Below are 225414 nucleotides of genomic sequence, written 5' to 3' on the forward strand. Positions count from 1 at the left end.
CTCAAATTCTGCCACCTTCCCCAGCAACCCCGGAACCCTCAAGGCCCCGCCGTCGCCGCTTCCGACGTCCCGTCAGCGCCTCAGCGCCGCCGGTGAGGGGCCTTCTACGGATACCCACCAAAACCCGCAAGGGGAAAATTCAGAAGATCAGGGATTTTTTGTTCACGGGCGTGAGAGGTGGAGGAACCGGATGCGCCTGAGCTGCGGGAGAAGGCGTGATGAGCGGGGTTTGGGGCGTTGGCGCCGGTTTGCGGGAAAGGCGTTGGTTCTGGGTGGCGACATGGGGTGAGCCGGTGCCGCTGGCATGCCTGCCGCTTGCCTGCCCTCCCGTCTGATCGACGACTCGCCGGCGCAGGTCCGAGCCACCGCGCTCCGACGAGTCGGGGTGCTGTCTCTGGGCGACTCGAGGGACGGGCTGCGGGATACACTCCGAGTCACCACTAGCCTGGTCCGAAGCCTGCGCCCTGCCCCGGCCAACGCCAACGCCAACGCCAACGCCAACGCCAACGCCAACGCCAACGCCAACGCCAACGCCAACGCCAACGCCAACGCCAAGAGGATGCTGCGCGCGGGTCTGGCGGCCAAGGACGCCATTCGCGAAATCTTAAGATGTTTGGGAAATTTTGGTCGGAGTGGCAGGATTCGAACCTACGACCCCTGCCTCCCGAAGACAGTGCTCTACCAGGCTGAGCTACACTCCGACCGTGCCGCGCCGGATATCCAAAGCGCGGGGCTTTGGCAAGAGGTCAATCGCGGCTTTTCGCGCGGATCCGCGCGAGGCGCAGAAGCGCGTCGATCCGGGGCCAGGTGCCGGTCTCGAAGCGCATGCGTGTGCGACTGACCGGGCGGTTGGCGGAGGCCTCGGGCCGGCCTTCGCGGATCACGATGTAGAGGCCCGAACCGATGATGATCGCCGCCCCGAGAATCGTCGCCTGGTCGAGGCTCTCGCCGAAAAGGAGCGTGCCGAAGATCACCGCCCAGAGGATCTGGGAATACTGCATGGGGGCGACGATCACCGCCTCGCCCTCGCGATAGGCGTAGATCATGAGCGCCGCGCCGGCGAAGCCCAGGACCGCAAGGCCCGCGTTCAGCGCCAGGTCCGCCACGGGCATGGGCACATAGACCAGAGGAAGGAGGGCGCCCATGACGGCAAAATTCGCCAGCGTCGGATAGAGGATCAGCACCGCGGTGCGTTCCTCTTGGCCGATCTTGCGCGAGATGATCGAGGCGAGCGCGCTGCCGAAGGCGGCGAAAAGCGCGGCCATATGGGCGAGCGTCAGCTCGGTCGTGCCGGGGCGCAGGACCACGATGACCCCGCTCAGGCCGACGATTACGGCGGCCCAGCGGCGCAGGCGCACGCGTTCTCCGAGGACCGGGATCGCGAGGATGGTGATGAAGAGAGGTGCGGCAAAGATGATCGCATAAACCTGCGCGAGCGGCAGATTGGAGAAAGCGTAGAAGGCCGAGCCACCGGTGACCACCGCGGCGCCGGTGCGCAGCGCCACCCACCAGGGGTGCACGGGGCGCAGGTGGCCCGGTTCGGAATCGCTGATCAGCATGAGACTGATGAGCGGGAAGCCGAAAAGCACGCTGAAAAAGAGGATCTGCACCGGGCTGTAGGCGCCGCCGAGCACCTTGACGACCAGGTCATGCGTGGCGAAGGCCGCGAAACCCGTCAGCGCGATCAGCGCGCCCCTGGCGTTCGGTCCCATGTCGCACTCCTCCGGGCGCGCCCACCGCGCCGCTGCTTCGCAAGGAACCCCGGATCGGCGGGATCTTCAAGGCGGGGGTGGGGAGAAAGCGGGATCCGGCTGGGTGGTGCGGCTGGTGATGGGCTTGGGGGTGCAGGGCGGGGACGGGCTGCCCTCGCGGCTCGGGCTCGCATTTGGAGGGCGCGTTATTGGCAAAATGCGCCGTGAGAGTCCTAGGCTACGCGAAAGGCACGCACGTGCGCGCGGCGGGGGTTAGGGAAGGTCTTCGCGCGGGCGCAGTCAACGCGCCGGGCGCCTATCGGGCACCGGGGTAGGCCGCGGCCGGCAGGTGCAGAGACCTGCCGGCCGGCCCGGGATCAGAGCGAGGCTTCGAGCTTTGCGACGATCGCGTCGCCCATCTCGGCGGTGGAGACGGGGGCGACGCCCTCTTCGCCCAGCAGATCGGCGGTGCGCAACCCGTCGGCCAGCACCTCTTCGACCGCGCGCTCGAGGCGGGCGGCCTCGTCGCCCTTGTCGAAGGAATAGCGCAGCGCCATGGCGAAGGAGAGGATGCAGGCGATCGGGTTCGCCTTGCCCTGCCCCGCGATGTCGGGCGCCGAGCCGTGCACCGGCTCGTAAAGCGCCTTGGGCCGGCCGTTCCCCATCGGCGCGCCAAGCGAAGCCGAGGGCAGCATGCCCAGAGAGCCGGTCAGCATGGCGGCGAGGTCCGACAGCAGGTCCCCGAAGAGGTTGTCGGTCACGATCACGTCGAACTGCTTGGGCCAGCGGGTCAGCTGCATGGCGCCGGCGTCGGCATACATGTGGCTGAGCTCCACGTCCGGGTAATCCTGACCGACGCGGTTCACCACCTCGCGCCAGAGGATGCCCGATTCCATCACGTTGGCCTTCTCCATCGAGCAGAGCTTGCCACCGCGCTTGCGGGCCAGTTCGAAGGCCGAACGCGCGACGCGGTCGATCTCGCTTTCGGTGTAGCGCTGGGTGTTGATGCCGACGCGCTCGTTGCCCTCTTCGAAGATGCCGCGCGGCTCGCCGAAGTAGACGCCCGAGGTCAGCTCGCGGACGATCATGATGTCGAGCCCGGCGACCACCTCCTGCTTGAGCGAGGAGAAATGCGAGAGCGCGTCGAAACACTGGGCGGGGCGCAGGTTGGCGAAGAGGTCCATCTCCTTGCGAAGGCGCAGGAGGCCGCGCTCGGGCTTCACCGAGAAGTCCAGCTCGTCATACTTCGGCCCGCCGACGGCGCCGAGCAGCACCGCGTCGACCTCTTGCGCGCGGGCCATGGTGTCGTCGTGCAGGGGCGTGCCGTGCTTGTCGTAGGCCGCGCCGCCGACCAGATCCTCGCTGACCTCGAAAGCCAGGTCCCGCTTTGCTCCGTACCAGTCGATGATCTTGCGGACCTCGGCCATGACTTCCGGGCCGATCCCGTCACCGGGCAGAATGAGAAGCGAGGGGGTGGTCATGGGCGGCGTCCTTTGCGGAAAAATGCGTTCACTTGCGGGTAAGCAAAGCCCGCCGCGGCGTCAAGAATCGGGGGGCTCGGGTCCGGGGCTTCTCAGGCTGACCCAGACGGCGCGATGTGGGCCCGCATCCGGCAGGATCGGGCCGAGACCGGCGCGCAAGAGCGACAACCGCGCGTCGGGCAGCACATAGCTGACGCGCAGCGGTCCGGGCCCGCCTTGCCAGAGGGCGGTGGGCTGGCCGGGCAGCGGATCGACAAGCCGCGGATGGGTCAGGAGCGCGCGGATCGCCTCGTGCCGCCCCTCGCCGCGCGCGGGGTCGAGGTTGGCATTTCCGATCAGGACAACCGGGCCTTCGGGCGGCGGTTCCTCCAGCTTGCCCTCCAGCAGGCGCAGCCAAAGCGCCAGCTCGTCGTGATTGCGCCTGCCGTTGCGGTCCTCGGGCCCGTCGAAGACCGGCGGCGTGGCGTGAAACCCCAGAAGCGTCAGCGCCCCGCCGCCCGGCAGCGCCAGCGGCACCACCCAATGCCCGGTGCTGGAGAGCCGCTGCACCCCGGCGCCGGGATCCTCCGGCGCCATGAGCGTGCCGGGCAGGTCCTCCCAGAGGAGCCCCGAGAGATCCCGCGCGGGCCCCGGCGGCAGGCGCGAAAGCAGCGCCATGCCGCCCTCGCCCGCGAACCAGCCGTAACCCTGGGCATCGCGCGGCTCGCCCAGCGCGCCGTTGCCGTCGAGGTCGCGCCCGCTCTGCAGGCCGGTGTTGGGCCGAAGCGCGAAGAGATGCGGATAGGGCCGCGCCAGGCTGTCGTTCAGCGCGGTGAGCGCCTGCAGCCCGTGGTCGTAATCCACATCCGTCAGCAGCAGCACATCGGCATCGAGCGCGGCGATGCCCTGGGTGATCGCGGCAAGATCGGGGTCTTCGCCGCGCAGGAGATCGCGCAGAAGCAGCCCCGGCCCCTTGCGGGTCAGGGGCGCGTGCCAGGTCGCGATACGGAGGGGATCACCGGCAGCAAGCGGCGCGGGCGCGAGGCCCAGCGCCAAAATCGCGGCAAGGATCAGGCGGACTGCAAGACGTCCGACTGCGCATAGGCGCGGCGGCGCTTTTCCTCGATCAGTTCGACCACGCGCCAGAGCGCCACGCCGCGCATGATCAGGGCGGTCGGAAGAAAGGCCCATGCGGTCATCACCCAGATCAGCGCCTGCGGATCACCGATCGGCAGGCCCATGCCCAGACCGTCGAGCGATTTCAGGACGGCCGGGATCAGGAATGGCAGCAAGAACCCTAAGGCCACGTTAACGTGGGCGTCACGTTTCAGCCGGTAGACCACGTCACCGCCGGTCGTCGGGTCAAAAAGCGGCAGGTTCACCCAGACGTTGAAGGCCTTCTTGCGGATCGGCCAGCCGAGGATCCGGATCAGCGGCACGAAGATACACAGCGTGAAGAGCCCGACCAGATAGGCCAAGCCGGCGAGCGCGCGCAGAAGCTCGACGAAGGGCTGCGGCGCGGTCTCGGGGGCGATCAGCACCGCCAGCCGCACCGGCGAGAAGGGGAAATCCATCGCATGGCCGACCTTGGCGCCGAGGTTCGCGGCGGCATAGCCGACCGCGGTCGGCGCATGGGTCTGGCGCACCACCAGCGTCAGAAGCACCAGCATGGCGAAGAGCGCGAAGAATCGCATGCGGTTGAAGGGCGGCGCGTCGCGGAACTCGATGAAGCTCGGAGCGGAGCCGAAATATTCCAGGAAGGTCAGCCCGCCGGCGACGAAGGCCGCGAACATGAAGATCTGCGAATCCTCGGCCGGCACCCCGGGCAGAAGCAGCCCGGGCATGGCCACGATCCAGGCCATAAGCAGGGCGCGCAGCCCCGCGCTGAAAACGCGTGCGATCAAGAACCTGCCCTCATGCGCCGAGCGGGAGCGATGCCTTGCCGCGCCCTTGTCCCGACCTTTGGCCGCCTTCTGGCGGCGCTGTGCCTCAGTTTTGCCCAAATCTTGCCGCCTTTCCGACAAGTGCTCAAGATCACTGACGGATTTTGCAGACAAATCTGACCTTAATGAGGTCCGGCTGGTGCCAAAATACATCTGCCGCGTGTGAGGCCTCATGCAAAACGGCCGCGGGCGGGTGCCGCGGCCGTTCTGGATTTGTCAGAGGCAGGCGCCGGGCTCAGACCCAGGGACGCTCCTGCGCGACGCGGGATTCATAGGCGTCGATCTCGCTGGCCTTCTCGAGGGTCAGCGCGATGTCGTCGAGCCCCTCGAGCAGGCAGTGCTTGCGGAAGGGATCGACCTCGAAGGGGATGACCTCCCCGTCCGAGGTGGTCACCGTCTGCGCCTCGAGGTCGACGGTCATCCGCGCGTTCTGGCCCTTCTCGGCGTCCTTCATCAAGAGGTCCACCTGCTCCTGCGGCAGGCGGATCGGCAGGATGCCGTTCTTGAAGCAGTTGTTGTAGAAGATCTCGGCGAAGCTCGGCGCGATGACGCAGCGGATGCCGAAATCCTTGATCGCCCAGGGCGCATGTTCCCGCGAGGAGCCGCAGCCGAAGTTCTCGCCCGCGACCAGCACCTCGGCCTCGCGGTATTGCGGCTTGTTCAGCACGAAGTCGGGCACCTCATTGCCGTCGTCGTCATAGCGCATCTCGTCGAAGAGGTTCACGCCGAGACCCGACCGCTTGATCGTCTTCAGGAACTGCTTGGGGATGATCATGTCGGTGTCGACATTCACCAGCGGCAGGGGCGCCGCGACCCCGGTGATCTTTTCGAACTTGTCCATGTCCTATTCTCCTTGTCCGGAGCGCGATGCGCCGGGGTCAGCTCAGCGCGCGGACGTCGGTCAGCCGGCCGGTGACCGCCGCCGCCGCCGCCATCGCGGGGCTCATCAGGTGGGTGCGGCCGCCGCGGCCCTGCCGGCCCTCGAAGTTGCGGTTCGAGGTCGAGGCGCAGCGCTCGCCCGGGGCCAGCTGGTCGGGGTTCATGCCGAGGCACATGGAGCAGCCCGCGAGCCGCCATTCGAAGCCCGCGTCGATCAGCTTCTGGGCGATGCCCTCTTCCTCGGCCTGGGCGCGCACGAGGCCCGAGCCCGGCACGATCATGGCGCGGATGCCCTCCTTGACGTGGCGGCCCTCCATGATCTTGGCGACCTCGCGCAGGTCCTCGATCCGGCCATTGGTGCAGGAGCCGATGAAGACCGTGTCGATCTCGATCTCGGAGAGCTTGGTGCCCGGCTTCAGGCCCATGTAGTCGAGCGAGCGCTTGGCCGCCTCGACCTTGCCGCCGGCAAAGCTGGACGGGTCCGGGACCTCGGCGTCGATCGGCAGGGCGTCCTCGGGCGAGGTGCCCCAGGTCACGACCGGCGCGATGTCCTCGCCGGCGATGGTGACGACCTTGTCCCAATGCGCGTCATCGTCGGAATAAAGCGTCTTCCACCAGGCCATGGCCGCTTCCCACTGCGCGCCCTTGGGCGCATGCGGACGGCCCTGCACGTAGTCGAAGGTGGTCTGGTCCGGGGCGATCAGGCCGGCGCGGGCGCCGCCTTCGATCGCCATGTTGCAGATCGTCATGCGGCCTTCCATGGAGAGCGCCTGGATCGCCTCGCCGCAGTATTCGATCACATAGCCGGTGCCGCCGGCGGTGCCGGTCTTGCCGATGATCGACAGCACGATGTCCTTGGCGGTCACACCGGGCGAGAGCTTGCCGGTGATCTCCACCTTCATGTTCTTCGACTTCGACTGGATCAGCGTCTGGGTGGCCAGCACATGCTCGACCTCGGAGGTGCCGATGCCATGGGCCAGCGCCCCGAAGGCGCCATGGGTGGCGGTGTGGCTGTCGCCGCAGACGATGGTCATGCCGGGCAGGGTCCAGCCCTGCTCGGGGCCGATGATATGCACGATGCCCTGGCGGATGTCGGAGACCGGGTAATAATGCACCCCGAACTCCTTGGCGTTCTTGTCGAGCGCCTCGACCTGGATGCGGCTTTCGGCGTTCTCGATGACCTTGTCGCGCCCCTCGGTGGTCGGCACGTTGTGGTCCGGCACGGCGATGGTCTTCTCGGGCGCGCGCACGCTCCGGCCCGACATGCGCAGGCCCTCGAAGGCCTGCGGGCTCGTCACCTCGTGCACGAGATGGCGGTCGATATAGAGATGCGTGGTGCCGTCCTCGGCTTCATGGACGACATGGGCGTCCCAGATCTTGTCGTAGAGGGTCTTTCCGGCCATTGGGGGTCTCCCCGCGATATATTGGCGATTGTAGTCGAAAATCGGATGTCGATCACGGCGGCGCAGCGGCGCGGCCAAGGCCGGCGGCGCCCGTCCCGGGCCCCGCGCGGCGCGCGCGCATCATAGGCGGGCGAGCACCGTGTGGGTGGTCGCGCCGAAGAACCGCTCCTTGAGGCGGGTCCGATCGCCGATATCGAAGATGCGTTCCATGGAGCATGGCAATAGCGCCTCGCCGCCCCTGCCGCAAGGCCACGCGGCGCTGCGCGATAGCGTCGCAGAGGCTTTGCGCCCCTTGGAGCCCCCGCGACCAATGTCTATGTCTGCGCAGTCCCGAACCCGGAGCCCCGCCCGTGCAAAGCTGGCTGAACATCGTGCATGTCTGCCTGATCGCCACCCTCGTGGCGGCGGCGCTCTTCGTCTGGACCAGCCATCTCGACGCCGGACCCGAGGCGCTGGAGCTGCGGCAGGACCTGGCCGCGGAGTGAGCCGCGCGCAGCGGGCGGGGTGTTGAGGCGGCCGAGCTTGCGCGGTCTTTGACGCCGGGCCCTGGTGCCGGCCTTTTGCATTCCTAAAAAACTGGCAATCCGCCCTGCCCTTTCGGTCGATCGGCTGATGCCGCCGCGCGCACGGCCTGCCGCCCGGCCAGGGTACATTTCGCCCTGCCACACCTAGCGCGACACAGCCTCCCTCCCGGCCCGCGCGGCTTGCGTAATGATCCGCCAGCGCATTGAATACGGGGCATGATTGAGACCGCGCCCCGCCGATGATCCCCGAGACGCTCCCCGCCGAGCTGCGGCAGATCCTCGAGAGCCTCCTTGCCCAGGGCGAGCTTTTCCTGGCCGGGCTGATGCGACCCTGGAACCTCTACCAGATCGTCATCGCTCTGGCGCTTTTCGCCGCGGCGCATCTAGCCTCGCGCATGGTCGCGCCGCGGGTGCACGGCTGGATGCGCGGGCTCGAGGGCGTGGCGAAATGGCGGATGCGGATCCTGGTGCTCTTGCAGCGGCGCATCCGCATGCTGTTCTTCGCGCTGCTGCTCTGGGCCACGGTCTGGCTCATGCGAGAGGTGACCTGGCCCTCGCGCTCCTACCTCCTTGGGATTTTCGCGGAGCTGGCCACGGCCTGGGTCTTCATCGCGGTGGCGACCCGGCTGATCGGCAACCCGGTGATGCGCAGCCTGGTGCGCTACGGCGCCTGGACCTGGGTCACCCTGTCGATCCTGAACCTGACCGAGGCCGCGCAGCAGGCGCTCGATTCCATCGGCGTGAGCTTCGGCGAGGGGCGGCTGACGCTCTGGCTGATCCTGCAGGCGCTGGTCCTGCTGATCGCGCTGGTGACCCTGGCGCGGTTCGCCGCCACGGTCTCGGCGGCGCGGATCCGCACCAACCAGGACATTTCGCCCTCGATGCAGGTCCTGGCGGTGAAATTCCTGCAGGTGCTGCTTTACGGTGCCGCCTTCTTCGTGGCGCTGAAGCTCGTCGGCGTGGATCTGACCGGGCTCGCTGTGCTTTCGGGCGCGATCGGCGTGGGCCTGGGCTTCGGGCTGCAGAAGGTGGTCTCGAACCTGGTGTCGGGGGTGATCATCCTCCTCGACAAGTCGATCAAGCCCGGCGACGTGATCTCGCTCGGCGAGACCTTCGGCTGGATCAATTCGCTGGGCGCGCGCTACGTCTCGATCACCACGCGGGACGGCAAGGAATACCTGATCCCCAACGAGGACCTGATCACCGGGCAGGTGGTCAACTGGTCGCATTCCAACGATTTCGTCCGGCTCGACATCTATTTCGGCACCGCCTACGGCGACGACCCGCACAAGGTGCGCCGGATCGCCGTGGAGGCCGCCGCCGCGACCAACCGGGTGCTCGCCGACCGCCCGCCGGTTTGCCATATCGTCGGCTTCGGAGACAGTTCGGTGGACTACATCCTGCGGTTCTGGATCCGCGACCCCACCGGCGGGCTGACCAACATCCGCGGCAATGTCTACCTGGCGCTCTGGGACGCCTTCCAGGAGCACGGGATCTCCATCCCCTTCCCCCAGCGCGAAGTGCGGGTGCTGGAGGGCTCCGAGCTGGCGACGCGGGCGGTGGATTAGGGGCTTTGCTGTTTCGGCCCCGGGGGAGAGCGCCCTGGGCAGGCGATGGGGGCGGCGGATGTGTCCCGCCCGGTTTGGGGCACAGACCCAGCCACCTATTCCAGCTTCGCTCACCACCCAGCCCCAACCTCAAAGGCAAAAGGCGCGCGCAGTAACAAAGCACGCAGGCGCAAACGCCCAACTTGGTCGCAAGCTCAAAGACCGCCCCTCTCCATCCTCTCCACCAGCACCACCCGAGGGCGCGCGCCGGACCGGGGGCCGGCGCTGCCGACCTCCGAGCTGCACATTTTATCCCAACAAGGTCAGGGCAACCTGCGATCTACGCGCACCACCCCAAGAAGCGCCGGCCCATAGGGCCGGTCCGGCGCGCGCCCGGCATCTTCGATGCTATTCGGGCGCAAGGAGGCGCAACAGTGTCCAAGGTTGGGGAGAACCACGCCGGGATTGCGCTTCACCTGGAAGATGAGGGCGGCCGGCTGGAACCGGGCGGCACACCTGCACCGACACCCAACCTCTGAAAACAGCCCCTCCACCCTCTCCACCAGCACCACCCGAGGGCGCGCGCCGGACCGGGGGCCGGCGCTTCCGACCTCCGAGCTGCGCACTTTATCCCAACAAGGTCAGGGCGAACTGTGATCTGCGCACCCCACTCCAAGGAGCGCCGGCCCAAGGGGCCGGTCCGGCGCGCGCCCGGCACCTTCGGTGCTATTCGGGCGCAAGGGGGCGCGGGTTGCTCGTGGGGGGCTGCTGCTCCGAGCGGGTTGGGGCGTGCGGATTCGGGCTCAGTGAGGTCGCGGGGATCCGTCGCGTCGCCGGTCGGGCTAGGTGTGTGGTTCAGGGACCTTGGGACCATAGAGCCGGGACACACGCAGCAAGGCTCCACCCGCCCAACCCGCTCCGCCGTCAGCCGCAATCAAACCCCATCCCCCCTGACGCGCCGTTCCCCCTGACATTCCCCGGGCAAGCGTCCATAGTCCGCGCCGACAAGGAAGGAGATCCCCATGCGCGACGACATCGTCATCCTCTCGGGCGCCCGAACCGCCATCGGCACCTTCGGCGGCAGCCTCGCCGGCACCCCGCCGATCGACCTCGGCACCACCGCCGCCAAGGCCGCGCTCGCGCGGGCCGGGCTCGAGGGCGGCGACATCGGCACCGTCGTCTTCGGCCATGTGATCAACACCGAGCCGCGCGACATGTATCTCAGCCGCGTCGCCGCCATGCAGGCCGGCGTGCCCGAGACCGTCCCCGCGATGAACGTCAACCGGCTCTGCGGCTCGGGCGCCCAGGCCATCGTCTCGGGCGTGCAGTCCCTGGCGCTCGGCGATGCGGAGGTGGCGCTGGTCGGCGGGGCCGAGGCCATGTCGCGCAGCCCCTATATCGTGCCCGACCAGCGCTGGGGCGCGAAGATGGGCGACATCCGCACCCTCGACATGATGCTGGGCGCGCTGAACTGCCCCTTCGGCACCGGCCACATGGGCGTCACCGCCGAGAACGTCTCGGGCGAGCATGACATCTCGCGCGAGGCCCAGGACGCCTTCGCGCTGGAAAGCCAGAACCGCGCCGCGCGCGCCATCGCCGAGGGCCGCTTCAAGGAGCAGATCGTCCCGGTCGAGGTGCGGGTGAAGCGCGACATGGTGCCCTTCGAGACCGACGAACACCCCAAGGAGACCTCGCTCGAGAAGCTGGGCGGCCTGAAGCCGGTGTTCCGCAAGGAGGGCACGGTGACCGCGGGCAATGCCTCGGGCATCAACGACGGCGCCGCGGCGCTGGTGCTGGCCACCGCGGGCGCCGCCGAGGCGCGCGGCGCCACGCCCCGCGCCCGGGTCCTGGGCTACGCCCATGCCGGCGTCCGCCCCGAGGTCATGGGCATCGGCCCGGTGCCCGCGGTCCGCAGCCTCTTCGAGAAGACCGGCCTCGGCCCCGAGGATTTCGACGTGGTCGAGTCGAACGAGGCCTTCGCCGCCCAGGCGCTGGCGGTGAACAAGGAGCTGGGCCTCGATCCGGCCAAGGTGAACCCCAACGGCGGCGCCATCGCGCTTGGCCATCCGGTCGGCGCCACCGGCGCGATCATCACGGTGAAGGCGCTCTACGAGCTCGAGCGCATCGGCGGCAAACGCGCGCTGATCACCATGTGCATCGGCGGCGGCCAGGGCATCGCGCTGGCGATCGAACGGCTCTGATCCCGCAGCCCGTCTGACGGAAAAAGCGCCGCGCCGGTCCCCACCGGCGCGGCGCTGTCGTCTCAAAGGACCGCCCCCGGGCCCACCCGCCTCAGGCCGCGCGTTCGGCCGCCTCGGCGTCGCGCAGGAAGACCGGCTTGCCGGGCTCCGAGAGGTCCGCGCGGTAAGCATAGCCGCCCAGGTCGAAGCCCAGGATCGCCTCGGGGTCGGTCAGCCGGTTCTGCACGATGAAGCGCGCCATGGCGCCGCGCGCCTTCTTGGCGAAGAAGCTGACGATCTTCGGCGTGCCGTTCTTCTCTTCCATGAACTGCGGGGTCACGATGCGCAATCCCAGCGCCTTTTCCGGCACCGCGCCGAAATACTCCTGGCTGGCGCAGTTGATCAGCGTGTCGCTGCCGAGCGCCTCGGCCTCGGATTTCAGCGTCTTGGCGATCTGGTCGCCCCAATAGGCATAGAGGTTGCTGCCCCGCCGGGTCTTCAGCCGCGAGCCCATCTCGAGCCGGTAGGGCTGGATCGCGTCGCGGGGCCGCAGCACGCCGTAAAGCCCCGAGAGGATGCGCAGGTGGTCCTGCGCCCAGTCCATCTCCTCGGCATCGAGCGATCCGGCCTCGAGCCCCTGGTAGGTGTCGCCCGCGAAGGCCAGGGCGGCGGGCCGCCGCTGGTCGGCGTCCGGCTCCTCCGAGAAGGCGCGGAACCTGTCGCGGTTCAGCCGCGCCAGGTCGTCGGAGAGATCCATCAGCGCCTTGAGGTCGCGCAGCGGCAGGTTGCGCATGGTCTTGGCGAGCCGCAGGGCATCGGCCTCGAACCGCGGTTCGGTCATCTGGACGGGCTGCGGGCTCCAGTCGAGCCGCTTGGCCGGGGAAATCACGGTGAGCACAGCGGGGCTCCTTGCATCTGGTCCTCGTCGGGACCGATCTAGCGCGCCGCGGGCGCGACGCAAAGTCTAGGAAGCCGCCCGCAGCACCTCGAGGAAGGCCGCGCCGAAACGGTCGCAGCGCTTCTGATCCAGAAGCCGCCCCAGCGAACCCTCGTCCGAGGGCCGTGCCTCGGCGATCCGCGCGAGCTGCGCCGCCGAACAGGAGAGCGGCTTCTCGGTGCCGTCGATCCCCCGCGCCAGCGCCGATTGCGCCTCGAGCAGCTGGTCATACAACCCGCCCGCCGGTTTTCCCGCCAGCTTTCGGCGCGCCGGGTGCAGCCCCTCGGCCTCGCCCGCGATCACCGCGAGAAAGGCGTCGCCGTAGCGGTCGAGCTTCTTCGCCCCGATGCCCGACAGCCCCGCCATCTCGTCGAGCGTCTGCGGCCGCCGCTCGGCCATCTCGATCAAGGTGCGGTCGTTGAAGATGATATAGGCCGGAACCGAGGCCGCCTCGGCCAGGGCGCGCCGCTTGGCCTTGAGCGCCGAGAGGAGCGGCGCGTCCTCCTCGTTGACCAGCGCCTTGGGCGCGGCCCGGGCGGCCTTCTTCACGCTTTTGTCGCGGCGCAGCCGCACCGGCTCTTCGCCCTTCAGGATCGGCAGCGCCCGGTCGGTCATCACCAGCGCGCCGTGGCGCTCGGGGTCGGGGCGCATCAGGTCGAAGCCCATCATCTGCCGAAAGACCGCCTGCCATTCGGCCTGCGACAGCTCCTGGCCCACCGCGAAGGTCGGCAGCTTGTCGTGGCCCCGGGCGCGCACCTTCTCGGTCGACTGGCCGCGCAGGATGTCGATCAGATGGCCCGCGCCGAAGTTCTCGCCGGTGCGCAGCGCCGCCGAGAGCGCCTTGCGCACCGCCTCGGTGCCGTCGAAGGTCTCGGGCGGGCTGTCGCAGAGGTCGCAGAAGCCACAGTTGCCCTCGGGGTTCTCGCCGAAATAGCCCAAAAGGTTGTGCCGCCGGCAGCCCTGCGCCTCGGCCAGGCCCAGAAGCGCGTTCAGCCGCCCGTGGTCGGCGCTGCGGCGCTCGGGCGGGGCGAGCCCCTCGTCGATCTGGCTGCGGCGCAACCGGATGTCGTCGGGGCCGTAAAGCGTCAGCGTCTCGGCGGGCCCGCCGTCGCGCCCGGCGCGGCCGATCTCCTGGTAATAGGCCTCGATGGATTTCGGCAGGTCCGCATGGGCGACCCAGCGGATGTCGGGCTTGTCGACGCCCATGCCGAAGGCCACGGTCGCCACCACGATCAGCCCGTCCTCCCCGGCGAAGCGCGCCTCGACCGCGCGGCGGTCGTCGGGGTCCATGCCGCCGTGATAGGCCAGCGCCGCGTGGCCCTCTTCGCGCAGCGCCCGGGCCAGGGTCTCGGTCTTGGCGCGGGTGCCGCAATAGACGATGCCCGACTGGCCCTTGCGGGCACCCGCGAAGCCCAGGATCTGCCGCCGGGGGCCGTCCTTCGGGGCGAAGGCCAGGTGGATGTTCGGCCGGTCGAAGCCGCGCAGGAAGACCTCGGGCGCGCCGCCCGCGAAGAGCCGCTCGACGATCTCGGCGCGGGTCTCCTCGTCGGCGGTGGCGGTGAAGGCCGCGACCGGCACGTCGAGCTCGCGGCGGAGCGCGCCGATGCGCAGGTAATCGGGGCGGAAGTCATGCCCCCACTGGCTGACGCAATGCGCCTCGTCCACGGCAATCAGGCTCACGCCCGCCTCAGCCAGCATCCGCGCGGTGCCGCCCGAGGCCAGCCGTTCCGGCGCGAGGTACAAGAGCTTCAGATCCCCGGCGTGCAGCGCGTCGAAGACCGCGTCGGTCTCTTCCTGGGTGTTGCCCGAGGTCAGCGCCCCGGCCGAGACCCCGGCCTCGCGCAGCGCCCGCACCTGGTCGCGCATCAGCGCGATCAAGGGCGAGATCACCAGCGTCAGCCCGGGCCGCATCAGCGCCGGCAGCTGGAAGCAGAGCGACTTGCCGCCGCCGGTCGGCATGATCGCCAGGACGTCCTGCCCGGCCGAGACCGCCTCGACGATCTCGCCCTGGCCCGGGCGGAAGCAATCGTAACCGAAAACGTCGCGCAACAGCGCCTCGGCGCCGGGAAGGTCGCGGGGCATGGCACCTGCCAATTTATCTAGATCTGCTCGAGTACAAGGAATCTCATACTAAGATTAGGTAAACAAGCCCCGCGCGCGCCCGTGGGCGCGCCCCGCGGCGCAAGCCGCCGCCCTGGTTCGAGAAAAGCTCCGAGGCCCGACACCAGCCCCGCTCGGGCCCGGCGCGCGCCGGTCTTGGCCTGCGCCGACCGCCCTGCATGCATGACCGGGCCGGAAATACTCCGGGAGTATGAGGGCAGCGCCCTCATGCCCGCGCGGCACCCGCGCGGGAGCGCTCAGTAGCCGTAGAACAGCCCGGCGTTATTGGCGAGCACGATGCGGATCGCGTAGATGCCGATCAGCGCCACCAGCGGCGCGAGGTCGAGCCCGCCCATCTGCGGCAGCACCCGGCGGATCTGCGCATAGGCCGGCTCCAGGAGCCGGTTCAGCCCGTCCCAGATCTGCGCGACGAAGGGCTGGCGCAGGTTCAACACCTGGAAGTTGATCAGCCAGCTCATGATGACATGCGCGATGATGAAGAACCACACGACGTCGAGGATCAGCATCAGGATCTGGAAAAGCGATTGCATGTCGGGTCATTCCTTCCGCGTCTGGCACCGCCCCGAGAGGTAAGGGCAGCGCCGCGCGAGGGCAAGTGCCGCCGCGTCCCCCTTGACGCTGGGGCGGAGGAACGCGACAGGGCTGCCCAAAGGAGCGCCCGATGTATCCATTCGTCCGCCTGTTCAAGGAAGCCCTGGTCTTCCGCAACGCCCCCGCCCTGGCGCTGGGCGCGCCGCATGTCTCGCATCACATCTGCTGGCCCTGGGACCTCGACATGTGGTGGGAGCTGAACAACGGCCGGACGCTGACGCTTTACGACCTCGGGCGGATCCCACTGGCGATGCGCGCCGGGCTGATCCCGGTGATGCGCGAACGCGGCTGGGGGCTGACCGTGGCGGGCTCCTCGGTGCGCTACCGCCGCCGGGTGCGGGCCTTCGACCGCGTCGAGATGCATTCGCGGCTGGTGAGCTGGGACGCGAAGTTCATCTACATGGAGCAATCCATGTGGCGCCGCGACGGCGAATGCACGAGCCACGCGCTGTTCCGCACCGCGGTGACCGACAAGAACGGCATCGTGCCGCCCGCCAAGGTCGCCGAGGTCCTGGGTCACGACCCCGAGCCGCCCGAGATGCCCGCCTGGATCCAGGCCTGGACCGAGGCCGAGGCCCAGCGCCCCTGGCCGCCGGAGAAGGGCTGAGCTGCGGGGGCTTGGCTGTAGTCGTGACCGGCTGGCATGGCCTCCGGTCGGCAGGCGCCATCTGGCTTATCTGCTTCTGAAGGCTTCGCTGGTTAGGCAGGTCGATCTCGAACGGACGGCCTTTCCGCGAGAAAGCCGACGATCAAAGGCGGCCTGCGTCGGCCCGAACATGGCCCCGCCAAGCTGTCCAGCTGGCACATCGGCGCCCTCCCAGCTCCAACCACGCAACAGGCGCCCCTCCAACCGCGCAACAAGCGCCACCAGAGGGCGCGCGCCGGACCGGGGGCCGGCGCTGCCGCCCTTCGAGCGGCGCACTTTATCCCAACAAGGTCAGGACTAGGGGTGAGCTAGACACGCCACCCCAAGGAGCGCCGGCCCATCGGGCCGGTCCGGCGCGCGCCCGGCATCTTCGATGCTATTTGGGCGCAAGGCGGGGCGCTGGGAGACGACGTGTGCGCTTGGCTTGGCTTGGCTTGGCTTGGCTTGGCTTGGCTTGGCTTGGCTTGGCTTGGCTTGGAGGGTGTTTGTTCCGGTTGGCTCGGGAAAGTGCGCGCCCTGACTTGCCCCCACCCTCATCGGCAGCAATGTCGCGCGTGACGGGAATTCCACGCCCCCGCCACAGCGCCCCCTTGCCAGCCCAGCGTGCCCCGCGTTTGATCGCCCGGGACCGCGACACGGGGGTGACATGACGACGGCGCGCAAACGGATCTGGGGCTGGATGTTCTTCGACTGGGCCCAACAGCCCTATGCGACCCTCGGCCTGACCTTCATCTTCGCCCCCTATTTCGCCGCCGTCGCCTCCGAGGCCTTCATGGCCGGGGGCGCTAGCGAACGCGCGGCGAGCGCCAGCGCCCAGAGCCTCTGGTCGAGCGCCCAGACCATCGCCGGGCTGGCCATCGCCTTCTCGGCACCGCTTCTCGGCGCCGCGGATGCCTCGGGGCGCAAGCGGCCCTGGTTCGTGGGCTTCATCGGGACGGCGGTCCTCTGCGCGGCGGGGCTCTGGTTCCTGCAACCCGACGGCACCGGGCTCTACCTGGCCCTGGCGCTTTTCTGGATCGGCTTCGTCGCCTCGGAATCCGCCTTCAACCTCAACAATGCCATCCTGCCGACGCTCGGCCAGAACGAGACCATGGGCCGGCTCTCGGGCGGGGCCATCGCCTTCGGCTACTGGGGCGGGGTGCTCTCGCTCTTTGTCATGCTGCTGTTCTTCGCGGAGAACGAAAGCGGCACCACGCTGATCGGCCTCGCGCCGCCCTTCGGGCTCGACGCCGAGGCGCGCGAGGGCACGCGCTTCGTCGGGCCCTTCATCGCACTCTGGTTCGCGCTCTTCGCGATCCCCTTCTTCGCCTGGACCGAGGACCGGATCGCCACCAAGCTCGCGCGGCCCAGCCTCGGCACGGTGCTGGCGCGGCTGAAGACGACGCTCAAGGGCGTGATCGCCCGGCCCTCCTACCGCAGCTTCCTTCTGGCCTCGATGTTCTACCGCGACGCCATGACCGCGCTTTACGCCTATGGCGGGGTCTACGCCAAGCTGGTGCTCGGCTGGGAGATCATCGAGATCGGAGTCTTCGGCATCATCGCGGCGCTGGCGGCGGCGATCCTGTCCTGGGTGGGCGGGCTCGCCGATCAGCGCTTCGGGCCGAAACCGGTGATCCGGGCGAACATCTGGTGCCTGATCGTGGTCGGCTCGGTGATCGTCGGCATGTCCCGCGAGGCGCTCTTCGGCATCCCCTTCGGCGAGAACTCGCGCACGCCCGACGTGATCTTCTACATCTGCGGCGCGATCATCGGCGGCGCGGGCGGCTCGCTCTACGCCGCCTCGCGGACCATGATGGTGCGCCATTGCAGCGCTGAACACGCCGCCGAGGCCTTCGGGCTCTTCGCCCTGGCGGGGCGCGCGACGGCCTTCCTGGCGCCGGCGCTGATCACCGTCTTCACCATCGCGACCGAGAGCAACCAGCTGGGCTTCATCCCGGTCATTCTGCTGTTTATGGGCGGGCTCATTCTGCTACGCTGGGTTCACCCCGACGGAGATCGAGCAGCATGATCCGACCCTTCCTGAGCCTGGCCCTCGCCGCCGCGCTTGTCGCGGGCTGCGGCGGGGACGACCCGGACCGTCCGCAAAGCACCCTGCCCGAGGCCAGCGCGCCCGCGGCGATTCCCGCGGTGCTGTCCTCGAAAAGCGCCAAGCAGCTCTTCGGCGCCGAGCAGAACGGCTCGGCCCAGGCCGCCGAGCCCTTCGGCTCCTATTCCAAGGGCTGCGCGGCGGGCAATGTCGCCCTGCCCGAGACCGGGCCGACCTGGCAGGCCATGCGGCTCTCACGGAACCGCAACTGGGGCCATCCCGAGGTGGTCGACTACGTCCAGCGCCTCTCGCGGAAGGCCGCGGCGCAGCCCGGCTGGAACGGGCTTTATATCGGCGACATCAGCCAGCCGCGCGGCGGGCCGATGCTGACCGGCCACGCCAGCCACCAGGTCGGGCTCGATGTCGACATCTGGCTGCGTCCCGCCGACCGGCTCGACCTTTCGGCGAGTGAGCGCGAGAATATCTCCTCGATCTCGATGCGCCGCGCCAAGGGCGCCTTCACCAACGACAACTGGACGCGCTCGCACCACGAGATCCTGAAGGCCGCCGCCTCGGACCCGCGGGTCGCGCGGATCTTCATCTTCCCCGGCGCCAAGGTGCAGATGTGCAACGACGAGACCGGCGACCGCGCCTGGCTGCGCAAGATCCGGCCCTGGTACGGGCACCACTACCATTTCCACGTGCGGCTCTCCTGCCCGCCGGGCGCGACGGGCTGCGTCGACCAGAACCCGCCGCCTCCGGGCGACGGCTGCGCCGACGCGCAGGCCTGGGTGAACAACATCCTGAACCCGCCGCCGCCGGACCCGAACGCGCCGAAACCCAAGCCCAAGCGTGAGATCACCATGGCGGACCTGCCGGCCCAATGCGTTTCTGTCCTTTCGGCGCGCTGAGCGCGCTCGCCCTTCTCGCCCTGCCCGCCTGCGCCGCCGAACCGCCCATCGAGGGCTATTTCGGCGCCTATACCTGGCAGTCCGAGGCCGAGGCCCACGGCGGCTTCTCGGGCCTCGAGGTCTCGGACGACGGGCAGAGCTTCGTCGCGATCTCCGACCGGGGCGCGATCACCGCGGGCCGCTTCGAGCGCCGCGAGGGCCGGATCACGGGCGTGCGCGCCGGGCAGCTCGAACCCCTGACCACGCCGGGCGGCGGCGCGGTCGAGAAACACGAATGGGACGCCGAAGGCCTGGCGATCAGCCCGCAGGGCGCCCGGGTCATCAGCTACGAGGGCGCGGCCCGGCTCTGGGCCTATGGCGCGCGCGGCGCGACCGCGCTGCCGGTGCCCCCGGCCTTTCAAAGCCTGCAGCTGAACTCCGGCCTCGAGGCCCTGGCGATCGACGGCGAGGGCACGCTCTACACCCTGCCCGAACGCTCGGGCCAGCTCACCCGGCCCTTCCCGGTCTGGCGGCTGAAGCAGGGCCGCTGGTCGCAGCCTTTCGAGATCCCGCGCGGCGAGGGCTTTCTGCCGGTCGGCGCGGATTTCGGCCCCGACGGCGCCTTCTACCTGCTCGAACGCGAGTTCAGCGGGCTGGCCTTCCGCAGCCGGGTGCGCCGCTTCACCTTCGAGGGGGACGCGATCACCTCGGAACGCGTGGTCTTCACCTCGACCTATGGCACCTTCGACAACCTCGAGGGCATCGCCGCCTGGCAGGATCCGGGCGGTGACACCGTGCTGACGATGATCTCGGACGACAACTTCAACATCCTCCAGCGCACCGAGTTCGTGGAGATCCGCGTCACGGAATAACTTGCGCCGCGCCCGGCTCTGCATTATTGCGCGCGGCTGTTCCGGGAGCGTCCGGAGCCAAGTCCCCGCAACCTTGCAAAAACGGGAAGCATTCCATGACCCGCGCACATATCCCCGGCATCCTTGCCATGGCGGCCGTCGTCGTCGCCTCGAACATCCTGGTGCAGTTCCTGCTCGGCCAATGGCTGACCTGGGGCGCCTTCACCTATCCGATCGCCTTCCTCGTCACCGACCTGATGAACCGGCTCTACGGGCCCGGCCCGGCCCGCAAGGTCGTGCTGGCGGGCTTCGCCGTGGGCGTGGTCTGTTCCTTCATCGGCACCCAGATCCAGGGCGAGTTCGGCCCGCTGGTGACCTTCCGCATCGCGCTGGGCTCGGGCCTGGCCTTCCTGACCGCGCAGCTTCTGGACGTGTCGATCTTCGACCGGCTCCGGGGCGGACGCTGGTGGCGCGCGCCGCTGGCCTCGACGCTGGTGGGCTCCTCGCTGGACACGGCGATCTTCTTCACCGTGGCCTTCTCGGGCGCGCTGGTCTTCCTCGAGCCCGGCAACGACGTCTCCTGGGCCGGCGAGGCGCTGCCGCTCCTGGGTGTCGGGCCTGTTGTGCCGCTCTGGGTGTCGCTCGCGGTGGCCGACTGGCTGGTCAAGCTGAGCCTGGCGCTGATCGCGCTGGTGCCCTTCCGTTTGATCGTTCTCCGCGCAGTATCGACGACGCACACCGCCTGACCACAAGATTTTGTTTTGCGACCGAGGAAAAGCATGGCAGGCTGACCTCATTGAGCAACTCAGAGAAAGGAGGTGATCCAGTGTCGAGAGAAGCATTCGAGAGAGGTGTCGGGACAATTCGGAGGACCCGCCCCTAGGGCAGCCCCTACAGGCGGATGATCGTCCGGATTGGTGGATTGCCTAACCGGCCCCACCTCCACATTCTCGGGGGTCGCCCACATCGGGCGGCCCTTTTACTTTGTGCCCCCGTGCTACATGGGGGATGGAGCCGCGGGCCCCGCCTTTGCGGCGGCGTGAGACGGCTCTGATAGCCCCGGAAAGGACCGATGCTGAGAATCGGACAGCGCACCACCATCGAGGACTGGGAGATCACCGAGCAGTTCATCCGCGCCTCGGGGCCGGGCGGGCAGAACGTGAACAAGGTCTCGAGCGCGGTGGAGCTGCGCTTCGAGGCCGAGCGCTCGCCCAACCTGCCGGGCCACGTGAAGGCGCGGCTCAGGCGCATCGCCGGGCGGCGCTGGACCAAGGACGGGGCGCTGATCCTGCAGGTCGACGAGACCCGCAGCCAGGCCCGCAACCGCGAGATCGCCCGCGACCGGCTGGCCGAGCTGATCGCCCGCGCCTACGAGAAGCCGAAGAAGCGCATCCCGACGCGGCCGACGCTGGCCTCGAAGAAACGGCGGCTGAAGGCGAAGAAGGAGCAGGGCGAGAAGAAGGCGTTACGCGGGAAGGTGGACCCGGATTGAGCGGGGGGCCTGCAGTTCGGGTGCGTTTCCGAGCGGCGGTTACTGAGGGCGAAGACGGTGCGGTGCGAGAGGAACGCCCTGCGCGGGAGCCTCGAACCGAGGTGCGGCGGACCATTGAGCGCGCGGCCAAGCTGGCTTCCGCAGCCTCTGGGGCTCGCGCTTTAACCCAGCCTTAACGCCAGTGCTCTAACCAGGGTGAACGCCGCACCGCCCGCCTCGCGCGTCGATCCCCGCGCAAACCGCTGACCACAACCTGAAACGACAGGCCCAAAGGCCCCTCAGAACCGCTCCAGCAGCCGTTCGAGATACTCCAGCTCTTCCTCTGGCCGCTCGCCCTCGCCCGAGCGGCGGCGGATCTCGTCGAGAAGCTCCCGCGCGCGGCGGTAGACGTCCTCGCCCTGCAAGAGCTGTTCGTCGGTGCCGACCTGGCCGGTGGTGCCGCTCGACCGGCCCAGCGGGTCGCGCTGCTGGCCGGGGTCGGTGCCGTCGGCCATGCCCTGCTGGCCCTGCTGGCCGGGCTGCTGGCCCTGTTCCTGCGCCAGCGCCTCGCCGAGGTTGCGCATGCCCTCGCGCAGCGCCTCCATGGCCTCGGACTGCTGGTCGATGGCCCCGGGCAAATCGTCCTGGCGCAGCGCCTCCTCGGCGCCTTCCATGGCGCCCTCGGCCCGGTCGAGCGCCTCTCCGGCACGGCGGCCCGCCTCGGTGCCCTGCCCCGGCAGGCTGCCGCGCTGGCGGTTCAGCTCCTGGCGCAGCGCGCGCTGGCGGTCGGCCAGGCTTTCCTCGAGGCTCTGCCCCTCGCCGCCCTGGCCCTGCTGACCCTGCTCTTGCCCCTGGCCCTGTCCCTGGCCGTTCTGCTGGCCGGGCTCCTGCCCGCGGCCCTGGCCGGGCTGCCCCGGCTGCTGGCCCTGTTGCCCCTGCTGGCCGTCCTGGCCCTGCTGACCTTCCTGCCCCTGGCGCTGCTGGCCGGGGTTGAACTGGTCCTGCAGGTCGCGGAACGCCTGGTCAGACAGGTCCTGCTGCTCGCGCAGGGTCTCGCCCAGCCCCTCCATGGCCTGCTGGCCCGGCGAGGGCTGGCCCTGCCCCTGGCCTTCGGTCACGCGCATGTTCTCCATCAGCCGCTGCAACTCCTCGAGCGCCTGCATCGCCTCGGCCATGCGCCCCTGTTCCATCAGCTCCTGGATGCGGTCCATCATCTCCTGCAGATCGTTCTGGGTCATCTGCATGCCGTCCTGCATGTCCTGCTGAGGCGGCGTCTCGCCGTTCTCCTCGGCCATGCGGCGCTGTTCCTGCGCGAGCTGGCGCATGTAGTCGTCGGTGGCGCGGCGCAGCTCCTGCATCAGCTCGGCGATCTCCTCCTGCGAGGCGCCGTTGCGCATCGCCTCGGAGAGCCGCTCCTGCGCCCGGCGCAGCCGCTCGCGCGCGTCGTCGAGGTCGCCTTCCTCAAGGACCAGCGCCAGCTCCCACATGGCCTCGGCGGTCTCGGAGACCTCTTCGTCGGTCAGCCCGTCTTCGAGCTTGGCCTCGAGCCGCCGCAGGATCGTGCGGAAGCGCAGGTAATGCGAGCTTTGCCGGAAGAGCCCGTCGGGCTGATGGCTCACCGCCCGCAGGATCAGCGCCACGTCCGATCCGTTCTCGCGGTTCCACAGGAGCGCCTGTCGTTCCTCGATCAGCGCCGCCGCCAGCGGGTCGAAGAAGCGCCGCCCGGGCAGGGTCAGCACCTCGGCGGGCGAGGCGCCGGTCTGGCCCGCGGCGTCCTGCACCTCGAAGGATATGCTGACCGGCAGGTTGGCCCAGGGATGCTGCGAGAAATTGTCGATCAGCGCGTCCTCGAAGTCCGAGCGGTCGCCGGCCACGGGCAGCGACAGCGGCACCTCGATGGCGGGGCGTTCCTCGGGCGGGCGGCTGCGGCCGAAGCGGCGGTCGACCTCCTCGAGCGCCAGGGTGATCCGCGCGGTGCCGCCGGTCACGGCGTAGTCGTCGCGGGCCGCATAGGGCAGCGAGGCCTCGCCGTCGTAGGTCACATCGAAACCGCCGGCGCGTTCGACCTCGGGGGCGTTGTCCTCGGTGACGGCGAAGTCCCAGGCGCGCCCGCCCGGCCCGTCGACCGCGACCCGGCCCGGCTGGGTCACCGCGAAGTCGCGGGCGCTGGCCTCGGCCGCGCCCTCCTGGCCCAGGGGGTTGCCCGAGACGCTTTCGCGGACGCTCAGCGCGCCGACCTCGCCATAGAGCCGCAGGGTGACATCGGCACCCTCGGGCACGGTCAGCTCGGGCGCGGTAATGTCGTTGAGGTAGACGGTCGGCAGCCGGGTGTAGGCGGGCGGCTCGACCCAGCCTTCCCAGCTCGGGCCCATGGCCAGCTCCGAGGCGCCGCCCGGCCCCATGCCCGCCACCGAGGAGACCCGCATGACCGAGCCGAAAAGCAGCGCCACCGACAGCGCCAGGAGCGCGGCGTAACGCAGCGCGTAGGGATCGGCCTCGGAGACCCGCAGGTCCGGGCTGACCGCCCGGGCCTTGGCCAGCCGCGCCCGCATCCGCGCCTGGTGCGCGGCCCAGACCGCCTGGCTCGCGCCGTCGCCCGAGCCGATGGCCTGCCGGTCGAGCGCGGTGGAGATCGGCCGCCCCGGCAGCGAGGCGTCGAGCCGCAGCATGGCGTCGATCCGGCGCGGCCAGCGGAAGGCGCGGATCCCCCGCCAGAGGGTCCAGAGCGCCAGCCCCGCCACCAGCACCGCCAGCCCGCGCGCCGCGCCCAGGGGCAGCATCTCGTGCAGCCCCAGCATCAGCGCGGCCAGCGCGGCGAACAGGACCGACCAGAGCGGCCAGAAGGCCCGGACCAGCCGTTCGGCCAGAAGCCCGGCCCGGGTCAGCCCAAGCGGACGCTTTACGGGCGAGAGTATCTGTGACGGATCATCGACCTTGTCGGTCATCACGGCTCCGGCGGCGGTGGGGGCCGGAGGCGGGATGCCTCACAGCCATTCAGGAATGCTATCTCGCGAAATCATTTCGTCAAAGCTCGGGCGGGCGCGGATGACGGCATGGTGATCGTCCTTCACCAGCACCTCGGGCACCAGCGGGCGCGAGTTGTATTCGCTCGCCATGACCGCGCCGTAAGCCCCGGCCGAGCGGAAGGCGACCAGGTCGCCGGCCCGCAGCTCGGGCATCTCGCGCGCCTTGGCGAAGGTGTCCCCCGATTCGCAGACCGGGCCGACCACGTCGTAGCTTTGCCGCTCGTGGCCCGGCGCGGGCTCAATAACCGGCACGATGTCGTGCCAGGCGTCATACATCGCCGGGCGGATCAGGTCGTTCATCGCCGCGTCGAGGATCAGGAAGCGGCGTCCCTCGCCTTCCTTCACGTAGATCACCCGCGACAGTAGGATGCCCGCGTTGCCCGCGATCAGCCGGCCGGGCTCAATCTCGACCTCGCAGCCCAGGTGGCCGACGGTCCGCTTGATCAGCGCGCCGTATTCGGTGGGCAGCGGCGGCGCGGCATTGGAGCGCTCGTAGGGAATCCCGAGCCCCCCGCCGAGGTCGAGCCGCCGGATGTCATGGCCGTCGGCGCGCAGCACCTCGGTCAGTTCCGCCACCTTGAGATAGGCCGCCTCGAAGGGTGCCAGATCGGTCAGCTGCGAGCCGATGTGCACGTCGATCGCCATGGGCTCGATGCCCGGCAGCGCCGCCGCCTCGGCATAGACCGCGCGGGCCCGCGAGATCGGGATGCCGAACTTGTTCTCGGATTTGCCGGTGGCGATCTTGGCGTGGGTCTTGGCGTCCACGTCGGGATTGACCCGCAGCGCGACCGGGGCGGTCTTGCCCATTTCCCGGGCGATGCGCCTGATCGCCAGAAGCTCGGGCTCGCTTTCGACGTTGAACTGGCGGATGCCGCCGGCCAGCGCCTGGGCGATCTCGGCCTCGGTCTTGCCGACGCCCGAGAAGACGATGCGCTCACCGGGCACGCCCGCGGCCTTGGCCCGCGCGTATTCCCCGCCCGAGACCACGTCCATGCCCGCGCCGAGGTCGGCCAGGGTCTTCAGGATCGCCTGGTTCGAGGCCGCCTTCATCGCGTAGCAGACCAGGTGCGGGATCCCCTCCAGCGCCTCGTCGAAGAGCCGGAAGTGCCGTTCCAGCGTGGCGGTGGAATAGACATAGGCCGGGGTGCCGACCTCGGCCGCGATCTCGGTCAGCGGCACGCCTTCGGCGCAAAGCACGCCGTCGCGATAGAGAAAGTGATCCATGGCAGCCTCCGGGGATTGCGACGGCGGATCTATCGCAGCAGGGCGCCACGCTCCACCCTTCATCTTGGCGAAAATACCTCGGGAGCGCGAGGGCAGCGCCCTCGCAGCGCCGCGCGCTCAGACCGGGCGCGACCGCAGGTAGAGATACAGCGGCAGCCCGCAGCTCACCCCGATGCAATAGGTCGCGGGGATCGCCCAGAGCGCCGACCAGTTGCGCCGCACCGCCACCTCGGCCAGCACCCAGAGCGTCAGCGTCACCGCGGCGATGGTCAGGTCCCAGGTCAGGCCGGTGGTCGAGGCGTTCACATACCAGGCGTCGATCAGCGCGCCGAGCGACCAGTCGTTCTGCGACAGATAGGTCACGAACCAATACATCGGATGCACCGCGCCCCAGAGCGCCAGCGCCAGCCAGAGCGGCCGGAGCCCCGTCAGTGTCGCCATCAGAAGCCTATCCCGTAGCTGAAGTTGCCGCGCGTGCGGGTGATCGAGCCGCCGACACCCACGCCGTTGCTGCCGACCGAGAGGGTCACGCTCTTGCGGGTCTCGACCTGGGCGGGCGGCGGGCCCAGCTCGCGCTCGAAGGGGTTCTCGGGCTCGGGCGCGCAACCCGCCAGGAGCGCCGCGGCGCAGGCCAGGCCCAGCGCGACCCTCACCGGACCGCCACCCCGGTCTCGACGCTGCCGCTGACGCTGATCCCGCGGCGCGGCTCGGGGTCCGGGTCGGGGCGTTCGGGGGCGCCATCGGCACCGCAGGCCGCCAGGGCCAGCAGCGATAGGGCCAGGATCACTCTCACGGCAGCAACTCCTTCCAGCGGGCGATCTGTTCGCGCACGCGCTGGGGGGCGGTGCCCCCGTAGCTCATGCGGCTCGCCACGGAATTATGCACGCCGAGGACGTCGAAAACAGCCTCGGTGATGCCATCGTGAACGGATTGCATCTCGGCAAGCGGCAGGTCCGGCAGGTCGCAGCCCTGCGCCTCGGCCTTGGCGACCAGCGATCCGGTGACGTGATGGGCCTCGCGGAAGGGCAGGTTCAGCTCGCGCACCAGCCAGTCGGCCAGGTCCGTCGCGGTGGAGAAGCCGCTTGCCGCGGCGGTCTCGAGCGCCGCGCGGTTGGCGGTCATGTCGCCGACCATGCCCTGCATCGCCGCCAGCGACAGCAGCCAGTTGTCGGCGGCGTCGAAGACCTGTTCCTTGTCCTCCTGCATGTCCTTGGAATAGGCCAAGGGCAGCCCCTTCATCACCGTCATCAGCGCGACATTGGCGCCGAAGATGCGCCCGATCTTGGCGCGGATCAGCTCGGCCGCGTCGGGGTTCTTCTTCTGCGGCATGATCGAGGAGCCGGTCGAGAAGCGGTCCGACAGGGTCACGAAGCGGAACTGCGCGGAGGACCAGATCACCAGCTCCTCGGCGAAGCGCGACAGATGCATGGCCGAGATCGAGGCGACCGAGAGGAATTCGAGCGCGAAGTCCCGGTCGCTCACCGCGTCGAGCGAGTTCGCCGTCGGTCGGTCGAAGCCCAGCGCCTCGGCGGTCATGTCGCGGTCGATCGGGAAGCCGGTGCCGGCCAGCGCCGCCGAGCCCAGCGGGCATTCGTTCATCCGCTTCCGGGCGTCGCGCACGCGCGACAGGTCGCGGCCGAACATCTCCACATAGGCCATCATGTGGTGGCCCCAGGTCACCGGCTGCGCGGTCTGCAGGTGGGTGAAGCCCGGCATGACCCAGTCGGCGCCGGCCTCGGCCTGCTCCAGCAGCGCCCGGATCAGCGCCTCCAGCCCCTCGGCGGCGGCGTCGAGCTGGTCGCGCACCCAGAGCTTGAAATCGGTCGCCACCTGGTCGTTGCGCGAGCGCGCGGTGTGCAGCCGCCCGGCCACCGGGCCCATGATCTCTTTCAGGCGGGCCTCCACGTTCATGTGGATGTCCTCGAGCGCGGGCGAGAAGGCGAAACCGCCGCCCTCGATCTCTGACAAGACGGTGAGCAGTCCTTCCCTCATCGCCTCGGCGTCATTAGGCTCCACGATGCCCGTCGCGGCCAGCATGGCGGCATGGGCCCTCGACCCGGCGATGTCCTGCGCCGCGAGCCGTTTGTCGAAGCCGATCGAGGCGTTGATCGCCTCCATGATCGCATCCGGCCCCGCGGCGAAGCGGCCACCCCACATCTGGTTCGAGGTCGTGTCGGACATGCAATTTCCTTCTGACGGAGAAGATCTGATGAAGAACGCTCTTGGCCTGCTCGTCTATACCGCGGCCCTCGCGCTTGCAATTCCGGCCAATGCCGAGCTCGCGGACCTGACCGAGGCGCGCGAGGGCGACATGAAGAAGCTCAACCTGCACAGCGAGGCCAAGCCCGCCGGGGAGGCCGATTTCGAGAGCTTCGAGGGCGCGGCGCTGAACCTCTCGGACTACGAGGGCAAATGGGTGCTGGTGAACTTCTGGGCGACCTGGTGCGCGCCCTGCCGCAAGGAGATGCCGGCACTCGCCGAGCTGCAGGACGAACTGGGCGGCGAGGACTTCGAGGTCGTGACCATCGCCACCGGGCGCAACCCCAAGCCCGCGATGGAGAGCTTCTTCTCCGAGATCGGCGTCGACAGCCTGCCGCTGCACCGCGACCCGGGCTCTGCGCTGGCGCGGCAGATGGGCGTGCTGGGCCTGCCGATCACCGTGATCCTCAATCCCGAAGGCCAAGAGGTCGCCCGGCTGACCGGCGATGCGGACTGGGCCGCCCCCGAGGCCAAGGCGCTTCTGACCGAGATCGTGTCACGCCGCTGAGCCGCTTATAGCGGCCTTTCGCGCGTATCGGGCGGCTTTCCGCCCGCGCCGGGACTGCGCCCGCGCGTGACGCTTGACGCAGGGTCATGCCGGGGACATCGTTTCTGCCATAACAAGAAACTTCCCCGCAGACCTATCGCGCAGCTTTCGGAGACGCCGCATGTCCAGACCCTTCCTTGCCGCCGCCCTGACCGGCGCCCTCCTGCTTGGCGCGATCGGCGCCCAGGCCGACAGCCACTGGGTGCAGATCACCTCGGAGGACCAGTTCACCGCCGCCATCGTCGGGCGCGACCTCGAGGACCGGCGCGGCAACACGCTGACCCTGCGCCGCAACGGCACCTATGTCGCCAGCCACGACGGCCGGAAGGCGCGCGGCGACTGGCGCTGGTCGGGCAACACGCTCTGCCGCGAGTCGCGCAACGACGAACGCGCCGGCTGCCACACCTGGGAGGTCGCCGGCGACTGGGTCCGCGTCACCCCGGACTCGGGCGACAGCAACCGCGCAATCCGCTACCGCTTCAAGTGACGTAACGCCCGTTTTGACAGCGCATGGGCTCCTCCCGCATCGTCTGAGCCGGGAGGAGACGCCATGCCGCTGGGCATTCTCATCGCGCTCGTCGTGGGCGGGATCGCGGGCATCGCGCTCCTGACGCATGTCTTCGGCTTTTCCGCCGCCCGGCGCTTCGCCGATGCCGATGAGGCCCGCGCCGCCTTCCTGCGCGAATACCCCGAGACCCGCGTCGACCGCGTGACGCTCTCGGCCGACGGAGCGGCGGCGCTTCTTGAGACCGGGGACGGCCCGGCGCTGGCCTGGGCCATGGGCGCCGATACCAGCGCGCGGCTCCTTTCCGAGGTGCGCGTCGAGGAGACCCCGCGCGGCCTGCGTTTCCGCCTGCCCGACATGACCGCCCCCTGCATCGACATCGCCCTGGCGCCCGAGGATAGGGCGGCCTGGCACAGCGCCTCCGGAGGAGCCCGATGACCCCCGATCTCAGCTATCCCGACGTGGTGCAGATGGCCGTGCCTATCTTCATCGCGCTGATCCTGGCCGAGCTGCTCTGGATCGCGCTGTCGCGCCGGGGCGGGCGCTACGAGACCCGCGACGCGGTGACCTCGCTGGTGATGGGCGCGGGCAATGTCGCCTCGGGCATCGCGCTGGGGTTCCTGGCCTGGGGGTTCTTCATGCTGCTCTGGCAGATCACCCCGCTGGACCTCGGTTCGGCCTGGTGGGTGGTGGCGCTGTGTTTCGTGCTGGACGATCTGCGCTACTACTGGGTGCACCGCTTCGGCCACCGCATCCGCTGGGTCTGGGCGAGCCACGTCAACCACCACTCGAGCCAGCACTACAACCTCACCACCGCGCTGAGGCAGACCTGGACCGGCACCTTCACCTTCATGATGGTGGTCCGCGCGCCGCTGATACTTCTGGGCTTTCACCCGGCCATGGTGCTCTTCTGCGGCGGGCTGAACCTGATCTACCAGTTCTGGATCCACACCGAAGCCATCGGCCGCCTGCCCCGCTGGGTCGAGGCGGTGATGAACACGCCCTCGCACCACCGCGTGCACCACGGGCGCAACCCGCGCTACCTCGACGCCAATTACGCCGGGGTCTTCATCGTCTGGGACCGGCTCTTCGGCACCTTCGTGGCCGAGCGCGACGACGAGCGCGTGGATTACGGGCTGGTGCGCAACCTCGGGACCTTCAATCCGCTCCGGGTGGCGTTTCACGAATGGGCGGCGATCTTCCGGGACGTGACGCGGCCGGGGCTCTCCTGGCGGGCGCGGCTGGCCTATGCCTTCGCGCCGCCGGGCTGGAGCCATGACGGCAGCCGCGACACCTCCGCCGCGATCAAGGAGAAGCACCTGGCGCGGCACCCCGAGGACCGGGGCACGCCGGGGTTTTCGTGAGGGGCGGTTGGGGTTGTGGGCGCGGGCTTTGGGGGTGCGCGCTGACGGGGTGCGGGCTGGGCCGATTTGAGAACTGCCCAGGGGCCTGAGCTTCGAAGCGAAACACACCGCACGAGGGCCATTAAGAGGCTCCCGAGGCACCACCCGTGCACCAACCCGCCATCACCCCACGCAACAGAGGGCGCGCGCCGGGCCGGGGGCCGGCGCTTCTGACCTCCGAGTGAGGCGCTTTATGGCTGCAAGGTCAGGACTAGGAGCATGCTATGCACGCCATCCCAAGGAGCGCCGGCCCAAGGGGCCGGTCCGGCGCGCGCCCGGCATCTTCGATGCTATTCGGGCGCAAGATGGGGTGGTTTGCAGAGGCTGAGGCGCGGTGAGCAAGGCGAGACGCCAAACGCCCCCTCACGGCCCACAATACGCCCCGCCACGGTGGCGCGCGGTGTCGAAGTGGAAGTGGTCCTGGTGATACCGGTCCGAATCCGGCCCCAGCGTCGTGCCGAAGATCCCGCAGGCGCCCTTGTACATCCGCCGCAGGATCGGGCCCTGGTAATCGGTGCGATAACCGCCCAAGACGCTCAGCTGCGAGCCGTCGCGCAGGTTGATCGCGGAGATGTCGATCGCCCGGCCCTTGCCGTGCTCGGAGATCTTCGCCCCGGGCTGGTTGTTGCGCGTCCGGCAGGAGTAATGCGCCGCCACCTTCAGCTCGGCGATGCCGCCGCCGACCCGCCCGACCGAGGGTTTCGCCACCCGGTCGACCCAGCGCTTCAGCGCCTTGGCGGTCGAGCAATGCACCAGCGCGCGCTGGCTCAGCGCCACGCCCGAGACCGAGCGCAGCTCGACCGCATCCTCGATCCCGCAGCCGCGGATGCGGCCGGGCACGTAACCCACGTAGTCGCCCTGAAGCGCCGGATCGCCGCAGAGCGCGCCGCCGCGGCGGTCGCGCTGGCGCGCCATGGCCTTCTCGACCAGCCCGCCACTGCGCATCAGCGGCCTCAGCGCACGCGGCACGGCCTGGCGGCTGGCGGCGGCAAAGGCGCGCTCGCGGGCGAGCCGCGCGGCCTCGGCGGTGGGGGCGAGGCTTTCGAAACGCCCGGCCAGTTCCTCGGCGATCAGCGCCTCGACCTGTGCCTCGGGCCGGGCCTCGGGGCGCATCGGCTGCGCCTCGGGGGCCAACACGACCCGCGCCTCGGGCCGGGCCGAGACCTCGGGCGCCGCGGACAGCACCGGCCCCGCGGCCAGCGCCAGCAAGAGAAGGCCCAGCGCGCCCCTCACCGCTCCACCTTCACGCGGCCGAAGTCCGGCGCGTCGGTGTCCTGACCGGCCTCGATGATGCCGCGCCGGATCGCCCGGGTGCGGGTGAAATACTCGTGCAGATGCGCCCCGTCGCCCTTGCGGATCGCCCGCTGCAGGGCAAAGAGCTCTTCGGTGAAGCGGCCCAGGATCTCGAGCGTGGCTTCCTTGTTGGTCAGGAAGACGTCGCGCCACATGGTCGGATCCGAGGCGGCGATCCGGGTGAAATCGCGGAAACCCGCGGCGGAATACTTGATGACCTCGCTGTCGGTCACCCGGCGCAGGTCGTCGGCCACGCCCACCATGGTGTAGGCGATGAGATGCGGCGTATGCGAGGTCACGGCCAGCACCAGGTCGTGATGCTCGGCGTCCATCTCCTCGACCTGGGCGCCGAGGCCCTCCCAGAAGGTCTTGAGCCGGGCCACGGCGGCGCGGTCAGAGCCCTCGACCGGCACGAGCAGGCACCAGCGGTTGTCGAAAAGCGTGGCGAAGCCCGATTCGGGGCCGGAATGCTCGGTCCCGGCGAGCGGGTGGCCGGGGATGAAATGCACGCCCTCCGGCATATGCGGGCCGACGGCGGAGATGACCTCTTTCTTGACCGAACCGACGTCGGTGACGGTCGCGCCGGGCTTCAGATGCGGGCCGATCTCCTCGGCAACGGCGCCCATGGCGCCCACCGGCACGGCGAGGACCACGAGGTCGGCATCGGCCACCGCCTCGGCGGCGCTCTCGGCGATGCTGTCGCAAAGGCCGATCCGGCGGGCGGTCTCGCGGGTGGCCTCGGAGCGGGCATAGCCGCTGACCTCGCCCACGAGGCCGCGGCGCGACATCGCCCAGTACATCGACGAGGCGATCAGCCCGAGCCCGATCAGCGCGACCTTTCCGTAGACCGGAGCCGTCATCGCTCCCCCGCTTTGAACAGCCCGATGCAATGCGCCACGCGGCGGCAGGAGGGCTCGTCCCCCACGGTGATCCGCAGCGCCGAGGGCAGCCCGTAGCCGCCCACGCGGCGCACGATCAGACCCTGTTTCTGCAGGAAGGCGTCGCAGGCCTCGGCCTCTTCCGGCGAGGACAACCGCGCCAGCACGAAATTCGCCGTCGAGGTGTCCGAGGGCACGCCGTGCTCCATCAGCGCCTCGGCCAGCCAGGTGCGCAGGCGGGTGTTCTCGTCGCGGGACTTCTTCACGTAGTCGGCGTCGCGGATCGCCGCCTCGGCGGCGGCCAGCGCGATGTTCGACAGGTTGAAGGGCCCGCGCACTCGGTTCAGCACCTCGATCACCGCCTTGGGCGCATAGGCCCAGCCGATGCGCATGCCGCCCAGCCCGTAGATCTTCGAGAAGGTGCGGGTCATCACCACGTTCTCGCGGCTCTCGACCAGATGCGCGCCGCCGTCGTAGCCCTCGACGTATTCGGCATAGGCCCCGTCCAGCACCAGGAGCGTCTGCGGCGGCAGGTTCTCGGCCAGCCGCTCGATCTCGGCGAGGCCGACCATGGTGCCGGTCGGGTTGTTGGGGTTGGCGAGGAACACCAGCTTGGTCTTCTTGGTGCAGGCCGCGAGGATCGCGTCGACATCGGTCACGCGCTCCTTCTCGGGCACCTCGACAGGCTTGGCGCCGGCCACCCGGGCGCTGATCTTGTACATGGCGAAACCATGTTCGGTGTGGATCACCTCGTCGTTGCGCGCGGCATAGGCCTGGCACAGGAAGTGGATGATCTCGTCCGAGCCGGTGCCGCAGATGATCCGCTCGGGGTCGAGCCCGTGGACCTCGCCGATGGCGGCGCGCAGGCTGGCGTGATCCGACGAGGGATAGCGGTGCATCTCGTGCAGCGCCCGGCGGATCGCCTCCTTGGCGCCCTCGGGCGGGCCGAAGGGATTCTCGTTGGAGCTGAGCTTGATGACGTTCGACACGCCGTCGACCGCCGCCTTGCCGCCCTCATACAGGGCGATGTCCATGATGCCGGGTTTGGGTGCGATTTTTGTCATTTGTCCGCGCTCTCCTCGTTCCCCGGCTATAGCGGCCCGCCGGAGCCGTGAAAAGCGCGAAGCGCCCGGCGGAGGCGGCGTGTCACACCGTCACGTCAAAGCGTTTCTGCGCGCCGACCTCGAAGACCCGCTTGTAGCGCGCGATCTCGTCCTCGGGGCCCATGGCCTTGTTGGGGTTGTCCGACAGCTTGACCGTCGGGCGGCCCTCGGCGGCCACCGCCTTGCAGACCAGGCTGAAGGGCGCGAGCCGGTCCCCCGGCACCAGGCCGCGGAAGTCGTTGGTCAGAAGCGTGCCCCAGCCGCAGGAGACCCGGACCCGCCCGGCGAACCGCGCGTAAAGCTCTTCGATCTTCTCGACGTCGAGCCCGTCGGAGAAGATCACCAGCTTCTCGCGCGGGTCCTCGCCCCGGGCCTTCCACCAGTCGATGGCGATCTCGGCGCCCGCCGCGGGGTCGCCGGAATCGATGCGGATGCCGGTCCAGCCTGCCAGCCAGTCCGGCGCGCGATCGAGGAAACCCTGGGTGCCATAGGTGTCAGGCAGGATGATCCGCAGGTTGCCCTCGTGTTCCTCGTGCCAGTCGGCCAGGACGTCGTAGGGTGCCTGGGCGAGGCCCGCGTCATCCTCGGCAAGCGCGGCGTAGACCATGGGCAGCTCATGGGCATTGGTGCCGATCGCCTCGAGGTCGCGGTTCTTGGCGATCAGGCAGTTGGAGGTGCCGGTGAACCGGTCGCCGAGCCCTTCGTACATGGCCTGCACGCACCAATCCTGCCAGAGGAAGCTGTGCCGCCGCCGGGTGCCGAAATCGGCGATCCGCAGCCCCTCGATGCCGCGCAGCCGTTCGATCTTCTCCCAGAGCTGGGTCATGGCGCGGGCGTAAAGCACCTGCAGCTCGAAGCGGCCGAGGTCGTTCAGCACCGCCCGGCCGCGCAGCTCCATGAGCACCGCAAGCGCCGGGATCTCCCAGAGCATGACCTCGGGCCAGGAGCCCTCGAAGGTCAGCTCGTATTGGTCGCCCACCCGTTCCAGGTGATAGGGCGGCAGGCGCAGGTTCTCGAACCAGTCCATGAAGTCCGGCCGGAACATCTGCCGCTTGCCGTAGAAGGTGTTGCCGCGCATCCAGGTCGACTCGCCCCGCCGCAGCGAGAGCGAGCGGATGTGATCGAGCTGCTCGCGCAGCTCGCCCTCGTCGATCAGCTTGGCCAGCGGCACATGCGAGGAGCGGTTGATCAGGCTGAAGGTCACCTGGGTGTCGCGCTTGTTGCGGAACACCGACTGGCACATCAGGAGCTTGTAGAAGTCCGTATCGATCAGCGAGCGGACGATCGGGTCGATCTTCCACTTGTGGTTCCAGACGCGTGTGGCGATGTCGACCAAGGCCGGTCCTTTCTGCAAGATCGTTCCGGGTTTAGCGGCGGGCGCGCGCCTGGCGCAAGCCTAGCCGGTGATCTGCACCCCCGCGGTGGCCATCTCGTCGAGCGCGGCGGCCAGCGAACCATCGAGGTCGATGGCCCGGCAGAGGTCGCGCTTCACGGTGACGCCGAAGCCCAGCTTGGCCGCGTCGAGGGCCGAGAACTTCACGCAGAAGTCGGTGGCCAGCCCGACCAGCGTCAGATCGGTGATCCCGCGTTCGCGCAGGTAACCCTCGAGCCCGGTGGGCGTGGCGTGGTCGTTCTCGAAGAAGGCGGAATAGCTGTCGATCGCGCGGCGGAAGCCCTTGCGCAGGACCAGGTCGGCGCGGTCAGTGTCGAGAGCCGGGTGAAACCGCGCGCCCTCGGAGCCGATGACGCAGTGATCGGGCCAGAGGACCTGCGGGCCGTAGTCCATCTCGGTCATCTCGAAGGGCGATTTGCCCGCGTGTTCCGAGGCGAAGGAGGAATGGCCCGCGGGGTGCCAGTCCTGGGTCAGGATCACGGTCTCATAGGCGGACATGAGCGCATTGATCGGGGCGACCACGGCGTCGCCCTCCTCCACGGCGAGCGCCCCGCCGGGGCAGAAGTCGTTCTGCACGTCGATGACCAGAAGCGCCTGCATGCTGTCTCTCCTCTCGCGGATCGCGGGGCAGACCCTAACCGCCCGCGGCGTGGAGGCAAGGGGCGGCGGCGCGCGCGGCGCGGTCACGCCCGCGCAGGGCGGGACTTGCGCGACGCAGGCCCGCTACCCTATCTCGCAGGGCATGTATCAGATCGCCGCGCTATACCACTTCACTCCCTTCGCCGACCCGGCCGCGCTGAAGCCGGGGCTCGTCGCCCGGGCCGAGGCCGGAGATGTGACCGGCACGCTGCTCATTGCGCGCGAGGGGATCAACGGCACCGTCGCGGGGCCCGAGGAAGGGGTGGCGGCGCTTCTCGAGCATATCCGCGCCCTGCCGGGCTGCGCCGATCTCGAGGTGAAGTTCTCCACCGCCGAGGCCCGCCCCTTCGCGCGGCTCAAGGTGCGGCTGAAGAAGGAGATCGTCACCCTCGGCCAGCCCGAGGTCGACCCCCGCGCCCGCACCGGCCATTACGTCGAGCCCGCCGAGTGGAACGCGCTGATCCAGGCCCCCGACGTGGCGGTGATCGACACGCGCAACGCCTACGAAGTGGCGATCGGCAGTTTCGAGGGCGCCATCGATCCGGGCACCGAGAGCTTCCGCGACTTCCCCGCCTGGTGGGAGACGAACAAGCACCGTTTCCACAACAAGCGCATCGCGATGTTCTGCACCGGCGGCATCCGCTGCGAGAAATCGACCAACTGGCTGATCGGCCAGGGGGTCGAAGAGGTCTATCACCTCAAGGGCGGCATCCTGAAATACCTCGAGGAAGTCCCCGAGGAAGAGAGCACCTGGCAGGGCGAATGTTTCGTCTTCGACGGCCGGGTCTCGGTGGGGCACGGGCTCGCGGAGGGCCCGCACGAGTTGTGCCACGCCTGCCGCCGCCCGATCCTGCCCGAGGACCGCGCCCGCCCGGAGTTCGAGGAGGGCGTCGCCTGCCACCACTGCGCCGCGGAGACGAGCGCCGAGGACAAGGCTAGGTTCCGCGAGAGGCAGCGGCAGATCGCGCTGGCGCGGGCGCGGGGTGAGCGGCACCTGGCGGGGTCCGGGGAGTAAGGCCGGGGCGTCTGTGGGTGCGTTGCGCGCGGGGGCTTGGTGCGCGGTTCTGGGTTTAGTGCGGCGGTTCCGGGCTTAGTGCGGCGTCCTTTGGGCTCGGCAGACGGCGCTGGGTGACTGCGCTGAGTGACTGCGCTGAGTGACTGCGCTGAGTGACTGCGCTGAGTGACTGCGCTGAGAGCGCAGATACGTCTCTAACGCTGGGAGACCCGTCCCTCTCCAGGTGAAAAGCCGCGTCTGCGCCGGACCGGGGTCTGGCACTGCCAACCGCCGAACGGCGCGCTTTATTTTTGCAATGTCAGGACGAGAAGCGAGCGTCGCGCTGACATCTGAGGAGCGCCAGACCGCCGGGCCGGTCCGGCGCAGGCGCGGCGGCCTGCGGCCTTGTTCCGCGCCTTTTCTGGTGCTGGGTGGTGAGTTGAGGGCGAAACCGGTGAGGGCAGAAATGCGGCGCTAAACCGAGACAAGCGGAAAAGCGGCTCTAAACCGGGGCAAACGGCACCGCGCACAAACCGCTCGGCGCTCGCCCCCAGCCCCCTACCGCGGCGAGCGCTTCGCCAGGATCCGCTGCAGCGTCCGGCGGTGCATGTTCAGCCGCCGCGCGGTCTCGGAGACGTTCCGGTCACACAACTCGTAGACCCGCTGGATATGCTCCCAGCGCACCCGGTCGGCGGACATCGGGTTCTCGGGCGGCGGCGGGAGCTCCTCGCCGTCGGAAAGCAGCGCGTTCACGATATCCGTCGCATCAGCCGGCTTCGACAGGTAGTCGGTCGCGCCGATCTTCACCGCGGCGACCGCCGTGGCGATGGCGCCGTATCCCGTCAGCACCACGATCCGCGCGTCGGGGCGCTTCTCCCGCAGCACCTCGACCACGTCGAGCCCGTTGCCGTCCTCGAGCCGCAGGTCGACCACCGCGTAGGCCGGCGGGCGCGCGGTGGCGATGGCGCTGCCGGCGGCGACAGATCCGGCGGTCTCGACCGAGAAGCCGCGCTTCTCCATGGCCTTGGCCAGCCGCTTCAGGAACGGCTCGTCGTCATCGACCAGTAGCAGCGAAATGTCGTCGCCCAGCTCGCGCATCTTGTGCATCCTTGCCTGCCTCCGGTCCTGCCGGAGTGCCTCTGATCTAGGCGCGGGCCGGGATGCGGTCAAACCGCTGCGTCATGCTGCCTCGGCGAAACAGGCCACGCGCTCGGCGATCTGCTCGGCCGGGGCCTCGCGGCGGAAGTAGTCGACGAAGCCCTCTTCGGGCATCAGGAGGTAGGTGAAGGTGGTGTGGTTCACGAGGTAATACTCGTCCTCGGGATCCTGCGGCACCTGGTAGATCACCCGGAAGGCCTCGGCCGCTTCGCGGATCTGCTCGGGGCTGCCGGTGAGGCCGATCATCTCGGGGTGGATCGCCTGGGCGAACTCGCCCACGACCTCGGGGGTGTCCCGCGCGGGGTCGACGGTGATGAAGGCGTTCTGGGCCTCGACGCCCTCCTCGGCCAGAAGGTCGATCGCCGCGGCGTTGCGCACCGTGTCGAAAGGGCAGACGTCGGGACAAAAGGTATAGCCGAAGTAGACCAGCGTCGGCTCGCTGACCAAGGCCTCCGAGGTCACCGTCTCGCCGGCGCCGTTCACCAGGGTGAATTCGCCGCCGATATTGCCGGCCACCGCGCCCTCGCGGCAGGAGGCGAAGGTCTCGGCGTCGCCGCGCAGCACCGACCAGAAGACCGTCACCCCGGTCACCGCCGCCAGCACCAGGGCGGCCGCTATCACGTAAATCCAGCGCATGGGTCGCACCCTCCGCGATTGCCTCGGAACGGCCCCGGCTTTATCACTTGCCACACCGCCCGCAAGAGACAGGTTGGCGCAGATGACCGACGCCGACATCGGCATTTACGGCGAAGGCCGCCGCGCCAACTGGATCCGCCTGCGCACCATGATCCTGTTGCGCTGGTTCGCCATCGCCGGCCAGCTCGCCGCCATCGTGGTGGCCGAACAGGTCTACCGCATGGACCTGGAGACCGGGCTGTGCATCCTGGCCATCGGCATCTCGATCATCGGCAACCTCGTGGCGATGTTCATCTTCCCCGAGAACAAGCGCCTGTCGGAGACCGAGAACCTGCTCATGGTGCTCTTCGACGTGCTGCAGCTGGCCTTCCTGCTGTTCCTGACCGGGGGGCTGCACAATCCCTTCTCGCTCTTGATCCTGGCGCCAGTGACCGTTTCGGCGGCGGTGCTGCCCCTGGCGCGCACGGTCTTCCTGAACATCACCGCCTTCGCGCTGGTCACCGGGCTGGTCTTCTACCACCTGCCGCTGACCACCGAGGCGGGCGAGCTGCTGCGCATCCCCGACCTCTTCGTCTTCGGGCAATGGGCGGCGATCACGATCGCGTTGATCTTCATCTCGATCTACGCCCGCCGCATCACCCAGGAGATGCATTCCATGGGCGACGCGCTGGCGGCGACGCAGATGGCGCTCGGCCGGGCGCAGAAGCTCAACGACCTGGGCGGGGTGGTGGCGGCGGCCGCACACGAGCTGGGCACGCCGCTGGCGACCATCAAGCTGACCTCCTCGGAGCTGATCGAAGAGCTCGACGACCGGCCCGAGCTGCAGTCCGACGCGCTGCTGATCCGCGAACAGGCGGACCGCTGCCGCGACATCCTGCGCTCCATGGGGCGGGTCGGGAAGGACGACCTGCAGCTCCGCCAGGCGCCGCTTCTCGAGGTCATCCGCGAGGCCGCCGAGCCGCATGAGGACCGCGGCAAGGTGATCCGCGTCGAGGCCCAGCGCGGCCCCGGCGGCAGCGAGGAGGAGCCCCTGGTCCTGCGCCGCCCCGAGATCATCCACGGGCTGCGCAACCTGATCCAGAACGCGGTGGATTTCGCCCGCAGCACGGTCTGGATCGAGACGCTCTGGTCCGATGACCTGGTCTCGATCCGCATCGTCGACGACGGCGGCGGCTTCCCGCCGCATCTCCTGGGCCGGATCGGCGATCCGTTCATGCGCTCGCGCCGGACCGAGACCGACCGCGGCCAGCGCCCGGCCTACGAAGGCATGGGGCTGGGGCTCTTCATCGCCAAGACGCTGCTCGAACGGACCGGGGCGGAGTTGAGCTTCGCCAATGGCTCGGACCCCTTCGCGGGCAGCGGCGGCCCCCGGCGCGGCGCCATCGTCGAGGTGGTCTGGCCGCTCTCCGCCGTCGCCGTGGACACCCGCGCCGCGCGGGCGCCGATGGGGCAGAACCGGCCTTTCGATGGGTGACTGTGGCTCTGCACCGGCGCGAATGCCGGTGACGGCGGCCCGGTGCGTGGTGTTCTCGGAGCAAGCCTGACCGCCCCGTCACGCGGTCCCTTTGACCGCCTCACCCTGCCCCGCCCCACAGGGTTAACCGGCCATTAACCCGTGGTTAACCGAATCTTGCCAGCCTGAGGATCGTTCTCTTGGAGGGGCGCATGGCCGGGGCGGCGATCTTCGCGATATTGGTGGGCACGGGGCTGGCGCTGGTGCTGATCGGCCTGCCCGGCCCCCTGCAGGGCGCCCTGCCCGGCCCGGCGCGCGGCGCCCGCCTGCCGCGCCCCGCCAGCGCCGAACGGCTGGCCGCCGAACGCGCGCCCGCGCCGATCTGGCTGACCTCGGCCACCGGCAACCTGCTCTGGGCCAATGCCAGCTACCGCCGCCTCGCCGCGCGCATCGGGGCGGAACGGGTCTTTCCCGACCCTGTCCCCGAGGACCGCCGTGCCGTGCGCCGCATCCGGCTCGAGCCCAAGGGCCCCGCCACGCCCGGCTGGTTCGACGTCCAGACCCGCGCCACCCGCGGCGGCGCGCTGCATTATGCCCAGGACGCGGGCCCCCTGGTCGCCGCCGAGACCGCCCGGGCGACCTTCGTGCAGACGCTTGGCAAGACCTTCGCCTCCTTGCCCACCGGCCTCGCGATCTTCGACCGCGACCGGCAGCTCGCGCTGTTCAACCCGGCGCTTCTGGACCTCACAAGGCTCTCGGCCCCCTTCCTCTCGGCCCGGCCGACGCTGGTGACCTTCTTCGACCAGCTGCGCGAAAGCCGGGTCATGCCCGAACCGAAAAGTTATTCCGACTGGCGCGCCCATCTCGCCGACCTGGTCGAGGCCGCCAAGGAGGACCGCTACACCGAGACCTGGAGCCTGCCCGACGAGACCACCTACCGGATCACCGGGCGCGCCCATCCCGACGGCGCCATCGCCTTCCTCTTCGAGGACATCAGCTCCGAGATCGCCCTGACCCGCCGCTTCCGCGAGGAGCTGACCCTGAACCACGCGGTGATCGAGGCGCTGGGCGACGCCATCGCGGTCTTCGACGCGGGCGGCATCTGCATCTTCTCGAACGCCAGCTACCGGCGGCTCTGGCTTTTCGACGCGGGCGCGCAGATCCGAGAGGCGACGCTGGCCGAGGCGCTGGCCGAATGGCGCGCGAAATCGGCCCCCGGGGAGGGCTGGTCCGAGGTCGCCTCCGCGCTCGAGGCGCGCGACCGGGGTGAGGCCTGGCAGGGCGTCGCCCCGGGCCCCTCGGGGCACCTCCTGGCGGTGGCCTGCGCGCCGCTCGCCGGGGGCGCGCTGCTGGTGCGCTTCTCGCGCGGACCGGGGCGCGGGGCGGGGTGAATAGGGACGGCTGGGGCGGGGTGAACCGGGTGCGCTGATCCGGGCAATATCAGGCTCTGTGCAGCTGTTTTCCCCGCATATCGCCTGAGCACCCCTGCCCACGCCGCACCCGCGCACCAGCCACCCAGCCTCCGCCTCGAACAACCCTTAGCCGCCGCGTCACCCGGCCGATCCGCGATCCCCTCTTGCGAGTGATCATGGGCGCGATACTCTCGCGCCCATGCCAGCCCAGCGCCTGCACATCCCCCTGCCCGACGCCGAGGCCACGGCCGCGCTGGCCGCGGCCCTCGCCCCCCGGCTGGACCCCGGAGACGTGCTGCTCCTGTCGGGCGGCATCGGCGCCGGCAAGACCCATTTCGCCCGCGCCCTGATCCAGGCCCGGCTCGCCGCGCCCGAGGACGTGCCCTCGCCCACCTTCACGCTGGTCCAGACCTACGAGACGCCCGAGACCGAGATCTGGCACGCCGATCTTTACCGCCTCGAGGGGCCCGACAGCGTGCTGGAACTGGGCCTGGCCGAAGCCTTCGACACGGCGATCTGCCTGATCGAATGGCCCGATCGCCTGCAGGAGGTCGCCCCCGAGACCGCGCTGTCGCTGGCCTTCTCGGACGGCGCATCCCACGACGAGCGGCGGTTGGAGCTGAGCTGGAGCGACGCCCGCTGGGCGGCCAAACTCGACGGTATTGCTCCGTGTTAGAGACGTTTCTCGCCACCGCCGGATGGGACACGGCCCGCCGCAACCCGCTCGCGGGCGATGCCTCCGCGCGGCGTTACACAAGACTGAAATCCCCCTCCGGCAACGCCATCCTGATGGAGGACCCCGAGGGCGACCCGGCCCAGTTCGCCGCGCTCGCGCGCTACCTGACGCAGCACGGGCTCAGCGCCCCGCGCATCCTGGCCGAGGCGCCGGGGCTTCTCCTGATCGAGGACCTGGGCGACGCGCTGTTTGCGGGCCTCGCGGACCGCGACGAGGCGACCGAAATCAGGCTCTATGAAACCGCGATCGAGGCACTTCTGGCGCTGCAGCGGCTGTCGCCGCCCTCCGGGCTCGCGCGCGCCGACGCGGGCTATTTCGCCCGCCAGACCGAGGATGCGCTGAGCTGGTATCTGACCGGCGCGGGCGCCGAGACGCACCCGCAGGACCGCACCGACCTCGCCGCCGCGCTGAGCGCCGCCATCGACCGTCACAGCCCGGACTGCGCGGTCACCATCCTGCGCGACTACCACGCCGAGAACCTGATCTGGCTGCCCGAGCGCGAAGGCCCGGCCCGCGCGGGCCTTCTCGACTTCCAGGACGCGCTGGTCGGCCACCGCGCCTATGACGTGGTCTCCCTGCTGGAAGACGCGCGGCGCGACGTCTCCGAACCCGCGCGCGAGGCCGCGATCAGGCTCTATCTCGGCGCAACCGGCCTGTCGGACGAAGGGTTCTCCGCCGCGCTTGCGGTCCAGGGCGCGGCGCGGAACCTGCGCATCTTGGGCATTTTCGCCCGGCTGGCCGCCGTGCGGGGCAAGCCGCATTACGTCGACATGATGCCGCGCGTCTGGGCCCACCTGATGCGCGACCTGCGCCACCCGGCGCTGGCTGACCTCGCGCCCCGCGTCACCGACCTTCTGCCCGCCCCGGAGCCCACCGTGAGAGAGCTTATGAAACGCAATGCCTGAGGCCGCGATGATCTTCGCCGCGGGGTTCGGCACGCGCATGGGCGCGCTGACGAAAACACGCCCGAAACCCCTAATCAGGGTCGAAAACCAGACGCTTCTCGACCGCACGCTGGCGCTGGCCGACCACCTGCCGCGCCGGGTGGTCAACGCGCATTACCACGCCGACCAGATCCAGCGGCACCTCAAGGGGCGCGACGTGCAGGTGGTGGTCGAATCCGAGGAGATTCTCGACACCGGCGGCGGGCTGCGCAACGCCTTGCCGCAGCTCGGCGCAGGGCCGGTCTACACGATGAACGCCGATGCCGTCTTCGCCGGGCCGAACCCGCTGGAGGTGCTCTCCGAGGCTTGGGATCCGGCGCGAATGGGCGCGCTGCTCCTCTGCCTGCCGGTCGCGCGCGCCGTCGGGCGGCAAGGCGGCGGCGACTTCACCCTGGGGCCCAATATGCGGCTCGAACGCGGGGGAAATCACGTCTACACCGGCGTGCAGATCCTCAAGACCGAAACGCTTTCCGAGATCCCCGAGCGGGTCTTTTCGCTGAACCTCCTGTGGAACCGCATGGCGGCGGAGGGCCGGCTTTTCGGCTGCGACTACCCCGGCCGCTGGGCCGACGTGGGCCACCCCGAGGGCATCGCCCTGGCCGAGGAGATGCTGGCCCAATGATCTTCGAGGATGCCCCGACCCCGCGTCTTTACGCCCTGCCGCCCGGCGCGGATTTCCCCGCCGAGCTGGTCCGGGGCCTGACCGCGCGCCACGAGAGCCTGCCGCCCGAGGCCATGGCCCGGGCCGAGCTCTTCCTCAACAGCGCCCGGATGCGGCGCCGCGTGACCGAGCAATTCGCCAATCACCGCGCGGGTTTCCTGCCGCGTCTGCGGCTTCTGACCGAAACCGGCGACCCCGCGCTGCGGGCGCTCCTGCCCGCCCCCGTGCCGCCGCTCCGCCGCCGGCTCGAGCTGACCGCGCTGGTCTCGCGGCTCCTGGACCAGGAACCCGACCTCGCCCCGCGGGCCGCGCTTTTTGACCTGGCCGAGAGCCTCGCGCAGCTCATGGAGGAGATGCAGATCGAGGATGTGCCGCCCGAGGCCATCGCCGCGCTCGACGTCTCGGACCTTTCCGGCCACTGGGAGCGCGCGCTGCAATTCCTGCGCATCGTGCAGCATTATTTCGAGGCCACGCATCCCGCGCCGGACGCCGCGCAGCTCCAGCGCCGCGCGGTGGAGGCCCGGCTGGAGACCTGGGCCGAGGCCCCGCCGAGCCACCCGGTGATCGTTGCGGGCTCCACCGGGTCGCGGGGCACGACCCACGAGATGATGTGTGCCGTCGCGCGTCTACCCCAAGGGGCTGTGATCCTGCCGGGCTTCGACTTTGACCTGCCGCGGCATGTCTGGGACCAGCTGATCGACGACATGCCGCGCAAAGACCAGAGCCAGCCGGGCGAGGATCACCCGCAGTTCCGCTTTGCCCGGCTGCTGCGCGACCTGGGCGCAAGCCCCGCCGACGTGCGTCCCTGGGGCGGCGACGCGCCCGCGCCCGCGCGCAACCGGCTGGTGTCCCTGGCGCTGCGGCCCGCGCCGGTCACCGACCAATGGCGCGCCGAGGGGCCGGAACTGCCGCCGCTGCGCGCCGCGACCGAGGGCATGACGCTCCTCGAGGCCGCCAACCCGCGCGAGGAAGCCGTGGCCATCGCCATGCGCCTGCGCCAGGCCGCCGAGGACGGCACGCGCGCCGCGCTGGTCACGCCCGACCGGGTGCTGACCCGGCAGGTCTCGGCGGCGCTCGATCGCTGGAACATCGTGCCGGACGATTCCGCCGGCCAGCCCGCGCAGCTCAGCCCGCCGGGGCGGCTCTTGCGGCAGGTGGCGGCGCTTCTGCACGAGGAGCTGACGGCGGAGAGCCTGCTGGCGCTTCTGAAGCATCCGCTCTGCCACGGCGGCGACGATCCGGGCCGGGACCGCAGCCCGCATACCGCCGCTTTGCCCAAGTTAGAGACACATATCCGCCGCAAGGGCATGCCCTATCCCGACGCCGAGGCGCTGGCGACCTGGGGCGAGAAGGCGGACCAAGCCCGCTGGGCGGCCTGGCTCGGGCGCTGTTTCTGCGCGCCGCGCGCCACCGGGGCCCGGCCGCTCGCCGACTGGGTGGCCGCGCATCGCGCCCTGGCCGAGGAGGTGGTCGCGGGCAGCGCCGGGGCCGGGCCTGCCGCGCTTTGGGACAAGGAGGCGGGACGCAGCCTGCGGGCGGTCATGGACAACCTCGCCGCCGAGGCGGGCGCGGGCGCCGATCTGACCGCCAGGGATTACGCCGAGCTTTTCGGCGCGATCCTCGCCCGCGAAGAGGTGCGCCGCAGCGAGACGGTGCACCGTGACATCCGCATCTGGGGCACCATCGAGGCGCGCGTCATGGGCGCGGACCTCATCATCCTGGCCGGGCTGAACGAGGGCAGCTGGCCCGAGGCGCCCAAGGCCGACCCCTGGTTGAACCGCCGGATGCGCGCGGAAGCGGGTCTGACATTGCCCGAACGGCGCATCGGTCTGGCGGCGCATGACTTCCAGCAGGCGATCGGCGCGCGCGAAGTCTGGCTGACCCGCGCGGTGAAATCCGACGACGCCGACACCGTGCCCTCGCGCTGGCTGAACCGCTTAACGAACCTCATGGAGGGCCTGCCCGAACGCGAGGGCGACAGCGCACTGGCCGAGATGCGCGCGCGCGGCGACGCCTGGCGCGCGCGGGTCGCGGCGCTGGAGGCGCCCGCGGTCAGCGCCCCGGCAACGCGGCCTTCGCCCAAGCCGCCCGCCGAGGCCCGGCCGCGCAAGCTGCGGCTGACGCAGGTGAAGACGCTGGTGCGCGATCCTTACGCGATCTACGCCAAGGAGGTGCTGCGCCTCGATCCGCTGAACCCGCTCATGCAGGCGCCCGACGCGCTCTTGCGCGGGGTGGTGATCCACGACGCGCTGGAGCGCTTCGGCAAGGCCATGCGCGACGCGGGGCTGGCGCCCACGCCCGAGGCCTTCCTGCGGGAAATCGAGACTGTTCTGGCGGAAAAGGTGCCATTCCCGCTGGCCCGGCAGCTTTGGCATGCGCGGCTGAGACGGGTCGCCCAGCCCTTCGTCGAGGCCGAGAAGGCCCGCCAGGCCCGCGCGCGGCTGGCCCATATCGAGACCGGCGGCGAGACGCGGATCGAGCCTCTGGACTTCACCCTGATCACCCGCGCCGACCGGATCGACATGGATGACCTCGGCTATGCGCATCTCTACGACTACAAGACCGGCGCGCCGCCTTCGGAGAAGCAGCAGAAAAGCTTCGACCCGCAGCTTCTTCTGACCGCCGCGCTGGTGATGCGCGGGGCCTTCGAGAACCTCACTCCGCGCGGCGTGGGCTCGGCGCATTACCTGCAGATCGGCTCCGAGACGAAAGAGGTGGCAGCCCCCCTCGAGGAGATGCAGCCCGCCACGGTTTGGGCCATGTTCGAGACGCTTGTGGCGGACTATCTCTCGCCCGACAAGGGCTTTACCGCGCGGCGGGCGATGTTCAGCGATCAGGCCATCTCGGACTACGACGACCTCTCGCGGCTGGGCGAATGGTCGGTCTCTGACCCTGCCGACCCGGAGGTGCTGACATGACCCGCGACGCGGCAAGCGAAGCCCAGGTCCTGGCGGCCCGGCCCGAGGTCTCGACCTGGCTGTCGGCCAATGCCGGCTCGGGCAAGACCCGGGTGCTGACCGACCGCGTCGCGCGGCTTCTGCTGGACGGCGTGGCGCCCGAGAACATCCTGTGTCTGACCTACACCAAGGCCGCGGCCAGCGAGATGCAGAACCGGCTGTTCCGGCGGCTCGGCGCCTGGGCCATGCTGAGCGACGCCGACCTGCGCGCGACCTTGACCGAACTGGGCGTCGAGGGCGCGCTGCCGGGGGTCTTCCTGCAGAAAGCCCGCACGCTTTTTGCCCGCGCGATCGAGACGCCGGGCGGGCTGCGGATCCAGACGATCCACTCCTTCTGTGCGGCTCTGTTGCGGCGCTTTCCGCTCGAAGCCAAGGTCAGCCCGGACTTCCGCGAGATGGAGGACCGCGCCGCGCAGCTCCTGCGGGCCGAGATCCTCGACAGCCTGTCGAACGGCCCCGAGGCGGATCACGTCACCGCGCTGGCGCTGCATTTCACCGACCAGGACGACAACCTCGACCGGCTGTTGCAGGAGGTGCTGACCCGCCGCGCGGCCTTCGATCCGCCGCGCGCCCCTGAGGAGTTGCGCGCCGCTTACGGCCTGCCCGAGGGCTACGGCCCCGAGGCTTTCCTGGCCGAGGTCTTCCTGGGCGGCGAGGCCGAGCTGATCGCGGAAATAGTCCCTATCCTGCGCCAAAGCGGCGGCAATGACGCCAAGGCGGCCGAGGCGCTGGCGGGGGCCACGGGCCGCGACGCGCAGAGCTTCGAGGCGCTGAAGGCGGGGCTTCTGACCCAGGCCGGCACCCCGCGCAAGAACTTCCCCAAGAAGGCCCTGCGCAGCGATCCGGGACTTGCCCCCCTGATCGACCGGCTCGACCAGCTGACCCTGCGGGTCGAGGCCGCGCGCGACCGGGCGCTGGCGCTCTCTGCCTGCGAGCGCGACCTGGCGCTGCACCGTTTCGCCCAGGTCTTCCTGCCGCGCTACGAGGCCGAGAAACAGGCGCGCGGCTGGCTCGATTTCGACGACCTGATCCAGAAGGCGCATGACCTTCTCTCCGACGAGCGGGTGGCCGACTGGGTGCTCTACCGGCTCGACGGCGGGATCGACCACATCCTGGTGGACGAGGCGCAGGACACCAACCCGCTGCAGTGGAAGGTCATCGCCAAGCTCGCCCGCGAGTTCACCGCCGGCGAGGGCGCCCGCGCCGAGGCCCGGCGCACGATCTTCGTGGTGGGCGACAAGAAGCAGTCGATCTACTCCTTCCAGGGCGCCGACCCCGATGCCTTCGACCGCATGCGCGAGGCCTTCGACGCGCAGCTCGCCCCCTCGGGCGCGCCGCTCGAGACACGGTCCCTGGCCTACAGCTTCCGCTCGGCGGGCACGATCCTGCGGGCGGTCGACGCGACCTTCGCGGGCGCCGAGGGCTCGGGCTTTGCCGCCGAGGGCCGGCACCTGGCCTTCCACGAGGCGATGCCGGGGCGGGTCGACCTCTGGCCCGTGGTGCCGAAGCCCGAGACCGAGGAAGACGGCCCCTGGTCGGACCCGGTCGACCGCAACGCGCCGACCGATGCGACGGTGGTTCTGGCCGAACGCATCGCCGCCGAGATCTCCGCCGCCGTCGCGCGGGGCCAGCCGATCGCGCTTGGGCCCTCCGCGCCCCGGGCCATGCAGGCGGGCGACGTGCTGATCCTGGTGCGCCGGCGCGGCGCGCTCTTTCACGAGATCATCCGTGCCTGCAAGGCCGCCGGCCTGCCGGTGGCCGGGGCCGACCGGCTCAAGGTCATGGCCGAACGCGCGGTCAAGGACATCGGCGCGCTCCTGTCCTTCCTGGCGACGCAGGAGGACAACCTCTCGCTCGCCGTGGCGCTGCGTTCGCCGCTCTTCGGGCTGAGCGAGCAGGACCTCTTCACTCTTGCCCATCGCCGCAAGGGGCCAAGCCTCTGGGAGGCGCTGCGCGCCCGGGCCGAGGACTATCCCCGCACGATGGAAATCCTGTCGGACCTGCGCGACCAGACCGACTTCCTCCGGCCCTACGACCTGATCGAACGGGTGCTGACGCGGCACGGCGGGCGGGCCCGGCTGATCGGGCGGCTCGGGGTCGAGGCCGAGGACGGGATCGACGCGCTGCTCTCGCAGGCGCTGACCTACGAGTCGGGCAGCGTGCCCTCGCTGACCGGCTTCCTCGGCTGGATGCAGACCGACGACCTGGAGATCAAGCGCAGCCCCGAGGCGGCGGGCGCGGCGATCCGGGTGATGACCGTGCATGGCGCCAAGGGGCTGGAAGCGCCGGTGGTGATCCTGCCGGAATGCCAGAAGCCGCAGGGCCAGGTGAAATCCGCCCTGCTGGCCACGCCCGACGCGCCGGAGACCGCGCTCTGGAAGACCCGTTCGGAGCAGATGCCCGCGGCCCAGGCCGAGCGGCTCGAGGCGATGAAGGCCCGCGAGAAGGCCGAGCGGGACCGGCTGTTATACGTCGCCATGACCCGCGCCGAGGCCTGGCTGATCGTCGCGGCGGCGGGCGACATCGGCAAGACGCCCGAGGACTCCTGGTATGGCCAGGTGGCGCAGGGGCTCGAGGCCTGCGGGGCCGAGACCTATGAGACCGAAGGCGGGTCGGGCCTGACCCTGGGCGCCCTGCCCGAAAGCGCGGAGGCCAGCGCGCCGCCCGCGCGGGCCGAGCGGGCCGAGTTGGAGCCGTTTTTCGCAGATGCCGCCGCGCCGCGCCCGGCCGATCCGGGGCCGCTTTCGCCCTCGGACCTGGGCGGGGCCAAGGCGCTGCCGGGCCTCGGCGAGGAAACCGAGACCGCCCAGGCGCGCGGCACCTTCGTGCATCACCTGCTCGAGTGCCTGCCGGAGCTGCCACCCGGGCGGCGCGCGGAGGTCGCGCAGCATCTCCTGGCGCGCGAGGGGCTTGAGGGGCCCGAAGGCGCGGCGCTGGTCGCCGAGGCGCTGGCGCTCCTGGACGCCCCGGCGCTGGCGCCGGTCTTCGCGCCCGAGACGCTCGCCGAGGTGCCGCTGGCCGCCGAGCTGCCGGGCCTCGGCCAGCTCTACGGGGTGATCGACCGGCTGGCGGTCACTCCCGAAAGCGTGACCGCCTATGATTTCAAGACCAACCGCCAGGTGCCCCAGACGCCCGAGGCGGTGCCCGAGGGGCTCTTGCGGCAGATGGGCGCCTATCGCGCGATGCTGGCAGAGATTTATCCCGGCCGGGCGCTGCACATGGTGCTGGTCTGGACCGCGACGGGCGCGCTCATGGAGCTGCCCGAGGCGCTGACCGGACCCGCCCTGGCCCGCGCGGGGCGACTTGATTCTGCCGGGGCCGGTCCATAGGTTCGTCCTCCAAGACATTCCGCAATTTCTCTGGAGACGAGACCATGGCCACCGTTGCCGTTACCGACGCCACTTTCGACCAGGAAGTGAAGAATTCCGACGTGCCCGTCATTGTGGATTTCTGGGCCGAATGGTGCGGCCCCTGCAAGCAGATCGGCCCGGCCCTGGAAGAGCTCGCCGATGAATACGGCGGCAAGCTGAAGGTCGCCAAGGTGGACGTCGACCAGAACCCCAACACCGCCGCCCAGATGGGCGTGCGCGGCATCCCCGCGCTCTTCATCTTCAAGGACGGCCAGGTCGTGTCGAACCGCGCCGGCGCCGCGCCGAAGGCGGCGCTCAAGGGCTGGATCGACGAGTCGATCTGATCCCGCGTCCGCGACGTGACAGCTTCAAGGCCCCGCCCCCGCGCGGGGCCTTTTCGTATCCGGGCGGGCTTTTGCCGTCCGGTTGCGCGCCCGCGCCGCAGGCCCCATATCGCGGCAGACCGACAAAGGAGTGAGACATGGCCGACGACACCTTCCCCGGCTGGCACGGCACCACGATCATCGGCGTCCGCAAGGGCGGCGAGGTGGTGGTCGCAGGCGACGGCCAGGTGAGCCTCGGGCAGACCGTGATCAAGGGCTCGGCCCGCAAGGTCCGCCGCCTCAGCCCCGGCGGCTACGACGTGGTCGCGGGGTTCGCGGGCTCGACCGCCGATGCCTTCACCCTGCTCGAGCGGCTGGAAGCCAAGCTCGAGGCGACGCCGGGCCAGCTGCAGCGCGCCAGCGTGGAACTGGCCAAGGACTGGCGGACGGACAAATACCTGCAGAAGCTCGAGGCCATGCTGATCGTGACCGACGGCAAGGACCTCTATGTCATCACCGGGGCGGGCGACGTGCTCGAACCCGAGCATGACATCGCCGCGATCGGCTCGGGCGGGAACTTCGCGCTCGCCGCCGCGCGGGGTCTCATGGAGACCGAGAAATCCGCCGAGGAGGTGGCCCGCCGCGCGATGGAGATCGCCAGCGACATCTGCGTCTATACCAACGGCAACCTGACCGTGGAGAAGATCGGCGGCTGAGGCGTGCCCCGGCGCCTTTGCGCCGGAACAGAGCCGCATATCGCCGTTCGAGAAAGGACCCCATGACCGACCTGACCCCCCGCGAAATCGTCTCGGAGCTCGACCGCTTCATCATCGGGCAGAAGGACGCCAAGCGCGCCGTCGCCGTGGCCCTGCGCAACCGCTGGCGCCGCAAGCAGCTGCCCGAGGATCTGCGCGAAGAGGTCTATCCGAAGAACATCCTGATGATCGGCCCCACCGGCGTCGGCAAGACCGAGATCTCGCGCCGGCTGGCCAAGCTCGCCCGCGCGCCCTTCGTGAAGGTCGAGGCGACCAAGTTCACCGAAGTGGGCTACGTCGGCCGCGACGTGGAGCAGATCGTGCGCGACCTCGTCGATGCCTCCATCGCCATGACCCGCGAGTTCATGCGCGAGGACGTGAAGGCCTCGGCCCACAAGGCCGCCGAGGACCGGGTGATCGCCGCCATCGCCGGTGAGGACGCCCGCGAGGGCACCCGCGAACGCTTCCGCGAGAAGCTGCGCAACGGCGAGCTGGACGACACGATGATCGAGCTGGACGTGGCCGACAATTCCTCGCCCTTCCCGATGATGGAGATCCCCGGCCAGCCCGGCATGGGCATGGGCGGCGCCGGCGGCGGGATGAACCTTGGCGACATCTTCGGCAAAGCCTTCGGCGGGCGCACCACCCGCAAGCGGCTCTCGGTGGCGGAAAGCTACGAGGTGCTGATCGGCGAAGAGGCCGACAAGCTGCTGGACGACGAGGCGGTCAAGCGCGAGGCGATCCGCGCGGTGGAGGAAAACGGCATCGTCTTCCTCGACGAGATCGACAAGGTCTGCGCCCGCACCGACGCCAAGGGCGGCGACGTCAGCCGCGAGGGCGTGCAGCGCGACCTGCTGCCGCTGATCGAGGGCACGACGGTCTCGACCAAGCACGGGCCGGTGAAGACCGATCATATCCTCTTCATCGCCTCGGGCGCCTTCCATATCGCCAAGCCCTCGGACCTCTTGCCGGAACTGCAGGGCCGCCTGCCGATCCGGGTGAACCTGCGGCCGCTGACCGAAGAGGACTTCGTCCGCATCCTGACCGAGACCGACAACGCGCTGACCCGGCAATACACCGGGCTCATGGCGACCGAGGAGGTGGAGGTCAGCTTCACCGAGGGCGGCATCGCCGCGCTGGCCCGGATCGCCGCCGAGGTGAACACCTCGGTCGAGAACATCGGCGCGCGGCGGCTCTACACGGTGATGGAACGGGTCTTCGAGGAGCTCTCCTTCACCGCGCCGGACCAGGCGGGCCAGACCGTGACGGTCGATGAGGGCTTCGTGGAAGAGCACCTGGGCGACCTCAGCCGCTCGACCGACCTCAGCCGCTACGTGCTCTGAGGCGGCGGGGGCCGCGGGCGCCGGGCTGGCGTCTTGGGCTGACCGGTGATCTTGTTTTGAAGCGCGCAGAGGCGGCGCCGTTGGATTCGACGGGGCCGCTTTTTTCGGCCGCATGAAGGCCCTTTGCCGGCTGGGCGCGCCAATATGGTGTGGCGCCTCTTGCGCGGGGGCGCGCCGGGGGGCCAGCCCCCCGGACCCCCCGAGGTATTTTTGCCAAGATGAAGATGGGGGCGGGTTCTCTTGCTGGGCCGGGGCGCGCAAGAAAACACCCCGCGGCGCGGGCCGCGGGGTGTGTGGGTGTCAGGCTGTCTTGCTGATGCGGATCAGGCGACCCACCAGCGTTCGGCCATGCGCGAGTTGTCCATCTGCCAGAGGTTGCCGATCTGGTCCGGCGTGCCGATGCGCGTGTTGTGGGCCTGCACCCAGTTGGCGAACATCGGGATGACCACGCCGCCGTCGTCGCGCAGGATGGTCTGCATCTCGCCGTACATCTGGCGGCGCTTGGCGCTGTCGAGCTCGGCCCGGGCCTCGACCAGCAGCGACTGGAAGCGCGCGTTGTCGTCGCTGTCCCACTGGCTGTCGTTCCAGGGCACGCCCTCCTCGTAGGCCGAGGAGAACATCCAGTCCTCGGTCGCGCGGCCCGACCAGTAGCAGGCGCACCAGGGCTTCTTGATCCAAACGTTCGACCAGTAGCCGTCCGCGGGCTCCTGCACGACGTTGATGTTGATGCCCGAGGGCGCCGCCGAGGCCTGGTAGAGCTGCGCCGCGTCCACCGCGCCCTCGAAGGCCGCCGAAGAGGCCGAGAGGTCGATGTTCAGCGAGTCGAGCCCGGCCTGCTTGAGGTAGAACTTCGACTGGTCGGGGTCGTAGGGGATCGGGTCCAGCTCGGCCATGTACTGGTTGGCGGGCCCGATCGGGCTGTCGTTGGCGACCTGGCCGTGCCCGAAGAGGATCTTGTCGACCATCTCCTGCCGGTTGACCCCGTATTTCAGCGCCCGGCGCACGTTCACGTCGTCGAAGGGCGCGATATTGGTCAGCATCGGGAAGGTGTAATGCTGGTTGCCCGTCACCTCCTGGATGAGGATCGAGGGGTTGGCCTTCAGGAGCTGCTCGGTCTTGAAGTCGATGCGGTTGATCGCGTCGACCTGGCCGGTCAAGAGCGCGTTCATCCGGGCGGTGTTGTCGTTGATCGCGATGAACTCGATCTCGTCGAACCAGCCGGCGTCGCCGTCCTTGTAGTGGCTGTCGACCCGGGTGCCGACGAAACGCACGCCCGGCTCGAAGCTCGAGACCTGGTAAAGGCCGGTGCCGATGCCCTGGGCGATGGCCTCCTCGATCTGGCCGGCGGGATAGATCAGCAGGTGATAATCCGACATCAGGTAGGGGAAGTCGGCGTTGCCCGCGGCCAGGGTGAACTGCACCTGGTGCTCGCCGGTCTTCTTCATCTCGACGATCGGCTCGACCAGCGGCTTGGCGCCGGACTTGGTGTCCTCGCCCTGGTGCAGCGCGATGGATTCCATCACGTCGTCGGCGTTGAAGGGCTTGCCGTTGTGGAAGGTCACGCCCTGGCGCAGGTTGAAGGTCCAGACCTTGGCGTCGGCCGAGGCCTCCCAGTCGGTCGCCAGTTCGCCCACCAGGCTGCCGTCGGCGGCGACCTCGGTCAGGCTGTCGAAGACCGCGCCCTGGGCGGCGGAGATCATGTAGACGTCCGAATGGGTGCGGCCGTCCCAGTTGTCCGAGGTATTGGCGCCGGACAGGCCGACGGTGATCTTGCCGCCGCGCTGGGCCTGCTGGGCGCGCAGTGGCAGGCCGGTGGCGGCCAGCACACCGGCGGCGGCGCCGGTGCGGAGCAGTCCGCGTCTCGAGATACGTGTCATTTGGTCTTCTCCCTGTCGTCTTCTCCGGCGCTCAGGCGCCGCGTTGCACACCCTTTTCCCGGGCGATCCCTAGTCCATGCTCCCGACGGCGGCATCGCCGAGGTTGTCGCGGCCGCGCTCGGCCAGGAGCTCGCTGAGCCAATCGGGGTCCATTTCCGGCACCGAGCTCAGCAGCAGATCGGTATAGGGATGGTGCGGCGGCGTGAACATATCGGCCTTGGGCCCCTGTTCGACCACCTCTCCATCCTTCATCACCACCACCTCGTCGGCGATGGCGCGCACCGTCGCGAGGTCGTGGGTAATGAACATATACGACAGTTTGAGGTCATCCTGCAGTCTTGCCAAGAGCTTGAGGATGCCCTCCGCGACAAGTTGATCGAGCGCCGAGGTGACCTCGTCGCAGATGATGAACTTCGGCTCGGCCGCCAGCGCCCGGGCGATGCCTATGCGCTGCTTCTGCCCGCCGGACAGCTCCGAGGGCAGCCGGTCGATGAATTCCCCCGGGGGCAGCTCGATCTGGGTCAGCAGTTCCTCGACCCGGGCGCGCTTGGCCTTGCCGCGCAGGCCCAGGTAGAACTCCACCGGGCGGCCGATGATCTCGCCGATGGTCTTGCGCGGGTTCAGCGCGGTATCGGCCATCTGGTAGATCATCTGAACCTGGCGCAGCTGCTCCTTGGAGCGGTTGCGGTAGTCGAGCGGCAGCGCCTGGCCGTCGAGCTCAACCTGCCCCGAACGCGGCGGCAGAAGGCCGGTGATGCAGCGCGCGGCGGTGGATTTGCCCGAGCCGCTTTCGCCCACCACGGCGACCGTCCGGCCCTCGTGGATGTCGAAGCTGACGTCGCGCAGCACCGTCGCCTTGCCGTAGCCCGCGGTCACGTTCTGCACCGAGAGGACCGGCACCGCGTCGGCGGCGGGCGCGGGTTTCGCCGGGCGCTTGAAGCTGCGCACCGCCCAGAGCGAGCGGGTGTAATCTTCCTGCGGCGCCTCGAGCATCTGCCGGGTCGGCGCCTCCTCGACCTCGTCGCCGCGCAGGAGCACCTTGATGCGGTCGGCCATCTGCGCGACCACCGCGAGATCATGGGTGATGTAGATCGCCGAGGTGCCGAACTGCTCGACGATGTCGCGGATCGCCGCCAGCACCTCGATCTGGGTGGTTACGTCGAGCGCCGTGGTCGGCTCGTCGAAGATGATCAGGTCGGGCCGGCAGGACATCGCCATGGCGGTCATCGCCCGCTGCAGCTGGCCGCCCGAGACCTGGTGGGGATAGCGGAAGCCGATCTCCTCGGGGTTGGGCAGACGCAGGCGGCGGTAAAGCTCGATCGCGTCCTCCTCGCTTTCGCCCTTGCGCATGACGCCGTGGCGCACCGGCGCCTCGCTGTGCTGGTCGATCAGCTTGTGCGCGGGGTTGAAGCTGGCGGCGGCGGATTGCGCGACATAGGCGATGCGTTTGCCCAGAAGCGCGCGCTTCTGCATCAGCGGCGCGTTGACCAGGTCGATGCCGTCGAACTCCACCGAGCCGCCGGCGATGCGCACCCCGTCGCGGGTGTAGCCCATGGCCGCGAGGCCCACGGTCGACTTGCCCGCGCCGCTTTCGCCGATCAGGCCCAGGACCTCGCCCTTGTCGAGCGTCAGGTCGACGCCGTTCACGATGGGGATCCACTGCTCGTCGGCGCGGCCCTCGATGCGCAGGTCGGTGATGGTGAGAAGACGCTCGCCCATGGCTCAGTCCTTCAGCCCCGAGGACCGGTGCAGCACCCAGTCCACCACGAAGTTGACCGCCACCGTCAGGAGCGCGATGGCCCCGGCCGCCATGAGCGGCAGCGCGGCGGCCAGGGGCGAGAAGGCGGCGAAGTTGATGAATTGCGCCAGGTCGCGGACCATGGTGCCCCAATCCGCCAGCGGCGGCTGGATGCCCACGCCCAGGAAGGACAGCGCCGCGATGGTCAGGAAGACGAAGCAGAAGCGCAGGCCGAACTCGGCCAGGAGCGGCGCGGTCGCATTGGGCAGGATCTCGCGGAAGATCAGGTAGCGCAGGCCCTCGCCGCGCAGCTTGGCGGCCTCGATGTAGTCCATCACGACGATGTTCTGCCCGACCGCGCGGGCCAGCCGGAAGACCCGGGTCGAATCGATCACCGCGATGATGACGATCATGTAGATCGTCAGCAGCCAGCGTTCCGACCCCGCCCAGGCGCTGGCGATGGTCATCAGCAGAAGCGCGAAGATCAGCGAGGGAATGGCCATGAGCACATCCACCGCCCGGCTCAGGAGGTTGTCGAACCAGCCGCCGATCACCGCCGCGAGAAAGCCCAGCGAGCCGCCCAGCACGAAGGCCAGGCAGGTCGTCGCGAAGGCGATGCCCACGGTGTTCTGCGCGCCGTAGATCAGCCGGGTCAGCAGGTCGCGCCCGATCTGGTCGGTCCCGAGCGGATGCGCCGGGTCGCCGCCGCTCGCCGGGTCGCCGCCGGGCAGCATGTTGGGCTGCGCGAAGACCTCGGCCTGGCCGTAGGGCGCGAGAAGCCCCGCGAAGATCGCCAGCACCGCGTAGACGAGGATCGTCAGGATGCCGAAGGCGGCGGTCAGCGGCATGGTGCGGAAGGCCTTGCGCGTGCCCTCGGAGCCGATGTGCCGCCCCGCCAGCCGGAAGACGAAGGCCAGCGCCGCGGCGATCACGAAGCCCTGCACCGCCCAGCGGAAGAAGACCGCATTGGGCTGCACCCAAAGCACCGCCCCGCCGATCACGGCCGCCACCGCGGCGACATAGCCGAAGGCCACCGCATAAGGCATGTCGCGGAAGTAGGGCGTGTTGCCGGTGAGCCTGCGGCCCAGCGCCCGCATCAGCCAGGCGCCGCCGAAGACCGCCAGCGCGATCGCGAGGGTCCAGGTCCAGAAGCTCATTTCGGGTGCCTCAGCCGCGGGTTGGAGAGGATCGAGAAGATGTCGGCCATGAGGTTCAGCAGGATATAGGCGGCGGCGAAGATCAGGCAGCAGGCCTGCACCACGGGGATGTCGCGGATCTTCACGCTGTCGACGAAGAGCTGGCCGATGCCGGGATAGACGAAGACCACCTCAACGACGACGACGCCGGTGATGAGATAGGCCAGGTTGATCGCGATCACGTTGATGATCGGCGCCAGGGCGTTGGGCAGCGCGTGGCGCACGATCACCCGCATCGGCTTGATGCCCTTGAGCCGGGCCATTTCGATGTAGGGCGAGGCCAGGAGGTTGATGATCGCCGCGCGGGTCATCCGCATCATATGCGCGGTGACCACCAGCGTCAGCGTCAGCGCCGGCAGGAGCGTGCGCTGGAGCCGCTCACCCATGCCCATGCCCTCGTAGATGTTCGAGAGCGACGGCAGGATCGGGTTCAGCACCGCGAGGAAGAGGATCAGCACATAGGCCAGGAAGAACTCCGGGCTCGAGATCGAGGTCAGCGCGAAGACATTGGCGCCCTTGTCGAAGGCCGAGTTGCGGAACAGCGCCGAGAGGATGCCGAGGCCCACCGCGAAGGGCACCGCGATCATCGCGGTGACACCGGCGAGGAAGAGCGTGTTCTCGAAGCGCGGCCCGATCTGCGCCATGACCGTCGCCCCGGCCTGGCTTTCGTTGCCGGTGAAGGTGGCGAAATTGGCCTGCGCGAAAGAGGTGCCGAGGTCGCCCCTCAGCATATCCGAGAGCCAGCTCCAGTAGCGCACCAGGAAGGGCTGATCGAGCCCGAGGTCGCGGCGGATCGCGGCCACCGCCTCGGGGGTGGCGCCCTGGCCCAGCACGGCCTGCGCGAAGTCCCCCGGCAACATGTTCACCGCGGTGAAGATGATGACGGAGATGACGAACAGCGTCAGAAGCCCTAACAGGAGCCTCTGGCCAATAATTTTTGCTACACTTGACACGGTTTCCGGCAATTTCCTGTCGCGGAAGTTGCGGACAAATTAACGCCTTAGGGCTTAATGTAAAGCCTTGTGCCCCGGAGCGGCCAAGGAATTGATTATCCGGTCAATTCATCCATGGCCCGGACCAGCTCCGCGCTGATGCCCGGCTCGGAGAGCGCGTGACCCGCGTTGCGGATCATCCGAAGGTCGGAACTGCGCCATTTGCGCGCCAGCTCCCAGGCCCGGGCGGGCGGGCAGATCATGTCGTAGCGGCCCTGCACGATCACCCCGGGGATGTGCTGGATCCGGTCGATGTTCTTGAGAATCCAGCCGTCTTCCTCGAGGAAGCCCTTGTGGGTGAAATAGTGGTTCTCGAGCCGCGCGAAGGCGCGGGCGTAGTCGCCGGGCGCCTCTCCGCCCGAACCCGAGGAATGGATCGAGGCCAGCGCGTTCTCCCAGGAGGACCAGGCGCGGGCGAATTGCGTCTCGATCCGCAGGTCGCCGCAGAAGAGCCGCCGGTGATAGGCGGCGATCATGTCGTGGCGTTCGTCCGGCGGGATCAGGTCGCGGAACCGCGCCCAGGTCTCGGGCCAGAACTGCCCCGCGCCGCCGCCGTAGAACCAGTCAAGCTCGACCTGGGTCATCAGGAAGACCCCGCGCAGCACCAGCTGGCGCACCGCCTCGGGATGCGAGATCGCGTAGATCAGCGACAGGGTCGCGCCCCAGGAGCCGCCGAAGACGATGAACCGGTCGATGCCCAGCTCTGCCCGGATCGTCTCGATGTCGGAGACGAGGTCCCAGGTGGTGTTCTCGGTGACGCTGGCATGGGGCCGCGAGCGGCCGCAGCCGCGCTGGTCGAAGAGGACGACGCGGTAGTGCTCGGGGCCGAAATAGCGCCGCATGGCGGGCGAACAGCCGCCCCCCGGGCCGCCGTGCAGCACGATGACCGGGATGCCGTCGGGCCGGCCGCATTGTTCGACGTAGATCGTGTGACCGCCCGAGACCGGAACCATTCGCTGGTCGAAGGGATCGCGGGGCGGGTAGAGATACTGAACGGCGCGCTTTTGACCCAGGTCTTTGTCCATGCCCTTCCTATATGAGAGAGAACACCGGAAAGACCATGAGATTCTGCCGATGACCCCAAGCCCAGAGACCGCCAGCGTCGATCCCGCGGAGGTCGCGAAATTCGAGGCCATGGCCGCCGAATGGTGGGACCCCAACGGCAAGTTTCGCCCCCTGCACGAGATGAACCCCTGCCGGCTCGATTACATCGCCGGGCAGATCGCCGCCGAGTTCGACCGCGACCGCCGCGACGCGCGGCCTTTCGCGGGGCTCAAGGTGTTGGACATCGGCTGCGGCGGCGGGCTTCTGGCCGAACCGCTGGCGCGGCTCGGGGCCGAGGTCACGGGCATCGACGCGGCGGGCGGCAATATCCCCGTCGCCCGCACCCATGCCGAGGCGCAGGGGCTGACCATCGACTACCGCCACACAAGCGCCGAGGCGCTGGCCGCCGAGGGCGCGCGCTTCGACGCGGTGCTGGCCTTCGAGGTGGTGGAACATGTCGCCGATCCCGCCGCCTTCCTGGCGGTCGCGGGCGGGCTGGCGCGGCCCGGCGGGCTGGTCATGGTCTCGACCCTGAACCGCACCGCCAAGGCCTTTGGCGCGGCGATCCTCGGGGCGGAATGGCTGCTGCGCTGGCTGCCGCGCGGCACGCATGACTGGGCGAAGTTCATCACCCCCGACGAGCTCGGGGTGATGCTGAGCGGCGCCGGGCTCGACGTGGTGGACCGCAAGGGCATGGTCTTCGACCCGATCCGCTGGGACTGGTCGCTCTCGCCCTCTGATCTCTCGGTGAACTACGCCATGACGGCGCTGGTGCCCGGGGACGGACCCTCGGCCTAACCCTCGGATTCGAGCCGGAGGCGCAGCTCGCGCAGGACCGGCATGGCGGCACGCACCTTCTCGCGGCCAAGCGCGCCCACAAGCTCGCTGACCAGCGGCATGATCGCCCGCAGCGCCGCGTCGCGCGCTTCGAGCCCGGCGGGGCTGATCGAGACGAGCTTGCGCCGCGCGTCGTCCCAGTCGGGGCGGACGTGCACGTAACCCTGCGCTTCGAGCCGCGACAGCGTGTTGGTCATCGCGCCCCGGGTCACGTGGAAAACCCGGCTGAGCTGCACCGGCGTCTTCTCGGCCCCGCGCGCGAGGTGGTTCAGCACCGAGAAATGCGACAGCTCCATCCGGTCGGGCAACGCCTTGGCGAGCCGCGCCCGCAAGAGCTGGTCGGCGGTCAGCAGCTCGGAAAAGAGCGTGATCGCAAGGCCGTCGTCTCCGCTCACGGGCCGCTCACCTGGCGGTCATGCGAGAGCGAAGGCACCTTTGCGCGGGCCTCCTGGGCGGCATCAGGGTCGATCTCGACCATATGCACGCCGGGCTCGGTGCCTGCGTCCAGCAGCACCTCGCCCCAGGGCGAGACGGCCAGCGTGTGCCCATGAGTCTTGCGCGGCTTGCCGCGCGTCGCGGCATGGATGCCCACCTGCGCGGGCGCCAGCACGTAAGAGCCCGTCTCGATCGCCCGGGCACGCAGAAGCGGCTCCCAGTGCAGCGGGCCGGTGGCGGTGGAAAAGGCCGAGGGCACGGTCAGGATCGTCGCGCCGGCCTGCGCCAGCCGGCGGTAGAGATAGGGAAAGCGCAGATCGTAGCAGATGCTGAGGCCCAGCGTGCCAAAGGGCGTCTCGGCGGTCACCGCGCGGTCGCCCGGGGCGAAACCCGCGCTCTCGCGGTAGGTCTCCTGCTCCGAAACCTGCACGTCGAACATATGCGCCTTGTCGTAGCGCGCCGCGATTTGGCCCTCGGGGTCGATCAGGATCGAACGGTTGGCAAAACGCGTCTCGGGCGGCTCGGAGTGCAGCGCCAGCGACCCGGCCAGCACCCAGACGCCATGTTTGGCGGCGGCCTCGCGCAGGGTGGCCAGCGTCACGTCCTCGGCCTCGGGGCGCAGCACCTCGGTCTGGTGGCTGCGGCTGGTGGAGACGCAATTGGTGACCTCGGGGGTCAGCACAAAGCCCGCCCCGGCAGAGGCGGCGCGGGCAACAAGCGCGCCGGCGACCCGCGCGTTGGCCGCGGGGTCGTCCGACGAGGTGATCTGCAGAAGCGCGGCCTTCACGCCACGAGCATCGGGTCGAGCTTGCCGGCACGGTCGAGGGCATAGAGCTCGTCGCAGCCGCCGACGTGTTCATCGCCGATGAAGATCTGCGGCACGGTGCGGCCGCCATGCGCGCGGTCGATCATCTCGGGCTTGCGGTCGGGATGCGCCATCACGTCGATCTCGACGAAGCTGGCGTTCTTCTGCGCGAGCAGCCGCTTGGCCGCATGGCAGAAGCCGCAGAGCGGCGAGGTGTAGATTTCAATTTTGGGCATCAGAGCCTCCGTAACGAACTTGTTACGAACTTAGGCGTCCTTGGCCACGCGTGCCAGCGCGAGAACGCAGACCCGCTGTGCGCCTGCGGCCAGAAGCGCCGTGGTCGCGGCGGCGAATGTGGCGCCGGACGTCAGAACGTCGTCCACCAGCACAACGTCGCGCCCCGAGACGACGTTCCCCTGCCCCGGCGTCACGGAAATCGACCCTGATACGGCGGAAAACCGGTCGTCGCGGCGCAATCCGTCGAGGCTGGGCGTCGCCCTGTGCCGCCGCAGCGCCCGGGGCGCCGCGGTCAGGCCGGTCTCGCGCGCCAGCGCCCCGGCCAGGAGCGCCGATTGGTTGTAGCGCCGCCGGATCAGCCGCAGCGGGTGCAGCGGGATCGGCACCAGAAGGCAGTCCGGCGACAGAATCGGCGCGCCCGCCCGGGCCATCCAGGCCCCGGCGGCGGGCGCGATGTCATGGCGGTCGGCGTGTTTGAGCTGCAAGACCAGGTCCCGCGCCCGCCCGCGATAAAGGAGCGCCGCCCGCCCCGCCGCCCAGGGCCGGGTGATCCGCAGGCAGTCGTCGCAGCGCGCCCCCGGCCCGCCCTCGCCCGGGAGCGGCAGCCCGCAGAGCCCGCAGCTCAGCCCGGTGACAAAGGGCGTCTCGCGCCAGCAGGGACCGCAGAGCGCGCCCTCGGGCGCGGTCAGCCCGCCGCAGGCCAGGCAGCGCGGCGGAAAGATCAGGTCGCGCGCGGTTTGCAAGCCGGGTAGCCGCACCTTATTTGCCCCCCATGGCCGAGACCGACACCCCGAAACTGACCGACCGCCCAGCACTTGCCGCGCATCGCGCCCGCGCGGCCGAGGCGCCCGCGCTGTTCCTGCAGGAGGCCGCCGCCGAGGATGTGCAGGATCGCCTCGCCGTGGTTAACAGACGGTTTACCGCGCCGGTGGTGGTGACCGCCTATCCCGATATCTGGGCACCGCTCTTTCGCGAAGCCCGGATCGTCGCCGACGACGAGGTGCTCGACCTCGAGGAAGGCGCGCATGACCTGGTGATCCATGCCCTCGCGCTGCATTGGGCCGACGACCCGGTGGGCCAGATCATCCAGTGCCGCCGCGCGCTGAAACCCGACGGGCTGTTTTTGGGCGTGGCCTTCGGGGGCCGCACCCTGACCGAGCTGCGCCAGGCGCTGGGCCAGGCCGAGGTCGAGGTGACCGGCGGGCTCAGCCCCCGGGTGGCGCCCATGGGCGACATCCGCGACCTTGGCGCGCTTCTGCAGCGGGCGGGGCTGGCCATGCCGGTCGCCGATGCGCTGCCGCTCAATGTGACCTATGCCTCGGCGCTGCACCTGATGCGCGACCTGCGCGCCATGGGCGAGACAAACGCCCTGGCCGACCGCCTGCGGCATTTTACCCGCCGCTCCGTGCTGATCCGCGCCGCCGAGGTCTATGCCGAGGCCCATGGCGACGCCGAGGGCCGGGTGCGCGCGACCTATGAGCTTGTGACCCTGACCGGCTGGGCGCCCGACGAGAGCCAGCCGAAGCCGCTGCGGCCGGGTTCGGCCACGGCCAGCCTCGCCGAGGCCCTGGGCACCCGGGAGACCAAGCTGAAAGATTGACCCCGGGGACCGGGACGTTAGTTACGGAGCGAGTTTAGACCCATTCCAAAGCAGGGGCCCTCATCCATGCTGGATAGCACGAAATCCGCGGTTCGACCCCCGAATGCGCCCGCCGATCACCCCAAGGTCGCCGCCGGCAAGGTCGGCGTCCTCCTCGCCAACCTCGGCACGCCGGACAATTACGACTACTGGTCGATGCGCCGGTATCTGAACGAGTTCCTCTCGGACCGGCGGGTGATCGACTATTCGCCCTGGCTCTGGCAGCCGCTCCTGCAGCTGGTGATCCTGACCAAGCGGCCCTTTTCCAGCGGCGAGGCCTACAAGTCGATCTGGAACGAGGACAAGGGCGAGAGCCCCTTGATGACCATCACCAAGGACCAGACCGCCAAGATCGCCCGGGCCATGGAAGAGGCCCATGGCGACGAGGTCATGGTCGATTTCTGCATGCGCTACGGCAACCCCTCGACCCGCTCCAAGGTCCGCGAGATGGTCGCCGCGGGCTGCCGCAAGATCCTGTTCTTCCCGCTGTATCCGCATTACGCGGGCGCCACCTCGGCCACCGCCAACGACCAGTTCTTCCGCGCCCTGATGGAGGAGAAGTGGCAGCCGACGGTGCGCACGGTCGATCCCTATTACGAGCATCCGCTCTATATCGACGCGCTGGCGCGCTCGATCGAACGCGCCTACGGGCAGATGGAGACCCGACCCGACATCCTGGTCTGTTCCTACCACGGGGTGCCCAAGCGCTACCTGCTCGAGGGCGATCCCTACCACTGCCAATGCGCGAAGACGACGCGGCTCCTGAAGGAGCGGCTGGGCTGGGACGACACCGAGATCACCACCACCTTCCAGTCGCGCTTCGGGCCCGAGGAATGGCTGAAGCCCTATACCGTGGAAGAGGTCGCGCGGCTGGCCTCGGAAGAGGGCAAGAAGAACATCGCCGTCTGCGCCCCCGCCTTCTCGGCCGATTGCATCGAGACGCTCGAAGAGATCAACGAGGAGATCAAGGAAAGCTTCGAGGAAGCCGGCGGCGAGCAGTTCACCTATATCCCCTGCCTCAACGACGACGATGCCCATATCGCCGCGCTGACCGCGGTGATCGAGGAGAACCTCGGCGGCTGGATCGGCCAGCCCGCCGTCGCAACCCCGTGAACCGCGCCATCTGACGCTGGCGCGGCGCGCCGTTTTCCCCCACCTTTTCCCTGCAAGCCTGCAAGGAACCCCGGGGGGAGGCGGCATGTTCGAGAGCCTGAGACAGCGCATCGGCAAGGCGCTTGCCGACATCCTGAGCGCCCCGCGCGTCGGGGCGGAGCCGCTTTCGGCGCCCTCGGACTTCGCGCGGCTCAAGGCGACGCTGCGCCCGGGCGACGTGCTCCTGGTCGACGGGCAGGCGCGGGTCTCCATAGCGATCAAGTATCTCACCCAGTCTAGCTGGTCGCATGCGGCGCTTTACTGCGGGCCGATCCCGGGCCGCGCCGAGCCTGACGGCACCCCGCATGAGCTGGTCGAGGCGGTGGTGGAATCGGGCTGCATCTCGGTGCCCCTGTCGAAATACGCCGATCACCACACCCGCATCTGCCGGCCCGTGGGCCTCGGCCCCGAGGGCCGCGCGGCGGTGGTCGACTACATGGTCGACCGGATCGGCCTGGCCTATGACCTGCGCAACATCTTCGATCTGCTGCGGTATTTCCTGCCGACCCCGCCGGTGCCGGTGCGCTGGCGGCGGCGGATGCTGTCGCTGGGCTCGGGCGATCCGACGCGGGCGATCTGCTCGGCACTGATCGCCCAGGCCTTCCAGTCCGTGCGCTACCCGATCCTGCCCCGGGTCGAGGCGCGGCCCGGGCGCGGGCGCATCGCCGAGGAGATCCTGCACATCCGGCACCATTCGCTCTTTGTGCCGCGGGATTTCGACATCTCGCCCTATTTCCGCATCGTGAAACCGCATCTGGAAGAGGCCTTCGACCCCCAGGCGCTGACCTGGAGCGACGAGGAGGCGCCCGAGCCGCCGACCCTGCCGGTCACCCCTGCCCCACCGGTCCCGGGCGGAGAAAGCGAGCCGGAGGCCGTGGCGGCGCGGGTCGCGGCGGAGGATGAGGAAGAGCGCGCGCCGGGCGTGGCGGCCGGCAAGCCCGCCGCTTCGTGACACGCGAAATGCGCCACATGCGGGCGCGATGCTCAGGGGCTCAGAGCGCCCGGCGCAAAGAAAAAAGGCGGTGCCGAAGCACCGCCTTTTCCCAGGTTCTGACGAACCGAATTAGTCGGCGGAAACCGCAGCTGCGACGAGCGCGAGCAGGATCAGCGGAACGATGATCGCTGCCGAGGACGACTGCTGTTCGGTTTCTTCGACGACAACGACGGGCTCCATGACCACGTCGTCTTTTGCGTAGGAGCCTGCCATTGCCGAGGTGCCTGCGGCGGCGATTGCGGCGGCCAGTGCGAGTTTCTTCATCATTATCCTCCAGATAATCGCTTGCTCGGAGGATACCCGAACAAGCACCCAAGACTTAACCTCGTGAGTCGTTCTAAGCAGCTTCCCTTTGCATTTGCAAACGCAACTTAAGCCGCTCAAACCGCCTATCGCGGGCTTGTCGTCAAATAAGCAACACTTGGGTGCCGACCTGCGCCATCTCGTACAGCTCTTCGATATGCTCGTTGTAAAGGCCGATGCAACCGTTCGACGAACGCCGGCCGATCTTGCGCGTATCGTGGGTGCCGTGGATGCGGTAATAGGTCCAGCTCAGGTGCAGCGCACGGGTGCCAAGCGGGTTGTCGGGGCCCGGCGGCACGTAGTCCGGCCACTCGGGATTGCGCTTCTTCATCGAGGGCGTGGGCCGCCAGTCGGGCTCGGGATCCTTCAGCGTGACGCTGGTCCGGCCGCGGCGGGTCAGGTCCTCGGTCAGCGGCACCGAGGTCGGATACAGCTTGTAGACCGCCTGGTCCTCGGACCAGTAGTGCAGCGCGCGGCTCTGGATATCGACCAGGATCGCACCCTTGTTCAGGTTCGAGAAATAGGGCCGCCAGTCGAGCATGCGGAAGCTCGAGGTGTTGCGGCGCACGATCTCGGAGAGGTCACGCTCGACCTCGGTGGTGCCGGCGCCGGTGACGCTTTGGGCGAGCGCCGGACCTGCAAAAGAGGCCGCGGCCGTCCCCGCGAGGAAGGCGCGCCGGCTGGTGGCGCGAGAGGAAAACTTGCTCATGGGACATCTCCGTGATGAACGGCAATTTCCTGCCAATTAGTGCGCGATTGTCGCATTCGCAATTCAAACCCGCGTGTCTCGGCGCAGTCACGCCGATGTGGGTTTGATAAGCCACGCGCGAGAAGATAAGGCCGTTCGGGTCGAATGGACAGAACAGGATCGCCGCCATGCTCCGCGCTTCGCTTATCTCCGCCGCCCTGGCCCTTGTCCTGGCAGGATGCGCCAGCTCTCCGACGCCGCCGGCCGAACCGCGACTCGGACCCGATGGTCAACCCCTGCCGACGGTCTACCGGATCGGCCTGGGCGAGGCGAACCGGATCGAGATCCGGATGCTCGACTCGGTCAATGCGCTGCGCGCCGAACAGGGGCTGGTGCCGCTGGAATACAACGCCCAGCTGAACGCCGCCGCGGCGACCCATTCGCGCGACATGGCGGTGCAGAACCGGCCCTGGCACTTCGGCTCGGACGGCTCCTCGCCGATCGACCGAGTGCGCCGGGTGGGCTACGGCGGCTCGCTGCAGGGCGAGGTGATCTCGGAGACCTACGAGACCGAGCTGCAGACGCTTGCGGCCTGGATGGACGACAGCGCGACGCGCGGGGTGATCATGTCGCCCGAGGCCCGCGAGATGGGCTTTGCCTGGCACCAGGAGAACAACGGCAAGATCTGGTGGACGCTGATCACCGGTGCGCCGGGTTCGGCCAGCGGCGCACAGGTCGCCGCGGCGGCAGAGGCGGGCGGCGCGTCCTGAGGGGCTGAGGTCGTAGCGCGATCCGCCCCAGTGCGGAGCCGCGCAGCGACGGGCCTCTTGGCCACTACGACACCACACAAGCTGACAGCAATATGACCGACTGCCCGGAACTCCGGGGTCGGTTGCGCTGCGCGCCAGCGCGGAATAGCCGGCCGAAGGCCGCCGCGCATCGCCGGGCCGTCCCGTCGGCACGGCGATTTGGCCGGTCTGGGCGCGCCGCTCAAATTTCGGACTGACCTGGCAGCCATAAAGCGCCACCGCTCGACCCTGGGATCGCCGCGCCACGGCCCGCCGACGCGCGGCTTCTCTTACCATGTCCGATGGATCGCCAATTGCGGCGTTCGGATGATTACCGGCCCGCAATCCCGCCAATCCCGCTGGAATAGAGACGCATAATCCGCCGAGTGGCGCGAGGGTCGGGGCCGAATAGGCGCGCCCATATGCGCCGCCAAATCCGCCCCTCGCAATCCCGCCTTACGGCTGGATCAGGATCGGCGTGCCGTCCCGCACCATCGCATAGACGTCCTCCATCTCGCGGTCCTTCACCGCGATGCAGCCCCAGGTCCAGTCCGACCGCGAGCTGAAGCGCGCGCCTTTCGGCGGGCCGCCGTGGATGAAGATGTCCCCGCCGGGCGATTTGCCCAGGGCGATGGCCTCGGCGATATCCGCCTCGTTGGGATAGGAGATCCCGATCGAAAGGTGGAACCGCGAGTTCGGGTTGCGGCGGTCGATGAAATAGAGACCCTCGGGCGTCTTGCCGTCGCCCTCGATCTGCTTGTCGCCCTCGGGCGCGAACCCGAGCCCGATGCGGTAGCTCTTCAGCACCTCGCGGTGGTGCAGAAGATACATCTTGCGGTCGCTCTTATCGACCACGACCTGGGTGACCTCGGGGCCATTGTAGGTCTTGAACTTACTGCTGCATGCCGAGAGCCCGAGGGCCATGAGACACAGCGCGGCGATCTTGATGAGTTTCACTGTCCTGCTCGCTATTTTTCCGGGCAGAATAGCGATTTTCAGGGCTTCCGGGTAGCCTGAACTCACTCGCGCTCACGCGGCGGTGAGCCCTGGGCATCAAGCCGCCGTTCGATCGCCTCGAGCCGGGCCAGCACCTGGTCGCGGTAGCTGTCGGTCGCGGCATTGGCCTCTTCCGCATGGGCGTCCTGCATGGAGTTCACGATCAGGCCGACCACAAGGTTCACCACCGCGAAGGTGGTGATCAGGATGAAGGGCACGAAGAAGGCCCAGGCGGCGGGATAGACCTCCATGACCGGGCGGACGATGCCCATGGACCAGCTTTCCAGCGTCATGATCTGGAACAGCGAATAGGCCGACCGGCCGAGCGTGCCGAACCACTCGGGGAAGGAAGCCCCGAAGAGCTTCGTCGCCATGACCGCGCCGATGTAGAAGATCAGCGCCATGAGCAGGAAGACCGAGCCCATGCCGGGCAGCGCGGTCAGGAAGCCCTCGACCACACGGCGGAGCCGCGGCAGCGTCGAGACCACGCGCAGCACCCGCAGAATGCGCAGGGCCCGCAGGACCGAGAAGGACTGCGAGCCCGGCACCAGCGCGATGCCGACGATCACGAAATCGAAGATGTTCCAGCCGTTGCGCGGGAAGCGCCGGCCCTGGGCGTAGATCTTGGCGGCGAGCTCGATCACGAAGACCGCGAGACAGGCGCGGTCGAGCGCGACGATCAGCCCCCCGGCCGCGGCCATGGCCCGCTCGGAAGTCTCGAGCCCCAGGAGGATCGCGTTGAAGACGATGATCAGCGTGATCGTGTTGCGCGTCAGTGGACGCTCGAGAAAGGCGGCAAGGCGGGCGCGGAAGGGCATGGTGGGGTCTCAGTCCAGTCTGAACGCGGCGGCAAGCTCGATATGGGTCGACCAGCGGAACTGGTCCACCACCTGCACCCAGTCGATCCGGTAGCCCGCGCGCACCAGCGTCGCGGCGTCCCGGGCGAAGGTCACGGGGTTGCAGGAGACATGGGCGATGACCGGCAGGCGGGCCTCGGCGAGGGCGGCGACCTGCGCCTCGGCCCCGGCGCGGGGCGGGTCGATCACCGCGGCGCCGTAGCGCGCCAGTTCGGCCGGCAGAAGCGGGTTGCGGAAGAGGTCGCGCACCTCGGTGGTGACCGCGCGCAGCCCCTGCCCGTGCCGCCAGCCCCGGTCGAGCGCGGCGGTCATCGCCGGGTCGCCCTCGACCGCATGAACCTCCATGCGCTCGGCCAGGGGCAGCGCGAAGGTGCCGCAACCGGCGAAAAGGTCGACCGCGCGCTTGCAGCCTTCGGTGATCTCGGAGACGGCGGCGCGCAGCGCGGCCTCGCCCTGGGGCGTGGCCTGCAGGAAGGCACCGGGCGGCGGGGTCACCCGCGCCGCGCCGAAGGTCAGGATCGGCGGGCGGCGCTCCAGCGTCTCGTCACCGGCCCAGCCGATCCGCGCGAGGTCGTGGCGGCGGGCGATCTCGGCCAGCTCGATGCGCAGCCCCCCGTCGAGAGGCTTGCCCCCGGTGACCATCACGTCGAGCCCGCTTTCGCTGCGGGTGACATTGACCGAGAGCTCGCCCTTGCGCGAACCGCCCAGCACGGTGAGCTCCTCCACCAGCGGCAGGGCGGCGGACAGATCCGGGTGCAGCACCTGGCACTCGGGCACCGGCACGATCACCTCGGAGCGTTTCACGTGGAACCCGGCCTGCGCCCCCTTCTTGGTGCGCTTGCCCGAGAAGACCGCGCGGCGGCGGCTCTGCGCCGGAGAGGTCACGATGGGCCGGAAGGGCGCCTCGAGCCCCTGCCCCGCCAGCGCCGTCTCGACCACCCGCTGCTTCCATCCGGCGACGAAATCATCGGCGGCGTGCTGAAGCTGGCAGCCGCCGCAGCGCTTGGCATGGGTGCAGGGTGGCGTCACACGGTCGCCCGAGGGCGTCAGGATGCGCGGCGCGGCGATCACCCCGTCGGCGACCTCGCCGGTCACCTCTTCGCCGGGCAGCGCGCCCGGCACGAAGACCGGCCCCGGCGCGATGCCGTCGCCCAGGTGGCCCAGCCGTTCGATCACATAGCTCGTCGTCATGGCGCCCTCATGACTCGAAAGTCGCGCGGCGTCGAGGCCGGGCTATTCCGCCGCCTCGCGGGTCTCAAAACCGCCCGACTGCCGCTCCCAGTAGCGGGCGTAAAGCCCGCCCTCGGCCAGGAGCGTCTCATGGGTGCCCTCCTCGACGACGCGGCCACGGTCGAGCACCACGATCCGGTCCATGTCGGCGATGGTCGAGAGCCGATGCGCGATGGCCAGCACGGTCTTGCCCTCCATGGCGCGGTGCAGCGCGTCCTGGATCGCGGCCTCAACCTCGCTGTCGAGCGCCGAGGTCGCCTCGTCCAGGATCAGGATCGGCGCGTCCTTCAGGAGCGCCCGCGCCAGCGCGATGCGCTGCCGCTGCCCGCCCGAAAGCTTCACCCCGCGCTCGCCCAGATGCGCCTCGTAGCCCTGCCGGCCCTTGTGGTCCTGCATGGCCAAGATGAAGTCATGCGCTTCGGCCTTTTGCGCCGCGGCGACCACCTCGTCGAAGCTGGCGCCGGGCCGACCGTAACGGATGTTGTCCAGGGCCGAGCGATTGAACATCGCGGTCTCCTGGGTGACCATGCCGATGGCCCGGCGCAGGCTTTCCTGCGTCACCTCGGAGATGTCCTGCCCGTCGATCAGGATGCGGCCCTGTTCGGTGTCGTAGAGCCGCATGAGCAGGGCCACCAGCGTCGATTTCCCCGCCCCCGAGGCGCCGACGATGCCGAGCTTCTCGCCCGGCTGCACCTCGAGCGAGACCCGGTCGAGCCCGCCGCGCTCGTAGCCGTAGTGGAAGCTCAGATCGCGGAGCGTCACCCGGCCCTCGTTCACCGAAAGCGCGCCGGCGTCGGGCCGGTCGGTCAGCGCGTGGCGCGGCGCGAGGGTGCGCATCCCGTCCTCGACCTCGCCGAGGTTGGAATAAAGCGACATCAACGTGAAGCTGACCCAGCCGGTCATCTGCGCCAGCCGCAGCGCCACCGCGCCGGTCGCGGTGATGTCGCCGGCGCTGACCAGCCCGCGGCTCCAATACAGAAGCGCCCCGCCGACCAGCAGCACCGGCAGCAGCCCCGCCAGGGCCATCAGCCAGAAGCGGAAGGTCACCGAGACCTGGCCGAACTCCAGCGCCCGGTGGCGATAGGTGTTCATCGCCGAAAGCGCCGCGCGGTCCTCGTGCTCGGCATGGGCAAAAAGCTTTACCGTCTTGATGTTGGTCACCGTGTCCACGACCTGCCCGGTCACCATGGCCCGGGCCGAGGCCCGCGCCTTCGACCGCTTGCGGATGCGCGGCATGAAGGCCCGGATGAAAAGCCCGTAGACCACCATCCACAAGAGAAGCCCCAGCGCGATGCGCGCGTCGACCGTGCCCAGGAGCAGGATCGCGCCGACCACCGAGGCCAGCGCGAAGAGCACCGTGTGGATCATCTCGATCACCACGTCGGTCAGCGCCCGCGAGGTCTGCATTTCCTTCTGGCTGATCCGCCCGGCGAAATCGTTGTCGAAGAAGGTCACCGACTGGCCGATGGTGTGCCGGTGCAACCGCGACAGCACGAGGTTCAGCACGTTGGGCTGGACCACGATCGACTGGAAGAAGGTCGAGACCCCCATGATCGCGGGCCGCGCCAGGACGAAGAACAAAAGCGCCCCGATCAGGACCGGCGCCTGGTCGGTGAAGACCTGGCCCGCCTCGGCGGCGAGCGCCGCATCGACCACCCGGCCCAGGATGAGCGCGGCCATGACCTCGACCACGCCCGAGAGGATCGAGAAACAGCCCGCCACGGCCAGGACCGGCCAGGCCCCTTCGAGGTTCCAGCGGAAGAACGGCAGGATCTGCTGCGGCGGCGGGCCCGAGGCCGGGCGGAACGGGTCGATCCAGCGGCTCGGGCGGCGCCAGCGCGGGGTCTCCTCTGGCTCGGATGTCGCACTCACTCGGCGGCCTCGCTTTCGTCGTCGAAGGTCAGGAACCCGCCGGACTGACGGGACCAGAACCCTGCATATAGTCCCTCGCGGGCCAAAAGCTCGGCGTGGCTGCCCTCTTCGACGATGCGGCCGTCGTCCATGACGAGGATCCGGTCGAGATGGGCGATGGTCGACAGCCGGTGCGCGATGGCGATCACCGTCTTGCCCTGCATCATGCCGTAGAGCGTGTCCTGGATCGCCGCCTCCACCTCGCTGTCGAGCGCCGAGGTCGCCTCGTCCAGCACCAGGATCGGCGCGTCCTTCAGGATCACCCGCGCCAGGGCGATCCGCTGCCGCTGCCCGCCCGAGAGCTTCACGCCGCGCTCGCCGACATGGGCGTCGTAGCCGCGCCGGCCCTCGGCATCGGCGAGATCGCGGATGAAGTCATGCGCCTGCGCCTGTTCGGCGGCGGCGATCATCTCGGCCTCGCTGGCCTCGGGCCGACCATAGAGGATGTTCTCGCGCACCGAGCGATGCAGCAGCGCCGAATCCTGTTGCACCATGCCGATCCGCGACCGGAGCGATTCCTGCGTCACCCCCGAGATGTCCTGACCGTCGACCAGGATGCGCCCGCCCTCGGCGTCGTAGAACCGCATGAGCAGCTTCACCAGCGTGGATTTCCCCGCCCCCGAGCGGCCCACGAGGCCCACCTTCTCGCCCGGCGCGATGGTCAGGTCGATGCGGTCGAGCCCGCCCTGCCCGCGCCCGTAGTGATGGGTCAGCCCCTCCAGCGCGATGGCCCCGGAGGTCAGCTTCAAAGGTGCCGCATCGGGGCTGTCGGTCAGGGTCACCGGCTGGGCGATGGTCTCCATGCCCTCCTGCACGATGCCGAGCTGCTGGAAGAAATTGGTCAGCGCCCACATGATCCAGCCGGTCATGGCGTTGATCCGCAGGGTCAGCGCGGTCGCCGCCGCGACGGTGCCGACCGTGGCGATGCCAAGCCCCCAGAACCACAGCGTCAGCCCGGTGACCGAGACGATCAGCACGCCGTTCAAGACGACCAGCGCGACATCCATGATGGTGTAGAGCCGCATTTCCTTCTGGAAGGTGTCGCGGGTGTGTTCGATCGCCTCGCGGCCGTATTCCAGCTCCTTGTCGTGATGCGCGAACATCTTGATCGAATGGATGTTGGTGTAGCTGTCGACGATGCGCCCGGTGAGCTGCGAGCGCGCGTTCGAGGCGTTGCGCGAGGCCACCTTGATGCGCCGCACGGTCCAGTTCATCAACAGCGCGTAGAGCCCGAGCCAGATCGCCAGCGGCAGCATGAGCCAGGGGTCGGCCGCGCCCAGAAGCGCCAGCGAGCCCACCACATAGGCCAGCGCATAGGTCAGCGCGTCGAAGATCTGGAAGACCGCCTCGTTGGCCGCCGAGGGCGTCTGGATCACCCGGTTGGCGATGCGGCCGGCGAAGTCGTTCTCGAACCAGCCGACCGACTGGCGCATGACGTGGCGATGCGCGCGCCAGCGCACCACGGTGCCGAGCTGCGGCATCATCGCATTGTTCAGGATCAGCACGTCCAGGGCCTGCAGAAGCGGGCGGATCAGCAGGATGAAAAGTCCCAGCAGGATGAGCCCGGTGCCATGCTCCTGCCAGACCTGCGCGGGGTCCTGGCCGAGGATGTCGACCACCCAGCCCATGGCCCAGATCAGCACCAGTTCCACGCCCGCGACCAACACCGACAGCACCGCCGCCACCGCGAAAATCGGGCGGAAGGGCCGAGTGTAGTCCCAGAGGAAGGGCCAGAGCCGCTTGGGCGGCACGTCCTTTTCCTCGTAGGGCGCATAGGGGTCGATCAGGTTTTCGAAAAAGCGGAACATGGCCGGGCTGCCTGGAAAGGGACTCGCGATGAAATCTTGCTGACCGGAGGGGGCGGGCCGGTGACGCGGGCGCGCCACCCCTGAGGGGCGGGGCGCGGTATCGCGCGAGGCTTGGGCCAGCCGCCGGCGGGCTGAGGGTCAGATAGCCCGCGCGGGGGCGCTTGTCACTTCTTTCGCAGGTTTGCGAGAAGCGCCGCGCGGTCGAGCGTGAAGCCCGAGGCGATCCAGCGCGCCTCGAGCTCGGCAAGGGCCGCACCGATCTCCGCCCCCTGCCGCTCGGGCATCAGGTCGCGGGCGCTGACCGGGAAGCTTTGCCGGGCGCCTTGCGTAGCCTCGGAAAGCGCGCCGGGATCAAGCGGCATACCCAGCGCGGCCGCCCGCAAGAGCAGCGCATCCCGCGCCAGCGCCTCCCCGAAGCGGTAGCCCAGCGCCGCCGGGCCCGCGCCGTTCTCCACCGCCTCCCAGAGCCGGGCCAGGTGTTTCTGCTCGACCTTGGAAAGCCGCAGGTCGACATCCGCCCGGGCGCCCAGCGCCGCCAGCCGTCTCAGCGGCTCGGGCCCAGAGCCCGCCTGCCCTTCGAGGTGGATGAGTGGCGCGAGGCTTTCCGTCACAGCACCCGGCAGCACCCGCGCCAGCGCGCCGCTCTGCGCCATGGCGCCCAGCGCCGGGGCCGGGTCCGGGGCAGCGAGCAGTTTCTTCATCTCCGCACCGACCCGTTCCTTGGAGAGCCGGGTGAGCCCCGCGCCCTCGGCGGCGATGGCGGCCAGCGCCTCGGGGTCGAAGCCCGCCGCGGGGTCACCATACCAGGCGGCAAAGCGGAAATAGCGCAGGATACGCAGGTAATCCTCGCGGATGCGCGCCTCGGCATCGCCGATGAAGCGCACCCGCCGGGCGGCGAGGTCTTCGAGCTGGCCCGCCCCCAGCGGCGCGATGACCTGCCCGTCGGGCCGGGCGTAAAGCGCGTTGATGGTGAAATCCCGCCGCCTGGCGTCTTCCTCGAGCGTCTTGGAAAACCGCACCCGGGCGTGGCGGCCGTCGGTCTCGACGTCCGCGCGGAAGGTGGTGACCTCGAAGCCCTCGCCCTCGGAGACCACGGTGATCGTGCCGTGATCGGCCCCCGTGGGCACCGCCTTCAGCCCCGCCGCCTCCACCGCGGCGACGGTCTCCTCGGGACGCGCCTCGGTGGCGATGTCGAGGTCCTCGACCGGCGCGCCGAGAAGCGCGTTCCGCACGCAGCCGCCCACCGCATAGGCCGCGAAGCCCTGATCGGCGAGCGCGGCAAAAACCGCCTGCGCGCGCGGCGCGCTCAGCCAGTCGCCGCCCACCCGATCGGCCGTGATCTCGGTCATGGGCTCAGCCTTTCGGCCAGCCCGCGCAGGATCCGCGCCGTCGCGCCCCAGATGTAATAGGGGCCGTAGGGCACGGTATAATAATGCCGCCGCTCGCCGCGCCAGCGCCGCGACTGCACCGAGAAGCGCGCGGCCTCGGTGACACGGGCGAAGGGCAGGCTGAAGATCTCGGCCACCTCGCCGGGTTCGGCGCGCGGCGTGAAGGGCCCGGTCACCAGCCCGACGAAAGGCGCCATGGCAAACCCCGTGACCGTCTCGTGCACCGGCAGTGCGCCCAGAAGGCGGACCGAGGCGCGCGGCAGGCCGATCTCTTCCTCGGCCTCGCGCAGGGCGGCATCCTCGGGGCCGGCGTCGGTCGGATCGACCTTGCCGCCCGGAAAGGCGATCTGCCCCGGGTGGTGCTTCAGCTTCGAGGAGCGCTTGGTCAGGATCAGCCGCAGCCCCTCGGGGCTGTCGATCAGCGGCACCAGAACGCCCGCCGGGCGCAGCTTGCGCGTCGGCGGCAGCGCCGCCTTGGCGCCGGCGTTCAGGTCGAAATCCGACGAGGGCGCCGCCGCCGCGTCGAGCGCGCGGCGGAGGCGGGTCAGGTCGTCACTTCCCGGCATCCTCGGCCTCGAAGCCGACGGAATTGGGGTCGAGGTCGTAATGCGCGCCGCAGAACTGGCAGTCTGCGGTGACGCGGCCCTCGTCGGTGGTCATCTTCTCGATATCCTTGGCCGAATAGATCGAGAGCGACTGGCGCACGCGGTCCTCAGAGCAGGTGCAGCCGAAGCGCACCGGCAGGCTGTCGAAGACCCGCGGCGTCTCTTCGTGGAAGAGCCGGACCAGCAGGTCGGTCGGCGGCAGGTTCGGGCCGATCAGCTCCATCTCCTCGACGGTGTCGAGCAGGTAGTTGGCGCGGCGCCAATCCTCGCCCTCGTCCTCGGAGAGCATGTCGACGGCCTGCAAGAGCCCGTCCTCGCCCGAGCCGCCGCCCTCGATATGCGGGCTGGCCTTGGGCATATGCTGCAGCATCACGCCGCCGGCGCGCCAATGCTCGGCGCCGCCGCGCTCTGTCGAGCGCCCGAAGGACAGCTGGAACCGGGTCGGCAGCTGTTCGGACTGGGCGAAATAGCTTTCCGCCGCATCCGAGAGCGAGCTGGTCACCAGGGGCGTGATGCCCTGGTAGGGCTGCATGCCCTTGCCCTGGTCCATGAGGATGGCGAAATAGCCCTCGCCGATATGCGACATCGGGTCGGCGTCGCTGATGCGCTCGGGGTCGAAGCTGGCATAGGCGCGGATGCGGGCCGGTTCGCCCTCCTTCTCGGGGGCGTAGAAATCCGTCGCGATCATTCGCACCGGGCCCTTGGACTGGACCTGCAGCGAGAGCTTCCAGCGCAGCTTGATGGTCTGGCCGATAAGCGCGGTCAGCAGCGCCATCTCGGCCACCAGCGCCTCGACGGCGGGCGGGTAATCGTGTTGCTTCAGGATCCCGTCCAGGACGCCGTCCAGACGCGCGACGCGGCCGCGGATGTCCGAGCGGTCGAGCTGGAACGGTAGGACTGTGTCGTCCCAGGCGATCTTGGGTCCGAGGGTCATAGGATATCCTTGCTGGCGGGGTCTTGGCATGAGGGCTCTATATAAGAGCCCGCGTTGCGCGTCCAAGGGGGGTGCGGCGAGCGATGGGTGGTCGGGGCGTGAGGCGCTACTGGCGGAGCCATTCGTCGAAATCGGCGCGTTACCCAACGCTAGCACCGACACCAACACCAACACCAACACCAACACCAACACCAACACCAACACCAACACCAACACCAACACCAAGGAAATCCACGATTCAACCTAGCCCGCCAACTCCGACTAGGCCCAACTTCCCGATTCTTGGCACTGGGAGGCGAAACTGCTGAAAGAACCACGAAACCCGCGATCTACTCCCCCCATCGCCATTGACCCTTATCCTTCACCGCGACAGCCTCCCTACAACTCTGGCAGCCAACTCTGACTTCGCCGCAACGCCTGCCTCCAAGACGCCCCGCCATTCAACCACTCTCTCCTTCAGTTTCCCGGACAAACCCCTTTGCAGCCCAGTCAATCCAGCTCAAACAGGCACGCCTACTCAGCACCTCGCATCACCTCTCCCGATAAATCTCCTCTACAGTCACCTTCCTAGAGTTGCCCTGAATGACCTTCCGCGTCGGCCCGCCACCCGAAGCCAATCGCCGCTACACGCTCCGCCGTGGCGCCTACGCGGTCCTGATACGCGACCGAGAGGTCTTGCTCACCCACCAGGAAACCCCGCACCCCGAGTTCCAGCTCCCCGGCGGCGGAATCGACCCAGGCGAAAGCCCCCTCGCCGCCCTGCATCGCGAGGCTTTCGAAGAAACGGGCTGGCGCATCGCCACGCCCCGCCGCCTCGGAGCCTTCCGGCGCTTCACCTATATGCCCGACTACGACCTTTGGGCCGAGAAGCTCTGCATCGTCTATGCCGCGCGCCCCGTCCTTGCGCTCGGCCCGCCAACCGAGCCCGGCCACCTCGCCGTCTGGATGCCCCCGGCCCTGGCACTCGAAGCGCTCGGCAATGACGGCGACCGCAAGTTCTTGGCGCGCTGCCTGCGGTAACCTCCGAGGTTGGCAGCCTACCGGAGCCATCAGGTCGACCCTAGCAACCCTGGCACCGGCCGATCCTCTATGTCGCCCTCCTTTCGTTTAACCATCCCACTTTCCTGCACTTCTGGTCCAATCCCCGCAGCGGACTGCGCCACACCTCCAAGCCTTCACCCTCCGAATTCGAGCAGAGCCGCCGAAACATCGTCCTCCAACCGCCCGCCCGCATTCGCCGCCAATTGCAGGGCCTCGAAAAGGGCATCGAGAAAGGCCGGCCCTTCCATTACCGCTGGAACATCCGCCACAAGGTCTCGCAGTCCTGCCTCACCCAGGTCGCGCCCGGACGACAGAATCGTCTCGATGAACCCATCGGAATAGAGCAGCAGCCGGTCGCCAGGGTGCAGCGGCACCGTCAGCCGGTCGTGCTGCACCGTCTCGACCAGCCCGATCGGCAGCCCTCCCTCGCCGAGAAACTGCATCTCACCCGAGGCGCGCAGCAAAAGCGGTCGAGGATGCCCTGCCAGCACAAGTTCCAACACACCGCGCCTCAGGTCGACGCGCGCGTAACTCATGGTGAGATATTCCTCGATGCCCGGATCGGCCGAGAGCCGGTCGTTCAATCGCCGGGCCACGGTCTCGGGCGGGTCCAGCGCGTAGCCGCAATCGGCACGCCGCGCGAAGGCGATGTTCTGTTCGGGATAGCGATCGTTCAAATACCCAGCCACACGCGCCGCGACCATGGAGGCGGCTATGCCGTGGCCCGAGACGTCGATTCCGTAAAACCCGATCTGCCCCGGCGCGGCTTCGAAACTGCCGACCAGATCTCCACCCACGTGACCGCTTGCCGCAAGCAGCAGGCTGACCCTCGCGCCGCCGAAATCGCGCATGCGTTCCGGAACCAGTGAGTCCTGGATCCGCCTGGCATGGCCCAGATCGCGCTCAATGCTGGCGTAAGCGGTCTGCAGTTTTTCCAAGGTCTCCGAGATTTGCCGATTCTTCGCCGCCAGATCGCGTTGTTTCGTTACCAGCCGATCGGCGGCGGTGAGGCGGGCCCGCAGTTCTTCCGGGCTGACCGGCTTGGTCAAGAAGTCGTCGGCCCCGGCCTCAAGGCCATGCGCGATGGCCGCGTCGTCGCCCCTGGCACTGAGCAAGATGAAATAGGCAAAATGTGCATCAAATTGGTCTCGGAAAGCGCGGCAGAAGGCCACGCCATCCATGCCCGGCATCATCCAATCCGACAGGATGAGATCCGGCGGAGCGGCCCGGCAGATCTCAAGCGCTTCTAGGCCGCTTTCGGCCAGCTCCACCTCGTAGCCCCATTGCGACAGCGTATGCGCGAGGGTCAACCGCTGCGGCGGGCTGTCGTCGGCCACGAGAATCCGTTTCAGCGCCGTGGGCGCAATCGGCCTTGCGGGCAGAACGGAGGCGACCGGGGCAGTCATGAGCAATTAGGGCAAAACATGAACATGCATTCTGGATAGGCGGCAACGCTTAACGATCCGTGAAGGCGAAACGCATTCTTTGATCGTCACAAGTTCACTATTTGTTCACGACTGCCGTGGTAGAGAATGGCTATGTTCATATTCGTCCAAGCCGACACATGCCCGCCGGACCCCGCTTTCCATCCGGGGCCGCAGCCGACCCTCCGCATAACCCCGCGCGAGACGGCTGCTCGCTGTCGACGGCGGCGCAATTCCGCAGGCCGACCAGGTTCAAATCTTCCGATGCAACGACGCGATATCGGTGGGGCCATCCTCCATCACGCGTCCGCGCAAACGACGCATGGCGGCGATCCAGCCTTCAGGGTCATTGGCGCGCATCCGAAAGAACTTCCCCGCCTCCGCATGCGGCAGAATCAAAAACCGCTCTTCCGTGATCCCCGCGACCACGACCTCCGCAACTTCGTCAGCCGTGATGACCCGATCATGCGCGGGCGCATCCCCGTCGCCATAGCCAATAAGCGGCGTCGCAACGTAGAGCGGGCAGACCACACCCACATAGACGCCGTCATTCCCGTGTTCGATCGCCAGCGACTGCGCGAGGCTGACGGCGGCGTGTTTGCTGGCGGAATAAGCGGCATCGCCGATCTGCGTCAGCAGCCCCGCGGCGGAGGCGACATTGACCAGCGCCCCCTCCCCGCGTGCCAGCATGTCCGGCAGCAGGGTCCGCACGGCCCGCAGGTGGGCCATGACATGCAGATCGAAGCTCTGCTGCCAATGCGCCTCTTCCGCCGAGACCGCGCCGTCAGGCTCTCCGCGTGCCATTCCGGCGTTGGAGACGAGGATGTCCACCCGGCCCCGCCAGGCGCGGGCGCGTTCCAGAATGTCGCGGAAGGCCTTCGGGTCGGTCACATCGCAGTCGAGGGCCAAACCGTCGATGGCCTCGGCGACCTCGCCCACGCGCTCGGCATCACGATCGAGCACGATCACCTCGGCGCCCTCAGCGTGCAGCGCTTCCGCTATCGCCCGACCGATTCCCTGACCCGCACCGGTCACCAGCGCGATCCGCCCCCGAAGCTCCATCAGATCAGGAACTGCGCGAGGATCTCGTCCTCGGTAATGTCCTGGTAGGTGAAACCGCGCTGGTCCAGATCGGCGAAGAGTCGATCGAAGTTGTCCGCCTGCGTGGTCTCGATCCCGATCAGGACCGACCCGAAGTTCCGCGCGGATTTCTTCAGGTACTCGAACCGCGCGATGTCGTCCTCGGGGCCGAGCGTGGTAAGGAAATCCTTCAAGGCGCCAGGGCGCTGAGGCAGACGCAAGATGAAATACTTCTTAACGCCGGAAAACCGCTGCGCCCGCTCCTTGACCTCGGGAAGACGCTCGAAGTCGAAGTTGCCCCCGGTCGCGAGACAAACCACCGTCTTTCCACAGATCGACCCGCCCAGGTCCTTGAGCGCGTCGATGGCCAGGGCGCCGGCGGGCTCCAGCACGATGCCCTCGACGTTCAGCATTTCGAGGATCGTGGTGCAGAGCCGGTCCTCGGGGATGGTCAGCGTGTTGGCGAGGCCCACGCCCTTCAGCCGGGCAAAGGGCCGGGCGCCGATCTTCGCCACGGCGGCACCATCGGCAAAGGTGTTGACCTGCGGCAGGGCGACGGGCTCTCCGGCGCGCAGCGCGGCGGTCAGGCAGGCACCGCCGGAGGGCTCGACGAAGGTCCAGCCGGGGCCATTGCCGAAATATTCGACCATTCCGGCGGACAACCCGCCGCCGCCCACAGGAACGACGATATGATCGGGCGCGCGGCCCAGCTCGGCCTCGATCTCGGCGGCGACGCTGGCCTGGCCCTCGATCACGTCCTCGTCGTCGAAGGGCGACAGGAAGTGACCGCCGGCTTCGGCGCAGAAGGCCTGGGCGGCCTCGAGGCATTCGTCGAAATAGTCCCCGATCAGGCGGATCTCGATGGCGTCCCCGCCGAACATCCGGGTTTTCTGGATTTTCTGTTGCGGGGTGGTGACCGGCATGAAGATCACCCCGGACTTGCCGAACTGGCGGCACATGAAGGCGACGCCCTGGGCGTGATTGCCGGCCGAGGCGGCGACGAAGAGCGCCTGGTCGGGGCGCTTGCGCATGGCGTTGAAGGCGCCGCGCAGCTTGTAGGAGCGCACGGGCGAGAGATCCTCGCGTTTCAGCCAGATGTCGGCGCCGTAGATCTCGGACAGATGGGCGTTGCGCAGAAGCGGCGTCTCGGGAAAGACGCTGCGCATCTCCTCGGCGGCAGCGCGGGCGATCTGGCGAAAGTCGGTCATGGTGCTCCTGTTTCAGCAGGTGAGGCGCGGCCGGCGGCGCAGGTCTCGGCGGGTCGGGTGAAGCCCGCGGCCCGGCAAGGCCCGGCCCCGCGAGCGTCAGTCGATCGGACGGCCCTCGATGTAATGCCCGTGCAGGGTCGTCAGTACCGAGACCGAGACCAGGGTCACGAACCAATTGGCGGCGATCTGCGCCACGAGGCCCAGCGCGGGCAGCACGGCGTTGATCAGGGCCAGCGGGATCAGCAGCGCGAACATCAGAAGGACACCCAACCCGGCCATGGCGAGCGCCGTGCCGGCGGTGCCGCGGGTGGCCTCGAGCGCCTCGCGGATGCCGAGCGGCTGACCCACCGCCATGGCGGGCAGGATCGGGCCCAGCCGAAAGAAGAGCGCGATGGAGGCCCCGATGCCCAGCGGAATCGCCAGGATCAAAAGCGGCGGCGCAATGGCCGAAAGAAGCAACACCGGCAAGCCAATGGAGAAGCTCACCGCGAGGCCGATCATCAGCGTCAGGGCGAAATACAGCGCCGCGCGGTCGACCGGCACGGCGGTGAGCCAGCCCGCGGGATATTCCTCGAGAAGGACGTAGCGATGCCAGGCAACCGCGATCCAGATCGACACCACGAGGTTCAGCACGACCATCAGCCCATAAAGGCCGAAGTTGGCGGGCGGGCCGGGCATCTCGCCTTCGGGCATGGGCATCATGCCGCCCTCGGGCATCTGCATCATCGCGGGTTCGGGCGCGAGGGTCAGCTGCGCCAGGGCCACCAACCCGTAGAGCAGCGCCGAGATCTTCAGCGCGTCGACGCGGTTGCGCCAGACGAGCCGGATCGAATGCGACAGGATCCGCCAGGACTTCATGGGCCAAACTCCGTCTCTTTCCCGCCCCTTGGGCTAGCACGCGGCAGCCCCGCCGCCTAGGCGCAAAGCTTGCCGGGCGCGGCGAAACCCGGTAAGCGCCCCGGCGAAGATCGCAATCCCGCCCGCAGCGCCCCGCGCGCGCCGCGGCCGCAAGCAGGAGACCTGAGCATGTCCGCGCCCAAGAAAGTCGTTCTGGCCTATTCCGGGGGTCTGGACACGTCGATCATCCTGAAGTGGCTGCAGACCGAATACGGCTGCGAGGTGGTGACCTTCACCGCCGACCTGGGCCAGGGCGAAGAACTCGACCCCGCGCGCAAGAAGGCGGAGCTGCTGGGCATCGATCCGGCCAATATCTACATCGAGGACATTCGCGAGGAGTTCGTCCGCGATTTCGTCTTCCCGATGTTCCGCGCCAACGCGGTCTACGAGGGGCTCTACCTCCTGGGCACCTCGATCGCGCGGCCGCTGATCTCCAAGCGGCTGGTGGAGATCGCCCAGGAAACCGGCGCAGATGCCGTGGCCCATGGCGCGACCGGCAAGGGCAACGACCAGGTGCGCTTCGAGCTGGCGGCCTATGCGCTGAACCCCGACATCAAGGTCATCGCGCCCTGGCGCGAATGGGACCTGACCTCGCGCACGAAGCTCCTGGCCTTCGCCGAGGAAAACCAGATCCCGATCGCCAAGGACAAGCGCGGCGAGGCGCCCTTCAGCGTCGACGCGAACCTGCTGCACACCTCCTCCGAGGGCAAAGTGCTGGAGGATCCCGCCGAGGATGCGCCCGATTACGTCTACCAGCGCACGGTGAACCCCGAGGATGCGCCCGACACGCCCGAGTTCATCGAGGTCACCTTCGAGAAGGGCGACCCGGTGGCGATCAACGGCGAGGCGATGTCGCCCGCGACGCTGCTGACCGCGCTCAACGACTACGGGCACCGGCACGGCATCGGCCGGCTCGACCTGGTCGAAGGCCGCTTCGTCGGGATGAAATCGCGCGGCATCTACGAGACGCCGGGCGGCACCATCCTGCTCGAGGCGCATCGCGGCATCGAGCAGATCACCCTCGACCGCGGCGCGGCGCATCTGAAGGACGAGCTGATGCCGCGCTACGCGGAGCTGATCTACAACGGCTTCTGGTTCTCGCCCGAGCGCGAGATGCTGCAGGCCGCGATCGACCGCAGCCAGGCGCATGTGACCGGCACCGTGCGGCTGAAGCTCTACAAGGGCCTGGCGCGCTCCGTCGGCCGCTGGTCGGAGCATTCGCTCTATTCCGAGGCGCATGTGACCTTCGAGGACGACGCCGGCGCCTACGACCAGAAGGACGCGGCGGGCTTCATCCAGCTGAACGCGCTGCGGCTGAAGCTCCTGGCCGCGCGGGACCGCCGCCTGAAGGGCTGAACCGGGCCTGACGGGAAGAATGGGTGAGAGAAAGGTGCGGGCCGAGGGTCCGCGCTTTGCTTGGCAGGTGCTGTGTCGACATGTGTTCGGTCTGGTAGGTGCCGGGTCTCATAGCTGCGCTGCCTGACGGCCGCTTAACCTGACGGACCCACCAGCGCCCACCAGAGACCGCGGGAAAGACAGGACGACCCCCGAACGCCCGGGGCGTCCGACCGGGAAACCCCAACTCCAAAACACCTCGGGGCGCCCGGTCCAAAAAGCCCGAGCGCCCCGAAAGCTGTTGGCCGCCCCGCCGCCCGTGGGTCAGGGGCCGCGGGAGGCGGGACGGCCAGACACGCCGACGGCCTTACTACAGGAGAGCTGTCGCCGGCGCGCGTCCCTGACCGCTTTACTGCACGGTGATCGTGGTCATCACCAGCTCGCCGTCGACCCGGATCGGGCCGTCCTCGGTGGCGCCGAGGGTGTATTCGAAGACGCCCTCTTCGGTGCCGCCGGCCTCGGAATGCACCATGAGCATCAGCATGTCGCCCGCCGCGACCTCTTCGGTCAGCTCGGCGGAGACCTCCATGTTCTCGCCCTCCTCGAGCGCGGCATGGCCGACCACCGGGCCGGGCGCCATCTCGGCGTCGGTGCGGTGCACGACCAGCCAGCCGGTCTCGGGGGCGATCACCTTGGCGGCGGTGACCATGCCGTTCTCGACGGCCTGGTCGGAGGCCTCGACGCCCGGCGCCATGGCGTGGGCGGCGGCCATGGCCAGCGAGGCGGTGGCGCAGAAGGCGGTGCTCAGCATCAGCGTTTTCATCTTCATCTCCATGTGTCTGCGGCGGACCTTGCCGGCCCGCGTCGTTGAACATGGATAGCCACGTCAGATCGCCGCCCCGGGTTTCACCCCGCCCCGCGCTTTTCGCGCAGACCCGGGATTGCACGAAGCCGCGCCCTGCCGCCTTGGCAGGCAGATCACCCCCGCCCGCGGGCCAAAGTTCGGCTTTGGGAAGGATTGCCCCTTCGATTCTGGCCCTAGGTTGCGGTAGAGCGACAGCGCAGGACTTGGATCAGACCCGGGGGACGCGATGAACGACCGGACGGAACCGAACCAGGACAGCTACGACCTCTTCGTGATCGGCGGCGGCATCAACGGCTGCGGCATCGCCCGCGACGCCGCGGGCCGGGGGTTGTCGGTCGCCCTGGCCGAAATGAACGACCTGGCCTCGGCCACCTCCTCGGCGTCGACCAAGCTGTTTCACGGCGGGCTGCGCTACCTCGAGTATTTCGAGGTGCGGCTGGTGCGCGAAAGCCTGATCGAACGCGAGACACTGCTGCGCGCCATGCCGCATATCGCCTGGCCGATGCGCTTCGTGCTGCCCTTCCACAAGTCTATGCGCTTCGACAATTCGACGCCGACCTCGCGTCTTCTGAACACCGTGATGCCCTGGATGAAGGGCCGGCGGCCGGGCTGGCTGATCCGGCTGGGGCTCTTCATGTATGACAACCTCGGCGGCCGCGAGATCCTGCCCGGGACCAAGACGCTCGACCTCAAGCGCAGCGTCGAAGGCAAGCCGCTCAAGGACAAGTTCCAGCACGCCTATGAGTATTCCGACGCCTGGGTGCAGGATTCGCGGCTGGTGGTGCTGAACGCCCGCGACGCCCAGGCCCGCGGCGCCGACATCCTGACCCGCACGAAAGTGGTCGAGGCCAAGCGCGAGGGCGACCTCTGGGCGGTGACGCTGCAGAACCGCCGCTCGGGCGCCGAGCGGGTGATCCACGCGCGGATGCTGGTCAACGCCGGCGGCCCCTGGGTCGGCGACATCATCCGCACCAAGGTGCGCAGCAACTCCACCGAGGGCGTGCGGCTGGTGCGCGGCAGCCATATCGTGACCCGCAAGCTCTACGATCACGACAAGTGCTACTTCTTCCAGGGCCGCGACGGGCGGATCATCTTCGCGATCCCCTACGAGCAGGATTTCACCCTGATCGGCACCACCGACAGCGAGCAGGAAGACCCCGACAAGAAGCCCGAATGCACCGAGGAAGAAATGCAGTACCTGTGCAATTTCGCTTCGGAATACTTCGAGACGCCGGTGACACCCGAGGACGTGGTCTGGACCTATTCCGGCGTGCGGCCGCTCTATGACGACGGCGCGAAAAGCGCGACGGCGGCGACCCGGGACTACACGCTGAAGCTCGACGAGGCCGGCGGGGCGCCGCTTCTGAACATCTTCGGCGGCAAGATCACCACCTACCGGCGGCTGGCCGAACACGCGCTCGAGAAGATCGTGCCGTATTTCGACGCGGCCAAGGGCCCCTGGACGGCGGGCGCGACGCTGCCCGGCGGCGACTTCAAGGTGGTCGAGACCCGCGGCAGGATCGAGAAGCTCGCCGAGGAGTATCCCTTCCTCGGGCCGAAATGGGCCGAGCGGATGATCCGCCATTACGGCACCGAGGCCTGGCAGATCCTGGGCGAGGCCAAGACCGAGGCCGACCTCGGCACGCCCTTCGGCGCGACCCTGACCGAGGCCGAGGTCATGTGGCTGATGGAGAAGGAATACGCCGAGACCGCCGAGGACGTGGTCTGGCGGCGCACCAAGCTGGGGCTGAAGCTGGACGAGCCGCAGATCGACCTGCTCGAGACCTTCATGCAGGACGCCGCGGCGGCGCTAAAGGACCGGGCGACGGGCTGAGCCGCCGCCCGGTTCCGGGTCTCATGGCCGGGGGTTAGCCCAGCACCTTGGCCAGGGCCTTGGCGGTCTTGCCGGCGATCTCGTCGGCCTCCGCCTCGGTCAGGCAGAAGGGCGGCGCGAAGCCTATGATGTCGCCCTGCGGCATGGCCCGGCCGATCACCCCTTCCTCGAGCAGCGCCGCGGCGACCGAGGGGCCGACCTTGCGCCCGGCCTCGAAGAAGGTCCGGCTGTCGCGGTCCTCGACCAGTTCCACGGCACAGAGCATGCCCTCGCCGCGGACCTCGCCGACATTCGCGTTATCGCCCAGCGCCTCGGTCATCACCTTGTTGAGATAGGCGCCGTTGCGCCCGGCGTTGCCGACAAGGTCCAGCTCGTCGATCAGCTTGAGGTTGGCGACCCCGGCGGCGGCGCCGATGGGATGGGCCGAATAGGTCCAGCCGTGGCCGATCGGCCCGTTCTCGTCGGTGCCCTGCTCCAGCACCTTCCACATCTTGTCCGAGACGATCGAGCCCGAGAGCGGCGCATAGGCCGAGGTCAGCCCCTTGGCGATGGTGATCAGGTCGGGCTTCAGCCCGTAGTGCTCGGAGCCAAACATCGTGCCGAGCCGCCCGAAGCCGGTGACCACCTCGTCGGCGACCAGCAGGATGTCGTGGCGGGCCAGCACCTCCTGGATCGCCTCCCAGTAGCCGGCGGGCGGCGGCACGATGCCGCCGGTGCCCAGGACCGGCTCGCCGATGAAGGCGGCGATCGTGTCGGCGCCCTCGGCCTCGATCAGCGCCTCGAGCTCGGCCACGCAATGGGCGGTGAACTGCTCTTCGCTCATCGCGAGGTCGGGGCGGCGGTAGTAATAGGGCGCCTCGGTGTGGATCACCTGGGCCAGCGGCAGGTCGAACTTCTTGTGGAAGAGCTCGAGCCCGGTCAGCGAGCCGGTGACCAGCCCAGAACCGTGGTAGCCGCGCCAGCGCGAGATGATCTTCTTCTTCTCGGGCCGCCCGAGGATGTTGTTGTAATACCAGATCAGCTTGACGTTGGTCTCGTTCGCGTCCGAGCCGGAGAGGCCGAAATAGACCTTGGACATATGGTCCGGCGCGCGGTCGAGGATCATCTTCGACAGGGTGATCGAGGCCTCGGTGCCATGGCCGACATAGGCGTGGTAATAGGCCAGCTCGCGGGCCTGGTCGGCGATCGCCTCAGCGATGTCTTGGCGGCCGTAGCCCACGTTCACGCAGTAGAGCCCCGCGAAGGCGTCGAGCAGGCGGTTGCCGTCACGATCCTCGATGTGGCAGCCCTGCCCGCCGGTGATCACCCGATGCGGTGCATTGCCCCGCGCGAATTCGGCCAGATGGGTGGAGGGATGGAAGAAATTGTCCCGGTCCCACTGTTCCAGCATGTCGTTTCTCAGCATCAGAACTCGTCCTTATTCCTGATCGCGCCGGGCCTCACGCCCAGTCGCGGCACACGTATTTGATTTCGGTGAAGGCCTCCAAGCCCTGGCGCGCCCCTTCGCGGCCGAGGCCCGATTGTTTCATGCCCCCGAAGGGGATCGGCGCGCCGGTGACCTTGGTGCGGTTCACCGCGACCATGCCGAACTGCAGCTTGCGGCTGACCCGGTAGATGCGCCGGGGGTCCTGGCTGTGCACATAGGCCACCAGCCCGTATTCGGTGGCATTGGCGCGGGCGACGACCTCTTCCTCGGTGTCGAAGGGCACCAGCGCCGCGACCGGGCCGAAGGTCTCCTCAGCCAGAATGTCGGCGCTTTCGGGCACATCGGCCAGAACCGTCGGCGCGTAGAAAAGCGGGCCGAGGTCCTCGCGCCGGGCGCCGCCGCATTTCAGCACCGCGCCTTTCTTCAGCGCGTCGGCCACATGGGCCTCCTGCTTCTGAACCGCCTTCTCGTTCATCAGAGGGCCGATGTCGGCATCGTCGAGCCCGCGCGCCACGCTCAGCGCCTCGGTCGCCTTGGTGAAGCGGGCCACGAAATCCTCGTAGATCGGCCGCTCGATGAAGATCCGGTTGGCGCCGAGGCAATCCTGCCCGGAGGTGGCGAACTTCGCCTTGATCGTCTCGGTCACCGCCTGGTCGAGGTCGGCGCCCTTGAAGACGATGACCGGCGCGTGGCCGCCCAGCTCCATGATCAGCGATTTCACCGTGCCCGCGCACTGGCGGTAGAGCAGCCGCCCGACCTCGGTCGAGCCGGTGAAGGACAGGACCCGCACGCGGGGGTCTTCGGTCCAGGGGCCGACCACCTCGGGGGCCTCGCCGGTGATGACGTTGAAGACGCCCGGCGGGAAGCCCGCGCGTTCGGCCAGTTCGGCCAGCGCCAGCGCGGAGAAGGGCGTCTCGGCCGAGGGATGCGCGACCACGGTGCAGCCCGAGGCCAGCGCCGCCGCCGCCTTGCGGGTCAGCATGGCCGAGGGGAAGTTCCAGGGCGTGATCAGCGCGGCCACGCCCATCGGCTCGCGCCAGAGCTCGACCTCGGCGTCGGGCAGATGCGAGGTCACGCCTTCGATGTTCGGGCGGCGGGTCTCTTCGGCGTAGAATTCGATGAAATCGGCGGCATAGGCGATCTCGCCCAGCGCCTCGGAATAGGGTTTGCCCTGCTCGAGCGTCATCAAGAGCGCCAGGTCGTCCTGGTGCTCGAGCATCAGCTCGTACCAGCGCCGCAAAAGCCGCGCGCGTTCCTGCGGCAGGGTCTCGGACCAGGTGGCGAAGGCGGCGTCGGCGGCATCCACCGCGGCGCGGGCCTCGTCGCCCGAGAGCGCCGAGACCTCGCCCAGCCACTCGCCGTCCGCGGGATTTGTGACGGCGATGGCCGCGCCGCTCTCGGCGCTGCGCCACTTGCCGTCGACATAGGAAAAGCTGCGCACCAGCCGCGCATCCTTGAGCGCGCTCAAGGGCGATTTCGGAAAGGTTCGGTGAATGCTCATGGGCCATCTCCTCGGGACAGAGCGACGCGATGCCCTCAGGCTAGGCGCCCGCCGCCAGAGGAGGGGACCAAAGTTCACCATCCAAACAGTCCGATCCTCTGGCTGCGGGGGGATTTGCCAGAGGAACCCTCTGGTCCGGGTACTGCGCGGGCGACCCAGCCCGCGGACGGCAGGCGACTCGGTCCCCGCGAGCCCCGCCGCAAAGACCCCGCCCCTAGCGCCCTTCCAGAAGCGCCAGCGGCAGCCCCGGGCTGCCCTTGATCGGCTTGGTGACGATGTAGGTGTAATAGCGCGCCAGCCCGATCTTCTCGGCCAGGAGCCGGTCGATCAGCCGCTGGTAGCTGTCGATGTCGCGGGTCACCACCTGGATCAGGTAGTCGAAGCCGCCGCCCAGCGCCCAGGCCCAGGTCACCTCGTCCTGGGCCTTGAGCGCGGTCTCGAAGGCGCGGAAATCCTCGGCCCGGTGGCCGTCGAGCTCGCAGGCCACGAAGACCGTCACATGCGGCCCGAAGGCCTTGTAGGCGATGCGCGCGCCGTAACCCTCGATCACCCCGGCCTTCTCGAGCTTCTTCAGCCGCTCCCAGGCGGGCGTCGGCGACAGGCCGACCCGCTGCGCGAGCTCGGCCTTGGTGATCCGGCCCTCGGCGGCGAGGACGCGCAGGATCTCGATATCGCGCTGGTCGAGGCGGGTCATGGCGCGACTGTGCCGCGAAGATCGGGGAATGGAAAGCCGCGCGATTTCGCGCTGGGCCTCGCCTCCGGGCAGGGCTAAGCCTTGGGCCATGCATAGCTCCGACGGTCTCGACTCACGACAAAGCTGGATGCGGCTGGCGGTCACGCTCCTGGCGGCGGTGACCGGCAATGTCGGCATGTGGGCGGTGATCTCCGCCCTGCCCGAGATCGCCGCCGAGTTCGAGGCCAGCCGGGCCATGGCCTCGCTGCCCTACGCGCTGACCATGCTGGGATTCGGCGCGGGCAACTTCCTGATCGGGCGCTGGGTCGACCGCTACGGCATGGCGCGGGTGCTGGCCGTGGTGGGCCTGGGGCTTGCGGGCGGATACGGGCTGGCGGCGCTCTCGCCGTCGATCCTGTTCCTCTGCGCGGTGCAATTCGCCATCGGCTTCGGCACCGGCGCCTGTTTCGCGCCGCTGATCGCCGACATCTCGCAGTGGTTCCTGCGCCGGCGCGGGCTGGCGGTCGCGGTCACCGCCTCGGGCAACTACCTGGCCGGGGCCTTCTGGCCGGTGGCGCTGGACTGGCTGGGCGGCGACGCGGGCTGGCGCTGGGACTACGGCGCCTTGGGCGTGGCCTCCCTTTTGGTGCTCCTGCCGGTGAGCCTGGCGCTCCGGCCCCGCGTGCCCCAGGCCGCACTGGCCCGCGCCGAGGCCGAGGCGAGCGCAAGGGCCAGCGCCACCGGCCTCTCACCCCGCAAGCTGCAATGGGCGCTGGCGGTGGCGGGCATCGGCTGCTGCGTCGCCATGTCGATGCCGCAGGTGCATATCGTGGCGCTTTGCGTCGACCTCGGCTTCGGCGCGGCGGTCGGCAAGGAGATGCTGGCGCTGATGCTCCTGGGCGGGGTCGCCTCGCGGATCGTCTCGGGGGCGCTGGCCGACCGGCTGGGCGGGGTGCGCACGCTGCTCCTGGGCTCGGTCCTGCAGTGCCTGGCGCTGATCCTCTACCTGCCGGCGGGCGGGCTGACCTCGCTCTACGCCGTCAGCCTGATCTTCGGGCTGAGCCAGGGCGGCATCGTGCCCTCCTACGCGGTGATCGTGCGGGAATACCTGCCCGCCCGCGAGGCCGGGGCGCGCACAGGCTTCGTGATCCTGATGACGCTGATCGGCATGGCCTTCGGCGGCTGGCTCTCGGGGGTGATCTACGACGCGACCGGCTCCTACGCGCTGGCCTTCTGGAACGGCATCGCCTGGAACCTGATGAACATCGCGATCATCGTCACGCTCTTCATCCGCACCCGCCCGCGCGGCGTCCCGGCCCCGGCCTGAGCCGCATCAACGCCTAGAGCGCCGCCAGAAGGTCCGCGTGGCGCTGGGTGAACTCGGCGCGCACCTCGACCGGCGGGCGCGGCGCGATGCGCAAGCCGTCGATCAGCTCGGGCGCGGGACGGCCGAAGAAGCGGTCGGCCTCGGCCACGGCAAATCCCGCGATCTCGGTCGCCTCCATCCAGGCCGAGACCTTGTCGGCCGCCTTGATGCGCTTCTTCAGCGCCTTGGTGGGCACCGCCGGGAGCCCGAAGCGCACGTGAATCGCCACCGCGAGCCGGTCGTCGAGCTTGCCGTAATCCGGCCCCACCGCCGTCTTCACCGGCGAGATCATGTCCCCGATCACGTATTCCGGCGCATCGTGCAGCAGCGCGGTCAGCCGGTCGGCCACCGAGGCGCGGGGATACATCCGCCCGAAGAGCGCCTCGACCAAAAGCGAATGTTCGGCCACCGAATAGGGGAAATCGCCCCGCGTCTGGCCGTTCCAGCGCGCCACGAAGGCCAGGCCATGGGCGATGTCCTCGATCTCGATGTCGACCGGCGTCGGGTCCAGAAGGTCGAGACGGCGCCCGGACAGCATCCGTTGCCAGGCGCGCGGTTGTTTGGGCGGCATGACCTCTCCTTTTCGGCGACTCGCGGGGTTTTTCGGCCTCGCGGCCCTCATAACGGGATGCAGCGGCACACGCCACGTCGCGAAAGCGTATCTCGTATGTGAGCCCCGCAGCACCCATATATAAGGCACACCCCTGACCCACAGGGGCCGCCGCCCCTTGGGTTTCAACCTTAGGAGAGCGACATGTTCAAACGTATCTTCACCGCGGGTTTCGTGCTTGGCGCCGCAGCGCTGGCCCCGCCCGCCTGGGCGCAAAGCGCCCCCTGCATGCCCCGCGACCACCTGGTCGAGGCGCTTGAAGAGACCCATTCCGAGGTCATGGTCGGCAACGGCCTGCAATCCCCCACCAGCATGATCGAGATCTGGTCCTCGCCGGAGACCGGCAGTTTCACGATCTTCATCACCAACCCCAACGGGCTGAGCTGCGTGGTCTCGGCGGGCCGCTTCTGGACCACCATCGCGCCGGAACCCGGCGTGGCAAGCTGACCGACCCCGGCGCGATTGTCCGGATACGGCCGAGGTGCTATCTGCCCTGCAAAGGAATTTCTTGCAGGAACGGAAGATGGCTGACGACTACATCGTGAAGGACATCGCGCTCGCGGAGTACGGGCGCAAGGAACTCGACATCGCCGAGACGGAAATGCCGGGCCTCATGGCCTGCCGCGAGGAGTTCGGCGAGAGCCAGCCGCTCAACGGCGCGCGCATCGTCGGCTCGCTGCATATGACCATTCAGACCGCCGTGCTGATCGAGACGCTGGTGGCGCTGGGCGCGGATGTGCGCTGGGCCTCCTGCAACATCTTCTCGACCCAGGACCACGCCGCGGCGGCCATCGCCAAGGGCGGCACCCCGGTCTTCGCGATCAAGGGCCAGACGCTCGAGGAGCACTGGGATTACCTCGACCGCTCCTTCCAGTTCGAGGACGGGCCGAACATGATCCTCGACGACGGCGGGGATGCGACGCTCTACGTGCTGCTCGGCGCCCGCGTCGAGGCCGGCGAGAGCGAGCTGATCGCCGCGCCGACCTCCGAGGAAGAAGAGGTGGTCTTCGCCCAGATCAAGAAGCGCATGGCCCAAAGCCCGGGCTGGTTCACCAAGGTCCGCGACCAGATCCGCGGCGTCTCGGAAGAGACCACCACCGGCGTGAACCGCCTCTACCAGCTGATGCGCGACAAGCAGCTGCCCTTCCCGGCGATCAACGTGAACGACAGCGTCACCAAGTCGAAGTTCGACAACAAGTACGGCTGCAAGGAAAGCCTGGTCGACGGCATCCGCCGCGCCACCGACACGATGATGGCCGGCAAGGTTGCCGTGGTCTGCGGGTACGGCGACGTGGGCAAGGGCTCGGCCGCCTCGCTCGCCGGGGCCGGCGCGCGGGTGAAGGTCACCGAGGCCGACCCGATCTGCGCCCTGCAGGCGGCCATGGACGGCTTCGAGGTGGTGCTTCTCGAAGAGGTGGTGCAGTCAGCGGACATCTTCATCACCACCACCGGCAACAAGGACGTCATCCGCATCGAGCACATGCGCGAGATGAAGGACATGGCGATCGTCGGCAACATCGGCCACTTCGACAACGAGATCCAGGTCGCCAACCTGAAGAACCACAAGTGGACCAACATCAAGGACCAGGTGGACATGATCGAGATGCCCTCGGGCTCGCGCATCATCCTCCTCTCTGAGGGGCGCCTTCTGAACCTCGGCAACGCCACGGGCCATCCGTCCTTCGTGATGTCGGCCTCCTTCACCAACCAGGTGCTGGCGCAGATCGAGCTCTGGAAGAACGGCGATGACTACGAGAACCAGGTCTACATCCTGCCCAAGCATCTCGACGAAAAAGTCGCGCGGCTGCACCTCGGCCGGATCGGCGTGAAGCTGACGCAGCTCAGCCCCGACCAGGCTTCCTATATCGGCGTGACGCCCGAAGGGCCCTTCAAACCCGAGCATTACCGCTACTGACGCGGCGATTTTCCGGCTCTGGGCGGGAACCTGCCCAGCCGTCGGCCAAATCCCGCAAATCCTGCGACCACCTGCCGCGCCCCGTCCGAAACCTTGGACGGGGCGTCGCTGTTCTGGGGGCATAGCAACCGTGACCAAGGAGGCACGACAGCAATGACCCTGAAGACCCTCATGATGAGCGCCGCAACCGCAGCCCTTTTCGCCGGCGGGGCGGCCTATGCCCAGGACTCCAGCACGGACGCCCAGGCGCAGACCGAAGGCGGCGAGATGAGCGCCACCGAAGGCCAGGCCGGCGGCACCGGCGCCGAGCTGGGCACCACCGGCGAGACCGGCATGTCCGGTGAGGCCGGCGCGGAAGCCGAGACCGAGATGGCCGAGGAAACCCCGCCGCAGTCGCTCGAGGAGATGACCGTGGGCGACATGATCGGCCTGCCGGTGCAAAGCACCGAGGGCGAGAACATCGGCGAGATCGACTACCTGATCGACGGGCCGAACGGCCTCGAGGCGGTGATCGGCATCGGCGGTTTCCTGGGCCTTGGCGAATACACCGTGGCCCTGCCGATCGGTGACTTCGAGTTCGACGCCGAGCAGCAGGTGCTGATCCTGGCCTCGACCAAGGAAGAGCTGAAGGAACGCCCGGAGTTCGACGAGACCGGCGTGACCGGCCTGCCGGAAGACATGGCCCTGGCGGAACTTCTGTCGGATGACGCCGAGGCTGGCGCTTCGGCCACCAGCGGCACCTCGATGGGCGGCTCGGCCGACACCGAGGCCGGCATGGACGACGGTGCGGCCTCCGAAACCGAGAGCGACGGCGCGGCGGAAGCCGAGGCCGAAGCCGAAGCAGAGACCGACATGGGCGCCGAGGCAGAGGCCGAAGCCGAAGCCGGCGGCGAGACCGAGATGGAGAGCGACAGCTCCATGGATGAGGACGGCGAGACCCAGAACAACTGATCTCGCGCGGATGACCGGCAGGGCCGGCTCCCCTCTCGTGCCCTGCCCGTCCCGACGCCCCGCGGTTCCGCCGCGGGGCGTTTTTTCTTGAGCGCGCGCATGACCCGCGCATAGCGTTTCCGCATCGCGCCCCCGTGACGGCGCGGACATGGGACAGTGGAGGAGCGATACCATGGGAAAACGTGACGAGTTGATCGAGAAATACGCCGAGGACCTGCGCGGCAAATGCGGCATGCAGCCGGACATGGACCTTTTGACCAAGGTCACCATCGGCTGCGGCCCGGCGATCTACAACGACGACGCCTCGACCGTGGCGGCCTCGGACCCCGAGGAGCTCGAGACCATCAAGCGCAACTTCCTGATGAAGAAGCTCGGCCTGCCCGAGAGCGCGGATCTGATGGCCGGGATCGACGCGGCGGTCGAGACCTACGGCCGGTCCGAGCGCAACAAGTATCGCGCGGTCTTCTACTACCTGCTGACCAAGCACTTCGGCCGGGAACAGGCCTACGCCTGAGGCCGGGCTGCGCGGGGGCCCTTGGGGCGTCTCGCGGGCCTGTGGACAGGCGCGGGTTTAAGCCGTGGAATCAGGAGAAAGCGCCTCGAATTTGAGGCGCTTATCTTTTGCAGGCGACCGGTATACCGGTGTATCTAGGACATGTCGCCGGCAGTAGGGGGCCGGCGCCGACCCGACATCCGGGGGCGTGTGGGAGCGCAGGGGATCGGGTCCGGCGAATACGCCGGACCCAAACCACACCCGGAGCAGGGCTTTCCAAGACAGGGATAGGCAAGGATGCGCTACGGGCCCGCGCGATGCAGGGCCGGAGGGGCCGGTGTGCCTCTGCGATACCCCACCAAACCATTAAAATATATCGAAAATTTTGAGGTCTTAGGCTTTGCGGTTCGCCGGTATACCGGTGTAACGTTTATCTGTCGGCGGCGATTGGGGACCACCGGCCAGGCGCCGCGGAAGCGGGCGCTTCGGGGACCGGGTCCGACGGCGCCGTCGGACCCAACCGCCCACCGGGGGATTTGGCCGGATGGTGGGGGGGGCTTGTCTCCGTGAGTTCCGAGAGAGTGCTAGCGGTGGGTGTCACGAAGGGCTTCGCGCAAGATCCGCGGTTCGGTTCGGCAGCTCTCAACCCGTCTCAGCAGAACATGGTCGGTATTCGGGCGCTTCCGAACGAAAGACGTGCGACTGCAAGAGACCCTCGGTCGAAACAAAGGGCGCGCGCCGGACCGGGGGCCGGCGCTTCCGACCTCCAAGCTAAGCGCTTTATCCCGGCAAGGTCATTGCTCGCTGTAGGCTAGGCACGCCATCCCAAGGAGCGCCGGCCCATCGGGCCGGTCCGGCGCGCGCCCGGCACCTTCGGTGCTATTCGGGCGCAAGAGGGGCGCTTGGATGGGTCAGGTCGCGCGTGAAGCCGAGCACTGGCATGCGAAGGACGGACAAAGGTGTTCGCTCAAGGCGCGGTCAGCTCCGCCTCGGGCATTCGCTCTACCCGCGTGCAGGAAACGCCGACCCAACAACCGGACCCCGCCTCCCCTCAGCCCTCGACCCCGCCCAGCGCGCAGATCCGCGCCCATTCCTCACCGCTCACCGGCTGCACCGAGAGCCGCGAGTTCTTCACCAGCACCATCTCGGAGAGCGCCGGGTCCTCCTTGATCATCTCCAGCGTCACCGGCGTCGTCAGCGGCGCAAGCGCCTTGATGTCCACGCAGTCCCAGCGCGCGTCCTCGGTGGTGCTGTCGGGATGCGAGGTGGCGATCACCTCGACGGTGCCGACCACGGCCTTCTCCTTCTGGGAATGGTAGAAGAAGCCGCGGTCGCCCAGCGCCATCTCGCGCATGAAGTTGCGCGCCTGGTAGTTGCGCACGCCATCCCATTCCTCGCCCTCGGCGCCCTTGGCGACCTGGTCGTCCCAGGACCAGGTCGAGGGCTCCGACTTGAACAGCCAATAGCGCATCAGCCGATCACCTTCTTCCATTCCACCAGCTCGACCGAGGCGAAAAGCCCGGCCTTGGCGTAGGGGTCGTTCTCGGCCCAGGCTTCGGCGGCCGCCATGTCGGCGACCTCCAGGATCACCAGCGAGCCGGCCATCTCGCCGTCGACGATCAGCGGCCCGGCCTGGGTCACCACGCCGGTGTCCTCGATATAGGCCAGATGCGCGTCGCGGTTGGCCTTGCGGATCTCCAGGGCGCCGGGCTTGTCCCGGGCGGTCAGGGCTACGAGCATGTCTTTCTCCTCTCCTTGCAAAGGTCTCAGGCCTTGGCGCCCTTGCGGCCACCGCCGATCAGCGGCGCCGAGGCGGCATCGAGCGGCCAGCGCGGGCGGGCGGCCAGGTCCATGCCCGAGCGCGCCCCGGCGGCGAACATCTCCTGCCCGGCCCAGGCGATCATCGCGGCATTGTCGGTGCAAAGCGCCAGGGGCGGGGCGGTGAAACGCAGCCCGGCCTCGGCGCAGATCGCCTCGAGCGCGCCGCGGATCGCGCCATTGGCCGCCACGCCCCCCGCGATGGCAAAGGCGGGGGCCGCGGGCGCCTCTTCGAGGTAGGCGGCGATGGCCCGGCGGGTCTTCTCGGCCAGGACGTCGCGCAGCGCGGCCTGGAAGCCCGCGCAAAGATCGGCGCGGTCGCCCTCGGTCAGCCCGCCCTTCTCGGCGACAAGCGCGTCGCGCTGGCGCAGAAGCGCGGTCTTCAGGCCGGAAAAGCTCATGTCGCAGCCCGGCCGGTCGAGCAGCGGGCGCGGGAAGGCAAAGCGCTTGGGATCGCCCGCGCGGGCGGCCTTTTCCACCGAGGGCCCGCCGGGCTGCGGCAGGCCCAGAAGCCGCGCGGTCTTGTCGAAGGCCTCGCCCGGGGCGTCGTCGATGGTGCCGCCCAGGCGGCGGAAGTCCTCGGGCCCGCGCACCACCAGGAACTGGCAATGCCCGCCCGAGATCAGCAGCATCAGGTAAGGATAGGCCAGATCGTCGGTCAGCCGCGGCGTCAGCGCATGGCCCGCGAGGTGGTTCACCCCGACAAGCGGCTTGCCCGCGCCCGCCGCCAGCCCCTTGGCGCACATCACCCCCGAGAGCACGCCGCCGATCAGCCCCGGCCCCGCGGTCACCGCCACGGCGTCGACCTCGGACAGCGTCAGCCCGGCGCCCGACAGCGCCTCTGCCACGGCCAGGTCCAGCTTCTCGGCATGGGCGCGCGCGGCGATCTCGGGCACCACGCCACCGAAGGCCGCGTGCAGCTCGGCCTGGCCCATGACCACGTTCGACAGGATCTCGCGCCCGCGCAGGACCGCCGCGGCGGTGTCGTCGCAGCTGCTTTCGAGACCGAGGATGGTGAGCGGGCCGGGCATGACCTCTCCATTGCGCAAAGGCAGTCTGCGAGGTAGCCCTTTCCGGGCGAGGCCACAAGACAGGCGGCGTTATGCCCGACCCGATCCTGCTTCTGACCCGGCCGGACCGGGCGTCGCGCGGCTTTCTCGAGGCGCTGGCCTCGGATGGGCTGCGCCCGGGGGCCGTGGTCATCTCTCCGCTGATCGAGATCGTGCCCGAGGGCGCCCTGCCCGACATGGCGGGGATCGCCGGGCTGATCTTCACCTCCGCCCATGGGGTCGAGGCCTACCAGCGCGCGGGCGGGCCGCATCGGCCGAACTGTTTCGCCGTGGGCAGCGCCACCGCCGAGGCCGCCCGCGCCATCGGGCTGCACCCCGCGACCGCCGAGGGCGACGCCGAGGCGCTGATCGCGCTGATCCAGGCGACATCGCCCGAGGGCCCGCTTCTGCACCTGCGTGGCCGCCATGCCCGCGGCGACATCGCGGCCCGGCTGACCGAGGGCGGCATCGAAACCCGCGAGGCGGTGCTTTACGACCAGCGCCGCGCCGGGCTGAGCCCCGAGGCGCAAGCCGCGCTCGGCGGCACGGCGCCGGTGGTCGCGCCGCTCTTCTCGCCGCGCACGGCGGATCTGCTGGCCGCCTCTGGACCCTTCGCCGCGCCGCTTTACGTCGCTGCGATGAGCGGGGCGGTGGCCGAGCGGCTCAAGGGCCTGCCGCGGGCCGAGCTGGTCACCGCCGCCCAACCGAATGGCACGGCGATGCGAAAGGCGCTGGCCGATCTTTGGGCGCGGGCGCAAGCGCTTGAGGGCGGCGGACCGGGTCAGTAAGGTCGAGCGGACACCCGCCCCAGGCGGCGCCCGGTGACAGATTCGAAAGGTAGGGACAGTTGGCAAACTCGAAAAAGCCCAGGGGCCGCGCCTCCAAATCCGTGCAATCCGCCGAGGATACGCTGGCGGCCGGCACCTCCGAGCGCGCGGACAGCCTTCCCGACAGCGCCGGCGCCGAGGACACGCTGAACGCCGAGACGCCCGAGACGACCGGCGCGGAGAAGACCTCCGAGACGGGCTCTGAGAGCGCGCCGAAGCCCGAAGAGGCTGCTGCCGGCCCTTGGGGTGGTGACGCCGAGGGTGCTGCGAAAGACGCGGCGAAGAGCGGCTCGGGCGAGGACACCACGGGCGAGGACGCCAAGACCGAGACTGCGGAGGCGACACAGGATGACGGCAAGAGCGACGACAGCGCCAGCGAGGCATCCGATACCACGCCCCTCGACAGCCAGGACGACCAGCCCGAACCCGGCGAGGAACGCCCTCGGGTCGCCGAGGCCGCGGCCTTTGGCGCTGTCCCCTCGGAGGGCCCCGGCAAGCAGGAAAGCACCGGCAGCGCCCCGGCCGCGAAGGAGACCGTGGTCGAACGCAGGGGCGGCTTCCTGCCCCTGGCGCTGGGCGGCATCGTCGCCGCCGCGGCGGGCTTCGGCGTTTCGGAATACCTCAACCGCCAGGGCGCAGAGGAGGCCGCCAGCTTCGCCGAGGAGACCCGCGGCGCGCTTGAGGCGCAATCGGGCGAGATCGCCGATCTGACCGGCCGTCTCGAGGGCATCGAGACCGATGTGACCGCCGTCGACCTTTCTTCGGTCGAAAGCGCCGTGGCCGATCTGACCAGCCGCAGCGCCGCCATCGGCGAGGAGCTGACCGCGCTGTCCGACCGCGTCGCCGCGCTGGAAGAGAGCGGCAGCACGCTCACCGATCGGGTTTCGACCCTGGAGCGCGCGCCGGTGGAAGACGCCGTCTCTCCGGCCGCGATCGAAGCCTACGAACAGGAAATCGCGCGGCTGCGCGAAGAGGTGCAGGCGCAGCTCGCCGAGGTGCAGGCCCAGCGCGAAAGCGTCGAGGCGCTGGCCGAAGAGGCCGTGGCCGCCGAACGCGCCGCCCAAACCGAGGCCCGTACCGCCGATCTGCGCGCCCAGGTGGCGGCGCTGCGCAGCGCGCTCGACAGCGGGCAGCCCTTTGCCCAGTCGCTGGAGCCGCTGCGCGGCTCCGAGATGGTCGAGTTGCCCGAGGCGCTGACCGCGACCGCGGGCGACGGCGTGGCCTCCATGGCCGAGCTGACAGAAAGCTACCCCGAGGCCGCCCGCGCGGCGCTGGCCGCCGCCCGCGAAGCCGGGGCCGCCTCGGAGAACCGTGGCCGCATCGCCGGCTTCTTCGCCGAACAGCTCGGCGCCCGCTCGGTCACCCCGCGCGAAGGCGACAGCGCCGACGCCGTGCTCTCGCGCGCGGAAGCGGCGCTGCGCGGCGGCGACCTCGCGGCCACATTGCAAGAACTCTCCGCCCTGCCCGAGCCCGCCGCCGCGGCGATGTCGGACTGGAGGGCGCGCGCCGAGGCGCGGCTCGCGGCACTGGAGGCCGCCGCCGCGCTCTCCTCGGAACTGGATTCGGAATAAGGGTCGGCTCATGCTCTGGTCACTCATCAAGATCGTTCTTTTCGTCGCCATCGTGGCGGCCCTGACCCTTGGCGCCAGCTACCTGATGGAAAGCGAAGGCGGGGTGCAGATCACCGTCGCGGGGATGGAGTTCACCCTCGGCCCGCTGCAGTCGGTGATCGCCGCCGTGGTGCTCTTCGTCGTGGTCTGGCTGGTGCTGAAGCTGGCCTCGCTGCTGGTGGCGGTCCTGCGCTTCATCAACGGCGACCAGACCGCGATCTCGCGCTATTTCGACCGCAACCGCGAGCGGAAGGGCTACCAGGCGCTGGGCGACGGCCTGACCGCGCTGGCCTCGGGCGAAGGCCGGCTGGCGCTGGCCAAGGCACAGAAGGCCGAACGCTACCTGCACCGCCCTGAGCTGACCGACCTCTTGCAGGCCCAGGCCGCCGAGCAGATGGGCGACCGCAAGAAGGCCGAAGAGGTCTACAAGCGGCTCCTGAAGACCGACGCCACCCGCTTTGTCGGCGTGCGCGGGATCATGAAGCAGCGCCTCGCCTCGGGTGACACCGAGACCGCGCTGCGGCTCGCCGAACGCGCCTTCGCGATCAAGCCCAAGCACGAAGAGGTGCAGGACACGCTCCTGTCGCTGCAGGCCCGCAAGGCCGATTGGGCCGGCGCCCGGCGCACCCTGGCCGCCAAGCTCAAGCATGGCTCCATGCCGCGCGACCTGCACAAGCGCCGCGACGCGGTGCTGGCGCTTTCCGAGGCGCGCGACATCCTCGACGAGGGCAAGGACATCGAGGCCCGCGAGGCAGCGATCAGCGCCAACAAGGCCTCGCCCGACCTGATCCCCGCCGCCGCCATGGCCGCGCGCGGCTTCATCGCCGATGGCCGCAAGAAGAACGCCACCCGGCTTCTGAAGAAGGCCTGGCAGGCCCAGCCGCACCCCGAGCTGGCCGCCGCCTTCGCCGAGATCGAGCCCGCCGAAAGCCCCGCCGAGCGGCTGCGCCGCTTCTCGGCGCTGACCTCGATCCAGCCCGAGCACCGCGAGACCCGGCTGCTCCTGGCCGAGCTGCATCTGGCCGCCGAGGATTTCCCCGGCGCCCGCCGCGCGGTCGGCGAGCTCTGGCAAAGCGAGCCCGACGCCCGGGTGTTGACCATGATGGCGGCGATCGAACGCGGCGAGGGCTCCGAGGATGCCATCGTCCGCGGCTGGCTCGCCAAGGCGCTGACCGCCCCGCGCGGGCCGCAGTGGGTCTGCGAGAACTGCAATAACATCCAGACCGAGTGGTCGCCGATCTGCAACAACTGCGACGCCTTCGACACCCTGAGCTGGCGCACGCCGCCGAAGACCGACGTGACCCTGCCCGCGGGTGCCGAGATGCTGCCGCTCCTGGTCGGCCCCTCGGTCATGCCGCCCGACGAGGCCGAGCTGGTCGCGGAGGAGCCCGAGGTGGAGGATGCGGCGGAGGCGTCTGGGACCTCCGAGGCGGCCCCGTCGGAGCCCGCATCCGAGGCTGAATCCGCGCCCGACGCGCCCGAAGAAAATGCCGAGGCCCCGCGCGAAAAGGCCTCCTGACCCCTTCCCATCCCCCCGGCGCGGTGCTATGTGCCCGCGCACGGAAATTGGGCCGCTGTAGCTCAGCTGGTAGAGCACGTCATTCGTAATGATGGGGTCGTAGGTTCGAGTCCTATCAGCGGCACCATGTTTCCGGCCTTCCCTTACATCCTGAGCGGGCCGGATCTGCTCGGCGAGCGCGTGCCGCCGTGCCGGGTCACGCGGCGCGATGGGTGCAGCGATTTCGTTTCACTGTAAGTGTTGGGTGATGGCGCGCCCGGTCAGCACGCAGGCACGTAGCCGGACGCCTATCCGCAGGACGCGACCGGGCTCAGCGCCCCGTCGCCTCCTCCAGATCCATCCGATCCACCGTCACCAGCGCGCCGCGTTGGCCGATGACCTGGCGGGCCAGGCGGCAGCCCGCGCGGCAGGCGGCGGAGAGGTCCGCACCGCGCAGCAGAGCGGCAAGGAAGCCCGCGTTGAAGGCGTCGCCGGCGGCGGTGGTGTCGACGACCTCCGCGGCGGGTTCGGGAGCGATCTCGAGCGCAACATCAGGGCCCCGCACCACCACCGTGTCATCCCCGTTCTTCACCACGACCAGCTCCGCCCCGGCGGCGCGGTAGCGGGTGGCGACGGCCTCGGGCGTGCTGTCGCCGAAGGCGGCGGCCTCGTCGGAGAAGGACGGCAGGACCACATCCGCGGCACCGGCGGCCTTGGTGATCTCGGCGCGCAGGGTCTCCGCCGTCTCCCAGAGGGCCGGGCGGATGTTGGGGTCGAAGACCACGCGCACGCCCTCGGCCCGGGCGCGGGCCAGCGCCGCGTGCAGCCTCTGCCGGCCCTCGGGCGGCAGCATGGCCAGCGTGATGCCGGAGAAATAGGCCAGATCGCCCGGCACAAGACCCGGCAGCGCCTCCAGATCGTCGGCCAGCGTCCGCGCCGCCGAGTTGGCGCGCCAGTAGCTGAAGCTGCGCTCGCCCTCGTTCAGCGAGATGAGATAAAGCCCGACCGTCCGGTCCGCGCGCCGGGCCAGGATCGGGTCGATCCCGGCCTCGCGCATGAAAGCCTCCATCCGGGCCGAGACGTCGTCCTGCCCCACCGCCGAGAGATAGCCGACCGACAGCGACGGGTCGCCGACCTGCCGCAGATACCAGCAGGTGTTGAAGGTGTCCCCGGCGATGCCCATGGCGTAGTTGCCGTCGCCCGCCGGGGCCATCTCGATCATGCATTCGCCGATGCCCAGAACCCGGGTCATCGCGCCACCCCTGCCGCATAGGCCGCCGCGACGCCGCGCAGCTCGGCGAGGCCACGCATCCGGCCGAGGTAGGGATAGCCCGCGCGCATGCCGCGCTCCTGGTCCCAGGCGATCATATGTCCGTGGTCGGGGCGCATGGGCAGCCGGGTGCCACGCGCCGCCTCGATTCCCAGGACCTGGCCCAGGATCCGCACGAGACCCGCGTCGCCGCCCAGGTGCTCGGCCTCGTGGAAGCTGATGCCGTCGGCCTCGCGCCGGGTCGAGCGCAGGTGCAGGAAATGCACCCGCGCGCCGAAGCGTTCGAGCATGGCGGGCAGGTCGTTGTCGGGCCGGACGCCCAGCGAGCCGGTGCAGAAGGTCAGCCCGTTGGCGCGCAGCTCGGAGCGCCCGAGGATCGCCGCGAGGTCGGCCTCGGTCGAGACCACGCGCGGCAGACCAAAGAGCGGAAACGGCGGATCGTCAGGGTGGATCGCGAGGGCGACGCCCAACTCCTCGGCCACGGGCAGCACCCGGTCGAGGAAGGCGAAGAGGTTGGCGCGCAGGTCCTCGGGCCCGATCCCGTCGTAGGCGGCGAGCCGGGCGCGGAAGGCCTCGAGCGTCCAGCTTTCCTCGGCGCCGGGCAGCCCGGCGATGATCGTGTCGGTCAGGCGCTGGCGCCCGGCCTCGTCCATCTCGGCGTTGCGGCGGGTGGCGGCCTCGACGATGTCGGCCCGGTGATCGGCGCGGGCGCCCGCGCGCCCTAGCACGAAGATGTCGAAGACCGCCGCGTCCACCGCGTCGTAGCGCAGGCAGCGCGCGCCGTCCGACAGCTCATGGGCAAGATCGGTGCGCGTCCAGTCGAGGACCGGCATGAAGTTGTAGCAGACGGTGCGGATGCCGGCAGCGGCCAGGACCCGAAGGCTTTCGGCCCAGGCGTCGGCATGGGCTTCCCAGCCGGGAGCGCCGGTCTTGATGTCCTCGTGCACGGGGATGGATTCGACCACCACCCAGTCGAGCCCCGCCGCGCGGATCATGTCGCGGCGCGCTTCGACCTCCGCGCGCCGCCAGGCGACGCCCGCGGGCACGCCGTGCAGCGCCGTCACGATGCCGGTCGCGCCGGTCTGACGGATGTCGGAAAGCGTCACGGGATCGTCGGGGCCGAACCAACGCCAGGATTCGATCATTTCTTGCCTTTCTTGTTGTCTGGAGGCCGCCTAGCCCGTGCGCGACACGGGCTCGAAGAGGTAGCCGTCGAAGGCCGGGTCATCGACATCCGACAGCGCCATGAGCGTGTCGCGGACGTTGCCGAGATGCTGCCACATGGCGGTCTGCGCCTGCTCGGGGTTGCGGGCCTGCAGGGCGGTCATGATCGCCTGGTGGTCGTCCAGCCAGGCGCGCCGGTAGGTGGTCTCGAAGATGCGGTTGTGCAGCCGCGCCCACATCGGGCTTTGCTCGCGCTTGCGCCAGAGCTCCTCGACCACGTCGACCAGCACCGAGTTCTGCGTCGCCTCGGCGATCAGCCGGTGAAAGGCCCGGTCGCCGGAATATTCCGAGGCGCCGCGTTCAAGGTCGGCGCGCTCGAGCTCCAGCGCCTCGCGCAGGCGCAGGATGTCGTTCTTGGTGACCATCCGGGCGGCGAAGCCTGCGATGTCGGCCTCGATCAGCTGGCGCGCCTGCAAAAGCTCGAAGGGCCCGATGTCGTCGCGCGCGGGCACGCTGGTGGCATGGGGGTTGGACGAGATGTAGATGCCCGAGCCCTTGCGGACCTCCACGGCGCCCTCGATCTCGAGCAGGATCAGCGCCTCGCGCACCAGCGAACGCGAGACCCCGAGCCGTTCGGAGAGCCCGCGTTCGGGCGTCAGCCGGTCGCCGGGTTTCAGCCGGGCCTCGGCGATGAGGTCGCGGATCGCCCGGGCGATGTCCTGGTATTGGCGAGGCTTGTTCATGCTGTGTCCTCCTCGGCGCATTCGGCGTAATAGGCCGCGAGGATATCGAAAGCGGGCTTCTTCGTCTGCTTGTCCGCCGCGATCAGGCCCTTGCGGTTCCAGCCCCGCTGGAACACGTTCTGCCGCCGTTCAACCCGGAAGTCGTAGAGAATCCACGGCGACATGCCCTTCACGTAGTCCAGCGCGCGCAGGGTGGCGATCTGCTTGCGGTAGACCTCGGCCTGATAGGCCAGCGAAAAAAGCCCTGTTTCGGGCCCTGCCTCGTGGTCGCCGTCGGCGCCGGTCTCGGAAATGACGACGGGCCGGTCGGGGGCGGAGTTCTCGCCGATCACGCCCAGCTCGTCGAAGTTCTCGTCGTACCAGCCGTAATATTCGTTGATGCCGATCACATCGATATGGGCCGCCAGCCGGTCTTCGATCTTCAGCTTGCGGTGGTTGACCAGGCAGGCGGCGGCCACAAGCCGGGTCGGGTCCTCAGAGCGGCAGGTCTCGGCGAGACTGCGCATGAAGGCCAGCCGCGCGTCGGTGTCGGGGTTCTCGTTGCCGATCGACCAGATCGCCACGCTGGCGCGGTTGCGGTCGCGGCGGATCAGTTCGGTCAGCTGGTTGGTGGCGTCGCGCAGGGTCGCGGGGTTCTCGAAATCCACCGCCCAGTAGACCGGGATCTCTTCCCAGAGCAGGAAGCCCATCTCGTCGGCGATCTCGGCCGCGCGTTCGTGGTGCGGGTAATGCGCGAGGCGCAGGAAGTTGCAGCCCAGCTCCTTGGCATGGGCGAAGCGGCGGCGGATGTCTTCCTCGGAGGTCAGCTTGCCGTCACCCGCGTCGTCCTCGTGGACCGAGATGCCGCGCAGGAAGAGCGGGCGGCCGTTCAGCACGATCTCGGTGCCGCGCCGCGCGATGCTGCGGAAGCCGACACGGTCCTGCACGCGGTCGCCGCCTGCGGTGCAACTCACGTCGTAAAGCCGCGGGTTCTCGGGCGCCCAGAGCTCTGGGCTGGCCTCGAGCCGGGCCTCGCCACGGCCCTCGGTCAGGGGAATGTCGGTGGCCACGCCCAGCTCGGGGATCTCGAACCGCGCGGTGTCGGCCGGGCCGTCGGCCTGAACCGAGACGCGGATCGCGCCACCGTCGAGCCGCACGAAGAGGTCGCGGATCACCGTTGCGGGCGTCTCGTAGAGCGTGACCTCCCGGTAGATGCCGCCGTAGTTGAACCAGTCGGTGTTCCGCATGGGCACGCGGTCGCGGGTGCGGCTGTTGTTCACGCAGAGCATGAGCCAGTTCTCGCCCGGCTCCAGCGCTTCGGTCAGCTCGAGGCAGAAGGGCGTCGAGCCGCCGTAATGGTTGCCGAGGAAGCGCCCGTTCACGAAGACCTTGCAGTCGTATTGGGCGGCGCCGATCCGCAGGAAGCGGCGCCGTCCTTCGGTGAGCGGGTCCACGTTGACCGGCCGGCTGTACCAGGCGGAGCCTTCGAAGAAATACCATTTCTCCTTGAGCATCTGCCAGCACGAGGGCACCGGCACGGTCTCGCCCGCGTGGGGGTCGTAGTCCCAGGGCTCGATCCGGTCCCCGGGGTCTGCGGGCGTCATGGCGAACCATTTCTGCCGCAGCCCCGTATCGAGAAGATCGACACAGAAATTCCAGTCTCCGCCAAGCGACCAGCCAGACCGGCCGCCGGTGAAGATCAGGGTCTCGGCGCTCAGCGACTGCGTGTTGAAAGGACGGTCGTAGTCCTCGTCATGCAGCGCCTGCAGCGCGTTCTCCGCGATATCGGACCGTTCGAGCATGCCGGATCAGGAGCCCGAGCCGCCGGCCGCGCGGATGCGCTCGATCAGCTGCGCGACGGTCTCGGAGGTGGCGCCCACCTCGTCGTACATCGGCTGGACGGCCTCGACGAAGGGCGCCTTGTCGACCTCGTGGATCTCGACACCCAGATCGGCCTGGGCCTCTTCGATCGCGGCGCTGGCGGCCTCTTCCCAGGCGACGCCGTGACGCTCCTGCATTTCGGCGGCGGCGGTCTGCAGCGCCTCCTGCTGCTCGGGCGTCATCGCGTCCCAGGCGCAGTTCGACATGACCACGACCGAGGGGATGATCGTGTGCTCATCCATGGAGAAATGCGTCACCACCTCGCCGTGCCGGGCGGTGGTCAGCGCGGTCGGGTTGTTCTCGGCCGCATCGACGACGCCCTGCTGCAGCGCGCTGTAGAGCTCGCCCCAGGAAATCGGCGTGGGGTTGCCGCCGAGCAGTTCGACCATGCGGATCGCCGAGGGCGAGGGCTGCACGCGCACCTTCAGACCTTCGAGGTCCGCCGGCGACAGGATCGGCTTCTGGCCGTAGAAGGACCGCGCGCCCTCGGTCAGGAAGGCCACGCCGCGGAAGCCGTTGTCGACCGAGGCGGCCAGGATGTCCTGCCCGATCTCGCCCGAGACCACCGCGTTGAAATGGTCCTTGCTGTCGAAGATATACGGCAGGTTGATCGCGGAGTAGCTTTCCTCGAAGGCCTCGAGCTCGGAAGCGTTCGAGCGCGCCATCTCCAGCGCGCAGTTCTGCACCAGCTCCATCGATTCGCGCTGGGTGCCAAGCTGGGCGTTGGGGAAAATCTGGATCTTGATCTCGCCGTCGGTCAGCTCTTCCACGCGGTCGGCCATGTATTGCATGGAGACATGCGTGGGGTGATCCGGCGGGTTGTTGTGGTTCAGGCGCAGCGTGTCCGCGCTGGCGGCCGAGGCCGTGGCGACAAGGGCCGTGGTGGTCAGGAATGTGGTGACTTTCATGATGCTCCTCCCAGAATCTCGATGCGCGGGTCCACCGAATTGGTCGACCAAACGCAGGCAAGTTGCGCCATATTCTGACATCCAGTCAACCAATTTTCGCAAATTGGTTGACCAATCGTGCTGAGCCTGAGAGTTTGCGGCACGGATCTCGGCATGGGAGGGGACGAGATGAAGCACTGTCCAGCCGCATTGTTTTCGGGTCGGGGAGGCGCGGGATGAAGCCTGTCGTCGACACCGCCCTTCGCTGGATCGTCATCACGATCTTCTCGGTGCTCGTGGTCTGCGTGAGCTGGCAGGTGATCAGCCGCTACGTCCTCGGCACCCCCAGCGTGCTGACCGACGAGCTGGCGCGCTTTTTGTTCATGTGGCTCGCGCTGATCGGCGGGGCCTATACCTTCGGCGCCCGGCGTCACCTCGCCATCGACCTGCTGACCATCACCCTGAAGGGCCGCGCGCGGCTCATCTCGGAGGCGGCGATCCTGGCCGTGGTGATCACCTTCGCCGGCGTGGTCATGGTCTGGGGCGGCTGGTCGCTGGTCTCGCGCACGCTGGCCTCGGGCCAGGTGACCCCGGCGCTGCGCATCTCGATGGGCTGGGTCTACGGGGCCATCCCCTTCGCGGGCGCGGTCATCGCCTACTACTGCCTGACCTTCTTCGCCGAGATCGCCCGGGGCCGCCTGCCCAGCGGCGAGGGCGACACCGATCTGCCGTTGGAGTGAGGAGCGCACAATGGACTACGCAATCTGGGTTCTCTTCGGCTCTTTCGGGATCCTCATGGCCATGGGCGTGCCGATCGCCTTCGCCATTGGTTCGGCGGCGACGCTGACCTTCCTGCTCTTCATGGGGGTCGAGCAATCGGTCTTCATTGTCGCGCAGCAGATGGCCTCGGGGCTCGACAGCTTCACTCTTCTGGCGATTCCCTTCTTCATCCTGGCGGGCAACATCATGAACCGCGGCGGCATCGCGCTGCGGCTGATCGACTTCGCCAAGGTGCTGGCCGGGCGGTTGCCGGGCGCGCTGGCGCATTGCAACGTGATCGCCAACATGATGTTCGGCTCGATCTCGGGCTCGGCGGTGGCCTCGGCGGCGGCGGTCGGCGGGGTCATGGCCCCCCTGCAGGAGCGCGAGGGCTACGACCGGGGCTTCTCCGCCGCGGTGAACATCGCCTCCTGCCCGACGGGCCTTTTGATCCCGCCCTCGGCCACGCTGATCGTCTATTCGCTGATCACCGGCGGCACCTCCATCGCGGCGCTCTTCGTGGCGGGCTATCTGCCCGGGCTCCTGATGGGGCTGGGCCTGATGATCGTCGCGGGGCTGATCGCCAAGCGCCGGGGCTACCCGGTGCCGCCGCGCCCCTCGCTCTCCGAGGTCTGGCGCGCGGCGCGCGACGCGATCCTGCCGCTGGGGCTGATCGTGGTCATCATGGGCGGCATCATCACCGGGGTCTTCACCGCAACCGAGGCCTCCGCCGCGGCGGTGATCTACGCGCTGGTGCTCGCATTGGTCTGGTACCGCGAGATCACCATCCGCGACCTGCCGAAGATCATCATGGAATCCGCGGTGACCACCTCGGTCGTGCTCTTGATGATCGGCGCCTCGATCGCGATGAGCCGCGCCATGGCCTTCGGGATGATCCCCAACACCATCTCGGACGTGCTTCTGGGCATCTCCGAGAACCCGCTGGCGATCCTCCTGGCGATCAACATCACGCTTCTCCTGATCGGCACCTTCATGGACATGACGCCGGCGCTGCTGATCTTCACGCCGATCTTTCTGCCGGTGGTCAATGACCTGGGCATGGACCCGGTGCATTTCGGCATCGTGATGACCTTCAACCTCTGCATCGGCATCTGCACCCCGCCCGTGGGCTCGGCCCTCTTCGTCGGCTGTTCCGTCGGCGGCACCTCGATCGCCAAGGTCATCCGGCCGCTTCTGCCGCTTTACGCGGTGCTGGTGACCCTGCTCCTGGTCGTGACCTATGTGCCCGAGATCAGCCTCTTCCTGCCACGCCTTCTGCTTGGATACGGCTCATGAAAACTCTGAACGCCTGGACCCTTGAGGCCCGCCACGCCTGCGGTCTCGACCTGCTCATCGAGGGACGGCACCAGCTGCGCATCCGCGTGCTCGAGGACGACCTGATCCGGGTGTCGCTTCTGAAGGACGGCGCCTGGCGGCTGCCGCGCAGCTGGACCGTCGCGCCCGGGGGCGAGATGCCCTGGGAGGGGCGCAGCCGCGACGACCTCTCGGGCTTCACCTGCCCGGCCCCGGTGGTGCGCGAAGGCGAGACTCTGGAGATCGAGACCGCCAAGCTGCGCCTGACCATCCGCCAGCCCTTGCAGCTCTGCTGGTCGGCGAAGATCGGCGGCACCTGGGTGCCCTTCGTCGAGGAACGCCCCACCGGCGGGACCATGCTGGGGGTCCGCGATCACGCCCACGGCCACTTCCTGCGGCGCTACGAGAACGAGCCCGTGCATGGCCTCGGCGAAAAGACCGGCGACCTTGACCGCTCGGGCCGGCGGTTCGAGATGCGCAACCTCGACGCCATGGGCTACGACGCCGAGACGACCGACCCGCTTTACAAACACGTGCCTTTCACCATGACCCGCACGGAAGGCGCCGGGGCCTGGTCGATCTTCTACGACAACCTCGCCTCCTGCTGGTTCGACCTCGGCAACGAGCTCGACAACTACCACCTGCCCTACCGCGCGCTGCGCGCCGAGGATGGTGACCTGGATTACTACATCCGCTGGGCGCCCGAGATGCTGGACCTCGTGAAGGCGCAGGTCCGGCTGACCGGCGGCACGGCCTTCCCGCCGCGCTGGACGCTGGGCTATTCCGGCTCGACCATGAGCTACACCGACGCGCCCGACGCCCAGGCGCAGCTCGAAGGCTTCCTCGACAAGATCGCCGAACACGAGCTGCCCTGCGACAGCTTCCAGATGTCCTCGGGCTACACCTCGATCGGGGCCAAGCGTTACGTCTTCAACTGGAACCGCGACAAGGTGCCGGATGTCGACGCCATGGCGGCGCGCTTCCGCGAGGCGGGCGTGCATCTGATCGCCAATATCAAGCCCTGCCTCCTGCAGGACCACCCGCGCTACTCCGAGGCCGCCGAGGCCGGGCTGTTCGTCCGCGACAGCGAGGCGCCGGACCAGCCCGAACGCTCGATCTTCTGGGACGACGCGGGCTCGCATCTCGATTTCACCAACCCCAAGACCGTGGATTGGTGGAAGGAGGGCGTCACCACGCAGCTTCTCGAGCACGGCATCGGCTCGACCTGGAACGACAACAACGAATACGAGATCTGGGACCACGCCGCGCGCTGCGCGGGCTTCGGCACGGAGGTCGACGTGGGCCTGATCCGGCCCTTGATGCCGATCTTCATGAGCCGCGCCTCGGAAGAGGCCCAGCGCGCCCATGCGCCGGGAAAGCGGCCCTATCTCATCTCGCGCTCCGGCGCGCCGGGGCTGCAACGCCACGCCCAGACCTGGTCGGGCGACAACCGCACCGACTGGAAGACCATCCGCTACAACATCCGCACCGGCCTCGGGATGAGCCTCTCGGGATTTTACAACATCGGCCATGACGTCGGCGGCTTCGCCGGCCCCCGGCCCGAGCCCGAGCTGTTCCTGCGCTGGGTGCAGAACGGCATCTTCCACCCGCGCTTCACCATCCATTCCTGGAACGACGACGGCACGGTGAACGAGCCCTGGATGTATCCCGAGGTTCTGCCGCAGATCAAAGAGGCCCTGGCCCTGCGCTACCGGCTGCTGCCCTATCTCTACACCTGCCTCTGGCAGGCGGCGGCGCGGGACGAGCCAATGCTGCGGCCGCTTTTCCTCGATCACCCCGAGGATGCCGCCACCTGGGAAGAGCGCGACGAGTTCCTGCTGGGCCGTGACCTGCTGGTCGCCAATGTGCTCGGCAAGGGCGCCGAGACGCGCAGCGTCCTCCTGCCCCGGAACGGCACCGGCTGGTGGGATTTCCACGCCGGGACCTGGCACGAGCCGGGCGCGCGGGTCGATCTGGCCGTCGGCCTGGGCTCCATGCCGCTTTTCGTGCGGGCGGGCGCGGTCCTGCCGATGTCCACCGGCGCGATGCGCGCCAACCCAGACGCGGAAACCGGACGCGCGCTGCATCTCTTCCCCGCGCCCGAGGGCACATCGGAGAGCCTGCTCTACGAGGACGACGGCATCAGCGAGGCGCCGCGCCACAGCCTGCTGACCTTCGCGCTTGGCGCGGATGCGGAGGCCGTGACGCTCGACTGGGCCCAAAGCGGCCCGGGCGCGCCCCTGCTGCCCAAGGCGCGGATCGTGCTGCCCGAGGGCGAAACCCGCCCGCTCACCCTGCGCGGCGAACGTGCAAGCCATGGCGCGGAGGTGACCCTGTGACCCAGCTGGCACTGACCACGGAGGCCCCGCGCTACGACCGCGCCGCCCTGCGTCCGCGCATCCTGCACATCGGTTTCGGCGCCTTCGGGCGCGCGCATCCGATGTGGTTCCTCGACCGCGGGCTGGACGCGGCGGGCGGCGACTGGGGTGTCGTCGCGGCCCGGCTGAACTCCGGGGCCGAGACGCTCGACGCGCTCGAGACCGCCGGGGGGCGCTACCACCTCGCCGCCGCCGACGGCAGCGCGGCGCTTCTGCGCGAGGTCGGCTGCGTGATCGCCACCCGTCATCCCAAGCGCGACGGCCCCGAGGCGCTGCCCGATCTGATCGCGCAGCCCGGCCTCGACGTGATCTTCCTGACCGTGACAGAGAAGGGTTATTGCCAGCGCGACGGGCGGCTCGACCAAAGCCGCGAGGACGTGCGCGCGGATCTCGCCGAGGGCAGCGCCCCCGGCACCGCCATCGGATTGCTGGTCGAAGGGCTGCGCCGCCGCCGCGCGGCGGAAGGCGCGCCGATCACCGTCCTTTCCTGCGACAACATCCCGAGCAACGGCACGCTGCTGCGGCAGGTCACGCTGGACTTCGCGGCGGCGCGGGAGCCGGAGCTGGCGGAGTGGATCGAAGCCAATGTCGCCTTCCCCAGCGCCATGGTCGACCGCATCACGCCCGCCATGGACGAGGCCGGGCGCGCCCTGATCCGCGACCTCGCGGGCACCGAAGACTCCAATGCCATCGTGACCGAACCCTTCGCGCAATGGGTGGTCGAGGATCATTTCGCCGGCCCGCGCCCGCCGCTGGCGGAAGGTGGCGCCGAGCTGGTCGCCGATGTGACGCCCTTCGAGGAGATGAAGCTGCGGATGCTCAACGGCGCGCACAGCTTCCTCGCCCATGCCGGGCGGCTCGCGGGCCATGAGACCGTGGCCGAGGCCGTGGGCGACCCGGTGCTGCGCGAGGCGACCCGGCGGCTCATGCTGGAGGAACAGGCGGTGACCCTCGACATGCCCGAGGGCGTGGACCTTTCGGCCTATGCCGAGGCGCTGATCGCGCGGTTCGACAACACGCGGCTGCGCCACCGGCTCGATCAGATCGCCCAGGACACCAGCCAGAAGATGCCGCAGCGGCTGTTCGAACCGGCCGCGCTGAATGTGTCGGCGGGCCGGCCCTGGCCCCTGACCGCGCTGGCCCTCGCCTGCTGGATCGCCGCGCTGCGCGAGCTGCCCCGGGTCGCCGACCCGCGGGCCGATGAGCTTCTCGCGGCGGCGCGGGCCGAGGATCCCGCCCGGGCGCTTCTCTCCCTGCCCGGCCTCTGCCGCGATCCCGCGCCGCTGATCGGCCCGGTCCGCGACGCATTCGATACCCTGTCCCACCGCGGTCTCCAGGCCGCGCTGAAGGAGGCCCTGTGACCCGTTTCCTGAACGCCGATTTCCTGCTCGACACCCCCGAGGCGCGCCGCCTCTACCACGAGGTCGCCCACGACCTGCCGATCGTCGATTACCACAACCACCTGCCTCCGGCGGAGATCGCCCAGGACCAGCGCTGGGACGAGCTGGGCACGCTTTGGCTCGGGCACGACCACTACAAGTGGCGCGTGATGCGGTGGGCAGGCGTCGAGGAACGCCTCGTGACCGGCGACGCCGACCCGCGCGAGAAGTTCGACGCCTTCGCCCGCGCCATGCCGAAGATGGTCGGCAACCCGGTGCATCACTGGAGCCACCTGGAGCTTTGGCGTTACTTCGACCTCGACGGCACGATCCTGAGCGAGAAGACCGCCGATCACGTCTGGGAGGTGACCCAAGAGCGCCTGGCCCGGCCCGACTACGGCGCGCGGGGCCTCTTGAGCCGCATGAAGGTCGAGCTGGTCGGCACCACCGACGACCCGCTCGACACGCTGGAACATCACGCCGCGCTGAAGGATGCGCCCTGGCGCGTGGTGCCGACTTTCCGCCCGGACCCGGCGGTCAAGATCGAGGCGGCGGGCTTCGCCGACTGGGTGGCGCGGCTTGAAGAGATGACCCATCCGATCCGCGGCTTCGAGGACCTGGTGGCCGCGCTGGAGCTGCGGCTCGATCATTTCGTCGCCCATGGCTGCCGGGCCGCCGACCACGGGATCGACCGGCTGGACGCCGGGGCCCCGGTCAGCGAGGCGACGCTCGATGCCGCGCTCGACAGCGCCCGCGCCGGGCGTGAGGTCGGTGCCGAGACGGCGGCCTCCTGGCGCGCGGCGGTCTTTGTCGCCATGGGCCGGGCCTATGCGCGGCGCGGGCTGGTGATGCAGCTGCACGTCAACGCGATGCGCAACAACCGCAGCCGGCTTCTGGATGCCGCGGGGCGCGATGCGGGCGCGGATTCGATCCGCGACATCGGCCTGGCCGAGCCGCTGAATGCGCTGCTCGACCGGCTCGATTGCAGCAACGAGCTGCCGCGCATGGTGATCTACGGGCTCGACCCGGCGCGAAACCCCGCGATCGTGACGACCGCGGGCAATTTCCAGGACGGCAGCGTGCCGGGCAAGGTGCAGGCCGGGACCGCCTGGTGGTTCAACGACCAGCTCGACGGGATGGAGGAGCAGATGCGCACCCTGGCGCAGATGGGGCTGATCTCGACCTTCCTCGGCATGCTGACCGACAGCCGGTCCTTCCTGTCCTTCCCGCGGCACGAATATTTCCGGCGGCTGTTCTGCCGGATTCTCGGCCGCTGGGCCGCCGAGGGCCACGTGCCGGACGATGCCGAGACGCTGGACGAGTTGACCCGCGACGTCTGCTACCGCAACGCCCGCGACTGGTTCCTCACCTGACGCAGGGCGCGCGGGGCGCCGGGCTCACTTGCCCGAATACTCCCGATACCACTCCACGAAGCGGCGGATGCCGTCGCGGAAGTCGGTCTGCGGGCGGTAGCCGGTGAGGTTCTGCAGAAGCGTCGCATCCGCCCAGGTGGCCGGCACGTCGCCGGTCTGCATCGGCATCATGTTCTTCTCGGCCTCCTGGCCGAGGGCCTCTTCGATCCCGGCGATGAAATCCATCAGCCGGACCTTGTCGGAATTGCCGATGTTCACCACGCGGAAGGGGGCGGCGGGGCTGAGGGTATCGGCCTCGACGCGGGTCTCCTCGCCTCCGGGCACCGCATCGACCAGGAGCCGGATGCCGCGCACCAGGTCGTCGATATAGGTGAAGTCGCGATACATGTCGCCGTAGTTGTAGACGTCGATCGGGCGGCCATCGAGGATCGCGTCGACGAACTTGTAAAGCGCGAGGTCCGGCCGGCCCCAGGGCCCGTAGACCGTGAAGAAGCGGAACATGGTCGTCGGCACCCGGTGGATATGCGCCCAGGCGTGGCCCATGCTCTCGTTGGCCTTCTTGGTCGCCGCATAGATCGTGAGCTGGGTGTCGGCCTTGTCGGTCTCGGCAAAGGGCATCTCCTCGTTGGCGCCATAGACCGAGGAGGTCGAGGCCATCAGCAGGTGCTGCACCTCGTGGCGCCGCGCCGCCTCCATGACCGAGAAGGTGCCCATGACGTTGGAGGTCAGATAGGCCTTGGGGTTCTCGAGCGAGTAGCGCACGCCGGCCTGGGCGGCGAGATGCACGATCACATCGGGCTCGAAGGCATCGGCGGCGGCGTCGAAGGCCTCCTGGTCCTCGAGCAGCGCCTCGGTCGCGGTGAAGCCGGGCTTCTGGAACAGATGCGCGTGGCGGCGCTGCTTCAGGCGCACGTCGTAGTAGTCGGTCATGCCGTCGAAGCCATGCACCGTGAAGCCCTCGTCGAGCAGCAGCCGCGAGAGGTGGAAACCGATGAAACCGGCCGAACCGGTGACGAGAACGCGTGTCATGGAAGGCCCCTTGTTGCGCTTGCCCCCCGCCTTCCTAGGCGGGCGGCGCGGGCTTGGAAACCCCGGGCCCTGCAACGCCGGGCCGCGCACGGGCGTTCACCTCTGAGTGAGACCCCGGAGCGGGCTTTGCCCACGCCCCGTGGCTTGCGTCACAGTGTTTCCGACCATCAGGAGGACCCGACATGCCCCGCTCTTTCCGCGCCGCCTCGCTGGCGCTTGCGATGATCCTGCCCGCCCCGGCGCTGCAGGCCGCCGAGATCACCGTCGCCGGCGGCTGTTTCTGGTGCGTCGAGGCCGATTTCGAGAAGGTGCAAGGCGTCTCGGAGGTGGTCTCGGGCTATACCGGCGGCTCGACCCGGAACCCGACCTACAAGCAGGTGGTCGCCGGCGGGACCGGCCATTACGAGGCCGCGCGCATCGACTACGACCCAGGCGTCGTCAGCCGCCGCCAGCTCTACGACAGCTTCTTCCGCTCGATCGACCCTTTCGACGATGGCGGGCAGTTCTGCGACCGGGGCGAGTCCTACCGCCCGGCGATCTTCGTCTCGAACCCCGAGGCCCGCGCCGATGCCGAGGCGGCGAAAGCCGCGGCGGAACGTGCGCTGGGGGAAGCGGTGGCCGTGCCGATTTTCGACGCGCAGACCTTCTACGAGGCCGAGGACTACCACCAGGATTACTACAAGAGCAGCGAGCGCACCCTGACCCGCTTCGGCTATGTCGACCGGAAGGATGCCTACAAACGTTACCGCCAGGCCTGCCGCCGCGATGAGCGGGTGCGCCAGGTCTGGGGTGACGCCGCGCCCTTCGCGGGCGGATAAGGCAAGGTTAGGCTCTGATTTCGCCCGGGCTCAGGCGTCCGGGCCGAAGCGGTCCTCGATGTCCTTGAGGTCGGGGATCGCATCGGCGGTGCCCACCCGGCTGACCATGATCGCCCCGGCCTTGGCCGCGAGGTCGAGCGCCTGGCGCATCGGCAGCCCCCGATCGAGCCCGGCGATCAGGTAGCCGGTGAAAGTGTCACCCGCGCCGGTGGTGTCCACCGCCTCGGCGGGCACCGGCGGGATCTCGGTGCGGGTGCCGGTGTCGGTCTCGTACCAATGCGCGCCCTCGGCGCCGCGCGTCACCACCACGTCGCGCACCGGCAGCTCCGCCGGACCCAGCCCGGTGGCCGCGCGCAGCTGTTCGGCCTCGACCGCGTTCAGGATCAGAAGGTCGAGCAGCGGCATGACCGCCTTCACGGCATCGGCCTCGAAGGGCGCGGCCGCATAGGCGATGCGCATCCCCCGGCGCGAGGCCAGGGTCGCCGCCTGCCGCTGGGCGTTGGTCTCGTTCTGGAACAGGAAGATGTCGTGGCTTTCGCCCTGCCCCAGCCGGTCGGCGAGCGCGATCTCGGAAATCGCGCGGTTTGCGCCGGGATAGAGAATGATCTGGTTCTCGCCCGCTTCGTCCACGGCGATCACCGCATGGCCCGAGGCCTCGCCGATGCGGTCGATCAGCCTTGTGTCGACGCCGTATTCGAGCAGCCGCTCGATCATCCAGCCGCCGTCGGGGCCCACGGCCCCGAGATGGCGCACCTGGGCGCCGGCGCGGGCGATGGCCACCGACATGTTGGCGCCCTTGCCGCCGAGCCCCCGGCTGTAGCGGGTCGAGGCCAGCGTCTCGCCCGGTCCGGGCAGATGCGGCACGCGGTAGACCAGGTCGGCGTTGATCGACCCGAGGTTCCAGACGGTCATGGGCGTCCCCCCGTTTCCCTGTCGCGGGCCTCAGCCCACCTTGCAGGCGGCCAGCACCGCCATGTTCAGAATGTCGTTGGCCGTGGAGACCGTCGAGCAGATCTGGATCGAGTGATCCACCCCCGCGAGGATCGGCCCGATCACCGTGGCCCCGGCCATCTCCTGCAGGAGCTTGGTCGAGATCGAGGCCGAATGCCGCGCCGGCACCACCAGCACGTTGGCGGGCCCGGTCAGCCGCGAGAAGGGATAAGCCTTCTGCGCCTGGGCATTCAGCGCCACGTCGACGGTCATCTCGCCTTCGTATTCGAAGTCCACCCCGCGCCGGTCGAGCACCTTGGAGGCGACATGCATCTTGGTCGCCCGCTCCGAGACCGGGTAGCCGAAGGTCGAGAAACTGAGGAAGGCCACCCGCGGCTCGAGCCCGAGGTGCAGGGCCACGCCCGCCGCGCGTTCGGCGATATCGGCGAGGTCCTCCTCGTCGGGCCATTCCTGCACCAGCGTGTCGCCGATCAGCACGATGCGCCCGTTGTGAATGAGCGCCGTGACCCCCACCGCGCCATGGGCGGCATCGGCGTCGAAGACGTGGTTCATCCGCTCCAGCACATGCGCCGACTTGCGCGTCGCCCCGGTGATCAGCCCGTCGCCATGGCCATGGGCCAACATCAGCGCGGCGAAGACATGCCGGTCACGGGCGGCCAGCCGGTGCACGTCCTGGCGGTCCATGCCCTTGCGCTGGTTCCGGTCGTAGAGGAAGTCCTTGTAGAGCTCGAGGTGCGCGGTATTGGCGGCGTTCACCACCTCGATCTCGCGCACGGCGTCGCCCATGCCGGCGGCCTCGAGCTTGGCCTTCACGTCGGCCTCCCGGCCCACCACCAGCGCCTTGCCGAAGCCCGACCGCTGGTAGGTCGCGGCGGCGCGCAAGACCCGCGGGTCGTCGCCCTCGGCGAAGATCATCCGCGCCTGGGCCGCCCGGGCCCGGGCCGAGATGCCCTGCAGGATCGAGGCGGTCGGATCGAGCCGGGTCTTCAGCGAGACCTCATAGGCCTCCATGTCGACGATCGGGCGGCGCGCGGCGCCGGTGTCCATGCCCGCCTTCGCCACCGCCGGGGGGATGCGGTAGATCAGCCGCGGGTCGAAGGGCGTGGGGATGATGTAGTCTCGCCCGAAGGTCAGGTTGCGCCCATAGGCCACGGCGACCTCATCCGGCACATCCTCGCGGGCGAGCGCGGCCAGGGCCTCGGCGCAGGCGATCTTCATCTCGTCGTTGATGGCACGGGCGTGGATGTCCAGCGCCCCGCGGAAGAGATAGGGAAAGCCCAGCACGTTGTTGACCTGGTTGGGATAATCCGACCGCCCCGTGGCGACGATGGCATCGAGCCGCACCTCGTGCGCCTCTTCGGGGGTGATCTCGGGGTCGGGGTTGGCCATGGCGAAGATCACCGGGTCGTCGGCCATGCTCTCGACCATCTCGCGGGTCACAGCCCCTTTGACCGAGACGCCGAGGAAGACGTCGGCGCCCTTCATCGCCTCTTCGAGGCTGCGGTGCGGGGTGTCGACCGCATGGGCCGATTTCCACTGGTTCATGCCCTCGGTGCGGCCCTGGTAGATCACGCCCTTGGTGTCGCAGACCACGCAGTTCTCGTGCCGCGCGCCCATGGACTTCAGAAGCTCGATACAGGCGATGCCCGCGGCCCCGGCCCCGTTGAGGACGATCTTCACGTCCTCGATTTTCTTGCCCGAGATATGCAGCGCGTTGATCAGCCCCGCGGCGCAGATCACCGCGGTGCCATGCTGGTCGTCGTGGAAGACGGGGATGTTCATCTCTTCCTTGAGCCGCTGCTCGATGATGAAACATTCCGGCGCCTTGATGTCCTCGAGGTTGATGCCCCCGAAGGTCGGCTCCATGAGCTTGACCGCCTGGCAGAAGGCCTCTGGGTCCTCGGTATCGAGCTCGATGTCGATGGAATTGACGTCGGCGAAGCGCTTGAAGAGCACCGACTTGCCCTCCATCACCGGCTTGGAACCCAGCGCGCCGAGGTTGCCGAGCCCGAGGACCGCCGTGCCGTTCGAGATCACCGCCACCAGGTTGCCCTTGTTGGTGTAGTCATAGGCGGTCTCGGGATTGGCGGCGATTTCCTCGCAGGGCACCGCGACGCCCGGGCTATAGGCCAGGCTCAGGTCCCGCTGGGTGGCCATGGGCACGGTGGCCTGCACCTCCCATTTGCCGGGGCTCGGCTCGAGGTGGAAAGCCAAAGCCTCTTCGCGGGTGAATTTCTGCCGTGCCATGCGCGCCCTCCCTTGCGTCCGTCCGGGCTTATCCGAGGGGGGCATGGCTCTCAACTCCGGTAGCGCTACCAGCATCCGCCGACGCCCCGGCATTTCGGCTTTCGCCCTCGCGCGCGCTTGCTTAGGGTCCGCGAAAGATCACGCGAGGAGACCCATGAGTGCCGCCGCAACGCCGATGATGGCGCAATATCTCGAGATCAAGGAGCGCCACAAAGACGCGCTTCTGTTCTACCGGATGGGGGATTTCTACGAGCTCTTCTTCGACGACGCCGCGGCGGCGGCCGAGGCGCTCGACATCGCATTGACCAAGCGCGGCAAGCACGCGGGCGAGGACATCCCGATGTGCGGCGTGCCGGTCCATGCCGCCGAAAGCTACCTGCTGACGCTGATCCGCAAGGGCTTCCGCGTGGCGGTCTGCGAGCAGATGGAAAGCCCCGCCGAGGCGAAGAAGCGCGGCCACAAGTCGGTGGTCAAACGCGACGTGGTGCGGCTGGTGACGCCGGGCACGCTGACCGAGGAGAGCCTTCTCGAGGCGCGGCGGCACAACTACCTGGCGGCGATTTCCATGGTGCGCGGCGAGTGCGCGCTGGCCTGGGCGGATATTTCCACCGGGGCCTTCCACGTCATGCCGCTGAGCGCCGCGCGGATCGGCGCGGAACTGGCCCGGCTGGCCCCCGCCGAGGTGCTTGTGGCCGAGACCAGCGAGGAAGAGCTGCGCCCGGTGCTGGACGACCTCGGGCTTCTGCCGACGGTGCTGTCGAAGGCATCATTCGACTCTGTTTCAGCGGAAAACCGGCTTCTGACGCTCTTCGGGGTGGCCTCGCTCGAGCCTTACGGGGCCTTCGGGCGGGCCGAGACGGCGGCGATGGGCGCGGTGGTCGATTACCTCGACATCACCCAGAAGGGGAAGCTGCCGCTCCTGCGTCCGCCCCGGCAGGACCAGGTTTCGCGGCTTCTGCAGATCGACGCGGCAACCCGGGTGAACCTGGAGCTGACCCGCGGCGCGGGCGGCACCCGGGCGGGCTCGCTCCTGTCGGTGATCGACCGGACGGTGACCGCGGGCGGCGCGCGGCTTCTCGAACGCCGGCTCTCGGCGCCCTCGCGGGACCTCGCGCAGATCCGCGCCCGGCAGGACGCGGTGGCCTGGGCGCTGGAGGCGCGCGATCAGGCTCTGTTCCTGCGTGATGCGCTGAAAAACGTGCCTGACCTCGACCGCGCGCTGTCGCGGCTGGCGCTCGACCGGGGCGGCCCGCGCGACCTCGCGGCGGTGCGCAACGCGCTGATCGAGGCGCAGGGCATCGCGGCGCGGCTCGACGGCACGGAGCTGCCCGAACTCTTGGAGGAGGCCCGCGCGGCGCTGGCGCGGCAGATGGAGGTGCTCGACACGCTCGACGAGGCGCTGATCGCCGAGCCGCCGCTTCTGACACGCGACGGCGGTTTCATCGCCGAGGGCTTCGATGCGGACCTCGACGAGGCGCGGACGCTGCGCGACGAGGGGCGCGGGGTGATCGCCGGGCTGCAGGCGCGCTATGCCGAGGAGACCGGCATCAACGCGCTGAAGATCAAGCACAACAACGTGCTGGGCTATTTCATCGAGACCACGGCCACCCATGCACAGAAGATGCTGGCCCCGCCCTTCTCTGAGACCTTCATCCACCGCCAGACGACCGCCAACCAGGTGCGCTTCACCACGGTCGAACTCTCGGACCTGGAGACCCGCATCCTGAACGCCGGCGGGCGCGCGCTGGAGATCGAAAAGCGGCTCTATGACAGCTTGAAACAGGCCATTCTGACCGTCGCGCCGGAGCTGGGCGAGACCGGGCTGGCGCTGGCGGAATACGATCTCGCGGCGGGGCTGGCCGATCTGGCCGCGGCCGAGGACTGGTGTCGCCCCAAGGTCGACGAGAGCCGCGCGTTTCACGTGGAACAGGGCCGCCACCCGGTGGTGGAACGGGCGCTCAGGGCGCAGGGCGGCGCGCCTTTCGTGGCCAATGACTGCGGCCTCTCGCCCGAGGGCGACGGCCCGGCGCTGGAGCTGCTGACCGGGCCCAACATGGCGGGCAAATCGACCTACCTGCGGCAGAACGCGCTGATCGCCATCCTGGCGCAGATGGGCGCCTATGTGCCCGCCAGCGCCGCGCATCTGGGCGTGGTGAGCCAAATCTTCAGCCGCGTCGGCGCCTCGGACGACCTGGCGCGGGGCCGGTCGACCTTCATGGTCGAGATGGTCGAGACCGCCGCCATCCTGAACCAGGCCGACGACCGGGCGCTGGTGATCCTAGACGAGATCGGGCGCGGCACGGCGACCTACGACGGGCTGTCGATCGCCTGGGCGACGCTCGAACACCTGGCCGAGGTGAACCGGGTGCGGGGCCTGTTTGCCACGCATTACCACGAGCTGACGGTGCTGGCGGGCAAACTTGCGGGCGTCAGCAACGCCACGGTGGCGGTCAAGGAATGGGAAGGCGAGGTGGTCTTCCTGCACGAGGTGCGCAGCGGCGCGGCGGACCGCTCCTACGGGGTGCAGGTGGCGCAGCTCGCGGGCCTGCCGAAAGCGGTGGTGGCGCGGGCGAAATCCGTGCTCGAGGCGCTGGAGAAAGGCGAACGCGAGAAGACCACGCCCAAGGCGCTGATCGACGATCTGCCGCTCTTCTCGGTGGTGGCCCGCGAGGCGGAGGCCGCGCCCGCGCAGGAAAAAGCCGCGCCCTCGGAGGTCGAGGCGCGGCTTAAGTCGATCAATCCCGACGATCTGAGCCCGCGCGCGGCGCTCGAGGCGCTCTACGAGTTGCGCGGGCTCCTGGGCGAGGTCTAGCTCAGCCCGGGTTCGAGCTGACGCCGACCTGGGCGGGCCGCAGCAGGCGGTCGTGCAGCATGAAGCCCTCGGCCGAGACCTGGATGATGTCGCCGGCCTTGGTCTCGGGCAGCGGCGCCTCGAACATCGCCTCGTGGTGCTTGGGGTCGAAGCGGTCGCCGACCTCGGGCTTGATCACCTCGATGCCGTGCTTCTTGAAGACCGAGAGCAGCTCGCGCAGGGTCAGCTCGACGCCCTCGAGAAGCGCCGCGGAAATCTGCTTCTGCTCGTCGTTGGCGGTGGCCAGCGCGCGCTGCAGGTTGTCGTAGACCGGCAGCAGGTCGCGGGCGAGCCGGGTGCCGCCGTATTGCTCGGCCTCGCGGCGGTCGCGGTCGGAGCGTTTTCGCGCGTTCTCGGCATCGGCGAGCGCGCGCATGAACTTGTCCTTGTAGCCGTCACGCTCGGCCTCAAGCTCGGCGATGCGGTCGGCCTCGGTGGGTTCTGCCGACTCGAATGCCTCTTCCTCGGCCTCGGCCTCGGCTTCGAGCGCGTCCAGGTCATCGAGGAAATCGTCGTTCTTCGGATCTGCCATGCTCATCCTCTATTTTCGGTCGGACAGGAGCTTGCCGACCAGCTGGGCGGTGTAATCCACGATCGGAACGATCCGACCGTAATTGAGACGGGTGGGCCCGATGACGCCCACCGCGCCGATAATCTTTCGGTCCGCGTTCATATATGGAGAGACGACCAGAGAGGAACCCGAAAGCGAGAAAAGTTTGTTCTCGGAGCCGATGAAGATGCGCACCCCCTCCCCGCCTTCGGTCAGTTCGAGGAATTCCGCGATGTCGCGCTTGCGCTCGAGGTCGTCGAACAGGCTGCGGATGCGGTCGAGATCCTCGCCCGGGGCCTCTTCGCCCAGGAGATTCGCCCGCCCCCGGACAATCAGCCGTTCGGAGCGGTCGCCCTCCTCGGCCCAGACGGCGAGCCCTGATTCGACCATCTCATGCGCCAGACTGTCGATTTCCTGGCGCCGCGCGGCGATGTCCCGCACCACGTCGCGGCGCATGTCCGAGAGCGTGCGTCCCTCGACGATGGCGTTGAGGAAGTTTGCCGCCTCGCGCATGGCCGAGGGCGTCATGCCCGGCGGCGGGGTGAAGACGCGGTTCTCGACCTGGCCGTCGTCGAAGACCAGCACCACCAGCGCCCGGCTGGGCGCGAGCGAGACGAACTCGATGTGCCGGATCGGCGCCTCGTGCTTGGGCGTCAGCACCAGCGAGGCGCCATGGGTCACGCCCGAGAGCGCCGAGCCCACCCGGTCGAGCAGGTTGCCCACGTCGTCGGTATTGGTGCCGAGCGTCGCATCGATGCGGGTGCGGTCCTCGCGGTCGAGGTCGCGCACCTCCAGAAGCCCGTCGACGAAGAGCCGCCACCCCAGCTCGGTCGGCACCCGGCCCGCGCTGACATGCGGGCTATCGAGCAGCCCGAGGTATTCGAGATCCTGCATGACATTGCGCACGGTCGCCGCGGAGACCTGTTCCGACAGGGTCCGGGTGAGCGTGCGCGAGCCCACGGGCTCCCCGCTTTCCAGGTAGCCCTCGACCACGCGGCGGAAGACCTCGCGCGAGCGGTCGTTCATCTGATCGAAGAGTGTGGTGCCGTCCTGCATCTGACGTGATTTCCGTTCCGACCCATTAAATTCGCCTCGCGGCCGGGGTCAATCGGGGTTGCTGCGCGGGGTCTCCGGTCTGTATTCGGTGCGCAAATCAAGGAGAGACACCATGCGTCCGTCTGGAAGAGACTTAAACGAAATGCGCTCCGTTTCAATCGAGACCGGGGTTACGAAACACGCGGAAGGCTCCTGCCTGATCCGCATGGGCGACACCCATGTCCTCTGCACCGCCAGCATCGAGGACCGCGTGCCGCCTTTCATCAAGGGCTCGGGCCTCGGCTGGGTCACCGCGGAATACGGCATGCTGCCGCGCTCGACCTCGAGCCGGATGCGCCGCGAGGCCAGCGCCGGCAAGCAGGGCGGCCGCACCGTGGAGATCCAGCGGTTGATCGGCCGCAGCCTGCGCGCCGGCTTCGACCGGGTGGCGCTTGGCGAGCGGCAGATCACCGTCGACTGCGACGTGATCCAGGCCGATGGCGGCACCCGCTGCGCCTCGATCACCGGCGGCTGGGTGGCGCTGAAACTGGCGGTGAACAAGCTGATGAAGGCCGGGGATGTGACCTCTGATCCGCTGGTCTCGCCGGTGGCGGCGGTGAGCTGCGGGATCTACGCGGGCCAGCCGGTGCTCGATCTCGACTATCCCGAGGACAGCGAGGCGGGTGTCGACGGCAATTTCATCATGCGCGGCGACGGCCAGCTGATCGAGATCCAGATGTCGGCCGAGGGCGCGGTCTTCTCGCGCGACCAGATGAACGGGCTTGTGGACCTCGCCGAGAAAGGCGTGGGCGAGCTTGTCACGGCCCAGCTCGAGGCGGTGAAATGACCCGCAGCTTCACCGGCGACCGGCTTCTGGTCGCCACCCACAACCAGGGCAAGCTCGAGGAGATCGCGGCGCTACTGGAGCCCCGCGGGGTCACGGTCGTCGGCGCCGCAGAGATGGCGCTGGACGAGCCCGAGGAAACCGGCACGACCTTTGTCGAAAACGCCCGGATCAAGGCCCATGCGGCAGCCAAGGCAACCGGCCTGCCGGCGCTTTCGGACGATTCCGGCATCGAGATCGACGCGCTCGACGGCGCGCCGGGCGTCTATACCGCCGATTGGGCCGAGACCGGTGCGGGCCGCGACTTCACGATGGCCATGACCAAGGCGCACGACCGGCTCATCGCCGCGGGCGCCTCCCAGCCCTGGTCCGCGCGCTTCTGCTGCACGCTGGTCCTGGCCTGGCCCGACGGGCACGACGAGGTCTTCCCCGGCGTGATGGAAGGCCAGGTGGTCTGGCCGATGCGCGGCGACCAGGGCCATGGCTACGATCCGATCTTCCAGCCCGAGGGCTTCGACGTGACCTTCGGCGAGATGGACCGCTGGAAGAAGAACGAGATCAGCCACCGCGCCGATGCGATGCGCAAGTTCCTGGACGGCTGTTTTGGCTGAGAGCTGGGAAGACGGGGGCTTTGGGCTCTATGTGCATTGGCCGTTCTGCGAGGCCAAATGCCCCTATTGCGACTTCAACTCGCATGTCACCCGCGAGATCGACACCGAGCGCTGGCGCCGCGCCTATCTGGCCGAGCTGGATCGCGAAGCGGAGCGCACCGGCGGGCGGGCGCTGACCTCGATCTTCTTCGGGGGCGGCACGCCGAGCCTGATGGAGCCGCGGCTCGTGGGCGAGATCATCGACCGCGCGGCGAAACACTGGTCGCTGGGCCCGGAGGTGGAGATCACCCTCGAGGCCAACCCGCGCTCGGTGGAGGCGGAGCGCTTCCAGGGCTTCGCCCAGGCCGGGGTAAACCGGGTCTCCATGGGGCTGCAGGCGCTGAATGACGCCGATCTGCGGCGGCTCGGGCGGCTGCACAGCGTCGAGGAATCGCTGGCGGCCTTCGAGGTCGCGCGGGCGGCCTTCCCGCGGGTGAGTTTCGACCTGATCTACGCCCGGCAGGACCAGAGCCTGGCTGATTGGGAGGCGGAACTGACCCGCGCGCTGGATCTCGCGGCGGATCACCTGTCGCTTTACCAGCTGACCATCGAGCGCGGCACCGCCTTCTGGGAGCGGCAATCGCGCGGCGCCCTGCCCGGCCTGCCCGATGAGGACCGCGCGGCGGAGCTGTACGAGGCAACTCAGGCGCTTTGCGAGGCGCGCGGGCTGCCCGCCTACGAGGTCTCGAACCACGCCAAGCCCGGCGCGGAATCGCGGCACAATCTGGTCTATTGGCGTTACGGCGATTACCTCGGGATCGGGCCCGGGGCGCATGGGCGGCTGACGCTCGATGGCGCGCGGCAGGCGACCGAGGCCTGGCGCAACCCCGGGGCCTGGCTCGATGCCGTGGAGCGCGGCGACGGAACACGTGTCATGCAGGAAGTGCCGCGCGCTGAGCAGGCGGTCGAATACCTCATGTTGGGGATGCGCGTCTTGGACGGCATAGATATGGGGCGGCTGTCGGCAATGGATCCGCAGGCGGCGCCCGAGGCGGCGCGCGCGAATCTGCGCGAGATCGGGCTTCTCTGGGAAGAGAACGGCCGGATCGGCGTCACCCGGGACGGCCGGCTTCTGCTGAACGCCGTGCTGACCGAGCTGCTGCCGGACCCGGCCTGATAATGACCTGATACTGGCCCAAGCGCCCTGCCCTACTGGCCGAGCAGCCCGCAGAGCGAATCGAGCTCTTCCAGCGTGTCGTAGGAAATCGTGATCCGGCCCGCCTCGGCGCCGGGCTTGTGGTCGATCGAGACCTTCATGCCCAGGCTCGCGGAGAGATCGCTTTCCAACGCCCGCGTGTCGGCGTCCTTTTCGATGCCCATGTCATCGGCGCGCGGCTTGCGCTTGGCGGCGCGTTCCTCGTCGCCCCGGGCCAGTTTCTCGGTGGCGCGCACCGACAGGCCCTTGGCGATCACCTGGCGAGCCAGCGCCGAGGGGTCGTTTGCGGTGATCAGCGCGCGGGCATGACCGGCGCTGAGCTTGCCCTCGATCACGAAGGTCTGGACGTCCTCGGGCAGGTTCAGCAGGCGCAAAAGGTTGGCGATATGGCTGCGGCTCTTGCCGAGCGCCTCGGCCAGCTTTTCCTGCGTATGGCCGAACTTGAACATCAGCTGCCGGAAGCCCGCCGCCTCTTCGATGGCGTTGAGATCCGCGCGCTGGATGTTCTCGATGATCGCGACCTCGAGCACCTCGGTATCGGTGAACTCGCGGATCAGCGCCGGCATCTCGTGCAGGTTGGCGAGCTGCGCCGCGCGCCAGCGGCGTTCACCCGCGACGATCTCGTAACGCTCGGAGGCGCCCGGCTTGGGGCGCAGGATGATCGGCTGGATCACGCCCTTGGTGCGGATCGAATTGGCGAGCTCCTGCAGCTGCTCCTCGGTGAAGGTGCGGCGCGGCTGGTCGGGATTGGGCTCGATCCGCTCGATCGGGATCAGGCGATCGGGACGGCGCGGCGCAGGGCTGTCGCTGCTCTCGGTCTTTTGCGGCTCGACATCGGCCATGAGCGCCGAAAGACCCCGCCCGAGCCCGCGCTTTTCCCGTTTCTCCGCCATGGTCTGCCTCCTAAGCCGCTGTTTTCGCGTTTGTTTTTAGTAGTTCCCGCGCGAGGGCCCGATAGGCCGCGGCGCCCTTGGACTGGGTGTCATAGGAGAGCACCGGCATGGCGTAAGACGGCGCCTCGCTGACCCGGACGTTGCGCGGGATCACGGTGGTGTAGACCAGCTCGCCGAGGTTGGCGCGGGCGTCGTCTTCGACCTGCTGCGAGAGGTTGTTCCGCGCGTCATACATGGTCAGCACGATTCCCTCGATCCGCAGGTCGGGATTTGCGCTCTGGCGCACCTCGCGGATGGTCAGCATGAGCTGCGAGAGACCTTCGAGCGCAAAGAACTCGCTTTGCAGCGGCACCAGCACCGAATGCGCCGCGACCATGGCGTTGACCGTCAGGAGGTTCAGCGAGGGCGGGCAGTCGATCAGAATCATGTCGAAGCCATAGGGCTCGATGTCCTTCTGGCGCAGCGCCGCATGCAGGAGATGGCTGCGCTTCTCGTTGGCAACCAGCTCGATGTCGGCGGAACTGAGGTCGATGGTGGCGGGCACGAGGCGCAGGTTGGCGACCTCGGTCTCCTGGATGACCTCCTGCAGGGGGACATCGTCGAGCAGCAGCTCATAGCTGGTGTATTCGCGGTCGGTGGGCTCGATCCCGAGCCCGGTCGAGGCGTTGCCCTGGGGATCGAGGTCGACGATCAGGATGTTCAGCCCCTGTTCGGCCAAGGCCGCGCCGAGGTTGATGGTCGTGGTGGTCTTGCCGACCCCGCCTTTCTGGTTCGCGACGGCGACGATCTTCGGCCCCTGCGGCCGCGTCGGATCAGACATGAACAACATCTCCGATATCGAGGATGACGGATTGGGGATCGGTTTCACTTCTAGTGGTCGTGCAGGCAAATGACCACGTTGCCCGGGCCTCGGCGAGTTCTTTTTCCCAGGTGACGCCTTTCGGGAACAACGCCCGGGCACCCGGCGCCATATGCGGCGCGGCAAGGCCCAGAAGCGTGGTGAGATCGGCCAGCGCGCGGGCGCTGACGACCTGGGCATTTTGTGGCGGCAGGGCTTCGATGCGGGCGGTTTTGACCTCGGCGTTCAGCGAAAGCTCGCGGATCACGGTGCGCAGGAAGACGCATTTGCGGCTGTCGCTTTCGACGAGGCGGAAGGTGAGCTCCGGCGCGCTCTCCTTGGCGAGGATCGCCAGGACCAGCGCGGGGAACCCGCCGCCGCTGCCGAGGTCCAGCCAGAGGCCGGATTGGGGCAAAAACTCCGCCAATTGCAGCGAATCGCCGATGTGGCGGTCGCGCAGATCGGCGAGCGAGCGGCGGGAGACGAGGTTGATGCGCGGGTTCCAGCGGTGGACCAGCGCCTCGAAGTCGGTCAGCGCGGCGGCTGTTTCACGTGAAACATGCCGCCCGGCAAAAAGCTCGCTCATGCGGATTTCGCGCGTTTCTGCTGGCGCAGCTTGGCGAGGATCAGCGTGAGCGCCGCCGGCGTGACGCCGTCCACCCGCGCCGCCTGCCCCAGGCTCGCCGGGCGCGCGGCCTCGAGCTTGCCTTTCAGCTCGTTCGACAGCCCGTCGAGCGCGTGGAAGTCGAACGCGGCGGGAATGGCGATCTGCTCGTCCTTGCGCAGCGCCTCGACGTCGCGTCTCTGCCGTTCGATGTAATTGGCGTAAAGCGCCTCGCGCGCGAGCTGCGCCTGGGTCGCGGCGTCGATGTCCGAGAGCTCCGGCGCAATCTGCAACAACCCGCCGAAACTGATGTCGGGATAGGCCAGCACATCGTAGCCGGTCCGCTTCTGACCATCCTTGTTCACGGCAAACCCGATCTCGCTCAACTGCTTGGCGGTGATCGCGGTGTCGCGCAGTCGCGCCTCGCCCGCTTTCAGCTTGGCTTGTTTCTCGGCAAAGGCCGCGCGCCGGTCCGCACCGACAAGGCCCGCCTTGGCGCCGAACTCGGTCAGCCGCTGGTCGGCGTTGTCCGCGCGCAGATACAGCCGGAACTCGGCGCGCGAGGTGAACATCCGGTAGGGCTCGCTGACCCCGCGCGAGGTCAGGTCGTCGATCATCACGCCGATATAGCTGTCGGTGCGCGAGAAGGTCACCGCCCCCTGCCCCCTGGCCGCGCGCGCCGCGTTCAGACCGGCGACCAGCCCTTGCGCGGCGGCTTCCTCGTAACCCGTCGTGCCGTTGATCTGGCCAGCAAGATAGAGCCCCGGCACCTGCCCCAGCGCCAAGGTCGGCGCCAGTGCCCGCGGATCGACGTAGTCATATTCGATCGCATAGCCCGGCTGCCGGATCACCGCCTCTTCCAGCCCCGCGATGGTGTGCACGTAATGTGCCTGCACCTCTTCGGGCAGTGAGGTGGAGATGCCGTTGGGATAGATCGTGTCGTCCTCGAGGCTTTCGGGCTCGAGAAAGATCTGGTGCGATTCCTTGTCGGCAAAGCGCACCACCTTGTCCTCGATCGAGGGGCAATAACGCGGGCCCACCCCGGAAATATGCCCGCCGTACATGGCCGATCGGTCGAGGTTGCCGCGGATAATCTCATGGGTGCGCGCGTTGGTATGGGTGATGCCACAGCTCACCTGCCGCGCACTGGGCGCATCGGAGAGGAAGGAGAACATCACCGGATCGACGTCGCCCGGCTGATCTTCGAGCCGCGACCAGTCGATGCTGCTGCCGTCGAGCCGCGGCGGCGTGCCGGTCTTCAGCCGGCCGAGCGGCAGACCGAAGGCGTCGATGCGCTGCGCCAGGAGGTTGCTCGCCGCATCGCCCATGCGGCCGCCGCCGTAGGACGTGTCGCCGATATGGATCACGCCGCGCAGGAAGGTGCCGGTGGTCAGAACCACGGAGGCCGCGCGCAGCTCGCGGCCTTCGGCCAGGGCCACGCCCCGCGCCTGGCCCTCTTCGACAATCAGGTCGACAACCTCGTCGGTCACGATGGTCAGATTGGGCTGCGCCTTGGTGGCCGCCAGCATCTCGCGCCGGTAGATCGCCCGATCGGCCTGCGCCCGCGGCCCCTGCACTGCCGGGCCCTTGCGCCGGTTCAACAGCCGGAACTGGATGCCCGCGAGGTCCGCGACGCGGCCCATCACCCCGTCCAACGCGTCGATCTCGCGCACCAGGTGGCCTTTCCCGAGGCCCCCGATGGCCGGATTGCAGGACATCACGCCGATGTCGCTTTCGCGCATGGTGACCAGGATCGTAGCCGCGCCGGTCCGCGCCGAGGCATGCGCCGCCTCGGTCCCCGCGTGACCGCCGCCGATCACGATGACATCCGCATCAAGCTGTTTCACGTGAAACACTCCTCATTTCCCGAGGCAGAAATTTGCGAAGATCTCGTCCAGAACCGCTTCCACATCCACCTGCCCGATCAGCGCTTCCAACCGGCGAATCGCGCCGCGCACCTCTTCGGCGGCCAGATCATACGTTTCCGGTCCGCGCTCCGCCACGTCTGTCGCCACGGCCAGATGCTCCAGCGCCGAGGTCATCGCCGCCCGGTGCCGCTCCCGCGTGGCCAGCCCCGCGCCCGCGCTTTTCTCGCGCAGCCGCGCGCCGAGGTCGCGCACCAGCCCGTCGATCCCCTGCCCCGTCCGGGCCGAGATCGCCCCGGCCGCACCGGTCAGATCGCCTTTGGTGACATAGATGAGGTCGTCGTCCCGCGGCGGCAAGTCCGGCGCGTTGTCACCGTCCACCAGCAGCACCCGCAGGTCCGCACCCTCGGCCCGTTCCCGCGCCCGCGCCACGCCGATGGCCTCGACCTCGTCCTCGGTCTCGCGCAGCCCGGCGGTGTCGATCAGCGTGACCGGCAGGCCCGCAAGCTCCATCCGCACCTCGATCACGTCGCGCGTCGTGCCCGCCACATGCGAGGTGATCGCCGCCTCGCGCCCGGCCAGCGCGTTCAGAAGCGTGGATTTCCCGACGTTCGGCGCGCCCACGATGGCCACCTCGAAGCCCAGCCGCACCCGTTCCGCCGCATCGACGCCGGACAGCTCGACCTCCAGCGCGCCGCGCACCTCGCGCAAAAGCCCCGCGACCTCGGGCGAGACATCCTCGGGCACCTCTTCATCGGCAAAATCGATCACCGCCTCGAGCAGCGAGGCCGCCCGGATCAGCTTCTGCCGCCAATCCGCGACCTTCTCGCCCAGGGCGCCGGCGAAGACCCGCAGCGCCTGGCGCCGCTGCCCCTCGGTCTCGGAATCGATCAGATCCGACAGCGCCTCGACCTGCGCGAGGTCCAGCCGCCCGTTGTCGAGCGCCCGCCGGGTGAACTCGCCCGGTTCGGCGAGCCGCAGCCCGGGGATGCGCCCAAGCTCGGCCAGGACCGCGCGCACCACCGCGATGGAGCCGTGCAGATGCAGCTCGACCACCTCTTCCCCGGTGAAGCTTTCGCCCTCGGCAAAGGTCAGAACCAGCGCTTCGTCGAGAAATCCGCCGTCGCCCCCATGCAACCGCCGCAGGCCCGCGCGCCGCGGCTCAGGCAAGGCGCCCGCCAGCGCCTCCCCCGCCTGCCGCGCGGAAGGCCCCGAGACGCGGACCACGGCCACGCCCGACCTGCCCTCGGCCGTCGCCAGAGCAAAGATCGTCTCCATCACAGCCCCCGTCAGAGGTCAGGTGTTCATCGAGTCGAAGAATTCCGAGTTCGTCTTGGTCTGCTTCAGCTTCGACAGCAGGAACTCGATCCCGTCCGTGGTGCCCATCGGGTTCAGGATGCGCCGCAGCACGAAGGTCTTCTGCAGATCGCCCTTGTCGACCAGCAGCTCCTCTTTCCGGGTGCCGGACTTGAGGATGTCGATCGCCGGGAAGACCCGCTTGTCGGCGACCTTACGGTCGAGAACGATCTCGGAGTTGCCGGTGCCCTTGAACTCTTCGAAGATCACCTCGTCCATGCGGCTGCCGGTGTCGATCAGCGCGGTCGAGATGATGGTGAGCGAGCCGCCCTCTTCGATGTTCCGCGCCGCACCGAAGAAGCGCTTCGGCCGCTGCAGCGCGTTGGCATCGACACCGCCGGTCAGAACCTTGCCCGAAGACGGCACGACGGTGTTGAACGCCCTACCAAGTCTTGTGATCGAGTCGAGCAAGATCACAACATCTCGCTTGTGCTCGACCAGGCGCTTGGCCTTCTCGATCACCATCTCGGAGACCGCCACGTGCCGCGTCGCCGGTTCGTCGAAGGTCGAAGAGATCACCTCGCCTTTCACCGAGCGCTGCATGTCGGTCACCTCCTCGGGCCGCTCGTCGATGAGCAGCACGATCAGGTAGCACTCGGGATGGTTCTTCTCGATCGAGGAGGCGATGTTCTGCAGAAGGACCGTCTTGCCGGTCCGCGGCGGCGCCACGATCAGCGAACGCTGCCCCTTCCCGATCGGCGCCACGAGATCGATGATCCGGGCCGAGCGGTCCTTGATCGTCGGATCCTCGATTTCCATCTTCAGCCGTTCGTCGGGATAAAGCGGCGTGAGGTTGTCGAAGGCGATCTTGTGACGCGCCTTCTCGGGCACCTCGAAGTTGATCTGGGTGACATCCATCAGCGCGAAGTACCGCTCGTTGTCCTCCGGCGCCTTGATCTGCCCTTCGATGGTGTCGCCGGTCCGCAGCGAGAACTTCCGGATCATGTCGGGCGAGACATAGATGTCGTCCGGGCCCGGCAGGTAGTTCGCCTCGGGCGAGCGCAGGAAGCCGAAGCCGTCCTGCAGCACCTCGAGCACCCCGTCGCCGTAGATGTCCCAGCCTTCGTCCGCGCGTTCGCGCAGGATCTGGAACATCATCTCGCCCTTCCGCATCGTCGAGGCGTTTTCGATCTCCAGCTCCTCGGCCAGCGCCAGGAGGTCTTTGGGCGATTGCGCCTTGAGGTCGGACAGGTTCAGCTTTTCGAGGTTCATGTCTCTCACAGATGCACGGACCCAAAGGGCTCTCGCGCATTCCTTGTCGTCGGATCTGGGAAGTCACCACCCCGGACGGGGCTGCGTTTAGCTAGTCGCAGTGAAAGCTCCTGTCAATCTTGGCGGCTCTCAAGAGGCGCGGGCCCGCTTCGGCACCACCAGACTTCATAAAATTAGAATAAAAGAAATGATGAAGAGGAATGTTGGGAGGTCCCTTCGCTGTGGATTGTGCTTTCCCGCACAGCTCTGTCCACGGGAGTCTGGCCTGCGGACAACTTCGGGATGAGCGCCGGAAAAATCCGAAGACCTCGCGCGAAATCTCGAAATAACAAAGTGTTATGGAAATTTTCCCGCTGTGCAGCCTGTGGATGGAATCGGGGATGTCAGGCGGAATTCACACCTCTCCGGGCCCACAGGGTTTTCCCATCCACAGCCCGGATATCTCCCGGGATCTTTCGGGACGACTCGGGAAGTTCTCCACGGCTTGAACGAAAGCGGATTTTCTCACAGAACCATCACGCGGCAGATACAGAAACCATCAAGCGACTTGTCCACATGTCCGAGCCCCTGATCCTGGCCTCGCAGTCGGAAATCCGCGCCACGCTTCTGCGGAATGCCGGGCTGAGCTTCCGAATCGCGCCCGCCCGCATCGACGAGGAGGCCGTGCGCGACAGCCTCGTCGCCGAGGGCGCCCCGCCCCGCGATCAGGCCGACGCCCTGGCCGAGATGAAGGCGCGCAAGATCTCCGAGAAACATCCCGGCGCGCTGGTTCTGGGCTGCGACCAGGTGCTGGCGCTCAAAGGCGAGGTCTTCGCCAAGGCGCCCGACCGCGACACCGCGCGGGCCCAGCTCCTGCGGCTGCGGGGCGAGACCCACACGCTTCTGTCCGCCGCGGTGCTCTACCAGGACGCGGAACCGCTCTGGCGGCATGTCGGCGTGGTGCGGCTCACCATGCGCAGCTTCTCGGAGGACTATCTCGAGGATTATCTCGACCGGAACTGGGAGAGCGCGCGCCACTCCGTCGGCGTCTACAAGCTCGAGGAAGAAGGCGTCCGGCTCTTCGCCCAGATCCAGGGCGACCATTTCTCGGTGCTGGGCCTGCCGCTTCTCGAGCTTCTGAACTATCTCACCCTGCGCGGAGACCTTCCCACATGAGCACTGACCGGATCCCGCTGGCCGGGGTGATCGGCTCGCCCATCGCCCATTCCCGCTCGCCGCGCCTGCACGGGCATTGGCTGAAGCGCCACGGTATCGCGGGGCATTACATCCCCATGGATGTCCCGGCCGAGAAGCTGGACGAGACGCTGCGCCTTCTGCCCTCGTTGGGCTTCGTGGGGCTGAACGTCACCATTCCCTACAAGGAAAAGGTGCTGGAGCTGGCCGATCTGGTGACCGACCGCGCGGCGCTGATCGGCGCGGCCAATACCCTGATCTTTCGCCCTGACGGCAAGATTCATGCTGATAATACAGACGGTTACGGTTTCATCCAGAACCTGCGCCAAGCGGCGCCGGACTGGCGGCCCGAGGCCGGGCCCGCGGTCGTCCTGGGCGCGGGCGGCGCGGCCCGGGCGGTGCTTTCGGCGCTTCTCGAGGCCGGCGCGCCCGAGATCCGCATTTCCAACCGCACCCGCCACCGCGCCGAGGTGCTCGCGCGGGAGTTCGGCACCCGGGTGCAGGTCACCGATTGGCTGCAGGCGGGCAATATCATCGAAGGCGCCGCGACCCTGGTGAACACCACCTCGCTTGGCATGACCGGCCACGCCAAGCTGCGCGTGCCGCTCGACGCGCTCCGCCCCGAGACGCTGGTCACCGACCTGGTCTATGCGCCGCTCGAAACCCGGCTCTTGCGCGTCGCGCGCGAGATGGGCTGCCCCACGGTCGACGGGCTCGGCATGTTGCTGCACCAGGCGGTGCCGGGATTCGAACGCTGGTTCGGCCTGCGCCCCGAGGTCGACGCGGAGACCCGCGCGGCGGTGCTGGGATGAGCTTTCGCCTCGGTCTCACCGGCTCCATCGGCATGGGCAAGACCACCACCGCCGGGCTTTTCGCCGAAGCCGGCTGCGCGGTCTGGGACGCCGATGCAGCGGTGCATCGTCTCTATGCTGAAGGCGGCGCGGCGGTCGCGCCGATCGGCGCGGCCTTCCCCGACGCGCTGGTCGAAGGGGCGATCTCCCGCCCGGCCCTGCGCCGGATCATCGCCGCCGATCCCGGCGCGCTGACCCGCATCGAGGAAATCGTGCATCCGCTGGTCCGCGCCGACCGCGAAGCCTTCGCCGAAGGCGCCGAGGCGCAGATCGTCGTCTTCGACATCCCGCTTCTCTTCGAGACCGGCGGCCAGGCCGAGATGGACGCCACGGCCTGCGTCTATGTTTCACATGAAACGCAGCGCGCCCGCGTGCTGGAGCGCGGCACCATGTCCGAGGCGGATTTCGAGGCCATCCTGGCCAAGCAGATGCCGATCCAGGACAAGCTCGATCGCGCGGATTTCACCATCCGCACCCAGGATCTTGAGACTGCCCGGATGGACGTGCAGGATGTGCTGACACAGATCGAAAAGCGGCTCTGACATGCGCGAAATCGTCCTCGACACCGAAACCACCGGCTTCGATCCGCAGGGCGGCGACCGCATCGTCGAGATCGGCGCGGTCGAGCTTTGGAACCACGTGCCCACGGGCCGCACCTATCACCAGTATATCAACCCCGAACGCGCGATGCCGAACGAGGCCTTCCAGGTGCACGGGCTCGGCGACGACTTCCTGCGCGACAAGCCGGTTTTCGCCAAGATCGTCGATGATTTCGTGGCCTTCGTGGGCGACGCCAAGATGGTGATCCACAACGCCGCCTTCGACATGAAGTTCATCAACGCCGAGCTGGGCTGGGTGAAACGCCCCGCCCTGCCCTGGTCGCAGGCCATCGACACGCTCGAAATCGCCCGGCGAAAGTTTCCCGGCAGCCCGGCCTCGCTGGACGCGCTTTGCCGCCGTTTCTCGATCGACAATTCCTCGCGCACGCTGCACGGCGCGCTGCTCGACAGCGAGATCCTGGCCGAGGTCTATCTCGAGCTGATCGGGGGCAAACAGCCCGATTTCGGGCTGAGCGCGGGCCAGGGCAGCGCCGCCGCCTTGGCCGCCGAGGCCGACTGGCGGCCGCATCGCCGCCCCGAGCCCCTTCCCTCGCGGCTGAGCGACGACGAAAAGGCGGCCCATGCCGCCTTTGTCGATGCGCTTGGCGAGGATGCGCTCTGGCGCAAGCTCTGAGGGCCGGCTTCCCGGCCCCCAAAAGCGTCGATCAGGCTTGGCCGCTCTGCTCGGATTGCGCCGCCTGCGCCTGCTGGCGCCGCTGCAGTTCCGCGCGGTAAAGCGAGACGAAGTCGATGGTCTCGAGGTTCAGCGGCGGGAAGCCCCCGTCGCGGGTCACATCCGACACGATCCGCCGTGCGAAGGGGAACAGCATGCGCGGGCATTCGATCAGCAGGAAGGGATGCAGCTGGTCCTGCGGCACGTTCTCGACCTGGAAGATGCCGGCGTAATCCAGCTCCATCAGGAAGAGAGTGTCGCCGCTCGACTTCGACTTGTTGGTCACGGTGAGCTTCATCACCACTTCGTACTGGTTCTCGGTCTGGCGCTTGCGCGCGTCGAGGTTGACTTGAACCTGCACGTCCGGCTGCGTCTCGCCCGTGGCGCCCTTCTGCGCGAGCACGTTCTCGAAGGACATGTCGCGGATGTATTGGGCCAGCACGTTCAGCTTGGGCTGCGCGGGGGGCTGTTCGGCAGCGCCGTTGCCGCTGCCCTGGTTGGTCGAAGTGTCGCTCATCGGGTAAATCCTATCGGTGATGGATCAAAAATCTCGCACACCGGTAGCAAGAGCGCGCCGCGGGCTCAATGTTTAGTCCAGCCTGACGTACCGGGATGGGTGGGCCGCTTGGCGGGGTCGATCTCGGTGTATTCGCCGTCGATCACATCCTCGCCGGGCCGACGCCCGCCCGCGCCTGCGCCGGGCTGGCCGGGACGCGGGCCTGCGCCTGCGCCCGGGTGCGGATTGGGCCCCGGACCGGGCCGCGGCCCCTGCCCCGGATGCCGCGCCGCGCCACCCATGTCGAAGCGCTGCACCTTCACGTGTTTCTTCGCATAGGCCAGCGCCGCGCGCCGGAACGGCGGCGTCAGCAGCGCGAAACCCACCGCGTCGGTGAAGAATCCCGGGGTCAGAAGCAGCGCGCCGGCCAGCAGGATCATCGCCCCATGCGCCAGCGGTTCGGTCGGATCACGCAGCTCGCTGAAGGAGCCGCGCAGCTCGGAAAGCGCCATCGCGCCCTGCGATCGCACCAGGTAGGTGCCGATCACCGCGGTCACCACGACCACCGCCAGCGTCGGCCAAAGCCCGATCAGGCCGCCGACCTGGATGAACAGCGCGATCTCGATCAGCGGAACGCCGATGAATGCGAGGAGCAGCCACATCACAATATCCTTTCTTCGTCCCACCCTTCCATTGGTGGACTCACGACCGGTCCCTGCCTACATAGGAACGGAACTTGAACGGTTCTACAGGCTCATCCGCGAGGTCCCATGAATTCGCCCATCCTTCAGCTTCTCGTCCTGGCCGGGATCGCCATTTTCCTGATCCTGCGGTTGAAGAACGTCCTAGGCACCCGCGAGGGTTTCGAACGTCCCCGCAATGAGCGGCAATCCGCGCCCCAGGCCGACCGCCGGGACTTCGAGGTGATCGAGGGCGGACCCGATCCCGACATTGTCGACCACGTTGAGGAAGGCTCCGAGAGCGCCGAGGCCCTGGCCGAGATGAAGCGCATCGAGCCGGGCTTTTCCGTCGGCGAGTTTCTCGGCGGCGCGCGCGGCGCCTACGAGATGATCCTGATGGGCTACGAGAAAGGCAAGGTCGAGGAGCTGAAACCCTTCCTTTCGCCCGATGTTTACGAAAGCTTCGCCGAGGGCATCGCCCACCGCGAGCAGCAGGGCCTCACCGTCGAGGCCGAGTTCGTCGGCGTCCGCGAAACGGTCCTGGAAGAGGCCACCTTCGACAAGGAGACCGGCGAGGCCGAGCTGACCGTGCGCTACATCGGCGAGCTGACCTTTGCGGTCTACGACCAGGAAGGCACGCTGGTCGAGGGCAGCCCGACGAAGATCAAGCGCCAGCGCGACGTCTGGACCTATGCCCGCCGGATGGGCAGCGACGATCCGAACTGGCAGCTCATCGCCACGGGCGAATGATCCGAAGGCTGGCGGCGATACTACTGGCGGGGTTGGGCATGGCACCCGGAACCGGCACGGCCGACAGCGACGGCCCGCGATACGAGATCCTTTCCTTCGCCGATCTGGATGGATGGGCGGAGGATGACCATGCCGCCGCCCTCTCCGCCTTCAACGAGACCTGCCGGGACCTCGACGATCCCGATTGGCGCGCGCTCTGCCGCGCCGCCGCCGACGACCCCGACCCCCGCGCCTTCTTCGAGCTGTTCTTCCGCCCGGTGCGGATCACCCATGGCTCCGACGAGGCGCTGTTTACCGGCTATTTCGAACCCGAGCTCGACGGCGCCCGCAGCCCCGACGCCCGCTACCGCTACCCGGTCTATGCCCTGCCGCCCGAGGCCCGCAGCGCCGAGGGCCCCTGGCTCTCGCGCCGCGACATCCTCGAGGGTGATACCATGCAGGACCGCGGCCTCGAGATCGCCTGGGTCGACGACCCGGTAGAGCTGTTCTTCCTGCAAATTCAAGGCTCTGGCCGCATCCGCCTGCCCGACGGCGACGTCCTGCGGGTGGGCTATGGTGGCTCCAACGGCCATGACTACCGCTCGATCGGTCTGGAGCTGATCCGCCGCGGCACCTTTACCGAGCACGAGGTTTCCGCCGACCGGATCAAGTCCTGGGTGCGCGAGAACCCCGTCGAGGGGCGCGAGCTTCTGTTCCACAACCCTTCTTACGTCTTCTTCCGCGAGGTGAGCGAGGTTCCCGCCGAGAAAGGCCCGCTTGGCGCGATGAACCGCTCGATCACGCCGATGCGCTCGATCGCGGTCGATCCCGATTACACCCCGCTCGGCGCGCCGGTCTGGATCGAGAAGGATGGCCGCGACAGCCTGCGCCGGCTCATGGTCGCCCAGGACACCGGTTCCGCGATCAAGGGCGCGCAGCGCGCCGACATCTTCGTCGGCACCGGCGCCGAGGCCGGCGACTGGGCGGGCTCTCTGCGCGATCCGGGCCGGATGGTGGTGCTGTTTCCGATCCAGCGGGCCTATGCGCTCCTGCCGGATCCGACCCTATGAGCCGACGCAAGGTCCGGCCCGAAGAGCTCGAGCTATGGGCCGAGGTCGCCCGCTCGACCCGCAAGCTGAGCAAATCCGAGAAACCCGCCCGCGCGCCTTCGACCCCGGCGCCGAAGGAGCCGCCGCCGCGCGCGCCGGGCGCCGCGCCCCTGCCGCGGTTTTCCCTGGGCGAGGCCGCCGCGACCCGCCCCAAGGGCTACAGTCGCCCCGAGACCACCGCCGGGCGGTTGGCGCGCGATCCGGTTGCCATGGACAGCAAGGCCTTCACCCGGATGAAGCGCGGCAAGCTCAAGCCCGAGGGTCGCATCGACCTGCACGGCATGACGCTCGACCGCGCGCATCCCGCGCTGGTGCGCTTCATCCTGTCCTCCCAGGCGCGCGGGCTGCGGCTGGTGCTGGTGATCACCGGCAAGGGCCAGCGCGAGGACCCCTATGACCCCGCGCCGCGCCGCCGGGGTGTGCTGAAATCCCAGGTGCCGCAATGGCTGCGCATGGCGCCGCTCGGCGCGGCGGTCCTGCAGATCTCCGAGGCGCATATCCGCCACGGCGGCGGCGGGGCCTATTACGTCTACCTACGCCGGTTGCGCTGAGCGCGGCACGCTGTCGCGAAAGCGCGCGAGCCCCAGCGCCATGAGCGCCGTCGCGCCGAGGAAATAGACCGCCATGCCGGCGTATTGCGCGCCGATCCCGATGCCGAGGTCGATCAGCAGGCCGGTCACCCCGGGCCCCAGCGCCGTGCCGAAAACCATGACCGCAGCCCCCAGCGCCTTGATCGCGCCGATGTGGCGGGTGCCGTAGAACTCCGCCCAGAAGGCCGGCGGCTGGGTTGCCTGGGCGCCCTGGGTCAGCCCGAAGAACAACAGCCCCAGCCCGACGAACAGCGGGCTCGGCGCCACGGCGAAGACCAGGAAGGCCGCGACCGCCGGCAGCTGCACCAGCGGGAAGGTCCGCGCCACGCCGAAGCGGTCGATGGCCCAGCCCGAGGCCAGCATGGCCGCGACGGTGACCACCGTGAAGACCGGCATCCAGGAGACCACGGCGATCAGCGGCCAGCCGTTGGCCTCGGCGTAATGCACCTGCTGGAAGAAGAAGGCCGTGCCCCAGGCCGGCGGCCCCATGAGCGCGGGCACCATCAGCCAGAACAGCGGGTGGCGCAGCGCCTCGAGCCGGGTCCAGTGCCGCCCGCCCATGCCGAAGGCCCCGGCGCTTTCCTCGGCGAAGGACTGCGGCGTCCGCTCGCGGCGCAAGAGCAGAAGCAGCGCCGGCACGCCCAGAAGCGCCACGCCCGCTGCCAGCACCCAGAGGAGCCGCCAGTCGGTCGTCGCCATGAGCCAGACGAAGATCACCGGCAGGACCGCGTTGCCCAGCGTCACCCCGAGGCTCGCGACGCTCAAGGCCCTGCCGCGGGTCGCCACGAACCAGCGCGACATGGCCGAAAGCGCGATATGGCTCATCATGCCTTGCCCCGCGAAGCGCAGCGCGAAGATCGCCAGGGGCAGTAGCGCCGCGGCGGTGTTCACCGCCATGAACAGGCAGGCCATGGCCAGCGCGCAGAGGACGCCGGTGCCCAGGATGCGGCTGCGGAAGCGGTCGGTCAGCCCGCCGGCCCAGACCATGACCAGCGCCGAGGCCGTCGTGCCGCCGGCGTAGATCGCGCCCCAGCGGGCGTGGCTCAGGTCGAAGGCCTCGCGGATCTCGCCCGCGAAGATCGAGATGAAGAAGGTCTGGCCGAAGCTCGACAGGAAGGTCAGCATCGCGCCGGCGGCGAGCCAGGGCGCGTTGCCGCGCAGGAATTGGATCAGGGCCATGCGGCAGGTGTGCGCCGATTGCCCGGGGGCTTCAAGCGTGAAGCGCGAAGAAGGTCTCGATCCGGCGGGCGACCTCTGCGGGGGCCTCTTCATGGGCCAGATGACCCAGCGGGCCGAGGCTCTCGACCTCGGCGGCGGGCATCTGCCGCGCGGCCTCGAGCGCGGTCACCGGCGGCACCGTGCGGTCGCCGTCACCCACGAGGAACAGCGCCTTGGTCTGGAGCTTGGGCAGATCCGCCATGAGCCCTTCGAGCGACCATTGCGCCATCATCAGAAGCGCGCCTTCGACATGCGCGCGCTGGCGCAGGAGCCGGGCGTAAAGCGCCACGCCCTCGGGATCGAGCCGCGAGCCGGTGCCCGCGAGAAGCTGCGCCGCACGGTCCGGGGCCACCAATGTCCGGCGGATCAGGTCGACCGCGAAGGGCAGGGTGGCGATGGCCCGCGCCGCCATGGGAAAGACCACGCCCGCCACCCCGTGGAAGGGTTGCAGCGCGGGGTTGATCGCCAGGACCGGCGGGCTGCCGGGCAAGAGCCCCGAGAGCCTCAGCGCGATGGCCCCGCCGGCGGAATGGCCGACGATGCCCTTGATGTCCCAGCCCTCCGAGGCGCAGAGCGCGGCCAGGTCCTGCGCGATGCATTCGAGAGAGGACCGCTGCCGCGCGCCGAGCTTGGTGAACCCATGCCCCGGCAGGTCGACGGCCACGCCGCGGAATCCCTCCAGCGCGGGCAGCACCCCGCGCCAGCTGTGGGTCGCGCCGCCCGCGCCGTGCAGGAACAGGATCTCCGGGCCGTCGCCCATTTCCTGGATGTGCCAGTGATGCGGGCGCACGCGGGCAAAGCGCGATTGCGCCGCATGCGGCCAATCGGCGGGCAGCGCCGGGGCAGGGACCTCAGCCGCCAAGTGCATCTGCCACCGAGCGCGAGATCGCCCCGGCATCGGCGCGCGGCAGCGGCAGATAAGCCGCGCCCATGCGCCGCGCGAGATCGGAGAGCGCCGATTTCGGCCGGGTGTTGGTGTCGAGGACCAGCCCCGGCAGGCCCAGCCGGGCGATGCGCGCCGCAACGCGGGTGGCATCGGCCTCGGCCTCGGCGCGGCCGGGGCCCGCAAAGCCGATATTCGCCCGCCCGTCGGTCAAAAGCGCCAGTGCCGGGGTCATGCCCTGGGCACGCCCGCTCTCGGCCAGGTCGGCGGCGGCGGTCAGGCCGGCGGCGAGCGGCGTGCCGCCACCGCCCGGCAGCCCGCCCAGCGCGCGCTTGGCCTGCACCAGCGACCGGGTCGGCGGCAGCAGAAGCTGCGCGCCCGCGCCGCGAAAGGCCACCAGCGCGACGTGATCGCGGCTGGCATAGGCGTCCGCCAGAAGCCGTTCGACCGCGCCCTTGGCCTCGGCCAGCCGGGTCATGGCGGCGGAGCCCGAGGCGTCGACCAGGAAGATCACCAGCCGGTCGGAGCGTTCTTCGTAGACCTTCACGCGGAAATCCTCGCGCCGGAGGATCAGTCCGCTGCGGGTGGGCTCCGCGGCGCGGCGCGACTTCTGCCAGGGGGCGGCGGCGCGCAGCGTGGCGATCAGGTCGAGCCGCGCCTCGCTGCTGGGCCGTCCGGGCTGCGAGGGCAGGGGCCGCCCGCGCCGGTTGCCGCGTTTGCGCGCGCCCGCGCCGGTGCCGCGCGCGGTCTTTGCTTTGTCGCGGGCCTGAAGCGCCTGAAGCGCGCCTTCGGGCAGGGCGGCGCGCATGGCCTCGATCAGCATGTCCTCGGGCAGGGCCACGGGTTCGCTGTTGTCTTCGGGCGGCGGGCTGTCGTCGTCCGGCGGCTGTTCCTCGGGGGGCGCCTCGGCACTCTCGTCCTCTTCGGGAAGCTCGGTTGCGCGCGGGGCAAGGACCAGCGCCACCGCCGTGGTGAGATCCTCGTTTTCGAGCCGATCCCGCCGGTGCAGAGCCGCATGTGCCCGCGCGGCGTAGAGCGCCAGAAGCGGCGCGCGCAGCGAGGCCACGCCTGCGCGCGCGGCGGTCACCACCAGCGCGACCAGCGCCTCGTCGGGGCAGTCCACATCGGGAAGCCGCGCGCGGGCGGCGGCGATTTCGTCCGGGGCCAGCGCCAACTCCGCGATGTCGAGCGCGCGCACCCCGTCGAGGTCCACCCGGAAGGCCAGCCGGTCGGTCAGCGCCGCGGGGGCGGCCTCGTCCTCGATGCCTTCGTCGAGCAGCAGGACGGCCTCGTCGCTGCCCGCGTCCAGCACTTGTGCGAGCTGCGCCGCGCGCCCGCGCGGCAGCCGTTCGGCCATGGTCAGGCAGCGGGTGCCGGGGCGCGACAACAGACCCTGTTGCACCACGATCCGCCCTGCGGCCAGGCTTTGCGCGATATCCACCCCGCCGAAAAGCGCCGCCTCGTCCAGCGTCGGCGGCAGCCGCAGGAAAGGCTGCAGCGCCTCGGGCGCGAGGTCGAGGAAGGCGCGCCGCACCGGCGAGGCCCGCGCGCGCAGATGCATCCCGCCCAGGCCGCGCGGATCGACGGCGAGCAGGGTCAGGGCCAGGTGGCCCGCGACCCAGGTCTCCGTCCGGTCCTGTTTCATGCCAGGACGTCGTCCAGAAGCCGCATGACCCGCGCCGAAGAGCCCGCTTCGTCCAGCGGATCGCGGCGCAGCCGATGCGACAGCGCCATGGGGGCGACGCCGCGCAGATGCGCGCGGGTGACTTCCGAGGCGCCCTCGAAGGCGGCCTGCGCCCGCGCGGTCCGCAAGAGCGTCAGCTCACCCCGGAGCCCGTCCGAGCCCAGCGCCAGGCAAAGCTCGGCGCAGTCGCGCAGCGCGGCGGCGCCCGCCTCGACGCCGGGAAGGGCCGCGCGCCCGGCGAGGATGGCCGCGCGGATCTCCGCGTCGGCCTCCTGCCATTTCTCGGTGAAGGCGGCGGGATTGGCCTCATAGGCGGCGCGGCGGCGGATCACCTCGATCCGCTCCTCGATGTCGCTGGGCGAGCGCACTTCGACCGAGAGGCCGAAGCGGTCCAGCAACTGCGGGCGCAGCTCGCCCTCTTCGGGGTTGCCCGAGCCCACCAGCACGAAGCGCGCGTCGTGGCGGACCGAGAGGCCCTCGCGTTCGATCAGGTTCTCGCCCGATTGCGCCACGTCGAGCAGCAGGTCGACGATGTGGTCCTCGAGCAGGTTCACCTCGTCGATGTAAAGGTATCCCCGGTTGGCCCGCGCCAGGAGCCCCGGCTCGAAGGCCTTTTCGCCGTGGGTGATCGCCCGTTCGATGTCGAGCGCGCCGACCACCCGGTCCTCGGTCGCGCCCAGCGGCAGGTCCACGACCGGCGTCGGGCGCTCGGTGATCTCCTGGCCGGCCATGCGGTCCCACTCGGCGACGTCCTCGAGGCTCTCGGCGTTGGTGGCGCTGCCCATCACCGCGCGGATCGGCGGCAGCAGCGCGGCCAGCGCCCGCACCGCGGTGCTCTTGCCGGTGCCCCGGTCGCCGAAGACCAGCACGCCGCCGATCCCGGGATCGACCGCGGTCAGGATCATCGCCTGTTTCATCTGCTCCTGGCCGACGATGGCGGAGAAGGGGAAGACATGTTTCATCAGCGGGCCTCCAGAGGCGCGGTGGATTGCGGAAGGCGCGGGCTGCGGCCTTCCCAGCTGCCGGTTTCCCCCGCGACGCGGAACCGGGCGTAAAGCTCTTCGCGGAACCACTGGCCCCGGCGCACCGCGGCGATGGCCTCGGCATGCGGGCCCGAGCGGCGGGCGAATTCGGACATGGCATCGGCATCGGGCCAGACCGAGAAGGTGACCTGGTGCAGAAGCGGCACCTCGCCGATGCCGATCTTGAAAAGAACATTGGGGTCGGCGCCGATCATCCGGCTGATGTCCGGCACCCGGCGCCAGAAGCGCGTGGCGATCCCGGGTTTCAGCGTCGCGCGGGTCAGCGCGGCGAGAGGGCCCTCGCCGGGATCGGCCACCTCGGTGAAGGGCGCGGTGCCGGACCAGGCGCCGCGGCTCGAGATCGGGGTCAGATAGACCGTCCAATCCTCGGCGGCGCGGGCGCGAAAGCGGGTCCAGGGGCGGGCGCCCAGCGTCGCCTCCTGCGCCGCGCGGGGCGAATCGAAAACGCCGAGGATGGCGTAGACGGCGGTGTTCGGCAGCGGGGTGAAGCCCTCTCCGGTGCCCGAGCCGCAGAGCTTCCAGAACCCCAGGCCCGGCACCTTGCGCATCATCGGGCGCGCGCCACCCATCATCGCCAGCGCCCAGAGCCGCGCCGCGGCCCCGTCGAAGCGGAAAAGAGAAAGGCTCACACTCTGCATTGCGCAATCCATGACTGTCAGGTTAGCCTTACACATATGCGACCACATTGAAAGCTCTGGGCGAAGGCGGGCGTGGGACGATGCGCAGATTGTCAGAACAAGTTGACATGAGGGGAGGGTGGGCATGACCCGGATCGACCCCGAGCTCACGCTGGCCCCCGATGCGGGGCGCGGTCCGCGCGCGGTGGTCATCGGGGCGGGCCTCGGCGGGCTGGCCTCGGCCATGCGGCTCGGGGCCAAGGGCTACCGGGTCACCGTGGTCGACCGGCTCGACGTGCCCGGCGGGCGCGGCTCGGCGATCTGGAAGGAGGGCCACCGCTTCGACCTGGGCCCCACCATCGTCACCGTGCCGCAGGTCTTCCGCGACCTCTGGGCCGCCACGGGCCGCGACTTCGACACGGACGTCGACCTGCGCGCGCTCGATCCCTTCTACGAGATCCGCTGGCCCGACGGCGCGCGCTTCACGGCCTGCGGCGACACCGACCGCATGATCGAGGAGGTGCGCCGCCTCTCGCCGGGCGACGTGGCGGGCTACCGCAAGTTCCTGCAGGACAGCGAGGCGCGCTACCGCTTCGGCTTCGAGGACCTGGGCCGCCGCCCGATGCACCGGTTCCGCGACCTCCTGGCGGTGCTGCCGACCTTCGCGCGGATGCGCGCCGACCGCTCGGTACATGCCCATGCCGCGCGGCGGGTGCGCGACCCGCGCCTGCGCATGGCGCTGTCCTTTCATCCGCTCTTCATCGGCGGCGACCCCTTCAAGGTCACCTCGATGTATATCCTCGTCAGCCACCTCGAGAAGGCCTTCGGCGTGCATTACGCCATGGGCGGCGTGGCCGAGATCGCCCGGGTCATGGCGCAGATCGTGACCCAGCAGGGCGGCCAGGTGCTGATGCGCAGCGAGGCCGACGAGATCCTCGTCGCCGGGAACCGCGCCCGGGGCGTGCGGCTCTCGGACGGCACCGAACTGCCCGCCGAGCTGGTGGTCTCCAACGCCGATCCGGGGCTCACCTACCGGCACCTTCTGCGCAACCACAAGCGCCGCCGCTGGACCGACGGCAAGCTCACCCGCGCGCGCTGGTCCATGGGGCTCTACGTCTGGTATTTCGGCACCAAGGGCACCCGCGGGAAATGGCGCGACGTGGGCCACCACACGATCCTGAACGGCCCGCGCTACCAGGGCCTCGTGGAGGACATCTTCCGCAAGGGCCGCCTGGCCGAGGACATGGCGCTTTATCTGCACCGGCCCAGCGTCACCGACCCCAGCGCCGCGCCCGAGGGCGACGACACCTTCTACGTGCTCTCCCCGGTGCCGCACCTGGGCCACGACAATCCCGTCGACTGGCGGACCGAGGCCGAGGTCTACGGCAAGAAGATGCTCTCGGTCCTGGAGGAACACCTGCTGCCCGGCCTGTCGCGGCATCTCGGCCCCGAAGAGGTCTTCACGCCGCTCGACTTCGAAAGCCGCTACCACGCGCCGTTCGGCACCGGCTTCTCGATCGAGCCGCGCATCCTGCAAAGTGCCTGGTTCCGCCCGCACAACATCAGCGAAGAGGCCGGGGGCCTTTATCTCGCGGGCGCGGGCACCCATCCCGGCGCGGGGCTGCCGGGGGTGATCTCCTCGGCCGAGGTGCTCGACCAGCTGGTGCCGCATCCCGAGGGGGTGACGCCATGATGCGCGACGACGACCTCGCCGCCTGCCGCGCCGCGATCCGGCATGGGTCGCTGTCCTTCCACGCGGCCTCGAAGCTCCTGCCCGCGCGGGTCCGCGACCCGGCGCTAGCGCTTTACGCCTTCTGCCGGCTGGCCGACGACGCGGTCGACCTGGGCGAGGAAAAGGCCGAGGCCGTCCTGCGCCTGCGCGACCGGCTCGACCTGGTCTACGCGGGCCGGCCCATGCAGGCCGCGCCCGACCGGGCGTTTGCGGGCGTGGTCGAGAGCTTCGACATGCCACGCGCGGTGCCCGAGGCGCTGCTGGAAGGGCTGGCCTGGGACGCCACCGGGCGGCGCTATGCCACGCTGTCGGAGCTGCGGGATTATTCCGCGCGCGTCGCGGCCACGGTGGGCGTGATGATGTGCGTGCTGATGCGCGTCCGCGATCCTCATGCGCTGGCCCGCGCCGCCGACCTTGGCGTGGCGATGCAGCTCACGAACATTGCCCGCGACGTGGGCGAGGACGCGGCGGCGGGGCGGATCTACCTGCCCACCGACTGGCTGAGCGAGGCGGGCTGCCCGCCCGAGGCCTTCCTGGCCGATCCGCGCCCCGACCTTCAGATCCGCGCCATCGTCGCGCGGCTCCTGGCCGAGGCCGAGCGGCTCTACCAGCGCGCCGAGGCGGGCGTGCGGGCGCTGCCCGTCGACTGCCGCGCGGGCATCTTCGCGGCGCGCCACATCTACGCGGGCATCGGCACATCCGTGGCGCACGCGGGGCATGACAGCGTGACCCGGCGGGCCCGGACCTCGAAGGCGCAGAAGCTGGGCTGGCTCGGGCTTTCGGCGGCGCGGACCGGGGTGAGCCTGCTCCTGCCGCGCTCGCCGGTGTTATACGCCCGGCCACTCGCCGAGACGCGCTTCCTGGTCGAGGCCGCCGCCCGGCGCGACCCGGTCTGGAGCCGGTCCGACCAGCTTTTCGCCACGCTCTCCGATCTCGCCGCGCGGGATCGGGCCGAGCGGGCGGCCTTGATCGCGGGACAGGCGCGCTCTAACTGATCCTCGATGTTCTGGATGCTCTTCCTGCTGTTCCTCGCGGCCTGCCTGGCCGCTGGCACCACCGGCGCGGTCTTTCCGCCGGGGCCCTGGTATCGCGCGCTGAAAAAGCCCGGCTGGACCCCGCCCGACTGGGCCTTCCCGGTGGTCTGGACGACGCTTTACGTCTTCATGGCCATCGCCGGCGCGCGGCTGGCGCTGGCGCCCGACAACGGGTTTGCCATGGCCTTCTGGGCGCTGCAGATCGCGCTCAACGCGCTTTGGACGCCGGTGTTCTTCGGGCTGAAATACATCCGCGCGGGCATGCTGGTGCTGACGCTTCTCTGGCTGTCGGTCGCGGGCTCCATCGTCGTCTTCTGGCCGGTCGACTGGATCGCGGCGCTGCTGTTCCTGCCCTACCTTCTCTGGGTGACAATCGCGGGGGCGCTCAACGGCGCGGTCTGGCGGCTGAACCCCGAGACCGCCGCGAACCCGCCCGAGGCGCCGCGCTGAGTGAACAGCGCCCGGGGGCCTTTCAGTCCTCGGGGTCGTCGAACTCCCAGCGCCGCCGTCTCGGCACCCGAAGCGCGATCATCGGCTTCAGCCAGGGGCTTGCGAAGCGCCTGAGATCCAGCGCCTCGTGCACGCCCACGGCGGGTTCCCCGTCCAGCGAGGTGCGCAGCATCGCCCGGCTGTAGAAAGGCGCGTCCAGAAGGCTCATCACCTGATGCGGCCGGGCCCCGGCATCGCCGCGGGTCTCGCGTTTGACCCGCCAGCGCGAGGGCGCGACCCGGGCGCGCGGCGGCGCCTCGATGGGATGCACCTGGCCCGCGCGGTCGAAATGCGCGGCCTGGGTGATCTCGGTCCCGTCGTGCCGGGTGGCGTCGTAGAAACAGGTGGCCCCGGAGCGGGTCGGATAGCGGCCCCAGGTCCAGTAGCTGAAATCCTCCTCGAGCGCGCGGGTCCCGAAGTTGGCGTCGAAATAGCCGTGGCCGTCCCATTGCCAGCCGGGGGCCTCCATATCGACCTCGATCCGGGCCACCGGCGCGAAGGGCCGCCAGATATGCGCGCCGTCCGGCGTCAGCGGCAGCTCGCAGGAGGTGATCGCGCTGGGCGTCAGCCGGATCAGCCCGCGCACCCGGCCGAACTGCGGCGGGGCGGCCATCTCGTCGATCTCGGCGACGAGCGTCTTGCCGTTCCAGCTGAGCGAGGAGGGGCCGATGGTGATCCGCTGGTCCTCCTGGCGCAGCGCCGCGCGGCCCCGGTCGGTCATGGTGAACCGCCCGCCGCGCCCGTAGGTCGCGACATTCATGCAGACGTGGTTTTCCGGATCGCGCCGCCCGGACCAGCGGTACCAGGGCGAGAAGACCGAACCGATGAAGGCGATGATCGAGATCGCCCGGTCGCCCGAGGCGCTTATGCCGTCGATATACCACCAGGCATAGCCGTTCGGCGGGACGGCGACGGCGAAACACGGTCCATCAAGATCGCCGCGGCCGCGTGCCTCCCGGAAAGCGCCGCCATCGGCACCCCCGGGCCCGGATGCACCCCGCCCCCGCAGAGATATAGTCCCTTCAGTCGCGTGCGCGCGCGCGGGCGGGTCAAGGCCGACAGGAGGCCATGCGGGCTCTGCCCGTAGAGCGAACCGGCGCTCGCGGGAAAGAGCTGATCGAACATGGCCGGGCTGGTCAGGGCGCGCGGCCCCGGTTCCGGGTCGAAACGTAGGCCGAAGTCCCGCAGGGGGGCGAAGGTCCGGGTCAGACATCTGTCAAAATCCTCGTCGGTTGATGCTGTCCGCGCGAGGGGTGACGCGTTCAGGATGATCTCGAACCGTTCCGGGCCGGGGCTTCCGCCGGGCAAGCCCCGGTCCTCGGCACATACATACAAGGTGGGGTCGGGCGCGCTTTGGCCCTGGGCCAGCGCCTTGAACTCGGGCGCGGGATCGTCGCGGAAAAACACGTTGTGATGGGACAGCTCGGGGCCATGGGCCTCGGCCTGAAAGGCCCAGACATGGGCCGAGAGCGACCTGGGTTTCGCGGCGATCCGGGGCAGGGCGCGCGCCGCCAGCGGGCCGAGCCGCCCGGTCGAGAGCGCCCTTGGGTCGCCGTTGAAAAGGATATGATCGGCCGAGATCACCTCGTCGCGGCAGGTCCGCACGCCGCGCACGCCGTCGGAATAGCCCAGGATCTCCACCGCCTCGGTCTCGTGGCGGATCTCGCCGCCGCGCGCGACAAAAAGATCGGCCAGCGCGCGGGCCAGCGCGGAGAGCCCGCCCTCCACCGCCCAGACCCCGGCGGCCTCGGCCTCCCAGATCAGCGCGTAAAGCGCGGGGATGCGCGCGGGATCGCCGCCGACATAGGTGGCGTAGCGCCCGAAGAGCTGGCGCAGCCGGGGGTCGGAGAAGCTTTGCCGCAAGAGCCCGTCGAGGCTGCGCCAGGGCATGAGGTCGGGGATCAGCCGCGGCTCGGCCAGAACCGCGCGGGTCAGCGCCAGCGGGTCCGGCTCGGCGGTCAGCATCATCGGCTCGCGGAAGGCTTCGAACAGCCGCTTGGCGCGGGCCGAGAAGGCGCGGAATTCGGCCTCGCCCTTGGCGCCGGCGAAAGCGCGCACCGCCTCGGCGCTCTCCTCGGGATCGGCGTGCAGGTCGAGCCGCGCGCCGTCGCGCCAGAAGTGCCGGGCGAGGATCTCCTGGCGGTGCAGTGTCACATGGTCCTCGAGCGCCGCGCCGGCGCTGGCGAAAAGCGCCTCGAAGACCCAGCGCAGGGTCAGCACCGTCGGCCCCGCGTCGACGCCCGCGACCTGGCGCATCTTGCCGCCCGGAACCGCCTGCCGCTCCAGCAGCACGACCGGGCATCCGGCGGCGGCGAGCGGCAGCGCCGCGGCAAGCCCGCCGATGCCGCCGCCGATCACCACGATCGTCCCGGCGCCGGGGCTGGCCAGATGGGGAGCTGCGGCGGACATGGTCTGATTGTTGACTCGCGGGGGCAACCTGTCCAGTGTGGTTTACACTATAGTGTCAATCGTGATCGACGGATCGGGAGGACCGCATGGATATCCACCAGCGCATCGACACCGCGATCCGGCGCGCGATCACCGCGGGGCAGGGCGGCCAGGCCGCGCCCCGGCAGCTTTCCGAGGCATTGCTTTACGCCTGCACGCCCGGCGGCGCGCGCATCCGGCCGACGATCCTGGTCTCCGTGGCCATGGCCTGCGGCGACGACCGGCCCGGGGCCACCGATGCCGCCGCCGCCGCGCTGGAGCTGATCCATTGCGCCAGCCTGGTGCACGATGATCTGCCCTGTTTCGACGATGCCGACACGCGCCGGGGCAAGCCCTCGGTGCACCGCGCCTATTCCCAGCCGATCGCCGTGCTGACCGGGGATTCGCTGATCATCATGGCCTTCGAGACGCTGGCCCGCATGGCGCCCGAGGCGCCCGAGCGTCTGGCGCCGCTCTTGCTGACGCTGGCCCGCCGGACCGGCATGCCGCATGGCATCTGCGCCGGCCAGGGCTGGGAGAGCGAGGCGCAGATCGACCTCTCCGCCTATCACCTGTCGAAGACCGGCGCGCTCTTCATCGCGGCGACCCAGATGGGCGCCATCGCCGCCGGGCAGGAGCCCGAACCCTGGTTCGAGCTGGGCGCCCGCATCGGCGAGGCGTTCCAGGTCGCCGACGACCTGCGCGACACGCTCGGCAGCGCCGACAGCCTGGGCAAGCCGGTGCAGCAGGACGTGCTGCACGACCGCCCGAACGCGGTGCAGGAACTGGGCGTCGAGGGCGCCGTGGCACGGCTGACCGACATATTGTCGGGGGCCATCGCCTCGATTCCGTCCTGCCCCGGAGAAGCGGCGCTGGCGGGCATGGTGCGCAAGCAGGCGGAGCGGCTGACCCCCGGCCTGACGCCCGTCCGGGTCTGACCCGATGAGCCTCGCCGCCGAGGAGCCGGGCCCGCGCGGCAGGGGCGCCCGGCCCGGCATCCTGACACGTATGGCGCGGCTCGTGGCGCAGCCCGGGTTTCAGCGCTGGGCGGCGCGGCTGCCTTTCATCCGCCCCCATGTGCGCCGCGAGGGCGCCGAGATATTCGACCTGGTTCAGGGCTTTGTCGCGAGCCAGACGCTTCTGGCGCTGATCGAGCTGCGGGTTTTGCACCGCGCGCTCGAGGCGCCGGTCTCCGCCGAGGCGCTGACCGCCCCGCTCGATCTGCCCGAGGACCGCGTGGCGCTCCTCTTGCAGGCCGGGGCGGCGCTGGAGCTGCTGATCCGCATGCGCGACGGGCGCTACCGGATCTCGCTGCGGGGTGCCGCGCTTCTGGGAGTGCCGGGGCTCGAGGCGATGATTCGCCACCACGGCGCTTTCTACCGCGACATGGCGGACCCCGTGGCGCTTCTGCGCGGCGAGACCGAGACCGAGCTGGCCGAGGTCTGGCCTTATGTCTTCGGCGGCGCCGGCGGGCAGGAGGCCGTGGTCCGGCAATATTCCGACCTGATGAGCGGCAGCCAGGCGCTGGTCGCCGAGGACACGCTGGCCGCGACCTCCCTGCGCGGGGTGCGGCACCTTCTCGACATCGGCGGCGGCCACGGCGGCTTTGCCCGCGCGGTCCGGGCCCGGCATCCCGGCCTTCCGGTGACGGTCTTCGACCTGCCCGAAGTGGTCGCCAGCGCGCCCGAAAGCCCCGGGCTGACCTTCGCGGGCGGCTCCTTCCGCGACGACCCGCTGCCGGCGGGCTGCGACGCGATCTCGCTTGTCCGGGTGCTCTACGACCACGAGACGGCGACGGTGCGCGCGCTTCTGGCCAAGGTCTTCGAGGCGCTGCCGCCCGGCGGGCGACTGATCATCTCGGAGCCGATGTCGGGCGGCGCGCGGCCCGATCCGCATGGCGATGTCTATTTCGCTTTCTACACGCTCGCCATGCGCACCGGCCGGGTCCGCGCCCCGGAAGAGATCGGGGCGATTCTCTCCGACACCGGCTTTTCCCGGATTCGCATGCCCCGGGCCCGCAGACCCTTCGTCACCCAGGTCGTCACAGCCGTGAAAACCGGGGTCTGACGGGGAAACTGTCTATTACAGTTGACACATATGAATGTATGTCTACTCTGACAGACACCCAGTCAGAGTCGTCTGACAGACGGACGCGGGGCCTTGGTTGCGAAGTCCCCGTTCGGAGGTAACCGGGAGGACGCGACATGTTTGCCGATGCGGTCGTGCTAGAAAGCCCAGGACAGCTGGCCCTTGCGTCGCTGCCGCTGACGGCGCCCGGCCCCCAGGACATCACCGTCGCCATCGCCCGTTCGGGCATTTCCACCGGCACCGAAAAGCTGTTCTACACCGGCGAGATGCCGCCCTTCCCGGGCATGGGCTACCCGCTGGTCCCCGGCTACGAGGCCGCGGGCGAGGTCGTCGAGGCGGGCCGCGACAGCGGCTACAAGCCCGGCGATCATGTCTTCGTGCCCGGCGCCGCTTGTTTCGAGGGCGCGCATGGGCTCTTCGGCGGGGCGGCGGAGACGCTGGTCACCCGCGCCGACCGCGTGACCCGGATCGATGCCGGCAGCGGCGAGGCCGGCGCGCTTCTGGCGCTGGCGGCCACCGCGCGCCACGCGCTGGCGGGCTATACCGCCACCCTGCCCGAGCTGATCGTGGGCCACGGCGTTCTTGGCCGGCTCCTGGCGCGGCTGACCATCGCCGCCGGCGGCGCGGCCCCCACGGTCTGGGAAATCGCGCCCGAACGCATGGCGGGCGGCACCGACTACGCCGTGATGCGCCCCGAGGACGACCCGCGCCGCGACTACGCCAGCATCTACGACGCCTCCGGCCAGGGCGCGCTTCTGAACGACCTGATCGGGCGGCTCGCCCGGGGCGGAGAGATCGTGCTGGCGGGTTTCTACGCCCAGCCGCTGAGCTTCGCCTTCCCGCCCGCCTTCATGAAGGAGGCCCGCCTGCGCGTGGCCGCCGAATGGAGCCATGACGACCTCACCGCGACCCGCGGTCTGATCGAGACCGGGGCGCTGTCGCTCGACGGTCTCGTCACCCACCGCAGTTCCCGGCGCGACGTGACCGCGGCCTATGAGACCGCCTTCACCGACCCGGCCTGCCTGAAAATGATCATCGACTGGAAGGACGCCGCATGAAGGATGACGTTCCGAACCTCAAGGACTTCGACAAGCGCCTGCGCGACGAGGCCAGCGAGGATCTGGCCGACATCGTCACCGACGAGCCGACAAGCAAGACGCAGATCATCGCGATCTACGGCAAGGGCGGCATCGGCAAGTCGTTCACGCTGGCCAACCTCAGCCACATGATGGCCGAACAGGGCAAGCGCGTGCTGCTGATCGGCTGCGACCCGAAGTCGGACACCACCTCACTGCTCTTCGGCGGCAAGGCCTGCCCGACGATCATCGAGACCTCGACCAAGAAGAAGCTCGCCGGCGAAGAGGTTTCGATCGGCGATGTCTGCTTCAAGTCGGGCGGCGTCTTCGCGATGGAGCTGGGCGGGCCGGAAGTGGGCCGCGGCTGCGGCGGGCGCGGCATCATCCATGGCTTCGAGCTTCTGGAGAAGCTGGGCTTCCACGACTGGGACTTCGACTACGTGCTTCTGGATTTCCTGGGCGACGTGGTCTGCGGCGGCTTCGGCCTGCCGATCGCGCGGGACATGGCGCAGAAGGTGATCCTGGTCGGCTCCAACGACCTGCAGTCGCTTTATGTCGCCAACAACGTCTGCTCGGCGGTGGAATATTTCCGCAAGCTCGGCGGCAATGTCGGCGTCGCGGGCCTGGTGGTGAACAAGGACGACGGCTCGGGCGAGGCGCAGGCCTTCGCCGAGGCCGCCGGCATCCCGGTCCTGGCCGCGATCCCGCAGGACGACGACCTGCGCAAGAAATCCGCCAATTACCAGATCGTCGGCACCTCGGCCTCGCATTGGGGCTCGCTCTTCGCCGGGCTCGCCGAGGCGGTCTCGGACGCGCCGCCGGTGCGGCCGACGCCGCTCGACCAGGACGGGCTCCTGGGGCTCTTCGACGGCAGCGAGACCGGCGCCGACGTGGTGCTGGAACCGGCGACCGACGCCGACATGCGCGGCAAACACGCCGCGCCGAAGGAAAGCCTCGAAGTGATCTACGACGACGCCTGAACCGGGCGGCGCGGGGGCATTCCCCCCACCCGTCCAGAGTGACCCGAGCCAGACACAGGGACCATCGTGACCCGGACGACACCTGACACAGACGACCGACCGATCGAGGGACAGGGCTGCCATTCCGGCGACGAGCTGGAGCGCGCCGCGCGCGAAGCGGGCGCCTCCGAAGTGCTCGACCGCTACGCCGAGGACTACCCCAAGGGCCCGCACGACAAGCCGCAAAGCATGTGCCCGGCCTTCGGCAGCCTGCGCGTCGGGTTGCGGATGAAGCGGGTGGCCACGGTGCTTTCGGGCTCGGCCTGCTGTGTCTACGGGCTGACCTTCGTGTCGCATTTCTACGGCGCGCGGCGCTCGGTCGGCTATGTGCCCTTCTCCTCGGAGACGCTGGTGACCGGCAAGCTCTTCGAGGACATCCGCGACTCGGTCCACGAGATGGCCGACCCGGACAAGTTCGATGCCATCGTGGTCACCAACCTCTGCGTGCCCACCGCCTCGGGCGTGCCGCTCCGGCTCCTGCCGAAAGAGATCAACGGCGTGCGCATCGTCGGCATCGACGTGCCGGGCTTCGGCATCCCGACCCACGCCGAGGCCAAGGACGTGCTGGCCGGAGCGATGCTGGCCTATGCCCGCGAGGAAGTGGCCGCCGGGCCGGTTCCGGCGCCCGAGGCGCGGGTGACCGACCGGCCGACGCTGACCCTTCTGGGCGAGATGTTCCCCGCCGACCCGATGACCATCGGGGCGCTTCTGGCGCCCTTGGGCATCGCCGCCGGCCCCGTGGTGCCCTGCCGCGAATGGCGCGAGCTTTATTCCGCGCTCGATTGCGGCGGCGTCGCGGCGATCCATCCCTTCTACACCGCCGCCGTGCGCGAGTTCGAGGCCGCGGGCCGCCCGGTGATCGGCTCCGCGCCGGTCGGATACGAGGGCACCGCCGCCTGGCTCGAGGCCGTGGGCGAGAGCTTCGGCATCGACCCCGCGCGCATTGCCGAGGCCAAGGAGGCCGCCCTGCCGCGCATCGCCGAGGCCCTGGCCGCGGCGCCGATCGCGGGCCGGATCACGCTCTCGGGCTACGAGGGCAGCGAGCTGCTGGTCGCCCGCCTGCTGATCGAAAGCGGCGCGGATCTTCCTTACGTCGGCACCGCCTGCCCGAAGACCCGCTTTTCCGCCGAGGACGCCGCCTGGCTCGAGGCGCGCGGCTGCCGGGTGCGCTACCGCGCCTCGCTCGAGGATGACGTGGCCGCGATGCAGGAGTTCCAGCCCGACCTCGCCATCGGCACCACCCCGGTGGTGCAGAAGGCGAAGGAGCTGGGCGTGCCGGGGCTCTATTACACCAATCTCATCTCCGCGCGTCCGCTGATGGGCGCGGCCGGGGCCGGATCGCTCGCCGAGGTGGTCAATGCCGCCATGGCCGGCAAGGGCCGGATGGACCGGATGCGCGCCTTCTTCGAAGGCGTCGGCGCGGATGACACCGCGGGCGTCTGGGAAGGCGCGCCGAACCTGCGGCCCGACTTCCGCCGCCAGCACCAGAAGAAACTCGACAAGGCCGCCCGCGCCCGCGCGGCCCAGGAGATGATCTGATGGCCTTGATCCAGGATCACGACCGGGCCGGGGGCTACTGGGGGGCGGTCTATGCCTTCTGCGCGGTCAAGGGATTGCAGGTGGTCATCGACGGCCCGGTGGGCTGCGAGAACCTGCCCGTGACCAGCGTGCTGCATTACACCGACGCGCTGCCGCCGCATGAACTGCCCATCGTGGTCACCGGCCTCGGCGAAGAGGAACTGGGCCGCGACGGCACCGAAGGCGCCATGCGCCGTGCCTGGGAGACGCTCGATCCGGCGCTGCCGGCGGTGGTCGTCACCGGCTCCATCGCCGAGATGATCGGCGGCGGGGTGACGCCGCAGGGCACCTCGATCCAGCGGTTCCTGCCGCGCACCATCGACGAGGACCAATGGCAGGCCGCCGACCGGGCGATGACCTGGCTTTTCACCGAGTTCGGCATGACCAAGGGCCGGATGCCGCCCGAGAAGGCCCGCGAGGAGGGCGCCAAGCCCCGGGTCAACATCCTCGGGCCGATGTATGGCACCTTCAACATGCCCTCGGACCTCGCCGAGATCCGCCGCATGGTCGAGGGCATCGGCGCCGAGGTGAACATGGTCATGCCGCTGGGCGCGCATCTCGCCGAGATGCGGGGCCTGGTGAATGCCGACGCCAATATCGTCATGTATCGCGAGTTCGGCCGCGGCCTCGCGGAATGCCTGGGCAAACCCTACCTGCAGGCGCCGATCGGGATGGAGTCCTCGACCCTGTTCCTGCGCAAACTGGGCGAAATCCTGGACCTCGACCCCGAGCCCTTCATCGAGCGCGAGAAACATTCCACGCTGAAGCCGGTCTGGGACCTCTGGCGCTCGGTCACGCAGGATTTCTTCGCCACCGCGAATTTCGCCGTGGTCGCCAACGAGACCTATACCCGCGGCATCCGCCGCTACCTCGAGGACGAGCTGGGCCTGCCCTGCGCCCTCGCGGTCGAGCGCAAGGCCGGGGCCAAGACCGACAACGACGCGGTGCGCGCGGAACTGGCGCGCCAGCGGCCGGTGGTGGTCATGGGCTCGATCAACGAGAAGATGTATCTCGCCGAACTCTCCGCCGGGCACGGGCCGCAGCCGGCCTTCATCCCGGCGAGCTTTCCCGGCGCGGCGATCCGGCGGCACACCGGCACGCCCTTCATGGGCTACGGCGGCGCGGCGTATCTTCTGCAGGAGATCTGCAACGGGCTCTTCGACGCGCTCTTCCACATCCTGCCGCTTGGCGCGGCCATGGATGCGGGCGAGGCGACGCCGACGCCGCTCCGCCGCGATTTCCCCTGGGACCCCGACGCCCAGGCCGAGCTTGACCGGATCGTCGCCAGCCATCCGGTGCTCACCCGCATTTCCGCCGCCAAGACGTTGCGCGACGCCGCAGAGGCCGAAGCGCTCCGCCAGGGGGCCGACCGGGTCGTCCGCGAGACGGTCCGCGCCCTCGAACCCTCACTGAAAGGAACGGACCGATGACCGACATAAGCTCGACCCCGCCCAAGGCGCGCTCGAAGCGCGGGACGGAGTTTCTTCTCTATTTCAGCCTGATCTTCGTCTTGGCGATCCCCTTCGCCACGGTCTTCTGGCTGCTCGAGGTGTTCCAGAAGCAGACGCTCAACCTGCACGGGCCGCTGGCCCGGGCCTGGGCGGAAGCCGACCGGATCACCCCGCTCATCTTCTCGGCCTGACGGCCGGGAGACGTCACTGACCGCCTCGCTCGGGGCGGACAGGCCCGAGGGGGCAACCCCAAGGGAACCCGGCCGTGAGGGTGTCACGGCGTCAGCGTAACGTTCCGGAGGAAAGTTAATGGCTGATAACACCGACCTGTCCTTCACAGGTCTCACCGACGAGCAGGCGCAGGAACTGCACTCCGTCTACATGAGCGGCCTCTGGCTGTTCTCGGCGGTCGCAGTGGTGGCTCACTTGGCCACCTTCATCTGGCGTCCGTGGTTCTGAGGAGGGCTGAAGCATGGCGAAGTTCTACAAGATCTGGCTCATCTTTGACCCCCGCCGCGTCTTCGTGGCCCAGGGTGTCTTCCTCTTCCTGCTCGCAGCGATGATCCATCTCGTCGTTCTCTCGAACGGCATCAACTGGTTCGAAACTGCGGCCGCGGCTGGCGCTTCCGAGTGACGCCACCCCGGGTTCGCCGGCTGGCGGGCCTGCTGACAGGTGACCATGACAAGGCCGTGGGCGGGAACCGGAGACCCGGACGCCCGCCCACGGCAATCCCGATACGGTATCGACGGCATACGCCCCGGCGAAGCGGTGGGTGCCGCCATTAGCGGAGACCAAGACGATGGCAATGCTCAGCTTCGAAAAGAAGTATCGCGTCCGTGGAGGGACGCTGATCGGCGGCGATCTGTTCGACTTCTGGGTGGGCCCTTTCTACGTGGGCTTCTTCGGCGTCACGACCGCCTTCTTCGCGCTTCTGGGGACGATCCTGATCCTCTGGGGCGCCGCGCACCAGGGCACCTTCAACCCCTGGCTCATCAATATCGCGCCGCCGGATCTGTCCTACGGTCTGGGCGCCGCACCGCTGATGGAAGGCGGGCTCTGGCAGATCATCACCATCTGCGCGATCGGGGCTTTCTCGTCCTGGGCGCTGCGCGAGGTCGAGATCTGCCGCAAGCTCGGCATCGGCTACCACGTGCCCTTCGCCTTCTCCTTCGCGATCTTCGCTTATGTGACCCTGGTGGTCTTCCGGCCGCTCCTGATGGGCGCCTGGGGACACGGCTTTCCCTACGGGATCTTCAGCCACCTCGATTGGGTCTCGAACACCGGCTACGCCTACCTGCATTTCCACTACAACCCGGCCCACATGCTGGCGGTGACGCTGTTCTTCACCACCACGCTGGCGCTGGCGCTTCACGGCGGGCTGATCCTTTCGGCGGCGAACCCCGAGAAGGGCGAGATCATGAAGACGCCCGACCACGAGGACACCTTCTTCCGCGACTTCATCGGATATTCGGTGGGCACGCTCGGCATTCACCGCCTGGGCTTCCTGCTCGCCATCAACGCGGGCTTCTGGTCCGCGATCTGCATCATCATCTCCGGCCCGGTTTGGACCAAGGGCTGGCCGGAATGGTGGAACTGGTGGCTCGAGCTGCCGATCTGGGGCCAGCTCTGAGGGGAGATCGCAGCCATGACAATGATCGAAAATCAGAACATCTTTACCCAGGTCCAGGTGCAAGGCACCCCGGAATGGGGGATGAACGACAACGGCAAGATGATGGAGGAGCGCGCCGGCAAGCCCTTCTTCTCGACCCTGGCGGGCTTCCTGGGTAACGCCCAGATCGGCCCGATCTACCTGGGCTGGACGGGGCTGGTGTCGCTTTTCACCGGGATCCTGGCGCTGAACATCATCGGGCTCAACATGCTCGCCCAGGTCGACTGGTCGATCCCCGAGTTCATCCGGCAGGGCTTCTGGCTGGCGCTGGAACCGCCGAGCCCGCAATACGGGCTGACCATCCCGCCGCTCTATGACGGTGGCTGGTACATCATCGCGAGCTTCTTCCTGCTCGTCTCGGTGATGTCCTGGTGGGCGCGCTCCTGGCTTCTCGCCAAGGAGCAGGAGATGGGCAAGCACGTCTTCTGGGCCTTCGGCTCGGCGATCTGGCTGTTCCTGGTCTTGGGCCTGTTCCGGCCGATCCTAATGGGATCCTGGTCCGAAGCGGTGCCCTACGGGATCTTCCCGCACCTCGATTGGACCACGGCCTTCTCGATCCGCTACGGGAACCTCTACTACAACCCGTTCCACTGTCTCTCGATCGTCTTCCTCTATGGCTCGGTGCTGCTGTTTGCCATGCACGGAGGCACGATCCTGGCGGTGACCCGCTACGGCGGCGACCGCGAGCTCGAGCAGATCGTCGACCGGGGCACGGCAACCGAACGGGCGGCGCTGTTCTGGCGCTGGACGATGGGCTTCAACGCCACGATGGAAGGCATCCATCGCTGGGCCTGGTGGTTCGCGGTGCTGACCCCGATCACCGGCGGCATCGGCATCCTTCTGACCGGCACCGTCGTCGACAACTGGTTCATCTGGGCGCAGGAACATCACTTCGCCCCGGCCTATGACGGCAGCTACGGCTACCAGGCCTATGACCAGACCTATCAGTCCTTCATCGGCGGAGGTGAATGAGATGCTTGGGTGGTTCAAGAACTGGAACAAGGATAACCCGACCGACATCTACGGTCCGGCGATCCTGGTCGGCACGGTGGGCGTGGCGGTGGCGGTGGCGGCGGTCCTGGTGACCGTCGGCCAGCCGGCGGCGACCAAGTCCCTGCAGACGGGCCCCCGCGGCACCGGCATGTCGGTGCCCGAGTTCGTCTCGGAGGTGGAAAGCCCCGATCCCACGATCGAGGCCTATTTCAGCCAGGAGCCGATCCCGCCGGCCTCGGAGGATGCGCTCGCGGGCGATCTCTACGAGAACGTGCAGGTGCTGGGCGGCGTCACCGACGCCAATTTCACCCGCCTGATGAACGCGATGACCCAATGGGTCGCGCCGGAGCAGGGCTGCGCCTACTGCCACGCCAATGCCAACGAGGGCAATTACGCCGACGACGACCTCTATACCAAGGTGGTGTCGCGGCGGATGATCCAGATGACCCAGAATATCAACGAGTTCTGGGCCGGTCACGTCAACGCCAACGAAGAGGTGGGGGTCAACTGCTACACCTGCCACCGCGGCCAGAACGTGCCTTCGGAGATCTGGTTCAAGCTCACGCCGCTGGGCGACACCATGGAGGGCTGGGGCGCGGTGCAGAACCGCGTGACGCCGGTCAGCCAGTTCACCTCGCTGCCTTCGGACGCGCTGGAGAAATACCTGCTCGATGGCGAGATGATCGGCGTGCACAACTACGAATCCCACGTCGACGAGGGCCCCGAGGAAGAGGGCGTGCGCAGCTGGCAGGACGCCGAGCGGACCTATTCGCTGATGAACTACGTCTCCAACTCGCTGGGGGTGAACTGCGTCTTCTGTCACAACTCGCGCGCCTTCAACGACGGCGCACAGGTGACGCCGCAATGGGCGACCGAGAGCCTCGGCATCCAGATGGTGCTCGAGATGAACCAGGACTACCTGGTCCCGCTCGAGGAGACCTACCCGGAAAACCGGCTGGGCCCGCTGCACGGCGACGCGCCGAAGGCGGCCTGCAAGACCTGCCACAAGGGCTACCAGCAGCCCCTGCAAGGCATGAACGTGATCGCGGACTGGCCCGAGCTCGCCACGACTTCGGGTGATTACGTCTACGACAGCGAGTGACACGCGCGGCCGGCCGGGGCGACCCGGCCGGGCGACGCCACGGGGTCCGGGCGCCCACTTTCCCTGGCGTCCGGATATCGGGGGTTCCCCCCGGTTCCCTTCCTGTTGGCTACAGGAACCGGCGCCGCGCCGCGCGAGACCGAAGGTTTTGACGGTGCGGCGCCAATTTAGCGGGAGGACATGACATGACCCGTCCGACGACACCCCTACTCGACCAGCTGAGCGGCCCCGAGGCGCTGCGCGACATGGAGGCGGGCACGCTCAGGCGGCTGGCCGACGAGCTGCGCGCCGAGGTGATCTCGGCGGTCTCCGAGACCGGCGGCCATCTCGGCTCCTCGCTGGGCGTGGTGGAACTGACCCTGGCGATCCACGCGGTCTTCAACACGCCGGTGGACAAGCTGGTCTTCGACGTTGGCCACCAGTGTTATCCGCACAAGGTGCTGACCGGGCGGCGCGACCGCATCCGCAGCCTGCGCCAGAAGGACGGGCTCTCAGGCTTCACCAAGCGCGCGGAAAGCGCCTACGACCCCTTCGGTGCGGCGCATAGTTCGACCTCGATCTCGGCGGCGCTGGGCTTCACCGTGGCGCGCGACATGGGCAAGCCTACGGGCGATGCCATCGCGGTGATCGGCGACGGCGCGATCTCGGCGGGCATGGCCTATGAGGCGATGAACAACGCCGGGGCCGAGGGGCGGCGGCTCTTCGTGATCCTGAACGACAACGAGATGTCGATCGCCCCGCCGGTGGGCGCGATGTCGGCCTATCTCTCGTCGCAATATCCCAGCAACCCGCTGCACCGCATGAAATGCCTGGCCGAGGGCATGGAATCGGCGCTGCCCGGCCCGATGCGCGAAGGCGCCCGCCGGGCGCGCGAGCTGGTGACCGGGCAGGGCGGCCAGAGCGGCGCCCTGTTCGAGGCGCTGGGCTTCGACTACCTCGGGCCGATCGACGGGCACGACATGGGCCAGCTTCTGACGGTCCTGCGCTCGGCCCGGGCGCGGGCCACGGGGCCGGTGCTGATCCATTGTTGCACCGTGAAGGGCAAAGGCTACGCCCCGGCGGAGAAAGCCGCCGATTGCGGGCATGGCGTGTCCAAATTCGACCCTGACACAGGGGTTCAGGCCAAATCTTCGGGCGGGCCGCCGGCCTACACCAAGGTCTTCGGCACGGCCCTGACCGAGGCCGCCGCCCGCGACCCCGACGTGGTGGCGGTGACCGCGGCGATGCCCTCGGGCACCGGGGTCAACATCATGGCCGAGCGCTTTCCGGGCCGGGTCTTCGATGTGGGCATCGCCGAACAGCACGCGGTGACCTTCTGTGCCGCCATGGCCGCCGAGGGGCTGAAGCCCTTCGCCGCGATCTATTCGACCTTCCTGCAGCGCGCCTACGACCAGGTGGTGCATGACGTGGCCCTGCAGGGGCTGCCGGTGCGCTTCGCCATCGACCGCGCGGGGCTGGTGGGCGCCGACGGGGCGACCCATGCGGGCGCCTTCGACGTGGGCTATCTGTCCACCCTGCCGGGCTTCACCGTCATGGCCGCCGCCGACGAGGCGGAACTGGTGCATATGGTCGAGACCGCCCGGCAACACGAGGCCGGGCCCATCGCCTTCCGCTACCCGCGCGGTGCCGGCACCGGCGTGGCCCTGCCCGAGAGCCCCCAAGCACTGGAGATCGGCCGCGGGCGGGTGATTTCCGAGGGCAGCGACGTGGCCTTCCTGTCCTTCGGTGCGCATCTCGCGGAGGTCCAGGCCGCCGCGGCGCTTCTGGCCGAGGAAGGGATCAGCGCCACCGTCGCCGACGCCCGGTTCGCCAAGCCCCTGGACATGGCGCTGGTGGGCCAGCTTGCCCGCCACCACGGCGCGCTTCTGACCGTGGAGCAGGGCGCCGAGGGCGGCTTCGGCGCCCGGGTCCTGCAGGGGCTCGCGGCCTCGGGCGCGCTCGACCGCGGGCTCGCGGTGCGCAACCTGCATCTGCCTGACCGCTTCATCGACCAGGCAAGCCCGGCGGAAATGTACGCCGATGCGGGGCTGACGGCGCGCGACATCGCGGCGGTGGCGCTCAGCGCGCTCGGCCGGGATGCCAAGGTGGTGCCGCTGCGGGCGTGAATTCGGGTCGATTGCGCCCTGTCAGAGCCGCATATGCGCCTGCGGCGGGCGGGTTGCGGGGGCGTGCCGGCCATCGAGGCCGGCCCGCCCCCGGCGAGAGGCGCTGCCTCTCGCGCTCTCCGAGGTATTTTCACCAGCTGAAGGGCTAGACCTCGGCGCGCAGCCCGAGGTTGGGGAAGAGGCGCGCGGCGTGGTCGCGAAGGTAAATCCGCAGCCAGGGCGTGAAGCGTTCCGGCGCCTCCGCGATCCGGGCCTGCAACGTCGAGAGCGCCATCCAGTCGGTCTCGCAGACCTCCTCGGGATTGGGGGCGAGGGGCAGGTCCGCCGGCGCTTCGGCGGTGAAGAGGTCGACGACCTCGTGTTCGATCAGGCCCTGTCCGACCTCGGCGCGGTATTCGATCCGGTCGCGGCGGGTGAGGGTGAGCCCCTCGATGCCCAGTTCCTCGCGCAGTCGGCGCGTGGCGCAGGCCTCGGGGGCCTCGTCCCAGTGGGGATGCGTGCAGCAGGTGTTCGCCCAGAGCCCGGGCGTGTGGTATTTCCCCAAGGCCCGGCGCTGCAGCAGCACCCGGTCGCCCGCCATGACGAAGACCGAGATCGCCTTGTGGCGCAGCCCGCGGCGGTGCACCTCGAGCTTCTCGACCGGGGTCAGCGTGTCACCCACCCAGGCGGGGATCTTCAGGCTCATACATGGGTCTCCGGAACCAGGCCCGCGAGGTGGCGCAGGTTCTTGAAGCCGATCTTCAGATGCGCGAGCGGGCGTGCCTTGACCAGGGACTTGTTCATATAGGCCTCGAAGGTCAAGCGCTGCACGTCGATGTCATGGCAGAGCGAGACGAAGCGTTCGCGCCGGGAATCCGAGCGGTAATAGGCCGATTGCATTGAGGCGAGCACCCGGAAGACGGTCTTGTGCTCGCGCATGAAGAGCTTGCGCGCCAGGCGTAGGGCCTTGGGGTTGCCGCTGGCCAGGCAGGCGGCGGCGGCGCTGGCGGCAACCCGCCCGCCGGTCATGGCGTAGTAGATGCCCTCGCCCGAGGAGGGGGCCACGACCCCCGCGGCATCGCCCGCCAGCACCAGGTCGCGCCCGTTGTCCCAGCGGTCGAGCGGTTTCAGCGGGATCGGCGCGCCCTCGCGGCGGAGCGTCTCGCATTGCGCAAGCGCGCTGGCGCGGCGCAGCTCGGCTGTGGCCTGCTTGAGGTTCACCCCGGCGTCCTCGGTGCCCATGCCGACCGAGACGGTGTCGCCATGCGGGAAGACCCAGCCGTAGAAATCCGGCGAGATGCGGCCGTCGTAGATCACGTCGCAGCGCTGCGGGTCGTAGGTCGTGTCGCGCAGGGGCGCAGCGATGATCTCGTGGTAGGCGAAGACCAGCGGGATTCGGTCGGCGCCGGGCACCTCGCCGCGGGCGACGCGGCTTTTCGCGCCGTCGGCGCCGACGATGAGCCGGGTGGCGATCTCGCGGTCCTCGCCGCTGGCCTTGTCGCGGTAGACCACCCGGGGCCAGCCGCGGCCACGGATCACGCGGGTGAAGGTGCCGATGTGGCGCTCGGCCCCGGCCGCTTCGGCGCGCTGGCGCAGCCAGGGGTCGAAATCCTTGCGGTCGACCATGCCGACGAAGCCGTTCTCCACCGGGATGTCGACGTGGCGGCCGCTGGGCGAGATCATCCGCGCGGTGCTGATCTTGGCCAGGAGCTGGTCCTCTCCGACGTCGAAATCGGCCATGAGCCGGGGCGGGATGGCGCCGCCGCAGGGTTTGATCCGCCCTTCGCGGTCCAAGAGCGCGACCTTGTGGCCGCTTCGCGCCAGGTCATGCGCGGCGGTGGCTCCGGCCGGGCCGCCTCCGACAACGACGACATCATAGACCATGGGTCATTCTCCGGGTTGCAGATGGGCGAGGGGCGGCGCGGGGGCCATGACCCGCCGCGCCATGAGGGCGGCGGCCAGGAACAGCCCCGCCTCGATCAGGAAAACCGTGCCGAAGGCGCTGGCGGTGGCTGTGAGCTGGCGGAAGAGATCGGCGAGCGCCGCGCCGAGGAGCCCGCCGAAGCCCGCGGCGATGGCCTGGGCGGCGCCCCAGAGCCCCATGCGGGTGCCCTCGCGCTTCTCGCGGCCTTCGCCGGCAAGCTGCATCATCGCCCCGATGGCGGCGACGGCGAACATGCCGTTGAAGAAGCCCAGCGCCACGGTGGCGGGCAGGAGCGGCGCGCCGGGGCCGGATTGGCCCAGAAGGGCGATGGCGGCGAGGGCGGCGGCGGAACCCAGGCAGCCCGCGGCGACCCAGCTCCGCAGCGCACCGCGCTTCAGCCCGGTGGCGACCAGCCCGACGGTGACCATGCCCAGGAAGACCCCGCCGTTCTGCGCGCCCGAAAGCTGGGTCGACTGGCCGGGCGTATAGCCGAAGACCAACCCGGCATAGGGCTCGAGGATCAGCTCCTGCATGAAATAGGCCGTCATCGAGAGGAAGACGAAAAGCGTGAAGGCGCGGGCCTTGGGTTCGGCCCAGATCTCGGCCAGGCCCTGGCGGAAGGGCATCGGGTCGGGCTCGGGCCGGGTGGCGAGGCCGCGCTCGATGCGCCATGTGGCCAGGGCGGTCAGCGCCAGGGCGGTCAGGCAGACCGCGCCGACGATGGTCAGGAGCCGGGCCGCGCCATAGGGATCGAGCAGGCTGCCGACCAGTCCGGCGGTCATGGCGATGCCGAAGATCATCATCAGCCAGGTGATCGTCGCGGCGGCCGCGCGCCGGTGCGGCGCGGTGGCGCTGGCCAGAAGCGCCAGGAGCGAGGTGCCCGAGGCGCCGACGCCCAGGCCGATCAGCGCATAGGCGAGGATCGCGGCGAGAAGGCCAGACATCAGGCTCTGTTCCAGCAGAACCACGCTCAGCGCCGCGCCGAAGCCGCCGAGTGCCAGGGCCGCCATGCCGCCGATGATCCAGCGTGTGCGCTGCCCGCCGGAGTCCGAGAGGAACCCCCAGGAGGGCCGGGTGATCTGGATGCCGTAATGCAGCGCCACCAGGAGCCCGGGCAGGAGCGCGGGCAGGGCCAGTTCCACCACCATGAGCCGGTTCAGGGTCGATGTGGTCAGGACCACCACGGCGCCGAGGCACATCTGCACGAGCCCGAGACGGATGATCGACAGCCAGGAAAGCGTCATGGCGCGGCTCCCGATGAGGCCAGGGCGAAGGCGGCGACCATCATGCCCGAGACGTAGAGCAGGACGCCCGTGCCGTTGAACCAGGGCGCCTTGCCGCGCGGGTCGCGCAGCATGACCCGCATGGCGGCGAGCTGGGCTGCAAGCAGAAGCGCGATGGCGCCGGCGTGCCAGGGCCGGTCGAGCGCCGCGATCAGCGCGATCACCGCGAGCTGCGGCAGCACCATGGACCAGCAGGCCACGCGCGCGGCGCGCTCGGGGCCAAGCGTGACCGGCAGCGAGGCGACGCCGGTCAGCCGGTCGCCCTCGAGCGCCTTGAAGTCGTTGAGCGTCATGATCCCATGCGCGCCGAGCCCGTAGAGCAGCGCCACCGCGATGACCGCGGGTGCGGGCAGGCCCTGGGCGAGGATCGCCGCGCCGGTGAACCAGGGCAGGCTCTCGTAGCTGAGCCCGACAAGCCCCGGCCCCCACCAGCCCGAGCGCTTCAGCCGCAAGGGCTCGGCGGAATAGGCCCATGCGGCGGCGACACCGGCGCAGGTGGCAAGGAAGCCCCAGAGCCCGAGCAGGGCGCCCACGAGCAGCGACAGGACCGACATGGCCAGCGCCACCCAGAGGCCCCAGCGCCCAGGCACCCGCCCCGAGGGGATCGGCCGGTCGGGCTCGTTGATCGCGTCGACATGGCGGTCGCACCAGTCGTTGGCGGCCTGGCTCATGCCGCAGACGATCGGTCCGGCGAGCACGATGCCCAGGAGCACGAGAAAGGGTTGGGAGCTCAGCGGCACGCCCGAGGAGACGGCGCCGCAGAGATAGGCCCACATCGGCGGAAACCAGGTGACCGGCTTGATCAGCCGCAAAAGGGCCGCCGGGTCGGGGTAGCGTCGAGGCTGTAAACTTAGACTGACACCCATACGTCAGTTAGACACGACAGGCCGAGTCGGCGCAAGAGGTCTCGCGCTTCGGGGCTGGCTCTGGCGGGGGTCTTGAGGCGGTCTGGAGAACGCGAAACACCCGCGCCCGGCTGGGCGCGAAGTGACAAGCGATCTGGACAGAGGGCCGGGGAATCACCCCGCCGACGCGCGCGACGGACCTCAGTCCTGGTCGCTGCCGTCGCGGGTCAGCAGGTCGTATTTCCGCAGCTTCACATAAAGCGACTGCCGCGAGAGGCCGAGCATCTCGGCGGCGGCGACGCGGTTGTTGCGCGTCAGGTTCACCGCGGTCTCGATGCACATCTTCTCGACCACGTCGGTGGTCTCGGCGACGATCTCCTTCAGGGTGGCGGAGCCCACCAGCTCCATCACGTTGCGGCTCGATTCCTCGGAGGCATGCATCTGCGTGCGGCGCATGGAATCGATCCGCGAGGTGTCGCGAATGACGAAGCCGAAATGCGGCGTGGTGTCGTTGGAGATCAGCGTGGCGGACATTTCCACCGCGGTCTCGGCGCCGTATTCGTTCACCGCCTTGGTGGAATAGAAGCGCATCTTGCCGGTGCGCCGGGCGTTTTCCAGAAGCACGTTCATGTCGACCTGGCCGCGGCTCAGGAAGTCCGAGAACTTGCGGCCTTTCACGTCGATCAGATGCGCGGCGTCGATCATCTCGAGGAAGGCGTCATTGGCGCTTTGCACGATGCCGGTGGCCGAGGTGATCACCATGGCGTCGGCGCCATTGGCGAAGAGCCCGGCGAAATCGCCGCGCAGATGCACCGGGCCCTCGACGGGCCCCTCGGTGCCGCGGGTCTCGAGCCGCAGGATCAGCACCCGCTCGCCCCCGGCCCGGAAGACCTGCGGGGCAAAGGCGATCTCCGCGTCGTCGCGGCGCGAAGTGGCGGTGACCGGCTGGGCGTTGTCCGAGATCGCCGCATCGACCAGCGCATCAAGCAGCGCCTCGCGGCCGCGGTTGGTGAACTCATTGGCGAAGACCGCGCCCGAGAGATCCTCGCGCGAGGAGCCCAGCAGCATGGCGGCGGGGTCGTTCAGATCCTTGATCCGCCCGTCGGCGACCGAGACGAAGACGATCGGGTCGTCGACCGCGCGCAGCAGCAGGCGGTAGCGCGCGTCGAACTCGCGGCGGGCCTCGTAGCCTTCCTCGAGCGAGAGCTGCGCCTGCACCAGCTGGGCCTGGGTCTCGGCCACAACGCTCAGGTCGCGGCCCAGCATCAGGACCGAACTGCCGTCGGGATGCGGATGGAAGCTGTAGCGCACCGGAACTTCCCAGGCGCCGCCGTCGTCGTGGTTCAGTTCGACCGGGCGGGGCACGCGGCCCTCGGCGCGGAAGGTCTGCAACGCGGTTTCAAGCTTGGGCAGGCTTTCCACGGTCAGCACATCCGCGATACGCCGCCCGGGCCAATGCGGCAGCCGCTGGCCCAGCGTGTTGCCCGCGACGGCGGTGATGCGGTCGCCGGTGTCGAGGGTCAGCGCCAGGTCGCAGGCCGCGTCCAGTAATCCGCCGAGATACTCCCCGGCGCCCGCCGCGGTGTCGCGGGCGGCGATGTCGCGTGCCTTGCCATTTGCCATTACCGAGCCCCGATCGCCGCCTTCATACGTCCTCGACAATATCCCAGCGCGGCAGCGGCGTCATTGCTTACCAGATCGGCGCCTGCGCGGGACGCGGCGCCCGGATAGAGATCGAGCGCCAGCCCTCCGAGTATAATCGGCGGCGGCGCGGAATACGAGTGCCGGAGCCGCGCGATCATCCGGCCTGCGACATCAAGACTGCTTTCGCGCGAGGCCGAGACCAGGATGCCGTCGAAGCCCAGACGCGCCAGTTCGCCCGGCAGGAGCATCGCGTCGGGCGACAGAAACAGCCGCACCGCCGCGCCGCGCCGCCGCAGCTGCGCGGTCACCACGTGCAGGCCCAGGGTATGGGTGTCGCCCTCGGGGATGATCAGCGCCAGCGACGGCGCCCGGGCGCATTCGGCCCGCACGTCCCAGTCCGGGATCAGCCGGGTCAGCAGCCCCTGCAGCCGCGCGGTGCCGATCGTCACCTCGGCAAAGCTGAGCTGGTCCGAGACCCAGAGCGCCCCCAGCTCGCGCGCGGCGGCCGGGATGCAGCGGTCGATCACGTCGTCGGGGGTGAAGCCCGCCTGCGCCAGTTCGCCCAGCGCCGCTTCGGGCCGGAAGGGCCCGGTGGCGCGCGCCCGTCGTCCCAGCCGCTGCGCCGCGTCGCGCAGCGAACGCTCCGCCCGGCGGGCGGTGTTGTCGCGCAGGACCGCCACCACCTCGCCCGCGAGGGCGGAGATGTCGGTGGTCTGCTCGTCGCAGGTCGATGGGTTGGACAGGTAGTCGGACATTGCGGACCCAATGCGTTGCGTGAAGTCCATGTGCCAACAGGCGCGTCGGGTCAGTCTGCGGGGGCCATGGGCGATCTGTCAATCAAAACTGACATTCGCATCTCTGCGGGGCTGTCGGGCGGGGTGGAAACACGGCCAATCCCGATAGAATGACTCGCCTACGCCGCGCCCTGTCTGCGATGATTGACAGAGAGCGCCGATTTCACCGATCCGACCTCGCTGAGTGTAAGTTTGAATTGACACTTTTCGGATCTCGCCGCTACGCTCAACCCCATGACACACGTGGAATCGCCCATGTCCTTGTCGGTGACATCCTCGAAGGCCGGGTCCGGTGCGGCTGCCCTATACACGCCGGAGCAGCGCGCCCGGCGGGATGGCACCCGTTGGACCCTCGTCCAGGGGCTGCTCGCGCCGGCGCAATTCCTGGTCTTCGTGATCTCGCTGGTGCTGGTGCTGCGCTACCTCGTCAGCGGCGCGGGTTACGAGGCCGCGACCCTGTCGATTCTCGCCAAGACGGCGATTCTCTATCTGATCATGGTGACCGGCGCGATCTGGGAGAAGGTGGTCTTCGGCCAGTATCTCTTCGCGCCCGCCTTCTTCTGGGAAGACGTCGTTTCCTTCGCGGTCATCGCGCTGCACACCGCCTATCTCTGGGCGCTGGTGACCAGCGCGCTGGGCCCGGCGGGCGAGATGGCGCTCGCGCTCTTGGCCTACGGGCTCTACCTGCTGAACGCCGGGCAGTTCCTCCTGAAGCTGCGGCGCGCCCGCCGCGACGAGGAGGTGCCCGCATGACCGAGGGATTCGCCCCGCCTCCAAGCCGCGGCTGCCGCGACACGCCGGTCCTGAAGGAACGCGGCCAGCACGAGGTCTTCTGCGGGCTGACCGGCATCGTCTGGCTGCACCGCAAGATGCAGGACGCCTTCTTCCTGGTGGTCGGCTCGCGCACCTGCGCGCATCTGCTGCAATCGGCCGCCGGCGTGATGATCTTCGCCGAGCCGCGCTTCGCCACGGCGATCCTGGAGGAAACCGACCTCGCCGGGCTCAAGGACGCCCAGCAGGAGCTCGACCGCGTGGTGCACGAGCTCTTGGCGCGGCGGCCCGACATCCGGCAGCTCTTCCTGGTGGGCTCCTGCCCCTCCGAGGTGATCAAGCTCGACCTCGCCAAGGCGGCGGAGCGTCTCTCCGCGGCCCATGCGCCAAGCGTGCGGGTGCTGAGCTACTCCGGCAGCGGCATCGAGACGACCTTCACCCAGGGCGAGGACGCCTGCCTCTCGGCCATGGTGCCGGTCCTGCCCGAGACCCAGGCGCGCGAGCTGGTGCTGGTCGGCGCGCTGCCCGACGTGGTCGAGGAACAGGCGCTGGGCCTGCTCGAGGCCATGGGCATCGGCCCGGTCCGGGTCCTGCCCGCCGCGCGCCGGGACGGGGAATACGGCGTCGGCCCGAACACCGTCTTCGCCATGACGCAGCCCTTCCTGGGCGACACTTATGCGGCTCTGACACGGCGCGGCGCGACCCATATCCCCGCGCCCATGCCCTTTGGCGAGGAAGGCACGACGCGCTTCCTCGAGGCCATCGCCGCGGAGTTCGGCATCGGCGCCGAGGTGGTCGCCCGGGTGACCGAGGCGCCCCGCGCCCGCGCCCGCGCCGCCATCGCCAAGGTCTCGGAGCCGCTGCGCGGCAAGCGGGTCTTCTTCTTCCCCGACAGCCAGCTCGAAGTGCCGCTTGCGCGCTTCCTGACCCGCGAATGCGGCATGGAGGCGGTCGAGGTCGGCACGCCCTACCTGCACCGCCCGCTGGTCGGCCCGGACCTCGACCTCTTGCCCGAGGGGCCGCGCGTCTCGGAGGGCCAGGACGTGGAGCGGCAGCTCGACCGGCTGCGCGCCGACGCCCCCGACCTGACGGTCTGTGGTCTGGGCCTCGCCAACCCGCTCGAGGCGGAGGGGCTAGCGACCAAATGGGCCATCGAGCTGGTCTTCACCCCGGTGCATTTCTACGAACAGGCCGCCGACCTGGCCGGGCTTTTCGCCCGCCCGCTGCGCCGCCGCGCCGCGCTCTCGCTGGAGGCGGTGTGATGGCCCGCAAAGTGACCTTCCCCGCATGGCACGCCGCCGCCCCGGCCCGTGAGGCGCGGCCATGAAGCTCACGGTCTGGACATACGAGGGCCCGCCCCATGTCGGCGCCATGCGCGTCGCCACCGCGATGAAGGGGCTGCACTACGTGCTGCACGCGCCCCAGGGCGACACCTATGCCGACCTTCTGTTCACCATGATCGAGCGGCGCAACCACCGCCCGCCGGTGACCTATACGACCTTCCAGGCGCGCGACCTCGGCTCGGACACGGCGAACCTTTTCAAGACCGCCTGCCTCGAGGCCTACGACCGCTTCCAGCCGCAGGCGATGATCGTCGGCGCCTCCTGCACCGCCGAGCTGATCCAGGACGACCCCGGCGGCATGTCCGAGACCCTGGGCCTGCCGATCCCGGTGGTGCCGCTGGAGCTGCCCTCCTACCAGCGCAAGGAGAACTTCGGCGCGGATGAGACCCTGTTCCAACTGGTGCGCGCCCTCGCGCGGCCGATGGAGAAGACCGCGCGGCCCAGCGCCAACCTGATCGGGCCGACCGCGCTGGGCTTCCGCCACCGCGACGACATCACCGAGGTGAAGGCGCTCCTCGAGGAGATGGGCGTGGCGGTCAACGTGGTCGCGCCCTTCGACGCGACGCCGGCCGATCTGACCCGTCTCGGGGCCGCGCATCTCAACGTGCTGATGTATCCCGAAACCGGTGAAAGCGCCTGCCGCTGGATGCAGCGCGAGCTGGGCCTGCCCTATACAAAGACCGTGCCGATCGGCGTCGGCGCGACCCGCGATTTCATCGCCGAAGTGGCGGAATTGGCCGGTGTAGAGCCGAAATTCGACGCCGAGCGGCTGCGCCTGCCCTGGTATTCGGCCTCGGTCGATTCGACCTATCTGACCGGCAAGCGGGTCTTCGTCTTCGGCGATGGCACCCATGCCGCCGCCGCCGCCCGCATCGCCCGCGACGAGATGGGTTTCGAGGTGGTGGGCCTGGGCTGCTACAACCGCGAGATGGCCCGCCCGATCCGCGCCCTGGCGCGGGAGCACGGGCTCGAGGCGCTGATCAGCGACGATTACCTCGAGGTCGAGGCCGCGATCGAGGCCGCCGCGCCCGAGCTGATCCTCGGCACCCAGATGGAGCGCCACATCGGCAAGCGGCTGGGCATCCCCTGCGCGGTGATCTCGGCCCCGGTGCACGTCCAGGATTTCCCCGCCCGCTACGCGCCGCAGATGGGGATCGAGGGCGCCAACGTCATCTTCGACACCTGGGTGCACCCCCTGGTCATGGGGCTCGAAGAGCACCTTCTGACCATGTTCCGCGAGGATTTCGAGTTTCACGACGCAGCGGGCCCTTCCCATCACGGCGGCAAGGCCGTGGCGCGGGCCGGGGACGGGTCGGTTCCTTCTCCCGCCGATCCTGCCCCGGCCACTTCGGCCGGCCTCGAGGTGGTCTGGCTGCCCGCCGCCGAGAAGGAGCTGAAGAAGATCCCCTTCTTCGTGCGCGGCAAGGCCAAGCGCAACACCGAGAGCTTCGCCGCCGCGCGCGGCGAACAGGAGATCAGCGTCGAGACGCTCTACGAGGCCAAGGCCCATTATGCGCGATGACGTGACCCATATCCGCGGCTACCGCATCGTGATCCTGACGCTGGATTCCCATGCCGCAGGCCCGGTGGAGCGCGCCAAGCTGCGGCTTGCGGGGGATTTCCCGGGCCTCGAGATCAGCGTGCATGCCGCCGCCGAATGGGCCGAGGCCCCCGATGCGCTGGAGGCCGCCAAGCGCGCCATCGGCGAGGCCGACATGGTGCTGGTGACGCTTCTGTTCCTGGAAGAACACGTCCAGCCGATCCTGCCCGCCCTGCGCGAGGCCCGCGACCGGCTCGACGCTTTCGCCGGCGTCATCGCCGACGCCGAGATCGTTAAGCTGACCCGCATGGGCAAGCTCGACATGGCGGCGCCGCAAAGCTCGATGATGCGGCTGATGAAGAAGCTGCGCGGCTCGTCGAAGCCTTCCTCCGAGGATGGCGCCCGCAAGATGCGGATGCTGCGCCGGCTGCCGCGGATCCTGAAGCTGATCCCCGGCAAGGCGCAGGACCTGCGGTCCTGGTTCCTGCTGATGCAATACTGGCTGGGCGGATCGGACGACAATTTCGAGGCGATGATCCGCTATCTCCTGTCGCGCTACGCCGGTCCCGAGGAGATGCGCGGCGGGGCCGCGCCGGCGCCGCTCGAATACCCCGAAGTGGCTCTGTACCACCCCGATCTGCCCGAACGCATCACCGAGGATCCCGCCGATCTGCCCGCGCCCGAGGCGCCGGTGGCGACCGTGGGGCTGCTGCTCATGCGCTCCTACGTGCTGGCCGGGGATGCGGCGCATTACGACGCGGTGATCCGCGCCTTCGAGGCGCGCGGCATCCGGGTGCTCGCGGCCTTCGCCGGGGGGCTCGACGGCCGCCCCGCGATCGAGGCCTATTTCCGCGACACCCATGGCGCGACGATCGACGCGCTGGTCTCGCTCACCGGCTTCAGCCTGGTCGGCGGGCCCGCCTACAACGACAGCGACGCGGCGGTCGAACTGCTGAAGGCGCTGGACGTGCCCTATGTCGCGGCCCATCCGCTGGAGTTCCAGACGCTGGGCCAGTGGTCCGAAGCCGCCCAGGGGCTGGGCCCGATCGAGACCACCATGCTGATCGCGCTGCCCGAGCTGGACGGCGCGACCTGCCCGACGGTCTTCGGCGGGCGTCACGGCGAAGGCGGCTGCGACGGCTGCGCCCATCGCTGCCGCCCCGGTGTCACCGGCAAGGCCATGGCGCCCTGTCCCGAGCGCATCGAGAGCCTGGCCGAAAAGGTGCTGCGGCTCGCCCGCCTGCGCCGCAAGACCCGGGCCGAAACCAAGCTCGGCATCGTGCTTTTCGGCTTTCCGCCCAATGCCGGGGCGACCGGCACGGCGGCGCATCTCGATGTCTTCGAGAGCCTGTTCAACCTGATGCACGCCCTGGCCGAGAGGGGCTACAGCCTGACCCCGCCCGAGAGCACCGAGGCCCTGCGCGCCGCGGTCCTCGAGGGCAATGCCGCCCAGTTCGGCCAGGAGGCCAATGTCGCGGCCCATGTCGACGCCGATACCATCGTCCGCCAGACCCCGCCGCTCAAGGCCATCGAGGCGGTCTGGGGCCCGGCGCCGGGCCGCATCCAGTCCGACGGGCGCGGCGTCTTCGTTCTGGGCCAGCACTTCGGCAATGTCTTCGTCGGCGTGCAGCCGGCCTTCGGCTGGGAAGGCGACCCCATGCGCCTGTTGTTCGAGGGCGGCTTCGCCCCGACCCATGCCTTCGCGACCTTCTACCTCTGGCTGCGCAACACCTTCGGGGCGGATGCGCTGCTGCATTTCGGGATGCACGGGGCGCTGGAGTTCATGCCGGGCAAACAGGCGGGCCTCGGGCCACACGACTGGCCCGACCGGCTGATCGGCGAGATGCCGAACGTCTATCTTTACGCCGCCAACAACCCCTCGGAGGCCTCGCTGGCCAAGCGCCGCTCCAACGCGGTGACGGTCACGCATCTGACCCCGCCGCTGGCACAATCGGGTCTCTACAAGGGCTATCAGGCCCTGAAGGAAAGTCTCACCCGTTGGCGCGCCATGCAGGCCGAGGACCCGCGCCGCGCGGAGCTGGCCGCGCTGATCGCCGAGGAGGCCGAGGCCGTCGACATGGGCGGCACCGACCCCGAGGCGCTCTGGCTGGCGCTTCTGGAGACCGAAGAGGCGCTGATCCCCGAGGGGCTGCACATCCTCGGCCGCGAGATGACACCCGAGATGCGCGGCGACTACCTGGACCTTCTGCCCGAGGCCGATGACGCGATGCGCGCGCAGGCCGAGGCGGCGCTGTCTGGTCAGTCCGAGATCGCCGGCCTCCTGGCCGCGCTCGAGGGACGCTACATCGCCCCGGTGCCCGGCGGCGACCTGATCCGCAGCCCCGAGATCCTGCCCACGGGCCGCAATATCCACGCCTTCGACCCCTTCCGCATGCCCACCGCCTTTGCCCTGCGCGACGGCAAGGCGCAGGCCGAGCTGCTGCTGCAGACCCACGCCAGCCTGCCGCGGTCGGTCGCGCTGGTGCTCTGGGGGTCGGACAACATCAAGTCGGACGGCGCGCCCCTGGCGCAGGCGCTGGCGCTCATGGGGGCGGTGCCGCGCATGGATGCCTTCGGGCGCATCTCGGGCGCCGACCTGGTGCCGCTGGAAGAGCTGGGCCGCCCGCGCATCGACGTGATGATGACGCTGTCGGGGATCTTCCGCGATCTCCTGCCGCTGCAGACCCGGATGCTGGCCGAGGCCGCGCTCAAGGCCGCCGAGGCAGACGAGCCGCCCGAGATGAACTTCATCCGCGCCCATGCGCTGGCCTACATGGAAGAACACGGCTGCGGTATCGAGACCGCCGCGCTGCGGGTCTTCTCGAACGCCGAAGGGGCCTATGGCTCGAACGTGAACCAGCTGGTGGAAAGCTCGGCCTTCGGCGACGAGGACGAGCTGGCCGACGCCTTCCAGTCCCGCAAGAGCTTCGCCTATGGGCCGAACGGCAAGGCCATGGCCAACCCCGAGCTGCTCAAGGCGACGCTGGCGCGGGTCGAGGTGGCCTATCAGAACCTCGAATCCGTCGAGCTGGGGGTGACCACGGTCGACCATTACTTCGACACGCTGGGCGGCATTTCGCGGGCGGTGCGCCGCGCGCGGGGCACCGAGGCGGCGGTCTATATCTCCGACCAGACCCGCGGCGCGGGCAAGGTGCGGACGCTGGCCGACCAGGTAGCGCTCGAGACCCGCTCGCGCTCGCTCAATCCCAAGTGGTTCGAGGGCATGCTGAAGCACGGCGCCCAGGGCGTGCGCCAGATCGAGGCGCAGGTGACCAACACGCTCGGCTGGTCGGCGACCACCGGCGAGGTCGAACCCTGGGTCTACCAGCGCCTTTCCGAGACCTTCGTGCTCGACCCTGAGATGCGGGCCCGGCTGGCGGCGCTCAACCCGACCGCCTCGAGCCGCATGGCAAACCGCCTGCTCGAGGCCCACGACCGCGCCTATTGGCAGCCCGACGCCGAAACCCTCGCCGCGCTCGAGGCGGCGGCGGATCAGCTCGAAGACCGGATGGAAGGGGTGGCCGCGGAATGACCCGTCTTGCCGATCTCCCGCCCTTCGGCCCCGCCGGGATCCGCCCGGCCGCGACATTGCACAGCAACGCGGGGGCCCGTGCCCCCGCCGGAAGGAGGCCCCTATGAGCCCGCTCGACAAGCAACCGCCGAGCCACCGCGCCGCCCTGCGCGAGGCCGCCGGGCTGGAGGCCCGGGGCGTGCCCGCGCCGCCGGTTCTGCGGGGACAGGACGGCGAGGGCTCGGTGCAGGTGCACCAGGACCCCGCCATGAAGATCGAGGGCGCGCAGGTCGTCGCGGTCTACGGCAAGGGCGGGATCGGCAAGTCGACCACATCGTCGAACCTCTCGGCCGCCTTCGCGAGCCAGGGCAAGCGCGTCTTGCAGATCGGCTGCGACCCCAAGCACGACAGCACCTTCACGCTGACCGGGCGGCTGCAGCCCACGGTGATCGACATTCTCAAGGACGTCGATTTCCACGCCGAGGAGCTGCGCCCCGAGGATTTCGTGACCGAAGGCTGGGGCGGGGTGCAATGCATCGAGGCCGGCGGCCCGCCCGCGGGCACCGGCTGCGGCGGCTACGTCGTCGGCCAGACGGTGAAGCTCCTGAAGCAGCACCACATGCTGGACGACACCGACGTGGTGATCTTCGACGTCCTGGGCGACGTGGTCTGCGGCGGCTTCGCGGCGCCGCTCCAGCACGCCGACCGGGCGGTGATCGTCACCGCCAACGACTTCGATTCGATCTACGCGATGAACCGGATCATCGCCGCGGTGCAGGCCAAGTCGGCCAACTACAAGGTCCGCCTCGCGGGCTGCATCGCCAACCGGTCGCGCGACACCGACGAGGTCGACCGCTTCTGCGACGAGGTCGGCTTCCGCCGCATCGCGCATATGCCCGATTACGACGCGATCCGGCGCTCGCGGCTGAAGAAGAAAACCCTCTTCGAGATGCCCGAGGAGGAGGACATCCTGGCCGCCCGCGCCGAATACCTGCGGCTGGCCGACACGCTCTGGGCCGGGACCGAGCCCCTGGCGCCCGAACCGCTGCCCGACCGCGACATCTTCGAGCTTCTGGGATTCGACTGATGAGTTACGAGCTCACCCGCGCCCGCGTCGAGGACTACTTCGACCGCACCGCCACCCGGACCTGGGAGGCGCTGACCTCGGACGCCAAGGTGAGCCGCATCCGCGAGACCGTGCGCCGGGGCCGGGACGCCATGCGCGAAAGGCTCCTGGCCGCGCTGCCCGCCGATCTGAGCGGCGCGCGGGTGCTGGACGCGGGCTGCGGGGCCGGGCAGTTGAGCCAGGAACTGGCCCGCCGCGGCGCGGATGTGCTGGGCGTCGACATCGCGCCCGAGATCCTCAAGATCGCCGAGCGCCGCACCCCCGAGGCGCTGCGCCCGCGCGTGCGCTTCCGCAGCGCCGACATGCTGGACGCGGGGCTCGGCCATTTCGACCACACGGTCGCCATGGACAGCCTGATCTACTACGCGCCCGCGGACCTCGATGCCGCGCTCGACCGGCTGGCGGCCCAGAGCGGCAGCCTGGCCTTCACTGTCGCCCCGCGCACGCCGCTGCTCATGATGATGTGGCAGGTGGGCCGGCTCTTCCCGCGCTCGGACCGCTCGCCCCTGATGGTGCCGCAGGCGCCCGACCGGCTGATCGCCCGGCACGGCGCGCGCGACCTCGGGCGGATCACCACCGGGTTCTACATCAGCCACGCGCTGGAGATCCGCGCATGAGCCAGCCGCGCCTCATATCCCTGACGCGGCGCTTCCTGCCTTTCGCCGACGCGGCCTCCGAGCATCTGCCGCTGAGCCAGCTTCTGCGGCTCTCGCTGTTCCAGGTCTCGGTCGGCATGGCGGCGGTCATGCTGCTCGGCACGCTGAACCGGGTGATGATCGTCGAGCTGTCGGTGCCGGCGACCATCGTGGCGGTGATGATCGCCCTGCCGGTGCTGATCGCGCCCTTCCGGGCGCTCCTGGGTTTCCGGTCGGACACCCATCGCTCGGCCATCGGCTGGAAGCGGGTGCCCTACCTCTGGTTCGGCTCGCTCTGGCAGATGGGTGGGCTGGCGGTCATGCCCTTCGCGCTTCTGGTGCTCGGCGGCGACGTGGTCCACCAGGTGCCCTTCGCGGGCGAGGTGCTGGCGGCGCTGGCCTTCCTGATGACCGGGCTCGGGCTGCATATGACCCAGACCGCCGGCCTGGCGCTCGCCAGCGACCGCGCCACCGAGGAGACCCGGCCGCGCGTCGTGGCGCTTCTCTACGTGATGTTCCTTCTCGGCATGGGGCTTTCGGCCGTGGTGATCGGCTGGCTCCTGCGCGACTACTCGAGTCTGCGGCTCATCCGCGTGGTGCAGGGCGCCGCGGTGGCGGGGCTGGTCCTGAACCTCGTGGCGCTCTGGAAGCAGGAGCGCGTCCGCCCGATGAGCGCCGCGGAGCGCGCCGCGCCCCGGCCGAGCTTTGCCGCGGCCTGGCGCGACTTCGCCCAGGGCGGGGTCGCGGGCCGGCTTCTGGTGGTGGTCTTCCTCGGGACCATGGGCTTCAACATGCAGGACGTGCTGCTCGAACCCTACGGCGGCGAGATCCTCGGGCTCTCGGTCTCTTCGACGACGCTTCTGACCGCGATGTGGGCGGCGGGCGCGCTTCTGGGCTTTGCCTTCGCGGGCCGGATGCTGGCGCGGCGCGCCAATCCCTACCGCATGGCGGCGGCGGGCGTGCTGGTGGGCGTCGCGGCCTTCTCGGTGGTGATCTTCGCCGCGCCGATGTCCTCGACACTGCTGTTCTTCGCGGGCGCCGGGCTGATCGGGCTTGGCGGCGGCTATTTCGCGGTCTCCACGCTGATGGCGGCCATGACCATGCCGGCCGAAGGGCTGGCCGGGCGCGGCCTGGCGCTGGGCGCCTGGGGCGCGGCGCAGGCCACGGCGGCGGGGCTTTCCACCGCGATCGGCGGCGGCCTGCGCGACTGGGTCAACATTCACGCGATGGCGGGGGATCTCGGCCCCGCGCTCGCATCCCCGGCGACGGGCTATTCCGTCGTCTATCACCTCGAGATCGGTCTGCTTTTCGTCACCCTCGCGGCGCTCGGGCCGCTGGTGAGCCGGGCGCTGCACCCCGCGCCGGGCCCGGCGAAGTTCGGCCTGGCCGATTTCCCGACGTGACAACCATGATGGAGGACCAGACAAATGGTTGACGACTACATCTTCGGAAACCTCGACCTGGCGAGCATCTCGCTGTGGCTCTTCTTCATCTTCTTCGTCGGGCTGGTGATCTGGATCCAGCGCGAGAACCAGCGCGAAGGCTACCCGCTGGTCGACGAGGACGGCAGCCCCGCCGACGCCGGCGGTGTCTTCCCGATGCCCGCCGACAAGACCTTCGTGCTGCCGCATGGCCGCGGCACCTACACGGTGCCCTCGGGCCAGCCGGCGGACCGCGACGACCATCACGCCAACATGACCCGCGCCTTCGAGTCGGGCGGCTTTCCCTATGATCCGACCGGCAATCCCTTCGAACAGGGGATCGGCCCGGCGGCCTGGGCGAACCGGCGCGACGAGCCCGAGCTCGACGGCCACGGGCGCCCGAAGATCATCCCGATGAAGCGGGACGGCCATTTCCTGGTCGCCGCCGGCAACGACCCGCGCGGGCTGCCGGTGCGCTCGGGCGACGGGCAGGTCGTGGGCATGGTCTCGGACATGTGGATCGACGAGCCGGAACAGCTCGTGCGCTACCTCGAGATCGAACTCGAGGGCGGCGGCGGCACCCGGCTCCTGCCGATGACCCTGGCGCGGATCTGGGGCAACCGGGTCGACGTGAAGACGCTTTACGCTGCGCAGTTCCCGGGCGTGCCGACCACAAAGGCGCCCGATGTCGTGACCAAGCTCGAGGAGGACAAGATCAGCGCCTACTACGGCGGTGGCGTCCTCTACGCGAGCCAGAAGAGGCAGGACCCGCAGCTCTGACGGGGCGCGGGTCGAGAGGGAGGCGAGCCGATGCCGCATGACGATTTCGCAACCGAGCCCGTGAAGGGCCTGCCCGAGCGCCCGCCCGAGGGCGAGCGCATCCTCTGGCAGGGCCGCCCCGAGGCCTGGGCCCTGGCCCGGGACGCGCTGAGCCTGAAATGGGTGGCGCTCTATTTCCTCGGGCTGGCGGTCTGGCGCTTTGTCGCGGTCGTGGACCTGATGCCCCTGGGCCAGGCCCTCGGCGCGGCAGTGCCCTTCCTGATCCTGGGCGCGATCACCCTGGGGCTCTTGTTCGCCATCGCCTATGTGCAGGCCCGCGCCACGGTCTACACGATCACCAACCGCCGGGTCGCCATGCGGATCGGCGCGGCGCTGACGGTGACGCTGAACCTGCCCTACACGCAGATCGCCTCGGCCGACCTGGCGCGGCGGCGCGACGGGACGGGGACGATCTCCTTCCTGACGCTGGGCGAGACGCGGCTGTCCTACCTGGTCTGCTGGCCGCATGTCCGGCCCTGGAAGATGGCGCCCACGCAGCCCGCGCTGCGCTGCATCGCCGAGGCCGATAAGGTCGCCGAGATCCTCGGCGAGGCCGCCCGCACCCGCATCGCCGAACCCCGCGTGAGCCGCGCCGACCCGTCGACCGGCGCCGCGGCGGTGGCGGCGGAATAAGGAGGGCCCGACCATGTCCAGCCAGACCGCCCCCCGCCTGCGCCACGAGGCCCGGGACCTCGTGCCGACCGCCATGGTCCGGGCCATGGCCGCGCTGGTGACGCTGGTGCTGTGCCTGACCGCCTTCTGGGTCTGGTCGGGCCGCCCGCTCGAGGCCACGCCGCCGGTCAGCCCGGTGCAGTCCGAGCGGCTCGTCTACCTCAAGGGAGAGATGTCCGGCGCGGCCCGGGTGCTCGATGCCAACGGCGTGCTGATCGCCGATTTCGGCCCCGACGAGGGCGGATTCATCGCGGGGATCTACCGCGTTCTGGAGCGCGAGCGGACCAATGCCCGCGTTCCCGTCGACGGGCCGGTGCGGCTCGTCGCCTACGAGAACGGCCGTCTGGCGATCTTCGACCCGACGACCGACTGGGGCGCCGACCTCATGGGGTTCGGTGCGGATAACGCAGCCGCCTTCGCCAAGCTGCTGCGTCAATAGCTCGAAAGGGAGCCGGAAATGGGACTTCTGACACGCGAGATCGAACGGGCGCCCTGCACCGTCGAAATCTCTCACAAATTCGAAAGCCTGCACGCGCATGTGCGCTTCAACAACGGCGCCGTGGTCAACCCCGGCGACGAGGTGACCGTCCAGGGGCCCGAGATCATGGCCCCCTTCGGCGAGGTCGTGAGCGAGGACCGCGAGGCGATCATCCTGCGCGCCTCCAAGCTCGAACAGCTCTGGACCCGGCTCACCGGGGACCTCGAGGTGATGGAGCTTTGCGAGTTCTCCTTCTCCGAGGAGGTCACGCTATGAACGTCCAGACCCCGCATACCGCCGACATCACCAATGTCGACGAGAGCCTGGCCCTCCAGGAGGCCCAGGCCAAGATGGACAGCCAGTTCGCCACCGATGTGGCGATGCAGAACACCCTGCTGACCCCGCGCTTCTACACCACCGACTTCGACCAGCTCGACGCCATCGACGTCAGCCCGGTCCGCAAGGACTGGGACGCGCTGATCGCCGAGATGGAGGCCGATCCCAACAAGGGCCACTTCAAGAAGAACGAGGACTGGGACGAGGTCGACTGGGAGGGCATGGAGCCCGGCCTTAAGAAGGAGTTCATCGACTTCCTGATCTCGTCGTGCACCGCCGAGTTCTCGGGCTGCGTCCTCTACAAGGAGATGAAGCGGCGCGGCAAGAACGGCGACATCGTGCAGCTCTTCCAGCTCATGGCGCGGGACGAGGCGCGGCACGCGGGCTTCATCAACGACGCCCTGCGCGAGGCCGGCGTCGCGGTGAACCTGGGCTTCCTGACGCAGAAGAAGAAATACACCTTCTTCCAGCCGAAGTTCATCTACTACGCGACCTATCTGTCGGAGAAGATCGGCTACGCGCGGTATATCACCATCTACCGCCACCTCGAGGCCCATCCCGAGCACCGCTTCCACCCGATCTTCAAGTGGTTCCTGGAGTGGTGCGGCGACGAGTTCCGCCACGGCGAGGCCTTCGCGCTTCTGATGAAGACCGACCCGAAGCTGACCTCGGGGCGCAATGTCCTCTGGATCAAGTTCTTCCTGACGGCGGTCTATGCGACGATGTATGTGCGCGACCACCAGCGCCCGGAGTTCCACAAGGCGCTGGGAGTCGACCCGGACTGGTATGCCCATTCGGTCTTCACCAAGACCAGCGCGCTGACCGAGCAGATCTTCCCGATCACCCTCGACATCGAGCATCCGCGCTGGCAGCCGACGCTGGAGCGGCTGCACCGCGCCAATGTCGGCATCGCCGAAGGCAAATCCGAGGGCGGGCTTTCCGGGCGGCTCAAGAGCTGGGCCAATTCGGCGCGCGCCGCGCTGTGCTTCGTGCAGCTCTACACGATCCCGGCCAACAAGCACCGCGTGCCGCAAAGCACTCGGCTGGAGCCGGTCTATTGAGCCTCAAGCGGCATATGACAGCGGCCCGGGCGCCAAGGCGCGCCCGGGGTCCGAGCCAGGGCAGGAGGGCGCCGTGATCCTCAGCGATCCCTGGCTGGCCGCGCTGGCGGCGCTCTTTGTCTGGTGGTTCTCCACCGGGGCGATCCTCGTGGCCGTGCGCCGCGCGGTGAGCCCCGGCGCGCGGCTCTGGCTGACGCTCGGCAGCGCGCCGGTCCTGGCGCTGGCCGTCTGGGCGGTGCATGGCGCCGCCGACGCCCAAGGCCTCGCCGGGGTCTACCTTGGCTTCCTCGGCGCCATCGCGCTTTGGGGCTGGATCGAGACCGCCTTCCTGACCGGCGTGGTCACCGGGCCGAACCTGCACCCCTGCCCGCCGGGCCGTCCCGGCTGGGAACGCTTCCTGCGCGCCTGGGGCACCATCGCCTACCACGAGATGGCGCTGGTCGCGGCGCTGATCGTGCTGGGCCTGCATGCCGCCGGCGCGGCCAATACCACCGCCTTCTGGACCTTCGCGGTGCTGTTCTTCGCGCGGCTCTCGGCCAAGCTGAACCTCTTTCTCGGGGTGCCCAAGATCAACACCGAGTTCCTGCCGCCGCAGCTTTCGCATCTGCCGAGCCACTTCCGCATCGCGCCGATGAACTGGCTCTTCCCGGTTTCGGTCACCGCGCTGAGCTTCGCGGTGGCCTGCTGGCTGGAACGATTGTTTACCGCCGGAACGCCCGCCGAGGCAGCCGGCTTCGCCCTTCTGGCCGCGCTGACCGCGCTGGCCCTGCTCGAGCATTGGTTCCTTGTGCTGCCCTTGCCCGACGAGAAGCTCTGGCGCTGGATGCTGCCCGCGCCCAAACCGAAAAACGACCACCGGGAGGACGCCCATGGACTTTGACGCCCTTTTCGACGCCGAGCTCGATCGCCTGCGCGCAGACGGCAACTACCGCATCTTCGCGGAGCTCGAGCGCAAGTGCGGCGCCTTCCCCCGGGCCCGCAGCTACGACGAGGAGGCCCCCGAGGAGGTGACGGTCTGGTGCTCCAACGACTACCTGGGCATGGGCCAGAACCCCAAGGTCATGCAATCCATGCAGGCCGCCGTGGCGGCCCATGGCTGCGGCGCCGGCGGCACCCGCAACATCTCGGGCAACACCCATCAGCACCGGCTTCTCGAGGCCGAGCTGGCCGATCTGCACGGCAAGGAGGGCGCGCTGCTCTTCACCTCGGGCTATGTCTCGAACTGGGCGGCGCTTTCGACGCTCGGCGCGAAGCTGCCCGACGCGGTGATCCTCTCGGACGAGAAGAACCACGCCTCGATGATCGAGGGCATCCGCCACTCCAAGGCCGAGAAGGTGATCTGGAAGCACAACGACCCCGAGGACCTCGACGCCAAGCTCGCGGCGCTGCCCTCCAATGCGACCAAGATCGTGGCCTTCGAGTCGGTCTATTCCATGGATGGCGACATCTGCCCGATGGAAGAGATCATCGAGGTCGCCGAGAAACACGGCGCCATGACCTATCTCGACGAGGTGCACGCCGTGGGCATGTATGGCCCGCGCGGCGGCGGCGTCTCCGAAGAGCTTGGCCTGGCCCACCGGATCACCCTGATCGAGGGCACGCTGGGCAAGGCCTATGGCGTGGTCGGCGGCTATGTGACCGGCTCGGCCTCGCTTTGCGATTTCATCCGCTCCTTCGCCTCGGGCTTCATCTTCACCACCGCCCTGCCGCCGGCGGTGGCCGCGGCGGCGCGCACCTCGATCGCGCATCTGAAGGAAAGCGACTGCGAGCGTGCCCGTCAGAAGGTGCAGGTCGCCAAGCTGCGCAAGCGGCTGGACGCGCTGGGCATTCCGCATCTCGACAACCCCAGCCACATCATCCCGGTGATGATCAAGGATCCGGTGAAATGCCGCCAGCTCGCCGACATCCTGATGCAGGACTTCGGGATCTACGTGCAGCCGATCAACTATCCCACCGTGCCCAAGGGCACCGAGCGGCTGCGCTTTACCCCGGGGCCCCTGCACAGCGACGAGGACATCGAGCGGCTGGTGCAGGCGCTGGCGACGCTGTGGAAGCGCTGCGCGATTGCCCACGCGGTCGCGTGAACGTGTCGGGAAAGCGGTTTCCGCCACCCGTCTGACGGGATAGCATCGTCATGTTGAACAACGGTTATTTGCATGACGATGCTGCGCGCCCTTTTCCTTGCCGCATTCCTGCCCGCGGGCCTCGCGTCGGCCCAGGAGGCGCCCTCGGCCTTCGCGCCCTGTGCGCAGTGCCATAGCGTGACCGCGCCGGACGGCACGCGGCTGGTCGCCGGCGGGCGCACCGGGCCGAACCTCTACGGCGTGATGGGCCGGCCGGTCGCCGGGGCGGCCGGGTTCAACTACTCGCGCTCCATGCAGGAGGCGCGCGCCCGTGGGCTGACCTGGGACCGTGCGAGCTTTGCCGCCTATCTCAAGAACCCCACCGAGTTCCTGCAGGGCTGGCTTGGCGACCCCTCCGCGCGCGCCCGCATGGCCTACCGCAGCGAGACCGGCGCCGGGGCGATCTACGACTACCTGCGGGCGCTGGAGCGGTAGCGGCGGGGGCTGAGGGGCGGGCTGGGCCGGTATTTGCGGATACGGAACCAGCCTCATGCACTGTTGTCCCCGCTGACGCGCTGAGCGCACGGACCACGGATCCCACCGTCTAAATTACCGGGTCAGCCTCTGCCTGCCGGGCACCCACGGTCCAACAAAACCTACTTCCCTCACACCCAGCACAACAGAGGGCGCGCGCCGGACCGGGGGACGGCGCTGCCGACCTGTGAGCTGCGCGCTTTATGGCGGCAAGGTCAGGACTAGGGGTGAGCTGAGTGCGCCACTCGAAGGAGCGCCGGCCCAAGGGGCCGGTCCGGCGCGCGCCCGGCACCTTCGGTGCTATTCGGGCGCAAGTGGCGCTTGTGGGGAGGGAGGGCTTTTGTGGGGGACGAAGGTGCGGGTTGGGCCAGGCTAGAGCCTGATGTTGGCCCGGCATGCGTGTGCTGTTGAGTGATCAACGGGACGCTGGGCCGGAGGGAGACCTTTAGGGCGCAGAGTGGCGCAGGGACCTGGCATTTTCATCAACAGACCACGGTGAAGCTCGGGCGTCGCCGTGCCCCTAAAGCACCAAACCACCCAACACAGAGCCTCATCCCCGCACAGCAGCGCCGCTCAATCACCCAACACAGAGCCACATCCCCGCGCATCGCAGCGTCGCTCAAGCACAAAACAAAGAGTCACATCCCCAAGCGTCCGCGCACGGCGGCGCCTTCCAAGCACCCAACACAGAGCCACATCCCCAAGCACCCGCCGCCGACCGCCCGCGCCCGGCTACCCCAGCAGCGTCGCGGCCAGCGCGGCGCCGGCGCCCACGGCGAGGCCCAGCGAGGCCCAGAACACCCGCACGGGCATCAGCTTCGGCGCGCGGTCGACCCGAGGCTGGGACTGCTGCACCAGGAGCCCCTCCACCAGGCCCGGCAGGCGCGGCCCGAACCGGGCCACAACCTTGGCGGTCTCGGCCAGGTCGCGGGCCACGGCGCGGGGGCCGATCGAGCTCTTGATGTAGTCCTCGACCACCGGCTGGGCGGCGTGCCAGATGTTCATCCGCGGGTTCAGCGAGCGGGCCACGCCCTCGACCACCACCATGGTGCGCTGCAGCAGGATCAGCTCGGTCCGGGTCTCCATGCCGAAACGCTCGGTCACTTCGAAGAGATAGGCCAGGAGCCGCGCCATGGAGATCCGCGTGGCGTCCATGCCGAAGATCGGCTCGCCCACGGCGCGCAGCGCCCGGGCGAACTCGTCGACGTCGCGGTCGGCGGGCACATAGCCGGCCTCGAAATGCACCTCGGCGACGCGCTGGTAGTCGCGGCGGATGAAGCCATAGAGGATCTCGGCGTAGACCCGGCGGGTATAGGCGTCGATATGGCCCATGATGCCGAAGTCATAGGCGATGATCGCCCCGTCGTCAGCGACCTTGAGATTGCCCTGGTGCATGTCGCCGTGGAAAAACCCGTCGCGCAGCGCGTGGCTCAGGAAAAGCTGGATCACCCGCTCGGACAGGGCCACCCGGTCGATGCCCTTGGCGTCGATGGCGGCGTTCTCGCCGAGCCGCGTGCCCTCGGCCCAGCCCAGCGTCATCACCCGGCGGCCCGAGAGGAACCATTTCACCTCGGGCACCCGGAAGCCGTCGTCGTCCGCGGTATTGGCGGCGAACTCCGAGGCCGAGGCGGCCTCGAGCCGCAGGTCCAGCTCGCCCATGACCACGCCTTCAAAATGCGCGATCACATCCACCGGCTTCAGCCGCCGGGTCGAGGGCAGGAGCGCCTCGATCACCCGGGCCGAGAAGTAGAAGGCGTCGATGTCGCGGCGGAAGGCGCGCTCCACCCCGGGGCGCAGCACCTTCACGGCCACGGTCTCTCCGGTGTCGGCCAGCACCGCCTTGTGCACCTGTGCGATGGAGGCCGCGGCCACCGGCTCGCTGAAGGACGAGAACAGCCCGTCGACCGCCATGTCGAGATCGTCCTCGATGGCTTTCTTGGCGGCGTCGCGGGAAAACGGCGGCAACTCGTCCTGCAGCACCCGGAGCTGGGCGGCCAGCTCCTCGCCCACAACGTCGGGCCGGGTCGAGAGGATCTGCCCGAACTTGATGTAGGCCGGCCCCAGCGCGGTCAGCGCGCGGGTCACCGGCGGCATGGTCGGATCGCCCTCGTAGCCCAGGAAGGCGAAGGGCCAGCCCACCACCCGCGCGGCAATGCGGATCGACCGCGGCGCGTCCACGGCGTCGAGCACCACGCTCATCGCGCCGGAGCGCTGGAAGGTCGCGCCGGTCCGGATCAGGCGCCAGAGGTTCAGGGGTTCGCGCATGGGCTCAGATCTTCCAGCCGGAATGCAGGCAGGCGATGCCGAGGCTCAGGTTGCGGTAGGACGCGTTCTCGAAACCCGCGGTCCGCAGCATCGCCAGGAAGGTCTCCTGGTCGGGGAAGCGGCGGATCGACTCGACCAGATATTGATAGCTGTCCCGGTCCCCGGCGATCATCTGGCCCATGGCCGGGATCGCGTTGAAGGAATAGAGGTCATAGAGCTTCTGCAGCCCCGGCTGCGGGATCTGGCTGAACTCCAGCACCATGAGCCGCCCGCCGGGCTTCAGCACCCGGTAGGCCTCGGACAGGGCCACCTCGGGGCGGGTCACGTTCCGGATCCCGAAAGAGATCGTGTAGACGTCGAAGCTGTTGGCGGCGAAGGGCAGGGCCATGGCGTCGCCCACCACCCAATCGAGGCTGTCCTGCATGGCCGCGGCCTCGGCGCGCTTGCGGCCCGCGACCAGCATCGGCTCGGTCAGGTCCAGCACCGTGGCATGGCCCCGGCCGGCGCGCTTGAGGAACCGGAAGGAGATGTCGCCGGTGCCGCCGGCCACGTCGAGCAGGGTCTGCCCGGGCCGCGGCGCCAGCCAGTCCATCATGGCATCCTTCCAGAGCCGATGGATGCCCAGGCTCATGGCGTCGTTCATCACGTCGTATTTCGAGGCGACGGACTGGAAGACGCCCTGCACGAGCCCGGCCTTCTCGGATTCGGGCACCTCGGAATAGCCGAAATGGGCCTTCTTCTCGGGCTCGTCGGTCATGGAGGTCTCCGCAAACTGCCGGGCCAAGCGCCCGAATTTCGGTTACACAGATGGAGGCGGGGAAACAAACAGTCAAATCCGCGCGGGCGCGAGACCTTCAAACCGCGCCCCGCGCGCTATATCTCGGCGCCACTGCCCGTTTGCCGGAAAGCCCGCCATGCCCGAATTGCCCGAGGTCGAAACCGTCCGCGTGGGGCTCCTGCCCGCGATGGAGGGCGCGGTGATCGCCCGCGCCGAGGTCAACCGCCCCGACCTGCGCTGGCCGCTGCCCGAGCGCATGGCCGAAAGGCTGACCGGCGCGCGGGTGGCGCGGCTGCGGCGGCGGTCGAAATACATCCTCGCCGATCTCTCGAGCGGCGAGACGCTTCTGATGCATCTGGGCATGTCGGGGCGTATCCTGATCTCGGGCGATCCGCTGGGGCAATTCCTGCATGACCATCCCGCGCCCGAGAAACACGACCACGTCGTCTTCCACATGGACAACGGCACCCGCGTCACCTTCAACGACCCGCGCCGCTTCGGCGCCATGGCGCTGATGCCGACCGAAGGCGCCGAGGCGCATCCGCTGCTGGCCGCCCTCGGGCCCGAGCCCCTGGGCAACCACTTCCACGAGGCGCATCTGGTCGCCGCGCTCAAGGGCCGGGGGATGCCGGTGAAATCGGCGCTGCTCGATCAGAAGATCGTCGCGGGGCTCGGCAATATCTACGTCTGCGAGGCGCTCTTCCGCGGCGGCATCCACCCCGCGCGCAAGGCCGGACGCATCGGCAAGGCGCGGGTCGCGGCGCTGGTGCCGCTCATCCGAACGACGCTGGAAGAGGCGATCCGCGCCGGCGGCTCCTCGCTCAAGGACTACCGGCGGGCCGATGGCGAGCTGGGCTACTTCCAGCACAGTTTCGATGTCTACGGCCGCGAAGGCCTGCCCTGTCGGCGCGAGGGATGCGACGGCACGGTGCGTCGCATCGTGCAGTCCGGGCGCTCCTCCTTCTATTGTCCGGCTTGCCAAAGATAACTTGATCCAACGTGGGGACATGATAACCACGGTGGCCTGACTGGAACGAACGGAGCGCCGGTTCATGGCCTACGAGACGATTATCGTCGAGATCGAAGACCACGTCTGCACCATCAAGCTCAACCGCCCCGATGCCCTCAACGCGCTGAACTCCCAGCTCCTCAAGGAGCTGTCGACGGCGCTGAAGGATGCGGATCGCAACGACAAGGTGCGCGTGATCGTCCTGACCGGTTCGCAAAAGGCGTTCGCGGCGGGCGCCGACATCAAGGAGATGTCCGAGAAGTCCTTTGTCGAAATGTATCTGTCGGATTTCTTCGGAGACGAGCACGAGGCCGTCACCAAGGTCCGCAAGCCGATCATCGCGGGCGTCGCGGGATATGCCCTGGGCGGCGGCTGCGAACTGGCAATGATGTGCGACTTCATCATCGCCGCCGACAGCGCCAAGTTCGGCCAGCCCGAGATCAACCTCGGCGTCATCGCCGGCATCGGCGGCACCCAGCGGCTGACCCGCTTCGTCGGCAAGTCCAAGAGCATGGACATGCATCTGACCGGCCGCTTCATGGACGCCGAAGAGGCCGAGCGCTCGGGCCTGGTGAGCCGCGTGGTGCCCGCCAAGAACCTCATGGAAGAGCTGCAGAGCGCCGCGGCCAAGATCGCCGAGAAGTCGATCATCTCCTCGATGGCGGCCAAGGAGGCGGTGAACCGCGCCTATGAGACCACCCTGGCCGAGGGCATCCTCTTCGAGAAGCGGCTGTTCCACTCGCTGTTCAGCACCGAGGACCAGAAGGAAGGCATGGCGGCCTTCCAGGAAAAGCGCACCGCGCAGTTCCGCGACAAGTAAGGCTTTCCCGCAAACCGGGTTGCCAGGCGGCGGCTTTTGCCCTATCAGCCGCCGCCACATGCGCGTGATGCCCGCTCTGGCAAGAATCGATCCGGCGACAGAGGTCCGGGCCCGAGCGTCATTTGCGCGAGAGACATTCGGAACCTCGAACCAAAGGGTCGATCATCATGGCGAATACGCCCCAGTCCAAGAAGCGCGCGCGTCAGACAGAGCGCCGCTATGCCGTCAACAAGGCGCGCCGCTCGCGCATCCGCACCCACCTGCGCAAGGTCGAAGAGGCCATCGCCTCGGGCGACAAGGATGCCGCACAGGCCGCACTGCGTGCCGCACAGCCCGAAGTGATGCGCGGCGTCACCAAAGGCGTTTTCCACAAGAACACGGCGTCGCGGAAAATCTCGCGTCTGGCCTCGCGCGTGAAAGCGCTCGGCTGATTTCAATCGGTTATCCGTGCAAGCGAAAAGGCGCCCCATAAGGGCGCCTTTTTTCGTGCTGTGCCCTTTCTGCGCGGCCGAGAGATTCTTTTCCACAGAACACTGAGTCAAGCGCTAAGAGTAGTTGCTGGTCCACGGGCCCGGTGGGTAATTTAGCCCTGCGAGTCACGATCGCCTGGGGGGACCAGGTCCGCGGGCTGGTGCAGCACAAGACCGAGGTCACGGTTCTGAAGGTTGCTCAGCGCGAGGCTGTGAACCGGCTGCCACCGGTTCTGCGCGAAGCACAACGATGCTTCGGCCTAGTCCAAGTAATTTGTTTGGCGCGCCAGCCGCGGGCGCCGGATGCAGGGTCCGGTGCATGGCTGGTTGCGTCTTGTTCCGCCCGAAACGCCGTTGTTTCGGGAGTGGAAGCGTTATTCCCGGAGGTCGTGCCGTGGCGTGGATCGGGCCACGTCAATTGGGATCATGCTGGGGAAAAGAGCAAAGGAATGACACAGGAACAATGGGGCGCGCTGCAGGAAAACCTCGCCAAGACGATTGGCGAGAACAACTTTGAGACCTGGATCAAACCACTCGAATTTTCCGGTTGCGAAGGGGAGGTCGCCATTCTCGAGGCGCCCACCAATTTCATCGGTAAATACGTCTCGCAGAATTTCGGCGACGCCCTTCTCGACAGTATCGCGGCTTTCGAGCCCAATGTGCGCCGGGTGCATTTCCGGGTCGCCGCGAACCAGCCTGCGCGGCCGCAGGCGGCCCGCAAGCCGCGGGCCTCGGCAGAGCCCGCCAAGGACAACCGCAACACCGATCTGATCCCCGGCGCGCCGCTCGACGAGAAGTACACCTTCGACCGCTTCGTGGTCGGCAAGCCCAACCAGCTGGCCCATGCCGCCGCGCGCCGCGTGGCCGAGGGCGGGCCGGTCACCTTCAACCCGCTGTTCCTGCACGGCGGCGTGGGTCTCGGCAAAACCCACCTGATGCATGCGATCGCCTGGGAGCTGCGGGTCCGCAATCCTGAGCTGAACGTGCTCTACCTCTCGGCGGAGCAGTTCATGTATCGCTTCGTGCAGGCGCTGCGCGACCGCCGGATGATGGACTTCAAGTCGATCTTCCGCTCGGTCGACGTGCTGATGGTCGATGACGTGCAGTTCATCGCCGGCAAGGACAGCACGCAGGAGGAGTTCTTCCACACCTTCAACGCGCTGGTGGACCAGAACAAGCAGATCGTCATCTCCGCCGACCGCGCGCCGAACGAGATCCGCGACCTGGAGAACCGCATCCGCTCGCGGCTGCAGTCGGGGCTGGTCGTCGACCTTCATCCCACCGACTACGAGCTGCGCCTGGGCATCCTGCAGTCGAAGTTCGAGAGCCAGCGGGTGCATTACCCCGACGTCGAGTTCGAAGAGGGCGTCTTCGGCTTCCTCGCGCATCGGATCTCGACCAACGTGCGGGTGCTCGAAGGGGCGCTGAACCGGCTTTTCGCCTTCGCCTCGCTGGTCGGCAAGCCGGTGGACCTCGCCATGGCGCAGGAATGCCTGGCCGATGTGATCCGCGCCTCCGAGCGCAAGATCTCCATCGACGAGATCCAGCGCCGGGTGGCCGAGCATTACCACATCCGCCTCTCGGACCTGATCGGCCCGAAGCGGGTGCGCAACTTCGCCCGGCCGCGGCAGATCGCGATGTATCTCTGCAAGCAGCTCACCGCGCGCAGCTTCCCCGAGATCGGCCGCCGCTTCGGCGGGCGCGACCACACCACCGTGCTGCACGGGGTGCGTCGAATCGAGGACCTGATGCGTTCGGACGCCCAGGTCGCCGAGGATGTGGAGCTGCTGCGCTGCGCGCTCGAGGAATGAGTCCGCACCACAACAATCGTCTTGCGCCGGCGGGGTAGGCCCCCGCTGGCCTTGACGCTTCCGCGCATACATCGGACAAAACCAGAAAACCGGCGACGCGGGCCCCGTCCGCGGCCGGTCGGGGTTTCTCGGAGGGATAGGTCATGAAGTTCAGCATGGAGCGCGCGACGCTGCTCAAGGCGGTCAGCCGGGCGCAATCGGTGGTCGAGCGGCGCAACACGATTCCGATCCTGGCCAACGTGCTGATCGAGGCCGAGGGCGAGACCGTGCAGTTCCGGGCCACCGACCTCGACATCGAGGTGGTCGACAAGGACATGGCCCAGGTCGAACGCGCCGGCGCCACCACTGTCTCGGCGGTGACTTTGCACGAGATCGTCCGCAAGCTGCCCGACGGGGCGCTGGTCACGGTGACCGAGGATGGCGCCGCGGGCCGGCTCACCGTCGAGGCCGGGCGGTCGAACTTCTCGCTCGCCACCCTGCCCAAGGAAGATTTCCCGGTCATGGCGACCTCGGAGTATTCGGCGAATTTCTCGGCCAAGGCGCAGGTGCTGCGGCGGCTCTTCGACAAGTCGAAATTCGCCATCTCCACCGAGGAGACGCGCTATTACCTGAACGGCGTCTATATGCATGTCGCCGAAGGCCCCGAGGGCCGGCAGCTGCGCTGCGTGGCCACCGACGGCCACCGCCTGGCGCGCATCGATTCCGAGCTGCCCTCCGGCGCCGAGGAGATGCCCGGCGTGATCGTCCCGCGCAAGACCGTGGGCGAGCTGCGCAAGCTCCTGGACGAGGACGACATGGACATCGCGGTCTCGGTCTCCGAGACCAAGGTGCGCTTCGCCACGCCCGAGATCACCCTGACCTCCAAGGTCATCGACGGCACCTTCCCCGATTACACCCGCGTCATTCCGCAGAACAACACCCGCCGGCTCGAGGTCGACGCCGCCGAGTTCGCCCGCGCGGTGGACCGGGTCTCGACCGTCTCCTCGGAACGGTCGCGGGCGGTGAAGCTGCAACTGGACGAGGACCGGCTGATCCTGTCGGTCAATGCGCCCGACAGCGGCGCCGCCGAGGAGGAGCTGGCCGTGGCCTATGGCGACGAGCGGCTCGAGATCGGCTTCAACGCGAAATACCTGCTGGAGATCGCGAGCCAGGTCGACCGCGAGAACGCGGTCTTCATGTTCAACTCCTCGGGAGATCCGACGCTGATGCGCGAGGGCTCGGACGACAGCGCGGTCTATGTCGTGATGCCGATGCGGGTCTGAGCCGGGCTTCGCGCGCGGGCCTCGGGGCGGTGTCGCCGCGCCGGGTCTTGGCGGCTTGGACAGGAAGCGTCCACCGGGCAGAGGACGGGACGAGATGCAGATCGAGACCACCGCGCTCGAGGGCGTGCTGATCCTGACCCCGCGCCGCTTCGGCGACGCGCGGGGCTTTTTCTCCGAGACCTACAACCGCGCCGCCCACGCGGAGGCCGGGATCGCCCGCGACTGGGTGCAGGACAACCATTCCTTTTCGGTCACGCCCGGCACGGTGCGCGGGCTGCATTTCCAGGCGCCGCCCCGGGCCCAGGCCAAGCTGGTGCGCTGCGGGCGCGGCGCGGGTTTCGACGTGGCGGTCGACATCCGCGCGGGCAGCCCCACTTACGGCCAGTGGGTCGGGGTCGAGCTGAGCTTCGACAACGGGCGGCAGCTCCTGATCCCCGAGGGCTTCGCCCATGGTTTCATGGCGCTGAGCGCGGAGACCGAGATCCTCTACAAGTGTTCGGATTTCTACGCGCCCGAGACGGAGGGCGCGCTGGCCTGGGATGACCCGGACCTGGCCATCGGCTGGCCCGACCCCGGGCGCGCGCCGGTCCTGTCCGAGAAGGACGCCGAAGCCCCCGCCTTCGCGGGCTTCACCACGCCCTTCAAGGCCGGATGACCGAGGCCTTCGCCGCCTACCGCGCCCGCGCGCGGTTCGGCGCGCTCGACGGGCTTCGGGCTTTTGCGATCCTCGCAGTGCTCTACCACCACAGCCCCGTGGGCGCGGCGCTGCGCGACGGGCCGGTGCTGGCGACGCGCGGCTTTCTTGGGGTGGACCTGTTCTTCATCATCTCGGGCTATCTGATCACCACGCTGCTGTTGCGCGAAGAGGCGGCCCTCGGGCGGATCTCGCTTCGGGGCTTCTACAAGCGGCGGGCGCTGCGGATCCTGCCGCTTTACCTGCTCGTGGTGACCGTGGTTGGCGGCTATTACGTCCTGCTCAAGGATGCGCCCGGGGCGGCCGAGCGTTGGCCTTTCTACTACCTCTTCCTCGCGAATTTCCTGACCGCCGATATTCCGACCCTGGCGCCGATGTGGTCGCTGTCGGTCGAGGAGCAGTATTACCTGCTCTGGCCGCTCGTGCTGATCCTCCTGCCGCGGCGCTGGCTTCTGGCGGTGCTGGGCGTTTTGATCGCGCTGAACCTGGCGGGTGTCATGGGGCTGTTGTGGCTGCGCCCGCCCGAGGTCGGCCCGCTGCGCTTTGCCCTGCCGACCGCGACCTATGCGCCGATCCTCATGGGCTCCGCCCTGGCCTGGGTTTTGCACCGTGAGGCGGGTTTTGCCCGGCTCTGGCCCTGGCTCGGCGCGCGCACCGCGGCGCCGCTTTGCCTGGCCCTGCTGCTCGCGCTGCTGTGGCTCCTGCCCAGCGATCTGACCGGCCTGCCGAACTTCGCGCTGCATCTCAGCATGACGGCGCTGCTCGGCAGCCTGGTCCTGCGCGAGGCGGGCCCGGTCTATGCGGTCCTGCGCCTGCGCCCGCTGATGCGGATCGGCGTGGTCAGCTACGGGATCTACCTCCTGCACCTGCCGGTCCTGACTTTGGTCGACCGCGCGGGGGCCGCACTGGGGGTGGCGCCTGGCGGGCTCATCTTCCACCTGATGTTCTGGGGCGCCGCCTGGGGCGCGGCGGAACTGAGCTTTCGCTATTTCGAACGCCCCTTCCTGGCGCTGCGCCACAAGCCGCTGGGCCGCCTGCGCGTGGGCTGATCCGGGCGGCTGTGGGCCGATTGATGCAGGCAAACGCCTCACCGCCATTCCTCGGGGACCTGGCTGCCGAAGCGCGCGCGCACCATGGCGTATTGCGGCGCGAAGGCCGTGGCGAAGGCGGACTCCAGATCCGGGGGCAGCGGCAGGTTGACGCCGGGGTTCACGCGCCGGCCCAGGTCCGGCGCGCCGGGGGCGATTTCAAGGAAATCGCAAAGCGCGCCAAAGGCGCGCGCGTCGCGCACCAGATCCTCGTAGAAAAGGATGTGTTGCCGGGCACGCGGCACCGCCCGGTCGAGCGCGCCCAGCGTCCGGGCGTAATCCGCCCGTTCGACGCGCGGCAGCCGGCCGGAGCGTATCAGCGCCTCGGCCCGCGCGCGGGCGCTGGCGGCCAGCGTCGCGGCCGGCGCGCCCGGGCCCAGTTCGGCGCGGGTCGCCATGCGCAGCTGCGACCACATGCGCGCCACCGGATCGCGTAGGACGAAGACGAAGCGCGCCGCGCCGATCGAGGCCATATCGGCGAAATCCGCCGCCGGCAGGACCGCGTAGGCCGGCGTGATGTCGGCGATGTAGCGCGCGCCCGCGTGGCCTTCGGCAAGGTACGTGAGGTAGGCGGCGTGCCGGTCGGGGCTCTGGGTGCCCGCGGGGGCGCCCGATTGCATGGCGATCAGCGCCGCCGCGGCGCGGGCGCGTTCGAGCCGTGCGGGCGCGGGGCCCGCAAGCTCCAGCGCATCGGCGGCGCGGGCCAGTTCTCTGGCGCGGGCGGCGAAGGTCAGCTTGCCGCAGCCGCGGCGGATGTCGAAATAATGCAGCTCTTTCACCGGGGGCAGATGCACTTCGGGCGTCTGCGCCAGGGCCTGATGCAGGAATGTGGTGCCGGCTTTCTGCGCGCCGATCACGAAAAGCATGCGCGCGCCTTTCGGGAAAGGCGGCGGGGCGTAGCGGAGGAGCGCCGGGGCGGTCATGCCTGCATTCCCGCGTGGTGGTGGTCGAGCGCCTCGTCGATGCTGTCGAAAAGGGTGAGACGGCCGTTCTCCAGGACCGCGCCCTGGCGGCAGATCCGGCGGAGCTGGCCCGGCGCGTGGCTGACGACCAGTGCCCCGGCCTGGCGCAACCGGCCCTGCAGCAGCGCGCGGGAGCGCTCGAGAAAGGCGGCATCCCCGGCCGAGAGCGCCTCGTCCAGGAGATAGGTGTCGAAGTCGAGCGCCATGTTGATGCCGAAGGCCAGCCGCGCCTTCATGCCCGAGGAATAGCGCCGGACAGGGCTGTAGAAGGCGACGCCGAGATCGGCGAAATCCTCGGTGAAGCGGCAGCAGTCCTGGGTGTCGGCGCCGTAGAGCCGGGCGACGAAACGGGCGTTCTGCGCGCCGGTCAGATCGCCGTGCAGCGCGCTGGCGAGGCCCAGCGGGTAGGAGATGCGCCCGCGGGTCAGGATTTGCCCGGCGTCGGGGCGCAGGCTTCCGGCGATCATGCGCAGAAGGCTCGATTTGCCGGCGCCGTTGCGGCCGAGCAGGCCGACCACCGCGCCCTTGGGAAACTCGGCGGTGATTTGGTCCGCGATGGTGATGCGGCGCCCGCCCTGGCGGTAGGATTTGCAGAGCCCTTCGAGCCGGATCATCAGCGCCGGTCCCGGATGGCCCAGACGGCGAGCGCGCCCATGATCCAGAGGAGCGTCGCGAAGCCGCCGACCAGCGCGAGCGCGCGGGCCTTCTGCGGGGCGGCGGCGGTTTCGGGTCTCGCCGGGGCGACATGCAGGGCGAGGTAGCGGCTTTGGCGGTCGGCCTCGGTTCGGGCGCGGTCGAGGGCGGCGCGGGCCAGCATGTAGCTTTCCTCGGCGAAGCGCAGGTCGGTGGCGAGCCGTTCGTAGCGCCCGACGTGATCGGCGAAGGCCGCGGGCGCGGCGTCGGGGCCGCCGCCGGTGCCGAGCCGGGCCTCTTCGCTGGTGATGCGCGCCTCGATCACCGCGACGCGGTGTTCTGCGGCCTCGATCCGGAAGCGCGCATCGGGGGCGCTTTGGCGCAATGGGTCGAGGTCGATCACCGCCTGGGCCAGCCGTTCCTGCAGCGAGGACATGACGCCGGCGCGGATCTGCAGCGCGCTTTGTGGGTCGACGATTCGGGTCTCGTGGCGGAAGCGGGTCAGCGCGGCGCGGGCCGTGCCGAGCCGGTCGCGCGCGCGGGAAAGCTCCTCCTGCGCCTGGGCCATGGCATCGGCGCGGGCTTGCGCGGAGAGCCGGTCGATCAGGGCGCGGGCCTCGGCGATGATGCCCTCGGCGATTGTGTGGGCGTCTTCTGGGGTGAAGCCCTCGACCTCGAGAGAGAGTAGCGCGGTGCCGGCGCGGCGGGTGACGCGCACGCGGCTGTGCCAGTAGCGGGCGAGGTCCTCGGCCTGGCCGGTGGGGTCATAGGCAAACAGCGGGTCGGCGCCGGGGTCGGTCCAGGTGCCATGGGGGCGGGACCAGAGTGTGGCGAGGTCGAGACTGCTCGCGAGGCGGCGCGTGATCTCGGGGCTTTCGATGAAATCCTGCAGGATGTCTGTGTCGGCGCTGGCGGGCGTGGCGAGATCGGCCATGCCGCCGAGCAGGTCGAGCGCGCCGCTGCCTTCCTCGGCCCGGACGGAGAAGCCGGCGGTGGCGATGTAGCGCGGCGCGGCGCGCGCCTCGAGATACCAGGCGGTCAGGGCGAGCGGCAGGAGCACCAGGAACAGCGCCGAGACGAGGAGCGCGGCGTGGCGGCGGCGCAGCCGGGCCGGGCGCACCCGGGGCAGAGGCAGGATCATCGCCGGCGGTTCGCTGCGCGGTGGCGGCGGCGCGGGACGGCGGGGCTGGGGCGTCTTTCGGGCAGGCGGCATGAAGCGACTCGGGTGGTTGGGGCCGGGATGAGCCTAGGCCCGGGCGGTTAACGTCTGGCAAAGAGGCGCCGGAAAGCGCGTGTTCACGGGCATGTCGAGGCGGGTCATCAGCGCGACGTCGGGGGCGACCCAGGCGGCGAGCCGGGCGGCGGCCTGCGGGGGCAGGCGCGCGGCGAGCGCGGGCCAGCGCGGGGCGGATCCGGGGCCGGCGTTGATGCGGGGGAGGTGGATGGGGCGCCCGGTCCAGCGGCTGAGGTCACGGGCGAGCGGGTCCAGGTCGCCGGTGTGGTAGAGGCCGGAAAGGCCCTGGGCGGCGCGATATGCGGCATCGACGAGCTGGCGGTCCGACAGGCCGTCGAGCTGTCGGCCGGCGCGGATTTTCCGGCTGGCGAGGTAGCGGCAATAGGGCGCGCGGTAGTGGTCCGTGATGAAGGCGCGCCAGGGGGGCGGGCCGGCGAAGAAATAGGCCTCGGCCGAGAGGGTGCTGACCTGGCGCAGGCCCAGGTGGTCGGGGCGGGCGAGCACTTCCGGTGGCAGGCTCCGGGCCTTGCGGCGGAGGTAGAAATAGAAGGAGGCGAGCCGTTCGAGCGGGTCGCGCAGCACGGTGAAGGCCCGGGCGCGCGGGCCGAGGCTGGCCAGCGCCTCCCAATCGATATGGCCGGAATAAAGCGCGTATCCGGGGGGGAGCTGGGCTGTGCCGGGGCCCGCCTGGCTGTGCAGGCGCACTGGCGAGATCGCGGCCTCGGGCAGGCCCTGGCTCAGCGCGGCATGCACGCTTTGGCCGGCGGTCTTGGGGATATGCAGGAAGATCAGCGGGGCCTCTGGGGTCATTCTGGCACCTCGGAAAGCGCGAGCCTGTCGAAGGCGAAATCGGGGTCGGATTTCATCGCCCGGAGCCCGCGCAGGAAACTGGCCGGGTCGGAGGGGTCGAGATGGGCAAGCTGCCAGGGGGCAAAGCGCCACCAGCGCAGATGCAGGAAGCCCGCGACGAGGTCAGGCGGGTGGCGCATGCGCAGGATCCGTGCTGGCGCGCCGGCGACCACCGCATAGGGCGGCACGTCGCGGGTCACGACGGCGCCCGCGCCGATCACCGCGCCGGGGCCGATGGTGACGCCGGCAAGCAGGATCGCGCCGTGGCCGATCCAGACGTCGTGGCCCACGGTGGTGTGCTTGAGGCGCGTCGGCGGGCCGCGGCTCGGGCGCGGGGGCGGGGTTGCGTGGTAGGCCTCGGATCCGGTGAACCCCGCGGCGAGGTCGAAGATCCGGTCGCCGAGGTAGAAGGCCGGGCTGGTCGAGGCCCAGTGCAGCGGGTGATCCTGGCGGCCGATCTGCACCTCTTCGCCGATCGAGACGTAGCGGCCGATGCGGGCGGCGCAGGCATAACCCGAGACCTGGTAGGAGAAGGCGCCCAGCTCGAGCTCCTGGTCGAAGCGGGTCCATTTCAGGCTGGCGGGCGCCTCGATGAAGCCACGGGGCGGCAGGGCGACGCGGCCGCCGGGGCGGGGCAGCGCCTCGATCCCGCGGGCGCGCAGCCAGTCGAGCGTGACTTCGACCATGTCAGCCGGTCCCGGTGGGCGGCAGGGGCGCGGCGCGGCGGGCCTCCGCGGCGGGGGCGGCCAGGACGGCGGCGCGGACGGCTTGGGCCATGCGGTCGGGCGCGCCGGGGTGATAGGGCAGGGCCGTGCCGTTGGGCGCGGCGGCGAGACTCGCGCCCTGGGCGCCGAGGTCGAAGCCCAGGACCGGCAGGCCGGTGGCCAGCGCCTCGTGCAGGGCGAAACAGAAGGTTTCGGGCCAGAGCGAGGGGATCAGCCAGTGCGTCACGCCCCGGGCGCGGGCGAGGGGCGCGATATCCTCGGGGTCATAGGCGCCGCTGCGGGTCACATGGGCGGGCAGGTCGAGGCCCGGGGCGATCTCTCCGATCAGGGTGAGCTGCAGGTCGTCGCCGCAGAGCCGCGCGAGTTCGGCGACCACGGGCGCGCCTTTCTGGAGTGAGATGGCGCCGAGGACGCCGATCACCGGGCGGTTCCCCGGAGTGGGGCGCGGCAGCGGCGCGGGCGTCAGCGCCAGGCGGTGCGGACGCAGGGTGATCCGGGGCGCGAGATCGGGCCAGGCTTCGCGCAGAAGGTCCGCCGAGGCCTCGGAGAAACAGGTGATCTGCGCCCGGGCGGCCAAACCGTGCCAGGCGGCGCGCCATTGGGTCAGCGGAACGCGGGTGCCGTCGGGGCGGCGGGCCTGATGCGCGGGGTCGCGGTCGCCGGGGGCGGGCAGCCCGCGGTAGGTGCCGGTGCTGTCGCAGAGCGTGTAGGAGGGCGAGAGCGGGAAGTAATCGTGCAGTTCCAGCTCGGCGCGGTCCTCGGGGCCGAGGAGACCCGCGATCAGCCCGGGCAGGGCCAGGGGGTCGGCATCGCCGACGCCGCAGGCATAGACCAGGTCCTTCGCGGGCAGGAGCGACAGATATTCCGCCAGCACCTTGGCGTCGGGCGTGGCGCCGCCGATCCGGCCCCAGGCGCTGAAAAGCGTGAGCTCGAACCGGTCGGGCCCGCCAAGCGCCACGCGCAGGGCCGGGCGGCCGGCGGCGAGTGCGCGCTGGATCCGGGCCTCGGTCGCGCGGGCGACGCCACCGCCGAGGCTGTGGGTGAAGATCACCTCGATCCGGGCCGGGCGGCTCACCTCAGCGGCCCAGGCCAGCGCCAGGGCGAAGCGCGGGCTGCCGAGCGGGTCGTCGGATTTGAAGGCGGCGACCTCGGCGTCGAAGCCGGGGTAGCGGGCGCGCAGCCGGGCGCCGTTGCGGCGCAGTAGCGCGGCTTTCTCGGGCCCGAAGCTGGCGCCGCCCTGGTGTTCGACGAAGACCCCCGCGTGGCCCAGGTGCCGCCCGCCCTGGGCGGCGATGCGGCGGCACCAGTCGACCTCTTCGCCGTAGCCGCGTCCGAAGGCGGTGTCGAAGCGCGGCAACCGGGCAAGCCAGGGCCGGGCGATGGCCATGCAGAAGCCGACGCCGGTCGGCAGCGGGGCCAGCGCGCCCTGCGGGTCGAGCCGGGCGGCCGTGGCATCGATCCGGTCGGCCATGCCGGGGCGCAGCGGCACCTCGCGGCAGATCGCCGGGACGGAGAGGATCTCGGCCGCGTTGGAGGCGGGCGTGACCGAGGCCACGCTGGGGTCGTGGGCCAGGGGGGCGAGCAGCCGCCGCGCCCAGTCGGGCGGCAGGAAGGCATCGGAGTTCAACAGCAGCACCGGCCCGCGTTCCGGCCTTTCGAGCGCCCGGGCGAAGCCCAGGTTCACCGCGCCGATGAAGCCGAGGTTGCGGCGCGTCTCGATCAGCTGCACGTGGTCGGCGCGGCGGGGATCGGTGGCCCACTCTTGCAGGAACGGGCGCACCCGTGGGTCGGTCGAGGCATCCTCGATCAGGATCAGCCGCCAGGGCAGATCGGTGTGCCGCGCGATGCGCTTCAGCACCTGCGGCAGCAGCGCGAAACCGTTGTGCACGGGCAGGACGATGGTGACATCCGGCGCGGCCTGGACCGGCGCCTCGGGCGCGGCGCGGATCAGCCCGGGCAGGAGCGGGCCGCTGCCCTGCGCAGGCGCAAGCCCCAGGATCGCCTTCACCCGCGCGCGGCAGCGCGGATCGCGGGTCCGCCGCCAGGCGAGCGCCGCGGGCAGGGCGCGCGCGAGCCGCAAAAGGAACCCCGGCAGCAGTGGCCAGAGCGGCAGCGCCGGGCGCGGGAGGCTGAGGTCGGGGATCACAGGGCGCCCGTCCTCGGGCTGGATCACCAGGCCGGGCGGGGCGCTTTGGGCGAGGTCGCGGGGCAGGGCCGGCACGCTCAGCCGGAAGCCGCCGCCGCGAAAGCCCGAGGCCGCCACGTCGGGGCGCGGCAGCGCCGCCTGGCCCGATGCCGACGCCCCGCCGAGGACCAGCCTAAGGCCGCGCGCCTCGGCCCAGCCTTCGACCCGCAGCCGCCCCTTGGCATAGGCCACGCGGTCGACATGGCCGATCCGCCGCCCCGCGCTGTTGCAAAGCGCGGGACCGGGCAGGGAGACCGAAAGGTGATGGGCCGCATAGAGGTGGAAAAGCGCCGCCAGCCGTCGCAACATCGCATTCTGCCTTCGCCGAGAACAATCCCGGCGGAGAAAACACGATAAGGCTTAAGGCGCGGTTTATGCCGCCCCGGTCAGCGCCCTTTCGTCAGGTCGTCGATCGCCGCGAGCCCCTTGAGAAGCGCGCCGAGCCGGTCGACCTCGACCATGTTGGGCCCGTCCGAAGGGGCGTTGTCGGGGTCCTCGTGGGTCTCGATGAAGACCGCCGCGCAGCCCACCGCCAGCGCCGCGCGGGCCAGCGGTTCGACGAACTCGCGCTGTCCGCCCGAGGAGCCGCCCATGCCCCCCGGAAGCTGCACCGAATGGGTCGCGTCGAAGACCACCGGGCAGCCGGTCCGCGCCATGATCGGCAGCGACCGCATGTCCGAGACCAGCATGTTGTAGCCGAAGGAGGCGCCGCGCTCGCAGAGCATCACCCGCTCGTTGCCGGTCGAGGCGATCTTGGCGGCGACATTCTCCATGTCCCAGGGGGCGAGGAACTGGCCTTTCTTGACGTTGATCGCCGCCCCGGTCTCGCCCGCGGCGATCAGCAGGTCGGTCTGGCGCGACAGGAAGGCGGGGATCTGCAGGACGTCGACGACCTCGGCGGCGGGCGCGCAATGCTCGGGAGCATGCACGTCGGTCAGGACGGGCACGCCGAACTCGCGCTTGATCTCGCCGAGGATCATCAGCCCCTCCTCCATGCCCAGCCCGCGCTTGCCGGCGAGCGAGGAGCGGTTGGCCTTGTCGTAGCTCGCCTTGAAGATCCAGGGCCGGCCCGCGGCCTCGGCGGCGGCGGCGATGCGCTCGGCCAGCATCCGCGCGTGATCCAGGCTCTCGAGCTGGCAGGGCCCGGCGATCAGCGCGAAGGGCTGGTCGTTGGCGACGGGGATCTCTCCGATGGTGACGGTCTTCATGCCAGACCCTCCTTTTTCAGAACCGCCTCGATGCGGGCGACATCGACGGGGTTGTTCAATTCCCAGAAGACCCGGCCGCGCGCCGAGACGGGCACGCAGGTCACCGGCCATCCGTTTTCCAGAAAGCGCAGCTGTTCAAGGCCCTCGGCGGCCTCGAGCGGGCCTTCCGCCCAGCCGCCGTAGGCCGCGAGCGCGGCGGGGCGGTAGGCATAGACGCCGACGTGGTGCCAGACCTCGGGCGGGGCGGCGAGGTCGGCCACATAAGGCAGCACCTCCTTGGAGAAATAGAGCGCCGTGCCGTCGCTGCGCATCACCGCGGTGGTGCCGCCGACCCGGCCCTCCTTGCGGTCGGCGAGGAAGTTCGCCAGCGTCGCGGGCTCGGTCTTCAGGACCGGCGTGGCCATCTGCACCTCGGGGCTATCCATGGCCTCGATCAGCGCCTCGAGGAACCAGGGCGGGGTGAGCGGCGCGTCGCCCTGCAGGTTGACCACCACCTCGGGGGTCTCGGGCAGCTGCGCCAGCGCCTCGGCGCAGCGTTCGGTGCCGTTGCGCGCGGCGCTCGAGGTCATCAGCACCTCGGCGCCGAAACCCTCGGCGGCGGCGCGGATGCGGTCGTCGTCGGTCAGCACGTAGACCGCATCGACCCGGGCGATGCCCTGGGCGGCCTCCCAGCTGCGGCGGATCAGGCTCTTCATCTCGCCACTGGCGCCGGTCAGCTCGACCAGCGGCTTGCCGGGATAGCGCGAGGAGGCGTAGCGGGCGGGGATGAAAACGACGGTCTTCATGCCACACCGGCCCGCAGCGCGTCGTGGATATGAACGAGGCCCGAGAGTGTGCCGTCCTCCTCGACCGCGAAAAGCGCCGAGATCTTGCGGCTGTTCATCAGGCCCAGCGCCTCGACCAGAAGCGCGTCGGGGGTGATGGTCGTGGGGGTGCTGGTCGCCACCTCGCCGGCCGTCCGGCCCATGAGCCCGTCGAGATTGCGCCGCAGGTCGCCGTCGGTGATCACCCCTTCGAGCCGCCCCTCGGCCACCACCGCTGCGACGCCGAAGCCCTTGGCGGTCATCTCCAGGAGCGTCTCGCCCATCGGCGTCTCGGGGGCCACGATGGGCAGCGCCGCGCCCCGGTGCATCACCGCGCCCACGGTCAGGAGCCGCGCCCCCAGCGTGCCGCCGGGGTGGAAGGCGTGGAAGCTGTCCCGGTCGAAGCCGCGCGCCTCCATCAGCGCCACCGCCAGCGCGTCGCCGAGCGCCAGCGTCATGGTGGTGGATGTCGTGGGCGCCATGCCGATTGCGCAGGCCTCGGGCGCGTCGGGCAGCACCAGCAGGTGATCGGCCTGGCGCGCCAGCGTGCTTTCGGCGTTGCGGGTGATGGCCACAAGCGGCACCCCGAAGCGCCGGCAATGGGCGATGATATCGGCCAGCTCGCGGGTCTCGCCGGAATTCGAGATCAGGATCGCCGCATCCTCGCGGGTGATCATGCCGAGATCGCCGTGGCTGGCCTCGCCCGGGTGCACGAATTGCGCCGGGCTGCCGGTCGAGGCCAGGGTCGCGGCGATTTTCGCGGCGATGTGCCCGGATTTGCCCATGCCCGAGAGGATGACGCGCCCGGGGATCGCGAGGAGGCGGGTGACGACGGGCTCGAAGTCCTCCGAGAGCTCCTCGGCGAGCCGCAGGAGGCCCGCGCTTTCGGTCTCAAGCACCATGCGGGCGATCTCGCGGGCCGGGCGGGGCGCCTCGGCCGGGGTCTCGGGAGCGGCTGTCATCTGGGCCTCGCGGGGTAAGTCAGGTTGCGCCCGGTGTAGCCGGGGCTGGCGGCGCTGTCCACGCGGGGGGAAGTGCGTGGTGTGGGGGGAGCTTGGGCAGGTGGGGCGCGAGGTTTGAGGTGGGGCGGGGCGCGAGGTTTGACGTGGATCCGGGTTCTGGCGGTTTGGTGCTGGGATTTGTCGGACACCATTCCGGTCCCACCCCAACGTTGATCATCTCAGCACCGTCCCCCTCTTGCGCCCGAATAGCATCGAAGATGCCGGGCGCGCGCCGGACCGGCCCGATGGGCCGGCGCTCCTTCGAATGGCGCGCTTAGCATGCCCCTAGCCCTGACCTTGCGTGGATAAAGCGCCTTGCTCAAAGGCCAGCAGCGCCGGCCCCCGGTCCGGCGCGCGCCCTCTGTTGGATCTTGTGGAGAGGTGGTTGGTTGTCAGGTCGCGCGCGGTTTCGGCTGTTCGCTAGATGGCCAAGTCTAGGACGGGACCATAAGGGGCGAACCAAACCTTGCGGGGCTTTCGTCGCCAAGATTATCGGCGACCATTGTTGAGGTGAGCGGTTCGCCCCCCAGTGGATGGCCCACCCGCGTCCCAGGAGCGCCACGCCCAACCTCCCGCTCTCCCCCGCCGCTCCCAGAACCACACCCACCGGACCCGCTCTGCCCAACCCCTCTCCGCCCAAAACACCCCCCGGCACCCCGCCGCCACACCCTTACCCCCGCGCGCGCCCGCACGTTGACAGCCCGTCCCGCCTGCATCACTGACGCGGGCAAACCTGACGTCTCCAAAGGGGTGCGCCCATGAAAATCGCGATGATCGGCACCGGCTATGTCGGCCTTGTCTCCGGGGTCTGCTTTTCCGACTTCGGCCACGAGGTCGTCTGCGTCGACAAGGACGCCCGCAAGATCGAGATGCTCGAGGCCGGCGAGGTGCCGATCTACGAGCCGGGCCTCGACGTGCTGCTCGCGAAGAACGTGGAGGCCGGCCGGCTCTCCTTCACCCGCGACATCAAGACCGCGCTCGACGGCGCCGACGCGGTCTTCATCGCCGTGGGCACCCCCACCCGGCGCGGCGACGGCCATGCCGATCTGACCTATGTCATGGCCGCGGCCGAGGAAATCGCCCGCACCGCGGATCACTACATCGTCGTGGTGACCAAATCGACGGTGCCCGTCGGCACCAACGCCAAGGTCCGCGAGACGCTCTCCGCCGCCAATCCCGACCTCGACTTCGACGTCGCCTCGAACCCCGAGTTCCTGCGCGAGGGCGCGGCCATCGACGACTTCATGAAGCCCGACCGCGTGGTCGTCGGGGTCGAGAGCGACCGCGCCGCCAAGGTCATGGAAGAGATCTACCGCCCGCTCTACCTGCGCGACTTCCCGATCGTGGTCACCGATCTCGAATCGGCGGAGATGATCAAATACGCGGCCAATGCCTTCCTCGCGACGAAGATCACCTTCATCAACGAGATCGCGGCGCTCTGCGAGAAGGTCGGCGCGGATGTGAAACAGGTCTCCAAGGGCATGGGCCTCGACGGGCGCATCGGCAAGACCTTCCTGCACGCGGGCCCCGGCTACGGCGGCTCCTGCTTCCCCAAGGATACCAAGGCGCTGGCCCGGATCGGCCAGGAACACGCCAGCCCGATGCAGATCACCGAGGCGGTCATCAAGATCAACGACGAGGTCAAGCGGCGCATGGTCGACAAGCTGCTCGACCTCGCCGACGGCAGCTTCAACGGCAAGCGCGTGGCGGTCCTGGGCGTGACCTTCAAGCCCAACACCGACGACATGCGCGACGCCCCGGCGCTGACCATCGTGCCGGCGCTCGTAGGCGGCGGCGCCAGCGTTGCCGTGGTCGATCCGCAGGGCCGCCGCGAAGGCGAGGCGCTCCTGCCCGGCGTGAGCTGGGAGGCCGACCCCTATGCCGCCGCCAAGGAGGCCGACCTCCTGGTGATCCTGACCGAGTGGAACGAGTTCCGCGCGCTGGACCTCAAGGTGCTGGCCGAGGGCATGCGCACCCGCCGGCTGGGCGATCTGCGCAACATCTACTCCGCCGAGGACGCCCGCGAGGCCGGCTTCGACGCCTATGCCGCGATCGGCCGGCTGGGCTACGCGGTCTGAGGGTTTTGCGCGGGCGGGGCGTTTTGCGTCCCGCCTGCGGGGCTCTCTCCGAAGGTGGCTCGCGTCGCTGGTTGCAGCGGGCCATTTCTCTGGGCTCCGGGGCGCAGACGTCCTGTAAAAGCAGCCCCAAAAATCCCCGCCGGTAACCCCGCCTTAACGTGGGCCTGCCATACCCCTGCCCCGAGGCAGGAGGCAGGCGGGCATGGCCATCTACATTCCCCCGCCCAGGGTCACCCCGACCGTGGCGGAGCAACATTACCTTTGCCTGATCAACCGCGACCGCGCCGATCCCGCGGGCGCCTTTGATCGGCTGATCGCCGAGGCGACGCCCGGCACCCAGGCGGCGCTGGTCTACTTCGGAGTCTCGCTTTCCGCGCTCGAGGCGCAGCTCGCGGCCTATGCGCCGGTCGCGCCCTTGGCCTGGAACGGCGCGCTCGCCACATCGGCCCGGACCCATTCGGCCCTGATCGTCGAATACGACGAGCAATCGCACAACCTGCCCGGGGAGCCGGGCCTCTACCAACGCATCACCGAGGCCGGATATGCCGACGCCCGCGCCCTGGCCGAAAACGTCTATGCCTATTCCGAGGGCCCGCTGCACGGCCATGCCGCCTTCGTCATCGACTGGGGCCTCGGCCCCCACGGCATGCAAAGCCCCGCCGGGCACCGCGTCGCGATCCTCAGCCCCACCTATACCGAGGTCGGCATCGGCATCCTCGGCGACAGCGACCCCGGCACCGAGGTTGGCCCCGAGGTGGTGACCCAGCACTTCGGCACCACCTGGTCGCACGAGCCGCAGTTCCTCGGCACGGTGATCGAAGATCTCGACGGCGACGGGGCTTATGACCCGGGCGAAGGGCTTGGCGGCGTCACCGTGACCGCGACCACCGAGGGCATGAGTTACGTGACCACCAGCTGGGCCTCGGGCGGCTACCAGATGGCCCTGCCGCCGGGCGACTATACCGTCACCTACAGCGGCGGCGGGCTCGACGGCACCGTGGTCGGCGCGCTGCGCATCGGCACCGAGAACGCGGCCCTCGACGTGACCGGCGACATGGCGTCCGCGCTGGGCGTGACCCTCTCGGGCACCGGCGGGACCGACGGGCTGAGCGGCTCCGACAGCCCGGACCTGCTTTTGGGCCGCGGCGGCAGCGACCTTCTCGAAGGGCAGGGCGGCGGCGATGTGATCGAGGGCGGCACCGGCCACGATTCGCTCTTCGGCGGCGCGGGCGACGACCATCTCTCCGGCGCGGGCGGCCTTGACGCGCTCGACGGCGGCGATGGCGCGGACACGCTGCTGGGCCAATCGGGCAACGACGCGCTGACGGGCGGCAGCGGCGCGGATCTCCTGCAGGGCGGCCAGGGCGCCGACAGCCTCTCAGGCGGGCCGGGCGCGGACCAGCTCGAAGGCGGCGACGGGAGTGATCTGCTCTCGGGCCAGGACGGCGACGACCGCCTGAACGGCCAGGCCGGGGCCGATACGCTCTCGGGCGGATCGGGCCGCGACCTTCTGCAGGGCGGCATCAACCGCGATTCGCTGGCGGGCGGCGAAGGCCGCGACCGGCTCGAAGGCGGCAACGGCTGGGACAGCCTGTCGGGCGGCGAAGGAGACGACACGCTCCTGGGCCAGGCCGGGGAGGACAGGCTCGACGGCGGCGCGGGCGACGACCTATTGCACGGCGGCATTGGCGCGGATGTCTTTGTCTTCACCTCCGGCGCCGGGCAGGACGAGATCGTGCACTACCAGCCCGGCATCGACGCCGTGGAGATCGACGCCGCCCTGGCGCCCCAGGGCCTTGCGGCGCTCGAGCATCAGGTGACCGAGGGCGACCTGACCCTGACCTTCGCGGGCGGCGAGATCCTGGTCTTCGATGGGATCGCGGATTTCGCGACAATCGAGGGGGACCTGACCCTTGTCTGACCGCGCCGTCTCCCGGGCCACAGGCGGCCCGCAGCCCCCGCCCGAGGCGCCAAACGACCTGCGCCCCGCCCGGGTGCCCATGCTCTCGGCCAGCCTGCGCGCCATCGGCGCCCTAACCCTGCGCGAGGTGGCAACCCGCTACGGGCGCAACCCCGGCGGTTTCGCCTGGGCGGTGCTCGAACCCGCGGCGGGCATCGCCTTCCTCTGCCTGGTCTTCCAGGCGGGCTTTCGCGCGCCGCCGCTCGGCACCAGTTTCGCGCTCTTCTACGCCACCGGCATCCTGCCTTTCTTCGCCTTCCTGATGACCTCCACCGCCGTGGCCCAGGCGCTGAACCGGGCGCGGCCGCTCATGGCCTACCCGCGGATCAGCGTGATCGACGTGCTCCTCTCGGCCGGCGGGCTCGCGGCGCTGGTGCAACTGGCGGTCGGCGCGCTGATTTTGGCGGGCATCCTCGCCTGGGACCCCGCAGCGGCGCGCATCGCGCCCGGGCCCATGGCGCTGGCCTATCTCATGGCGCTGAGCCTCGGCTTCGGGATCGGCACGCTGCTGGCGCTGCCGCTGACCTTCCACCCGCTCTGGCAGGTGATCTGGTCGGTGCTGACCCGCCCGCTGATCATCGTCTCGGGCGTGATCATCTTGCAGGAGAGGCTGCCCGACCCCTGGCGCGGCTGGCTCGAATGGAACCCGCTGGTGCATGTAACAGGCGCCGCTCGCCGCGCCGCTTACCCGGGCTACGCGGCGGAGTACCTCGACCCGGTCTATGTCTTCGCCCTGGCCGGCGGCACCGGGGCCTTTGGGCTCCTGATGCTGATCGGTTTCCACCGCGCGGCGCTGGAGGCGTGAGGGGCGGGCCCGCGCGCGGCGCGGAAGCCCTGAGCGGCAGCCACCCGCCCGGCACTGGAGCCGCGAGCGTCAGGCCTCACCCGAAGCCGGAGGGCCGAATGCCATGCACAAACACCTCCAGCCCCTCACAAAATCTCCAGGTCGTTCAACAGCGCCGCCGGGTTGCTCATCCCCGCGATCACTAGCCGCTCGCCCTCGGGGAAGCTGAAGACCAGGTCCTCGCCCAAGGGCGTCGCGTAACCCAGCACCTCCTCGGGCTCGAGCGGCGCGCCGCCCCAGAGCGCGGCGTCCAGCACCAGCGTGTCCACGTCGTTCTGGAACTCCGCAATCCGCGCGCTGCCCTCGGCGAAGACAAACACATCCGCCCCCGCCCCGCCGTCGAGCCAATCGGTGCCGGCGCCACCCTGCAAGACATCATTCCCAGACCCGCCGTAAAGCGTGTCGTCCCCGGACCCGCCGGTCAGCGTGTCGGCGCCGTTCTTGCCGACCATCCAGTCGTCGCCCGCCCCGCCCGAAAGCGCGTCATGCGCCAGCCCGCCGTCGAGGCTGTCGTCGCCCGCGCCGCCCTCGAGCCGGTCGTTGCTGCCGCCGCCGAACAGCGTGTCGGCGCCTTCGTCGCCCGCCAGCGTGTCGTTGCCGCCCTCGCCGTAAAGCGCGTCGTCCTCGGTGCCGCCCGAGAGGTGGTCGTGGTTGATCCCGCCGTAAAGCAGGTCCTCCGCCGCCCCGCCCATCAGCGCGTCGGGCCCGGCGTTGCCGGTCAGAAGGTCCGCGCCCTCGCCGCCGTCAAGCGTGTCGGCGCCGTCCTCGCCGGCCAGCGTGTCGGCGCCCGCCCCGCCTGACAGCGCGTCCGGCGCCTGGCCGCCCATCAGGCTGTCGGCGCCGCCGTCGCCCGAAATCACGTCCTGGCCGGCGTTCCCGGCGAGCCAGTCGGCCCCGTCGTCGCCCGAGAGGCTGTCCGCCCCGTCGAGCCCCGCGAGGCTGTCGTCGCCCGCGCCGCCGAAGATCGTGTCGGCACCGATCCCGGCGTTGACCGTGTCGTTGCCCGCACCCGCCGAGATCAGGTCCGACCCGCCGCGCCCGGTCACCGTGTCGTCGCCCGAGCCCGCCTCGAGCGTGTCCCAGCCCGGCGAGCCGGTCAGCGCGCGGTCGGGGTCGCTGGGCGCGGGCTGCCAATCCGGGGTCAGCCAGTCCGGCAGGAAGCGGTCGGGCGCGGGCAGGATCGAAGCCACGACCTCTTCGGGCGAGAGCGGCGCGCCCGAGGCGCTTTCGATGCGCAACACCTCCTCGCCGACCAGCGACATGAAGCGGATCTCGGCCCCGGTGGCGCTGGCGTTCACGGTGAGCTGCGAGGGGTCGCGGTAGAAGGCCCAGCCCGAAAGGTCGAGCCTGTCCTGCGCCGGGTCGAAGCCCTGGATCACGTCGCTCTCGGCATCGGCGGTCAGGGTGAAGAGATCCGCCGCCGCGCTGGCGGTCAGTGTGTCGCTGCCCGGCCCGTCTTGCACCCGCGCGCCCGAGAGGCCCACGGAAAAAAGGCTCATGCCCTGGTCGCCCTCGCCCAGGGTGGCGAGGCCGATCTGCCCGCCGCCCGCGTCGTAGAGGATCAGCCCCGAAAGCGCGGTGAGCGCGGTTGTGGGCGTGTCCTCCAGGGCGCCGAGGTGCAGGAGCGTGCCGGTCTCGGAGAGCTCGAAGAGGCTCACGCCGTCGTCGCCGCCGCCCGCCGCGAGATAGGCCCTGCCGTCGAGGACCAGGCTGTCCATCTGGGTCACCGCGGCGAAGCGGCTGTGGCGGTTGTCCATCAGGTGGTCGGTCAGCACCGGGCCCGCGGGCGTCAGCGCGAAGACGCTGAGCGAGCCGGTGCCCGCGGCGCCGAGAACCGCGTGGGGCGTGCCGCCGACCGAGACAACCTCGACCGTCACGTCGCCCGAGATGCCGGGGTTGGCCGCGTCGCCCAGCGCGGCCTCGAGGCTCAGCGTGCCGTTCGGGCGGATCTCGTAGAGCTGCAGGAAGTCTTCGCCCGCGCCCACGGCGACCAGCTGGCCGTTGATCACGGCAAGGTCGGTGAGGCCGGGCGCATCGGCTGCTCGGCTGCCCGAGGAGACGAGGGACAGCTGCCCCGAGCCGCTCAGCTCCCAGACCATCGGGGTCGTGCTGCCGGGCGCAATGCCGTAGAGGAACAGCCGCCCGTCGACGCTGTGCAGCGCGATGTCGCTCAGGTCCCGGGGCACGCCCGCGCCATAGGTGTCCACCCCGATCTGCCCGCCGAAGGAGCCGTCGTCATTGACCCGCAGCATCACCAGCCCGGCGGGTGCGGCCCCGGTCAGAAGCGCCACCGCCTGGCCCGAGGGCAGCACGGCCTGGGTGATCTCGGGCGTGACGCCGGCCACCGCGCCGCCGGGCAGGAACATCTCGCTTTCCGCCCGGGGGGCGCCGCCGGGCGCGTCCCAGGTGCTGAGCCGCAGGGCCGCGTCCTCGCCCGCGATGACCTGCAGGGTGACGCCTTCCGGCCCCTCGTGAAGTGCCAGGGCGCGCAGCCCTTCGATCTGGCCTGCCGCCGTGGCGAAGACCGAGCCCTCGTGATTAAAATCCGCCTGCATTCCATCCCCCGAATGCTGAAGTTCCCCGCGCCAGGAGTGACCGGGGCGCGGGGCGGGGACGGGTGGAATTCGGGGCGGAAGCGGGGCGAACCCGCGCAATGCGGCGGGATTTCTTAACCCGCTGTTAACCAGGTCCTAGCGCGGCCGGGGCTCAGTCCCAGCGGCCGAGCGCCATGAGCCGCACGGCGCAGCTCTCGCCGCTGCCGAAGTCGATCTGGCCCGCCTGGCGGTAGAGGCTGACCGCGCAATCGGCGCCGCTGCCCGGGGCGACGAGGACCGGTCCCAAAGCGTCGAGACCCGGGCTCAACCCGCCCGCGCTGCCGGGATCGAGCGTGCCGCTGACCCAGGGCGCGGCGGAGAAGGCCGCCGGGAAGCTCCAGGTCGCGCCGAGGTGGGCGCCGTCGATCCGTGTCAGCGTCAGCGTCGTCCAGGCCAGCTGCAGCCCCGAGGCCAGCCGCAGATGCGCCACCCCCTGTTCGAAGACCGCGCCCGAGGGGGCGCCCGCGGCGAAGGCAACGGTGCCCAGAAGCGTGCCGGGCCCGTAGCCCCAGTCCGCGCGCATCAGCCGGCCGGGCGTGGCGTCCTCCGGCGTCGCCTGCACCGCGGCGCCCGAGACATGGCCGGTGGCGGGGTCGATCACCAGCGCGTCGGTCCAGCTCGCGCCGTCGGGGCTGACCTTCAGGGCGAAGGCGTCGGAGCCAGCGGTGCCCATCTCGGCCCGGCCCGACCAGTTGGTCTGGAAGAGAAGGCTCGCGGTGTCGCCCGCGGCGGCCTTGTTGATCTTCAACTGGTGGCCCGCGCCCTCGTGGGTGAAGAGCGTCGCGGGCGCGGCCAGGGCCAGCCGGTTGGTGGCGTCGCTTGTGGCGTTGATGCCAATGCCGGGCAGGTTCTGCAGCTCGGGCTCGAGGTCCTGCCAGGCCGCGCCGTCCCAGACGAGTAGCCGCGCCTCCGCGACGACCCAGGCGCGCCAGCCGGAAGTGGGCGAGGTGAAGCGCCAGCCGCCGCTTTCGAACTCCGCGATTTCCCGGGCGTGGCCGGCCCAGTCGCCGGTCGGCGCGGCACCGACGATGTAGCGCGCGGCCTCCGCGGGCGCGACCGGCGGGGCGTCGAGGTCGCGCGCGGTGACCGCAAGCTGAGTGACCAGGTCGAGCCGCCGCAGCGCCTCGTTGAAGGTGACGTGTTTCTGCGCCTGCGAGGGCGCTATGAACGGCAGGGAAAGCGCGGCGGATGAATACATGCGGGCCTCGGGGCTGACGGGCGGGCCTTCAGCCTGTGGCGGCATGGTTAACCGCCTCTGCAGGCCGCGCGCGTTGCGCCCCCGCGCGGCCCTTTTCTTGCCCGGTCAGAGCGGCGATAAGCGGGCCATGTCCGAGACGCTGTTCCTCGAGAGGCTGACGCTGTCGCACTTCCGCTCGCACCGCCGCGCGGTGCTGGATGTCGACGCGCGGCCGCTGGCGATCTACGGGCCGAACGGCGCGGGCAAGACCAACCTTCTCGAGGCGGTGTCGCTGTTCTCGCCGGGGCGGGGCATGCGCCGGGCCTCGGCCGAGGCGATGACCCGCCGCCCCGAGGCGATCGGCTGGAAGCTCGGCGGCCAGGTCGCGGGCCCGGGCGGCCGCAGCGAGGTGGCCTTTGTCTCGGAGCAGGGCCAGCCCCGGCAGGTGCGCATTGACGAGAAGGCCCAGCCGCAGGTGGCGCTGGGCCGGCTGGTGCGGGTGCTCTGGCTGGTGCCCTCGATGGACCGGCTCTGGATCGAGGGCGCCGAGGGGCGGCGGCGCTTCCTCGACCGGATGACGCTGTCGTTCTTTCCCGACCACGCCGAGGCGAGCCTCGACTACGAGAAGGCCATGCGCGACCGCAACCGCCTGCTGAAGGACCAGGTCCGCGACGCCCATTGGTATCGCGCGCTCGAAGCGCAGATGGCCCGCACCGGGGCGCAGATCCAGGCCAACCGGCAGGAGGCGCTGACCCGCATCGCCGCCGCGCAGGAGGGGGCCGAGACCGCCTTTCCCGCCGCCGAGCTGGAGCTGAGCGCCGGTGAGGGCGAGCTTTATGCCGAGGAGGTCGCGCTGGGCCTCGGGCTCGAAGCCAGCCGCCCGCGCGACCTCGCCGCTGGGCGCACCCTGATCGGCCCGCATCGCGCCGACCTGATCGGCACCTATGCCGCCAAGGGCGTGCCCGCGGCGGATTGCTCCACCGGCGAGCAGAAGGCGCTGCTGATCTCGCTGATCCTCGCCAACGCCCGGGCCATCGCGGCGGATTTCGGCGCCCCGCCGATCCTGTTGCTCGACGAGGTGGCCGCACATCTCGACGCGGGTCGCCGCGCGGCGCTTTACGCCGAGGTCACCGCGCTTGGCGCCCAGGCCTGGATGACCGGCACCGGCCCGGAGCTCTTCGCCGAGCTCGGCGGCGCGGCGCAATACGTCGAGGTTACCGAGGACAAGGGCGAAAGCCAGGTCACCCAGAAGGAAACCCCATGACTTTAGGCCCCGGCGATCTCGCGCTTTACGCGGGTGCGCTTTTCATCCTGTTCCTGACCCCCGGCCCGGTCTGGGTGGCGCTGGTCGCCCGGGCCCTGGCGGGAGGCTTCCACGCCGCCTGGCCGCTGGCGCTGGGCGTGGTCGTGGGCGACATGATCTGGCCCTTCCTGGCAATCCTCGGCGTGTCCTGGATCGTCTCGGTCTACGGCGGCTTCATCGTGGCGCTGCGCTGGGTCGCGAGCTTAACCTTCCTGGTCATGGGCGCGCTGATCCTGAAGAACGCCGAGGCGGACCTCTCGCGCGACAGCCGGCTGACCCGGCCCGGCGTCTGGGCGGGCTTCGCCGCCGGGCTTGCGGTGATCATCGGCAATCCCAAGGCGATCCTGTTCTACATGGGCATGCTGCCGGGCTTCTTCGACGTCTCGCGGGTGACCTGGGTCGACATGGCGGTGATCTCGCTGATCTCGGCGCTGGTGCCGCTTTGCGGCAACCTGGTGCTGGCGCTCTCGATCGACCGGGTGAAACGGCTGCTCTCGAGCCCCGCGGCGGTGCGGCGCACCAATCTGACCGCGGGCGCTCTGCTGATCGCGGTGGGGCTCCTCATTCCCTTTACATGAAGCGCAAAATCTGGGGCGGTTGCGTGACAATCCCCACCAGACTTCGTATAAATTGCCCGGCAAGAACAAGGACATCACGCATGGCAGAGAGCGCAGCCGCGCCCGAGGAATACGGCGCCGGATCTATCAAGGTTCTCAAGGGCTTGGAAGCCGTCCGCAAGCGGCCGGGCATGTATATCGGCGACACCGACGACGGCTCGGGCCTGCACCACATGGTCTATGAGGTCGTCGACAACGGCATCGACGAGGCGCTGGCCGGCCATGCGACGCTCGTGCGGGTGAAGATTCACGCCGACAACAGCGTCTCGGTGGCGGACAACGGCCGCGGCATCCCGGTCGACATCCACGAGGAAGAGGGCGTCTCGGCGGCCGAGGTCATCATGACCCAGCTGCACGCGGGCGGGAAGTTCGACCAGAACTCCTACAAGGTCTCGGGCGGCCTGCACGGCGTCGGCGTCTCGGTGGTCAATGCACTGTCGGACTGGCTGGAACTGCGCATCTGGCGCAACGGCCGCGAGCATTACGCCCGCTTCGAGCGCGGCGAGACCTCGGAGCATCTGCGCGACGTGGGCGACGCCGAGGGCCAGAAGGGCACCGAGGTGCGCTTTCTCGCCTCGACCGACACCTTCTCGAACCTCGACTACGACTTCCACATCCTGGAAAAGCGCCTGCGCGAGCTGGCCTTCCTGAACTCCGGCGTGCGGATCCTGCTTGAGGACGAGCGCCCCGCCGAGCCGCTGCAGAGCGAGCTGTTCTACGACGGCGGCGTGAAGGAATTCGTGAAATACCTCGACCGCAGCAAGCATCCGATGATGCCCGAGCCGATCTACATCACCGGCGAGCGCGACGGCATCGGCGTCGAGATCGCGATGTGGTGGAACGACAGCTACCACGAGACCGTGCTGCCCTTCACCAACAACATCCCCCAGCGCGACGGCGGCACCCATATGGCGGGCTTCCGCGGGGCGCTGACCCGGACCCTGACGCGCTATGCCACCGACAGCGGCATCGCCAAGAAGGAAAAGATCAGCTTCACCGGCGACGACGCCCGCGAGGGGCTGACCTGCGTGCTCTCGGTCAAGGTGCCGGACCCGAAGTTCTCCTCGCAGACCAAGGACAAGCTGGTGTCCTCCGAGGTGCGCCCGGCGGTCGAGAGCCTGATGAACGAAAAGCTGGCCGAATGGTTCGAGGAGAACCCCAACGAGGCCAAGATGATCGTCGGCAAGATCGTCGAGGCGGCCATGGCCCGCGAGGCCGCGCGCAAGGCCCGCGAGCTGACCCGCCGCAAGACCGCGATGGACGTCAACTACCTCGCCGGCAAGCTGAAGGATTGCTCCGAGAAGGACCCTTCCAAGACCGAGCTCTTCATCGTCGAGGGTGACAGCGCCGGCGGCTCGGCCCAGACCGGGCGTGACCGCGGCACCCAGGCGATCCTGCCGCTCAAGGGCAAGATCCTGAACGTCGAGCGCGCGCGCTTCGACCGGATGCTGTCCTCGCAGGAGATCGGCAACCTGGTCATGGCGCTCGGCACCGGCATCGGCCGGGACGAGTTCGACATCTCCAAGCTGCGCTACCACAAGATCGTGCTGATGACCGACGCGGACGTCGACGGCGCCCACATCCGCACGCTGCTTCTGACCTTCTTCTACCGGCAGATGCCCGAGCTGATCGACGGCGGCTATCTCTATATCGCCCAGCCGCCGCTCTATAAGGTCGCGCGGGGCAAGTCCGAGGTCTACCTCAAGGACACCGCCGCGCTCGAGGATTACCTGATCCAGCAGGGCACCGACGGGGCGCTTCTGCAGCAGGGCAACGGCGAAGAGATCACCGGCCAGGACCTGGTGCGCGTGGTCGAGGAGGCGCGGCAGCTCAAACGCGTGCTCGAGGCCTTCCCGACGCATTACCCGCGCAACATCCTCGAACAGGCGGCCATCGCCGGGGCCTTCGTGCCGGGCGCGGTGGACAGCGACCTGCAGGGCGTGGCCGACCGCGTTGCCGCGCGGCTCGACCTGATCGCGCTGGAATACGAGAAGGGCTGGCAGGGCCGCATCACCCAGGACCGCGGCATGCGGCTGGCGCGTATCCTGCGCGGCGTCGAAGAGGTCCGCACGCTGGACGGCACCATGCTGCGCTCGGGCGAGGCGCGGCGCACGGGCTCTTTCACCGAGAGCCTGCAGGCGGTCTACGGCGCCCCGGCGGTGCTGCAGCGCAAGGAGCGCCGGCAGATGATCCACGGGCCGCTGGAACTGCTGCAGGCGATCCTCGAAGAGGGCGAGAAGGGCAACCAGCTCCAGCGCTACAAGGGCCTGGGCGAGATGAACCCCGACCAGCTCTGGGAAACCACGCTCGACCCCGACGCGCGGACGCTCCTGCGGGTGACGGTGGACGACATGGCCGAGGCCGACGACCTCTTCACCAAGCTCATGGGCGACGTGGTCGAACCCCGCCGCGAGTTCATTCAGCAGAACGCGCTGAGCGTGGAGAACCTGGACTTCTGAGGCAGCGCCGGCCCTTCGCGGGCCGGTGCCTCCCAAAGGCGACGGTGCCCCGGGGCGGCGGCTGGAACGCCGCCCGACCGCCGGGAGGCCGCGCCCCGCCCCCCCCACCCCCGCGCAGGAGAGCCGCATGAAACGATCCGAGGTCAACGACATCCTGCAATCGGCAGATGCGATGATCCGCCATTACGGCTTTGCCCTGCCGCCCTTCGCCTATTGGACGCCGGGCCAGTTCCGCGACCGGGCGGAGGACGCGCGGCATGTCATCGACGCGCGCTGCGGCTGGGACATCACCGACTACGGCAAGGGCCGCTTCGACGAGATGGGGCTCTTCCTCTTCACCCTGCGCAATGGGCGGCTCTCGGACCTCACCACAGGGCGCGGCATGTGTTACGCCGAGAAGCTGCTGATCACGCGGCAGGACCAGCTCAGCCCGATGCACACCCATGCCATCAAGGCCGAGGACATCATCAACCGCGGCGGCGAGACCCTGGTGATCGAGCTTTACGGCTCGGACGACCAGGGCGGCTTTGCCGAGGATCGCGGCGGCCGGGTGATGTGCGACGGCATCGCGCGGGACTACGCCCCCGGCGAGAAGCTGCGCCTGGCCCCGGGCGAGAGCGTGACGCTCATGCCCGGCGACTGGCATGCCTTCTGGGGCGAGGGCGGCGACGTGCTGGTGGGCGAGGTCTCGACCGTGAACGACGACGAGACCGACAACATCTTCCGCGAGAAGATCGGCCGTTTCGCCGAGATCGAGGAAGACTGCGACCCGCTGCACCTCCTGGTCAGCGACTACGCCCGCTGGCTGTCCTGAGCCTATGGCTGGCCCCGGTGATCCGCGCGCCTTTCTGACCGGCCTTTTCCGCTGCGCGGTCGAGGTGGCGGATCCGACGCGGGTCCTGCCCGCGCATCTGCCCGAACGCCGGGCGGGCCGTCTCGTGGTAATCGGCGCCGGCAAGGCCAGCGCGCGCATGGCCGAAGCCGTGGAGGCGGCGCTTGGCCCCTGCGAGGGGCTGGTGATCACCCGCTACGGCTACGCCCGGCCCACCGAGGGCATCGAGATCGTCGAGGCGGCGCATCCGGTGCCCGACGCCGCGGGTGTCGCGGCGACCCGGCGGATGCTGGAGCTGGTGGGCGGCCTCGGGCCCGAGGACCGGGTGATCGCGCTGATCTCGGGCGGCGGCTCGGCGCTGCTTTGCGCGCCCGCCGAGGGGATGACGCTGGAGGACAAACAGGCGGTCAACGCCGCGCTTCTGGCCTCGGGCGCGCCGATCGGGGCGATGAACGTGGTGCGCAAGCACCTCAGCCGGGTGAAGGGTGGCCAGCTCGCCGCCGCCTGCCATCCCGCGCGGCTCCTGTCGCTGATGATCTCGGACGTGCCGGGCGACAACCCCGCCGAGATCGCCTCGGGGCCGACGGTGGGCGAGACCAGCACCGCCGCCGAGGCGCGCGCGATCCTGGCGCGCTACGGCGTCGATCTGCCCGAGGCGGCGCGGCGCGTGCTGGCGGGCCGCTCGGGCGTGGTGGCGCCGGGCGATCCGCGGCTTGCCGGGGCCGAGACCCGGATCGTCGCGGCGCCCTCGCAGTCCCTGGAGGCCGCGGCCGAGGCCGCCGAGGCGCAGGGGCTCGAGGTGCGGCTGCTGGGCGACGCGCTCGAAGGCGAGGCGCGGGAGCTGGCGGCGGAACAGGCGGACAAGGCGCTGGAGCTGCGCGCCGAAGCTGCGGCCAGTGGCCGGCCGATCCTGCTTCTCTCGGGCGGGGAATGCACCGTGACCCGGCGCGGCGACGGCGTGGGCGGGCCCAACGCCGAGTTCACCCTGGCCGCGGCGCTGGCGCTGGACGGGGCGCCGGGCATCCACGTCCTGGCCTGCGACACCGACGGGGTCGATGGCGCGGCGGAAGTGGCGGGCGCCTACGCCGGCCCCGAGACGCTGGCCCGGGCGCGGGCGGTAGGCGTCGATCCCGAGGCCGCGCTGGCGCGGAACGACGCGCATCGCTTCTTCGAGGCGCTGGGCGACCAGGTGGTGACCGGCCCGACGCTGACCAATGTGAACGACTTCCGGGCGGTGTTGATTCTGCCGGACGGGTGAGTGCGGGGGTTCGGCGAGGGGCGTGGCGGGCGGCCTTCGGTCGTTGTTATCACGCCCGTCCCAACGAGCCTTGCCACACGGCTTGATCGTGCCGCTGCGCTCAGACCCGCGTCACCGTCTCAGAAAACTCTGCCTTCCCGCCCCGCACCGCTCTGCTGGCGCAACCGCGCCGCTTGCGGTAGAGGCCACCCCGTCCCGCGCGTTCCCGGGCTCGAGGCCCGGCGCGGGATGCCCGCAAGACCCCTCGGCCGGTGCGCCCGCGCCGCAAAGGCACGCCGATCCGGCCCCCGAAAGGAGGCGACATGCCCGACCTGAGCCTGCGCAAGAACGCCCCTTTCGAGGTGGTGACTCTGGGCGAGATGATCACCAGCCCCGAGGAGATGGCGCTGGTGAACCCCAACGCCAAGTTTCCGCTCGACCCGCTGGAATGGCAGGAGAAATGGCTGAACGAGCCGGATGACGCCTCGTTCTACCTGACCGATAGAGCCGGCCGCGACGTGGGGTTCTTCGCCCTGCGCGTGGGTGTCGGGCCGGAGGTGCGGCACCTCACCTATGTCTTCGTCGCGCCCGAGGCGCGCGGCGGCGCCGGAGCCGAGATGGCCGGGCTGGTGATCGAGGCGGCCCGCAGTCTCGAGGCGCTCACCGTGACGCTGAAATGCGAGACCGACAACCTGCCCGCGCTGCGCGCCTACGAGGGCGCGGGTTTCGAGCGGCTGTCCGAGCGCGGCGGCATGGCGACGATGATGGTGGACCTGGGGTAGGGCGGTGGCGCTGCGACAGGGGCGGCGTTTCTGCCTGCGGCAGATGTGTCGAGAGCCGGTCTGACGCGTAGGCCCCGAGCTGCGCATAAGGTGGAGGGCCGGCACCAGACCGGACCAGCCTGAGAGCCCGCCGCTTGGTGCAACGTGCCCGGCACGCCGACGGGCCTCCCTCAGGGCGTGCCGCTTACCGCCAAGCGCCCGACGGGCCGCCGGGTCTTGGACAGGACGCGCCGCTCATCGCCACGCGCCCGAACTCTCCCAAGCCTCAGAGCAACCCTCTCAGACCGTCAGCCCCTCGGGCTCCGCGATGCCCTGCGCGCGGCAGCAGGCGGTCACGGTATTGGCCAGAAGGCACGCGATGGTCATCGGACCGACGCCGCCCGGCACCGGGGTGATCGCGCCCGCGACCTCGGCGCAGCTCTCGAAATCGCAATCGCCCACGAGCCGGGTCTTGCCCTCGCCCTTTTCCGGCGCCGGCACGCGGTTGATGCCCACGTCGATCACCGTGGCGCCGGGCTTGATCCAGTCCCCGGGCACCATCTCGGGGCGGCCCACCGCGGCGATCACGATATCGGCGCGGCGCACCGTCTCGGCCAGGTCCCTGGTGCGCGAATGCGCCACCGTCACCGTGCAGCTTTCACCCAGGAGGAGCTGCGCCATCGGTTTGCCGACGATGTTCGACCGGCCGATCACCACCGCCTCGAGCCCCGAGAGCGAGCCGTGATGCTCGCGCAGCATCATCAGGCAGCCCAGCGGCGTGCAGGGCACCATGCTTTTCTGCCCGGTGCCCAGGAGCCCGACGTTCAGGATGTGGAAGCCGTCGACATCCTTGGCCGGGTCGATGGTGTTGATCACCTTCTCGGCGTCGATGTGCCCGGGCAGCGGCAGCTGCACCAGGATGCCATGCACCGCCGGATCGCCGTTCAGCGTCTCGACCAGCGCCAGGAGGTCGGCCTCGGGCGTGTCGTCGGGCAGGCGGTGTTCGAAGCTCTGCATGCCCGCCTCGTGGGTCTGCTTGCCCTTGTTGCGGACGTAGACCTGGCTGGCGGGATCCTCGCCGACCAGCACCACGGCGAGCCCCGGCGTGATGCCGTGATCCTCCTTCAGGCGGGTGACATGCTGGGCGACCCTGTCGCGGATGGTCGCGGCGAAGGCCTTTCCGTCGATGCGTGTGGCGGTCATCCTCGTCCTTTCCAAGTCGTTTGGCGCGCGTATGAGGCCCGGGGCGGGCAAGCGCAAGCCGCGCCCAGCCCGCCGCGGACCCCGGGGGCGGCCTAGAAGAGGCCCTCGATCTCGCCCGCCTCGTTCAGCCGGATCGACTGCGCCGCGGGGGCCGAGGGCAGGCCGGGCATGGTCATGATCTCGCCGCAGACCACCACCACGAAGCCCGCCCCGGCCGAGAGCCGCACCTCGCGCACCGGGATGGTGAAGCCGGTGGGCGCGCCGCGCAGGCCCGGGTCGGTCGAGAAGGAATACTGCGTCTTGGCCATGCAGACCGGCAGGTCGCCGTAGCCCTGCTCTTCCCAGTCGGCGAGCTGGGCGCGGATCTTGCTGTCCATCACCACGCCGTCGGCGCGGTAGATCTCGCGGGCGACGGTCTCGACCTTCTGCGCCAGGCCCAGGCTGTCGGCGTAAAGCGGCGCGTAGTTCGCCGCGCCGCTGTCGCAAAGCTCGACCACCTTGCGGGCGGTCTCCTCGATGCCCTTGCCGCCGTCGGCCCAGTGGGTGTTGAGGATCGCCTCGACGCCCAGCGTCGCGCAGAAGTCGCGGATCGCCTGAACCTCGGCGTCGGT

At 69.3% G+C, this 225414-nt stretch carries 203 protein-coding genes and 2 tRNA genes (1 of these 205 only partly in view); 105 read left to right on the plus strand and 100 right to left on the minus strand.

All coding sequences use genetic code 11. The annotated features are described in order from the left end of the window. Positions 1-624 precede the first annotated feature (624 nt). From ACX938_RS05190 to leuC, 7 genes are all read right to left on the minus strand, one after another. Positions 625-701: transfer RNA gene (locus tag ACX938_RS05190), tRNA-Pro, on the minus strand. A 45-nt stretch (positions 702-746) separates the two neighbouring features. Then, positions 747-1712, minus strand: a complete 966-nt coding sequence (locus ACX938_RS05195; RefSeq protein ID WP_459430239.1) for a DMT family transporter — start codon at positions 1710-1712, stop codon at positions 747-749. Positions 1713-2068: 356 nt separating this feature from the next. After that, entirely contained in the window at positions 2069-3172 is a 1104-nt protein-coding gene (leuB, locus tag ACX938_RS05200) for a 3-isopropylmalate dehydrogenase (protein WP_459430240.1), read from the minus strand. A 60-nt stretch (positions 3173-3232) separates the two neighbouring features. Then, on the minus strand, positions 3233-4207 hold the full coding sequence (locus tag ACX938_RS05205; RefSeq protein WP_459430241.1) for an endonuclease/exonuclease/phosphatase family protein: 975 nt from the start codon (positions 4205-4207) through the stop codon (positions 3233-3235). 14 nt (positions 4208-4221) lie between these two features. After that, positions 4222-5055 carry a hypothetical protein gene (locus ACX938_RS05210; RefSeq protein WP_232754611.1) on the minus strand — a complete coding sequence of 278 codons (834 nt, stop codon included), beginning with the start codon at positions 5053-5055 and terminating at the stop codon, positions 4222-4224. Positions 5056-5329: 274 nt separating this feature from the next. After that, positions 5330-5935, minus strand: coding sequence for a 3-isopropylmalate dehydratase small subunit (leuD, locus tag ACX938_RS05215; RefSeq protein ID WP_232754610.1), 606 nt, complete (start codon positions 5933-5935; stop codon positions 5330-5332). A gap of 37 nt (positions 5936-5972) precedes the next feature. Next, on the minus strand, positions 5973-7376 hold the full coding sequence (leuC, locus tag ACX938_RS05220) for a 3-isopropylmalate dehydratase large subunit (RefSeq protein WP_232754609.1): 1404 nt from the start codon (positions 7374-7376) through the stop codon (positions 5973-5975). 350 nt (positions 7377-7726) lie between these two features. Between leuC and ACX938_RS05225 the strand changes: the two genes are divergently transcribed. The 3 genes from ACX938_RS05225 to ACX938_RS05235 all read left to right on the plus strand — a co-directional run bounded on the left by ACX938_RS05225 (position 7727) and on the right by ACX938_RS05235 (position 11648). Beyond that, a complete protein-coding gene (locus ACX938_RS05225) occupies positions 7727-7861 on the plus strand; it encodes a hypothetical protein (protein WP_255702993.1) in 135 nt (44 codons plus the stop codon). 278 nt (positions 7862-8139) lie between these two features. Then, the gene (locus ACX938_RS05230; RefSeq protein WP_459430242.1) at positions 8140-9468 is read left to right on the plus strand and encodes a mechanosensitive ion channel family protein; all 1329 of its coding nucleotides are present in this window, start codon (positions 8140-8142) and stop codon (positions 9466-9468) included. A gap of 1001 nt (positions 9469-10469) precedes the next feature. Continuing rightward, the gene (locus tag ACX938_RS05235) at positions 10470-11648 is read left to right on the plus strand and encodes an acetyl-CoA C-acyltransferase family protein (RefSeq protein WP_459430243.1); all 1179 of its coding nucleotides are present in this window, start codon (positions 10470-10472) and stop codon (positions 11646-11648) included. 91 nt (positions 11649-11739) lie between these two features. On the opposite strand, the gene yaaA is transcribed toward ACX938_RS05235, so the two are convergent. The 3 genes from yaaA to ACX938_RS05250 form a co-directional block, all read right to left on the minus strand. Beyond that, positions 11740-12525 carry a peroxide stress protein YaaA gene (gene yaaA, locus ACX938_RS05240; protein WP_459430244.1) on the minus strand — a complete coding sequence of 262 codons (786 nt, stop codon included), beginning with the start codon at positions 12523-12525 and terminating at the stop codon, positions 11740-11742. Positions 12526-12591: 66 nt separating this feature from the next. After that, positions 12592-14646 carry a DNA helicase RecQ gene (recQ, locus tag ACX938_RS05245; RefSeq protein ID WP_459430245.1) on the minus strand — a complete coding sequence of 685 codons (2055 nt, stop codon included), beginning with the start codon at positions 14644-14646 and terminating at the stop codon, positions 12592-12594. Between the two features lie 275 nt (positions 14647-14921). Then, positions 14922-15215: a YggT family protein gene (locus tag ACX938_RS05250; RefSeq protein ID WP_232754604.1), complete on the minus strand. Its 294-nt coding sequence runs from the start codon at positions 15213-15215 to the stop codon at positions 14922-14924. Positions 15216-15346: 131 nt separating this feature from the next. Between ACX938_RS05250 and ACX938_RS05255 the strand changes: the two genes are divergently transcribed. The 6 genes from ACX938_RS05255 to arfB all read left to right on the plus strand — a co-directional run bounded on the left by ACX938_RS05255 (position 15347) and on the right by arfB (position 21181). Next, positions 15347-15883 (plus strand): acyl-CoA thioesterase, encoded by a 537-nt coding sequence (locus tag ACX938_RS05255; protein WP_459430246.1) that lies wholly within the window; start codon positions 15347-15349, stop codon positions 15881-15883. 685 nt (positions 15884-16568) lie between these two features. Then, positions 16569-17930, plus strand: coding sequence for an MFS transporter (locus tag ACX938_RS05260; RefSeq protein WP_459430247.1), 1362 nt, complete (start codon positions 16569-16571; stop codon positions 17928-17930). Continuing rightward, positions 17927-18859, plus strand: a complete 933-nt coding sequence (gene mepA, locus ACX938_RS05265) for a penicillin-insensitive murein endopeptidase (protein ID WP_459430248.1) — start codon at positions 17927-17929, stop codon at positions 18857-18859. The genes ACX938_RS05260 and mepA overlap by 4 nt, the downstream gene beginning before the upstream one ends. Then, a complete protein-coding gene (locus ACX938_RS05270; RefSeq protein ID WP_459430249.1) occupies positions 18832-19710 on the plus strand; it encodes an esterase-like activity of phytase family protein in 879 nt (292 codons plus the stop codon). Before mepA ends, ACX938_RS05270 begins: the two co-directional genes overlap by 28 nt. Before the next feature lie 95 nt (positions 19711-19805). Beyond that, a complete protein-coding gene (locus tag ACX938_RS05275) occupies positions 19806-20435 on the plus strand; it encodes a queuosine precursor transporter (protein ID WP_232754599.1) in 630 nt (209 codons plus the stop codon). A gap of 326 nt (positions 20436-20761) precedes the next feature. Further along, complete coding sequence (gene arfB / locus ACX938_RS05280; RefSeq protein ID WP_459430250.1) at positions 20762-21181, plus strand: alternative ribosome rescue aminoacyl-tRNA hydrolase ArfB; 420 nt, start codon at positions 20762-20764, stop codon at positions 21179-21181. 278 nt (positions 21182-21459) lie between these two features. On the opposite strand, the gene ACX938_RS05285 is transcribed toward arfB, so the two are convergent. The 6 genes from ACX938_RS05285 to argH all read right to left on the minus strand — a co-directional run bounded on the left by ACX938_RS05285 (position 21460) and on the right by argH (position 27591). Further along, positions 21460-24105 (minus strand): TIGR02302 family protein, encoded by a 2646-nt coding sequence (locus ACX938_RS05285; RefSeq protein ID WP_459430251.1) that lies wholly within the window; start codon positions 24103-24105, stop codon positions 21460-21462. Between the two features lie 39 nt (positions 24106-24144). Continuing rightward, positions 24145-25410, minus strand: coding sequence for a diaminopimelate decarboxylase (gene lysA / locus ACX938_RS05290; protein WP_459430252.1), 1266 nt, complete (start codon positions 25408-25410; stop codon positions 24145-24147). 117 nt (positions 25411-25527) lie between these two features. Further along, entirely contained in the window at positions 25528-25851 is a 324-nt protein-coding gene (locus tag ACX938_RS05295) for a DUF2834 domain-containing protein (protein WP_232754595.1), read from the minus strand. Continuing rightward, positions 25851-26063 (minus strand): hypothetical protein, encoded by a 213-nt coding sequence (locus ACX938_RS05300; RefSeq protein WP_459430253.1) that lies wholly within the window; start codon positions 26061-26063, stop codon positions 25851-25853. The genes ACX938_RS05295 and ACX938_RS05300 overlap by 1 nt, the downstream gene beginning before the upstream one ends. Beyond that, the gene (locus tag ACX938_RS05305) at positions 26060-26203 is read right to left on the minus strand and encodes an argininosuccinate lyase (RefSeq protein WP_232754593.1); all 144 of its coding nucleotides are present in this window, start codon (positions 26201-26203) and stop codon (positions 26060-26062) included. The genes ACX938_RS05300 and ACX938_RS05305 overlap by 4 nt, the downstream gene beginning before the upstream one ends. After that, positions 26200-27591 carry an argininosuccinate lyase gene (argH, locus tag ACX938_RS05310; RefSeq protein ID WP_459430254.1) on the minus strand — a complete coding sequence of 464 codons (1392 nt, stop codon included), beginning with the start codon at positions 27589-27591 and terminating at the stop codon, positions 26200-26202. Before argH ends, ACX938_RS05305 begins: the two co-directional genes overlap by 4 nt. 28 nt (positions 27592-27619) lie before the next feature. On the opposite strand from argH, the gene ACX938_RS05315 reads away from it, so the two are divergent. The 4 genes from ACX938_RS05315 (at position 27620) to ACX938_RS05330 (ending at position 30085) form a co-directional block, all read left to right on the plus strand. Continuing rightward, positions 27620-28177: a TlpA family protein disulfide reductase gene (locus ACX938_RS05315; RefSeq protein WP_232754591.1), complete on the plus strand. Its 558-nt coding sequence runs from the start codon at positions 27620-27622 to the stop codon at positions 28175-28177. 160 nt (positions 28178-28337) lie between these two features. Next, positions 28338-28703 carry a hypothetical protein gene (locus ACX938_RS05320; RefSeq protein WP_459430255.1) on the plus strand — a complete coding sequence of 122 codons (366 nt, stop codon included), beginning with the start codon at positions 28338-28340 and terminating at the stop codon, positions 28701-28703. 63 nt (positions 28704-28766) lie between these two features. After that, positions 28767-29159 (plus strand): hypothetical protein, encoded by a 393-nt coding sequence (locus ACX938_RS05325; protein ID WP_459430256.1) that lies wholly within the window; start codon positions 28767-28769, stop codon positions 29157-29159. Beyond that, positions 29156-30085, plus strand: coding sequence for a sterol desaturase family protein (locus ACX938_RS05330; RefSeq protein WP_459430257.1), 930 nt, complete (start codon positions 29156-29158; stop codon positions 30083-30085). The genes ACX938_RS05325 and ACX938_RS05330 overlap by 4 nt, the downstream gene beginning before the upstream one ends. A gap of 402 nt (positions 30086-30487) precedes the next feature. Here the strand turns inward: ACX938_RS05330 and ACX938_RS05335 are convergent, their stop codons facing one another. From ACX938_RS05335 to pncA, 5 genes are all read right to left on the minus strand, one after another. Further along, positions 30488-31357, minus strand: a complete 870-nt coding sequence (locus tag ACX938_RS05335) for an extensin-like domain-containing protein (protein ID WP_459430258.1) — start codon at positions 31355-31357, stop codon at positions 30488-30490. Then, positions 31354-32277 (minus strand): prephenate/arogenate dehydrogenase family protein, encoded by a 924-nt coding sequence (locus ACX938_RS05340; RefSeq protein ID WP_232754586.1) that lies wholly within the window; start codon positions 32275-32277, stop codon positions 31354-31356. The genes ACX938_RS05335 and ACX938_RS05340 overlap by 4 nt, the downstream gene beginning before the upstream one ends. Next, complete coding sequence (hisC, locus tag ACX938_RS05345; protein WP_459430259.1) at positions 32274-33359, minus strand: histidinol-phosphate transaminase; 1086 nt, start codon at positions 33357-33359, stop codon at positions 32274-32276. The genes ACX938_RS05340 and hisC overlap by 4 nt, the downstream gene beginning before the upstream one ends. 82 nt (positions 33360-33441) lie before the next feature. Next, entirely contained in the window at positions 33442-34734 is a 1293-nt protein-coding gene (gene pncB / locus ACX938_RS05350; protein WP_459430260.1) for a nicotinate phosphoribosyltransferase, read from the minus strand. A 60-nt stretch (positions 34735-34794) separates the two neighbouring features. Then, positions 34795-35391: a bifunctional nicotinamidase/pyrazinamidase gene (gene pncA, locus ACX938_RS05355; RefSeq protein ID WP_459430261.1), complete on the minus strand. Its 597-nt coding sequence runs from the start codon at positions 35389-35391 to the stop codon at positions 34795-34797. Positions 35392-35533: 142 nt separating this feature from the next. On the opposite strand from pncA, the gene trhO reads away from it, so the two are divergent. After that, positions 35534-36445: an oxygen-dependent tRNA uridine(34) hydroxylase TrhO gene (gene trhO / locus ACX938_RS05360; protein ID WP_459430403.1), complete on the plus strand. Its 912-nt coding sequence runs from the start codon at positions 35534-35536 to the stop codon at positions 36443-36445. A 537-nt stretch (positions 36446-36982) separates the two neighbouring features. On the opposite strand, the gene ACX938_RS05365 is transcribed toward trhO, so the two are convergent. Beyond that, entirely contained in the window at positions 36983-37531 is a 549-nt protein-coding gene (locus ACX938_RS05365) for an ActR/PrrA/RegA family redox response regulator transcription factor (protein ID WP_459430262.1), read from the minus strand. A gap of 72 nt (positions 37532-37603) precedes the next feature. After that, positions 37604-38218: an SCO family protein gene (locus ACX938_RS05370; protein WP_459430263.1), complete on the minus strand. Its 615-nt coding sequence runs from the start codon at positions 38216-38218 to the stop codon at positions 37604-37606. An 82-nt stretch (positions 38219-38300) separates the two neighbouring features. Between ACX938_RS05370 and regB the strand changes: the two genes are divergently transcribed. From regB to hslU, 10 genes are all read left to right on the plus strand, one after another. Continuing rightward, the gene (regB, locus tag ACX938_RS05375; protein ID WP_459430264.1) at positions 38301-39692 is read left to right on the plus strand and encodes a sensor histidine kinase RegB; all 1392 of its coding nucleotides are present in this window, start codon (positions 38301-38303) and stop codon (positions 39690-39692) included. Between the two features lie 191 nt (positions 39693-39883). Continuing rightward, a complete protein-coding gene (locus tag ACX938_RS05380) occupies positions 39884-41062 on the plus strand; it encodes a PAS-domain containing protein (protein ID WP_459430265.1) in 1179 nt (392 codons plus the stop codon). 220 nt (positions 41063-41282) lie between these two features. Then, entirely contained in the window at positions 41283-41759 is a 477-nt protein-coding gene (gene tsaE / locus ACX938_RS05385) for a tRNA (adenosine(37)-N6)-threonylcarbamoyltransferase complex ATPase subunit type 1 TsaE (RefSeq protein ID WP_459430266.1), read from the plus strand. Beyond that, positions 41753-42724, plus strand: a complete 972-nt coding sequence (locus ACX938_RS05390) for an aminoglycoside phosphotransferase family protein (RefSeq protein ID WP_459430267.1) — start codon at positions 41753-41755, stop codon at positions 42722-42724. Before tsaE ends, ACX938_RS05390 begins: the two co-directional genes overlap by 7 nt. Continuing rightward, the gene (locus ACX938_RS05395) at positions 42717-43385 is read left to right on the plus strand and encodes a nucleotidyltransferase family protein (protein ID WP_459430268.1); all 669 of its coding nucleotides are present in this window, start codon (positions 42717-42719) and stop codon (positions 43383-43385) included. Before ACX938_RS05390 ends, ACX938_RS05395 begins: the two co-directional genes overlap by 8 nt. Continuing rightward, entirely contained in the window at positions 43382-46342 is a 2961-nt protein-coding gene (gene addB, locus ACX938_RS05400) for a double-strand break repair protein AddB (RefSeq protein WP_459430269.1), read from the plus strand. The genes ACX938_RS05395 and addB overlap by 4 nt, the downstream gene beginning before the upstream one ends. Beyond that, positions 46339-49710 (plus strand): double-strand break repair helicase AddA, encoded by a 3372-nt coding sequence (gene addA, locus ACX938_RS05405; RefSeq protein WP_459430270.1) that lies wholly within the window; start codon positions 46339-46341, stop codon positions 49708-49710. Before addB ends, addA begins: the two co-directional genes overlap by 4 nt. A 44-nt stretch (positions 49711-49754) precedes the next feature. Continuing rightward, a complete protein-coding gene (gene trxA / locus ACX938_RS05410) occupies positions 49755-50075 on the plus strand; it encodes a thioredoxin (protein WP_232754572.1) in 321 nt (106 codons plus the stop codon). Positions 50076-50212: 137 nt separating this feature from the next. Further along, positions 50213-50770, plus strand: a complete 558-nt coding sequence (gene hslV / locus ACX938_RS05415) for an ATP-dependent protease subunit HslV (RefSeq protein WP_232754571.1) — start codon at positions 50213-50215, stop codon at positions 50768-50770. A 62-nt stretch (positions 50771-50832) separates the two neighbouring features. Beyond that, positions 50833-52152, plus strand: coding sequence for an ATP-dependent protease ATPase subunit HslU (gene hslU / locus ACX938_RS05420; protein ID WP_459430271.1), 1320 nt, complete (start codon positions 50833-50835; stop codon positions 52150-52152). A 323-nt stretch (positions 52153-52475) separates the two neighbouring features. Here hslU and ACX938_RS05425 read toward each other — a convergent pair whose 3' ends face one another. The 5 genes from ACX938_RS05425 to pip form a co-directional block, all read right to left on the minus strand. Beyond that, positions 52476-54029, minus strand: a complete 1554-nt coding sequence (locus ACX938_RS05425; RefSeq protein WP_459430272.1) for an ABC transporter substrate-binding protein — start codon at positions 54027-54029, stop codon at positions 52476-52478. Between the two features lie 69 nt (positions 54030-54098). Next, positions 54099-55748, minus strand: coding sequence for an ABC transporter ATP-binding protein (locus ACX938_RS05430; RefSeq protein ID WP_232754568.1), 1650 nt, complete (start codon positions 55746-55748; stop codon positions 54099-54101). Positions 55749-55751: 3 nt separating this feature from the next. Then, positions 55752-56924: an ABC transporter permease gene (locus ACX938_RS05435; RefSeq protein WP_459430273.1), complete on the minus strand. Its 1173-nt coding sequence runs from the start codon at positions 56922-56924 to the stop codon at positions 55752-55754. Further along, positions 56921-57916, minus strand: a complete 996-nt coding sequence (locus ACX938_RS05440) for an ABC transporter permease (RefSeq protein WP_232754566.1) — start codon at positions 57914-57916, stop codon at positions 56921-56923. Before ACX938_RS05440 ends, ACX938_RS05435 begins: the two co-directional genes overlap by 4 nt. Positions 57917-58011: 95 nt before the next feature. Continuing rightward, positions 58012-58980 (minus strand): prolyl aminopeptidase, encoded by a 969-nt coding sequence (gene pip, locus ACX938_RS05445; protein ID WP_459430274.1) that lies wholly within the window; start codon positions 58978-58980, stop codon positions 58012-58014. Between the two features lie 49 nt (positions 58981-59029). On the opposite strand from pip, the gene ubiG reads away from it, so the two are divergent. Beyond that, positions 59030-59797: a bifunctional 2-polyprenyl-6-hydroxyphenol methylase/3-demethylubiquinol 3-O-methyltransferase UbiG gene (ubiG, locus tag ACX938_RS05450; protein WP_459430275.1), complete on the plus strand. Its 768-nt coding sequence runs from the start codon at positions 59030-59032 to the stop codon at positions 59795-59797. On the opposite strand, the gene ACX938_RS05455 is transcribed toward ubiG, so the two are convergent. From ACX938_RS05455 to ACX938_RS05470, 4 genes are read right to left on the minus strand one after another with little or no spacing between them, the layout of a single operon-like run. Beyond that, on the minus strand, positions 59794-60231 hold the full coding sequence (locus tag ACX938_RS05455) for a MarR family winged helix-turn-helix transcriptional regulator (protein ID WP_232754563.1): 438 nt from the start codon (positions 60229-60231) through the stop codon (positions 59794-59796). The two genes, ubiG and ACX938_RS05455, sit on opposite strands and share 4 nt — an antisense overlap. After that, positions 60228-61058: a carbon-nitrogen hydrolase family protein gene (locus ACX938_RS05460; protein WP_459430276.1), complete on the minus strand. Its 831-nt coding sequence runs from the start codon at positions 61056-61058 to the stop codon at positions 60228-60230. The genes ACX938_RS05455 and ACX938_RS05460 overlap by 4 nt, the downstream gene beginning before the upstream one ends. After that, positions 61055-61312 carry a glutaredoxin 3 gene (gene grxC / locus ACX938_RS05465; protein WP_232754561.1) on the minus strand — a complete coding sequence of 86 codons (258 nt, stop codon included), beginning with the start codon at positions 61310-61312 and terminating at the stop codon, positions 61055-61057. The genes ACX938_RS05460 and grxC overlap by 4 nt, the downstream gene beginning before the upstream one ends. Positions 61313-61342: 30 nt before the next feature. After that, on the minus strand, positions 61343-62056 hold the full coding sequence (locus tag ACX938_RS05470; protein ID WP_459430277.1) for a double zinc ribbon domain-containing protein: 714 nt from the start codon (positions 62054-62056) through the stop codon (positions 61343-61345). A gap of 29 nt (positions 62057-62085) precedes the next feature. Between ACX938_RS05470 and ACX938_RS05475 the strand changes: the two genes are divergently transcribed. The 3 genes from ACX938_RS05475 to ACX938_RS05485 all read left to right on the plus strand — a co-directional run bounded on the left by ACX938_RS05475 (position 62086) and on the right by ACX938_RS05485 (position 65056). Then, complete coding sequence (locus ACX938_RS05475; protein ID WP_459430278.1) at positions 62086-62913, plus strand: methyltransferase domain-containing protein; 828 nt, start codon at positions 62086-62088, stop codon at positions 62911-62913. A gap of 66 nt (positions 62914-62979) precedes the next feature. After that, on the plus strand, positions 62980-64065 hold the full coding sequence (gene hemH / locus ACX938_RS05480; protein ID WP_459430279.1) for a ferrochelatase: 1086 nt from the start codon (positions 62980-62982) through the stop codon (positions 64063-64065). 85 nt (positions 64066-64150) lie between these two features. Continuing rightward, positions 64151-65056 (plus strand): C40 family peptidase, encoded by a 906-nt coding sequence (locus tag ACX938_RS05485; RefSeq protein WP_459430280.1) that lies wholly within the window; start codon positions 64151-64153, stop codon positions 65054-65056. Between the two features lie 111 nt (positions 65057-65167). Here the strand turns inward: ACX938_RS05485 and ACX938_RS05490 are convergent, their stop codons facing one another. Continuing rightward, on the minus strand, positions 65168-65362 hold the full coding sequence (locus tag ACX938_RS05490; protein ID WP_232754621.1) for a ferrochelatase: 195 nt from the start codon (positions 65360-65362) through the stop codon (positions 65168-65170). Between the two features lie 142 nt (positions 65363-65504). Further along, positions 65505-66110 (minus strand): L,D-transpeptidase, encoded by a 606-nt coding sequence (locus ACX938_RS05495; RefSeq protein ID WP_232754556.1) that lies wholly within the window; start codon positions 66108-66110, stop codon positions 65505-65507. 167 nt (positions 66111-66277) lie between these two features. Here ACX938_RS05495 and dalA point away from each other — a divergent pair, with 167 nt between their 5' ends. Beyond that, positions 66278-66859, plus strand: a complete 582-nt coding sequence (gene dalA / locus ACX938_RS05500) for a divisome-associated lipoprotein DalA (protein ID WP_232754555.1) — start codon at positions 66278-66280, stop codon at positions 66857-66859. A gap of 474 nt (positions 66860-67333) precedes the next feature. Here the strand turns inward: dalA and ACX938_RS05505 are convergent, their stop codons facing one another. The 8 genes from ACX938_RS05505 to hslO all read right to left on the minus strand — a co-directional run bounded on the left by ACX938_RS05505 (position 67334) and on the right by hslO (position 76606). Beyond that, a complete protein-coding gene (locus ACX938_RS05505) occupies positions 67334-67801 on the minus strand; it encodes a L,D-transpeptidase family protein (protein ID WP_459430404.1) in 468 nt (155 codons plus the stop codon). A 95-nt stretch (positions 67802-67896) separates the two neighbouring features. Beyond that, complete coding sequence (locus tag ACX938_RS05510) at positions 67897-68691, minus strand: ion transporter (RefSeq protein WP_459430281.1); 795 nt, start codon at positions 68689-68691, stop codon at positions 67897-67899. Positions 68692-68700: 9 nt separating this feature from the next. Continuing rightward, positions 68701-69921, minus strand: coding sequence for a class I SAM-dependent RNA methyltransferase (locus ACX938_RS05515; protein WP_459430282.1), 1221 nt, complete (start codon positions 69919-69921; stop codon positions 68701-68703). A gap of 42 nt (positions 69922-69963) precedes the next feature. Continuing rightward, entirely contained in the window at positions 69964-71832 is a 1869-nt protein-coding gene (locus tag ACX938_RS05520) for an ABC transporter ATP-binding protein (protein WP_459430283.1), read from the minus strand. Beyond that, positions 71829-73679 carry an ABC transporter ATP-binding protein gene (locus tag ACX938_RS05525; RefSeq protein ID WP_459430284.1) on the minus strand — a complete coding sequence of 617 codons (1851 nt, stop codon included), beginning with the start codon at positions 73677-73679 and terminating at the stop codon, positions 71829-71831. Before ACX938_RS05525 ends, ACX938_RS05520 begins: the two co-directional genes overlap by 4 nt. A 164-nt stretch (positions 73680-73843) precedes the next feature. Then, positions 73844-75028 (minus strand): CCA tRNA nucleotidyltransferase, encoded by a 1185-nt coding sequence (locus tag ACX938_RS05530; RefSeq protein ID WP_459430285.1) that lies wholly within the window; start codon positions 75026-75028, stop codon positions 73844-73846. After that, positions 75025-75633, minus strand: a complete 609-nt coding sequence (locus tag ACX938_RS05535; RefSeq protein WP_459430286.1) for a CoA pyrophosphatase — start codon at positions 75631-75633, stop codon at positions 75025-75027. Before ACX938_RS05535 ends, ACX938_RS05530 begins: the two co-directional genes overlap by 4 nt. After that, a complete protein-coding gene (gene hslO, locus ACX938_RS05540; RefSeq protein ID WP_232754548.1) occupies positions 75620-76606 on the minus strand; it encodes an Hsp33 family molecular chaperone HslO in 987 nt (328 codons plus the stop codon). The genes ACX938_RS05535 and hslO overlap by 14 nt, the downstream gene beginning before the upstream one ends. 582 nt (positions 76607-77188) lie before the next feature. Here hslO and ACX938_RS05545 point away from each other — a divergent pair. Beyond that, a complete protein-coding gene (locus tag ACX938_RS05545; protein ID WP_459430287.1) occupies positions 77189-77626 on the plus strand; it encodes an NUDIX hydrolase in 438 nt (145 codons plus the stop codon). 155 nt (positions 77627-77781) lie between these two features. Here the strand turns inward: ACX938_RS05545 and ACX938_RS05550 are convergent, their stop codons facing one another. The 4 genes from ACX938_RS05550 to ACX938_RS05565 form a co-directional block, all read right to left on the minus strand. Next, a complete protein-coding gene (locus ACX938_RS05550; protein ID WP_459430288.1) occupies positions 77782-78984 on the minus strand; it encodes a PP2C family protein-serine/threonine phosphatase in 1203 nt (400 codons plus the stop codon). Between the two features lie 339 nt (positions 78985-79323). Beyond that, complete coding sequence (locus ACX938_RS05555) at positions 79324-80133, minus strand: SDR family NAD(P)-dependent oxidoreductase (RefSeq protein ID WP_459430289.1); 810 nt, start codon at positions 80131-80133, stop codon at positions 79324-79326. Beyond that, the gene (gene ilvA / locus ACX938_RS05560; protein WP_459430290.1) at positions 80133-81359 is read right to left on the minus strand and encodes a threonine ammonia-lyase IlvA; all 1227 of its coding nucleotides are present in this window, start codon (positions 81357-81359) and stop codon (positions 80133-80135) included. Before ilvA ends, ACX938_RS05555 begins: the two co-directional genes overlap by 1 nt. A 96-nt stretch (positions 81360-81455) precedes the next feature. After that, positions 81456-82217 carry a hypothetical protein gene (locus ACX938_RS05565; RefSeq protein WP_459430291.1) on the minus strand — a complete coding sequence of 254 codons (762 nt, stop codon included), beginning with the start codon at positions 82215-82217 and terminating at the stop codon, positions 81456-81458. 168 nt (positions 82218-82385) lie between these two features. Between ACX938_RS05565 and ACX938_RS05570 the strand changes: the two genes are divergently transcribed. Continuing rightward, entirely contained in the window at positions 82386-83612 is a 1227-nt protein-coding gene (locus ACX938_RS05570; protein ID WP_459430292.1) for an argininosuccinate synthase, read from the plus strand. A 388-nt stretch (positions 83613-84000) separates the two neighbouring features. On the opposite strand, the gene ACX938_RS05575 is transcribed toward ACX938_RS05570, so the two are convergent. Beyond that, positions 84001-84414: a DUF7282 domain-containing protein gene (locus ACX938_RS05575; RefSeq protein WP_232754541.1), complete on the minus strand. Its 414-nt coding sequence runs from the start codon at positions 84412-84414 to the stop codon at positions 84001-84003. Between the two features lie 268 nt (positions 84415-84682). Between ACX938_RS05575 and glpD the strand changes: the two genes are divergently transcribed. Next, positions 84683-86290 (plus strand): glycerol-3-phosphate dehydrogenase, encoded by a 1608-nt coding sequence (gene glpD, locus ACX938_RS05580; RefSeq protein WP_459430293.1) that lies wholly within the window; start codon positions 84683-84685, stop codon positions 86288-86290. Between the two features lie 34 nt (positions 86291-86324). Here the strand turns inward: glpD and ACX938_RS05585 are convergent, their stop codons facing one another. The 3 genes from ACX938_RS05585 to ACX938_RS05595 all read right to left on the minus strand — a co-directional run bounded on the left by ACX938_RS05585 (position 86325) and on the right by ACX938_RS05595 (position 89911). Then, complete coding sequence (locus ACX938_RS05585; RefSeq protein ID WP_459430294.1) at positions 86325-87695, minus strand: aminotransferase; 1371 nt, start codon at positions 87693-87695, stop codon at positions 86325-86327. A gap of 34 nt (positions 87696-87729) precedes the next feature. Next, the gene (locus ACX938_RS05590) at positions 87730-89217 is read right to left on the minus strand and encodes an NAD-dependent succinate-semialdehyde dehydrogenase (RefSeq protein ID WP_232754538.1); all 1488 of its coding nucleotides are present in this window, start codon (positions 89215-89217) and stop codon (positions 87730-87732) included. Between the two features lie 214 nt (positions 89218-89431). Next, positions 89432-89911 (minus strand): Lrp/AsnC family transcriptional regulator, encoded by a 480-nt coding sequence (locus ACX938_RS05595; RefSeq protein ID WP_459430295.1) that lies wholly within the window; start codon positions 89909-89911, stop codon positions 89432-89434. Between the two features lie 88 nt (positions 89912-89999). Between ACX938_RS05595 and ACX938_RS05600 the strand changes: the two genes are divergently transcribed. After that, positions 90000-91217 (plus strand): MFS transporter, encoded by a 1218-nt coding sequence (locus ACX938_RS05600; protein WP_459430296.1) that lies wholly within the window; start codon positions 90000-90002, stop codon positions 91215-91217. Between the two features lie 13 nt (positions 91218-91230). Here ACX938_RS05600 and ACX938_RS05605 read toward each other — a convergent pair whose 3' ends face one another. Then, the gene (locus ACX938_RS05605; RefSeq protein ID WP_232754535.1) at positions 91231-91827 is read right to left on the minus strand and encodes an HD family hydrolase; all 597 of its coding nucleotides are present in this window, start codon (positions 91825-91827) and stop codon (positions 91231-91233) included. 183 nt (positions 91828-92010) lie between these two features. Here ACX938_RS05605 and ACX938_RS05610 point away from each other — a divergent pair, with 183 nt between their 5' ends. The 4 genes from ACX938_RS05610 to ACX938_RS05625 all read left to right on the plus strand — a co-directional run bounded on the left by ACX938_RS05610 (position 92011) and on the right by ACX938_RS05625 (position 95246). After that, positions 92011-92313, plus strand: a complete 303-nt coding sequence (locus ACX938_RS05610) for a hypothetical protein (RefSeq protein ID WP_232754534.1) — start codon at positions 92011-92013, stop codon at positions 92311-92313. Between the two features lie 76 nt (positions 92314-92389). After that, complete coding sequence (gene ahcY / locus ACX938_RS05615) at positions 92390-93781, plus strand: adenosylhomocysteinase (RefSeq protein ID WP_459430297.1); 1392 nt, start codon at positions 92390-92392, stop codon at positions 93779-93781. Positions 93782-93934: 153 nt separating this feature from the next. After that, complete coding sequence (locus ACX938_RS05620) at positions 93935-94732, plus strand: PRC-barrel domain-containing protein (protein ID WP_459430298.1); 798 nt, start codon at positions 93935-93937, stop codon at positions 94730-94732. 172 nt (positions 94733-94904) lie between these two features. Then, positions 94905-95246: a DUF2853 family protein gene (locus tag ACX938_RS05625; RefSeq protein ID WP_232754531.1), complete on the plus strand. Its 342-nt coding sequence runs from the start codon at positions 94905-94907 to the stop codon at positions 95244-95246. Positions 95247-96276: 1030 nt separating this feature from the next. Here ACX938_RS05625 and ACX938_RS05630 read toward each other — a convergent pair. The 3 genes from ACX938_RS05630 to tsaD are packed head-to-tail and all read right to left on the minus strand — an operon-like array spanning position 96277 to position 98074. Continuing rightward, positions 96277-96696, minus strand: coding sequence for an EVE domain-containing protein (locus ACX938_RS05630; RefSeq protein WP_459430299.1), 420 nt, complete (start codon positions 96694-96696; stop codon positions 96277-96279). Beyond that, positions 96696-96965, minus strand: a complete 270-nt coding sequence (locus tag ACX938_RS05635; protein ID WP_459430300.1) for a YciI family protein — start codon at positions 96963-96965, stop codon at positions 96696-96698. Before ACX938_RS05635 ends, ACX938_RS05630 begins: the two co-directional genes overlap by 1 nt. Before the next feature lie 26 nt (positions 96966-96991). Next, complete coding sequence (gene tsaD / locus ACX938_RS05640) at positions 96992-98074, minus strand: tRNA (adenosine(37)-N6)-threonylcarbamoyltransferase complex transferase subunit TsaD (protein ID WP_459430301.1); 1083 nt, start codon at positions 98072-98074, stop codon at positions 96992-96994. A 71-nt stretch (positions 98075-98145) separates the two neighbouring features. Here tsaD and ACX938_RS05645 point away from each other — a divergent pair, with 71 nt between their 5' ends. The 4 genes from ACX938_RS05645 to ACX938_RS05660 all read left to right on the plus strand — a co-directional run bounded on the left by ACX938_RS05645 (position 98146) and on the right by ACX938_RS05660 (position 102175). Further along, positions 98146-98880 (plus strand): uroporphyrinogen-III synthase, encoded by a 735-nt coding sequence (locus ACX938_RS05645; RefSeq protein ID WP_459430302.1) that lies wholly within the window; start codon positions 98146-98148, stop codon positions 98878-98880. Between the two features lie 59 nt (positions 98881-98939). Continuing rightward, positions 98940-100490, plus strand: a complete 1551-nt coding sequence (locus ACX938_RS05650; RefSeq protein WP_459430303.1) for a COG4223 family protein — start codon at positions 98940-98942, stop codon at positions 100488-100490. A gap of 10 nt (positions 100491-100500) precedes the next feature. Beyond that, positions 100501-102048, plus strand: a complete 1548-nt coding sequence (locus ACX938_RS05655; RefSeq protein WP_459430304.1) for a heme biosynthesis HemY N-terminal domain-containing protein — start codon at positions 100501-100503, stop codon at positions 102046-102048. Positions 102049-102099: 51 nt separating this feature from the next. Then, a tRNA-Thr gene (locus tag ACX938_RS05660) sits at positions 102100-102175 on the plus strand. A gap of 183 nt (positions 102176-102358) precedes the next feature. Here the strand turns inward: ACX938_RS05660 and ACX938_RS05665 are convergent. Genes ACX938_RS05665 through ACX938_RS05685 form a run of 5 tightly spaced genes read right to left on the minus strand, consistent with a single transcriptional unit; the run spans position 102359 to position 107972 of the window. Beyond that, a complete protein-coding gene (locus tag ACX938_RS05665) occupies positions 102359-103279 on the minus strand; it encodes a sugar kinase (RefSeq protein ID WP_459430305.1) in 921 nt (306 codons plus the stop codon). Beyond that, complete coding sequence (gene uxuA / locus ACX938_RS05670) at positions 103276-104442, minus strand: mannonate dehydratase (RefSeq protein ID WP_459430306.1); 1167 nt, start codon at positions 104440-104442, stop codon at positions 103276-103278. The genes ACX938_RS05665 and uxuA overlap by 4 nt, the downstream gene beginning before the upstream one ends. A gap of 30 nt (positions 104443-104472) precedes the next feature. Next, positions 104473-105204, minus strand: a complete 732-nt coding sequence (locus tag ACX938_RS05675) for an FCD domain-containing protein (protein WP_232754522.1) — start codon at positions 105202-105204, stop codon at positions 104473-104475. Next, positions 105201-106985 (minus strand): glycoside hydrolase family 2 protein, encoded by a 1785-nt coding sequence (locus ACX938_RS05680; RefSeq protein ID WP_459430307.1) that lies wholly within the window; start codon positions 106983-106985, stop codon positions 105201-105203. Before ACX938_RS05680 ends, ACX938_RS05675 begins: the two co-directional genes overlap by 4 nt. Before the next feature lie 6 nt (positions 106986-106991). Then, on the minus strand, positions 106992-107972 hold the full coding sequence (locus ACX938_RS05685; RefSeq protein ID WP_459430308.1) for a TRAP transporter substrate-binding protein: 981 nt from the start codon (positions 107970-107972) through the stop codon (positions 106992-106994). Between the two features lie 215 nt (positions 107973-108187). Here ACX938_RS05685 and ACX938_RS05690 point away from each other — a divergent pair, with 215 nt between their 5' ends. From ACX938_RS05690 to uxaC, 5 genes are read left to right on the plus strand one after another with little or no spacing between them, the layout of a single operon-like run. After that, positions 108188-108691: a TRAP transporter small permease gene (locus ACX938_RS05690; RefSeq protein WP_232754519.1), complete on the plus strand. Its 504-nt coding sequence runs from the start codon at positions 108188-108190 to the stop codon at positions 108689-108691. 10 nt (positions 108692-108701) lie between these two features. Then, positions 108702-110006, plus strand: coding sequence for a TRAP transporter large permease (locus ACX938_RS05695; RefSeq protein ID WP_232754518.1), 1305 nt, complete (start codon positions 108702-108704; stop codon positions 110004-110006). Then, a complete protein-coding gene (locus ACX938_RS05700; RefSeq protein WP_459430309.1) occupies positions 110003-112363 on the plus strand; it encodes a glycoside hydrolase family 31 protein in 2361 nt (786 codons plus the stop codon). The genes ACX938_RS05695 and ACX938_RS05700 overlap by 4 nt, the downstream gene beginning before the upstream one ends. Beyond that, positions 112360-113763 carry a mannitol dehydrogenase family protein gene (locus tag ACX938_RS05705; RefSeq protein WP_459430310.1) on the plus strand — a complete coding sequence of 468 codons (1404 nt, stop codon included), beginning with the start codon at positions 112360-112362 and terminating at the stop codon, positions 113761-113763. The genes ACX938_RS05700 and ACX938_RS05705 overlap by 4 nt, the downstream gene beginning before the upstream one ends. Continuing rightward, positions 113760-115154 carry a glucuronate isomerase gene (gene uxaC, locus ACX938_RS05710; RefSeq protein ID WP_459430311.1) on the plus strand — a complete coding sequence of 465 codons (1395 nt, stop codon included), beginning with the start codon at positions 113760-113762 and terminating at the stop codon, positions 115152-115154. Before ACX938_RS05705 ends, uxaC begins: the two co-directional genes overlap by 4 nt. A 24-nt stretch (positions 115155-115178) precedes the next feature. Here the strand turns inward: uxaC and ACX938_RS05715 are convergent, their stop codons facing one another. Continuing rightward, a complete protein-coding gene (locus ACX938_RS05715) occupies positions 115179-116183 on the minus strand; it encodes an NAD-dependent epimerase/dehydratase family protein (protein ID WP_459430312.1) in 1005 nt (334 codons plus the stop codon). 182 nt (positions 116184-116365) lie between these two features. Between ACX938_RS05715 and msrA the strand changes: the two genes are divergently transcribed. Then, entirely contained in the window at positions 116366-117001 is a 636-nt protein-coding gene (gene msrA / locus ACX938_RS05720) for a peptide-methionine (S)-S-oxide reductase MsrA (RefSeq protein ID WP_459430313.1), read from the plus strand. 30 nt (positions 117002-117031) lie between these two features. On the opposite strand, the gene ACX938_RS05725 is transcribed toward msrA, so the two are convergent. Beyond that, entirely contained in the window at positions 117032-117913 is an 882-nt protein-coding gene (locus ACX938_RS05725; RefSeq protein ID WP_459430314.1) for a ribokinase, read from the minus strand. A gap of 30 nt (positions 117914-117943) precedes the next feature. Continuing rightward, positions 117944-120199 carry an NADP-dependent malic enzyme gene (locus ACX938_RS05730; RefSeq protein ID WP_459430315.1) on the minus strand — a complete coding sequence of 752 codons (2256 nt, stop codon included), beginning with the start codon at positions 120197-120199 and terminating at the stop codon, positions 117944-117946. 154 nt (positions 120200-120353) lie between these two features. On the opposite strand from ACX938_RS05730, the gene mutS reads away from it, so the two are divergent. Continuing rightward, positions 120354-123011: a DNA mismatch repair protein MutS gene (gene mutS, locus ACX938_RS05735; RefSeq protein ID WP_459430316.1), complete on the plus strand. Its 2658-nt coding sequence runs from the start codon at positions 120354-120356 to the stop codon at positions 123009-123011. A gap of 1 nt (position 123012) precedes the next feature. Here the strand turns inward: mutS and ACX938_RS05740 are convergent, their stop codons facing one another. Both ACX938_RS05740 and hrcA read right to left on the minus strand, forming a co-directional pair. Next, the gene (locus tag ACX938_RS05740) at positions 123013-123582 is read right to left on the minus strand and encodes a nucleotide exchange factor GrpE (RefSeq protein ID WP_459430317.1); all 570 of its coding nucleotides are present in this window, start codon (positions 123580-123582) and stop codon (positions 123013-123015) included. Positions 123583-123591: 9 nt separating this feature from the next. Continuing rightward, on the minus strand, positions 123592-124656 hold the full coding sequence (gene hrcA / locus ACX938_RS05745; protein WP_459430318.1) for a heat-inducible transcriptional repressor HrcA: 1065 nt from the start codon (positions 124654-124656) through the stop codon (positions 123592-123594). A gap of 112 nt (positions 124657-124768) precedes the next feature. Between hrcA and rph the strand changes: the two genes are divergently transcribed. The 3 genes from rph to hemW are packed head-to-tail and all read left to right on the plus strand — an operon-like array spanning position 124769 to position 127246. Further along, positions 124769-125482 (plus strand): ribonuclease PH, encoded by a 714-nt coding sequence (gene rph, locus ACX938_RS05750; RefSeq protein WP_459430319.1) that lies wholly within the window; start codon positions 124769-124771, stop codon positions 125480-125482. Further along, positions 125479-126090, plus strand: a complete 612-nt coding sequence (gene rdgB, locus ACX938_RS05755) for an RdgB/HAM1 family non-canonical purine NTP pyrophosphatase (RefSeq protein WP_459430320.1) — start codon at positions 125479-125481, stop codon at positions 126088-126090. Before rph ends, rdgB begins: the two co-directional genes overlap by 4 nt. Next, the gene (hemW, locus tag ACX938_RS05760; protein ID WP_459430321.1) at positions 126083-127246 is read left to right on the plus strand and encodes a radical SAM family heme chaperone HemW; all 1164 of its coding nucleotides are present in this window, start codon (positions 126083-126085) and stop codon (positions 127244-127246) included. The genes rdgB and hemW overlap by 8 nt, the downstream gene beginning before the upstream one ends. 32 nt (positions 127247-127278) lie before the next feature. Here the strand turns inward: hemW and ACX938_RS05765 are convergent, their stop codons facing one another. Genes ACX938_RS05765 through rho form a run of 6 tightly spaced genes read right to left on the minus strand, consistent with a single transcriptional unit; the run spans position 127279 to position 134053 of the window. Next, positions 127279-128178 carry a ParB/RepB/Spo0J family partition protein gene (locus tag ACX938_RS05765; RefSeq protein WP_459430322.1) on the minus strand — a complete coding sequence of 300 codons (900 nt, stop codon included), beginning with the start codon at positions 128176-128178 and terminating at the stop codon, positions 127279-127281. A 10-nt stretch (positions 128179-128188) separates the two neighbouring features. After that, complete coding sequence (locus ACX938_RS05770; RefSeq protein ID WP_459430323.1) at positions 128189-128998, minus strand: ParA family protein; 810 nt, start codon at positions 128996-128998, stop codon at positions 128189-128191. Beyond that, a complete protein-coding gene (gene rsmG / locus ACX938_RS05775; RefSeq protein WP_459430324.1) occupies positions 128991-129602 on the minus strand; it encodes a 16S rRNA (guanine(527)-N(7))-methyltransferase RsmG in 612 nt (203 codons plus the stop codon). Before rsmG ends, ACX938_RS05770 begins: the two co-directional genes overlap by 8 nt. Continuing rightward, positions 129599-131476 carry a tRNA uridine-5-carboxymethylaminomethyl(34) synthesis enzyme MnmG gene (gene mnmG / locus ACX938_RS05780; protein WP_459430325.1) on the minus strand — a complete coding sequence of 626 codons (1878 nt, stop codon included), beginning with the start codon at positions 131474-131476 and terminating at the stop codon, positions 129599-129601. The genes rsmG and mnmG overlap by 4 nt, the downstream gene beginning before the upstream one ends. 3 nt (positions 131477-131479) lie before the next feature. After that, a complete protein-coding gene (gene mnmE / locus ACX938_RS05785) occupies positions 131480-132763 on the minus strand; it encodes a tRNA uridine-5-carboxymethylaminomethyl(34) synthesis GTPase MnmE (protein WP_459430326.1) in 1284 nt (427 codons plus the stop codon). A gap of 18 nt (positions 132764-132781) precedes the next feature. After that, complete coding sequence (gene rho, locus ACX938_RS05790; protein ID WP_232754500.1) at positions 132782-134053, minus strand: transcription termination factor Rho; 1272 nt, start codon at positions 134051-134053, stop codon at positions 132782-132784. 555 nt (positions 134054-134608) lie between these two features. Between rho and ACX938_RS05795 the strand changes: the two genes are divergently transcribed. Genes ACX938_RS05795 through dnaQ form a run of 4 tightly spaced genes read left to right on the plus strand, consistent with a single transcriptional unit; the run spans position 134609 to position 137310 of the window. After that, positions 134609-135208, plus strand: coding sequence for a Maf family protein (locus ACX938_RS05795; RefSeq protein WP_459430327.1), 600 nt, complete (start codon positions 134609-134611; stop codon positions 135206-135208). Next, positions 135205-136038 (plus strand): shikimate dehydrogenase, encoded by an 834-nt coding sequence (locus ACX938_RS05800; RefSeq protein WP_459430328.1) that lies wholly within the window; start codon positions 135205-135207, stop codon positions 136036-136038. Before ACX938_RS05795 ends, ACX938_RS05800 begins: the two co-directional genes overlap by 4 nt. Continuing rightward, a complete protein-coding gene (coaE, locus tag ACX938_RS05805; protein ID WP_459430329.1) occupies positions 136035-136619 on the plus strand; it encodes a dephospho-CoA kinase in 585 nt (194 codons plus the stop codon). Before ACX938_RS05800 ends, coaE begins: the two co-directional genes overlap by 4 nt. Before the next feature lies 1 nt (position 136620). Further along, positions 136621-137310, plus strand: a complete 690-nt coding sequence (gene dnaQ / locus ACX938_RS05810) for a DNA polymerase III subunit epsilon (protein WP_232754496.1) — start codon at positions 136621-136623, stop codon at positions 137308-137310. A 31-nt stretch (positions 137311-137341) separates the two neighbouring features. Here the strand turns inward: dnaQ and secB are convergent, their stop codons facing one another. After that, entirely contained in the window at positions 137342-137866 is a 525-nt protein-coding gene (gene secB / locus ACX938_RS05815) for a protein-export chaperone SecB (RefSeq protein WP_232754495.1), read from the minus strand. A gap of 65 nt (positions 137867-137931) precedes the next feature. Next, on the minus strand, positions 137932-138507 hold the full coding sequence (locus ACX938_RS05820) for an FxsA family protein (protein ID WP_459430330.1): 576 nt from the start codon (positions 138505-138507) through the stop codon (positions 137932-137934). 108 nt (positions 138508-138615) lie between these two features. Between ACX938_RS05820 and ACX938_RS05825 the strand changes: the two genes are divergently transcribed. Genes ACX938_RS05825 through ACX938_RS05835 form a run of 3 tightly spaced genes read left to right on the plus strand, consistent with a single transcriptional unit; the run spans position 138616 to position 140914 of the window. Then, entirely contained in the window at positions 138616-139275 is a 660-nt protein-coding gene (locus ACX938_RS05825; RefSeq protein ID WP_459430331.1) for a Tim44/TimA family putative adaptor protein, read from the plus strand. Further along, positions 139272-140324, plus strand: coding sequence for a murein transglycosylase A (gene mltA, locus ACX938_RS05830; RefSeq protein ID WP_459430332.1), 1053 nt, complete (start codon positions 139272-139274; stop codon positions 140322-140324). Before ACX938_RS05825 ends, mltA begins: the two co-directional genes overlap by 4 nt. Next, a complete protein-coding gene (locus tag ACX938_RS05835; RefSeq protein ID WP_232754491.1) occupies positions 140321-140914 on the plus strand; it encodes a Smr/MutS family protein in 594 nt (197 codons plus the stop codon). Before mltA ends, ACX938_RS05835 begins: the two co-directional genes overlap by 4 nt. On the opposite strand, the gene ACX938_RS05840 is transcribed toward ACX938_RS05835, so the two are convergent. The 5 genes from ACX938_RS05840 to crtA are packed head-to-tail and all read right to left on the minus strand — an operon-like array spanning position 140897 to position 146419. After that, positions 140897-142132 carry an MFS transporter gene (locus ACX938_RS05840; RefSeq protein ID WP_459430333.1) on the minus strand — a complete coding sequence of 412 codons (1236 nt, stop codon included), beginning with the start codon at positions 142130-142132 and terminating at the stop codon, positions 140897-140899. The two genes, ACX938_RS05835 and ACX938_RS05840, sit on opposite strands and share 18 nt — an antisense overlap. A 31-nt stretch (positions 142133-142163) precedes the next feature. Beyond that, positions 142164-143033 (minus strand): alpha/beta fold hydrolase BchO, encoded by an 870-nt coding sequence (gene bchO / locus ACX938_RS05845; RefSeq protein ID WP_459430334.1) that lies wholly within the window; start codon positions 143031-143033, stop codon positions 142164-142166. Further along, complete coding sequence (locus tag ACX938_RS05850) at positions 143023-144699, minus strand: magnesium chelatase subunit D (protein ID WP_459430335.1); 1677 nt, start codon at positions 144697-144699, stop codon at positions 143023-143025. The genes bchO and ACX938_RS05850 overlap by 11 nt, the downstream gene beginning before the upstream one ends. Continuing rightward, entirely contained in the window at positions 144696-145700 is a 1005-nt protein-coding gene (bchI, locus tag ACX938_RS05855) for a magnesium chelatase ATPase subunit I (RefSeq protein ID WP_459430336.1), read from the minus strand. The genes ACX938_RS05850 and bchI overlap by 4 nt, the downstream gene beginning before the upstream one ends. After that, positions 145700-146419, minus strand: a complete 720-nt coding sequence (gene crtA / locus ACX938_RS05860; protein WP_459430337.1) for a spheroidene monooxygenase — start codon at positions 146417-146419, stop codon at positions 145700-145702. Before crtA ends, bchI begins: the two co-directional genes overlap by 1 nt. A gap of 124 nt (positions 146420-146543) precedes the next feature. On the opposite strand from crtA, the gene ACX938_RS05865 reads away from it, so the two are divergent. From ACX938_RS05865 to tspO, 3 genes are read left to right on the plus strand one after another with little or no spacing between them, the layout of a single operon-like run. Beyond that, the gene (locus tag ACX938_RS05865) at positions 146544-148091 is read left to right on the plus strand and encodes a phytoene desaturase (RefSeq protein ID WP_459430338.1); all 1548 of its coding nucleotides are present in this window, start codon (positions 146544-146546) and stop codon (positions 148089-148091) included. Then, positions 148088-149125, plus strand: a complete 1038-nt coding sequence (gene crtB / locus ACX938_RS05870) for a 15-cis-phytoene synthase (RefSeq protein ID WP_459430339.1) — start codon at positions 148088-148090, stop codon at positions 149123-149125. The genes ACX938_RS05865 and crtB overlap by 4 nt, the downstream gene beginning before the upstream one ends. Positions 149126-149131: 6 nt before the next feature. Beyond that, positions 149132-149614: a tryptophan-rich sensory protein TspO gene (tspO, locus tag ACX938_RS05875; RefSeq protein ID WP_459430340.1), complete on the plus strand. Its 483-nt coding sequence runs from the start codon at positions 149132-149134 to the stop codon at positions 149612-149614. A 22-nt stretch (positions 149615-149636) separates the two neighbouring features. On the opposite strand, the gene crtC is transcribed toward tspO, so the two are convergent. Then, on the minus strand, positions 149637-150521 hold the full coding sequence (gene crtC, locus ACX938_RS05880) for a carotenoid 1,2-hydratase (RefSeq protein ID WP_459430405.1): 885 nt from the start codon (positions 150519-150521) through the stop codon (positions 149637-149639). Continuing rightward, entirely contained in the window at positions 150518-152062 is a 1545-nt protein-coding gene (gene crtD, locus ACX938_RS05885; RefSeq protein WP_459430341.1) for a 1-hydroxycarotenoid 3,4-desaturase CrtD, read from the minus strand. Before crtD ends, crtC begins: the two co-directional genes overlap by 4 nt. Before the next feature lie 86 nt (positions 152063-152148). On the opposite strand from crtD, the gene ACX938_RS05890 reads away from it, so the two are divergent. The 13 genes from ACX938_RS05890 (at position 152149) to dxs (ending at position 165162) form a co-directional block, all read left to right on the plus strand. Continuing rightward, the gene (locus ACX938_RS05890) at positions 152149-153018 is read left to right on the plus strand and encodes a polyprenyl synthetase family protein (protein ID WP_459430342.1); all 870 of its coding nucleotides are present in this window, start codon (positions 152149-152151) and stop codon (positions 153016-153018) included. A 4-nt stretch (positions 153019-153022) separates the two neighbouring features. After that, positions 153023-154147 (plus strand): methyltransferase, encoded by a 1125-nt coding sequence (locus tag ACX938_RS05895; RefSeq protein ID WP_459430343.1) that lies wholly within the window; start codon positions 153023-153025, stop codon positions 154145-154147. 137 nt (positions 154148-154284) lie between these two features. Further along, positions 154285-155226 (plus strand): chlorophyll synthesis pathway protein BchC, encoded by a 942-nt coding sequence (gene bchC / locus ACX938_RS05900; RefSeq protein WP_459430344.1) that lies wholly within the window; start codon positions 154285-154287, stop codon positions 155224-155226. Continuing rightward, on the plus strand, positions 155223-156224 hold the full coding sequence (locus ACX938_RS05905) for a chlorophyllide a reductase iron protein subunit X (RefSeq protein WP_459430345.1): 1002 nt from the start codon (positions 155223-155225) through the stop codon (positions 156222-156224). Before bchC ends, ACX938_RS05905 begins: the two co-directional genes overlap by 4 nt. A 66-nt stretch (positions 156225-156290) precedes the next feature. Continuing rightward, complete coding sequence (gene bchY, locus ACX938_RS05910; protein ID WP_459430346.1) at positions 156291-157802, plus strand: chlorophyllide a reductase subunit Y; 1512 nt, start codon at positions 156291-156293, stop codon at positions 157800-157802. Then, entirely contained in the window at positions 157802-159271 is a 1470-nt protein-coding gene (bchZ, locus tag ACX938_RS05915) for a chlorophyllide a reductase subunit Z (protein ID WP_232754476.1), read from the plus strand. Before bchY ends, bchZ begins: the two co-directional genes overlap by 1 nt. After that, positions 159268-159483, plus strand: a complete 216-nt coding sequence (gene pufQ / locus ACX938_RS05920) for a cytochrome PufQ (protein ID WP_232754474.1) — start codon at positions 159268-159270, stop codon at positions 159481-159483. The genes bchZ and pufQ overlap by 4 nt, the downstream gene beginning before the upstream one ends. 118 nt (positions 159484-159601) lie before the next feature. After that, positions 159602-159751 carry a light-harvesting antenna LH1, beta subunit gene (pufB, locus tag ACX938_RS05925; RefSeq protein ID WP_072778079.1) on the plus strand — a complete coding sequence of 50 codons (150 nt, stop codon included), beginning with the start codon at positions 159602-159604 and terminating at the stop codon, positions 159749-159751. A 13-nt stretch (positions 159752-159764) separates the two neighbouring features. Then, entirely contained in the window at positions 159765-159926 is a 162-nt protein-coding gene (gene pufA / locus ACX938_RS05930; RefSeq protein ID WP_093009160.1) for a light-harvesting antenna LH1, alpha subunit, read from the plus strand. 166 nt (positions 159927-160092) lie between these two features. Further along, on the plus strand, positions 160093-160923 hold the full coding sequence (gene pufL / locus ACX938_RS05935; RefSeq protein ID WP_232754473.1) for a photosynthetic reaction center subunit L: 831 nt from the start codon (positions 160093-160095) through the stop codon (positions 160921-160923). A gap of 21 nt (positions 160924-160944) precedes the next feature. Then, a complete protein-coding gene (gene pufM, locus ACX938_RS05940; protein ID WP_459430406.1) occupies positions 160945-161934 on the plus strand; it encodes a photosynthetic reaction center subunit M in 990 nt (329 codons plus the stop codon). Position 161935: 1 nt separating this feature from the next. Next, positions 161936-163057 carry a photosynthetic reaction center cytochrome PufC gene (gene pufC, locus ACX938_RS05945; protein ID WP_459430347.1) on the plus strand — a complete coding sequence of 374 codons (1122 nt, stop codon included), beginning with the start codon at positions 161936-161938 and terminating at the stop codon, positions 163055-163057. A 185-nt stretch (positions 163058-163242) separates the two neighbouring features. Beyond that, on the plus strand, positions 163243-165162 hold the full coding sequence (gene dxs / locus ACX938_RS05950; RefSeq protein ID WP_459430348.1) for a 1-deoxy-D-xylulose-5-phosphate synthase: 1920 nt from the start codon (positions 163243-163245) through the stop codon (positions 165160-165162). A 145-nt stretch (positions 165163-165307) separates the two neighbouring features. On the opposite strand, the gene idi is transcribed toward dxs, so the two are convergent. The 6 genes from idi to ACX938_RS05980 all read right to left on the minus strand — a co-directional run bounded on the left by idi (position 165308) and on the right by ACX938_RS05980 (position 171592). Further along, positions 165308-165847, minus strand: a complete 540-nt coding sequence (idi, locus tag ACX938_RS05955) for an isopentenyl-diphosphate Delta-isomerase (RefSeq protein ID WP_459430349.1) — start codon at positions 165845-165847, stop codon at positions 165308-165310. Then, positions 165844-167025: a geranylgeranyl diphosphate reductase gene (locus ACX938_RS05960; protein WP_459430350.1), complete on the minus strand. Its 1182-nt coding sequence runs from the start codon at positions 167023-167025 to the stop codon at positions 165844-165846. Before ACX938_RS05960 ends, idi begins: the two co-directional genes overlap by 4 nt. A gap of 3 nt (positions 167026-167028) precedes the next feature. Further along, positions 167029-168309 (minus strand): BCD family MFS transporter, encoded by a 1281-nt coding sequence (locus ACX938_RS05965; RefSeq protein ID WP_459430351.1) that lies wholly within the window; start codon positions 168307-168309, stop codon positions 167029-167031. Beyond that, a complete protein-coding gene (chlG, locus tag ACX938_RS05970) occupies positions 168306-169214 on the minus strand; it encodes a chlorophyll synthase ChlG (protein ID WP_459430352.1) in 909 nt (302 codons plus the stop codon). The genes ACX938_RS05965 and chlG overlap by 4 nt, the downstream gene beginning before the upstream one ends. 180 nt (positions 169215-169394) lie before the next feature. After that, complete coding sequence (gene ppsR / locus ACX938_RS05975; protein ID WP_232754461.1) at positions 169395-170816, minus strand: transcriptional regulator PpsR; 1422 nt, start codon at positions 170814-170816, stop codon at positions 169395-169397. After that, positions 170816-171592, minus strand: coding sequence for a cobalamin B12-binding domain-containing protein (locus ACX938_RS05980; RefSeq protein WP_232754459.1), 777 nt, complete (start codon positions 171590-171592; stop codon positions 170816-170818). Before ACX938_RS05980 ends, ppsR begins: the two co-directional genes overlap by 1 nt. A 294-nt stretch (positions 171593-171886) precedes the next feature. On the opposite strand from ACX938_RS05980, the gene bchF reads away from it, so the two are divergent. The 15 genes from bchF (at position 171887) to ACX938_RS06055 (ending at position 187902) form a co-directional block, all read left to right on the plus strand. Continuing rightward, positions 171887-172384 (plus strand): 2-vinyl bacteriochlorophyllide hydratase, encoded by a 498-nt coding sequence (gene bchF / locus ACX938_RS05985; RefSeq protein WP_459430353.1) that lies wholly within the window; start codon positions 171887-171889, stop codon positions 172382-172384. Continuing rightward, positions 172381-173664: a ferredoxin:protochlorophyllide reductase (ATP-dependent) subunit N gene (locus ACX938_RS05990; protein ID WP_459430354.1), complete on the plus strand. Its 1284-nt coding sequence runs from the start codon at positions 172381-172383 to the stop codon at positions 173662-173664. Before bchF ends, ACX938_RS05990 begins: the two co-directional genes overlap by 4 nt. A gap of 61 nt (positions 173665-173725) precedes the next feature. Continuing rightward, positions 173726-175267, plus strand: a complete 1542-nt coding sequence (gene bchB / locus ACX938_RS05995; RefSeq protein WP_232754453.1) for a ferredoxin:protochlorophyllide reductase (ATP-dependent) subunit B — start codon at positions 173726-173728, stop codon at positions 175265-175267. Further along, complete coding sequence (locus tag ACX938_RS06000; protein ID WP_459430355.1) at positions 175257-178817, plus strand: magnesium chelatase subunit H; 3561 nt, start codon at positions 175257-175259, stop codon at positions 178815-178817. Before bchB ends, ACX938_RS06000 begins: the two co-directional genes overlap by 11 nt. Before the next feature lie 247 nt (positions 178818-179064). Beyond that, complete coding sequence (bchL, locus tag ACX938_RS06005) at positions 179065-179883, plus strand: ferredoxin:protochlorophyllide reductase (ATP-dependent) iron-sulfur ATP-binding protein (RefSeq protein ID WP_232754616.1); 819 nt, start codon at positions 179065-179067, stop codon at positions 179881-179883. After that, on the plus strand, positions 179883-180539 hold the full coding sequence (gene bchM / locus ACX938_RS06010; protein WP_459430356.1) for a magnesium protoporphyrin IX methyltransferase: 657 nt from the start codon (positions 179883-179885) through the stop codon (positions 180537-180539). Before bchL ends, bchM begins: the two co-directional genes overlap by 1 nt. Further along, entirely contained in the window at positions 180536-181960 is a 1425-nt protein-coding gene (locus ACX938_RS06015; RefSeq protein ID WP_459430357.1) for a PucC family protein, read from the plus strand. Before bchM ends, ACX938_RS06015 begins: the two co-directional genes overlap by 4 nt. A 24-nt stretch (positions 181961-181984) precedes the next feature. Continuing rightward, on the plus strand, positions 181985-182758 hold the full coding sequence (puhA, locus tag ACX938_RS06020) for a photosynthetic reaction center subunit H (RefSeq protein ID WP_232754446.1): 774 nt from the start codon (positions 181985-181987) through the stop codon (positions 182756-182758). A gap of 30 nt (positions 182759-182788) precedes the next feature. Beyond that, positions 182789-183430: a photosynthetic complex putative assembly protein PuhB gene (gene puhB / locus ACX938_RS06025; protein WP_459430358.1), complete on the plus strand. Its 642-nt coding sequence runs from the start codon at positions 182789-182791 to the stop codon at positions 183428-183430. A gap of 13 nt (positions 183431-183443) precedes the next feature. Then, on the plus strand, positions 183444-183908 hold the full coding sequence (gene puhC / locus ACX938_RS06030) for a photosynthetic complex assembly protein PuhC (protein ID WP_232754444.1): 465 nt from the start codon (positions 183444-183446) through the stop codon (positions 183906-183908). A gap of 18 nt (positions 183909-183926) precedes the next feature. Next, the gene (locus ACX938_RS06035) at positions 183927-184223 is read left to right on the plus strand and encodes a hypothetical protein (RefSeq protein ID WP_232754442.1); all 297 of its coding nucleotides are present in this window, start codon (positions 183927-183929) and stop codon (positions 184221-184223) included. Continuing rightward, complete coding sequence (acsF, locus tag ACX938_RS06040; RefSeq protein WP_232754441.1) at positions 184220-185344, plus strand: magnesium-protoporphyrin IX monomethyl ester (oxidative) cyclase; 1125 nt, start codon at positions 184220-184222, stop codon at positions 185342-185344. Before ACX938_RS06035 ends, acsF begins: the two co-directional genes overlap by 4 nt. 76 nt (positions 185345-185420) lie before the next feature. After that, complete coding sequence (gene puhE / locus ACX938_RS06045) at positions 185421-186224, plus strand: putative photosynthetic complex assembly protein PuhE (RefSeq protein ID WP_232754615.1); 804 nt, start codon at positions 185421-185423, stop codon at positions 186222-186224. Beyond that, complete coding sequence (hemA, locus tag ACX938_RS06050; RefSeq protein ID WP_459430359.1) at positions 186214-187428, plus strand: 5-aminolevulinate synthase; 1215 nt, start codon at positions 186214-186216, stop codon at positions 187426-187428. The genes puhE and hemA overlap by 11 nt, the downstream gene beginning before the upstream one ends. Before the next feature lie 72 nt (positions 187429-187500). Beyond that, positions 187501-187902, plus strand: a complete 402-nt coding sequence (locus ACX938_RS06055) for a c-type cytochrome (protein ID WP_459430360.1) — start codon at positions 187501-187503, stop codon at positions 187900-187902. Between the two features lie 771 nt (positions 187903-188673). Here ACX938_RS06055 and ubiB read toward each other — a convergent pair. Together ubiB and ubiE are read right to left on the minus strand one after the other, a co-directional pair. After that, positions 188674-190206: a 2-polyprenylphenol 6-hydroxylase gene (gene ubiB / locus ACX938_RS06060; RefSeq protein WP_459430361.1), complete on the minus strand. Its 1533-nt coding sequence runs from the start codon at positions 190204-190206 to the stop codon at positions 188674-188676. Positions 190207-190210: 4 nt separating this feature from the next. Then, positions 190211-190963 carry a bifunctional demethylmenaquinone methyltransferase/2-methoxy-6-polyprenyl-1,4-benzoquinol methylase UbiE gene (gene ubiE / locus ACX938_RS06065; protein ID WP_459430362.1) on the minus strand — a complete coding sequence of 251 codons (753 nt, stop codon included), beginning with the start codon at positions 190961-190963 and terminating at the stop codon, positions 190211-190213. Between the two features lie 157 nt (positions 190964-191120). Between ubiE and mutM the strand changes: the two genes are divergently transcribed. The 7 genes from mutM (at position 191121) to ACX938_RS06100 (ending at position 198099) form a co-directional block, all read left to right on the plus strand. Then, the gene (gene mutM, locus ACX938_RS06070; protein ID WP_459430363.1) at positions 191121-191972 is read left to right on the plus strand and encodes a bifunctional DNA-formamidopyrimidine glycosylase/DNA-(apurinic or apyrimidinic site) lyase; all 852 of its coding nucleotides are present in this window, start codon (positions 191121-191123) and stop codon (positions 191970-191972) included. 64 nt (positions 191973-192036) lie between these two features. Continuing rightward, positions 192037-192813 carry an enoyl-CoA hydratase gene (locus tag ACX938_RS06075; protein ID WP_232754429.1) on the plus strand — a complete coding sequence of 259 codons (777 nt, stop codon included), beginning with the start codon at positions 192037-192039 and terminating at the stop codon, positions 192811-192813. A 167-nt stretch (positions 192814-192980) separates the two neighbouring features. Next, the gene (gene rpsT / locus ACX938_RS06080; protein WP_232754428.1) at positions 192981-193244 is read left to right on the plus strand and encodes a 30S ribosomal protein S20; all 264 of its coding nucleotides are present in this window, start codon (positions 192981-192983) and stop codon (positions 193242-193244) included. Between the two features lie 488 nt (positions 193245-193732). Beyond that, the gene (dnaA, locus tag ACX938_RS06085; protein WP_232754427.1) at positions 193733-195094 is read left to right on the plus strand and encodes a chromosomal replication initiator protein DnaA; all 1362 of its coding nucleotides are present in this window, start codon (positions 193733-193735) and stop codon (positions 195092-195094) included. A gap of 143 nt (positions 195095-195237) precedes the next feature. Continuing rightward, complete coding sequence (gene dnaN / locus ACX938_RS06090) at positions 195238-196356, plus strand: DNA polymerase III subunit beta (protein WP_459430364.1); 1119 nt, start codon at positions 195238-195240, stop codon at positions 196354-196356. Between the two features lie 94 nt (positions 196357-196450). Next, a complete protein-coding gene (gene rfbC / locus ACX938_RS06095) occupies positions 196451-197011 on the plus strand; it encodes a dTDP-4-dehydrorhamnose 3,5-epimerase (protein ID WP_459430365.1) in 561 nt (186 codons plus the stop codon). Next, the gene (locus ACX938_RS06100; protein ID WP_459430366.1) at positions 197008-198099 is read left to right on the plus strand and encodes an acyltransferase family protein; all 1092 of its coding nucleotides are present in this window, start codon (positions 197008-197010) and stop codon (positions 198097-198099) included. Before rfbC ends, ACX938_RS06100 begins: the two co-directional genes overlap by 4 nt. Before the next feature lie 38 nt (positions 198100-198137). On the opposite strand, the gene ACX938_RS06105 is transcribed toward ACX938_RS06100, so the two are convergent. The 9 genes from ACX938_RS06105 to ACX938_RS06145 form a co-directional block, all read right to left on the minus strand. Continuing rightward, a complete protein-coding gene (locus ACX938_RS06105) occupies positions 198138-199004 on the minus strand; it encodes a sulfotransferase family protein (protein ID WP_459430367.1) in 867 nt (288 codons plus the stop codon). Between the two features lie 53 nt (positions 199005-199057). Further along, a complete protein-coding gene (locus tag ACX938_RS06110) occupies positions 199058-199714 on the minus strand; it encodes an ABC transporter ATP-binding protein (protein WP_459430368.1) in 657 nt (218 codons plus the stop codon). Next, complete coding sequence (locus tag ACX938_RS06115; RefSeq protein WP_459430369.1) at positions 199714-200874, minus strand: capsule biosynthesis protein; 1161 nt, start codon at positions 200872-200874, stop codon at positions 199714-199716. The genes ACX938_RS06110 and ACX938_RS06115 overlap by 1 nt, the downstream gene beginning before the upstream one ends. A 105-nt stretch (positions 200875-200979) precedes the next feature. Next, positions 200980-201777, minus strand: coding sequence for a sulfotransferase family protein (locus tag ACX938_RS06120; protein ID WP_459430370.1), 798 nt, complete (start codon positions 201775-201777; stop codon positions 200980-200982). Beyond that, on the minus strand, positions 201774-202502 hold the full coding sequence (locus ACX938_RS06125) for a CatB-related O-acetyltransferase (RefSeq protein ID WP_459430371.1): 729 nt from the start codon (positions 202500-202502) through the stop codon (positions 201774-201776). Before ACX938_RS06125 ends, ACX938_RS06120 begins: the two co-directional genes overlap by 4 nt. Before the next feature lies 1 nt (position 202503). Beyond that, the gene (locus tag ACX938_RS06130; RefSeq protein WP_459430372.1) at positions 202504-205035 is read right to left on the minus strand and encodes a glycosyltransferase; all 2532 of its coding nucleotides are present in this window, start codon (positions 205033-205035) and stop codon (positions 202504-202506) included. Between the two features lie 77 nt (positions 205036-205112). Continuing rightward, positions 205113-205934: a 3-deoxy-8-phosphooctulonate synthase gene (kdsA, locus tag ACX938_RS06135; protein ID WP_459430373.1), complete on the minus strand. Its 822-nt coding sequence runs from the start codon at positions 205932-205934 to the stop codon at positions 205113-205115. Continuing rightward, positions 205931-206719 carry a 3-deoxy-manno-octulosonate cytidylyltransferase gene (locus ACX938_RS06140; protein WP_459430374.1) on the minus strand — a complete coding sequence of 263 codons (789 nt, stop codon included), beginning with the start codon at positions 206717-206719 and terminating at the stop codon, positions 205931-205933. The genes kdsA and ACX938_RS06140 overlap by 4 nt, the downstream gene beginning before the upstream one ends. After that, on the minus strand, positions 206716-207699 hold the full coding sequence (locus ACX938_RS06145) for a KpsF/GutQ family sugar-phosphate isomerase (protein ID WP_459430375.1): 984 nt from the start codon (positions 207697-207699) through the stop codon (positions 206716-206718). The genes ACX938_RS06140 and ACX938_RS06145 overlap by 4 nt, the downstream gene beginning before the upstream one ends. Positions 207700-208496: 797 nt before the next feature. Here ACX938_RS06145 and ACX938_RS06150 point away from each other — a divergent pair. From ACX938_RS06150 to ACX938_RS06160, 3 genes are all read left to right on the plus strand, one after another. Further along, the gene (locus ACX938_RS06150; protein WP_232754405.1) at positions 208497-209816 is read left to right on the plus strand and encodes a UDP-glucose dehydrogenase family protein; all 1320 of its coding nucleotides are present in this window, start codon (positions 208497-208499) and stop codon (positions 209814-209816) included. A gap of 202 nt (positions 209817-210018) precedes the next feature. Continuing rightward, complete coding sequence (locus ACX938_RS06155; RefSeq protein ID WP_459430376.1) at positions 210019-211737, plus strand: CAP domain-containing protein; 1719 nt, start codon at positions 210019-210021, stop codon at positions 211735-211737. Continuing rightward, positions 211730-212581: an ABC transporter permease gene (locus ACX938_RS06160; protein ID WP_459430377.1), complete on the plus strand. Its 852-nt coding sequence runs from the start codon at positions 211730-211732 to the stop codon at positions 212579-212581. The genes ACX938_RS06155 and ACX938_RS06160 overlap by 8 nt, the downstream gene beginning before the upstream one ends. 125 nt (positions 212582-212706) lie before the next feature. On the opposite strand, the gene ACX938_RS06165 is transcribed toward ACX938_RS06160, so the two are convergent. Both ACX938_RS06165 and ACX938_RS06170 read right to left on the minus strand, forming a co-directional pair. After that, the gene (locus ACX938_RS06165) at positions 212707-215175 is read right to left on the minus strand and encodes a calcium-binding protein (protein WP_459430378.1); all 2469 of its coding nucleotides are present in this window, start codon (positions 215173-215175) and stop codon (positions 212707-212709) included. 151 nt (positions 215176-215326) lie between these two features. Continuing rightward, positions 215327-216412: a DUF2793 domain-containing protein gene (locus ACX938_RS06170; protein WP_459430379.1), complete on the minus strand. Its 1086-nt coding sequence runs from the start codon at positions 216410-216412 to the stop codon at positions 215327-215329. 127 nt (positions 216413-216539) lie between these two features. Here ACX938_RS06170 and recF point away from each other — a divergent pair, with 127 nt between their 5' ends. From recF to ACX938_RS06200, 6 genes are all read left to right on the plus strand, one after another. Beyond that, positions 216540-217655 carry a DNA replication/repair protein RecF gene (recF, locus tag ACX938_RS06175; protein WP_459430380.1) on the plus strand — a complete coding sequence of 372 codons (1116 nt, stop codon included), beginning with the start codon at positions 216540-216542 and terminating at the stop codon, positions 217653-217655. After that, positions 217652-218272 (plus strand): LysE family translocator, encoded by a 621-nt coding sequence (locus ACX938_RS06180; RefSeq protein WP_232754398.1) that lies wholly within the window; start codon positions 217652-217654, stop codon positions 218270-218272. The genes recF and ACX938_RS06180 overlap by 4 nt, the downstream gene beginning before the upstream one ends. An 80-nt stretch (positions 218273-218352) precedes the next feature. Next, positions 218353-220770 carry a DNA topoisomerase (ATP-hydrolyzing) subunit B gene (gene gyrB / locus ACX938_RS06185; RefSeq protein ID WP_232754397.1) on the plus strand — a complete coding sequence of 806 codons (2418 nt, stop codon included), beginning with the start codon at positions 218353-218355 and terminating at the stop codon, positions 220768-220770. A 127-nt stretch (positions 220771-220897) separates the two neighbouring features. Further along, positions 220898-221584, plus strand: coding sequence for a D-lyxose/D-mannose family sugar isomerase (locus ACX938_RS06190; protein ID WP_459430381.1), 687 nt, complete (start codon positions 220898-220900; stop codon positions 221582-221584). Between the two features lie 4 nt (positions 221585-221588). Next, the gene (locus ACX938_RS06195) at positions 221589-222860 is read left to right on the plus strand and encodes a glycerate kinase type-2 family protein (RefSeq protein WP_459430382.1); all 1272 of its coding nucleotides are present in this window, start codon (positions 221589-221591) and stop codon (positions 222858-222860) included. A 302-nt stretch (positions 222861-223162) separates the two neighbouring features. Continuing rightward, the gene (locus tag ACX938_RS06200) at positions 223163-223621 is read left to right on the plus strand and encodes a GNAT family N-acetyltransferase (protein WP_459430383.1); all 459 of its coding nucleotides are present in this window, start codon (positions 223163-223165) and stop codon (positions 223619-223621) included. Positions 223622-223900: 279 nt separating this feature from the next. Here ACX938_RS06200 and folD read toward each other — a convergent pair whose 3' ends face one another. Further along, on the minus strand, positions 223901-224803 hold the full coding sequence (folD, locus tag ACX938_RS06205) for a bifunctional methylenetetrahydrofolate dehydrogenase/methenyltetrahydrofolate cyclohydrolase FolD (protein WP_459430384.1): 903 nt from the start codon (positions 224801-224803) through the stop codon (positions 223901-223903). A 92-nt stretch (positions 224804-224895) separates the two neighbouring features. Further along, positions 224896-225414, minus strand: the final stretch of a protein-coding gene (locus ACX938_RS06210; protein ID WP_459430385.1) for a formate--tetrahydrofolate ligase. The gene runs 1158 nt beyond the window's last position; the window shows 519 of its 1677 coding nt (coding positions 1159-1677); its start codon lies beyond the right edge, outside the window — the gene reads right to left on this strand; its stop codon occupies positions 224896-224898.

The sequence above is a fragment of the Roseivivax sp. genome, assembly GCF_054552075.1.

What these genes read in the sequence shown, in the direction of transcription:
- ACX938_RS05195 (WP_459430239.1), bottom strand. Translation starts at nt 1,712, where the DNA reads ATGGGACCGAACGCCAGGGGCGCGCTGATCGCGCTGACGGGTTTCGCG.
- leuB (WP_459430240.1), bottom strand. Translation starts at nt 3,172, where the DNA reads ATGACCACCCCCTCGCTTCTCATTCTGCCCGGTGACGGGATCGGCCCG.
- leuD (WP_232754610.1), bottom strand. Translation starts at nt 5,935, where the DNA reads ATGGACAAGTTCGAAAAGATCACCGGGGTCGCGGCGCCCCTGCCGCTG.
- leuC (WP_232754609.1), bottom strand. Translation starts at nt 7,376, where the DNA reads ATGGCCGGAAAGACCCTCTACGACAAGATCTGGGACGCCCATGTCGTC.
- ACX938_RS05230 (WP_459430242.1), top strand. Translation starts at nt 8,140, where the DNA reads ATGATCCCCGAGACGCTCCCCGCCGAGCTGCGGCAGATCCTCGAGAGC.
- ACX938_RS05235 (WP_459430243.1), top strand. Translation starts at nt 10,470, where the DNA reads ATGCGCGACGACATCGTCATCCTCTCGGGCGCCCGAACCGCCATCGGC.
- recQ (WP_459430245.1), bottom strand. Translation starts at nt 14,646, where the DNA reads ATGCCCCGCGACCTTCCCGGCGCCGAGGCGCTGTTGCGCGACGTTTTC.
- ACX938_RS05250 (WP_232754604.1), bottom strand. Translation starts at nt 15,215, where the DNA reads ATGCAATCGCTTTTCCAGATCCTGATGCTGATCCTCGACGTCGTGTGG.
- ACX938_RS05255 (WP_459430246.1), top strand. Translation starts at nt 15,347, where the DNA reads ATGTATCCATTCGTCCGCCTGTTCAAGGAAGCCCTGGTCTTCCGCAAC.
- ACX938_RS05260 (WP_459430247.1), top strand. Translation starts at nt 16,569, where the DNA reads ATGACGACGGCGCGCAAACGGATCTGGGGCTGGATGTTCTTCGACTGG.
- mepA (WP_459430248.1), top strand. Translation starts at nt 17,927, where the DNA reads ATGATCCGACCCTTCCTGAGCCTGGCCCTCGCCGCCGCGCTTGTCGCG.
- ACX938_RS05270 (WP_459430249.1), top strand. Translation starts at nt 18,832, where the DNA reads ATGCGTTTCTGTCCTTTCGGCGCGCTGAGCGCGCTCGCCCTTCTCGCC.
- ACX938_RS05275 (WP_232754599.1), top strand. Translation starts at nt 19,806, where the DNA reads ATGACCCGCGCACATATCCCCGGCATCCTTGCCATGGCGGCCGTCGTC.
- arfB (WP_459430250.1), top strand. Translation starts at nt 20,762, where the DNA reads ATGCTGAGAATCGGACAGCGCACCACCATCGAGGACTGGGAGATCACC.
- ACX938_RS05285 (WP_459430251.1), bottom strand. Translation starts at nt 24,105, where the DNA reads ATGACCGACAAGGTCGATGATCCGTCACAGATACTCTCGCCCGTAAAG.
- lysA (WP_459430252.1), bottom strand. Translation starts at nt 25,410, where the DNA reads ATGGATCACTTTCTCTATCGCGACGGCGTGCTTTGCGCCGAAGGCGTG.
- ACX938_RS05295 (WP_232754595.1), bottom strand. Translation starts at nt 25,851, where the DNA reads ATGGCGACACTGACGGGGCTCCGGCCGCTCTGGCTGGCGCTGGCGCTC.
- argH (WP_459430254.1), bottom strand. Translation starts at nt 27,591, where the DNA reads ATGTCCGACACGACCTCGAACCAGATGTGGGGTGGCCGCTTCGCCGCG.
- ACX938_RS05315 (WP_232754591.1), top strand. Translation starts at nt 27,620, where the DNA reads ATGAAGAACGCTCTTGGCCTGCTCGTCTATACCGCGGCCCTCGCGCTT.
- ACX938_RS05320 (WP_459430255.1), top strand. Translation starts at nt 28,338, where the DNA reads ATGTCCAGACCCTTCCTTGCCGCCGCCCTGACCGGCGCCCTCCTGCTT.
- ACX938_RS05325 (WP_459430256.1), top strand. Translation starts at nt 28,767, where the DNA reads ATGCCGCTGGGCATTCTCATCGCGCTCGTCGTGGGCGGGATCGCGGGC.
- ACX938_RS05330 (WP_459430257.1), top strand. Translation starts at nt 29,156, where the DNA reads ATGACCCCCGATCTCAGCTATCCCGACGTGGTGCAGATGGCCGTGCCT.
- ACX938_RS05340 (WP_232754586.1), bottom strand. Translation starts at nt 32,277, where the DNA reads ATGACGGCTCCGGTCTACGGAAAGGTCGCGCTGATCGGGCTCGGGCTG.
- hisC (WP_459430259.1), bottom strand. Translation starts at nt 33,359, where the DNA reads ATGACAAAAATCGCACCCAAACCCGGCATCATGGACATCGCCCTGTAT.
- pncA (WP_459430261.1), bottom strand. Translation starts at nt 35,391, where the DNA reads ATGCAGGCGCTTCTGGTCATCGACGTGCAGAACGACTTCTGCCCCGGC.
- trhO (WP_459430403.1), top strand. Translation starts at nt 35,534, where the DNA reads ATGTATCAGATCGCCGCGCTATACCACTTCACTCCCTTCGCCGACCCG.
- ACX938_RS05365 (WP_459430262.1), bottom strand. Translation starts at nt 37,531, where the DNA reads ATGCACAAGATGCGCGAGCTGGGCGACGACATTTCGCTGCTACTGGTC.
- ACX938_RS05370 (WP_459430263.1), bottom strand. Translation starts at nt 38,218, where the DNA reads ATGCGCTGGATTTACGTGATAGCGGCCGCCCTGGTGCTGGCGGCGGTG.
- regB (WP_459430264.1), top strand. Translation starts at nt 38,301, where the DNA reads ATGACCGACGCCGACATCGGCATTTACGGCGAAGGCCGCCGCGCCAAC.
- ACX938_RS05380 (WP_459430265.1), top strand. Translation starts at nt 39,884, where the DNA reads ATGGCCGGGGCGGCGATCTTCGCGATATTGGTGGGCACGGGGCTGGCG.
- tsaE (WP_459430266.1), top strand. Translation starts at nt 41,283, where the DNA reads ATGCCAGCCCAGCGCCTGCACATCCCCCTGCCCGACGCCGAGGCCACG.
- ACX938_RS05395 (WP_459430268.1), top strand. Translation starts at nt 42,717, where the DNA reads ATGCCTGAGGCCGCGATGATCTTCGCCGCGGGGTTCGGCACGCGCATG.
- addB (WP_459430269.1), top strand. Translation starts at nt 43,382, where the DNA reads ATGATCTTCGAGGATGCCCCGACCCCGCGTCTTTACGCCCTGCCGCCC.
- addA (WP_459430270.1), top strand. Translation starts at nt 46,339, where the DNA reads ATGACCCGCGACGCGGCAAGCGAAGCCCAGGTCCTGGCGGCCCGGCCC.
- trxA (WP_232754572.1), top strand. Translation starts at nt 49,755, where the DNA reads ATGGCCACCGTTGCCGTTACCGACGCCACTTTCGACCAGGAAGTGAAG.
- hslV (WP_232754571.1), top strand. Translation starts at nt 50,213, where the DNA reads ATGGCCGACGACACCTTCCCCGGCTGGCACGGCACCACGATCATCGGC.
- hslU (WP_459430271.1), top strand. Translation starts at nt 50,833, where the DNA reads ATGACCGACCTGACCCCCCGCGAAATCGTCTCGGAGCTCGACCGCTTC.
- ACX938_RS05425 (WP_459430272.1), bottom strand. Translation starts at nt 54,029, where the DNA reads ATGACACGTATCTCGAGACGCGGACTGCTCCGCACCGGCGCCGCCGCC.
- ACX938_RS05430 (WP_232754568.1), bottom strand. Translation starts at nt 55,748, where the DNA reads ATGGGCGAGCGTCTTCTCACCATCACCGACCTGCGCATCGAGGGCCGC.
- ACX938_RS05435 (WP_459430273.1), bottom strand. Translation starts at nt 56,924, where the DNA reads ATGAGCTTCTGGACCTGGACCCTCGCGATCGCGCTGGCGGTCTTCGGC.
- pip (WP_459430274.1), bottom strand. Translation starts at nt 58,980, where the DNA reads ATGGACAAAGACCTGGGTCAAAAGCGCGCCGTTCAGTATCTCTACCCG.
- ubiG (WP_459430275.1), top strand. Translation starts at nt 59,030, where the DNA reads ATGACCCCAAGCCCAGAGACCGCCAGCGTCGATCCCGCGGAGGTCGCG.
- grxC (WP_232754561.1), bottom strand. Translation starts at nt 61,312, where the DNA reads ATGCCCAAAATTGAAATCTACACCTCGCCGCTCTGCGGCTTCTGCCAT.
- ACX938_RS05475 (WP_459430278.1), top strand. Translation starts at nt 62,086, where the DNA reads ATGGCCGAGACCGACACCCCGAAACTGACCGACCGCCCAGCACTTGCC.
- hemH (WP_459430279.1), top strand. Translation starts at nt 62,980, where the DNA reads ATGCTGGATAGCACGAAATCCGCGGTTCGACCCCCGAATGCGCCCGCC.
- ACX938_RS05485 (WP_459430280.1), top strand. Translation starts at nt 64,151, where the DNA reads ATGTTCGAGAGCCTGAGACAGCGCATCGGCAAGGCGCTTGCCGACATC.
- ACX938_RS05490 (WP_232754621.1), bottom strand. Translation starts at nt 65,362, where the DNA reads ATGAAGAAACTCGCACTGGCCGCCGCAATCGCCGCCGCAGGCACCTCG.
- ACX938_RS05495 (WP_232754556.1), bottom strand. Translation starts at nt 66,110, where the DNA reads ATGAGCAAGTTTTCCTCTCGCGCCACCAGCCGGCGCGCCTTCCTCGCG.
- dalA (WP_232754555.1), top strand. Translation starts at nt 66,278, where the DNA reads ATGCTCCGCGCTTCGCTTATCTCCGCCGCCCTGGCCCTTGTCCTGGCA.
- ACX938_RS05505 (WP_459430404.1), bottom strand. Translation starts at nt 67,801, where the DNA reads ATGGCCCTCGGGCTCTCGGCATGCAGCAGTAAGTTCAAGACCTACAAT.
- ACX938_RS05510 (WP_459430281.1), bottom strand. Translation starts at nt 68,691, where the DNA reads ATGCCCTTCCGCGCCCGCCTTGCCGCCTTTCTCGAGCGTCCACTGACG.
- ACX938_RS05515 (WP_459430282.1), bottom strand. Translation starts at nt 69,921, where the DNA reads ATGACGACGAGCTATGTGATCGAACGGCTGGGCCACCTGGGCGACGGC.
- ACX938_RS05525 (WP_459430284.1), bottom strand. Translation starts at nt 73,679, where the DNA reads ATGTTCCGCTTTTTCGAAAACCTGATCGACCCCTATGCGCCCTACGAG.
- ACX938_RS05530 (WP_459430285.1), bottom strand. Translation starts at nt 75,028, where the DNA reads ATGACCGAGATCACGGCCGATCGGGTGGGCGGCGACTGGCTGAGCGCG.
- ACX938_RS05535 (WP_459430286.1), bottom strand. Translation starts at nt 75,633, where the DNA reads ATGCCGGGAAGTGACGACCTGACCCGCCTCCGCCGCGCGCTCGACGCG.
- hslO (WP_232754548.1), bottom strand. Translation starts at nt 76,606, where the DNA reads ATGACCCTCGGACCCAAGATCGCCTGGGACGACACAGTCCTACCGTTC.
- ACX938_RS05545 (WP_459430287.1), top strand. Translation starts at nt 77,189, where the DNA reads ATGACCTTCCGCGTCGGCCCGCCACCCGAAGCCAATCGCCGCTACACG.
- ACX938_RS05555 (WP_459430289.1), bottom strand. Translation starts at nt 80,133, where the DNA reads ATGGAGCTTCGGGGGCGGATCGCGCTGGTGACCGGTGCGGGTCAGGGA.
- ilvA (WP_459430290.1), bottom strand. Translation starts at nt 81,359, where the DNA reads ATGACCGACTTTCGCCAGATCGCCCGCGCTGCCGCCGAGGAGATGCGC.
- ACX938_RS05565 (WP_459430291.1), bottom strand. Translation starts at nt 82,217, where the DNA reads ATGAAGTCCTGGCGGATCCTGTCGCATTCGATCCGGCTCGTCTGGCGC.
- ACX938_RS05570 (WP_459430292.1), top strand. Translation starts at nt 82,386, where the DNA reads ATGTCCGCGCCCAAGAAAGTCGTTCTGGCCTATTCCGGGGGTCTGGAC.
- ACX938_RS05575 (WP_232754541.1), bottom strand. Translation starts at nt 84,414, where the DNA reads ATGAAAACGCTGATGCTGAGCACCGCCTTCTGCGCCACCGCCTCGCTG.
- glpD (WP_459430293.1), top strand. Translation starts at nt 84,683, where the DNA reads ATGAACGACCGGACGGAACCGAACCAGGACAGCTACGACCTCTTCGTG.
- ACX938_RS05585 (WP_459430294.1), bottom strand. Translation starts at nt 87,695, where the DNA reads ATGCTGAGAAACGACATGCTGGAACAGTGGGACCGGGACAATTTCTTC.
- ACX938_RS05590 (WP_232754538.1), bottom strand. Translation starts at nt 89,217, where the DNA reads ATGAGCATTCACCGAACCTTTCCGAAATCGCCCTTGAGCGCGCTCAAG.
- ACX938_RS05595 (WP_459430295.1), bottom strand. Translation starts at nt 89,911, where the DNA reads ATGACCCGCCTCGACCAGCGCGATATCGAGATCCTGCGCGTCCTCGCC.
- ACX938_RS05600 (WP_459430296.1), top strand. Translation starts at nt 90,000, where the DNA reads ATGCATAGCTCCGACGGTCTCGACTCACGACAAAGCTGGATGCGGCTG.
- ACX938_RS05605 (WP_232754535.1), bottom strand. Translation starts at nt 91,827, where the DNA reads ATGCCGCCCAAACAACCGCGCGCCTGGCAACGGATGCTGTCCGGGCGC.
- ACX938_RS05610 (WP_232754534.1), top strand. Translation starts at nt 92,011, where the DNA reads ATGTTCAAACGTATCTTCACCGCGGGTTTCGTGCTTGGCGCCGCAGCG.
- ahcY (WP_459430297.1), top strand. Translation starts at nt 92,390, where the DNA reads ATGGCTGACGACTACATCGTGAAGGACATCGCGCTCGCGGAGTACGGG.
- ACX938_RS05620 (WP_459430298.1), top strand. Translation starts at nt 93,935, where the DNA reads ATGACCCTGAAGACCCTCATGATGAGCGCCGCAACCGCAGCCCTTTTC.
- ACX938_RS05625 (WP_232754531.1), top strand. Translation starts at nt 94,905, where the DNA reads ATGGGAAAACGTGACGAGTTGATCGAGAAATACGCCGAGGACCTGCGC.
- ACX938_RS05630 (WP_459430299.1), bottom strand. Translation starts at nt 96,696, where the DNA reads ATGCGCTATTGGCTGTTCAAGTCGGAGCCCTCGACCTGGTCCTGGGAC.
- ACX938_RS05635 (WP_459430300.1), bottom strand. Translation starts at nt 96,965, where the DNA reads ATGCTCGTAGCCCTGACCGCCCGGGACAAGCCCGGCGCCCTGGAGATC.
- tsaD (WP_459430301.1), bottom strand. Translation starts at nt 98,074, where the DNA reads ATGCCCGGCCCGCTCACCATCCTCGGTCTCGAAAGCAGCTGCGACGAC.
- ACX938_RS05645 (WP_459430302.1), top strand. Translation starts at nt 98,146, where the DNA reads ATGCCCGACCCGATCCTGCTTCTGACCCGGCCGGACCGGGCGTCGCGC.
- ACX938_RS05655 (WP_459430304.1), top strand. Translation starts at nt 100,501, where the DNA reads ATGCTCTGGTCACTCATCAAGATCGTTCTTTTCGTCGCCATCGTGGCG.
- ACX938_RS05665 (WP_459430305.1), bottom strand. Translation starts at nt 103,279, where the DNA reads ATGACCCGGGTTCTGGGCATCGGCGAATGCATGATCGAGATGGCCCCG.
- uxuA (WP_459430306.1), bottom strand. Translation starts at nt 104,442, where the DNA reads ATGATCGAATCCTGGCGTTGGTTCGGCCCCGACGATCCCGTGACGCTT.
- ACX938_RS05675 (WP_232754522.1), bottom strand. Translation starts at nt 105,204, where the DNA reads ATGAACAAGCCTCGCCAATACCAGGACATCGCCCGGGCGATCCGCGAC.
- ACX938_RS05680 (WP_459430307.1), bottom strand. Translation starts at nt 106,985, where the DNA reads ATGCTCGAACGGTCCGATATCGCGGAGAACGCGCTGCAGGCGCTGCAT.
- ACX938_RS05685 (WP_459430308.1), bottom strand. Translation starts at nt 107,972, where the DNA reads ATGAAAGTCACCACATTCCTGACCACCACGGCCCTTGTCGCCACGGCC.
- ACX938_RS05690 (WP_232754519.1), top strand. Translation starts at nt 108,188, where the DNA reads ATGAAGCCTGTCGTCGACACCGCCCTTCGCTGGATCGTCATCACGATC.
- ACX938_RS05695 (WP_232754518.1), top strand. Translation starts at nt 108,702, where the DNA reads ATGGACTACGCAATCTGGGTTCTCTTCGGCTCTTTCGGGATCCTCATG.
- ACX938_RS05700 (WP_459430309.1), top strand. Translation starts at nt 110,003, where the DNA reads ATGAAAACTCTGAACGCCTGGACCCTTGAGGCCCGCCACGCCTGCGGT.
- ACX938_RS05715 (WP_459430312.1), bottom strand. Translation starts at nt 116,183, where the DNA reads ATGACACGCGTTCTCGTCACCGGTTCGGCCGGTTTCATCGGTTTCCAC.
- msrA (WP_459430313.1), top strand. Translation starts at nt 116,366, where the DNA reads ATGCCCCGCTCTTTCCGCGCCGCCTCGCTGGCGCTTGCGATGATCCTG.
- ACX938_RS05725 (WP_459430314.1), bottom strand. Translation starts at nt 117,913, where the DNA reads ATGACCGTCTGGAACCTCGGGTCGATCAACGCCGACCTGGTCTACCGC.
- ACX938_RS05730 (WP_459430315.1), bottom strand. Translation starts at nt 120,199, where the DNA reads ATGGCACGGCAGAAATTCACCCGCGAAGAGGCTTTGGCTTTCCACCTC.
- mutS (WP_459430316.1), top strand. Translation starts at nt 120,354, where the DNA reads ATGAGTGCCGCCGCAACGCCGATGATGGCGCAATATCTCGAGATCAAG.
- ACX938_RS05740 (WP_459430317.1), bottom strand. Translation starts at nt 123,582, where the DNA reads ATGGCAGATCCGAAGAACGACGATTTCCTCGATGACCTGGACGCGCTC.
- hrcA (WP_459430318.1), bottom strand. Translation starts at nt 124,656, where the DNA reads ATGCAGGACGGCACCACACTCTTCGATCAGATGAACGACCGCTCGCGC.
- rph (WP_459430319.1), top strand. Translation starts at nt 124,769, where the DNA reads ATGCGTCCGTCTGGAAGAGACTTAAACGAAATGCGCTCCGTTTCAATC.
- rdgB (WP_459430320.1), top strand. Translation starts at nt 125,479, where the DNA reads ATGACCCGCAGCTTCACCGGCGACCGGCTTCTGGTCGCCACCCACAAC.
- ACX938_RS05765 (WP_459430322.1), bottom strand. Translation starts at nt 128,178, where the DNA reads ATGGCGGAGAAACGGGAAAAGCGCGGGCTCGGGCGGGGTCTTTCGGCG.
- ACX938_RS05770 (WP_459430323.1), bottom strand. Translation starts at nt 128,998, where the DNA reads ATGTCTGATCCGACGCGGCCGCAGGGGCCGAAGATCGTCGCCGTCGCG.
- rsmG (WP_459430324.1), bottom strand. Translation starts at nt 129,602, where the DNA reads ATGAGCGAGCTTTTTGCCGGGCGGCATGTTTCACGTGAAACAGCCGCC.
- mnmE (WP_459430326.1), bottom strand. Translation starts at nt 132,763, where the DNA reads ATGGAGACGATCTTTGCTCTGGCGACGGCCGAGGGCAGGTCGGGCGTG.
- rho (WP_232754500.1), bottom strand. Translation starts at nt 134,053, where the DNA reads ATGAACCTCGAAAAGCTGAACCTGTCCGACCTCAAGGCGCAATCGCCC.
- ACX938_RS05795 (WP_459430327.1), top strand. Translation starts at nt 134,609, where the DNA reads ATGTCCGAGCCCCTGATCCTGGCCTCGCAGTCGGAAATCCGCGCCACG.
- ACX938_RS05800 (WP_459430328.1), top strand. Translation starts at nt 135,205, where the DNA reads ATGAGCACTGACCGGATCCCGCTGGCCGGGGTGATCGGCTCGCCCATC.
- coaE (WP_459430329.1), top strand. Translation starts at nt 136,035, where the DNA reads ATGAGCTTTCGCCTCGGTCTCACCGGCTCCATCGGCATGGGCAAGACC.
- dnaQ (WP_232754496.1), top strand. Translation starts at nt 136,621, where the DNA reads ATGCGCGAAATCGTCCTCGACACCGAAACCACCGGCTTCGATCCGCAG.
- secB (WP_232754495.1), bottom strand. Translation starts at nt 137,866, where the DNA reads ATGAGCGACACTTCGACCAACCAGGGCAGCGGCAACGGCGCTGCCGAA.
- ACX938_RS05820 (WP_459430330.1), bottom strand. Translation starts at nt 138,507, where the DNA reads ATGTGGCTGCTCCTCGCATTCATCGGCGTTCCGCTGATCGAGATCGCG.
- ACX938_RS05825 (WP_459430331.1), top strand. Translation starts at nt 138,616, where the DNA reads ATGAATTCGCCCATCCTTCAGCTTCTCGTCCTGGCCGGGATCGCCATT.
- mltA (WP_459430332.1), top strand. Translation starts at nt 139,272, where the DNA reads ATGATCCGAAGGCTGGCGGCGATACTACTGGCGGGGTTGGGCATGGCA.
- ACX938_RS05835 (WP_232754491.1), top strand. Translation starts at nt 140,321, where the DNA reads ATGAGCCGACGCAAGGTCCGGCCCGAAGAGCTCGAGCTATGGGCCGAG.
- ACX938_RS05840 (WP_459430333.1), bottom strand. Translation starts at nt 142,132, where the DNA reads ATGGCCCTGATCCAATTCCTGCGCGGCAACGCGCCCTGGCTCGCCGCC.
- ACX938_RS05850 (WP_459430335.1), bottom strand. Translation starts at nt 144,699, where the DNA reads ATGAAACAGGACCGGACGGAGACCTGGGTCGCGGGCCACCTGGCCCTG.
- bchI (WP_459430336.1), bottom strand. Translation starts at nt 145,700, where the DNA reads ATGAAACATGTCTTCCCCTTCTCCGCCATCGTCGGCCAGGAGCAGATG.
- crtA (WP_459430337.1), bottom strand. Translation starts at nt 146,419, where the DNA reads ATGCAGAGTGTGAGCCTTTCTCTTTTCCGCTTCGACGGGGCCGCGGCG.
- ACX938_RS05865 (WP_459430338.1), top strand. Translation starts at nt 146,544, where the DNA reads ATGACCCGGATCGACCCCGAGCTCACGCTGGCCCCCGATGCGGGGCGC.
- crtB (WP_459430339.1), top strand. Translation starts at nt 148,088, where the DNA reads ATGATGCGCGACGACGACCTCGCCGCCTGCCGCGCCGCGATCCGGCAT.
- tspO (WP_459430340.1), top strand. Translation starts at nt 149,132, where the DNA reads ATGTTCTGGATGCTCTTCCTGCTGTTCCTCGCGGCCTGCCTGGCCGCT.
- crtD (WP_459430341.1), bottom strand. Translation starts at nt 152,062, where the DNA reads ATGTCCGCCGCAGCTCCCCATCTGGCCAGCCCCGGCGCCGGGACGATC.
- ACX938_RS05890 (WP_459430342.1), top strand. Translation starts at nt 152,149, where the DNA reads ATGGATATCCACCAGCGCATCGACACCGCGATCCGGCGCGCGATCACC.
- ACX938_RS05895 (WP_459430343.1), top strand. Translation starts at nt 153,023, where the DNA reads ATGAGCCTCGCCGCCGAGGAGCCGGGCCCGCGCGGCAGGGGCGCCCGG.
- bchC (WP_459430344.1), top strand. Translation starts at nt 154,285, where the DNA reads ATGTTTGCCGATGCGGTCGTGCTAGAAAGCCCAGGACAGCTGGCCCTT.
- ACX938_RS05905 (WP_459430345.1), top strand. Translation starts at nt 155,223, where the DNA reads ATGAAGGATGACGTTCCGAACCTCAAGGACTTCGACAAGCGCCTGCGC.
- bchZ (WP_232754476.1), top strand. Translation starts at nt 157,802, where the DNA reads ATGGCCTTGATCCAGGATCACGACCGGGCCGGGGGCTACTGGGGGGCG.
- pufQ (WP_232754474.1), top strand. Translation starts at nt 159,268, where the DNA reads ATGACCGACATAAGCTCGACCCCGCCCAAGGCGCGCTCGAAGCGCGGG.
- pufB (WP_072778079.1), top strand. Translation starts at nt 159,602, where the DNA reads ATGGCTGATAACACCGACCTGTCCTTCACAGGTCTCACCGACGAGCAG.
- pufA (WP_093009160.1), top strand. Translation starts at nt 159,765, where the DNA reads ATGGCGAAGTTCTACAAGATCTGGCTCATCTTTGACCCCCGCCGCGTC.
- pufL (WP_232754473.1), top strand. Translation starts at nt 160,093, where the DNA reads ATGGCAATGCTCAGCTTCGAAAAGAAGTATCGCGTCCGTGGAGGGACG.
- pufM (WP_459430406.1), top strand. Translation starts at nt 160,945, where the DNA reads ATGATCGAAAATCAGAACATCTTTACCCAGGTCCAGGTGCAAGGCACC.
- pufC (WP_459430347.1), top strand. Translation starts at nt 161,936, where the DNA reads ATGCTTGGGTGGTTCAAGAACTGGAACAAGGATAACCCGACCGACATC.
- dxs (WP_459430348.1), top strand. Translation starts at nt 163,243, where the DNA reads ATGACCCGTCCGACGACACCCCTACTCGACCAGCTGAGCGGCCCCGAG.
- idi (WP_459430349.1), bottom strand. Translation starts at nt 165,847, where the DNA reads ATGAGCCTGAAGATCCCCGCCTGGGTGGGTGACACGCTGACCCCGGTC.
- ACX938_RS05960 (WP_459430350.1), bottom strand. Translation starts at nt 167,025, where the DNA reads ATGGTCTATGATGTCGTCGTTGTCGGAGGCGGCCCGGCCGGAGCCACC.
- ACX938_RS05965 (WP_459430351.1), bottom strand. Translation starts at nt 168,309, where the DNA reads ATGACGCTTTCCTGGCTGTCGATCATCCGTCTCGGGCTCGTGCAGATG.
- chlG (WP_459430352.1), bottom strand. Translation starts at nt 169,214, where the DNA reads ATGGGTGTCAGTCTAAGTTTACAGCCTCGACGCTACCCCGACCCGGCG.
- ppsR (WP_232754461.1), bottom strand. Translation starts at nt 170,816, where the DNA reads ATGGCAAATGGCAAGGCACGCGACATCGCCGCCCGCGACACCGCGGCG.
- ACX938_RS05980 (WP_232754459.1), bottom strand. Translation starts at nt 171,592, where the DNA reads ATGTCCGACTACCTGTCCAACCCATCGACCTGCGACGAGCAGACCACC.
- bchF (WP_459430353.1), top strand. Translation starts at nt 171,887, where the DNA reads ATGTCCTTGTCGGTGACATCCTCGAAGGCCGGGTCCGGTGCGGCTGCC.
- ACX938_RS05990 (WP_459430354.1), top strand. Translation starts at nt 172,381, where the DNA reads ATGACCGAGGGATTCGCCCCGCCTCCAAGCCGCGGCTGCCGCGACACG.
- bchB (WP_232754453.1), top strand. Translation starts at nt 173,726, where the DNA reads ATGAAGCTCACGGTCTGGACATACGAGGGCCCGCCCCATGTCGGCGCC.
- ACX938_RS06000 (WP_459430355.1), top strand. Translation starts at nt 175,257, where the DNA reads ATGCGCGATGACGTGACCCATATCCGCGGCTACCGCATCGTGATCCTG.
- bchL (WP_232754616.1), top strand. Translation starts at nt 179,065, where the DNA reads ATGAAGATCGAGGGCGCGCAGGTCGTCGCGGTCTACGGCAAGGGCGGG.
- bchM (WP_459430356.1), top strand. Translation starts at nt 179,883, where the DNA reads ATGAGTTACGAGCTCACCCGCGCCCGCGTCGAGGACTACTTCGACCGC.
- ACX938_RS06015 (WP_459430357.1), top strand. Translation starts at nt 180,536, where the DNA reads ATGAGCCAGCCGCGCCTCATATCCCTGACGCGGCGCTTCCTGCCTTTC.
- puhA (WP_232754446.1), top strand. Translation starts at nt 181,985, where the DNA reads ATGGTTGACGACTACATCTTCGGAAACCTCGACCTGGCGAGCATCTCG.
- puhB (WP_459430358.1), top strand. Translation starts at nt 182,789, where the DNA reads ATGCCGCATGACGATTTCGCAACCGAGCCCGTGAAGGGCCTGCCCGAG.
- puhC (WP_232754444.1), top strand. Translation starts at nt 183,444, where the DNA reads ATGTCCAGCCAGACCGCCCCCCGCCTGCGCCACGAGGCCCGGGACCTC.
- ACX938_RS06035 (WP_232754442.1), top strand. Translation starts at nt 183,927, where the DNA reads ATGGGACTTCTGACACGCGAGATCGAACGGGCGCCCTGCACCGTCGAA.
- acsF (WP_232754441.1), top strand. Translation starts at nt 184,220, where the DNA reads ATGAACGTCCAGACCCCGCATACCGCCGACATCACCAATGTCGACGAG.
- hemA (WP_459430359.1), top strand. Translation starts at nt 186,214, where the DNA reads ATGGACTTTGACGCCCTTTTCGACGCCGAGCTCGATCGCCTGCGCGCA.
- ACX938_RS06055 (WP_459430360.1), top strand. Translation starts at nt 187,501, where the DNA reads ATGACGATGCTGCGCGCCCTTTTCCTTGCCGCATTCCTGCCCGCGGGC.
- ubiB (WP_459430361.1), bottom strand. Translation starts at nt 190,206, where the DNA reads ATGCGCGAACCCCTGAACCTCTGGCGCCTGATCCGGACCGGCGCGACC.
- ubiE (WP_459430362.1), bottom strand. Translation starts at nt 190,963, where the DNA reads ATGACCGACGAGCCCGAGAAGAAGGCCCATTTCGGCTATTCCGAGGTG.
- mutM (WP_459430363.1), top strand. Translation starts at nt 191,121, where the DNA reads ATGCCCGAATTGCCCGAGGTCGAAACCGTCCGCGTGGGGCTCCTGCCC.
- ACX938_RS06075 (WP_232754429.1), top strand. Translation starts at nt 192,037, where the DNA reads ATGGCCTACGAGACGATTATCGTCGAGATCGAAGACCACGTCTGCACC.
- rpsT (WP_232754428.1), top strand. Translation starts at nt 192,981, where the DNA reads ATGGCGAATACGCCCCAGTCCAAGAAGCGCGCGCGTCAGACAGAGCGC.
- dnaA (WP_232754427.1), top strand. Translation starts at nt 193,733, where the DNA reads ATGACACAGGAACAATGGGGCGCGCTGCAGGAAAACCTCGCCAAGACG.
- dnaN (WP_459430364.1), top strand. Translation starts at nt 195,238, where the DNA reads ATGAAGTTCAGCATGGAGCGCGCGACGCTGCTCAAGGCGGTCAGCCGG.
- rfbC (WP_459430365.1), top strand. Translation starts at nt 196,451, where the DNA reads ATGCAGATCGAGACCACCGCGCTCGAGGGCGTGCTGATCCTGACCCCG.
- ACX938_RS06100 (WP_459430366.1), top strand. Translation starts at nt 197,008, where the DNA reads ATGACCGAGGCCTTCGCCGCCTACCGCGCCCGCGCGCGGTTCGGCGCG.
- ACX938_RS06105 (WP_459430367.1), bottom strand. Translation starts at nt 199,004, where the DNA reads ATGCTTTTCGTGATCGGCGCGCAGAAAGCCGGCACCACATTCCTGCAT.
- ACX938_RS06110 (WP_459430368.1), bottom strand. Translation starts at nt 199,714, where the DNA reads ATGATCCGGCTCGAAGGGCTCTGCAAATCCTACCGCCAGGGCGGGCGC.
- ACX938_RS06115 (WP_459430369.1), bottom strand. Translation starts at nt 200,874, where the DNA reads ATGATCCTGCCTCTGCCCCGGGTGCGCCCGGCCCGGCTGCGCCGCCGC.
- ACX938_RS06120 (WP_459430370.1), bottom strand. Translation starts at nt 201,777, where the DNA reads ATGACCCCAGAGGCCCCGCTGATCTTCCTGCATATCCCCAAGACCGCC.
- ACX938_RS06125 (WP_459430371.1), bottom strand. Translation starts at nt 202,502, where the DNA reads ATGGTCGAAGTCACGCTCGACTGGCTGCGCGCCCGCGGGATCGAGGCG.
- ACX938_RS06130 (WP_459430372.1), bottom strand. Translation starts at nt 205,035, where the DNA reads ATGTTGCGACGGCTGGCGGCGCTTTTCCACCTCTATGCGGCCCATCAC.
- kdsA (WP_459430373.1), bottom strand. Translation starts at nt 205,934, where the DNA reads ATGAAGACCGTCACCATCGGAGAGATCCCCGTCGCCAACGACCAGCCC.
- ACX938_RS06140 (WP_459430374.1), bottom strand. Translation starts at nt 206,719, where the DNA reads ATGAAGACCGTCGTTTTCATCCCCGCCCGCTACGCCTCCTCGCGCTAT.
- ACX938_RS06145 (WP_459430375.1), bottom strand. Translation starts at nt 207,699, where the DNA reads ATGACAGCCGCTCCCGAGACCCCGGCCGAGGCGCCCCGCCCGGCCCGC.
- ACX938_RS06150 (WP_232754405.1), top strand. Translation starts at nt 208,497, where the DNA reads ATGAAAATCGCGATGATCGGCACCGGCTATGTCGGCCTTGTCTCCGGG.
- ACX938_RS06155 (WP_459430376.1), top strand. Translation starts at nt 210,019, where the DNA reads ATGGCCATCTACATTCCCCCGCCCAGGGTCACCCCGACCGTGGCGGAG.
- ACX938_RS06165 (WP_459430378.1), bottom strand. Translation starts at nt 215,175, where the DNA reads ATGCAGGCGGATTTTAATCACGAGGGCTCGGTCTTCGCCACGGCGGCA.
- ACX938_RS06170 (WP_459430379.1), bottom strand. Translation starts at nt 216,412, where the DNA reads ATGTATTCATCCGCCGCGCTTTCCCTGCCGTTCATAGCGCCCTCGCAG.
- recF (WP_459430380.1), top strand. Translation starts at nt 216,540, where the DNA reads ATGTCCGAGACGCTGTTCCTCGAGAGGCTGACGCTGTCGCACTTCCGC.
- ACX938_RS06180 (WP_232754398.1), top strand. Translation starts at nt 217,652, where the DNA reads ATGACTTTAGGCCCCGGCGATCTCGCGCTTTACGCGGGTGCGCTTTTC.
- gyrB (WP_232754397.1), top strand. Translation starts at nt 218,353, where the DNA reads ATGGCAGAGAGCGCAGCCGCGCCCGAGGAATACGGCGCCGGATCTATC.
- ACX938_RS06190 (WP_459430381.1), top strand. Translation starts at nt 220,898, where the DNA reads ATGAAACGATCCGAGGTCAACGACATCCTGCAATCGGCAGATGCGATG.
- ACX938_RS06195 (WP_459430382.1), top strand. Translation starts at nt 221,589, where the DNA reads ATGGCTGGCCCCGGTGATCCGCGCGCCTTTCTGACCGGCCTTTTCCGC.
- ACX938_RS06200 (WP_459430383.1), top strand. Translation starts at nt 223,163, where the DNA reads ATGCCCGACCTGAGCCTGCGCAAGAACGCCCCTTTCGAGGTGGTGACT.
- folD (WP_459430384.1), bottom strand. Translation starts at nt 224,803, where the DNA reads ATGACCGCCACACGCATCGACGGAAAGGCCTTCGCCGCGACCATCCGC.